185 protein-coding genes, 3 tRNA genes, 1 other RNA gene, 1 pseudogene and 1 riboswitch (1 of these 191 only partly in view) are annotated in these 230,686 nt (G+C 72.7%); of the genes and pseudogenes, 88 read left to right on the top strand and 102 right to left on the bottom strand.

Annotation, left to right across the window (positions count from 1 at the left end; translation table 11 throughout):
* Window positions 1-449: 449 nt before the first annotated feature.
* Together D1648_RS14965 and D1648_RS14970 are read left to right on the top strand one after the other, a co-directional pair.
* Window positions 450-523 (top strand) — tRNA-Met (locus D1648_RS14965).
* A gap of 54 nt (window positions 524-577) precedes the next feature.
* Window positions 578-1,240 carry a pentapeptide repeat-containing protein gene (locus D1648_RS14970; RefSeq protein WP_122943393.1) on the top strand — a complete coding sequence of 221 codons (663 nt, stop codon included), beginning with the start codon at window positions 578-580 and terminating at the stop codon, window positions 1,238-1,240.
* A gap of 64 nt (window positions 1,241-1,304) precedes the next feature.
* Here D1648_RS14970 and D1648_RS14975 read toward each other — a convergent pair whose 3' ends face one another.
* From D1648_RS14975 to D1648_RS14990, 4 genes are read right to left on the bottom strand one after another with little or no spacing between them, the layout of a single operon-like run.
* The gene (locus D1648_RS14975) at window positions 1,305-2,282 is read right to left on the bottom strand and encodes a GNAT family N-acetyltransferase (protein WP_122943395.1); all 978 of its coding nucleotides are present in this window, start codon (window positions 2,280-2,282) and stop codon (window positions 1,305-1,307) included.
* Between the two features lie 51 nt (window positions 2,283-2,333).
* Window positions 2,334-2,996, bottom strand: a complete 663-nt coding sequence (locus tag D1648_RS14980; RefSeq protein ID WP_122943580.1) for a GNAT family N-acetyltransferase — start codon at window positions 2,994-2,996, stop codon at window positions 2,334-2,336.
* Window positions 2,989-4,119: a glycosyltransferase gene (locus D1648_RS14985; protein ID WP_122943397.1), complete on the bottom strand. Its 1,131-nt coding sequence runs from the start codon at window positions 4,117-4,119 to the stop codon at window positions 2,989-2,991. Before D1648_RS14985 ends, D1648_RS14980 begins: the two co-directional genes overlap by 8 nt.
* Window positions 4,120-4,129: 10 nt before the next feature.
* Entirely contained in the window at window positions 4,130-5,278 is a 1,149-nt protein-coding gene (locus D1648_RS14990; RefSeq protein WP_122943399.1) for an NAD-dependent epimerase/dehydratase family protein, read from the bottom strand.
* Window positions 5,279-5,423: 145 nt separating this feature from the next.
* Between D1648_RS14990 and folP the strand changes: the two genes are divergently transcribed.
* A complete protein-coding gene (folP, locus tag D1648_RS14995) occupies window positions 5,424-6,413 on the top strand; it encodes a dihydropteroate synthase (RefSeq protein WP_122943401.1) in 990 nt (329 codons plus the stop codon).
* A 55-nt stretch (window positions 6,414-6,468) separates the two neighbouring features.
* Here folP and D1648_RS15000 read toward each other — a convergent pair whose 3' ends face one another.
* From D1648_RS15000 to D1648_RS15015, 4 genes are all read right to left on the bottom strand, one after another.
* Window positions 6,469-6,870, bottom strand: coding sequence for a DUF3817 domain-containing protein (locus tag D1648_RS15000; RefSeq protein ID WP_122943403.1), 402 nt, complete (start codon window positions 6,868-6,870; stop codon window positions 6,469-6,471).
* A 104-nt stretch (window positions 6,871-6,974) separates the two neighbouring features.
* Window positions 6,975-10,151, bottom strand: a complete 3,177-nt coding sequence (locus D1648_RS15005) for an alpha-mannosidase (RefSeq protein ID WP_122943406.1) — start codon at window positions 10,149-10,151, stop codon at window positions 6,975-6,977.
* 55 nt (window positions 10,152-10,206) lie between these two features.
* Window positions 10,207-11,022, bottom strand: coding sequence for a serine hydrolase (locus D1648_RS15010; protein WP_122943408.1), 816 nt, complete (start codon window positions 11,020-11,022; stop codon window positions 10,207-10,209).
* The gene (locus tag D1648_RS15015) at window positions 11,022-11,852 is read right to left on the bottom strand and encodes a beta-lactamase family protein (RefSeq protein ID WP_241155529.1); all 831 of its coding nucleotides are present in this window, start codon (window positions 11,850-11,852) and stop codon (window positions 11,022-11,024) included. Before D1648_RS15015 ends, D1648_RS15010 begins: the two co-directional genes overlap by 1 nt.
* A 230-nt stretch (window positions 11,853-12,082) precedes the next feature.
* On the opposite strand from D1648_RS15015, the gene D1648_RS15020 reads away from it, so the two are divergent.
* From D1648_RS15020 to D1648_RS15060, 9 genes are all read left to right on the top strand, one after another.
* The gene (locus D1648_RS15020; RefSeq protein ID WP_122943414.1) at window positions 12,083-12,841 is read left to right on the top strand and encodes a L,D-transpeptidase family protein; all 759 of its coding nucleotides are present in this window, start codon (window positions 12,083-12,085) and stop codon (window positions 12,839-12,841) included.
* A 156-nt stretch (window positions 12,842-12,997) separates the two neighbouring features.
* The gene (locus tag D1648_RS15025; protein WP_122943416.1) at window positions 12,998-13,711 is read left to right on the top strand and encodes a DUF3662 and FHA domain-containing protein; all 714 of its coding nucleotides are present in this window, start codon (window positions 12,998-13,000) and stop codon (window positions 13,709-13,711) included.
* Between the two features lie 7 nt (window positions 13,712-13,718).
* Window positions 13,719-14,240, top strand: coding sequence for an FHA domain-containing protein (locus tag D1648_RS15030; protein WP_122943418.1), 522 nt, complete (start codon window positions 13,719-13,721; stop codon window positions 14,238-14,240).
* On the top strand, window positions 14,237-15,538 hold the full coding sequence (locus D1648_RS15035; RefSeq protein WP_122943420.1) for a PP2C family serine/threonine-protein phosphatase: 1,302 nt from the start codon (window positions 14,237-14,239) through the stop codon (window positions 15,536-15,538). The genes D1648_RS15030 and D1648_RS15035 overlap by 4 nt, the downstream gene beginning before the upstream one ends.
* Window positions 15,538-16,929, top strand: coding sequence for an FtsW/RodA/SpoVE family cell cycle protein (locus D1648_RS15040; protein ID WP_122943422.1), 1,392 nt, complete (start codon window positions 15,538-15,540; stop codon window positions 16,927-16,929). The genes D1648_RS15035 and D1648_RS15040 overlap by 1 nt, the downstream gene beginning before the upstream one ends.
* Entirely contained in the window at window positions 16,926-18,371 is a 1,446-nt protein-coding gene (locus D1648_RS15045; protein WP_122943425.1) for a penicillin-binding protein 2, read from the top strand. Before D1648_RS15040 ends, D1648_RS15045 begins: the two co-directional genes overlap by 4 nt.
* Window positions 18,368-19,849 (top strand): serine/threonine-protein kinase, encoded by a 1,482-nt coding sequence (locus D1648_RS15050; RefSeq protein WP_122943427.1) that lies wholly within the window; start codon window positions 18,368-18,370, stop codon window positions 19,847-19,849. Before D1648_RS15045 ends, D1648_RS15050 begins: the two co-directional genes overlap by 4 nt.
* Window positions 19,846-22,017, top strand: a complete 2,172-nt coding sequence (pknB, locus tag D1648_RS15055; protein WP_122943429.1) for a Stk1 family PASTA domain-containing Ser/Thr kinase — start codon at window positions 19,846-19,848, stop codon at window positions 22,015-22,017. Before D1648_RS15050 ends, pknB begins: the two co-directional genes overlap by 4 nt.
* Window positions 22,010-22,720 carry an aminodeoxychorismate/anthranilate synthase component II gene (locus D1648_RS15060; RefSeq protein ID WP_241155530.1) on the top strand — a complete coding sequence of 237 codons (711 nt, stop codon included), beginning with the start codon at window positions 22,010-22,012 and terminating at the stop codon, window positions 22,718-22,720. The genes pknB and D1648_RS15060 overlap by 8 nt, the downstream gene beginning before the upstream one ends.
* 9 nt (window positions 22,721-22,729) lie before the next feature.
* Here D1648_RS15060 and D1648_RS15065 read toward each other — a convergent pair whose 3' ends face one another.
* Genes D1648_RS15065 through D1648_RS15075 form a run of 3 tightly spaced genes read right to left on the bottom strand, consistent with a single transcriptional unit; the run spans window position 22,730 to window position 24,368 of the window.
* The gene (locus D1648_RS15065) at window positions 22,730-22,903 is read right to left on the bottom strand and encodes a hypothetical protein (protein ID WP_122943431.1); all 174 of its coding nucleotides are present in this window, start codon (window positions 22,901-22,903) and stop codon (window positions 22,730-22,732) included.
* On the bottom strand, window positions 22,903-23,634 hold the full coding sequence (locus D1648_RS15070) for a class E sortase (protein WP_241155531.1): 732 nt from the start codon (window positions 23,632-23,634) through the stop codon (window positions 22,903-22,905). The genes D1648_RS15065 and D1648_RS15070 overlap by 1 nt, the downstream gene beginning before the upstream one ends.
* Window positions 23,631-24,368 (bottom strand): DUF881 domain-containing protein, encoded by a 738-nt coding sequence (locus D1648_RS15075; RefSeq protein WP_122943433.1) that lies wholly within the window; start codon window positions 24,366-24,368, stop codon window positions 23,631-23,633. Before D1648_RS15075 ends, D1648_RS15070 begins: the two co-directional genes overlap by 4 nt.
* A 114-nt stretch (window positions 24,369-24,482) precedes the next feature.
* Here D1648_RS15075 and D1648_RS15080 point away from each other — a divergent pair, with 114 nt between their 5' ends.
* The 3 genes from D1648_RS15080 (at window position 24,483) to D1648_RS15090 (ending at window position 26,108) form a co-directional block, all read left to right on the top strand.
* Window positions 24,483-24,902, top strand: coding sequence for a cell division protein CrgA (locus D1648_RS15080; RefSeq protein ID WP_122943434.1), 420 nt, complete (start codon window positions 24,483-24,485; stop codon window positions 24,900-24,902).
* 128 nt (window positions 24,903-25,030) lie between these two features.
* On the top strand, window positions 25,031-25,918 hold the full coding sequence (locus tag D1648_RS15085; RefSeq protein ID WP_122943435.1) for a hypothetical protein: 888 nt from the start codon (window positions 25,031-25,033) through the stop codon (window positions 25,916-25,918).
* Window positions 25,919-26,035: 117 nt separating this feature from the next.
* Window positions 26,036-26,108, top strand: a tRNA-Arg gene (locus D1648_RS15090).
* Between the two features lie 453 nt (window positions 26,109-26,561).
* On the opposite strand, the gene D1648_RS15095 is transcribed toward D1648_RS15090, so the two are convergent.
* The 7 genes from D1648_RS15095 to D1648_RS15125 form a co-directional block, all read right to left on the bottom strand.
* Entirely contained in the window at window positions 26,562-27,767 is a 1,206-nt protein-coding gene (locus D1648_RS15095; protein ID WP_122943436.1) for a Gfo/Idh/MocA family protein, read from the bottom strand.
* Complete coding sequence (locus D1648_RS15100; protein WP_122943437.1) at window positions 27,757-28,530, bottom strand: ThuA domain-containing protein; 774 nt, start codon at window positions 28,528-28,530, stop codon at window positions 27,757-27,759. Before D1648_RS15100 ends, D1648_RS15095 begins: the two co-directional genes overlap by 11 nt.
* 192 nt (window positions 28,531-28,722) lie before the next feature.
* Window positions 28,723-29,118, bottom strand: coding sequence for a hypothetical protein (locus D1648_RS15105; protein ID WP_122943438.1), 396 nt, complete (start codon window positions 29,116-29,118; stop codon window positions 28,723-28,725).
* Window positions 29,112-29,717, bottom strand: a complete 606-nt coding sequence (locus tag D1648_RS15110; protein WP_241155532.1) for a histidine phosphatase family protein — start codon at window positions 29,715-29,717, stop codon at window positions 29,112-29,114. The genes D1648_RS15105 and D1648_RS15110 overlap by 7 nt, the downstream gene beginning before the upstream one ends.
* A gap of 3 nt (window positions 29,718-29,720) precedes the next feature.
* Window positions 29,721-31,427 (bottom strand): FAD-binding oxidoreductase, encoded by a 1,707-nt coding sequence (locus D1648_RS15115; protein WP_122943439.1) that lies wholly within the window; start codon window positions 31,425-31,427, stop codon window positions 29,721-29,723.
* Window positions 31,424-32,341: a lysophospholipid acyltransferase family protein gene (locus tag D1648_RS15120; RefSeq protein WP_122943440.1), complete on the bottom strand. Its 918-nt coding sequence runs from the start codon at window positions 32,339-32,341 to the stop codon at window positions 31,424-31,426. The genes D1648_RS15115 and D1648_RS15120 overlap by 4 nt, the downstream gene beginning before the upstream one ends.
* A gap of 4 nt (window positions 32,342-32,345) precedes the next feature.
* Complete coding sequence (locus D1648_RS15125; RefSeq protein WP_122943441.1) at window positions 32,346-33,122, bottom strand: SDR family oxidoreductase; 777 nt, start codon at window positions 33,120-33,122, stop codon at window positions 32,346-32,348.
* 151 nt (window positions 33,123-33,273) lie between these two features.
* Here D1648_RS15125 and D1648_RS15130 point away from each other — a divergent pair, with 151 nt between their 5' ends.
* Entirely contained in the window at window positions 33,274-35,571 is a 2,298-nt protein-coding gene (locus D1648_RS15130; RefSeq protein WP_122943442.1) for an HAD-IB family hydrolase, read from the top strand.
* Window positions 35,572-35,726: 155 nt separating this feature from the next.
* Window positions 35,727-36,971: a YibE/F family protein gene (locus D1648_RS15135; protein ID WP_241155533.1), complete on the top strand. Its 1,245-nt coding sequence runs from the start codon at window positions 35,727-35,729 to the stop codon at window positions 36,969-36,971.
* A 142-nt stretch (window positions 36,972-37,113) separates the two neighbouring features.
* Here D1648_RS15135 and D1648_RS15140 read toward each other — a convergent pair whose 3' ends face one another.
* The 6 genes from D1648_RS15140 to D1648_RS15165 form a co-directional block, all read right to left on the bottom strand.
* Window positions 37,114-37,929: an amino acid ABC transporter ATP-binding protein gene (locus D1648_RS15140; protein WP_122943443.1), complete on the bottom strand. Its 816-nt coding sequence runs from the start codon at window positions 37,927-37,929 to the stop codon at window positions 37,114-37,116.
* Window positions 37,929-38,900, bottom strand: coding sequence for an amino acid ABC transporter permease (locus D1648_RS15145; RefSeq protein WP_122943444.1), 972 nt, complete (start codon window positions 38,898-38,900; stop codon window positions 37,929-37,931). The genes D1648_RS15140 and D1648_RS15145 overlap by 1 nt, the downstream gene beginning before the upstream one ends.
* Complete coding sequence (locus D1648_RS15150) at window positions 38,897-39,829, bottom strand: ABC transporter substrate-binding protein (RefSeq protein ID WP_122943584.1); 933 nt, start codon at window positions 39,827-39,829, stop codon at window positions 38,897-38,899. Before D1648_RS15150 ends, D1648_RS15145 begins: the two co-directional genes overlap by 4 nt.
* Window positions 39,830-39,917: 88 nt before the next feature.
* The gene (locus D1648_RS15155; RefSeq protein WP_241155534.1) at window positions 39,918-41,975 is read right to left on the bottom strand and encodes an ABC transporter ATP-binding protein; all 2,058 of its coding nucleotides are present in this window, start codon (window positions 41,973-41,975) and stop codon (window positions 39,918-39,920) included.
* Window positions 41,975-43,711, bottom strand: coding sequence for an ABC transporter ATP-binding protein (locus D1648_RS15160; RefSeq protein WP_122943445.1), 1,737 nt, complete (start codon window positions 43,709-43,711; stop codon window positions 41,975-41,977). The genes D1648_RS15155 and D1648_RS15160 overlap by 1 nt, the downstream gene beginning before the upstream one ends.
* A gap of 381 nt (window positions 43,712-44,092) precedes the next feature.
* A complete protein-coding gene (locus D1648_RS15165; RefSeq protein WP_164518760.1) occupies window positions 44,093-44,797 on the bottom strand; it encodes a DUF6318 family protein in 705 nt (234 codons plus the stop codon).
* A gap of 139 nt (window positions 44,798-44,936) precedes the next feature.
* Between D1648_RS15165 and D1648_RS15170 the strand changes: the two genes are divergently transcribed.
* On the top strand, window positions 44,937-45,935 hold the full coding sequence (locus tag D1648_RS15170; protein WP_122943447.1) for a hypothetical protein: 999 nt from the start codon (window positions 44,937-44,939) through the stop codon (window positions 45,933-45,935).
* A gap of 169 nt (window positions 45,936-46,104) precedes the next feature.
* Here D1648_RS15170 and D1648_RS15175 read toward each other — a convergent pair whose 3' ends face one another.
* From D1648_RS15175 to D1648_RS15210, 8 genes are all read right to left on the bottom strand, one after another.
* Window positions 46,105-46,938: a class I SAM-dependent methyltransferase gene (locus D1648_RS15175; protein ID WP_122943448.1), complete on the bottom strand. Its 834-nt coding sequence runs from the start codon at window positions 46,936-46,938 to the stop codon at window positions 46,105-46,107.
* Between the two features lie 71 nt (window positions 46,939-47,009).
* Window positions 47,010-47,354 carry a hypothetical protein gene (locus D1648_RS15180; protein WP_122943449.1) on the bottom strand — a complete coding sequence of 115 codons (345 nt, stop codon included), beginning with the start codon at window positions 47,352-47,354 and terminating at the stop codon, window positions 47,010-47,012.
* Complete coding sequence (locus D1648_RS15185; protein WP_122943450.1) at window positions 47,351-49,234, bottom strand: ABC transporter ATP-binding protein; 1,884 nt, start codon at window positions 49,232-49,234, stop codon at window positions 47,351-47,353. Before D1648_RS15185 ends, D1648_RS15180 begins: the two co-directional genes overlap by 4 nt.
* Window positions 49,231-51,303, bottom strand: coding sequence for an ABC transporter ATP-binding protein (locus D1648_RS15190; RefSeq protein WP_241155535.1), 2,073 nt, complete (start codon window positions 51,301-51,303; stop codon window positions 49,231-49,233). The genes D1648_RS15185 and D1648_RS15190 overlap by 4 nt, the downstream gene beginning before the upstream one ends.
* Entirely contained in the window at window positions 51,300-51,812 is a 513-nt protein-coding gene (locus D1648_RS15195; RefSeq protein WP_122943451.1) for a DUF456 domain-containing protein, read from the bottom strand. The genes D1648_RS15190 and D1648_RS15195 overlap by 4 nt, the downstream gene beginning before the upstream one ends.
* Window positions 51,813-52,240: 428 nt before the next feature.
* Complete coding sequence (locus D1648_RS15200; protein ID WP_122943452.1) at window positions 52,241-53,233, bottom strand: beta-ketoacyl-ACP synthase III; 993 nt, start codon at window positions 53,231-53,233, stop codon at window positions 52,241-52,243.
* A 57-nt stretch (window positions 53,234-53,290) separates the two neighbouring features.
* A complete protein-coding gene (locus D1648_RS15205) occupies window positions 53,291-53,617 on the bottom strand; it encodes a branched-chain amino acid transporter permease (protein ID WP_122943453.1) in 327 nt (108 codons plus the stop codon).
* Entirely contained in the window at window positions 53,614-54,363 is a 750-nt protein-coding gene (locus D1648_RS15210; protein ID WP_122943454.1) for an AzlC family ABC transporter permease, read from the bottom strand. Before D1648_RS15210 ends, D1648_RS15205 begins: the two co-directional genes overlap by 4 nt.
* Window positions 54,364-54,437: 74 nt before the next feature.
* Between D1648_RS15210 and D1648_RS15215 the strand changes: the two genes are divergently transcribed.
* Window positions 54,438-54,908 (top strand): Lrp/AsnC family transcriptional regulator, encoded by a 471-nt coding sequence (locus tag D1648_RS15215; RefSeq protein ID WP_122943455.1) that lies wholly within the window; start codon window positions 54,438-54,440, stop codon window positions 54,906-54,908.
* Here D1648_RS15215 and D1648_RS15220 read toward each other — a convergent pair.
* The 3 genes from D1648_RS15220 to D1648_RS17970 are packed head-to-tail and all read right to left on the bottom strand — an operon-like array spanning window position 54,898 to window position 60,794.
* The gene (locus tag D1648_RS15220) at window positions 54,898-57,972 is read right to left on the bottom strand and encodes an AAA family ATPase (RefSeq protein ID WP_122943456.1); all 3,075 of its coding nucleotides are present in this window, start codon (window positions 57,970-57,972) and stop codon (window positions 54,898-54,900) included. The genes D1648_RS15215 and D1648_RS15220 overlap by 11 nt on opposite strands.
* Entirely contained in the window at window positions 57,969-59,132 is a 1,164-nt protein-coding gene (locus D1648_RS15225; protein ID WP_122943457.1) for an exonuclease SbcCD subunit D, read from the bottom strand. Before D1648_RS15225 ends, D1648_RS15220 begins: the two co-directional genes overlap by 4 nt.
* 57 nt (window positions 59,133-59,189) lie before the next feature.
* Window positions 59,190-60,794: an HNH endonuclease signature motif containing protein gene (locus tag D1648_RS17970; RefSeq protein WP_164518761.1), complete on the bottom strand. Its 1,605-nt coding sequence runs from the start codon at window positions 60,792-60,794 to the stop codon at window positions 59,190-59,192.
* A 376-nt stretch (window positions 60,795-61,170) separates the two neighbouring features.
* A riboswitch (TPP riboswitch) is annotated at window positions 61,171-61,263 on the top strand.
* On the opposite strand from D1648_RS17970, the gene thiD reads away from it, so the two are divergent.
* From thiD to D1648_RS15270, 7 genes are all read left to right on the top strand, one after another.
* Complete coding sequence (thiD, locus tag D1648_RS15240) at window positions 61,254-62,156, top strand: bifunctional hydroxymethylpyrimidine kinase/phosphomethylpyrimidine kinase (protein WP_122943459.1); 903 nt, start codon at window positions 61,254-61,256, stop codon at window positions 62,154-62,156. (Overlaps the previous riboswitch by 10 nt.)
* Window positions 62,153-63,559 (top strand): MFS transporter, encoded by a 1,407-nt coding sequence (locus D1648_RS15245; RefSeq protein WP_241155536.1) that lies wholly within the window; start codon window positions 62,153-62,155, stop codon window positions 63,557-63,559. The genes thiD and D1648_RS15245 overlap by 4 nt, the downstream gene beginning before the upstream one ends.
* Window positions 63,556-64,356, top strand: coding sequence for a hydroxyethylthiazole kinase (thiM, locus tag D1648_RS15250; RefSeq protein ID WP_122943460.1), 801 nt, complete (start codon window positions 63,556-63,558; stop codon window positions 64,354-64,356). Before D1648_RS15245 ends, thiM begins: the two co-directional genes overlap by 4 nt.
* A complete protein-coding gene (locus tag D1648_RS15255) occupies window positions 64,353-65,024 on the top strand; it encodes a thiamine phosphate synthase (protein WP_122943461.1) in 672 nt (223 codons plus the stop codon). Before thiM ends, D1648_RS15255 begins: the two co-directional genes overlap by 4 nt.
* A 42-nt stretch (window positions 65,025-65,066) precedes the next feature.
* Complete coding sequence (locus D1648_RS15260; protein ID WP_122943462.1) at window positions 65,067-66,548, top strand: NAD(P)/FAD-dependent oxidoreductase; 1,482 nt, start codon at window positions 65,067-65,069, stop codon at window positions 66,546-66,548.
* A gap of 131 nt (window positions 66,549-66,679) precedes the next feature.
* A complete protein-coding gene (locus D1648_RS15265; RefSeq protein ID WP_122943463.1) occupies window positions 66,680-67,375 on the top strand; it encodes a hypothetical protein in 696 nt (231 codons plus the stop codon).
* 63 nt (window positions 67,376-67,438) lie between these two features.
* Entirely contained in the window at window positions 67,439-68,191 is a 753-nt protein-coding gene (locus tag D1648_RS15270; RefSeq protein WP_122943464.1) for a bifunctional 2-polyprenyl-6-hydroxyphenol methylase/3-demethylubiquinol 3-O-methyltransferase UbiG, read from the top strand.
* 15 nt (window positions 68,192-68,206) lie between these two features.
* Here the strand turns inward: D1648_RS15270 and D1648_RS15275 are convergent, their stop codons facing one another.
* The 4 genes from D1648_RS15275 to D1648_RS15290 form a co-directional block, all read right to left on the bottom strand.
* Window positions 68,207-68,866: an SRPBCC domain-containing protein gene (locus D1648_RS15275; protein WP_122943465.1), complete on the bottom strand. Its 660-nt coding sequence runs from the start codon at window positions 68,864-68,866 to the stop codon at window positions 68,207-68,209.
* Between the two features lies 1 nt (window position 68,867).
* On the bottom strand, window positions 68,868-69,338 hold the full coding sequence (locus tag D1648_RS15280) for a helix-turn-helix transcriptional regulator (protein ID WP_122943466.1): 471 nt from the start codon (window positions 69,336-69,338) through the stop codon (window positions 68,868-68,870).
* Between the two features lie 139 nt (window positions 69,339-69,477).
* Window positions 69,478-70,845, bottom strand: coding sequence for an APC family permease (locus D1648_RS15285; RefSeq protein WP_122943467.1), 1,368 nt, complete (start codon window positions 70,843-70,845; stop codon window positions 69,478-69,480).
* A 159-nt stretch (window positions 70,846-71,004) separates the two neighbouring features.
* Window positions 71,005-75,432 (bottom strand): ExeM/NucH family extracellular endonuclease, encoded by a 4,428-nt coding sequence (locus tag D1648_RS15290; protein ID WP_122943468.1) that lies wholly within the window; start codon window positions 75,430-75,432, stop codon window positions 71,005-71,007.
* A gap of 467 nt (window positions 75,433-75,899) precedes the next feature.
* Between D1648_RS15290 and D1648_RS15295 the strand changes: the two genes are divergently transcribed.
* The gene (locus tag D1648_RS15295; protein ID WP_122943469.1) at window positions 75,900-77,339 is read left to right on the top strand and encodes an NAD(P)/FAD-dependent oxidoreductase; all 1,440 of its coding nucleotides are present in this window, start codon (window positions 75,900-75,902) and stop codon (window positions 77,337-77,339) included.
* Window positions 77,340-77,372: 33 nt separating this feature from the next.
* Here the strand turns inward: D1648_RS15295 and D1648_RS15300 are convergent, their stop codons facing one another.
* Genes D1648_RS15300 through D1648_RS15310 form a run of 3 tightly spaced genes read right to left on the bottom strand, consistent with a single transcriptional unit; the run spans window position 77,373 to window position 82,275 of the window.
* A complete protein-coding gene (locus D1648_RS15300) occupies window positions 77,373-79,889 on the bottom strand; it encodes a transglutaminase domain-containing protein (protein WP_122943470.1) in 2,517 nt (838 codons plus the stop codon).
* Window positions 79,886-81,247: a DUF58 domain-containing protein gene (locus tag D1648_RS15305; protein WP_122943471.1), complete on the bottom strand. Its 1,362-nt coding sequence runs from the start codon at window positions 81,245-81,247 to the stop codon at window positions 79,886-79,888. The genes D1648_RS15300 and D1648_RS15305 overlap by 4 nt, the downstream gene beginning before the upstream one ends.
* The gene (locus D1648_RS15310; RefSeq protein WP_122943472.1) at window positions 81,244-82,275 is read right to left on the bottom strand and encodes a MoxR family ATPase; all 1,032 of its coding nucleotides are present in this window, start codon (window positions 82,273-82,275) and stop codon (window positions 81,244-81,246) included. Before D1648_RS15310 ends, D1648_RS15305 begins: the two co-directional genes overlap by 4 nt.
* A gap of 133 nt (window positions 82,276-82,408) precedes the next feature.
* On the opposite strand from D1648_RS15310, the gene D1648_RS15315 reads away from it, so the two are divergent.
* Entirely contained in the window at window positions 82,409-83,803 is a 1,395-nt protein-coding gene (locus D1648_RS15315) for an LPXTG cell wall anchor domain-containing protein (RefSeq protein WP_122943473.1), read from the top strand.
* 15 nt (window positions 83,804-83,818) lie between these two features.
* Here the strand turns inward: D1648_RS15315 and D1648_RS15320 are convergent, their stop codons facing one another.
* The 8 genes from D1648_RS15320 to D1648_RS15355 all read right to left on the bottom strand — a co-directional run bounded on the left by D1648_RS15320 (window position 83,819) and on the right by D1648_RS15355 (window position 89,025).
* Window positions 83,819-85,132, bottom strand: a complete 1,314-nt coding sequence (locus D1648_RS15320) for an MFS transporter (protein WP_370239843.1) — start codon at window positions 85,130-85,132, stop codon at window positions 83,819-83,821.
* Window positions 85,133-85,354: 222 nt separating this feature from the next.
* The gene (locus D1648_RS15325) at window positions 85,355-85,717 is read right to left on the bottom strand and encodes a DUF202 domain-containing protein (protein WP_206424829.1); all 363 of its coding nucleotides are present in this window, start codon (window positions 85,715-85,717) and stop codon (window positions 85,355-85,357) included.
* Window positions 85,714-86,076 (bottom strand): YidH family protein, encoded by a 363-nt coding sequence (locus tag D1648_RS15330; RefSeq protein WP_122943476.1) that lies wholly within the window; start codon window positions 86,074-86,076, stop codon window positions 85,714-85,716. Before D1648_RS15330 ends, D1648_RS15325 begins: the two co-directional genes overlap by 4 nt.
* Complete coding sequence (locus D1648_RS15335; RefSeq protein WP_122943477.1) at window positions 86,073-87,086, bottom strand: formylglycine-generating enzyme family protein; 1,014 nt, start codon at window positions 87,084-87,086, stop codon at window positions 86,073-86,075. Before D1648_RS15335 ends, D1648_RS15330 begins: the two co-directional genes overlap by 4 nt.
* A gap of 192 nt (window positions 87,087-87,278) precedes the next feature.
* Entirely contained in the window at window positions 87,279-87,497 is a 219-nt protein-coding gene (locus tag D1648_RS15340; protein WP_122943478.1) for a hypothetical protein, read from the bottom strand.
* A 230-nt stretch (window positions 87,498-87,727) separates the two neighbouring features.
* Window positions 87,728-88,078: a type II toxin-antitoxin system PemK/MazF family toxin gene (locus D1648_RS15345; protein WP_241155538.1), complete on the bottom strand. Its 351-nt coding sequence runs from the start codon at window positions 88,076-88,078 to the stop codon at window positions 87,728-87,730.
* Window positions 88,060-88,296, bottom strand: coding sequence for a hypothetical protein (locus D1648_RS15350; RefSeq protein WP_122943480.1), 237 nt, complete (start codon window positions 88,294-88,296; stop codon window positions 88,060-88,062). Before D1648_RS15350 ends, D1648_RS15345 begins: the two co-directional genes overlap by 19 nt.
* A 54-nt stretch (window positions 88,297-88,350) precedes the next feature.
* Window positions 88,351-89,025 carry a TetR/AcrR family transcriptional regulator gene (locus D1648_RS15355; protein WP_122943481.1) on the bottom strand — a complete coding sequence of 225 codons (675 nt, stop codon included), beginning with the start codon at window positions 89,023-89,025 and terminating at the stop codon, window positions 88,351-88,353.
* Window positions 89,026-89,198: 173 nt separating this feature from the next.
* Between D1648_RS15355 and D1648_RS15360 the strand changes: the two genes are divergently transcribed.
* The 4 genes and pseudogenes from D1648_RS15360 to D1648_RS18460 all read left to right on the top strand — a co-directional run bounded on the left by D1648_RS15360 (window position 89,199) and on the right by D1648_RS18460 (window position 92,688).
* A complete protein-coding gene (locus tag D1648_RS15360; RefSeq protein WP_122943482.1) occupies window positions 89,199-90,023 on the top strand; it encodes a sugar phosphate isomerase/epimerase in 825 nt (274 codons plus the stop codon).
* Window positions 90,020-91,156 (top strand): Gfo/Idh/MocA family protein, encoded by a 1,137-nt coding sequence (locus tag D1648_RS15365; RefSeq protein ID WP_122943483.1) that lies wholly within the window; start codon window positions 90,020-90,022, stop codon window positions 91,154-91,156. Before D1648_RS15360 ends, D1648_RS15365 begins: the two co-directional genes overlap by 4 nt.
* Window positions 91,157-91,685: 529 nt before the next feature.
* Window positions 91,686-92,030: pseudogene (locus D1648_RS18300) on the top strand (patatin-like phospholipase family protein); the annotation flags it as partial.
* Window positions 92,031-92,187: 157 nt separating this feature from the next.
* The gene (locus D1648_RS18460; protein ID WP_305038063.1) at window positions 92,188-92,688 is read left to right on the top strand and encodes a patatin-like phospholipase family protein; all 501 of its coding nucleotides are present in this window, start codon (window positions 92,188-92,190) and stop codon (window positions 92,686-92,688) included.
* Window positions 92,689-92,735: 47 nt separating this feature from the next.
* On the opposite strand, the gene D1648_RS15375 is transcribed toward D1648_RS18460, so the two are convergent.
* Both D1648_RS15375 and D1648_RS15380 read right to left on the bottom strand, forming a co-directional pair.
* Window positions 92,736-93,764 (bottom strand): LLM class flavin-dependent oxidoreductase, encoded by a 1,029-nt coding sequence (locus D1648_RS15375; RefSeq protein WP_122943484.1) that lies wholly within the window; start codon window positions 93,762-93,764, stop codon window positions 92,736-92,738.
* A 115-nt stretch (window positions 93,765-93,879) separates the two neighbouring features.
* Window positions 93,880-95,307, bottom strand: a complete 1,428-nt coding sequence (locus tag D1648_RS15380; protein ID WP_122943485.1) for an O-acetylhomoserine aminocarboxypropyltransferase/cysteine synthase family protein — start codon at window positions 95,305-95,307, stop codon at window positions 93,880-93,882.
* A 270-nt stretch (window positions 95,308-95,577) separates the two neighbouring features.
* On the opposite strand from D1648_RS15380, the gene D1648_RS15385 reads away from it, so the two are divergent.
* Genes D1648_RS15385 through D1648_RS15405 form a run of 5 tightly spaced genes read left to right on the top strand, consistent with a single transcriptional unit; the run spans window position 95,578 to window position 102,006 of the window.
* On the top strand, window positions 95,578-97,173 hold the full coding sequence (locus D1648_RS15385; protein WP_122943486.1) for an ABC transporter substrate-binding protein: 1,596 nt from the start codon (window positions 95,578-95,580) through the stop codon (window positions 97,171-97,173).
* Window positions 97,170-98,138, top strand: coding sequence for an ABC transporter permease (locus D1648_RS15390; protein ID WP_122943487.1), 969 nt, complete (start codon window positions 97,170-97,172; stop codon window positions 98,136-98,138). The genes D1648_RS15385 and D1648_RS15390 overlap by 4 nt, the downstream gene beginning before the upstream one ends.
* Entirely contained in the window at window positions 98,135-99,973 is a 1,839-nt protein-coding gene (locus tag D1648_RS15395; RefSeq protein WP_122943488.1) for a dipeptide/oligopeptide/nickel ABC transporter permease/ATP-binding protein, read from the top strand. The genes D1648_RS15390 and D1648_RS15395 overlap by 4 nt, the downstream gene beginning before the upstream one ends.
* Window positions 99,970-100,857, top strand: a complete 888-nt coding sequence (locus D1648_RS15400; RefSeq protein ID WP_122943489.1) for an ABC transporter ATP-binding protein — start codon at window positions 99,970-99,972, stop codon at window positions 100,855-100,857. Before D1648_RS15395 ends, D1648_RS15400 begins: the two co-directional genes overlap by 4 nt.
* Before the next feature lie 24 nt (window positions 100,858-100,881).
* A complete protein-coding gene (locus tag D1648_RS15405; protein WP_122943490.1) occupies window positions 100,882-102,006 on the top strand; it encodes an LLM class flavin-dependent oxidoreductase in 1,125 nt (374 codons plus the stop codon).
* Between the two features lie 20 nt (window positions 102,007-102,026).
* Here the strand turns inward: D1648_RS15405 and D1648_RS15410 are convergent, their stop codons facing one another.
* Entirely contained in the window at window positions 102,027-102,485 is a 459-nt protein-coding gene (locus D1648_RS15410) for a GNAT family N-acetyltransferase (RefSeq protein WP_122943491.1), read from the bottom strand.
* A 149-nt stretch (window positions 102,486-102,634) separates the two neighbouring features.
* Between D1648_RS15410 and D1648_RS15415 the strand changes: the two genes are divergently transcribed.
* Window positions 102,635-103,519: a M23 family metallopeptidase gene (locus D1648_RS15415; protein ID WP_122943492.1), complete on the top strand. Its 885-nt coding sequence runs from the start codon at window positions 102,635-102,637 to the stop codon at window positions 103,517-103,519.
* A 15-nt stretch (window positions 103,520-103,534) separates the two neighbouring features.
* Here the strand turns inward: D1648_RS15415 and rfbB are convergent, their stop codons facing one another.
* Window positions 103,535-104,548: a dTDP-glucose 4,6-dehydratase gene (gene rfbB, locus D1648_RS15420; RefSeq protein WP_164518763.1), complete on the bottom strand. Its 1,014-nt coding sequence runs from the start codon at window positions 104,546-104,548 to the stop codon at window positions 103,535-103,537.
* A gap of 234 nt (window positions 104,549-104,782) precedes the next feature.
* Here rfbB and D1648_RS15425 point away from each other — a divergent pair, with 234 nt between their 5' ends.
* On the top strand, window positions 104,783-105,502 hold the full coding sequence (locus D1648_RS15425) for a hypothetical protein (RefSeq protein ID WP_122943493.1): 720 nt from the start codon (window positions 104,783-104,785) through the stop codon (window positions 105,500-105,502).
* 61 nt (window positions 105,503-105,563) lie between these two features.
* Entirely contained in the window at window positions 105,564-105,797 is a 234-nt protein-coding gene (locus tag D1648_RS15430) for a nucleotidyltransferase family protein (RefSeq protein ID WP_255414300.1), read from the top strand.
* 422 nt (window positions 105,798-106,219) lie between these two features.
* Here D1648_RS15430 and D1648_RS15435 read toward each other — a convergent pair whose 3' ends face one another.
* The 4 genes from D1648_RS15435 to D1648_RS15450 form a co-directional block, all read right to left on the bottom strand.
* The gene (locus tag D1648_RS15435; RefSeq protein WP_122943495.1) at window positions 106,220-107,065 is read right to left on the bottom strand and encodes a polysaccharide lyase family protein; all 846 of its coding nucleotides are present in this window, start codon (window positions 107,063-107,065) and stop codon (window positions 106,220-106,222) included.
* A gap of 20 nt (window positions 107,066-107,085) precedes the next feature.
* On the bottom strand, window positions 107,086-108,654 hold the full coding sequence (locus D1648_RS15440; RefSeq protein ID WP_122943496.1) for an alkaline phosphatase: 1,569 nt from the start codon (window positions 108,652-108,654) through the stop codon (window positions 107,086-107,088).
* A 179-nt stretch (window positions 108,655-108,833) separates the two neighbouring features.
* Window positions 108,834-109,046, bottom strand: coding sequence for a hypothetical protein (locus D1648_RS15445; protein WP_122943497.1), 213 nt, complete (start codon window positions 109,044-109,046; stop codon window positions 108,834-108,836).
* A gap of 216 nt (window positions 109,047-109,262) precedes the next feature.
* Window positions 109,263-111,695 (bottom strand): helix-turn-helix transcriptional regulator, encoded by a 2,433-nt coding sequence (locus D1648_RS15450; RefSeq protein ID WP_122943498.1) that lies wholly within the window; start codon window positions 111,693-111,695, stop codon window positions 109,263-109,265.
* Between the two features lie 329 nt (window positions 111,696-112,024).
* Here D1648_RS15450 and D1648_RS15455 point away from each other — a divergent pair, with 329 nt between their 5' ends.
* Together D1648_RS15455 and D1648_RS15460 are read left to right on the top strand one after the other, a co-directional pair.
* Window positions 112,025-112,741 (top strand): CoA transferase subunit A, encoded by a 717-nt coding sequence (locus D1648_RS15455; protein WP_122943499.1) that lies wholly within the window; start codon window positions 112,025-112,027, stop codon window positions 112,739-112,741.
* Between the two features lies 1 nt (window position 112,742).
* Window positions 112,743-113,384: a CoA transferase subunit B gene (locus D1648_RS15460; protein ID WP_122943500.1), complete on the top strand. Its 642-nt coding sequence runs from the start codon at window positions 112,743-112,745 to the stop codon at window positions 113,382-113,384.
* A 29-nt stretch (window positions 113,385-113,413) separates the two neighbouring features.
* On the opposite strand, the gene D1648_RS15465 is transcribed toward D1648_RS15460, so the two are convergent.
* On the bottom strand, window positions 113,414-115,234 hold the full coding sequence (locus D1648_RS15465) for a sigma-70 family RNA polymerase sigma factor (RefSeq protein ID WP_122943501.1): 1,821 nt from the start codon (window positions 115,232-115,234) through the stop codon (window positions 113,414-113,416).
* 227 nt (window positions 115,235-115,461) lie between these two features.
* Here D1648_RS15465 and D1648_RS15470 point away from each other — a divergent pair, with 227 nt between their 5' ends.
* Both D1648_RS15470 and D1648_RS15475 read left to right on the top strand, forming a co-directional pair.
* Window positions 115,462-115,932 carry a hypothetical protein gene (locus tag D1648_RS15470; protein WP_122943502.1) on the top strand — a complete coding sequence of 157 codons (471 nt, stop codon included), beginning with the start codon at window positions 115,462-115,464 and terminating at the stop codon, window positions 115,930-115,932.
* A gap of 22 nt (window positions 115,933-115,954) precedes the next feature.
* Window positions 115,955-117,076, top strand: coding sequence for an adenosine deaminase (locus D1648_RS15475; RefSeq protein WP_122943503.1), 1,122 nt, complete (start codon window positions 115,955-115,957; stop codon window positions 117,074-117,076).
* A gap of 12 nt (window positions 117,077-117,088) precedes the next feature.
* Here D1648_RS15475 and D1648_RS18465 read toward each other — a convergent pair whose 3' ends face one another.
* On the bottom strand, window positions 117,089-119,401 hold the full coding sequence (locus tag D1648_RS18465; protein ID WP_164518765.1) for a sigma-70 family RNA polymerase sigma factor: 2,313 nt from the start codon (window positions 119,399-119,401) through the stop codon (window positions 117,089-117,091).
* Window positions 119,402-119,638: 237 nt separating this feature from the next.
* Window positions 119,639-120,634, bottom strand: coding sequence for a LacI family DNA-binding transcriptional regulator (locus D1648_RS15495; protein ID WP_241155539.1), 996 nt, complete (start codon window positions 120,632-120,634; stop codon window positions 119,639-119,641).
* 130 nt (window positions 120,635-120,764) lie between these two features.
* Here D1648_RS15495 and D1648_RS15500 point away from each other — a divergent pair, with 130 nt between their 5' ends.
* From D1648_RS15500 to D1648_RS15525, 6 genes are read left to right on the top strand one after another with little or no spacing between them, the layout of a single operon-like run.
* Entirely contained in the window at window positions 120,765-122,732 is a 1,968-nt protein-coding gene (locus tag D1648_RS15500) for a glycoside hydrolase family 127 protein (RefSeq protein WP_122943505.1), read from the top strand.
* The gene (locus D1648_RS15505; RefSeq protein ID WP_241155540.1) at window positions 122,729-124,051 is read left to right on the top strand and encodes an extracellular solute-binding protein; all 1,323 of its coding nucleotides are present in this window, start codon (window positions 122,729-122,731) and stop codon (window positions 124,049-124,051) included. Before D1648_RS15500 ends, D1648_RS15505 begins: the two co-directional genes overlap by 4 nt.
* A 9-nt stretch (window positions 124,052-124,060) precedes the next feature.
* Window positions 124,061-125,023, top strand: coding sequence for a carbohydrate ABC transporter permease (locus D1648_RS15510; protein ID WP_122943506.1), 963 nt, complete (start codon window positions 124,061-124,063; stop codon window positions 125,021-125,023).
* Window positions 125,023-125,871 (top strand): carbohydrate ABC transporter permease, encoded by an 849-nt coding sequence (locus D1648_RS15515; RefSeq protein WP_122943507.1) that lies wholly within the window; start codon window positions 125,023-125,025, stop codon window positions 125,869-125,871. Before D1648_RS15510 ends, D1648_RS15515 begins: the two co-directional genes overlap by 1 nt.
* A 47-nt stretch (window positions 125,872-125,918) precedes the next feature.
* Window positions 125,919-127,037: a helix-turn-helix domain-containing protein gene (locus D1648_RS15520; RefSeq protein ID WP_122943508.1), complete on the top strand. Its 1,119-nt coding sequence runs from the start codon at window positions 125,919-125,921 to the stop codon at window positions 127,035-127,037.
* A complete protein-coding gene (locus D1648_RS15525; RefSeq protein WP_241155541.1) occupies window positions 127,034-127,594 on the top strand; it encodes a nucleotide-binding protein in 561 nt (186 codons plus the stop codon). Before D1648_RS15520 ends, D1648_RS15525 begins: the two co-directional genes overlap by 4 nt.
* A gap of 94 nt (window positions 127,595-127,688) precedes the next feature.
* On the opposite strand, the gene D1648_RS15530 is transcribed toward D1648_RS15525, so the two are convergent.
* From D1648_RS15530 to D1648_RS15545, 4 genes are all read right to left on the bottom strand, one after another.
* Entirely contained in the window at window positions 127,689-128,942 is a 1,254-nt protein-coding gene (locus D1648_RS15530) for a galactokinase family protein (RefSeq protein WP_122943509.1), read from the bottom strand.
* Window positions 128,939-129,736 carry a sugar phosphate nucleotidyltransferase gene (locus D1648_RS15535; protein WP_164518766.1) on the bottom strand — a complete coding sequence of 266 codons (798 nt, stop codon included), beginning with the start codon at window positions 129,734-129,736 and terminating at the stop codon, window positions 128,939-128,941. The genes D1648_RS15530 and D1648_RS15535 overlap by 4 nt, the downstream gene beginning before the upstream one ends.
* A complete protein-coding gene (locus tag D1648_RS15540; RefSeq protein ID WP_122943510.1) occupies window positions 129,733-131,151 on the bottom strand; it encodes a phosphoglucomutase/phosphomannomutase family protein in 1,419 nt (472 codons plus the stop codon). The genes D1648_RS15535 and D1648_RS15540 overlap by 4 nt, the downstream gene beginning before the upstream one ends.
* A 169-nt stretch (window positions 131,152-131,320) precedes the next feature.
* The gene (locus D1648_RS15545) at window positions 131,321-132,589 is read right to left on the bottom strand and encodes an ROK family transcriptional regulator (protein ID WP_241155542.1); all 1,269 of its coding nucleotides are present in this window, start codon (window positions 132,587-132,589) and stop codon (window positions 131,321-131,323) included.
* A 347-nt stretch (window positions 132,590-132,936) separates the two neighbouring features.
* Here D1648_RS15545 and D1648_RS15550 point away from each other — a divergent pair, with 347 nt between their 5' ends.
* The gene (locus D1648_RS15550) at window positions 132,937-134,874 is read left to right on the top strand and encodes a potassium transporter Kup (protein ID WP_164518767.1); all 1,938 of its coding nucleotides are present in this window, start codon (window positions 132,937-132,939) and stop codon (window positions 134,872-134,874) included.
* Here D1648_RS15550 and D1648_RS15555 read toward each other — a convergent pair.
* The 4 genes from D1648_RS15555 to D1648_RS15570 all read right to left on the bottom strand — a co-directional run bounded on the left by D1648_RS15555 (window position 134,871) and on the right by D1648_RS15570 (window position 138,889).
* Window positions 134,871-135,473: a PRC-barrel domain-containing protein gene (locus D1648_RS15555; RefSeq protein WP_122943513.1), complete on the bottom strand. Its 603-nt coding sequence runs from the start codon at window positions 135,471-135,473 to the stop codon at window positions 134,871-134,873. The genes D1648_RS15550 and D1648_RS15555 overlap by 4 nt on opposite strands.
* A gap of 68 nt (window positions 135,474-135,541) precedes the next feature.
* The gene (locus D1648_RS15560) at window positions 135,542-136,366 is read right to left on the bottom strand and encodes a TetR/AcrR family transcriptional regulator (protein WP_122943514.1); all 825 of its coding nucleotides are present in this window, start codon (window positions 136,364-136,366) and stop codon (window positions 135,542-135,544) included.
* Window positions 136,367-136,385: 19 nt separating this feature from the next.
* Window positions 136,386-137,525: an aspartate-semialdehyde dehydrogenase gene (locus D1648_RS15565; RefSeq protein WP_206424824.1), complete on the bottom strand. Its 1,140-nt coding sequence runs from the start codon at window positions 137,523-137,525 to the stop codon at window positions 136,386-136,388.
* A complete protein-coding gene (locus D1648_RS15570) occupies window positions 137,522-138,889 on the bottom strand; it encodes an aspartate kinase (protein WP_122943515.1) in 1,368 nt (455 codons plus the stop codon). Before D1648_RS15570 ends, D1648_RS15565 begins: the two co-directional genes overlap by 4 nt.
* A gap of 645 nt (window positions 138,890-139,534) precedes the next feature.
* On the opposite strand from D1648_RS15570, the gene D1648_RS15575 reads away from it, so the two are divergent.
* The gene (locus D1648_RS15575; protein ID WP_122943516.1) at window positions 139,535-140,590 is read left to right on the top strand and encodes a hypothetical protein; all 1,056 of its coding nucleotides are present in this window, start codon (window positions 139,535-139,537) and stop codon (window positions 140,588-140,590) included.
* A gap of 495 nt (window positions 140,591-141,085) precedes the next feature.
* On the opposite strand, the gene D1648_RS15580 is transcribed toward D1648_RS15575, so the two are convergent.
* Window positions 141,086-143,239: an NAD(+) synthase gene (locus tag D1648_RS15580; RefSeq protein ID WP_122943517.1), complete on the bottom strand. Its 2,154-nt coding sequence runs from the start codon at window positions 143,237-143,239 to the stop codon at window positions 141,086-141,088.
* A gap of 93 nt (window positions 143,240-143,332) precedes the next feature.
* On the opposite strand from D1648_RS15580, the gene D1648_RS15585 reads away from it, so the two are divergent.
* From D1648_RS15585 to D1648_RS15605, 5 genes are all read left to right on the top strand, one after another.
* Window positions 143,333-144,196, top strand: a complete 864-nt coding sequence (locus D1648_RS15585) for a carbohydrate ABC transporter permease (RefSeq protein ID WP_122943518.1) — start codon at window positions 143,333-143,335, stop codon at window positions 144,194-144,196.
* A 13-nt stretch (window positions 144,197-144,209) separates the two neighbouring features.
* A complete protein-coding gene (locus tag D1648_RS15590; RefSeq protein WP_122943519.1) occupies window positions 144,210-145,082 on the top strand; it encodes a carbohydrate ABC transporter permease in 873 nt (290 codons plus the stop codon).
* Between the two features lie 195 nt (window positions 145,083-145,277).
* The gene (locus D1648_RS15595) at window positions 145,278-146,657 is read left to right on the top strand and encodes a sugar ABC transporter substrate-binding protein (protein ID WP_122943520.1); all 1,380 of its coding nucleotides are present in this window, start codon (window positions 145,278-145,280) and stop codon (window positions 146,655-146,657) included.
* A 163-nt stretch (window positions 146,658-146,820) separates the two neighbouring features.
* On the top strand, window positions 146,821-147,816 hold the full coding sequence (locus tag D1648_RS15600) for an ABC transporter ATP-binding protein (protein ID WP_122943521.1): 996 nt from the start codon (window positions 146,821-146,823) through the stop codon (window positions 147,814-147,816).
* Window positions 147,816-148,952 carry an ABC transporter permease gene (locus D1648_RS15605; protein WP_122943522.1) on the top strand — a complete coding sequence of 379 codons (1,137 nt, stop codon included), beginning with the start codon at window positions 147,816-147,818 and terminating at the stop codon, window positions 148,950-148,952. Before D1648_RS15600 ends, D1648_RS15605 begins: the two co-directional genes overlap by 1 nt.
* A 55-nt stretch (window positions 148,953-149,007) precedes the next feature.
* Here D1648_RS15605 and D1648_RS15610 read toward each other — a convergent pair whose 3' ends face one another.
* On the bottom strand, window positions 149,008-150,420 hold the full coding sequence (locus D1648_RS15610) for an alpha-L-fucosidase (RefSeq protein ID WP_122943523.1): 1,413 nt from the start codon (window positions 150,418-150,420) through the stop codon (window positions 149,008-149,010).
* A gap of 846 nt (window positions 150,421-151,266) precedes the next feature.
* On the opposite strand from D1648_RS15610, the gene D1648_RS15615 reads away from it, so the two are divergent.
* Window positions 151,267-154,257, top strand: a complete 2,991-nt coding sequence (locus D1648_RS15615; RefSeq protein WP_164518768.1) for a discoidin domain-containing protein — start codon at window positions 151,267-151,269, stop codon at window positions 154,255-154,257.
* An 89-nt stretch (window positions 154,258-154,346) separates the two neighbouring features.
* On the opposite strand, the gene D1648_RS15620 is transcribed toward D1648_RS15615, so the two are convergent.
* The gene (locus D1648_RS15620; RefSeq protein WP_122943525.1) at window positions 154,347-156,047 is read right to left on the bottom strand and encodes a hypothetical protein; all 1,701 of its coding nucleotides are present in this window, start codon (window positions 156,045-156,047) and stop codon (window positions 154,347-154,349) included.
* Window positions 156,048-156,066: 19 nt separating this feature from the next.
* Window positions 156,067-156,660, bottom strand: coding sequence for a recombination mediator RecR (recR, locus tag D1648_RS15625; protein WP_122943594.1), 594 nt, complete (start codon window positions 156,658-156,660; stop codon window positions 156,067-156,069).
* Window positions 156,661-156,810: 150 nt separating this feature from the next.
* On the opposite strand from recR, the gene D1648_RS15630 reads away from it, so the two are divergent.
* Together D1648_RS15630 and D1648_RS15635 are read left to right on the top strand one after the other, a co-directional pair.
* A complete protein-coding gene (locus tag D1648_RS15630; protein WP_122943526.1) occupies window positions 156,811-158,178 on the top strand; it encodes a glycoside hydrolase family 125 protein in 1,368 nt (455 codons plus the stop codon).
* 119 nt (window positions 158,179-158,297) lie between these two features.
* The gene (locus D1648_RS15635; RefSeq protein ID WP_122943527.1) at window positions 158,298-158,825 is read left to right on the top strand and encodes a transcriptional regulator; all 528 of its coding nucleotides are present in this window, start codon (window positions 158,298-158,300) and stop codon (window positions 158,823-158,825) included.
* A gap of 40 nt (window positions 158,826-158,865) precedes the next feature.
* On the opposite strand, the gene D1648_RS15640 is transcribed toward D1648_RS15635, so the two are convergent.
* Complete coding sequence (locus D1648_RS15640; RefSeq protein WP_122943528.1) at window positions 158,866-162,165, bottom strand: DNA polymerase III subunit gamma and tau; 3,300 nt, start codon at window positions 162,163-162,165, stop codon at window positions 158,866-158,868.
* Window positions 162,166-162,298: 133 nt separating this feature from the next.
* Here D1648_RS15640 and D1648_RS15645 point away from each other — a divergent pair, with 133 nt between their 5' ends.
* Window positions 162,299-163,684, top strand: coding sequence for a hypothetical protein (locus D1648_RS15645; RefSeq protein WP_122943529.1), 1,386 nt, complete (start codon window positions 162,299-162,301; stop codon window positions 163,682-163,684).
* A gap of 144 nt (window positions 163,685-163,828) precedes the next feature.
* Here the strand turns inward: D1648_RS15645 and D1648_RS15650 are convergent, their stop codons facing one another.
* Complete coding sequence (locus D1648_RS15650) at window positions 163,829-164,977, bottom strand: hypothetical protein (RefSeq protein ID WP_206424825.1); 1,149 nt, start codon at window positions 164,975-164,977, stop codon at window positions 163,829-163,831.
* A 193-nt stretch (window positions 164,978-165,170) separates the two neighbouring features.
* On the opposite strand from D1648_RS15650, the gene D1648_RS15655 reads away from it, so the two are divergent.
* Window positions 165,171-166,649: a dicarboxylate/amino acid:cation symporter gene (locus D1648_RS15655; RefSeq protein ID WP_122943530.1), complete on the top strand. Its 1,479-nt coding sequence runs from the start codon at window positions 165,171-165,173 to the stop codon at window positions 166,647-166,649.
* Window positions 166,650-166,723: 74 nt separating this feature from the next.
* Window positions 166,724-167,080, top strand: coding sequence for a MerR family transcriptional regulator (locus D1648_RS15660; RefSeq protein ID WP_122943531.1), 357 nt, complete (start codon window positions 166,724-166,726; stop codon window positions 167,078-167,080).
* A gap of 55 nt (window positions 167,081-167,135) precedes the next feature.
* Here the strand turns inward: D1648_RS15660 and D1648_RS15665 are convergent, their stop codons facing one another.
* Window positions 167,136-168,113, bottom strand: coding sequence for an aldo/keto reductase (locus tag D1648_RS15665; protein WP_122943532.1), 978 nt, complete (start codon window positions 168,111-168,113; stop codon window positions 167,136-167,138).
* Window positions 168,114-168,355: 242 nt separating this feature from the next.
* Between D1648_RS15665 and D1648_RS15670 the strand changes: the two genes are divergently transcribed.
* On the top strand, window positions 168,356-169,642 hold the full coding sequence (locus D1648_RS15670; protein WP_122943533.1) for an MFS transporter: 1,287 nt from the start codon (window positions 168,356-168,358) through the stop codon (window positions 169,640-169,642).
* Between the two features lie 6 nt (window positions 169,643-169,648).
* On the opposite strand, the gene D1648_RS15675 is transcribed toward D1648_RS15670, so the two are convergent.
* Window positions 169,649-170,458, bottom strand: a complete 810-nt coding sequence (locus D1648_RS15675) for a type II CAAX prenyl endopeptidase Rce1 family protein (protein WP_122943534.1) — start codon at window positions 170,456-170,458, stop codon at window positions 169,649-169,651.
* A gap of 144 nt (window positions 170,459-170,602) precedes the next feature.
* Window positions 170,603-170,699, bottom strand: an RNA gene (gene ffs / locus D1648_RS15680) — signal recognition particle sRNA small type.
* Between the two features lie 286 nt (window positions 170,700-170,985).
* Here ffs and D1648_RS15685 point away from each other — a divergent pair.
* On the top strand, window positions 170,986-172,557 hold the full coding sequence (locus tag D1648_RS15685; protein ID WP_122943535.1) for a sodium:alanine symporter family protein: 1,572 nt from the start codon (window positions 170,986-170,988) through the stop codon (window positions 172,555-172,557).
* Window positions 172,558-172,581: 24 nt separating this feature from the next.
* On the opposite strand, the gene D1648_RS15690 is transcribed toward D1648_RS15685, so the two are convergent.
* The 3 genes from D1648_RS15690 to D1648_RS15700 form a co-directional block, all read right to left on the bottom strand.
* Window positions 172,582-173,586: an aldo/keto reductase family protein gene (locus tag D1648_RS15690; RefSeq protein ID WP_122943536.1), complete on the bottom strand. Its 1,005-nt coding sequence runs from the start codon at window positions 173,584-173,586 to the stop codon at window positions 172,582-172,584.
* 229 nt (window positions 173,587-173,815) lie between these two features.
* Window positions 173,816-175,186, bottom strand: a complete 1,371-nt coding sequence (locus D1648_RS15695) for an MFS transporter (RefSeq protein WP_122943537.1) — start codon at window positions 175,184-175,186, stop codon at window positions 173,816-173,818.
* Entirely contained in the window at window positions 175,183-176,208 is a 1,026-nt protein-coding gene (locus D1648_RS15700) for a family 43 glycosylhydrolase (RefSeq protein ID WP_122943538.1), read from the bottom strand. The genes D1648_RS15695 and D1648_RS15700 overlap by 4 nt, the downstream gene beginning before the upstream one ends.
* Before the next feature lie 392 nt (window positions 176,209-176,600).
* Here D1648_RS15700 and D1648_RS15705 point away from each other — a divergent pair, with 392 nt between their 5' ends.
* From D1648_RS15705 to sigJ, 3 genes are all read left to right on the top strand, one after another.
* Window positions 176,601-177,107 (top strand): DUF779 domain-containing protein, encoded by a 507-nt coding sequence (locus tag D1648_RS15705; RefSeq protein WP_122943539.1) that lies wholly within the window; start codon window positions 176,601-176,603, stop codon window positions 177,105-177,107.
* A gap of 195 nt (window positions 177,108-177,302) precedes the next feature.
* A complete protein-coding gene (locus D1648_RS15710) occupies window positions 177,303-177,905 on the top strand; it encodes a carboxymuconolactone decarboxylase family protein (protein ID WP_122943540.1) in 603 nt (200 codons plus the stop codon).
* Window positions 177,906-177,934: 29 nt separating this feature from the next.
* Window positions 177,935-178,819, top strand: coding sequence for an RNA polymerase sigma factor SigJ (sigJ, locus tag D1648_RS15715; protein ID WP_122943541.1), 885 nt, complete (start codon window positions 177,935-177,937; stop codon window positions 178,817-178,819).
* A gap of 133 nt (window positions 178,820-178,952) precedes the next feature.
* Here the strand turns inward: sigJ and D1648_RS15720 are convergent, their stop codons facing one another.
* The 8 genes from D1648_RS15720 to D1648_RS15755 all read right to left on the bottom strand — a co-directional run bounded on the left by D1648_RS15720 (window position 178,953) and on the right by D1648_RS15755 (window position 189,204).
* Window positions 178,953-179,660 carry a response regulator transcription factor gene (locus tag D1648_RS15720; protein WP_122943542.1) on the bottom strand — a complete coding sequence of 236 codons (708 nt, stop codon included), beginning with the start codon at window positions 179,658-179,660 and terminating at the stop codon, window positions 178,953-178,955.
* On the bottom strand, window positions 179,660-180,961 hold the full coding sequence (locus D1648_RS15725; protein ID WP_122943543.1) for a sensor histidine kinase: 1,302 nt from the start codon (window positions 180,959-180,961) through the stop codon (window positions 179,660-179,662). Before D1648_RS15725 ends, D1648_RS15720 begins: the two co-directional genes overlap by 1 nt.
* 17 nt (window positions 180,962-180,978) lie before the next feature.
* Entirely contained in the window at window positions 180,979-182,109 is a 1,131-nt protein-coding gene (locus tag D1648_RS15730) for a hypothetical protein (protein WP_122943544.1), read from the bottom strand.
* A gap of 399 nt (window positions 182,110-182,508) precedes the next feature.
* Window positions 182,509-183,672, bottom strand: coding sequence for an FAD-dependent oxidoreductase (locus D1648_RS15735; RefSeq protein WP_122943545.1), 1,164 nt, complete (start codon window positions 183,670-183,672; stop codon window positions 182,509-182,511).
* A 150-nt stretch (window positions 183,673-183,822) separates the two neighbouring features.
* The gene (locus D1648_RS15740; RefSeq protein WP_122943546.1) at window positions 183,823-185,847 is read right to left on the bottom strand and encodes an ABC transporter ATP-binding protein; all 2,025 of its coding nucleotides are present in this window, start codon (window positions 185,845-185,847) and stop codon (window positions 183,823-183,825) included.
* The gene (locus D1648_RS15745) at window positions 185,844-187,607 is read right to left on the bottom strand and encodes an ABC transporter ATP-binding protein (protein ID WP_122943547.1); all 1,764 of its coding nucleotides are present in this window, start codon (window positions 187,605-187,607) and stop codon (window positions 185,844-185,846) included. The genes D1648_RS15740 and D1648_RS15745 overlap by 4 nt, the downstream gene beginning before the upstream one ends.
* 485 nt (window positions 187,608-188,092) lie before the next feature.
* Window positions 188,093-188,791, bottom strand: a complete 699-nt coding sequence (locus D1648_RS15750) for an LrgB family protein (RefSeq protein ID WP_122943548.1) — start codon at window positions 188,789-188,791, stop codon at window positions 188,093-188,095.
* On the bottom strand, window positions 188,788-189,204 hold the full coding sequence (locus D1648_RS15755; RefSeq protein ID WP_122943595.1) for a CidA/LrgA family protein: 417 nt from the start codon (window positions 189,202-189,204) through the stop codon (window positions 188,788-188,790). The genes D1648_RS15750 and D1648_RS15755 overlap by 4 nt, the downstream gene beginning before the upstream one ends.
* Before the next feature lie 69 nt (window positions 189,205-189,273).
* Here D1648_RS15755 and D1648_RS15760 point away from each other — a divergent pair, with 69 nt between their 5' ends.
* Entirely contained in the window at window positions 189,274-189,777 is a 504-nt protein-coding gene (locus D1648_RS15760) for a GNAT family N-acetyltransferase (protein WP_122943549.1), read from the top strand.
* A 63-nt stretch (window positions 189,778-189,840) separates the two neighbouring features.
* On the opposite strand, the gene D1648_RS15765 is transcribed toward D1648_RS15760, so the two are convergent.
* The 3 genes from D1648_RS15765 to D1648_RS15775 all read right to left on the bottom strand — a co-directional run bounded on the left by D1648_RS15765 (window position 189,841) and on the right by D1648_RS15775 (window position 193,814).
* Window positions 189,841-190,404 (bottom strand): pyridoxal 5'-phosphate synthase, encoded by a 564-nt coding sequence (locus tag D1648_RS15765; RefSeq protein ID WP_122943596.1) that lies wholly within the window; start codon window positions 190,402-190,404, stop codon window positions 189,841-189,843.
* Window positions 190,405-190,787: 383 nt separating this feature from the next.
* Window positions 190,788-192,371 carry an AbgT family transporter gene (locus D1648_RS15770; protein ID WP_122943550.1) on the bottom strand — a complete coding sequence of 528 codons (1,584 nt, stop codon included), beginning with the start codon at window positions 192,369-192,371 and terminating at the stop codon, window positions 190,788-190,790.
* 72 nt (window positions 192,372-192,443) lie between these two features.
* A complete protein-coding gene (locus tag D1648_RS15775) occupies window positions 192,444-193,814 on the bottom strand; it encodes a M20 family metallopeptidase (protein WP_122943551.1) in 1,371 nt (456 codons plus the stop codon).
* A gap of 168 nt (window positions 193,815-193,982) precedes the next feature.
* Between D1648_RS15775 and D1648_RS15780 the strand changes: the two genes are divergently transcribed.
* From D1648_RS15780 to D1648_RS15795, 4 genes are all read left to right on the top strand, one after another.
* A complete protein-coding gene (locus tag D1648_RS15780; protein ID WP_122943552.1) occupies window positions 193,983-194,882 on the top strand; it encodes a PTS sugar transporter subunit IIA in 900 nt (299 codons plus the stop codon).
* 46 nt (window positions 194,883-194,928) lie between these two features.
* Window positions 194,929-196,518: a PTS ascorbate transporter subunit IIC gene (locus D1648_RS15785; protein ID WP_122943553.1), complete on the top strand. Its 1,590-nt coding sequence runs from the start codon at window positions 194,929-194,931 to the stop codon at window positions 196,516-196,518.
* A 239-nt stretch (window positions 196,519-196,757) separates the two neighbouring features.
* Window positions 196,758-198,401 carry a sodium-dependent transporter gene (locus D1648_RS15790; protein ID WP_122943554.1) on the top strand — a complete coding sequence of 548 codons (1,644 nt, stop codon included), beginning with the start codon at window positions 196,758-196,760 and terminating at the stop codon, window positions 198,399-198,401.
* Between the two features lie 120 nt (window positions 198,402-198,521).
* Window positions 198,522-198,635 carry a methionine/alanine import family NSS transporter small subunit gene (locus tag D1648_RS15795; RefSeq protein ID WP_122943555.1) on the top strand — a complete coding sequence of 38 codons (114 nt, stop codon included), beginning with the start codon at window positions 198,522-198,524 and terminating at the stop codon, window positions 198,633-198,635.
* A 233-nt stretch (window positions 198,636-198,868) separates the two neighbouring features.
* On the opposite strand, the gene D1648_RS15800 is transcribed toward D1648_RS15795, so the two are convergent.
* The 4 genes from D1648_RS15800 to D1648_RS15815 form a co-directional block, all read right to left on the bottom strand.
* On the bottom strand, window positions 198,869-199,684 hold the full coding sequence (locus D1648_RS15800; RefSeq protein WP_122943556.1) for an energy-coupling factor transporter transmembrane protein EcfT: 816 nt from the start codon (window positions 199,682-199,684) through the stop codon (window positions 198,869-198,871).
* Window positions 199,684-201,543 carry an ABC transporter ATP-binding protein gene (locus tag D1648_RS15805; RefSeq protein ID WP_122943557.1) on the bottom strand — a complete coding sequence of 620 codons (1,860 nt, stop codon included), beginning with the start codon at window positions 201,541-201,543 and terminating at the stop codon, window positions 199,684-199,686. The genes D1648_RS15800 and D1648_RS15805 overlap by 1 nt, the downstream gene beginning before the upstream one ends.
* Window positions 201,544-201,575: 32 nt before the next feature.
* Entirely contained in the window at window positions 201,576-202,505 is a 930-nt protein-coding gene (locus tag D1648_RS15810; RefSeq protein WP_122943558.1) for a cell division protein FtsQ, read from the bottom strand.
* A 116-nt stretch (window positions 202,506-202,621) separates the two neighbouring features.
* Complete coding sequence (locus tag D1648_RS15815) at window positions 202,622-204,355, bottom strand: HAD-IA family hydrolase (protein ID WP_122943559.1); 1,734 nt, start codon at window positions 204,353-204,355, stop codon at window positions 202,622-202,624.
* Window positions 204,356-204,532: 177 nt separating this feature from the next.
* Here D1648_RS15815 and D1648_RS15820 point away from each other — a divergent pair, with 177 nt between their 5' ends.
* Both D1648_RS15820 and D1648_RS15825 read left to right on the top strand, forming a co-directional pair.
* Window positions 204,533-205,576 (top strand): LacI family DNA-binding transcriptional regulator, encoded by a 1,044-nt coding sequence (locus D1648_RS15820; RefSeq protein WP_122943560.1) that lies wholly within the window; start codon window positions 204,533-204,535, stop codon window positions 205,574-205,576.
* A 68-nt stretch (window positions 205,577-205,644) separates the two neighbouring features.
* A tRNA-Ser gene (locus D1648_RS15825) sits at window positions 205,645-205,729 on the top strand.
* Between the two features lie 85 nt (window positions 205,730-205,814).
* Here the strand turns inward: D1648_RS15825 and D1648_RS15830 are convergent.
* Complete coding sequence (locus tag D1648_RS15830; protein ID WP_122943561.1) at window positions 205,815-206,876, bottom strand: Rv2578c family radical SAM protein; 1,062 nt, start codon at window positions 206,874-206,876, stop codon at window positions 205,815-205,817.
* Between the two features lie 58 nt (window positions 206,877-206,934).
* Between D1648_RS15830 and D1648_RS15835 the strand changes: the two genes are divergently transcribed.
* From D1648_RS15835 to D1648_RS15850, 4 genes are all read left to right on the top strand, one after another.
* On the top strand, window positions 206,935-207,471 hold the full coding sequence (locus tag D1648_RS15835; RefSeq protein ID WP_122943562.1) for an OsmC family protein: 537 nt from the start codon (window positions 206,935-206,937) through the stop codon (window positions 207,469-207,471).
* A gap of 116 nt (window positions 207,472-207,587) precedes the next feature.
* Window positions 207,588-208,319 carry a methionine ABC transporter ATP-binding protein gene (locus D1648_RS15840; protein WP_122943563.1) on the top strand — a complete coding sequence of 244 codons (732 nt, stop codon included), beginning with the start codon at window positions 207,588-207,590 and terminating at the stop codon, window positions 208,317-208,319.
* Window positions 208,316-208,993: a methionine ABC transporter permease gene (locus D1648_RS15845; RefSeq protein ID WP_122943564.1), complete on the top strand. Its 678-nt coding sequence runs from the start codon at window positions 208,316-208,318 to the stop codon at window positions 208,991-208,993. Before D1648_RS15840 ends, D1648_RS15845 begins: the two co-directional genes overlap by 4 nt.
* Window positions 208,994-209,072: 79 nt before the next feature.
* Window positions 209,073-209,987, top strand: a complete 915-nt coding sequence (locus D1648_RS15850; protein ID WP_206424826.1) for a MetQ/NlpA family ABC transporter substrate-binding protein — start codon at window positions 209,073-209,075, stop codon at window positions 209,985-209,987.
* Window positions 209,988-210,087: 100 nt separating this feature from the next.
* Here the strand turns inward: D1648_RS15850 and D1648_RS18470 are convergent, their stop codons facing one another.
* The gene (locus tag D1648_RS18470; protein ID WP_122943565.1) at window positions 210,088-212,127 is read right to left on the bottom strand and encodes an alpha/beta fold hydrolase; all 2,040 of its coding nucleotides are present in this window, start codon (window positions 212,125-212,127) and stop codon (window positions 210,088-210,090) included.
* 105 nt (window positions 212,128-212,232) lie between these two features.
* On the opposite strand from D1648_RS18470, the gene D1648_RS15860 reads away from it, so the two are divergent.
* The 4 genes from D1648_RS15860 to D1648_RS15875 all read left to right on the top strand — a co-directional run bounded on the left by D1648_RS15860 (window position 212,233) and on the right by D1648_RS15875 (window position 218,327).
* Complete coding sequence (locus D1648_RS15860) at window positions 212,233-213,591, top strand: glycosyltransferase (protein WP_241155543.1); 1,359 nt, start codon at window positions 212,233-212,235, stop codon at window positions 213,589-213,591.
* Complete coding sequence (locus tag D1648_RS15865) at window positions 213,588-215,636, top strand: right-handed parallel beta-helix repeat-containing protein (protein ID WP_122943566.1); 2,049 nt, start codon at window positions 213,588-213,590, stop codon at window positions 215,634-215,636. The genes D1648_RS15860 and D1648_RS15865 overlap by 4 nt, the downstream gene beginning before the upstream one ends.
* Window positions 215,633-216,835, top strand: coding sequence for a nitrous oxide reductase family maturation protein NosD (locus tag D1648_RS15870; protein WP_122943567.1), 1,203 nt, complete (start codon window positions 215,633-215,635; stop codon window positions 216,833-216,835). The genes D1648_RS15865 and D1648_RS15870 overlap by 4 nt, the downstream gene beginning before the upstream one ends.
* A gap of 202 nt (window positions 216,836-217,037) precedes the next feature.
* On the top strand, window positions 217,038-218,327 hold the full coding sequence (locus D1648_RS15875; protein WP_370239837.1) for a UDP-glucose/GDP-mannose dehydrogenase family protein: 1,290 nt from the start codon (window positions 217,038-217,040) through the stop codon (window positions 218,325-218,327).
* On the opposite strand, the gene D1648_RS15880 is transcribed toward D1648_RS15875, so the two are convergent.
* A complete protein-coding gene (locus D1648_RS15880; protein ID WP_164518769.1) occupies window positions 218,328-220,115 on the bottom strand; it encodes a BTAD domain-containing putative transcriptional regulator in 1,788 nt (595 codons plus the stop codon).
* Window positions 220,116-220,356: 241 nt separating this feature from the next.
* On the opposite strand from D1648_RS15880, the gene D1648_RS15885 reads away from it, so the two are divergent.
* A complete protein-coding gene (locus D1648_RS15885; protein ID WP_122943569.1) occupies window positions 220,357-221,523 on the top strand; it encodes an LLM class flavin-dependent oxidoreductase in 1,167 nt (388 codons plus the stop codon).
* Window positions 221,524-221,597: 74 nt separating this feature from the next.
* On the top strand, window positions 221,598-222,290 hold the full coding sequence (locus D1648_RS15890; RefSeq protein WP_122943570.1) for a CE1759 family FMN reductase: 693 nt from the start codon (window positions 221,598-221,600) through the stop codon (window positions 222,288-222,290).
* A 105-nt stretch (window positions 222,291-222,395) separates the two neighbouring features.
* Here D1648_RS15890 and D1648_RS15895 read toward each other — a convergent pair whose 3' ends face one another.
* A complete protein-coding gene (locus D1648_RS15895; RefSeq protein ID WP_122943571.1) occupies window positions 222,396-223,838 on the bottom strand; it encodes a sulfatase in 1,443 nt (480 codons plus the stop codon).
* A complete protein-coding gene (locus tag D1648_RS15900; RefSeq protein WP_122943572.1) occupies window positions 223,819-225,324 on the bottom strand; it encodes a sulfatase-like hydrolase/transferase in 1,506 nt (501 codons plus the stop codon). The genes D1648_RS15895 and D1648_RS15900 overlap by 20 nt, the downstream gene beginning before the upstream one ends.
* Window positions 225,325-225,574: 250 nt before the next feature.
* On the opposite strand from D1648_RS15900, the gene D1648_RS15905 reads away from it, so the two are divergent.
* The 3 genes from D1648_RS15905 (at window position 225,575) to D1648_RS15915 (ending at window position 230,181) form a co-directional block, all read left to right on the top strand.
* Window positions 225,575-227,950: a polysaccharide lyase 8 family protein gene (locus D1648_RS15905; RefSeq protein WP_164518770.1), complete on the top strand. Its 2,376-nt coding sequence runs from the start codon at window positions 225,575-225,577 to the stop codon at window positions 227,948-227,950.
* A 161-nt stretch (window positions 227,951-228,111) separates the two neighbouring features.
* A complete protein-coding gene (locus D1648_RS15910) occupies window positions 228,112-228,894 on the top strand; it encodes a sugar phosphate isomerase/epimerase (protein WP_122943574.1) in 783 nt (260 codons plus the stop codon).
* Between the two features lie 165 nt (window positions 228,895-229,059).
* Window positions 229,060-230,181: a LacI family DNA-binding transcriptional regulator gene (locus D1648_RS15915; protein WP_122943575.1), complete on the top strand. Its 1,122-nt coding sequence runs from the start codon at window positions 229,060-229,062 to the stop codon at window positions 230,179-230,181.
* A gap of 47 nt (window positions 230,182-230,228) precedes the next feature.
* On the opposite strand, the gene D1648_RS15920 is transcribed toward D1648_RS15915, so the two are convergent.
* Window positions 230,229-230,686, bottom strand: partial view of an MFS transporter gene (locus tag D1648_RS15920; RefSeq protein ID WP_241155544.1) — the 3' end only. It continues 532 nt past the right edge of the window; 458 of the gene's 990 nt are visible here — the last part of the coding sequence; its start codon lies off the right edge, out of view — the gene reads right to left on this strand; it ends in the stop codon at window positions 230,229-230,231.

Below are 230,686 nucleotides of genomic sequence, written 5' to 3' on the forward strand. Positions count from 1 at the left end.
GCTGCCGGATCGAGGTCCTGCACCGCGAGAGACATACCCCGATTCTCCCGGCGAACACCCACTAAAGAAAGACTCGATGGCATTTTGTGGATAACTCCGAGCGGGGAGGAAACGTCACCGACGGCGCAGCGCACTCCCAGCACAGAACCTGCATCACCACAGGTCGCAACGCTTCACCGCACTACGACTCCCGGCGGATCGGAATCACCTCACCCCCCGCCGCAAGCACCCCCTCGAAAATGTGGAGAACCACCCCCTGTGGAGGAAAGAACACCCTCACCGCGCCCCGCGAATCCTCACCGCAGCGACCCGAATGCGACGGAAGATGACAGCTCGCTCGACACCACCCGCCATGTCCCGTCAGGCTGGTCCCGTCAGCATCCACCGGCCGCCCGGCCGACCGTCACGGAAGGCCCGCACCACTGCGCAAGGGCACCCACGGCCACCACCGCTTCGTAGCTCAGTCCGGAAGAGCAGCTCCCTCATGAGGAGTGGGTCGCAGGTTCGAATCCTGCCGGAGCGTCTCTCCCTCCTCGTACCCTCGAGGCGACCGCCCGCCGCCGACCCCGAGGACCCCATGCGCCGCCGCACCACCACCCGTCAGCCCGTCCTCGAGCGCCTCGTCCTGCCCGACCTCGAGGAGGTGGGCGCGGAGCGGCTGAACGCCCAGGACCGCCATGACGGACTGAGCCTGACCGGCGCGGACCTCACCGGCAGGGATCTCACCGGCGCGACCTTCACCGAGTGCGCGCTGAGCGACCTCACCGCGCACACCACAGTGCTCCAGCACACCCGCCTGCTCGAGACCCGGATCGAGCGGCTCCACGCCCCGGTGCTCGACGCGACCCGCTCCACCTGGCGGGACGTGGAGCTGATCGACTCCCGACTCGGTGCCCTGGACGTCTACGACGCCGAGATCCGCTCCACCCGCATCACCGGCAGCAAGTTCGACTGGATCAACCTGCGCTCCTCGACGCTCGAGGACGTGCTGTTCGAGGACTGCACGATCGACGAGCTGGACCTCGGCGGCGTCACCGCCTCCCGCGTCGCCTTCGTGAACTGCCGCGCGGGCTCCGTCGCCCTCCCCCACGCGAGGCTCGAGGACGTGGACCTGCGCGGGCTCGAGATCGGCGCGATCGGCAACCTCGAGGGCCTCTCGGGCGCCACGCTCGACACCCGGCAGGTCATCGACCTCGCCCCCGCCCTCGCCGGACACCTCGGGATCCGCGTGGAGGGGTGAGCCGGGCCTGGCCGTCGAGCGGACGGCGGTCCGGACGCGAGCCCGCCGCCCTCACCCGATGCGGTCAGGCGCCAGCCAGCTCCCCCTCGAGGATGCTCAGCACGTCCGTCTCGCGGAAGCCGAGCGAGCGGTTCAGGGCGAGCATCGGGGCGTTGCCCAGCGCCGTGTAGGTCTGGATCCAGCGCGCCTGCGCGGCCTCGGGCACGGCGCGGAGGTTCTCGAGGTTCGCGAGCTTGAGCGCCCGGCCGATGCCGCGGCCGCGATGGGCACGGTCCACGAGGGTGTCGTCCTGGGTGAGGATCTCAGGGTCGTGGCGGCTGACGAAGATCTCGGTGTAGCCCACCGCCGCCCCCTCGAGCAGGGCGAGTCCGCGCACGAGCGTCCAGCCCTGGTCGTCCATGCGCTGCTCATCGCGGCGCAGCTCCTCGACCTCGCCCCGGGAGGCGGGGCGGGTGAGATCGCCCATGGGCACGTCGGCGTCCATCTGCGTGGTCAGCCGCGCCCAGTCCTCCACGAGCTCCTCGGGACAGGCGCCGTGCCAGGTGCGGATCTCGACCCCGGGCACCGAGGAGGCGGCGCCCGCCATGGCCTCCCGGTCCAGGGGCATCTCGCGCAGCAGGCGGAGCTCCTGGTTCCCGAGCCGCATCCCCTGGGCGAGGGCGAAGCCGACCCCGGCCTCGGAGTAGGTCTCGGCCTGGACGATCTCGGCGTGCCCGGCGAGCGCCTCGCGCACGGCGGCGGCGAGCGCGCGGCCCACGCCGCGACGGCGATGCTCCGGCAGCACGGAGATCTCGACCTCGGCGGGATCGCCGGGGTCGGCCTCGGCCCCGGCCGCGCCGACAGGCGTGCCCTCGAGGTGCGCGACCAGCAGCACGCTGGTGCGTCCGGGCCTCGGGTCCCCGTACCGGGCGAGGACGGACTCCTCGCTCGCCCACCAGGCAGCCTCGCGACCGGCGTTGAAGCCGTCGCGCAGCAGGGCGTTCCATGCGAGCAGCGCCTCGCGGTCGGCAGGGTCGACGGGGGTGATCTGCACTGCGGCCATGCCCGTCATCCGATCACGTCCGACCGGCCCCTGGCGCGGGCTTTTCCCCGCTCAGCCGCGGCGGGGCCGCTCGAGCCGGGCGTCGAGCATCGCCCGGATCCCCGGCCATTCCGGGGCGAGGATCGAGTAGACCACCGTGTGGCGCACCGACCCGTCGGGCAGGATCCGGTGAGCGCGCAGGATCCCGTCCTGCTGCGCGCCGAGGGCCTCGACCGCGCGGCGCGAGGCGAGGTTCAGGTGGTGGACGCGGAACTCGACGCGCAGGAGCCCCAGCTCGTCGAAGGCGTGGCCGAGCAGCAGGCGCTTCATCGCGGTGTTCACGCCCGTGCGATGGGTGGAGGCGGCGAGATAGGTGTTGCCGATCTCGAGGCCCCGGTCGGCCAGCGCCAGGTTCATGAAGGTGGTCAGGCCCAGCACCGTCCCGTCGGTCTCGCGCACGACGGTCCAGGCGAGCCGGGTGCCGGCCTCGACCTCCGCGCACAGCCCGCGGACCGACGCCGCGACCTCCTCCGGGGTGGGCACGTGCGGGGCGAAGGGGAGGCGGTGGATCTCCCCGTCGGCCACGACCTCGCGCAGGCCCGGGACGTGCGCCGCGGAGAGCGGCTCGAGGCGGAGCCCGTGCCCGGCGAGGGTCACCGGCTCCAGGCGTGCGAGCGGTGCGGTGGGGACTGCGCGGGTGCTCGCCTCGCGCCCGAGCGGCCGCGGCTCAGCCATGGCGCGTCCCATGCTCCTCGATCGCCCTCTCGTAGTACCGCAGCAGGTCGTCGGAGGCGTTCTCCCAGGAGAACCTCTCCGCCTCGGCCCGGGCCACCTCGCGGATGCGTCCGCGCAGCCGGTCGTCCCCCAGCCGCGTCAGGGCCGCGTCCAGGCTCGCCTCGTCCCCGGAGTCGAACAGCAGCCCGTCCACCCCGTCGGTGACCTGCTCCATCGTCGGCCCCGAGCGGGCGGCGACGACCGGCAGCCCGGAGGCCATGCCCTCGAGGATCACCAGGCCCAGCGTCTCGGTGACCGAGGGGAACACGAAGGCGTCGGCGCTCGCGAAGGCGCTCGCGAGCTCCTCGCCCTCCATGAATCCGGGGAACAGGGTCGAGGTGCCGGCGAAGAGCTCCTCGAGCTCGCCCCGGTAGGGGCCGTCGCCCACGATCGCGAGGGCCACGTCGTCGCGGCGCTCCATCATCGGGCGGAGGGTGTGGATCTCCTTCTCCGCCGCGAGCCGGCCCACGAACACCAGCAGCTTCTTCTCGGGATGGCCCTGGGTGAGCCGCTCCCGCATCGCCTCGCTCGCGAAGCGGGGGTGGAAGGTGCGCGTGTCCACGCCGCGGCGCACCACGTGCAGGTTGTGCAGGCCCTGTGCGGCGAGCTCGGCCCGCATCGTCTCGGAGGTGGCGATGTTGACGTCGGCCAGGGCGTGGTTGCGCTTGATCTGCCACCACACCGCGGGCTTGCCCCACTTCCAGGCCCGGTACAGGTCCAGGTAGCGGGGGATGTGGGTGTGATAGCTCGCGACCAGCGGGATCCGCTGGCGGTGCGCGGCGAAGGCGCCCGAGGAGGCGAGCAGGATCGGCTGGGCCGCATGGACGACGTCCGGGTGGAAGCCGCGGATGATGCCGTCGACGTTCGGGCTGGGGAGGGTGAAGCGCCGGTGCTTGTAGAACGGCAGCGTCACCGGGCGGATGCCCACCACCCGTGCCCCGTGGTGCTCGGTGACCCCGAGGTCGGGGGCGATCACCATGACCTCGTGGCCGAGGTCCGTGAACCGTTCGACGGCGTGGCGCAGGCGGGTCACCACGCCGTCGACGGAGGGCAGGAAGGTCTCCGTGACGATCGCGATCTTCACGGACAGGGGCTCACTTCCAGGTGACGGTGGGCATGACCAGCTCGCGCTTGACCCGGTCGGTGTTGTTCATCGCGACCTTGAGGACCTCGGCGAGGTGCTCGTCGGTCAGCAGGTGCGGCTCGAGCCCGAGGTCCAGGAGGTTGGTGTTGACCGCGTTGTAGTAGTGGTCGTACTTCTCCACGCGCGGGTTCTCCGTCGGGGCGATCTTCACGTCCAGGCCCAGGTCCGTGCCGACCTTCTGCACCTTCTCGGCGAGCTCGTTGACGGAGAACTGCTCGGTGAACTGGTTGTAGACGCGGAACTCGCCGCGCTCGGCCGGGTTCTCGCAGGCGATCTCGATGCAGCGCACGGTGTCCTGGATGTCGAGATAGCCGCGGGTCTGCGAGCCGTTGCCGTAGACGGTGAGGTCGTGGCCGATCGCCGCCTGGATGATGAAGCGATTCATGGCCGTGCCGAAGACCGCGTCGTAGTCGAAGCGGTTGACCAGGCGCGGGTCCAGGCGGGTCTCGTCGGTCTCGAGCCCGTAGACGACGCCCTGGTTCAGGTCCGTGGCGCGGATGCCCCAGATGCGGCAGGCGAACATGATGTTGTCGCTGTCGTGCACCTTGGTGAGGTGGTAGAAGGAGCCGGGCGCCTTCGGGAACGGCAGACGGTCCTTGCGGCCCTTGTGCTCGATCTCGATCCAGCCCTCCTCGATGTCGATGTTGGGCTGGCCGTACTCGCCCATCGTGCCGAGCTTGACGAGGTGGCAGTCGGGGGCGAAATCCTTGATCGCCCACAGCACGTTCAGGGTGCCCTCGACGTTGTTGCGATGGTTCTCGATCGCGTGCTCGCGGTCGATCATCGAGTACGGGGCGGAGCGGTGCTCGGCGAAGTGCACGAACGCCTCGGGCTCGAGGTCCTGGAAGACGGCGGCCACCTCGTCGTAGTCGGTCAGGTCCGCGACGCGCACCGCGATGTCCCTGCCGGAGACCTCCTTCCACGCCGCGACCCGCTCCTCGAGCGGCAGGATCGGGGTGACGGAGTTCGAGCCGAGCTCCACGTCGATCTCCCGACGCACCAGGTTGTCCACGATCGTGACGTCGTGGCCCTTCTGCGAGAGATACAGGGCCGTGGGCCAGCCGCAGAACCCATCTCCACCGGCGACGACGATCTTCATGGGCAAGTCCTCCCGAGGGTCGAGGTCCGGCACCGCGCGGGGCACGGGGCCGGGATGTGCAATACCGTGTGCATATCTAACGTAATGCAGGTCAGGCGGTGCTCGTCGAGCAGTGGCACCTGGTCGAACAGCAGAGGAACGGACCATGAACAGCGCGCATGACGAGGCTCCCGCGGGCCGCCCTCCGAGCGATCCCGTCACTGTATCCCGCTCCTCCGAGCCCGGGCTGGACGGCCCGGCACCCGCGCCGGCGCCGGACCCGACGGCGCCGGGCCCGATCAGGCCCCGCCCCCTGCCGGACACGTCCCGTCGGGTGCTCGTGATGGGGATCGTCAACCGCACCCGGGACTCCTTCTTCGATGAGGGGCGCACCTGGGAGCTCGAGCAGGCCGTGGCCGCGGGGCTGCGCGCCGCCGAGGAGGGGGCGGACCTGATCGACGTGGGCGGGGTGAAGTTCGCCCCCGGCGACCCGCTGCCCGCGCAGGAGGAGGCCGAGCGGGTGGTCCCCGTGGTCGAGCGGCTGCGGCGCGAGCTGCCCGGGCACGTGCTGCTGTCGGTGGACACCTTCCACGCCAGCGTCGCCCGGGCCGTGATCGAGGTGGGCGCGGATCTCGTCAACGACACCACGGGCCTGTCCGATCCGGAGATGGCCGGGACCGTCGCCCGCGGCGGCGCCTCGCTCGTGCTGACCCACTCGGCCGCCGAGCCGCGCCGCCCCTTCCCCCACCCTCGCTACGACGACGTCGTGGAGGAGGTGCGGGACTTCCTCGCCGCACGGCTCGAGCGGGCGGTCGAGGCGGGCGTCCCCCGGGAGCGGATCGTGCTGGATCCGGGCCCCGATCTCAACAAGAACACCCGCCAGACCCTCGAGGTGCTGCGCGACTGGGGCGAGTACGCCTCCTTCGGGCTGCCGCTGCTCGCGGCGCTCTCGCGCAAGGACTTCGTGGGAGAGTCGCTGGGGCTGCCGAAGGAGGAGCGCCTCGAGGGCTCCCTCGCCGCGGCGGCGTGGTCGATGCGGCTCGGCGCACGGATCCTGCGCGTCCACGACGTGCGCGAGACGGTGCGCCTGGTGCGCATGCTCGAGGTGCTCGCCGGCTGGCGCGAGCCCGCGGGGCCGCTCGTCCACAACGCCTGACTGACGGCGGGCGGCGGTCCGCCCGGCAGACGACGGCGGCCCGGCGGCGGGGGTCTCAGCCGCGGGGCCGACGCACGAGCCGCCCGGTGCGGCGCAGCCAGATCTCGAGCGGCACCGTGACCAGCGGCGGGATCGAGGCGAGGAGGGCCAGCAGCGCCACCCACCACCGCCAGCGCAGCGCGACCGCGGCGACGATCGTCACGACGACGTAGAGCATGAAGACACCGCCGTGCAGGCGCCCGAACAGCCACACGCCCGCCTCGGTGGTGCCCGTGACGTGCTTCAGGAACATCCCCACCAGCAGCCCGGCCCAGGTGAAGGCCTCCAGCAGCGCGATCGCGGCGAAGACCCGGCCGACCGGCGAGACCCTGGCGGCGGGCGCCGCGCCCTCCGCCTCGGCGGCGGTCGCGACGTCGACGGAGGCAGAGGCGGGGGCAGGGGTGGGGGCGGGGTTCATCAGGGCTGCTCCTGGCACGGCGAGGTCGGTGAGGCGAGGCTCACCATAGCGACCCGCCCGGGCAGCGGCCGCCGCGCTGTGAGCAGGGCCTCGCCGCCCGCCGCTCACCGCCGCGCGATGCGCAGCGTCTTGATCTCGAAGGGCCGGAAGCAGAGCTCGACCTCGCCGTCCTGCCCGCGCCCGAGCGCGGAGCGGAAGGCCGGGGCGTCCTCGGCGAAGGGCCGCTCGAGCAGGTCCGTCGCCGTGACCTCGCCGGCCGCGAGCGCGGGGTCCAGGTCGAGTCTCGCCGCAGCGCGGGCGCCGGCGGACTCGTACAGGCGCAGCACGAGGTCCCCGCTGCGGTCCTCGGCGAGCTTCACCGTCTCCACCAGGACGCTCGAGGCGCCCTCCCCGTCGGCCCGCGAGACCGTGACCGGCGGAGCGGACAGCAGCGGCTCGGCCGCGGCGGGCGCACTGCGCTCGGGCAGGTTCAGGCGGTAGCCCTCCTCGATCGCCTCGGGGATCCCGGCTCCCGGTCGCACCGCGACCCGCACCGTGTACCGGCCGTGGTCCGCAGCGGGGTCGGGGTACTCGGGGGCCCGCACCACGGTGAGGCGAGTCGTGGTGGTGGTGCCGCCGTCGTCCTCGCGCACGGTGCGCAGCACGTCGTGTCCGTAGGTCGAGTCGTTCGCGATCGCGATCCCGTGCTCGCCCTCGGCCACGTGCACCCAGCGGTGCGCGCAGGTCTCGAAGCGGGCGAAGTCCCAGGAGGTGTTCACGGGGATCGGGCGGTCCACGTGCCCGAACTGGATCTCGCTGCTCATGTGGGAGGCGCGCACATCGAGGGGGAAGGCGAGCTTGAGCGCCTTCTTGCGCTCGCGCCAGTCGAGGTCGAGGTCGATGCCGAGGGAGGCATCCCCGGGGCGCAGCACGAAGGTCTTCACGATCGTGGAGCCCGCACCGGTGACGCCGTCGCCGGCCTCCCCCGCCGCGAGCGCGGTCGAGTAGGCGAAGGAGACGCGGACCCCGCCGTCCTCCTCCGCGACCTCGACCGCGGTGGGGCGCTCGAGGTCGCGGACCACGTGACGGTAGAACTCGTCGATGTCCCAGGCATCCCACGCGTTGGGGGTGTCGCGGTGCAGCTGCAGGAGCGCGCCGCGGGCTCCAGGGGCGATGGCCTCGCGCCCGTCGGCCCGGGCGATCAGGGAGACGAGCGCGCCGGTCTCGTCCAGCTCGGCACGCAGCATCTCGTTCTCCAGGGTCACGGCGCCGCCCGCACGGGTGACGACCACCGCCTCCTGGACGGGGGCGGGCCGCCCGACGCCGTAGGCGGCCACGCCGCGGCGCGGGACGGGGGCGGTGTTCAGCAGCAGCGGCTCCCGCTCCTCGGCGGGTCCGCCGGCGGCACCCGCCGCGGGCCCGCCGGCGCCGCCCGCTGCGGGACCGCCGGCGCCGGCCTCGGCGAGCGCGGCGAGGGACTCGGCGATGATCCGCTCGGCCCGCTCGGCGAGCGCCGCGTGCTGGGCCTCCGCCTCGCGGTGCACCCAGGCGATCGAGGAGCCGGGGAGGATGTCGTGGAACTGGTTCAGCAGCGTGTCCTCCCACAGCGCCGCGAGCTCCTCGTGCGGGTAGGGGCGCTCGGCGCGGAGCGCGGCGAGGGTCGCGAGCAGCTCGGCCTCGTGCAGCAGGTGCTCGCTGCGCCGGTTGCCCTGCTTGGTGCCCAGCTGCGCGGAATAGGTGCCGCGGTGCAGCTCGAGGTACAGCTCCCCGTTCCACACCGGCGCGTCGGGGTACTCCGCGCGCGCCCGCTCGAAGAAGTCCTGGGCGGTGCCGAACTCGACCTTCGGAGAGCCCTCGAGGTCCGCGGCGCGGCGCCCGGCGGCCATCATCTCGCGAGTGGGCCCGCCGCCGCCGTCGCCCCAGCCGAACAGGTCGATGCCGATGCTGGAGCGGCCCTTCTCCTTGAAGTTCCGCTCGAAGTACGCCAGCTCGGCGCCGGAGAGCATGCCGTTGTAGGTGTCCGCGGGCGGGAAGTGGGTGAACACGCTCGTGCCGTCCAGGCCCTCCCAGCGGAAGGTGTGGTGGGGGAAGGTGTTGACCTGGTTCCAGGAGACCTTCTGGGTCAGGAAGAACTCCTGGCCGGCGAGCGCGGCGATCTGCGGCAGCGCGGCGGAGTACCCGAAGGAGTCCGGCAGCCAGGTCTCCCTCGTCTCCACCCCGAGCTCCTCGAGGAAGAACCGCTTGCCGGCGACGAACTGGCGGGCCATCGCCTCGGAGCCGGGCAGGTTGGTGTCGGACTCGACCCACATCCCGCCCACCGGCACGAAGCGGCCCTCGGCGACCCGCGCCCGGATCCGCTCGAACAGCTCCGGGTAGCGGTCCTTCATCCAGCGGTACTGCTGCGCGGAGGAGGCGGAGAAGGTGATGTCGGGGTCGTCCTCGATGAGGGTGCAGGCGTTGGAGAAGGTGCGGGCCACCTTCCGCACCGTCTCGCGCACGGGCCACAGCCAGGCCGAGTCGATGTGGGCGTGCCCGGTGGCGAGGACCGTCAGCGCGGAGGCGCCGGCTCTCGCCGCGAGCGCGGGGGCGAGCGCATCCCGGGCGGCCTGGGCGGTGCCGGGCATGTCGTCGGGGTCGGCGAGGTCGCATGCGGTCTCGAGCGCACGGAGGATCTCGTGACGGCGCTGGGAGCTCTCCGGCAGCTGCTCCATGAGTCCCACCAGCGCGCGGACGTCCTCGTGCAGCTCCCAGATCCGCACGTCGCGGCGGGCGAGGTGGAGCTCCCTGATCGAGTAGAGCTCCTCCTCGGGCACGGTCGCGAGGTCGCCGAGCGGGGTCGGGGCGAAGGTCCAGCCGCCGGCGACCATCGGGTTCGCGGCGCACTCGAGGTAGTAGTCCAGCTCCTCGCCGGGCCGGACGGACAGATGGCGGTTGAAGGGGTTGATCGCCTTGACGGGCACGCCGTCGGGGGTGAGCACGAGCGCCTCGGCCTGGAAGCCGGGCTGGCCGGTGAAGGCGAGGTCGACCAGGAGCTCCGGGGCGGAGGTCTCGTCGGCGGCCCAGTCGGCGGGGACGGTGCCGGTCACGTGCAGCCAGGTCGTGGACCAGGCGCGGCCGAGCGGCGCCCCGATCTCCAGCGGCGTGTACTCGCGGGCGATCGCCTCGCGCGGCGGGATCGGCTCGCCGTCCAGGCGGTGCGCGGCGATCGTGACCTCGGCCCGCTCCTGGTGGATCTGCGGCACCAGATGGTCCTGCGTGAACCGGCGGATGCGGGACTCGGTGAGCTCCCGGTCGTCGAACATGTGGCGGCTCCTTCGGCGCGGGCATGACGGGGCGGACGCCGACGACGCTATCGCGTCAGCTGCGGCGGGAGTGCGCGGCGAGCACCGCGTCGGCCAGGCGCGGCATGACCTCGCGGTGGGCGTCGCAGAAGTCGTGCGAGGTGCCGACGACGAGCGCGAGCTCCGCGTCCGGGTCGACCCAGAAGGCGGTGCCCCGCATGCCGAAGTGCCCGAAGGTCGCCTCGCTGCAGCCGCGGCCGGTCCAGTGCGGGGACTTGGTGCCGCGCACCTCGATGCCGAGCCCGAAGGGGTTGGGATCCTGCGTGCCGAAGCCCGGCATGATCCCGGCGAGCTCGGGGAACTGCACGCCGACGAGCTGGGCGTGGACCTCCTGGTCCAGCAGCGTGGGCCGCTGCAGCTCGGCGGCCAGCAGCGCGAGGTCCACGAGCGCCCCGGAGGCGCCGACGGAGGCGGAGCCCTCCCAGAGAAAGCCCGTCATCCCCAGCGGGTCCGCGATCCGCTCCTGGACCCAGTCGCCGAAGTCCCGCCCGATGGCCCGCTCGACGTGCCGCGCGGCCTCGTCGATGCCGTAGTTGGAGTAGTGGCGGCGCAGCCCCGGCGCCTGCAGCGTCGACGCGGACTCGTAGAAGTACCCCGAGGCGTGGGAGAGGAGGTGGCGCAGCGTGGCCCCGGGCGGCCCGGCCTCGTCCTCGAGCGCCACGCGTCCTTCCTGGAGCGCGATCGCGGCGCCGAGACCGGTGAGGGTCTTGGTGACGGAGCGCCAGGGGCGGATCCGCTCCACGTCCCCGCGCCGCTCCCGCTCCCCCTCGGGGCCGAGCACGATCGCGGCGGCCTCGAAGCCGAACTCGTCCAGCAGGCCCAGCGCGCTCATCAGCCGCGGGAGCGCCCGGCGAAGCGGGCGAGGACCTCGTCGGTGATGCCGGGCCAGATCCGCACGTGCTCGGGGCCGAAGCGCTCCTCGCCGAGGAAGGCGCAGGCGAGGCCCGCCTCCGGGTCGACCCAGAGGAAGGAGCCGGCCTGGCCGAAGTGCCCGAAGGTGCGCGGGGAGGAGTGCGCGCCGGTCCAGTGCGGGTCCTTCCCGTCCCGGATCTCGACGCCGAGGCCCCAGTCGTTGGGCTTCTGCCGTCCGTAGCCGGGGAGGAGCCCGGACAGGCCCGGGTACTGCACCGCGGTCATCTCCGCGTGGAGCTCGGCGGAGAGCAGGGTGGGGGTGAGCAGCTCGCGCCCGATCACGAGCAGGTCGTCGACGGTGCTGCGGTAGCCCGCGGCCGGGGAGCCGTCCACCTCGAGGTCCACGAGGTCCAGGCCCTGGACCACGGTCTGCTCCATCCAGTCCGGGAAGTCGTGGCCGGTGGCCTCCTCGACATGGGCGGCGAGCACCTCGAAGCCGGTGTTGGAGTAGATGCGGCGGGCGCCGACGGCGCCGACCGTCTCCTCGCCCTCGAAGGGATAGCCGGCGGTGTGGGCCAGCAGGTGGCGCACGGTCGCCCCCTCGGGGCCGGCGGGCTCGTCGAGATCGACGAGACCGCGCTCGACGGCGACGAGGACGCCGAGGGCAGCGAGGGGCTTGGAGACGCTCGCGAGGTCGAAGATCCGCCTCGGCTCGCCCTGGGTGTGGAGCGTGCCGCTCGCATCGGTGACGCCGAGCGCATGGGCGGCGTCGAGATCGACGGGGATCGGGGGCTCGGTCGTGGGCTGCACGCGCTCCACTATGGCACGCCGGACACGGTCGTGACAGAATCGTGACATGTCCGAATTGTCCGTCTGCCTGCAGTATTGCAGAACCTTCACGCGAACATCGGCGACCTGCTCTTTTTTCCTCTTGTTGACCTCCCATTGACCTGCACAAGATGTGTGCGACGGGCCCGATCCCGGGTGCCGCACCGCCGCCCGCTCCACGAGCACGGGCACCACGTCGAAGGGGACGACCGATGGACCTCACGATCACACCGAGACCGCATCGCACGAGAGCGCCGGAGGACGCGGCGGAGGGACTCCTGCCCCTCGCCCCGAGCCGGCGCACCCTGCTGCTGGGGGTCGGGACGCTCGGCGCCGGGCTCACGCTCGGCACCGGCGCCGCCGACGCCGCCCGGCCGAAGCTCCGCAAGGGCAGCCGTGGCAGCTCGGTGACCACGCTGCAGAAGCGGCTGAACTCGCTGAAGTACTGGTGCGGCTCGGCCGACGGCAGCTTCGGCCATCTCACCCAGCAGGCCGTGTTCGCGCTGCAGAAGGCGGCCGGGCTCGGGCGGGACGGGGTCGTCGGCCCGAAGACCTACGCCGCGCTGGACGCGGGGAAGATCCCGTCCCGCAGGATCACCAGCGGGCGGGGCTTCGAGGTGGACCTGAGCCGTCAGCTCCTCATCGCGACCGCCGACGGCAGGCTCCACTACATCCTGAACACCTCCACCGGCTCCGGGAAGCGCTACTACTCCGGCGGTCGCTGGAAGACGGCCACCACCCCGAAGGGCGACTTCCGGATGTACAGCCTGCACAGCAGCGGCTGGCAGAACGGACCGCTGGGGAATCTGTACCGCCCCGGCTACTACGACCGCGGCTGGGCGATCCACGGCTCGACCTCGATCCCCTCCTATCCGGCCTCGCACGGCTGCAGCCGCATCTCCGTGGCCGCGGCGGACATGCTGTGGAGCCGCAACTGGTTCCGGAAGGGACGACGGGTGCTCATCCGCTGACCCTCCGCCTTCACCTCTCCTGCACGAATCCCTCGCCGCCTCCGCGCTCAGCACGACGGGTCGGAGCCGGGCCACGCGCTACGATCGGGGGGCGAGCAGCCCCGCCGAGGGGACGACCGCCCGCACCTGGCAATCCAGCGAGAGCGAAGGACCACCGTGGGGATCTTGGATCGGATCGAGCGCAGCCTCGACCGCGGCGTGACGAGCGTGTTCTCGCCCGGTCGCGGGCAGCTGAAGCCCCTCGACCTGGCGCAGGGCCTCAAGCGCGAGTGCGATGACCAGATCCAGGTGCTCGACCGCGCCCGGACGCTGGCCCCGAACGTCTACACCGTCTATCTGCACTCCCAGGACTTCGAGCGCTTCTCCTCCTGGCAGGACACCCTGCTCGACGAGCTCCAGCGCGTGCTCATGGAGCACGCCGACAAGCAGCGCTACATGTTCGTCGGCGCCGTCTCCGTCGCCCTCGAGCAGGACGACGAGGTGCGCCAGGGCCGCTTCGAGACCGAGTCGCGCACCGAACGCGGCAGCGTCGCCCCCGCCACCGGCGCCGCGCAGGACTCCCCCGGCGGCAGCCCGATCGTCGAGATCGACGGACAGCAGTACCTGCTCACCGGCCCGGTCACGGTGATCGGCCGCGGCGGCGACGCGGACATCATCCTCGAGGACACCGGCGTCTCCCGCCACCACCTCGAGCTGCGCGCCGAGCCGGACGCCTCCCTGCTCGCCACCGACCTCGGCTCGACCAACGGCACCTATGTCGACGGCGAGCGCATCCGCACCCCCGTCCCGCTGCGCGACCGCTCCCTGATCAAGATCGGGCGGACGCGCCTGACCGTGCTGCTGCCGGGCGCGGGCCCGGCGGCGTGGTGAGCGCCCGATGAGCGAGCTGACCCTCGTCGCCCTGCGCCTGGGCCTGGTGCTCGCGCTGTGGATCTTCGTGGTGGTCGTGGTGCTGGTGCTGCGCAACGACCTCTTCGGCACCACCGTCGTGACCCGCTCCAGCCGTGATCCGCGGCGGGAGCAGCGCCCCGCCTCCGGCCCTCCCGGCGCCTCCCCCGCGGCCGTGGATCCCGCCTCTCTGCGCACCGACCCCGAGGTCACGCAGGCCGCGATGGTCGTCACGGCCGGTCCGCTGCGCGGCACCTCGCTGACCCTCGGCTCGACCCCGATCCTCATCGGCCGCGCCCCCGAGTGCACTCTCGTGCTCGACGACGACTACGCCTCCAACCGGCACGCCCGCGTCTTCCAGCGCGAGGACGAGTGGATGGTGGAGGACCTCGGCTCGACCAACGGCACGCTCGTCTCCGGGCGCCGGATCGAGGGAGCGGTGCCCTTCCGTCCCGGGGCGCAGGTGCGGATCGGGCGCACCGAGATCGAGCTGAGACGAGGTCCGCGATGAGCACCGCCCTGCGCTACGCCGCACGCTCCGACGTGGGCCTGGTCCGCTCGAACAACCAGGACTCCGGCTACGCCGGCAGCCATCTGCTGGTGGTCGCCGACGGGATGGGCGGCCACGCCGGCGGGGACGTCGCCTCCTCCGTCGCGATCGGCCGCCTGGCCCGCCTGGACTCCGAGACGCCCGCCTCCGACATCGTCGCGACCCTCGAGGAGAGCGTGCTCGAGGCGAACCAGGAGATCCTGCGCCGGGCGCGGGACGAGCCGCAGCTGCGGGGGCTCGGCACCACGATCACCGCGCTGCTGCGCGCCGAGGGCAAGTTCGCCCTCGCCCACATCGGCGACTCGCGCGCCTATCTGCTGCGCGAGGAGGAGACCGTCCAGGTCACCAAGGACCACACCTTCGTCCAGCGGCTGCTGGACGAGGGACGGCTCACCGAGGAGGAGGCGGAGCGGCACCCTCAGCGCTCGGTGCTGATGCGCGTGCTCGGCGACGTCGACGCGGACCCCGAGCTCGACCTCTCCCTGCGCCCCGCCCATCCGGGCGACCGCTGGATGCTCTGCTCCGACGGGCTCTCCGGCCTCGTCTCCCTCGACACGATCGACGCGACCCTGAAGGACGTCGCCGATCCCGGCGAGTGCGCCGACGCGCTGGTCCAGCTCGCCCTCAAGGGCGGCGGGCCCGACAACATCACCTGCATCGTCGCCGACGTCGTCGACCTCGAGGACCTGCCCCGCGGTGACGAGGCCCCCTCCACGACCCCGCAGATCGTGGGCTCCGCGGCGCGCAACCGGCACCAGCCCACCGCCGCCTCCGGCCCCGCCGCGAAGGCCGCCGCGCTCACCCGCGAGGAGCCCGAGGTCCCCTACGAGGACGAGGACTTCTCCGAGGAGGAGCCGCCGCGGCGCAGCCCCTGGCCCGCGTTCGTGGTGCTCGTGCTGCTGATCGCCCTGCTCGGCGGGCTGGCCTGGGGCGGCTACACCTGGTCCCAGCGGCAGTTCTACGTGGGCACCGACGGCACGCGGGTGGTGCTCTACCAGGGCCTCGCCCAGGACCTCGGGCCGATCTCCCTGTCCCAGGAGCTCGAGGTCACCGACATCGAGCTCGAGGACCTCCCCGAGATCACCCGCCAGCAGGTCGAGAGCACGATCAGCGCCGCGGACCGCGAGAGCGCCGACCAGATCATCGACCGGCTCGAGCAGGCCGCGGACGCGAACCGGCCGCCGGCGGTCACCCCCGACCCCTCCGACGGGGGCGGTGCCTCCGACGCGGGCGGGGCCGACGACGGCGAGGCGACGTAGTGGCCACCATCGTCTCCTACACCGCGCGGCCGCGCCGTCTGCTCCAGGCCCTGCTGCTGCTGTTCGCGGTGGCGGTGGGCGTGGGCGCCTACGCCCTGGTGGGGCTCGGCCGCTTCGAGGAGCTGCCCGCGAACCTGCTGGAGCTGGGCGTCGGCGCGCTCGTGCTGGTGCTCGTGCTGCAGATCGCCGTGATGTGGCGCGCCCCCTACGCCGACCCGGTGATCCTGCCCGTCGTGGTGCTGCTGAACCTGCTGGGCGTGGCGATGATCGAGTCCGTCCACGCCGCGAACTCGATCTTCGGCCTGCGCGGCTCCGCGAGCGCGGACCGTCAGATGCTGTGGTCGGTGGTCGGGGTGGCGCTGTGCGTCGCGCTCGTGGTGCTGCTGCGCGACCACCGCCGGCTGCGCCGCTACACCTGGATCAGCGCCGTCGTCGGCGGCGTCCTGCTGCTGATGCCGCTGCTGCCCGTGATCGGCGACTCCCGCAACGGCTCGAAGATCTGGATCAACATCGCGGGCTTCAGCTTCCAGCCCGCGGAGCTCGCGAAGATCGCCTTCGCGGTCTTCTTCGCCGGCTATCTCGTCTCCCGCCGGGACACCCTCGCGCTCGCGGGCCCGAAGGTGCTCGGGATCCACCTGCCGCGCTGGTCCGACTTCGGCCCGATCCTCGTGGCGTGGGGCTTCGCGATGGCGGTGCTCGTCTTCCAGACGGACCTCGGGACCTCGCTGATGTTCTTCGGCCTGTTCGTGGTGATGCTCTACGTCGCCACCGACCGGCTGAGCTGGCTGGTGATCGGGGCGGTGATGTTCCTGCCGCCGGCGATCTTCGCCGCGACGCAGATGAGCCATGTGCGCACCCGCATCACCTGCTGGCTGGACCCGCTCTCGAGCGCGAACTACGGCAGCTGCGAGCAGATCAGCCAGGGCCTGTTCGGGCTCGCCAGCGGCGGGCTGATCGGCACCGGCCTCGGAGAGGGGCGGCCGGACATGGTCCCCCACGCCGAATCCGACTTCATCTTCTCCTCCTTCGCGGAGGAGATGGGCATGGTCGGCGCGTTCGCGCTGCTGCTGCTGTACCTGGTGCTGGTCCAGCGCGCGATCCGGGCCGCGGTCGGCATCTCCGACGGCTTCGGCACCCTGCTCGCGGGCGGCCTCGGCTTCGTGATGGCGCTGCAGGTCTTCGTCGTCGTCGGCGGCGTGACCCGGGTGATCCCGCTGACGGGACTGACCCTCCCCTTCCTCGCCGCGGGCGGCAGCTCGCTGGTGTGCAACTGGATCATCGCCGGGATCCTGGTGCGGCTGTCCGACGCCGCCCGTCGGCCCGCCGCCCGGCAGGTCGACGGCGCGGGCCCCGCCCCCGCCCCGCGCCCCGCGCAGGAGGTGCGCTCATGAACAAGCCCCTGCGTCACGTGTGGCTGGTGGTCGGCGTGCTCTTCGTGCTGCTGTTCACCTCCACGACCTACTTCCAGGTGGTCGCCCAGAGCCGTCTGAGCGCGCACGGCCAGAACCAGCGCACCCTGTACAACGAGTACGGCCGCCATCGCGGCCCGATCGTGGTGGACGGGCACCCGATCGCGAGCTCGCAGGAGTCCGACGACACCTACGGCTACCTGCGCAGCTACGATCCGGGCGCGATGTACGCGCCGATCACCGGCTACTACTCCGTGGTCTACGGCTTCACCGGCATCGAGCGCTCGCTGAACGACACCCTCTCCGGCGAGGCGGACTCGCTGTTCTACCACCGCCTGGCCGATGTGCTCTCGGGACGCGAGAACCAGGGCGCGAGCGTCGAGCTCACCCTCGACGCCGACGCCCAGCAGGCCGCCTGGGACGCGCTGGACGGCAAGCGCGGCGCCGCCGTGGCGCTGGACCCGGAGACCGGTGCGATCCTCGCGATGGTCTCCGCCCCGAGCTACGACCCCAACGAGCTCGCCTCCCACGACACCGGCGCGGTCTCGCGCGCCTGGTCGGAGCTGAACGACGATCCGGAGCGGCCGCTGACCAACCGGGCTATCGGCGGGGACCTCTACCCGCCCGGCTCGGCGTTCAAGCTGATCACCGCCTCCGCGGCGCTCGAGACCGGCGACTACACGGCCGACTCGGTGATCCCGGGGCCCGGCACCTACGAGCTGCCGAACTCCTCCTCGGTGATGAACAACTTCTCCGGCGGGCGCCAGGAGCCGTGCGGGCCGGACGACGAGTCCACCCTCGCCGACGCGCTGCGCCAGTCCTGCAACACCTCCTTCGGCATGCTCGGCGTCGCGGTGGGCGAGGACCAGCTGCGCAGCACCGCCGAGGAGTTCGGCTTCGGGCAGGACCTCTCGATCCCGATGGGCGTGACCCCCTCGCGGATCGGGGAGGACCTCGACGACGCGCAGCTGGCGACCACCTCGATCGGGCAGTACGAGACGCGCGTGACCCCGCTGCAGATGGCGATGGTCGCCGGCGCCTTCGCGAACGACGGCGTGGTGATGCAGCCGCAGCTCGTCGGCGCGGTGCGCACCTCGGACCTCTCCACGGTCTCGGAGCTCAGCCCGAAGGAGCTGGGCCAGCCGCTGACCGCCGCGAACGCCGCGCAGATGCGCCAGATGATGGTGGGCGTGGTCGAGGACGGGACCGGCACGGCCGCCGCGATCGACGGCGTCGAGGTGGGCGGCAAGACGGGCACCGCCGAATGGGGCGAGGACCGTGCGCCCCACTCGTGGTTCGTCGGCTACGGGCAGACGGACGAGCAGAAGATCGCGGTCGCGGTCGTGGTCGAGGAGGGCGGATACGGCTCGCGCACGGCGGCGCCGATCGCCCGGGACGTGATGGAGGCGGTGATCCACTCATGAGGACCGAACCGGGGCTCGTGCTCGAAGGACGGTACGAGCTGACCTCGCTCATCGCCACCGGCGGCATGGGGCAGGTCTGGAAGGGACGCGACCAGGAGCTCGAGCGCGACGTCGCCGTGAAGGTGCTGCGCGAGGAGTACGCCGGGGACGAGGGCTTCCTCAAGCGCTTCCGCGCCGAGGCCCGTCACACCGCCGCGCTCTCCCACGAGGGCATCGCGGCGCTGTACGACTACGGCGAGCTCGACGGCCGCGCCTACATCGTGATGGAGCTGTGCCCCGGCCGGCCCCTCTCGGACATCATCGAGGAGAACCCCGGCGGGCTGCCCGAGAAGCGGGTGATCACGCTGCTCGTCGAGCTGGCCCGCGCGCTGGACGCCGCCCACTCCAAGGGCGTCGTCCACCGTGACGTGAAGCCCGAGAACGTGCTGGTCGACGAGAAGCACGGCTGGTCCATGAAGATCACCGACTTCGGGATCGCGCGCAGCAAGGACCAGGCACGGCTGACGAAGACGGGCCTGGTCATGGGCACCGCCCAGTACCTCTCCCCCGAGCAGGCGATGGGCAAGCAGGCGACCTCGCTCTCGGACATCTACGCCCTCGGCATCGTCGCCTACGAGATGCTCGTGGGCAGCCGCCCCTTCACCGGCTCGAGCCAGGTGGAGATCGCGATGGCCCAGGTCAAGCAGCAGCCGCCGGAGCTGCCGGAGGCGATCACCGCGGATCTGCGCCGCCTGGTGATGATGATGCTGGCCAAGGCGCCGGCGAACCGTCCCCGCTCGGCCTCCGCCGTCGCACGGATCCTCGAGGCGATCCAGCGCGGCGTCGAACCGCGCTTCTCGACCGGCGCGATCCCGGTCACGCGGGTCGAGGACCACGACTGGACCGGCGAGAACCGGGTCCGCCCCGGCGGCGGCCCCGATGACACCGGCTCCGCCTCCCCCGCCGACGGGGCGCCCCGTCGGCCCGGCGCCTCCCCGACGGGCACGCGCACCGCGGCGATGCCGCTGCCGCTGTCCGGACGGGGCCGCGGCATCCGCCACCGCTCGGGGGCCTCGGGCCCCTCTGCGCTCTCGGCCGCCTCGGCGGGCTCGGCCCCGCGGCGGTCCTCGTCCCGCTCCGCGGCCTCCCCCGGCCCCGCGCCGCAGGAGGACTCCTCCCCGCTGCACGCCGCCTCGGCCGCGGGCACGGCCGACGGCGCGGACCGCGCCTTCACCGGCGGCGCCTACGACGACGTGGACACCGCCGCGTCCTCCCGCACGGTGCGCGGGACGAGCACGACGGGGCGGAGGATCGGCGGCATGTCGCTGCCCGGCCTGGTGCTGCTGATCCTGGTGGTCGTCGCGATCGCGGTGGCCGTCGCGGGCGGGCTCGGGGTGCTGCCCCTGGGGGCGGACGGCGCGTCGGACCAGGGCTTCCCAGCAACTACGATGGTCGGATCGATGGGTGTCGACCACGGCACGAGGACGGGTGTGGAGTGAGCGAAGAGACGGTGGTCCTCGGTGGGCGCTACCACCTGGGCAGGATCCTCGGGACCGGGGGCATGGCGGAGGTGTTCCTCGCGGAGGACGCCCGTCTGCACCGCACGGTCGCGGTCAAGGTGCTGCGCTCGGACCTCGCCCGGGACGCGAACTTCCAGGAGCGCTTCCGCCGCGAGGCGCACAGCGCCGCGTCCCTGAACCATCCCTCGATCGTCGCCGTGTACGACACCGGCGAGGAGCAGCAGACCACGATCACGGGCGCAGAGGTGACGATCCCGTACATCGTGATGGAGTACGTCGAGGGGCGCACCCTGCGCGAGCTCATCGCCCCCGAGCACCCGATGGACGTGGTCCAGGCCGGGGAGATCATGGCGGCGCTGCTGAGCGCGCTGGAGTACTCCCACCGCGCCGGGATCGTCCACCGCGACATCAAGCCCGGCAACATCATGCTCAACGACGCCGGCGCCGTGAAGGTCATGGACTTCGGGATCGCGCGCGCGATCGCGGACGCGACCAGCGCGATGACCGCGACGCAGGCCGTGATGGGCACCGCCCAGTACCTCTCCCCCGAGCAGGCGCGCGGCCAGCTGGTCGACGCCCGCTCCGACATCTACTCCGCCGCGTGCGTGATGTTCGAGATGCTCACGGGACGGCCCCCGTTCACCGGGGACACCCCGGTCTCGATCGCGTACCAGCACGTGCGCGAGGAACCGACGCCCCCGTCGGCCTTCAACCCGGCCGTGACCCCCGCGATGGACGCGGTGATCCTCACGGGCCTCGCGAAGGATCGCGAGCAGCGCTACCCGAGCGCGGTCGCCTTCTCGCGCGACATCGCCGCGGTGGTCGCCGGGCGGGCTCCGGCGCTCGTCGCCGGTGCGCTGCCCGGTGCGGACGATCCCGAGGCCACGACCGTGCTCAGCCCCGTCGACGACGCGACAGAGGCGCTGCCGGCGATGGCCGGCGCTGCGGGCATGGGCGCTGCCGGTGCTGCCGCGATGCGTCCCCAGGACTGGAGCGCGGGCTCCGCCCCCTCCCCCGCGACCGGGCCGCTCGCCCTGCGCTCCGGGGACGAGGCGCCGCCGGAGGAGAAGCGCAAGCGGCCCTGGTGGCTGATCGTCCTCGTGATCGTCGTCGCGCTCGGGCTGATCGCCGCGGCGCTGGCCGTGCTCCAGCCGTGGAAGGACCGCGGGCCCGAGATGGTCGTCGTCCCGGACGTGGTGGGGCAGACGGAGCAGGACGCGCGCTCCGCCCTCGACGAGGTCGGGCTCACGGCGTCCTTCGAGCAGGAGGAGTCCGCCGAGATCGAGGAGGGCGTCGTCATCGAGACCGACCCGCCCGCACAGGACGAGGTCGCCGAGGGGTCGACCGTGACCGTGACCGTCTCGGCCGGGCCCGAGGCGGTCGAGGTCCCCGACATCGTCGGCACATCCCGCGAGGAGGCCGAGGAGATGCTCACCGACGCTGGTCTGACACCGGTGCATGTCGAGAGCGAGGACCGCAAGCAGACCGAGCGCGGCATCGTCACCCGCTCCTCCCCGTCGGCCGGCAGCACCGCCCAGGCCGGCGACGAGGTGCAGATCTGGGACGCGACCGGCACCTACAAGGTCCCCAACGTCGTCGGCACCCAGCTCGAGAGCGCCACCTCCACCCTGGAGGACATCGGCTTCGAGGTCGAGAGCACCACCCGCGAGGACGCCGAGCAGGATCCCGGCACGGTGCTCGAGCAGACCCCGCCGGAGGGCGGCGACGAGGAGATCGGCTCCACGATCCGCCTGGTCGTCGCGGCCGCGCCGGGCCCGGTCACGGTCCCGAACGTCACCGGGCAGACCCAGGCCGATGCGCAGCAGGCGCTCGAGGAGGCCGGCTTCGGCCACACGGTCGAGCGGGAGTACTCCGAGGACGTCGAGGAGGGGCGCGTGATCCGCACCGATCCCGAGGCGCAGGAGCAGGTCGACCGCGGCACGACGGTGACGATCTTCGTCTCGCGCGGCCCCGAGCCGACGCCGTCCCCCACCGAGACGCCGACCGAGTCCCCGACCGAGTCCCCGACGGAGACGCCGACCGAGACGCCGACGGACAGCGAGTCGCCGACGGACACGCCGACGGAGTCCCCGAGCGAGACCCCGACCGAGGACGACGACCAGGGCGACGGGAACGGCGATGAGTGAGACGGCGGCGAGCGGGACGGCGGCGACGACCGCGAGGGCCGGGACCGAGGCCGAGCAGCGCGCCGCCCGGATCCTCGTGATCGACAACTACGACAGCTTCGTCTTCACGATCGTCGGCTACCTCCAGCAGATGGGGGCCGCCACGACGGTGGTGCGCAACGACGAGGTGCCCGAGGACGCCGCGGGAGCGGTCGACCTCGCCGGGTTCGACGGGGTGCTCGTCTCCCCCGGCCCGGGCAGTCCGAGCACCGCCGGGCGATCCCTCGACGTGATCGGCCGCTGCGCCGCGCAGCGCCTGCCGATGCTCGGGGTGTGCCTCGGCCACCAGGCGCTCGGGCAGTTCTTCGGCGCGCGGGTCGACCACGCCCCGCAGCTGATGCACGGCCGCACCAGCGAGGTCACCCACGAGGGGCGCAGCGTGTTCGCCGGCGCGCCCTCGCCGATGACCGCGACCCGCTACCACTCCCTGACCGTCGTCCCGGAGACCATCCCGGAGGAGCTCGAGGTCACGGCCCGCACGGCCGACGGGATGGTGATGGGCCTCGCGCATCGCGAGCTGCCCCTGCACGGGGTGCAGTTCCATCCCGAGTCGGTGCTCACCGAGAACGGGCACCTGATGCTCGCGCGCTTCCTCGAGCTGTGCGACGGCCGGGACGCGCTCGAGCGCGCCGAGGGGCTGAAGCCCCTGATGACCGCCGGCTGAGCGCGGCGCTCAGCGGGGCGGGGGCGCGGCGCCGACGGTGCCGTCGTCCAGCGGCAGGTGCGGGGCGAGCGCGGGGAAGACCCACCCGAACAGCGCCACGACCACCGCGGCGAGCAGCAGCACGCTCAGCAGGATCCGCACCCAGCGCGGGCCGGGCAGGTGCCGGAACAGCCAGGCATACATCAGCTCTCCCCTCCCCGGGCAGCAGCGGTGCCCGTCGCGAGCGCCTCGGGGATCCCGTCGGCCCGCTCGGTCCAGTACGCGAACTCGGCGTGGACGATGTAGCGCTCCCGCGCGGAGTACATCGGATGGCAGGCGGTCAGGGTGAGCATCGCCTGGCTCGGCTCGGCCTCGCTGTCACCGGGGACGGGGGCGATCACCTCGACCGCGCCGGGGTCCACCACGTGCGACTCGGTCGTCTCGTACACGTAGAACGCCTCGTCGGTCTCCACCACGATCGCGTCGCCCGCCTCGAGATCGGCGATGTCCTCGAGCACGCGCCCGTAGGTGTTGCGGTGCCCGGCGACCGAGAAGTTCCCGACCTGGCCGGGCAGCGCGGTCTCGGGGTAGTGGCCGGCGCCCTTGACGTTCAGGACCCTCTCGAGGCTCACCCCCTCGGCCAGCGGGAAGCGCTCGCGGTCGAAGACGGGCACGTGCATCGTCCCCCACACCATCGACTCCCCGGGGATCTCGGGCACGAGCGGCGGCCCCTCCTGGCGCGGGGCGATCCGCTGCTCGTCCGCCGCGCCCCAGTCCTGCTCGAGGCCGTCGAGGATGCCGGCCTGCTCGCGGCCGGCCATCACGTCGGTCCACCACAGCTGCCAGACGAGGAACAGCCCCAGCAGCACCCCGGCGGTCAGCAGCAGCTCGCCGAGCACCCCGAGCACGCCCGGGCCGCGCCGCGCGGCCCTCACCGCTGGACCGCGGCGTCGACGGCGAGCGGGCCGTTGTACGCCGGCAGGGTCGTGCTCTCGAGCGTCTCGATCTTCTCGCCGAGTCCGACATGGTCCACCCATTCGCGATAGACCTGCACGTTCGGGGACGCGTCAAGGGCCTCCGTCATCCCCTCGACCGGGCCGATCACCGTGATCACGAAGGGCGGGGAGTAGACGCGGCCCTCGAGCAGCAGCGTGTTGCCCGCGCACCGGAAGGCGCTGCCGTTGATGACGCGCTGGTCCTGCAGCATCATCGCCTCCGCCCCGCCGGCCCACAGGGCGTTGATGAAGGACTCGAGATCCTGCTGGTGGACGACGAGGTCGTCGGGCTCGGTGCCGGGGATCGCGCCGAGCGCGCTCGAGGGCGCATCGGTCAGGGTGATCCGCAGCGCGGGCCCGGAGACCTCGCTGAGGCCGACGGCGTCCTCGACCTGCTCGGTGCGCGCGGCGGTCCCGACCCCCGCGCCGTGGCCGCGCAGCTCCTCGATCTCGGCGCGCTTGGCCGCGTTGTCCTCGGTGAGCTCCTCGATGGTGCGGCCGCGCTCGGCGAGCACGCCGGCGACGTCGCCGCTCTCGTCGCGGATGGAGCCGCCGGTGGCGAGGCGGGCGGTGGTCGCGAACAGCACACCGCACAGCACCATCACCGCGGCCACGCCGGCCCGCCCGCGAGCGCCGCCGCGGCGACCTCGCGACGGGGGCTGCTGTGCATCCATCCTGGCTCCTCGCTTCGCGCCCGTCAGCGTCGAGCATTACCCTAGGCCACGGTCCGCGCCCGCGGATCCGCGCGGCGCGGCCGCGCGTCGGCCGCGTCGAGGGAGCATCTTTCCATGGCCAGGAGCAGGAAGAAGTCGTCCGGCCGGACGACGCCGGATGCGAAGGACGTCGTCGGCGAGGACGGTTCCGCGGCCTCCTCCGGGAAGGACCCGGTGCGCTCGAAGCGCTCCGCCGGCAAGGAGCCCGGCGGCGAGGTCCCCGAGAAGGCCAAGGACTCCACCCGCGCCACCTCGGTGCGGCGCACCGCGGCGGCCGAGAGCTCACGCAGCACCCGGCGCCGCGTGGCCGCGGCCGGCCAGAACCCGCCGTGGCTCGCCCCCACCGCCGTCGTCCTGCTCATCGTGGGCCTGGCCTACCTGGTCACGTACTACATCTCGGCCGGTCAGCTGCCCCTGCCGATCCAGGACTGGAACCTCGCCGTCGGCTTCGGAGTGCTCATGGTGGGCGGCGGCATGCTCATGTTCTGGAAGTAGTCCGCCGGGCTGGGCCGGATGGGGAGTTCTCCCCACCGCACCGCACTGCCCCGCCACGTACCCTGGAGTCGACGCGCGTCGCGCACGGCGACGCTCCGCACCACGGTGCACGACTCGACGGGGGCTTCATGACCAGCATCTCCAGGCGACGCAGATTCGTCGCCCTCCTTCTCCTGCCCTTCATGATGGTCCTGGCGGGCTGCGGGAAGTTCCACGCGGACTTCGACATCCAGGACGCCGACACCATCAACGTCTCGATGGATCTCGGCATCGACTCCTCCCTGATGGTGGGGTCCTTCTCCTCCGCCGAGGAGATGTGCGCGGACCTGGAGAGCGACTCGGCGACCGACGAGCTGGTCCCGACGGTCGAGCCCTACGAGTCCGACGGCATGTACGGCTGCAACATCACCGGCGTGATCACGAGCGACCGGTTCGGCAGCGGCCTGGACCTCGTCGAGGAGGGCGGGGAGTACCACTTCACGCTGGACACCGCCGAGGCCGGGATGGGCGACCTCGCCGATCCGTCCCTGCAGGACTACGGCTTCGAGTTCAGCATGGCCTTCACCTTCCCCGGGAAGATCATCGAGTCCTCGGGCGGGCAGATCGACGGCAGCACCGTCACCTTCACCGACGTCACCGAGATCAGCAACGGCGTCGACATCCGCGCCGAGGCGAACAGCTTCCCCTGGGTCATCGTGATCATCGCGGTGCTCGTGGTCGGCTTCCTGCTGCTGCTCGCCCTGGCGGCGGCCATCTTCTTCGTGGTCCGCTCGCGCCGCAGCAAGGCGGCCGCCCCGGCGGGGATGCCCGGCGGCTACGGCGCGGCCGCGTCCCAGGCTCCGCAGGCTCCCCAGCAGGGCGGTCAGCAGTGGGACGGCCAGGGCCAGCAGCAGCCGCCGTGGGCGCACCCCGACAGCCCGCAGCAGCCGGGCGGCCAGCAGCCGGGTGGTCCGCAGCAGCCTGGTGGTCAGCAGGGCCCCGGCTCGCCGCAGCCCCCGCAGCAGCCCGGCTGGTGACTTCCCGCTGAGCACCCGCGGCCATGGCCCTGCGCCTCTGTGAGCAGGGTCATGGCCCGCGGATTGGCGCCGGTCGGGAGCGGCCGCTAAAGTAGTGCAGGTCGGCGAGACCGGCAAGCGCCCGTAGCTTAACGGATAGAGCATCTGACTACGGATCAGAAGGTTGGGGGTTCGAATCCCTCCGGGCGCGCCCAGGAAAAGGCCCCTCACCAGCGAGAACATCGCGGTGAGGGGCTTTTCGCATCCGCCGCGGGCCTCAGGGCCGTGGCAGGCAGGTGCTGGGGGTTGTCGGGGGTGTCGGCCGCAACGTGTGCATGGCCGGGGCGTGTGGTGCCGGCTCAGGGGCGGTGCCGTCCTCGGTCCGGTCACCTGACGACATCGGCCGTCGTCCACGGGCCTATGGCGACACGAGCTGGCTATATGACCACCTCGTGCCACCATCGGCCCGACGGCGACACGGAGGCAGGGGCGACGAGTCCCCGAGGTGCCGACAGCACTCCGTACGGCGCCGACGCACGTGGTCACAGCCGCTCCATGTCATAGCGCTCATGATCAGCGGAGTCCTGCACACGAGCCGGCCTCCACCCCGCAGATGCGGACCGCCGGGGCGGGGCGGACCTCGGTCCGGGCCCCGCCCCCACGCTCAGGCCCCGGTCGCGAGCGCCTCGCGCACGGAGCTCCACGAGCGCATGATCTCGCGGGCGTCCTCATCAGCCTCCGCGGTGATCGCCTCGAGACGCGCCTGCTCGAGCAGCTCGTCGATCTCGACGCGCCCGCCGCCGTCCACGGCCGCGACGGCCGCCTCGACCATCGCGAAGCTGAGCAGGTTCTCGTGGATCTCGCACATGGGGGTGCGGCCCTCGCGCAGCGCGCTCACGCACTCCACGAGCGAGGCCGCGATCTGGTCGGGCTCGGGGGCGGTCTCCGCCTCGACCGCGGCCTGCAGGCGGGCGGTCTCCTCCTCGTCCGCGGTGCCGAGCACAGGCACGCCCGTGCCGTCCCAGGTGGCCGAGCCGTGCTGGGCACCGATCCGCCATTCGCTGTTCCACCAGGTCGGCAGGCCGCGGGCATTCCACGTGCCGTGATAGGCGAACAGGGAGCCGTCGGACATCTCGAAGGTCGCCGAGACCGTCGCGTCGTGGTGGTAGACGCTCCACTCGGGACGGGCGCCGACGGCGGTGACCGCGACCGGGTCCGCATCCAGGATGTAGCGGGCGGTGTCGAAGGCGTGGATGCCCATGTCGCGCAGCAGCGGGTGGCGCTGGGTGCGGCGGTAGCCCTCCATCTCCGTGAACAGGGAGAAGAAGGCGCTGGTCATCACCGTCGGCCCGTGTGCGGCGACGAAGCTGCGCAGCTGGCGCACCTGGCGGAAGAACCGCCGCGACTGGGAGACCATGAACGGCACCCCGGTCAGCTCGGCGTGCGCGAGCAGGCTGATCGCCTCGGGCAGCGTCTCGGTGACCGGCTTCTCGCCGAGCACCGGGATCCCGGCGTGCAGCGCCTTGACGGTCACCGGGTGGTGGGCGACGGGGACGGTGGGGTCGACGAGCAGGTCCGCCTCGACGGCGAGCGCCAGGTCGACCCCGTCGGTCCCGACGGCGACCGCCCCGGGATCGGCGGCCCCGGACTGGGCGATCACGCGCTCGGGCGCGCCCTCGACGAGATCGGCGACGCCGACGAGCTCGGCGACCTCGCTCTCCACGATCTCCCGGGCCCACCAGCTGCCCATGCCGCCCGCGCCGACGACGACCACGCGCGCGGGCCGGTCCCCGTCCAGTCGCGGGAAGCCGGTGAGCTCGGCGGCGGGCACGGGGGCGGCGGAGGTGTCGGTGAGCGTCTCAGATGACACGGGCGGCTCCCTCCGGGTCCTCGCCGCGGAACCAGTCGCGCGGGGCGTTCGCGATCTTCACCGGGGTGGCCTCGCGCTCCTCCGGCCGCGCCCAGACCACGGCGTTGGCGAGCACGCGCTGGATCTCGGCCTGGCGGTAGACGGGGTACTCCTGGTCCCCGGGGCTGAAGTAGAAGACCTTGCCCTTGCCGCGGCGGAAGGCGGCGCCGGAGCGGAACACCTCGCCGCCGGCGAAGGAGGAGACGAACACGAGCTCGTCGGGGGCGGGGATGTCGAACATCTCCCCGTACATCTCCTGCTCGGGGACGATGATCGGGTGCGGGACGCCGCGCGCGATCGGGTGGGAGCCGTTGACGGTCCAGACCCGCTCCTCCTCGCCCTCGTTGCGCCACAGCAGGTTGCAGGTGGTGCCCATGAGCTTCGTGAAGGGCTTGGAGTAGTGGGCGGAGTGCAGGGGGATCAGCCCCATGCCCTCGTGGACGCGGCGCACCACGCGCTCGGCGACCTCGTCGGGGACGTCCGCGTGGGCCATGTGCCCCCACCAGGTGAGCACGTCGGTCTCGGCGAGCGCCTCCTCGCTGAGCGTCTCCTCGATGTCGTCGAGCAGGGCGATCCGCACCTCGGCGTCGATGCCGTCGGCCGCGAGGAGGGAGCGCAGGCCCTCCGCGATCACCGTGTGCATCCCCTCGGGATAGATCTCCTGGACCTTCGGGTCGACCTTCTCGTGCCGGTTCTCGCCGAAGACGGCGATGCGCAATGTCATGACTTCCCTCGTCCTGTCGCTGGTCGTTCACGGGGCCGCCCGCCCTCGGGCGACCCGGTCCATCGTAGGGGCGCAGGGACCGGCCGCTGCGCCGGACCCGCCAGGAGAGAACCGTGACCGGCCTGTGACCCACTTCTCACCGCGGACTGGCTATGGTCGTCATCAGGCTCCCTCAACGGCGAGGGGGCCTCTTCACCGCTCGGGCGCGACCTCGCCCAGGATCCCCTCGGCCCGCAGCCGCTCGATGAGCGCATCGGCGGTCTCCGCGTGCAGCCTCGCGGCACGCGACCAGCCGACGGCGCCGCCGAGGGCCCGGCCGACGGTCGCGCCCCAGCGGTAGCGGATCCGGGTCCCGCCGGGGATCTCGTCGAGCTCGAGCCGGGCCCGGACGTGGAAGCGCCGCCCCGCGAGGGCGCCGAGCAGGATCGTGCGGGCGAGGCTGCCGCGCTCCACGTCGAGACGCTCCGCCCCCTGCGCGTGCACGCGCCAGCCCCGGCCGGCGAAGAACTCCTCGAGCAGGGGGCGCAGCGCGCCCGCGTCCGCGCGGACGCTCAGGCGCACGCCGCCGCCCCGGTCCGCGCTCAGCACGTCGTCCCCGGGGCGAGGGCCCTGCCCGGCCCCAGCTCGCGCAGCTCGGCGTTGCCCAGGTGCGGCACCTCGCGGTGGTCGTGCGGGTCGCGGCCCGCGCCGAGCGCGAGCGCGATCTGGAGCACGTCCCCGTGGGCGACGAGCACGACGTCGGCGCCGCGGGCGACCTCCTCGTCGGCCGCGGCGAGCGCCGCGAGCACCCGGGAGGCGACCTCGGCGACCGGTTCGACCCCGTCGGGATGGGCCGCGCGGGCGCGGTCGCGCCCCCACACCTCGTCGTAGGCGGTCGTGGGGCCCTCCTCGTGCGCGCCGAAGCCGCGCTCGCGCAGGCGCTCGTCCACGCGCGGAGCGGCCGCGCCGAGCCCGGCGGCGAACTCCTCCGCGGTCTGCCGCGCACGGGCGAAGTCGCTGGTGATCACCAGGGTGTGCGCGCCGAGGCCCTGTGCCCGGGCGGCCGCCGCGGCCTCGCGCGCCTGCTCGCGGCCGCACGCGGTGAGCCCCACCTCCTCCAGCGCCCGCCGGCCGGGGGCGGAGACGATCACGCCCTCGACGTTCGCGGTGGACTCGCCGTGGCGGAGCACGTGCAGCTGCGGCGCCACGGCTCAGGGGGCGATGATCTTGCCCGGGTTGAGGTTCCGCCCCGGGTCGTTGTCCGCGAAGAGGCCCGTCACCATGCGCGCCCCGACCTCGCCGATGTCCTCGGTGATCCAGGGCTGGTGCTCGGTGCCCACCGCGTGGTGGTGGGAGACGGTCGAGCCGAGGTCCACGAAGGTCTGCTGCACCGCGTTCTTCGCCCGGTAGTACTGCTCGAGCGCCTGCTCGTCGGAGGAGTAGGGGAAGGCGAAGGTGAAGTAGAGGCACGCGCCGGCGTGGTAGCTGTGCGACATGTGGCAGAACATGAAGCCGGGCAGGTCCTGCTCGCGCTGGGCGGCGTAGAAGGCGTCGTACACCTTCGAGTGGACCTCGTTGATGTTCGACCAGGTCGCGCCCGTGTCGCACACGTCGCCGAAGACCTGGTAGTTCATCAGGAAGTCGCGCAGGTACGGGGTGTCGAACTTCTTCTGGTCGTAGATCGCGCCGGGCCCCGCGCCCAGCGTGATGCCGCCGGCCCGCTTCACGATCTTCTTCACGATCGCCTTCTGGTGCTCGACGGCCTCCTTCGTGCCCTCGAAGCAGACGTAGGAGATCGACATCTCGTTCGTGGTGTCCCAGCCCTTGGAGCGCAGGTAGGCGAACAGGCCGTCCTGCACCTTCGCGGCGACCTTCCCCTTGGTCGAGCTGGGCTCCTTGACCATGGCGAGGCTGAACTCGGTCTCCGGCCCGTCGGAGAGGCGGGTGAAGGTGGGGGTGACGTCGGTGGAGCGGGCGATCGCGTGCATGCCGCGGATGCCGTGCTCCCAGTCGGGGTACATGTAGGCGATGACCTGGCGGACCGGGGCTATGCGATGCACCTGCACGGTCACCTCGGTGATCACGCCGAGGCGGCCCTCGCTGCCCAGGATCATCTCGTGCACGCTGGGCCCGGAGTCCCGGCCCGGGATCGGCTTGGTCACCGCGACGCCGTCGGGGTGGACCAGCCGCAGCCCGCGCACGATGTCCTCGATGTCGCCGTACTTGTCCGACTGCATGCCGGAGGAGCGGGTCGCCGCCCAGCCGCCGAGGGTCGAGTAGGTGAAGGAGTCGGGGAAGTGGCCGACGGTCCAGCCCAGCGCGTTCAGCTGCTCCTCGAGGTCGGGGCCGTACACGCCGGCCTCGACGCGGGCCAGGCCCGCAGTGTCGTCGATCTCGATCACCTCGCGCATGCGGCCGAGATTCATGGTGAGGATCGGGCGCTGCTCGTCGACGTCCGGGGTGACGGAGCCGGAGATGCAGGAGCCGCCGCCGTAGGGGATCAGCACGAGGTCCTCGTCCAGGACGAGGCGGAGGATCCGGGCGACCTCGTCCTCGCTCGCGGGATAGACGACCGCGTCGACGAGCCGCTCGAAGAGGCCGTTGCGGACGCGGAAGAGGTCCGGCAGGGAGCGGCCGAAGGAGTGCACGACGCGGTACTCGTCGTCGTCGAGCAGGTTCTCCTCGCCGACGACGTCCACCAGCGCGGCGCGGGTCGCCTCGGGCAGGCGGCTCGCGGGCACCTCGTGGTCCGACAGCTCGGGCTCGACCGGCTGCTTCGCATCGAGGTCCACGCCCACCTTGTTCCTCGCCAGCGGGGCGAAGGCGGGCTTGTTGTCGTAGCGGAAGGTGACGTCGTCCAGGCCCCATCCCCACCACTTGTGCCGCTTGACCTCCCGTGCGCTCAGCCGATCGCTCATGCGTCTCCCTCCTCGTCCCGGGCGGCGCCGCCCAGGACCTCGTCGTGGTGCTCGTCGTACAGATCCTTCACTCGCTCGCGGATGCGGGTCGAGAACTCGGTCGCGGGTTCGCCCTGAAGCGCGACCATGGGGTCGCCGAAGACCACGCGCACCGTCGGGCGCCCCGGCACCGGCCAGGAGCGCCCCTTGGGCATCGCCTCGTAGCCCCCGATGATCGCGGCGGGGACCACGGGCACGCCGACCCCGATCGCGAGCGCGGCGCCACCGGGCTTGAACTCGGCCATCGTGCCGGTCTGCTGCCGGCCGCCCTCGGGGAACACGAGGATCGGGACGCCCGAGCGCAGGAGCTTCCGGGACGTGCCGGAGTGCTTGCGTGACCCGCCCCTGTCGATCGGGAAGGCGTTCATCATCAGGCGCACGAAGATGCGGCGGTGCCAGTGGTCGAACCAGTAGTCCGTGGCCACCCCGGTGCTGAGGAAACGTGCCTGCGTCCACGGCAGGCTCATCGCCAGCAGCGGTCCGTCGACATGGCTGGTGTGGTTGGCGACCAGCACGAATGGCCCGCGGATGCTCTTCACGCGACGGTGGACCTGCACCTGGGGGGTCACGGCGGAGTTCACCACGACCCGGAACAGGACGCGCTGCAGCACGAAGCGCAGTCCGGCCCGCCAGCGGGAGCGGTACTTCGCCAGCTCCCCCGTCGGCTTCTCCCAGCCCTCGCCGCGGGAGCGGGCCGAGAGCGAGTCGAACAGGCGCCGGGAGCGGTCCTTGAGGTCGTCGGCGGCCTTCGCGGTCGCATCCGCGGCGCGGCTCGAGGCCTCGGTGAAGCGGGCCGCGGCCTCGGCCCGGCGCGTGGGCTCCTGCTCCTCGGGCCGCGTCTCCTCGGGCTCCTTCTCGCTGTCCTCGGTGCTCACGCGATCACTTCTCCCGGTTGCGGCGGTGGCTGAGCAGCGCGCTCAGCCGTGCGACGAGACCGCGGGGCGTGCCGCGCAGCACGGCCGCGATCAGCTTCCAGCGCTTCGACGGGATCGAGACGGGCTTCCCGCGGGCCACGTCCCGCAGGCAGTCCTCGACCAGCCGGTCCGCGTCCAGCCACAGCACGCCGGGGATCGACGAGCCCTTGATCCCGGCGCGGGTGTGGAACTCGGTGCGGACCCAGCCCGGCATCAGCGCGGTGACCTGCACGCCGGTGCCGGCCAGCTGCACGCCGAGGGACTCGGAGTAGTTGCCCACCCAGGCCTTGATGGCGGAGTAGTTGTTCTGGGTCACCAGCGCCGAGACGGAGCCGACGTTGATGATCCAGCCGCGGCCGCGACGGCGCATCCCGCGCCCCGCCGCTCCGCCGAGCTTCAGCACGGCGCGGATCATCACCTCGAAGCCGAGGTCGTGGGGGGTGAGGTCCTCGTCCAGCAGGCCGGCGCGCACGGAGAATCCGGCGTTGTTCACGAGCACGTCGACGGGGTCGACGTCGGACTCGAGGCGGTCGGCGACCCGCTGCTGGGCCTCGCGGTCGGCGAGGTCCGCGGTGATCGTCTCGACCTCCACGCCGTGCTCGCGGCGGAGCTGTGCGGCGGTCTCCTCGAGGCGATCGGGGTCCCGCGCGACCAGCACGAGGGCGCTCCCCCGTCCGGCGAACGCTCTGGCGAACGCCGCCCCGATGCCTGCGGTGCCGCCGGTGATCAGGGCCCTATGCATGGCGGCTACGATACACTAGCGCCGCCCTGACCAGCGCGGAGAAGCTCCCAGGTGGGAGGCCCGCAGGGCACCCGCGCGTGTCCCGCGCCCCGTGCACGGACCGCGCCGATCGCCGGTCCCGCGCCCGCCGCACTCGTCCACAGAGGATCCCATGACGCACACCACCTCCCCCGCCGATCAGCCCGCCGCCGGCGGCACACCCCGCGGGGGTCGTCGGATCCTGCTCACCGGCGTGACCGGCTTCCTCGGCCAGGCCGTGCTGCGCTCCCTGCTGGAGACCACCGAGGACGTCCACGTCACCGCCGTCGTGCGCCCGAAGGGCTCGGTCACCGGCCGCCGCCGCCTCGAGCAGCTGCTGCGCAAGCCCGTCTTCGCCTCCTGGGCGGAGCAGCTGGAGAAGGACGGCGCGCTCGAGGGCGCCGCCGACGGGAAGGCGCGCCTGAAGGACATCCTCGATGCGCGCGTGGGCGTGCTCGAGGGCGACCTCACCGACATGCCCGCGATCACCGACCCCGTCGACACGGTGATCCACTCGGCCTCCTCCGTCTCCTTCGACCCGCCGATCGACGACGCCTTCCGCACCAACGTCGGCGGCGCGCGGAACCTCTACGAGGCCCTCCTCGCCTCCGGGCAGGACCCGCACGTCATCCACGTCTCCACCGCCTACGTCGGCGGCATCTCCAAGGGGCTGCGCCAGGAGGGCTCCCTGCGGGCCGACGTCGACTGGCGCGCCGAGTACGACGCCGCGCTCGCCGCCCGCGAGCGGGTCGAGGCGGAGTCGCGCCGGCCCGAGACGCTGCGCTCCCAGATCCGCTCGGCGAAGCTGCAGGTGGGCCGCATGGGCCCGAAGTCCGTCGCGAGCGTCTCCGAGGACGCGCGCCGCGACTGGGTCGAGCAGCGCCTGGTCGACTTCGGCCGCACCCGCGCCCAGTCCGTCGGCTGGACCGACATCTACACCTTCACCAAGGCGATGGCGGAGCAGGTCGCCGAGGAGCTGTGGGCCGGCAGCGGCCACCGCGTCTCCTTCGTGCGCCCCTCCATCATCGAGTCCGCGATGACCAAGCCCTACCCGGGCTGGATCGACGGCTACAAGGTCGCCGATCCCCTGATCATGGCCTACGGCCGCGGCATGCTGCCGGAGTTCCCGGGCCTGGCCGACTCGATCCTCGACGTGATCCCCGTCGACCACGTCGTCAACGTGATCGTGGCGCTGGCCACGCAGGACGTCTCCCGCCGCGGCGACGAGGCCTACTACCAGGTCGTCTCCGGCGCCTCGAACCCGCTGCCCTTCCACGAGATGGTCACCGCGGTGCGCGAGTACTTCACCGAGTTCCCGCTCGAGGACGACAAGGGCCGCCCGATCGCGGTGCCCGAGTGGTCCTTCCCCGCGGTGGAGATGGTCGAGCAGCGCTTCCGCGCCAAGGAGCTCTCCGCGAAGATCGGCTCGGCCGCCGTCGCCTACCTGCCCGCCACGCGGCGCACCCGCGAGTGGACCTCCGGCCTGCACAAGGCCACCTCGGGGCTGACGATGCTGCGCAAGTACATCGAGCTGTACCGCCACTACACGAAGACCGAGATGGTCTTCGACGATGCGAACACGCGCGCGCTGCGGGAGGAGCTCCCCGAGGAGTTCCTGGCCACCCACGACTTCGACGTCACCGGGATCGTGTGGAAGGACTACTTCCAGAAGCAGCACCTGCCGGCGGTCACGGAGCTGACCAAGGCGTACTCCCGTGCGAAGTCCGCGCAGAGGCGCCGCGCCTCGCGCCCCGTCCCCGAGCTCAAGCAGTCCACCGACTCGCTCGCGGTCTTCGACCTCGACGGCACCGTGCTCGCCACGAACATCGTCCAGCAGTACTTCGCCGTGGTCCGCGCGACCCGCCCCCGCCGCACCTGGCCGGCCGAGATCGGCGGCCTGCTCGCCGCGGTGCCCGGCTACCTGCGCGCCGACCAGCGGGACCGCTCGGAGCTGATCCGTCTGGTCAACCGCCGCTACAAGGGCTACCGCAGCGAGGAGCTGCGTGCTCTCATGCAGGGCGAGGCGGGGCGTCGCATCCGCTCCTCGATCCGTCCGGAGGCGCTGGAGACCATCGAGCGCCATCGCGCGGCCGGGCATCGCACCGTGCTGGTCTCCGGTGCGCTGGACGTGCTGGTCGAGCCGCTCGCGGACCTCTTCGACGAGGTCGTCGCGACCCACATGGACGAGGACAGCAGCGGCGTGATGACCGGCTATCTCGCCACGCCCCCGCTGGTGGACGAGGCGCGCGCGAACTGGCTGCGCAAGTACGCGGACCTGCACGGCGCGGACCTGTCGACCTCCTACGGCTACGGCGACTCGCACGCCGACGCGGCCTGGCTCGAGCTGGTGGGCACGCCCGCCGCCGTCGCCCCGGACCTCGGGCTGTACGCCGTGGCGAAGAAGAAGCGCTGGCAGATCCTGGAGTGGTGAGCCGCGGCAGGCGCGCTCGACGCGCCGGCGACCCTCCCGCGCCCCGCGCGACGCCCGGCGGGCACTCGCACGGCCACGCGCACAGCCAAGCGCACGGCCATGGGCATGCGCATGGGGCCGCGCCGCCCGCCCCGGTCGGGCGGCGCCCCCGGACCGTGCTCACGGCGCTCGTGCTCGCGCTGCTCGCCGCGACCCTGACCGGGCTGCTGGTGCTGTGGCCGGGCGCGTCCACCCCCGCCGCCGAGAGCGAGTTCCTCGCCCCGGGGGTCGAGATCGTGCCGGTCACCGTCACCGAGGTCCCCGAGGTCGGCGACGCGGAGGAGACGGTCCTGGTCGAGGCCGTCGGCCGGGCGGATCCCCTGGACGGGCAGAGGGTCCAGGTCGAGGTGCCGCCGCAGATCGCGGCAGACGGAGTCCGTCCGGGCGACCGCCTGCGCGTGCTGGACCTCGGCGCCCAGGGCACGACCGGCGCGGGCGCCGCGGGCGAACCGCTCGACGGCGAGGCAGTCGACGGCGAAATCGTCGAGGGCGAGGCGCTCGCGGGTGCCGAGGACGCGTCGGCCCCGGTGCTGTACTACTTCGATCATGAGCGGGCGATGCCGCTGGGCCTGCTGCTGCTCGCCTACCTGCTGCTGGTCGCGCTCGTGGCCCGCGGCAGCGGCCTGCGCGCGATGGCAGGCCTCGCCGCCGGCGTCGCCGTCGTGCTGTGGTTCATGCTCCCGGCGATCTTCGCCGGCCAGGACCCGGTGCTGGTGGCGCTCGTGGCGGCCTCGGCGATGATCTTCCCCTGCGTCTACTTCGCCCACGGGATCTCGGTGCGCACCACCACCGCGGTGCTGGGCACCTTCGGGGGCATCGCGGTCACGGTGCTGATCGCCCTGCTCGCCGGGCGCGCCACGGGCATGACCGGGGCCGACGGGGACGCCGCCCAGATCCTCCACTCCTCCTTCCCCGAGCTGTCGCTGTCGGCGGTGTTCCTGGCCGGGGTGATCATCTCGGGGCTCGGCGCGCTGAACGACGTCACCATCACCCAGCCCTCCTCCGCCTGGGAGCTGCGGGCGGCCATGCCCTCGGCGTCGAGGCTCGAGGTGTTCACCGCGACCATGCGGATCGGCCGGGACCACATCGCCTCGACCGTCTACACGCTGGCCTACGCCTACATCGGCTCCGCCCTGCCGCTGCTGATGTACGCCAGCACCATCAACCGCTCGCTGCTGGACACCCTCGCCTCCGGGGAGATCGCCGCGGAGATCTTCCGCACCCTCGTCGCCTCGATCGGTCTGGTGCTCGCGATCCCGCTGACCACCGCGATCGCCGCCGCGCTCGCGGCCCCGCCGGTCAGCGCCGACGGGCGCCGCTCGCGACGACGTCAGCTCCAGGAGCGCCTGGCGCGGTTCTGAGGGGCTGTCCCACCCCGGGGCTGTCCCACCCCGGTGACCGGCCGGTATCCAGTGTGGGGTGTCGGAATGGAGCGCTGTTCCGACACCCCACACTGGATACCCCTCAGTAACGCATGGGTAGTGGCGCGGCACGCGCGACGACTCAGAGCACCGAGGCGAGGAAGCCCTTCAGGCGCTCGGAGCGGGGATGGTCGATGACCTGCTCGGCGGTGCCGCTCTCGAGGATGCGGCCCTCGTCCATGAACACGACCCGGTCGGCGACCTCGCGGGCGAAGCCCATCTCATGGGTCACCACGACCATGGTCATCCCGTCGGCCGCGAGGTCCTTGAGCACCCCGAGCACCTCGGAGACCAGCTCGGGGTCCAGGGCGCTGGTGGGCTCGTCGAAGAGCATCAGCTCGGGGTCCATCGCGAGCGCGCGGGCGATCGCGACGCGCTGCTGCTGGCCGCCGGAGAGCTCGGAGGGGTAGTGGTCGGCGCGGTCGCCGAGGCCCACCCGCTCCAGCAGCTCGCGGGCCTTCGCCTCCGCGGCGGCCCTCGGCAGGCCGCGCACCTGCACCGGCGCCTCCATCACATTGGCCAGCGCCGTCAGGTGCGGGAAGAGGTGGAAGCGCTGGAAGACCATCCCGATGCGGGAGCGCTGCGCGGCGATCTCGACGGGGCGGAGCTTCTGCCAGCGGCCGTCGGGCAGCGGCTCGGCGCGATAGCCCTGCACCACGCCGTCGACGAGGACGCGCCCCGCCGTCGGCTCCTCGAGCTGGTTGATGCAGCGCAGCAGCGTGGACTTGCCGGAGCCGGAGGGGCCCACCAGCACGGCCACCTCGCCGGAGCGGACCGTGAGGTCGCAGCCCTTCAGCACATGGAGGTCGCCGAAGGTCTTGTGCACGCCCTCGACCTGGATCACGACGGGGCTCGCGGCGCCGACGGGGTTCTCGGGCGTCTCAGGGTTCTGGCTCATCACAGCTCCACCTCCGGGAGCGGGTCCTGCGGGGTGGTGCCGGCGCTGTTCACGGCGGCCTGGCGGGAGCGACCGCCGCGGCCGCCCCCACCGCCGGCGCGGGCCGGGGTGCGGGCGTCGAAGCCGCGGCCGAAGTACCGCTCGAGGTAGTGCTGGCCCACCATCAGCACGCTGGTGATCGCGAGGTACCACAGCGCCGCGACGATCAGCAGCGGGATCGGGGTGAACAGCTTGTTGGCGATGCCGTTGGTGGCGAAGGTGAGGTCGAGGGTGAAGGGCACCGCGAGCACCAGCGAGGTGGTCTTCAGCATCCCGATGGTCTCGTTCCCCAGCGGCGGCACGATCACGCGCATGGCCTGCGGCACGATGATGCGGCGCAGGATCGTCCCGTTGCTCATGCCGAGCGCCTTGGACGCCTCGGTCTGGCCCCGGTCCACCGAGTTCAGGCCCGAGCGGATGATCTCGGCGAGATAGGCGCCCTCGTTCAGGCCCAGGCCGATCACGGCGGCCCAGAAGGCGGTGAGCAGGTCACGGGTGGAGAAGCTCAGCAGCTCCGGCCCGAAGGGCACGCCGATCACGATCTTGGGGACGATCACGGTGAACAGGCCCCAGAACACCAGCTGCGTGTACACCGGGATGCCGCGGAAGACGAAGATGTACGCCCAGCTCACGCCCCGCAGCACGGGGTTCTCGCTGCGGCGCATGATCGCGGCGGTCAGCGCCACGACGGTGCCGAGGATCATCGACAGCACGGTCAGCAGCAGCGTCCAGCCGACGCCCTGGACCACCTTGACGTCCAGGAGGTAGGTGGTGACGGTGCCCCATTCGAGCACCGGGTTGGTCACGAGGAACCAGATCAGGCCGAGGGCCAGGGCGGCCACGATCACGGCGGAGATCCAGGTGCCGGGCCGCGGCGCGGCCTTCGCACGGATCGGGGTGAAGCCCTCGTCGGGGGCATGGGTGGTGGTCACGGCTGGGGGTTCACTTCCGCGGTCGGGATCATTCCTGCCTCGTTGCCCCATGCGGCGAGGATCCGCTCCATGTGGCCCGAGTCGATGAGGTGCTGGAGGGCGGCTCGGATCGCCTCGGCCAGCTCGGGCTGGTCCTTGGCGACGACGATGCCGTTCAGCGCGGACTCCTCGATCTCGCCGATCTCCTCGAGGGTGCCGCGCGAGCGGGCGATGGCGTAGGCGGTGACCGGGGAGTCGGCCATGAGGATGTCGCCCTTGCCGCCGGCGACGTTGGTCGCGGCGTCGGAGTTCGAGGCGTAGGCGAGCATGTCGTAGCCGCGAAGTCCCTCGTCGCGGCACTGCTGGGAGCGCTCGATCGAGAGCTCCTCCTGGTAGGTGCCCACCTGGAGGGCGACGCGCTTGCCGCACAGGTCGTCGGGGTGGATGTCGTAGGGGTTCCCGGCCTTCACGGCGTAGGAGATCCCGGCCTGGAAGTAGGACACCATCGTCACGGCGGCGAGGCGCTCCTCGTTCACGGTGAAGCTCGAGATGCCGACGTCGTAGGTGGAGCCGACGGCGGGGATGATCTGCGCGAACACCGCCGCCTCGGTGCGGGTGGCGAGGCCGAGCACCGCGCCGATCGCGGCGAGCACGTCGATGTCGTAGCCGATCGCCTCGCCGTTGCTGCCGACGAACTCGCCGGGGGCGTAGTTCAGGGCCGCGCCGTTGACGAGCTCGCCGCGCTCTCGGATCTCCTCGGGAACGAGCGCAGAGATCTCGGGGACCTCCTCGATGCCGGAGAGATCGACCTCCGGCACGGCGTTCGACTCGGCGTCCAGCCGCTCGGAGGCGCGGGTGCAGGAGGCGAGCACCGGGGTGAGCGCGCCCGTGGCCAGGGCCAGGGGCGCGGCGCGCAGCAGGGTGCGGCGACGGGGTCGGAAACTGGTCACGGATGAATAGTATTCATAGCTCTGCATGACAACAAATCATTGTCGGGTCTCTCACCGGGCGCGCCTGCGGCCGCCCCTCCCCGGGCGCTCAGCCCGTCGCGATCGGCCCGGTCGTCGTCGGCGCCTCCTCGACGTCGCCCTGCGCGGCGAGCTCCTCCTCCGCGTCGATGTCCACCGCGGCGCCCTCGAACTGGGAGCGGTACAGCCGCGCATAGGCGCCGTCCGCGACGAGGAGCTGCTCGTGATCGCCCTGTTCGACGATGTCCCCGGCCTCCATCACCAGGATCAGGTCCGCATCGCGGATGGTGGAGAGGCGGTGGGCGATCACGAAGCTCGTGCGCCCCTCCCGCAGGCGGTTCATGGCCTGCTGGACGAGCACCTCGGTGCGGGTGTCCACGCTCGAGGTCGCCTCGTCCAGGATCAGCAGGCTCGGCCGGGCGAGGAAGGCGCGGGCGATCGTGACCAGCTGCTTCTCTCCGGCCGACAGGGTCGACTCGTCGTCGTCCACGATCGTGTCGTAGCCGTCGGGCAGCTGGCGGGCGAAGTCGTCGACATGGGTGGCGATCGCGGCGGCCTCGACCTCCTCGTCGCTCGCGTCCAGGCGCCCGTAGCGGATGTTCTCCCGCAGCGTGCCCTTGAACAGCCAGGTGTCCTGCAGGACCATGCCGGTGCGCTCGCGCAGCTGGGCGCGGGTGAGGTCGCGGATGTCGATCCCGTCGATCGTGATCCGGCCGCCGTCCACCTCGTAGAACCGCATCACGAGGTTCACCAGGGTGGTCTTCCCGGCCCCCGTCGGCCCGACGATCGCGACCGTGTGGCCGGGGTCCGCGACCAGGGACAGGTCCCGGATCAGCTCGCGGTCGGGGCTGTAGGAGAAGCGGACGTGCTCGAACTCGACCCGGCCCTCGCCGATGCCGGCCGCGGCGGTGGTCACCGTGGTCTCGGGCTCCTGCTCCTCGGCGTCCAGCAGCTCGAAGACCCGCTCGGCGCTGGCCACGCCGGACTGCAGCATCGTCGCCATCGAGGCGACCTGGGACAGCGGCTGGGTGAACTGGCGGGAGTACTGGATGAAGGCCTGCACATCGCCGAGGGTCAGCTGGCCGGAGACGATCCGCAGCCCGCCCACGATCGCGATGACGACGTAGCTGAGGTTCCCCACGAACATCATCAGCGGCATGATCAGCGAGGAGACGAACTGGGCGCCGAAGGTGGCGCGGAACAGGGTCGCGTTGCGCTCCTCGAAGCGGGCGGCGACCTCGTCGCGCCGGCCGAAGACGGTCACCAGCGAGTGCCCGGTGTAGGCCTCCTCGACCTCGGAGTTCACCACGCCGGTGGCGTCCCACTGCTGGGCGAAGAGCTTCTGCGCCCGCGCGCCGACCACGCCCGTGACCACGAGCGCCACGGGGATCACCGCGAGCGCGATGAGCGAGAGCTGCCAGGAGATCATCAGCATCATCACCAGCACGCCGAGCACCGTGAGGATCGAGTTGACCAGGCCCGTGACGGTGTTCATCAGGGTGTTCTGGATGTTGTCGATGTCGTTGGTGACCCGCGAGAGGATCTCGCCGCGCTTCATGCGGTCGAAGTACCTCAGCGGCAGCCGGTGCAGCTTCTCCTCGACGTCGCGGCGCAGGCGGGAGACCATCCGCACCAGGATCCGGTTCAGGGCCAGGCCCTGCAGCCACATCAGCAGCGCGGAGAGGGCGAAGAGGCCGACGGCCAGCCCCAGGGTCTGGTAGAGCGCCGTGAAGTCGATGCCCTCGCCGGGGGTGAGGGTCATGCCCGAGAGCATGTCCGCGAACTGCTCCTGCCCCTCGGCGCGCAGGCCGTCGATCACCTCGGCGGGATCGGCGCCCGCGGGGAGGTTCTTCGAGATCAGGCCGGTGAAGAGGATGTCGGTGGCGCGGCCGAGGATCTTCGGGCCCACGACGGAGAAGGCCACGGAGACCACGCCGACGAGGATCGCGGCGAGCAGATACGGCCGCTCGGGCCCCATCTCGCGCACCAGGCGCTTGGTGGAGGGCCAGAAGTTCTTCGCGCTCTGCCCGGGGCGGAGCCCGCGCGCGGCGTCCTTCTCGGAGGCGATCTCGTCGGCGGCGCCGGCCTCGTCGCCCGCGGGCTGCTGCGTGCTCTCATCGGCCATCATCACGCCACCTCCTCCTCGACGCCCTGGCTGCGGACGATCTCCTGGTAGGTCTCCGAGCCCTCGAGCAGCTCGGCGTGGGTGCCCTGGTCGACGATCCGGCCGTTGTCCAGCACGAGGATCAGGTCCGCGCCGGTGATGGTGGAGACGCGCTGGGCGACGACGAGCTGGAGCGCCTCGCGGGTCTCGGGCACGAGCGCCGCGCGCAGCTTCGCGTCGGTGGTGAGGTCGAGCGCGCTGAAGGAGTCGTCGAAGAGGTACAGCTTCGGTCTCGCTGCGAGCGCGCGGGCGATGCACAGCCGCTGCCGCTGCCCGCCGGAGACGTTCGTGCCGCCCTGCGCGATCGGGGAGGCGAGCTGCTCGGGCATCGCGGCGACGAAGTCGCGGCCCTGCGCGACGGTCAGTGCGTGCCAGAGCTGCTGCTCGTCGGCCTCGGGGCTGCCGAAGCGGAGGTTCGAGGCGACGGTGCCGGAGAAGAGATAGGGCCGCTGCGGGACCAGCCCGACGGTGTCCCACAGGACGCGGGCGTCGAGGTCGCGCACGTCATGCCCGTTCAGCAGCACCCTTCCCTCGCTCGCGTCCATGAGGCGCGGGACGAGGTTGATCAGGGTGGTCTTGCCGGCGCCGGTGCCGCCGATGATCGCGACGGTCTGCCCGGCGCGGGCGGTGAAGGAGATGTGCTCGAGCACGGGGCGCTCGGCGCCGGGATAGGTGAAGGAGACGTCCTCGAAGGTCAGCTCGAGCGGGCCCTCGAGGCTGCGGATCCCGTCGGTGCGCTGGTGGACGCTGGTCTCGGTCTCGAGCACGGCGGTGATGCGCTCGGCGGAGACCATGGCGCGCGGGATCATCATCGTCATGAAGGTCGCCATCATCACCGCGATGAGGATCTGCATGAGATAGGCGATGAAGGCGGTGATCGAGCCGATCTCCATCTGCCCCGAATCGATGCGGGGCGCCGCGACGAGGAGCACCAGCACGCTGGAGATGTTCAGGATGAACATGATGATCGGGTTGATGAGGATCATCAGGCGTCCGATGCGCCAGTTCAGGTCGGTGAGCTGGCCGTTGACGACGGCGTAGCGCTCCCGCTCGCGGTCCTCGCGCACGAAGGCGCGCAGCACGCGGATGCCGGTGATCTGCTCGCGCAGCACCCCGTTGATGTCGTCGATCCTGCCCTGCATCTGCTTGAACAGCGGCGCGGCCCGGACGATCAGCATCCCGACGGCGAGGAGCATGACCGGCACCATCACGGCGATCAGCCAGGCCATCCCGGGCTCGACCCGCAGCGCGAGCACCACCCCGCCGATGCCGGTGACGGGCGCCTGCACCAGCATGTTCAGGGAGAAGAAGATGAGCATCTGCACCTGCTGCACGTCGTTCGTGGAGCGGGTGATGAGCGAAGGGGTGCCGAACTCGGCGAGCTCGCGCGGGGAGAAGGAGTTCACGCGGCCGAAGACCGTCGATCGCAGGTCCTTGCCGACCCGCATCGCGGAGCGCGCGGCGAAGAAGTTCGCGCCGACGAGGGCGATGATGTTGCCCAGCGAGATCAGCAGCATGAGCGTGCCGAGGTCCCAGATCACGTCGACGTCGGCCTTCGCGACGCCGTCGTCGATGATGTCGGCGTTGAGGGTGGGGAGGTAGAGGGCGGCCAGCACGCCGACGATCTGGAAGAGCACCACCAGGGCCACCCAGATCCAGTACGGCTTCAGGCCCCCGAGGACGAGGCGCAGCAGGGTCACGAGAATCCTTCCGAAGGGCCGACCGGACCGAGTCAGGACCGGGCGGGTCCGGAGGGGTCACGGCGGCCTGGGAAGCATAGGACTTCCTGACGCCCTGACGCATCCGACCGAAGGAGGATCCGCGCAGGGCGGAACCCTGCGGGCGCCGCCGCGGCGCACGGTGACCCATGGGTATCCAGTGTCAGGTGTCGGAATAGCGAGCCTTTCCGACAGCTGACACTGGATACCCACCGGTCACCGCAGTTCGCGGCCCTATGGAGGCAGCCGACCGTGCGCCGGCCGGGCGCCGGCCAGGCGCTGGGCCGGCGATGGGCGGGCGGTGGATGGGCGCCGGGCGGGCGACCGCCGGGCCGGCGACGAGCAATGAGCGACGGGCGCGGATCAGCCGCCGGTGGTGTCCCCGTCGGCCGCGCCGCCGGTGGTGTCCCCGTCGGCCGCGCCGCCTGCGTCGGAGACCGCATCCTCGGGCGGGGCGATGGACATGTCCGTCACGCGCCATCGCTCCCCGTCCCACGCGACCATGGCGATGAGCTGCCCGCCGACTGCCTCGAGGGCGTTCGACTGCAGCGTCGGGTCGTCGACGAGCACGGACTCCGCCTGCGTGAAGTCGGCCGTGACCGTGCCGGTCGCGGGCGGCTCGCCGGTGCCCTCGAAGCTCGTCGAGTGCACGTCGAAGGCGCCGCCGACGAGATAGCCGTCCTGGGCGGCGAGCTGCTCGGCGTTCTGCAGGAAGGTCACGCACACCTGGCAGTTCGGGTCGACCTTGTCCTCCCACACGGAGATGTCGCCGCTGCTCATCATGTAGTCGTAGGAGCCGAGCAGGTACGTCACGGTCGCCTCGGCGCCTGCCTCGCTCCGCTCGGTCAGCTCCGCGGGCTCCTCGGGTCGGGGAAGGTCCGGGCGGGTCGGCTGCTCGGCGGGGTCGGCCGTCGGCCGGTTCTCGGGGTTGCCGGGATCGGTCTGGCTCTCGCTCGCCTGCTCGCCCCCGCCGGGGTTCAGCAGCTGCGAGATGCCGATCGCGCCCACGGGCACCAGCAGCACGAGGGCGAGGGCGACGACGACGAGGCGTTGGACAGGGCGGTTCACCCGCACCACGGTAGAGGACGCACCCGGATGGCGCCGGGGAGCCCTCGCCCGCGGTCCGTCGTCCTCCGGTCCTCTCCTCCCCACCGCCCGGCTGTGGATGACGCCGGCCGACCACCGCGCGGTCCGGCACGCTGAGGCGATGGCGCGTCGTCCGAGCCCCTTCCCGGTCTCTCTGCCCTGGCCGGTCCTCACCCGTGCGGAGGCTCTGCGCGCCGGGGTGACGCCGGGCCGTCTCCGCGCCGGCGACATCACCCGGCTCCGGCCCGGCCTCCTGACCAGGGACGGCCGGACGGGCACCGAGTCGGAGATCGCCTCGGCGTACTGCCGCACCGATCCGGGCGCGGTCGCCGTCGGGCTCACGGCCGCCCGGCTGCAGGGGATGCCGCTGCCCGATCACCTGGGGTCACGGTCCACGTCGCGACGGCCCCGGGTGCATCTGTCGCTCCCCCATGGCCGCGTCGGCTCCGATGCGGTGGTCCGATGGCATCAGTTCGTGCTCGCGCCGTCGGACGTGCGGCGGGCGCTGTACGCGGTGGAACCCCTCGAGACCGACGCGGCCCTGCTCGCCGCGCCGGTCCGGCTGACCACCCGGGCCCGGACCTGGCGGGATCTCGCTGCGCATCTCTCCTCCTTCTGGCTCATCGCCATCGGCGACCACCTCGTGCGGCGACCGCGCCCCGACCTCGAGAACGGACGCACCGAGCCGTGGTGCACGATCGCGGAGCTGCGGGAGCAGTGCACCGGCCGTCACGCGGCGGCGCTGTCCTCGGCGCTGGACGCGGTGCGCGTGGGCGCCGACTCGCCGCGGGAGACGCTGCTCCGACTCGCCTTCGCGCGTGCCGGGCTCCCCGAGCCGTTCCTGAACGTCCCGCTGATCGCACCGGACGGCACGGAGCTGCACGAGCCGGACTTCCAATGGCCCGCGCACCGTGTGTGCGCCGAGTACGACGGGCGGACCCACAGCACGCCCGACCAGGTCAGCAAGGACATCCGGCGAGCGCGGCGCGCCGCGGCGGCGGGCTGGGTCGAGGTGCGCCTGCACACGGGGGACGTCGAGCGGCGCTGCGCGCCCGCGATCGAGCAGGTCCGCGCGGCGCTCGCGGCGCGGGAGCAAGAGGGCGGGCAGGGCGGCCGATGAGCGGCACGGCGGCATCTCCACCCCATCCACCCCATGAGAACTGCTGGAATCCAGCGCGATAACGACAGCTCACACTGGATACCGCCCGGTCACCGACGGAAGGCCGGGGTCAGGGGCGGGGCAGGCCCACAGACGGGCGGCGGGGCGGCGCAGCGGGCGGTGGGGCGGTTCAGCGGGCGGCGACCCGGTACAGGAACAGGTCGGTGCGATAGGGCACGCCGACTCTCGCCCCGCGCGCGTGGCCGAGGTGGTCGTGGAGGTACCAGTCGAGGTTCGCGAGAACCTTCTGCCGGCGCTCCTCGGGGGCGGTGATCACGTAGCTGCGGGTGCGGGCGAGGTCGATGACGTCCTGGGTGGGCATCGGGTCCTCCCAGGTGATCGCGCGGCGGTCGGTGAGCTCGAGCTCGGGGCCGACGGTGGGGGCGAAGTCCTCGCGGTGGATGTCGCCGGCGTGCATGATCCGGGAGAGGCGGTGCACCCACGGGATCGTCACGTCCAGCATGTTCCACACCAGGGCGAGCACTCCCTCGGACGCGAGCAGCCGTGCGACCTCGGCCGACGCCTCCTCGGCGTCGAACCAGTGCCAGGCCTGCGCCACCGTGACCAGCTCGGCGGAGGAACCGGGCAGCCCGGTCTCCTCGGCGCGGGCGAGGTGGGTGGAGAGCGAGCCGGCAGCGATCGTGCGGCCGCGAGCCCGGGCGACCTCGAGCATCGCCGCGCTCGTGTCCACGGCGGTGACCTCGAGACCCCGCTCCGCGAGCGCCGAGGAGAGCTTCCCCGTGCCGGCGCCGAGGTCGATCGCGCGCAGCGTCGGGGCGGAGCCGGCGAGCGGTGCGAGCATCGCGTCGAGCACGGCGTCCGGATAGCCGGGCCGGAGCCGGTCGTAGTCCGCGCCCTGCCCTGCGAAGGCGCCCGCGAGGGTGCGCTTCCGCTCCGCGCTGCCGAAGCGGGGCTCGTCGCGGGCGGAGATCGGCGGGATCGGCGGGTGCAGGGGGTCGTCCACGGCGACGAGCCTAGGGGAATCCTGCCCCGCGACCGGTGGCCCCGCGACCGGCGCCGCCCCGCGCCCTCCCCTCAGTACGTGCCGGCCTGCGACCGCAGCCACGTGGCGAGCACCAGGCCCGCGAGGGCGAGCAGGATCGCGGTGACCGGGAGCGCCCGCGCCGGAGCGGGAGCACGTCGGCCGCGGCGCAGTGCGCGCAGCCCGAGCACGAGCCCGACGACCGCGAGCACCGCACCGAGCGCCGGCACGCCCATGAGCGCGAGGATGCCCGCGTGCCGCTCGTGGTGCTGCGCCGTGCCCAGAGCGTGCACCGCGACGAGCGCCGCGAACCCCACGGCGACGAGCCCCAGCACCACGTCGAGGGCGGAGCGGCCGACGGCCCGGTGTCTCTCGCGCGTCGGCTCCGGGGTGCTCATCGCTCCGCCCGGTGCGCGACCCAGGAGCGGTGCAGTCCGGCGTAGATCCCGCCCTCGAGGTCGACGAGCTCGGCGTGGGTGCCGTGCTCGACGAGGTCGCCGTGGTCGAGGACCATGATCCGGTCGGCGCGCTCGGCGGTGGAGAGCCGGTGGGCGATGGTGATGGTGGTGCGTCCGCGGGCGAGGCCGTCGATCGCCTGCTGCAGACGCACGTCGGCGGCGGGGTCGACGGCGCTGGTCGCCTCGTCGAGCACGATCACGTCGGGGTCGGCGAGATAGGCGCGGGCGAGCGCGACGAGCTGCCGCTCCCCGGCGCTGAGGGACTCGCCGCGCTGGCCGACGGGGGTGTCCAGCCCCTCGGGCAGCTCCGCGGCCCAGGTGCCGAGCCCCAGCTCGTCCAGCGCCCGGCGCATGTCCTCCTCGGTCGCGTCGGGGCGGCCGTAGCGCAGGTTCCCGGCGACGGTGGTGTCGAAGAGGAAGCCCTCCTGCGGCACCATGATCACGCGCGAGCGCAGCGAGTCGTAGGGCACCAGCGGCAGGGGCACCCCGCCGATGAGGATCTGCCCGGAGGCGGGGTCCATCATGCGGGTCAGCAGCTTCGCGAAGGTGGTCTTGCCGCTGCCGGTCTCCCCCACGATCGCGATGCGGGAGCGGGCCGGGATCGTCACGTCCAGGCCGTGCAGCACCTCGGGACCGGTCGGGTAGCGGTAGCGCAGCTGACGGATCTCGATGTCGAGCAGACCCTCCGGCAGCGCCCGCGCCCCGGGCACGGGCTCGCCACGGCGCCCGGTGCGCGGGTCCATGGCGCCGCCGGGGTCGGCGACGTCGGCCGGGGTGTCGAGCACGCCGAGCACGCGCCGCCAGCCCGCCACGGCGTTCTGCGCCTCCGAGAGCATCTCGATGCCCATGCGGACGGGCTGGCTGAACAGGGAGACGAGGAAGACGAAGGCGACGACGCCGCCGGCGGTGAGGTCCCCGCCGGGCAGGTCCGCGCCGAGCGCGCCGGTGCCGAGCACCACCCCGACCACCACCACGATCGCGGTGGCGAGCCCGTCCCCGGTCTCGGAGAGGAAGAAGGAGGCGGACTGCGGACGCAGCACCGCGAACTGCGCATCGCGCACCTCGCGGATGCGGGCGTCCTGGGCGCGCCGGGTGCGCTGCTCGATGCCGTAGGCGCGCACGGTCGCGGCACCGACGAGCGACTCGGAGACGGCGCCGAGCATGGTGCCGACCCTGGTGCGCACCACCTGGTAGCGGGCGCGGATCCGCCTCTGCAGCGTCCCCATGATCAGCAGGATCGGGATGTAGCACAGCCACACCACGAGCGCGAGCGGCCAGGAGTAGAAGACCATCACGGCAGTGGCGAGCACGAGCTGGAAGCTCATCACCACCAGCATGATCCCGCCGAAGCTCATGAACTGGCTGACGGTGTCGACGTCGCTGGTCACGCGCGAGACGAGGGCGCCGCGCTGCTCGGTGCCCTGGGTGAGCAGGGACAGGTCGTGGATGTGGCGGAAGGCGCGCTTGCGCAGGGTCGCCAGCGACGTCTCGGCCAGGCGGAACAGGCGCCGGTTCATCAGCACGTTGCAGGCCGCGGTCGCCAGCAGCACGAGCGCGGCGAGAGCGGCGGCACCGGCGACGAAGGCGACGTCGGGGACCTCCGGCTCGATGATGCCGCGATCGAGGATGGCCTGCACGGCGATCGGCACGACGACCTTGCCGCCGGTCGCGACCACGGCCAGCAGCAGCGTGATCCACAGCCCGCGCAGCAGCTCGGGGGTGAGCGCGAGGCCGCGGCGGATGGTCGAGAGCGCGCTCTCGTCGGTCGTCGCCTCCCCGCCGAGGGCGGAGGAGGTGCGGTCGGCGGGCGCGGCGGTCATCGGTCGGCCTCCTGCTCAGGCGCGTCGGCGGAGCCGCACTCGTCGGCGTCCACCTCCTCGCGGCGGTAGCGGCCCGCGCCGTGGATCTCGATCGCGCCGGTCACGGGGTCGGGCTCCGGGGCGGGCTCGTCGCTCGGCGGCGGCTTCGTCGCCTCGAGCAGGCTGTGGGAGATCGCGGCCTCGTCGTAGGCGTCCACCAGCGCGCGATAGCCCTCGCAGCGCGCGCGCAGCTCCTCGTGCCCGCCGACGTCGGCGACGCGGCCGTGGTCGAGGTGGACGACCTGGTCGGCCAGCGCGATCGTGGACTTGCGGTAGGCGATCAGCAGCAGGGTCGAGGAGGTCATCTCGCGGCGGATCCCGTCGAGGATCGCGAGCTCGACGCTCGGGTCGCAGGCGCTGGTCGCATCGTCCAGGATCAGCAGCCGCGGCCGACGGACGAGCGCGCGGGCCAGCGCGATGCGCTGGCGCTGTCCGCCGGAGAGGGAGCCGCCGCGCTCGCCGAGCTGGGTGTCCAGCCCGTCCGGCAGCGCGTCGACGAAGGCCTCGGCCTGGGCGACGCGCAGCGCCCAGCGCACGGTCACCTCGTCGATGTCCTCGCCGAGGGTGACGTTCTGGCGCACCGTGTCGTCGAAGACGAAGGCCTGCTGGAGGACGAGGCACACGTCGGCGGTGAGCGCCTCGGCGGTGAGGTCGCGCAGCTCGGCCCCGTCGAGCCGGACGCTCCCGGCCGTCGGCGGGACGAGTCCCGCGGCGAGCAGGGCGAGGCTGGACTTGCCCGAGCCGGTCGCGCCGACGACGGCGAGCACCCGGGTGCCGGCGCGCGGGTCGGCGCGCAGGGACACGTCGGTCAGCGCATGCCCCTCCCGCACGGCGAGCTGCTCCTCACGCACCCCGCGGCCGAGGATCACGGCGGCGGGGTCGTCGCGGTACACGAACGAGGCATGGTCGATCTCGAGCACGCCGGACCCGCCCGGCAGCGGGTCGGGGCCGTAGGTGCGCTCCTCGTCGACGTCGAGGATCTGCTGGACGCGGCCGCCGCCGACGACGGTGCGCGAGAGGTCCCCGAGCACCCAGCCGAAGGAGCGGATCGGCAGGGACATGAGCGTGAACAGGTAGGCGACCTCGACGAGCTGCCCGGTGGTGAGGTGCCCCTCCCCGATCCGCCAGGCCCCGAGCACCGCGACGGCGAGGATGCCGAGGTTGGGCAGGGCGTCGATCGCCGGGTCGAACCAGCCGCGGATGTAGCCGAAGCGGATCCCGGCGGTGCGCAGGTCGTCGGCGGCGCGGGTGAAGCGCCGCTCCTCGACGTCCTCGCGGCCCAGGGACTTCACCACGTTCGCGCCGTCGAAGGACTCGTGGGCGATCTCGGCGACCTCGGCGCGCAGCTGCTGGGAACGCATCGCGATCGGGGTCGCGAAGCGCTGCAGGAGCACGTTGAGCATGATCAGCAGCACGATCAGCGCGAGCATGACCAGCAGGATCACCGGGTCGATGCGGGCGACGACCACGGTCGCGTAGACCAGCATGACCAGGGTCGACAGCGCGAACGGGAAGGGCGCCATCGCGAAGAAGGTCGCCTCGACGTCGGAGTAGACGGAGCTGAGCAGGGTGCCGGTGGCCTGGCGGCGGTGCCACAGCAGCGGCACCTTCGCGTACACCTCGACGATCCGCTCGCGGTAGAGGCGGAACAGGTCGAACTGGGCGGCGGCGGCGAAGACGCGCCGCGCCATGACGGTCACCGCGCGCACGACGGCGATCCCGAGGATCGCGGCGCCGCCGCCGAGCACGAGGGCGGGCGCCGCCTCGCCGGCGGCGAAGGAGGGGACGACGACGTCCTCGGTGACGCGGCCGATGATCGAGGAGGTCGCGATCTGCAGCAGCGCGAAGGCGGTCGCGCCGAGCACGGCGAGGGCGAACCAGCGCTTCTGCTCCCACGAGCCCTTCAGCAGGCGCTTCAGGCCCGGGACGAGCACGGCGGGGTGCTGGTTGCCCGGCAGCTCGAGGCGGAGGTCCTCGCCACGGGGCGCGGCGGTGCGGGGACGGGTGTCGGTGCGGGCGGTGCTGGTCATGCGGTCACGAAATGCACGATGACCGCGATCGCGAAGGTGAAGGTGGACAGGATCGCGAGGGAGAACTCGATGAGGATCCCGGTGCCGAGCGCCTTCAGGGCGACCAGGGTGCTGTCCAGGCCCTTCTTCGCGTCCTTCTGCCGCAGCGACTCCGCGACGTAGAGCCCGAGCAGGAACCCGATCGGCAGGCCGAGGAGGGGGATGACGAAGAAGCCGACGATCGCCGCGGCGATCGCGACGTAGATCGGCCACATCGGCACCTCGGCGGCGTGGAGCCGGCGCCCGGTGAGGACGTAGCTGGTGGTCATCCCGGCCGCTCCGAGCACGAGCACGATGCCGAAGGCGATCCAGGCCGGCCAGCCGCCGACCACGATCGCCCACACGAGGGTCGCGATGACGATCGTGATGGTGCCGGGCAGGATCGGCACGATGATGCCGGTCAGCCCGATGGCGTAGGCGAGGCCGGCGAGGACCGTCACGATGATCTGGACGGTCAGGCTGTCGACCATGGGTGGCTCCTCCAGGGGCGGGGCGAGGGGTCTGGACGGCGATGCTGGACGGCGATGCTGGACGGCGGTCGCATGCGGCCCGGCCCGCGCGCGTGATCGTTCACGGGGAGGGCGCGGGAGCGGCGGCGTCGGCAGCGGTGCGGCGGGGCGACGGCCCCGCTCCGGGGCCCTGGCCATCCTACCTATCGGGCGCGCCCTGCGCGCGGGCTGCGGGTGGGCTTCACGATGGCCGCCCATCCCATGAGAAGTGTCGGAATCCGCCGCGATGACGACACCCCACACTGGATACCGAGCGGTCACCGCCCGGAGCGCACGGCGAGGCGGAGCGGAGCGACGAGGCGGGGCGGAGCGGCGAGGCGGGGCGGAGCGGCGATGCGGTGCGCACGGCGCGAGCGGGGCGGGCCCCGCGGCGGGGCCCGCCGCCGCGCTCAGGGCAGGCGCACCACCTGGCCGGCCCAGGAGAAGCCGCCGCCGAAGCCGACCAGCAGCGCGGTCGCGCCGGCGGGGATCCGCCCGGCCTCGCGCATCCGGGAGATCGCCAGCGGGATCGTCGCGGCGGAGGTGTTGCCGGAGGTGATGATGTCGTCGGCGACGATCGCGTCCTCGCGCAGGTCGAGCGCGGCGGCGAGCGGCTCGATCATGCGCAGGTTGGCCTGGTGGGGCACGAACACGTCGATGTCCGCCATGGTCAGACCCGCCGCCTCGACGATGCGCCGCGAGATCTTCGGTGCCTCGCGCAGCGCCCAGCCAAGCACCTGCCGTCCCTGCTGGGAGAAGGCGGGGCCCTCGCCGTTGATGGTGACGGCGTCGGCGAGCTCGGTGACGGTGCCCCACACGACCGGCGCGATGCCCGGCTCCTCGCTCGCGCGCAGCACCATGGCGCCCGCTCCGTCGGCCGTGAGGATGCAGGTGGTGCGGTCGGTGTAGTCGGTGACGGCGGAGAGCTTCTCCGCCCCGATCACGAGGGTGGTGGTGGAGGCGCCGGTGCGGATCGACATGTCGGCGACGGCCAGGGCGTGCTCGAAGCCGGAGCAGGCCGCGCCCACGTCGAAGGCGGCGGGCGCCGGGATCCCGAGCTGCTGGGCGACCCGCCCGGCGGCGCTCGGGGACCGCTCGTGGTTCGAGCAGGTCGCGACGATCACCTGCGTGACCTCGGAGGCATCCACGCCCGCGTCCGCGAGTGCGTTGCGGCCCGCGATCGCGGCGAGGTCGCCGACGTCGACCCCGTCGGCGGCGATGCGCCGCTCCTCGATGCCGGTGCGCTGGCGGATCCATTCGTCGCTGGTCTCGACGAGCTGCTCGAGGTCATGGTTGGTCATGATCCGCTCGGGCCGGTGGTGGCCGGTGCCGATGATCCTCGATCCGCCCGCGGGGGTCGGGGCGGCGAAGGGGCGCGCGGCGGCGTCTGGGGTCGTGGTCATGATGCTCTCCTGGTCCGGCGGATGCCCCGATGGTAGGGCCTCCGCCGGGGCGGAGCCTCAGAGCAGGTTCACCAGCAGCACGAAGGTGACGGTGCCCGCACCGACGCTGAGCAGGGTGCGCCGCCCGCCCACGAGGTGGACGGCGACGGTGACGGCCGTGGCGAGCGCGGCGGGCAGGAGCCGGGAGGCGTCGGCCTCGAGGGAGGAGCGCAGGGTGGTGACGGTGAGGATCGCGAGGATCCCGACCGGCATCCACAGGGCGAGGTCCGCCACCAGGCGGGACTCCCGCAGCGGGCGCAGGGCCGCGAAGGGCACGGCGCGCAGCGCGAAGGTGATCGCGAAGCCGATCGCCATGACGGCGAGGATGTAGGCGGTCTGGGTCATCGCTGCGCTCCCGCCCGACGACGAGCGCCCAGCAGATGACGCGCGATCAGCAGGGCGACGAAGCCGAGCATCGCCGCGAACAGGGCGTCGTCGGGGACCATCACGAGGGAGACCCCGAGCGACAGACCGGCCAGGACCAGGGAGGGCACCTGCTTCCGGGAGCGGCAGGCATCGAGGGTGAGGGTGATGAACAGGGCGCACAGCGCGAACTCGAGACCCTCGATCGTGCCGGGGATGAAGGACGCGAGCGCGACGCCGACGAGCCCGCCGCCCACCCAGTAGCTGTGGAACGCGGCCTGCATCGCGATCAGGCGGTACCGGTTCCAGGTGCCGGGGCTCGCGGCGGTGACGGCGTAGGCCTCGTCGATCAGGGCGTAGACCGAGTAGAAGCGCGCCAGCGGATGCCGCACCACGCGCAGGGGGAAGGAGAAGGCGTAGAAGACGTGGCGGAAGTTCACCAGCAGGATCGTCAGCGCGATGGTCGCCAGCGGGGTCGCCGCCGCCATGAGCCCCACCAGGAGCAGCTCGACGGAGCCGCCGAAGATGGCGATGGACAGACCCGGGGCGGTCCACCAGGGCAGACCGGTCTGCATCACGAGCACACCGAAGGCGATACCGATGGGGAACATGCCCAGTCCCGCCGCGAAGGAGAGCCGGATGCCGGTCGCGATCTCGCTGCGCGGCGTCGCCCCCTCCGGCAGCTCGCCCTCGCTGCGGCGCACCGCCTCGATGCTCACGTTCGTCATGTCAGCAATCATCGCAGTTCAGGTGTGGCATGTGATTGCGTCCTCTCGCGCTCGAGGGAGGTAGCGTGCAACACATGCACCTGGATGAGACCGATCGCGCAATCATCGACCACCTGCGCCGGGACGGGCGCGCCTCGAACGTGTCGCTCGCGGAGGCAGTGCACCTCACGCCGGGCCCGTGCCTGCGCCGTGTGCAGCGGCTGGAGGCGGAGGGCGTGATCCAGGGCTATGCCGCACAGATCGACCCCGCCGCGCTCGGCCAGGGCTTCGAGGTGATCCTCGACGTGGAGCTCGCCGCCTACGACCGCGCCACCGTCGACGGCTTCGAGACGCGGATGGCGGGCTTCGACGAGGTGGTCGAGCTGTACCGGCTGTTCGGCTCCCCGGACTACTACGTGCGGGTGGCGGTCGCGGACCTCGAGACCTACGAGCGCTTCCTCACCGAGCAGGTGATGACGAACCCGGGGATCTCGAAGGTCTCCTCCCGCTTCGCGATGAAGGTGCTCAAGAGCCCCCGGCCGCCGCGCCGCCCGCTCAGGCGGTGACGGTCAGGGTCGAGCGGGAGTCCGCGCCGCGGCGCACGTGGATCTGCTCGGCGATCTGCGCCTTCATGTCGCCGACGTGGCTGACGATCCCGATGGTGCGGCCCGCCTCGGCGAGCCGGCCGATCTCGCGGACCACGGTCTCGAGCGTCTCGGGGTCCAGGGAGCCGAAGCCCTCGTCGATGAAGAGGGTCTCCATCCGCACTCCCCCGGCCTCGCCGGTGACGATGTCGGCGAGGCCCAGCGCGAGCGCGAGGGAGACGAAGAAGGTCTCCCCGCCGGAGAGCGTCTCGGGCACGCGCACCTGGTCGGTGCGGCGGTCCAGGACCAGCAGATCCAGTCCCGTCTTGCGGGCGCCGCGGGCGCCGGTGTCGCGCTGCAGCTCGAGGTCGGAGCCGGAGAACAGGGCGAGACGGGTGTTGGCCGCCTCGATCACGGCGTCCAGGCGCCACATGAGCACGTAGGTGGACAGCTGCACGCGGTCCCCGTCGGCCGAGCGGCCGGTGGCGAGGTCCGCGACGCGCACGACGACACCGGCGTCCTCGCTGACGGTGCGCACCTCCGCGGAGGCGGCGGCGAGGGCGGTGCGCGCGGCGCCGGCCCGCTCGGCGATCCCCCGGCGCTGCGCGGCGATCCCGGCGGCCTCCCGGGCACCGGCCTGGGCGGCGGTGAGACGCTCCTCCGCGGCGGCGAGAGCGGATGCTGCCCGGTCACGGGCCTCGTCGCTCGCGTCGGTGCCGGCGATGCCGTCCTCGGCGAGGCCGTCGGCGAGGCGGGTCTCGTCCACCGCCCGCTGCTGCACGGCGGCGAGGAGTCTGCGGCGCTCCTCGGCGGGCAGCACCGCGGCGCGGGCCGCCTCGTCGGTCGCGAGGCCGCTGGAGGCGAGGGCCCGGTCGGCCTCGGCGGTGAGCTCGGCGGCGCGCTGCTCGGCGTCGGCGCGGGTGCGCAGCGCCTCCCGCAGCGCGGTCGCGGCGCGGGCCCGGGCGGTGTGGGCGCGGCGGCGGGCCGCGATCGAGTCGTCCTCGCCACGGGCCTCGTCCAGCCTGGTGCGGTCCGCGGCGAGGGAGCGGTCGGTCTCGTCGATGCCGGTGCGTTCGCGGGCGAGCGCGAGGGCGAGCTCCTCCTTCGCGCGGGTGGCCTTCTCCGTCGCGGCGTCGAAGGTGCTCAGCTGCGTCTCGCGATCCTCGGCGCGGGCCGCGGCGTCGGTCGCGGCGGTGACGGCGGCGGTCGCGGACTCGACCTCGGCGCGGGCGGTCTCGGGCGTGTGCTCCCCAGCCTGCTCGCGCAGGCGCTCGAGCTTCTCGCGGGCGACGGCGAGCTCGCTCTCGGTGCGGGACTGCTGCTGCTCGGCGGTGCGGCGGGCGGTCTCGGCGGCCTCGACCTGCTCGGGGCCGACGGCGTCCTCGGAGGGGCCGGCCGGGTCGGGGTGCTCGAGGGAGCCGCAGACGGGGCAGGCCGCCTGCTCCTCGAGGTCGGCGGCGAGCTCGGCGGCGATCCCGGCGAAGCGACGGCGGCGCAGTGTGGCCTCCTGCTCGGCGAGCTCGCGGGCCCGGCGCAGGGCCTCCTCGGCGGCGGTGCGGGCCTGGGCGACGGCGCGCTCCTGGGCGGCCGCGGCGGTCGCGGCGCGGTGCGCGTCCTCGGCGGCGGCGAGGGCGAGCTTCGCCTCGGCGAGACCTGAGGCGGCGGTGCGGGCCTCGTCGCGTTCGGCGAGCAGGGCGGTGCGCTGTCCGGGGCGCTCGGCGAGCGCCGTGGTCGCGGACTCGAGCTCCCGTTCCCGGGCGGCGAGCGCCTCGCGACGGCCGACGAGGGCGCGCTCCCGTGAGGGCAGCGCGGCCTCGAGGTCGACGAGGTCCTCGAGCGCTCCGGCGGCACCGGTCGCCTCCTCGGCCGCGGCGGCGAGTGCCGTGGCGGGCTCCTCCTCGGTCCGGGTGAGGAGGTCGACGAGATCGGGATGGGCGGGCCGGGTCTCCTCGGCGCGGGCGGTGAGCTGCTCGACCGCGCGGGCGGCCGCCTCGGAGGCGGTGTCCCGTCGGCGCAGCAGCTCGACGACGGGGCGTGCGGTCTCGTCCCGCTCGAGGGCGGTGCGGGCCCGGTCGACCTGGGGCTTCTCGGCCTCGAGCCGGGTGGCGAGCTGGTCGAGGGCGCGGCGGCGGTCGATGCGGGTGAGCGCGGTGCGGGCGGTCTCGGCGGCGGTGCGGGCGGTCTGCTCGGCTTCCTGCGCGGCGGTGGAGGCGGCGGCGGCCTCGGCGGCGCGGTCGGTGACGGCGGCGAGCTGCGCGTCGGCCGCGGCGGCGAGCGGCTCGAGGCGCAGGGCGGCGGCGTGCTCGATGAGCGCGGCGGAGTCCTCGTCCTCGAGGGCGACGGCCTCGGTGAAGCGGGCCAGCGCCGCGGCGAGGGTCTGCTGGGCGGCGTCGACCTGGCGCCTCGCCTGCCTGCGCATCTCCTCGAGCTGCTTCTCGACGGCGGCGTAGGTCTCGGTGCCGAAGACGCGCTGGAGGACCTGCTGGCGCTCCCCGGTGCCGGCGCGGAGGAAGCGGGCGAACTCGTTCTGGGGCAGCAGGACGGTCTGGGTGAACTGCTCCCGGGTGAGGCCGACGGCGCGCCGCACCTCGCGTCCCACCTCGTCGATGCGGCTGGCGATCACCTCGCTGCCGTCACCGGACCCGGCCGCGTCCGCGATCGCCGCGGACAGCGCCTGCGGGGAGCCGATCCGCCACATGAGCGCCTTGGCCTGCTCCTTCGTGGTGCCGGTGCCGCGCAGCTTCGGGCGCTGGAACTCCGGGGAGCGGCGCACGCGGTGCAGACCGGAGGAGGTCTCGAAGACGAGGTCGACGACGCTCGGCTCGGCGGGGGCCGCGAACTGGGAGCGGATGCGGTCGGCGCTGGTGGCGCTGCCGGCGACGTGGCCGTACAGGGCGTAGACGATCGCGTCGAGGATCGTGGACTTGCCGGAGCCCGTCGGCCCCTCGAGCAGGAAGGTGCCCGAGGCGCCGAGGGCGGCGAAGTCGATCTCGACGGTGCCGGCGAAGGGACCGATCCCGGTCATGCGCAGGTGGTGGAGCTTCACGAGGCCTCCTGCTGACGGCGCACGGCGGAGTAGGCGCGCTCGAGGACGTCGTGCTCGGCCTCGGTGGGGGCGCCGCCGGTAACGTGGGCGAGGAACTCGTCCATCACCTCGAGGGGATTCTGCTCGCGCCGCACGACGGGGGTGCCCTCCCGGGCCTCGCGGCCCTCGGGCGCGTACTCGGTCAGGAGCAGGTGGGGGTAGGCCTCGCGGAGCTGCTCCTGGAGGTGGGCAGGTCGGGCGGGGTCGGTGACGACGGCCTTCAGCCAGTCCCCGGCGTGCTCGTCGCGGCGGGCGAGGATCTCCTCGAGGGTGCCGCGCAGCTCGGTGAGGCGGCGCGGGACGGGGGTGTCGATGCGGCGCACCTGCGCGGCGGTGCCGGGCGCGCCGAGCTCGACGAGGAGGACGGACTTGCGGTGGTGCCGCTCGGAGAAGGAGAACGCGAGCGGGGAGCCGGAGTACCAGGCGGGCGCACCGACGCTGCGAGTGAGGTCCTGGCAGCCGTGGAGGTGGCCGAGGGCGAGGTAGTCGATGCCGCCGAGCACGCCGGCGGGGACGGAGTCGACGCCGCCGACGGTGAGGTCGCGCTCGGAGTCGCTGGCCTCGCCGCCGCTGACGAAGGTGTGGGCGAGCACGACGGTGCGGGCACCGGGATGGTCCGCGGCCCGTTCCCGCACCCGGTCCAGGGCGGCGCGGGTGACGGCCTCGTGGCTGCGGGCGAGGGGCTCCTCCCCCGCTGCGACGAGCTCGGTGCGCGCGCGGTCGGGTTCGAGATAGGGCAGTCCGAAGAACAGCACCTCGCCGTGCTCGTCCTCGACGGTGACGGGGTGCTCGATGCCGGGCACGTCGGTGAGGAGGTGGATGCCGCCGCGCATGAGGGAGCGACCGAAGCCGAGGCGCTCCGGGGAGTCATGGTTCCCGCTGGTCAGCACCACGGTGGCGCCGGTGTCGGCGAGGCGCGCGAGGGCACGGTCCAGGAGGGTCACGCTGCTCACCGCGGGCACGGCCCGGTCGTACACGTCCCCGGGGATCACGACGACGTCGACCTGCTCGGCCTCGACGAGGTCGACGAGCCAGTCGAGGAAGACGGCCTGATGCTCGTGCAGGTCCACCTTGTGCAGGGTGCGGCCCAGGTGCCAGTCCGAGGTGTGCAGGATCTTCATGCCCCCGAGCCTACGAGCGGGGTGCGACGGTCGAGTCACGGCGCAGTGCTCCTGAAGTCAGAAGGGCGGGGGTCCCCACTCGTCCCAGCCGCCGGGCGGCGGTTCCGGGGCATCGGGCGGCGGTTCGGAGCCGTCGGCCCGAGAAGGTTCAGGCGGCGGATCGAGGCGGGGCGGTGCGGGTTCCCCTGGAGGCGCGGGCGACCCGGCAGGTCGGCCTCGGAGGAAGGAGGTCCAGGCCGCGGTGAGCACGTCGACCATGTGGAGGCTGGCGGTGTCGATGTCGTCGATGACGGTGACGGCGTCTCCGTGGGGGCCGATCATCCAGCGGGTGCGTCCCGGCTCCGTCGGCGAGGTGCGGAGGCGGACGGGGTCCAGCAGGCCGTTGGTCTTGTCGAGGTGGTGCTGCCAGCACAGCAGGTGGAGGTTCTCGATGCGGGTGGGGCCTCCGGCGTCGGGCGTGCCGCGCAGGCATTCCTCGATGTGGTCGCACTCGGAGGCCCACGAGACGGGCCGGGTGCAGCCGGGCACGGCGCACTGGCCGTTGCGCAGACGCAGGTGCTCGAGCATCGCAGGGGTGGGCCTGACGCGCTCGGCGGGCAGCGGGAGGAATGCCCCGCAGCTCGCGTCGGTGAGGATCCGGTGCCACACGGTCGAGCTGCCGGCGAGGGAGCGGGCCATGGTCGGGGGCAGCGGGGTGACGCCGTCGAGAGTGCCCGGCTCGTCCGAGGCGCCGAGCAGGGTGAGGACGGGGACGGTGACGTTGAGACGGAATCGCTCGGCGGGCACCTCGACGCCGTCCACGTCCAGCTCGGCGCCCGTGAGGAGCATGAAGCGCAGGCGGGAGAGCGGGAGCGCCCGGCCCGTCTCCTGGACCGTGCCGTCGGGGTCGTGCGGGATCGGGGTGCCGTCGCGGAGCGCGCCGCGCTGCGCCGCCTGCACGGCGCGCGCTGATTCGTCCAGCGACTTCCAGCGGTGGATGATCTCGGGAATGGGGCCGACGATCTGCAGCATCCCCATTCCCGGCCGCGTGGCGGGAACGAGCTCCACACTTCGCTCGAGCTCTGCGGGCTCATCAGGAGCGGATTCACGCTCCCGGAGATGCTCGACGAGCGCCCGGAGAAGGGTGAAGAATCGTTCCGGACTGATATCCGGGGACCACGTCGAGAGCACGAGGTCGAGCTCACGGCGGGACTCGTCCGTCAGCGGCCGCGCCGACCTCAGCATCCGCTGGAACCAGGCCGAGGGCATGGCGCCGGACTCGAGGCGCGCGAGCGCCCGAGGGAACAGGTGCACGGCCTGATAGGCGTCGCGGAGCTGCCACCCGGCGGAGCTGCGGGTGACGCGCAGCCCGAGACCGGCGCGGAGCGTGTCGACCTCGTCCATCTCGCAGGTCTCCTCGTACTCACCCTCGTGCTCGTGGAGCTCGGCCAGGGCCCTGTACTGGGCGGCGAGGCTCAGCGCCACGTTCCGCTCGGCATCCCAGACGCGCTGCGTCGCGGCGCTGAGCTCGGGATCATCCGCGCATCCGCCGCGCTCCGGCAGGGCTTCACGAGTGCGCGCCCCGCGTGAGCCGACGTTCCGGAAGCGGCGCGGCAGGGAGTCGAGGAAGGCACCACCCTCGGGCGCATCGCTCGGTGGCAGGCCGGACTGGATGGTGCTCATCGATCCTCACCCCTCCCCGTCAGCACCGGCAGCGCACGGATCATGAAGTCCGTGCTTTCCAATGCCTCCACAGTAGACATCGGAGAGATCGAAGAGAAGGGCTCGGGGGAATATGTGGACAACTTTCTCGCCGAGTGCTGCATCTGGAACGCTATGGCCGTGCGGGCGCCTTCCTCTCCTCCACATACCCCGTTTATCCACAGGAATATCCACAGCATTTCCGGGGGTGTCGTTCCTCTGTCACACCCGCGTGCGAGGGCGGTGGGCCCGCGGGGCGGCGGGTCCGCAAGGTGGCGGCCGGCCCGGGGCGGCCGCGCCGCCGGACGCCGGACGCCGGACGCCGGCCGACCCCGCCCGAGGCCTGCCCTACACTCGGCCACTGGACACGGGGTGCGCCCGAGGCGCTGAGATCACACCCGTGGAACCTGATCTAGTTCGTACTAGCGAAGGGATGTCCGCATGAGCTCGGATCCTTGCACCCCGCACACCCCGCGCACCCCGCAGACCCCTGCCCCGTCGACCCCGCGCGTCCTCTCGATCGCGGGCACCGACCCGACCGGCGGCGCCGGCACCGCCGCGGATCTCAAGTCGATCACCGCCGCCGGCGGCTACGGCATGGCGGCGGTGACCGCGGTCGTCGCCCAGAACACGCACGGCGTGCGCGACATCCACGTCCCGCCGGCCGCATTCCTCACCGCGCAGCTCGAGGCGGTCTCCGACGACGTCGTGCTCGAGGCGGTCAAGACCGGCATGCTCGCCACCGCCGAGATCATCCAGGCCGTCGAGGCGTGGGTGCGCGCGCAGCGCCCGAGGATCCTCGTCGTGGACCCGGTGATGGTCGCGACCAGCGGGGACAGGCTCCTGGAGCCGGAGGCCGAGGAGGCGATGCTCCGCTTCTGCCGGCTCGCGACCGTGGTCACCCCGAACATCGACGAGCTCGCCGTGCTCACCGGCGAGCCCCGCGCCGCCGGGGAGGCCGGCGCCCTCGCGCAGGCCTCCCGGTGGTCCGCCGCGACCGGTGTCGCCGTCGTCGTCAAGACCGGGCACCTCGAGGACCGCGAGGTCACCAACACCTGGATCTCGCCCGACGGGACCCTCCACCCGGTGCCCTCGACCCGCGTGGACACCACCAGCACCCACGGCACCGGCTGCTCCCTCGCCGCCGCGCTCGCGACCCGCCTCGGCGCCGGCGAGGACCCTGCGACGGCCCTCGCCTGGGTCACCGACTGGCTGCACGAGGCGATCACGCACGGGGCGGCGCTGCAGGTGGGCAGCGGACACGGGCCCGTCGACCACTCGCACCGGGCACGCCGCCTCGCAGCGGAGGCCGAGGCCGAGCAGCTCCCCCAGGCCGTCCGATGACCGCCCTCGACGGACTCGACCCCGGCTCCTCCGGACCCCGCGCCACCGGGCCTCGATCCACCGGGCCCCGCGCCGTCGGCACCCGCGCGCTGCCGCCTGCGGGCCGGGCAGCGCTGCGCGCCGGGGTGGTCGGCAACCTCATCGACAACATCCACGTGTTCCTGCCGGTCACGGCGCTGGCGCCGGCGATGCTGGTGATCGCGGGTCCGTCGGCGACTGCTTCGGCCGGGGCGCTGATCATCGTCGCGATGCTGCTGGGCCGGCCCGTCGGCGGCGTGGTGTTCGGGCGGATCGCGGACCGCATGGGCCGCACCCGCACCACGCGTCTCGCGATCGGCGGCACCGCGGTGTGCGCCCTCGCGATCGCGGTCGTCCCCACCCACGAGGTGCTCGGCGCCGGGACGGTCGCGCTGGTGCTCGTGCTGCGGTTCCTGGGCGGGATCTTCGTGGCCGGGGAGTACTCGGCCGCGATCCCGCTGGCGATGGAGTGGTCGACGCCGCGACGCCGCGGCCTGATGAGCGGGCTGATCCTCTCGATGGCGCCGTGGGCGCAGGCCTCGATCGCCTTCGCCGTCGTGATGCTGCTGGCCGCGCTCGGCCCCGAGCAGTACGCCGTCTGGGGGTGGCGGGCGCTCTTCGTGGCGGGCGCCGCGCTGTCGCTCGGGATGATGCTCTACTACCGCCGCCATGTGGTGGATGCGCCGTTGCACGAGAGCGGGGCGCGGGAGGCCGACAGCCCCGCCCCGTCGGCCCCGCGCCCCGGGCTGCGCAGCCTGCTGGGCGGTCGCTGGGCGTCGGCGTTCTGGACGGCGTTCGTGCTGATGACGGGACTGTGGCTGCTCACCGACTCGACCGTGCTGCTGCTGACGGCGCGGCTCGGCACCGACTCCCTCCTCTCCCCGGAGGCCGTCCCGCTGGTGATGGGTGCGGCGGCGATCGCGCAGGCTCTGGTGATGGCGCTCGCGGGGCACCTGTCCAGCCTCGTCGGCCGCCGGCGGCTGCTCGTCGTCTGGGGTGCGGTCGCCGGGCTGCTCGGTCCGGTGCTGTGGTGGGCGGCGGTGCACGCCCCGAGCCTCGCCGTCGCCGCGCTGCTCGCGGCACTGCTGCAGGTCGCGACGGTCTCGGCCTACGGTCCGATCGCGGCGTACCTCTCCGAGCGCTTCCCCGCGACGGTGCGCTCGACCGGCTACGGCTCCGCCTACAGCCTCTCCCTCGTGCTGCCGGCGCTGTACCCGTTCTACGTCCCGGCGCTCGAGCCGTGGCTCGGCCGGCACACCACGGTCATGGCGATGGTGGCGCTCGGCGGGCTGCTCGTGGTGGTCGGGGCGCTGCTCGGGCCACGGCTGTCCCCGCGGGATCTGGACGCCGAGCTCGACGAGGTCGCCGTGAGGAGCGCACGATGACCCCTCCTGCCGCCGACCCCGCACCGGATGCCGATCTCGCCCCGGTCCTGCCCGTCCTCGCGGCGGTGCGGGAGGCGGCGCCCCTGGTCCACTGCCTGACAGCGACCGTGTCGATGCAGCTCGTGGCCGACGGGCTGCTGGCCGCGGGAGCGCGCCCGATGATGACCGAGACCCTCGCCGAGGCACCCGTCGTCACGTCCCTCGCGGACGCTCTGCTGATCAACCTCGGCACGCTCAGCACCGACGCGATGGAGGGCATCCCCGCCACGGTCGAGGTCGCCCGAGCGGAGGGACGCCCGTGGGTGCTGGATCCGACGGCGATCGGGCTCGCGCCCGTGCGCACCCCGCTCGCGCGGCAGCTCCTGGAGCAGCGGCCGACGGTCGTGCGCGGCAACGCCTCCGAGGTGCTGGCACTGGTCGGCGCCGGAACAGGCGGTCGCGGCGCGGACTCGACCGCCTCCGCGGACTGTGCGGAGGAGGCCGCGGCCGAGATCGCCCGGCGCACCGACGGGGCCGTCGCCGTCTCCGGCGCGGTGGACCTGGTGCGGGATGCGCGACGCCGGGCCCGGCTCGCCCGAGGCTCCGTGCTGCTGCCGCGCGTGACCGGCACCGGCTGCCTGCTCGGGGCGCTCACCGCCGCCTGCACCGCCGCCTGGGAGGATCCCTTCGAGGCCGCGCTCGCGGCGAGCACCTGGCTCGCGCTGGCCGGGGAGCTCGCCGAGACGCGCGCGACAGGCCCCGGCAGCTTCCGCATGCACCTGCTCGACGCCCTCGACGAGATCGGACGACAGCCATGACCCACCCCGCCCTGCAGCCCGGCCACCGCGCCCTGGACCTGCGCTGCTATCTGGTCACCTCCGGCTCCGACCGGCGCACCGTCGAGGTCGCGGCGCAGGCCGCGGCCGCCGGGGCCGGCGTCGTGCAGGTGCGGGCCAAGGACGCCACGACCGCGGAGCTGCTCGAGCTGGTGCTGGCCGTCGCGAAGGCCGTGCACACGGCCCGTCCCGCCACGCGGGTGCTGGTCGACGACCGGGCCGATGTCGCCGCGGCGGCCCGTGCCCGCGGCGCGCACGTGCACGGCGTCCACCTGGGCCAGGACGACCTGCCCGTCGCCGACGCCCGCGCGCTGCTGGGCCACGACGCGGTCATCGGCCTCACCACGGGCACGCTCGACCTGGTCCGCGCCTCCGCCGAGGTCGCCTTCGACCTGGACTACCTCGGCGCCGGCCCCTTCCGCCGCACGCCCACGAAGGACTCTGGCCGCGAGCCGCTGGGCGTCGAGGGCTATCCGGCGCTGGTGCGCGCGACGATGCTGCCGATCGTCGCGATCGGTGACGTCACCCCGGCCGACGTCCCGGCGCTGTCCCGCACCGGGATCGCCGGGGTCGCGCTGGTGCGGTCGGTGATGGACGCCCCCGATCCGGCGGCCGTGGTGGGCGAGGTGCTGACAGGGATGGGCGCTTGAGCCGCTCGTGACACCGCCGCGGCTCCGGCGTAGCGTCGGGACATGAGCCCCGATACTCGGTCCTCCGATGCACCGACCTCCCTGAACGTGTTCGACGTGATCGTGCTCGGCGGCGGGCCCGTCGGCGAGAACGTCGCCCAGTACGCGACCGAGGGCACCGACCTCACCGCCGCGATCGTCGAGGGCGAGCTGCTGGGCGGCGAGTGCTCCTACTACGCATGCATGCCCTCGAAGGCGCTGCTGCGCCCCCTCGCCGTCGCGGATGCCGCCGCGCACCTGCCGGGGATCACCACGCCCGAGATCGACGCCACCGCCCTGCTCGCCCGGCGCGACGACTGGGTCTCCCACTACTCCGACACCGGCCAGGTCTCCTGGGCCGAGGGGGCGGGGCTGCACGTGGTGCGCGGGCACGGCCGGCTCGTCGGCGAGCGCGAGATCGAGGTCGCCGGGGCCGACGGGCGCGTCCCGCAGCGTCTGCGCGCCGAGCGCGCCGTCGTCCTCGCCACCGGCTCCGTGCCGGTGATCCCCGCATCGCTGCAGGACCTCGCGCCGTGGACCTCGCGCGATGCGACGGGCGTGGTGGAGGTGCCGGAGGAGCTGGTGATCATCGGCGGCGGCGTGGTCGCGGTCGAGGCGGCGACCTGGCTGGCCGCCCTCGGCTCCCGCGTCACGATGCTGGTGCGCGGGGACGCGCTGCTGCGCGGGCTCGAACCCTTCGCCGGACGCCATGTGCTCGAGTCGCTGCAGGCCCTCGGCGTCGACGTGCGTCTGGGGACCTCGGTGATCGCCGGTGCGCGCGAGGACGCCCGGGACACGGGGCTGGGCAGGATCCACGGCGGCCGGGTGCGGCTCGAGCTCGAGGCCGACAGCCGCCGCGGCGCGGCCGACGACGGGCGCAGCGCCCTCGAGGCCGACGAGGTCCTCGTCGCGACCGGGCGCCGACCCCGCCTGCACGACGTGGGCCTCGAGACCGTCGGCCTCTCCCCCGAGGACGTCACGGGCGGCGCCGCGCTGCCGCAGTGGCTGCACGCCGTCGGCGATGCGAGCGGGGAGGCGCCGCTGACGCACTGGGGCAAGTACCGCGCCCGCGTGATCGGGCAGCGGATCCTCGCCGCCGCGACCGGGGAGGCGGCGGAGCCGGTGCCCGACCAGGTGCCGGTGCCGCAGGTCGTGTTCACGGATCCGCAGGTCGCGGCCGTCGGCCTCACCGAGGCGGTCGCCCGCGAGGCCGGGCACCGGGTGGTGACCGCGCAGGTGCCCTTCGGCGGGGCGGCCGGCTCGGCGCTGCTGCGCGACGACGTCACCGGCACCGCGCAGATCGTCGTCGACCTGGAGACTCGCACCCTCGTGGGTGCGACGTTCGTCGGCCCCGAGGCCTCCGAGCTGCTGCACGCCGCGACGATCGCGATCGTCGGCGCGGTGCCGGTGCACGTGCTGCGCCATGCGGTGCCGAGCTACCCGACCGCCTCCGAGCTGTGGCTGCGGTTGCTGGAGAAGCTGCCGCGGGAGATGCGCGCCGGCTGATCCGGGCCCGGCGCCACGAGACTCCTCCCTTCGGAGGAGATGACAGATCGCACTGGCGCCCGGGAGGCCCGTCGGGTGGGATGGAGGGACTCGACCATCCGCGGCCCCGCGCCGCCTGCCCCGGGAGGACCATGTTCCAGCGACTGCGCCGACAGCGGCAGCTCGGCCGCGCGAAGCCCGGCGACGGCAGCGCGCTGAAGGACCTGCGCTGGTGGCAGACGCTCACCCGCACCCAGTTCGCCCTGGACCCCGAACCCGCCGCAGGTCGCGAGGCGTCGTACATCGTGGACGTGCGCTATCTGGCCACCGAGCTCGAGGGCGGGAAGATCGCCGAGGGCGCCCGGCACGCGCCGATCGCCTTCTACCGCGACGGCCGACAGCTCCACATCGCGAACTCGCCGGTCGCCTTCGAGGTGCCGGGAGGGACGGTCGAGGTCGCGATCGGCAGCTACGGCCTTTCCCGGATGCACCTCGTCCCCTCGGACGACGGCCCCGCGCGGACGCTGCGTCCGCACCCCCGCTCGGCCGAGGGCCTGCGCGCCCGTTTCGGCAGCCGTCACCCCGGGGCGAGCCGACTGCTCGGGGCGCTCGCGATCGTGGTGCTGCTGATCGGGGTGGTGCTGATGCTTCCACAGGCCGCGGAGCTGATCACGAGCATCCCGCCGGTCGCCGAGCGGGTCGGCACCTTCACCTCGCCGATCCAGCTGCCCGCCTGGCTGAACGTCGCGGTCACGGTCGCCGGTGTCCTGGCCGCGGTCGAGCGCGCGCTGACCCTGCGCAACCACTGGCTGATCGACGCCGAGACCACCTGGACCTCGTTCGTGTGACGGTCAGGGACGCCACCGGGTATTCGCTGGTCGGAGACCCCGCAGCGCCGTAGCGTCGGCGCCATGACAGAGAGCTCCCCCGGTTCCCGGCCCGGCCCCGATCCGCTCTTCGCCGAGCCGCGACTGGCCGCCTGCTACGACACCTTCGACGGCGAGCGCGACGACCTCACCAACTACCGGGCGATCCTCGCCGAGCACGGCGCGCGCACGGTGATCGACATCGGCTGCGGCACCGGGTCGCTCGCGCTGCTGCTCGCGGCCGACGGGATCCGCGTGACCGGGATCGATCCCGCGCTCGCCTCCCTCGAGGTGGCCCGCGCCAAGCCCCGTGCCGAGTCGGTGACCTGGCTGCACGGCACCGCCGAGGACCTCCCCGCCCTTGAGGCCGACGCGGCCGTGATGACCGGCAACGTCGCGCAGGTGTTCACGACCGACGAGGCCTGGACCGCGACGCTGCGCGGGATCCGCCGCGCGCTGCGGCGTGGCGGGGTGCTGGTGTTCGAGAGCCGTCGGCCGGAGCGACGGGCCTGGGAGGAGTGGCAGGCCGACACGGCCGAGACGGTCCACGAGGTGCCCGGGGTGGGCACGGTCCGGCAGCGTTCGACGGGGTTCGAGGTCGCTCTGCCGCTGGTGACCTTCTCCGACGAGTTCCGCTTCGAGGACGGGACCGTGCTGACGTCGACCTCGACACTGCGCTGGCGGGACGAGGCGGAGCTGCGCGCTTCGCTCGAGGCCGCCAGATTCGACGTCGAGGAGGTCCGTGACGCCCCGGACCGCCCGGGCAGGGAGTTCGTGGTGATCGCCCGGGCGGTCTGAGCAGGGCTCCGGGGATCAGGCCTCGGTGCCGGTGTAGAAGCCGTAGGTCGCGTCGGCCCGCTGCTGCGCGACGGCGGGGTCCTCGCCGGAGGCGGCGTGCGCGACGGCCCATCCGTCGGCCGCGCCGCGGTAGAAGGAGCGGCCCTCGTCGGTGCCGGCCCAGGCCTCGGCCTCGGCCGGGGAGAGGGAGCCCTCCACGCCGCCGAGGTGCAGGGACAGGCCCAGCAGGCCGCCGTCCCAGCCCACCCCGGTCGCGCCCGGGCCGAAGGTCTCCCACATCTCGGCGGGGACGTCGGCGACGCGACTGGTGTGCTCGAGCTCGAAGCTGGTGCGCTCGGCGTCGACCTCGGCCAGGCGCACGGTCAGCCACGACACGGAGCCCATGGCCTCCCAGGTCGCGGAGAACTCGGCGGCACCGGCCGACGGCGGCTCGCAGGCAGTGATCTCGCCGCCCGCATTGCCCTCGAACTGGTAGCGGCCGCCGAGGCGGAGGTCGCCGCTGACCGGCAGGAACCAGCGCGGGATGCGCTCGGCCGAGGTGACGGCCTCCCACACGTCGGCGAGGGCGGCGGGGTAGGTCTGCTCGAGGGACTGGACGTGCATCTGCTCGCCGTCGCGCTCCTCGGTGCGATAGGCGCGGGTGACGGACTGCAGCTGGGCGGGGACGTCGACCATGTCAGGTCTCCTTCTCGGTGGCGGGGGTCGTCGCGGCGGGCGGGGTGCCCGTCGCAGGGTCGGTGTGGGCGGGAGGGCTGCCCGTCGTCGCAGTGTCGGTGGGGTCGGTGGCGAGGCCGGAGCTCTCTGCCCGCTCGGCGGCGAGGCGACGCGCACGCTTGCCGCGGGCGAGCTCGGTGCCGAGAGCGTCGAGCTTCGGCAGCCAGAACCGCTCGAAGGGCGTCAGCCACTCCCTCGCCTCGCGCGGGCCACGGGGGTCGAGGGCGTAGAGGCGCCGACGGCCCTCCGGGCGGACGGTGGCGAATCCGTGCTCGCGCAGGACGCGCAGGTGCTGGGAGACGGCCGGCTGGCTGATCCCGAACTCCTGCTGCACGATCTCGCCGATCTCGCCCGCGCCGAGCTCCCCGTCGTCGGCGAGGAGCTCGAGGATCCGTCGCCGCACCGGGTCGCCGAGGACGTCGAGCGCGTGCATGGGCCCATGCTCCACCCGCCCAATCATATAAGTCAACCCTTATGCGACAAGGGGGTCGGCGGCGACCCGACCCGGCCAGTTGATCGACCTCCGGTACCAGGAAAGTGGTACGGGACGTCGATCGACTCGGCGGCGCCGGTCACCGTCGCGCCGCGAGCACGAGTCCGCGGTAGGCGAGGCCGACGGCGACGAGCACCAGGCCCGCCACGATCGTGCGACCGGGCAGTGCGGCGACGAGCAGCACGCAGCCGGCGAGGCCGATCCACTGCATCGCCTTCGGGAACAGCCGCCACTGCCCGGTCTGGGTGAGCGCGGCGAGGTTCGCGACCGCGTAGTACAGCAGCACGCCGAAGGACGAGGCGGCGATCGCGACCAGCACGTCGGAGGCGAGCAGCACGAGCAGCACCACCGCGACCCCGGCCGCGGTCTCCGCCCGCTGCGGGACCGAGAAGCGCGGGCTGACGTGCGCGAGCACGGGCGGCAGGTCCCGCTCCCGCGCCATGGCGAGCACGGTGCGGGAGATGCCCGCGACCAGGGCGAGCAGCGCACCGGAGGCCGCCGCGACCGCGCCGATGGTCACGACCACGGCCCAGACCCCGCCCGCGCCGACCGCGTCCAGCGCCGTGCGGAAGGGCGCCGGGCCCCAGCCCTGCTCGCCCGGTGCCGGGCCCACCAGCACGAGGATCACCGACAGCACCAGGTAGATCGCACCGACCGCGGCGAGCGCGAGCAGGATCGCGCGGGGGATGGTGCGTCGCGGCTCGACGACCTCCTCGCCGAGCGTCGCCACCCGGGCGTAGCCGGCGAAGGCGAAGAACATCAGCGCCGCGGCCTGCACGAGGGCGAGGACGATGCCGAGCGCGCCGCCCTCCCCCGCGCCGGCGACGGCCGCGAGCCCGCCGTCCCACAGCCCGGCGGCCTGCCCGGCGAGGGGGCCGGGCACCTCCCACGTCCCGGCGCCGGCCCCGTCGCCCGCGCCTCCCGCCGGCCCGCCCGCCACGACCCCGGCGAGCAGCCGCACCCCGGTCAGCACGAGCGCGGCGAGGGCGACCGCGACCAGCACCCGGGCGAGCGCCGCGGTACGGGTGATGCCGACCAGGTTCACAGCCGTCAGCGCCACCACCAGGAGCGCCGCGACGGGCCGCTGGAACGGCTCGGGCACGAGATACGCCGCGACGACCAGCGCCATCGCCGCGCAGGAGGCGATCTTCCCGATCACGAAGCACCAGCCGGCGAGGAACCCCCACCACGGCCCGAGCCGCTCCCGGCCGTAGTGGTAGGTGCCGCCCGCGGCGGGGTGCTGGGCGGCGAGCTGCGCGGTCGAGATCGCATTGCACAGCGCGACCACGGCGGCGACCAGCACCGCCGCCGGGGCGAGTGATCCGGCGAGGTCCTGGGCGGCGCCGAGGGAGACGAAGGCGCCGGCTCCGATCATCGAGGCGAGGCCGATCACCACCGCGTCGCGCAGTCCGAGGCGGCGGGAGAGGACGGCAGGTCCAGAGTTCATCGAGGTCCGTTCGGGTGCTGGGGCGACGTGTCCGCGGAAGGGACGTGAGGAGCGCCCGGCCTGTGATGTGGAGGCCTGGTGCCGCTCACGTCCCTTCAACGGTCAGCCGGTGGTGACGCCCGGGCCGGGGCCGGAGAGGACCGGCCCCGGCGGCCCGGGTCAGAGGCGGTCGAAACGGTACAGCCAGGCGGCGGTCTCGGCGCGGTCGACGCGGGCGTTCGGGCGGAGGTCGTCCCCGTCTACGATGCCCTCGTCGAGGCCCTCGGCCTGCAGCCACGCGATCGCGTCGGCCTGCGCGTCACCGCTGGGCGAGCCCACCTCGGGCGAGCCGGCCGCGGCGTACAGCGCCTCGGCGACCATCCCCCGGCTCAGCGCCGCGCTCGGGCGGAACGCGCCGCCCTTGTTCGCGGTGAGCACGCCCTCGGACTCGGCCCACAGCATCGCCTCGTAGTGCGGGTGATCGGCCTTCACGTCCTTGAACGGCGAGCTCGCGGGGACATCCACCTCGGGACGGCCCGCCATCTCGTACAGGCCCGCGGCGAGGGTGACGCGGTCCGCGGCGCGGGTGGGACGGAAGGTGCCGTCCTCCCCGCCGGGGACGATGCCGCTGCCGGCCGCCCACCTGATCTCGTCGTGGTACGGGTGGTCGGAGCGCACGTCGGTGAAGTCCGGGAGGGTCGGCGCCTCCTCGTACCCGGCGTCCAGTCCCACGATCATCGGGTCGTGGTCGGAGGAGGCGAAGGGGCCCTCCTCGTACAGATCCACCACGTTGTTGCGGTAGCGGCCGTACTGGGCCATCACCGACTCGGGGCCGTTGATCTGCCAGTCGGTCGCGCCGGTGACGCGCTCGGCGGCCGACGGGGAGGCGATCACGTGGTCGAGCGAGCCGACCATGCCGCCGAAGCTGTAGGACCAGCCCTCCGGGTCGTGGGTCTCGCCGAGGTTCACGAAGCCCTGCTCGTAGAACGTCTGCAGCGGCTCCTCCTGGGTGTAGGCGTTGAAGTCGCCGCCGTGCAGGACGTCCTCGACCCCGAGCTCGGATGCGGTCTGCTCGCCCCAGGTCAGCAGCGCCTCGGCCTGCTGGAGGCGGGAGGTGCGGGCGTTGCCCTGGACCGGGTCGGCCGGGAGGCCTGCGTCCTCGGCGTCGGCCGAGCCCTTGGACTTGAAGTGGTTGATGGTGAAGAAGAACGGCTCGCCCTCGACCTGCTGGGCACCGTCGCCGTCGATCGGCACGAACACCTGGCCGAGCGGCTCGCGGGCGTTGTCGAAGGCGGGGTCGTCGGCGAGGATCTGCATCTGCCCCTCGGGGCGCACCTCGGCGGGCTTGAAGATGATCGCGTTGGTGATCACGTCCTGGCCGCCGTCCAGACCCTGCGCGGCGTAGGCCTCACCGGTGGGGACGTAGGCCCAGGTGCCCTCGCCGTCCTTCTCGTTCAGTGCGGCGACGAGGGTGGCGGTGGCCTCGTCGGCCTCCTCCCCGAGGCGGGCCGAGTTCTCGATCTCGGTCAGGCCCACCACGTCGGCGCCGGTGCCGGAGATCGCGTCGACGATCTTGGACTGCTGGCGCTCGAGGTCGTCGGCGCCCCACGCGCCGCGCAGGTCGCAGCCTCCGCGCACGGTGGTGCCGTTCCCGTCGATGTCGGTGTAGGGCTCGCAGCCGGGGGTGTCCTCGCCGAGGGTGGTGAAGTAGTTCAGCACGTTGAAGGTGCTGACCTGCACATCGCCGCCCACCTCGTCGGGGGTGTCCTGGCGGGTGTTCTCGAAGTCGACGCCGTCGGTCTCCGCGGACTCCCACGGGGTGGTGGTGTTCAGGCGCCAGGCGTCGAAGGAGTAGGCGACCACGACGGGCTCGGTGAAGACGGGGGCGGCCCCGACCCGCACCGGCTCCTCGGTGGTCAGCCAGCTCATCGGCTCGGTGGGGGTGCTCTGGAAGTTCGTGGTGCGGCCGTCGTCCAGCAGCACCTTGAGCTCCTCGCGGCTCTCGTAGTAGGCGGTGGCCTCCTCGCCGGGGCGCATGATGTCCCCGGCCTGCTGGAGCGGCTCGTCGCCGATCGCGAGGGCCACCTCGCCGTACTGGTTCGTGGCGTACACGTCGGTGACGGTGAACTCCTCCTCGCCGGGCAGGTAGAGCATGTGCTCGATGCTCTCGCGCTGCTCCTCCTCGGTGGGGAAGCCGCCGTCGAGGGTCGCGGGCTCGACCGGCTCGAGCGCCTCGTCCAGCGGTTCGAGACCGTCGGCGCCGACGGTGATCTGGGTGGAGCCGTGGTACTCGGAGACCTCGCCGGTCACGCGCACGGAGTCGCCGATCTCGACCTGGGAAGCGGTCGACGGGGAATAGACGAACACGGCGGTGGAGCCGGTGTGGGTGTCGACGTCCAGCGCCCCGCCGGTGCCGCCGGTCTGGATGACGTAGCCGTTCAGGCCGCCGGTCGCGTAGACGGCGGTGACGACGCCCTCGGTGGTCACGGCCTCGCCGACGAGCGGGCTCTCGGCGCCGGTGCCCTGGATCTCGGCGATCGACACCTCCTGCGCCTCGCCGGGCTCGCCTCCCTCACCGCAGTCCTCGGTGACGGGCAGCTCGGCGGTGATCTCGGTCCCGGTGGCTGGGGCGGTGGTGATGGTCAGCGGGACGGGGGCGCCCTCGGAGGCGCACAGGCCCTCGGCGAGGGCGACCTCGGCGAGGGGCGCGCCGGTCTCCTCGTCCGGGCCGTAGGGCGCCTCGAAGGTGCCGTGCTCGCCCACGTCGACGGTGACGGAGGTGATCTCCGGTGCGCCGAGGCTCTGGGACTCCAGGCCCGCGAGGCGCAGCGTCGGCGCGTCCTCGTCGCCGGCGAGCTGCAGGTCCACCTGGCGCTGGGAGTAGTCCGGCGCGAGGTCCTCGTGCGCCTGCAGGTAGGCGATGAACGCATCGCGGTCCAGCACCCCGGAGTCGCGCACGTCCTGCGCCTCGGAGAGGGCCCACATGTTGTCGCCGCCCTCGAAGAGGAAGCTCGCGGTGACGATCGTGTACGTGCCCTCGGGATCGATCGGCTCGCCGTCCACGCGGATCTCGAGGACCCGGTCGTCGGTGCCGCGGCTGCTGTCGTAGACGTACTCGACGTTCTCGGAGACGCTGAAGGCGAGGAACGCCTCGTCGCCCTCGTCGACGTCGCCGCCGTCCTCGCCGCGCTGCCACTGCTCCTCGAGCATCTGGGTGAGCTGGGCGCCGGTGACCTCGCCGGAGTTCAAGGTGTTGCCGAAGGGGACCATGCTGTTCGCCTCGGCGTAGGTGACCACGCCGTCGCCCTCGCCCGCGGGGGACTCGGCGTCCCAGAGCTCGGCGCGGATGCCGCCGGGGTTCATGAACCCGATGACCTCGTGCTCGCCGGCCAGGCCCGCGTCCTCGAGGTACCACCGCATCGAGTCGGCGAGCATGTTCCCGGCCGCGGAGTGCCGGGCGCGGTTGTCGCCCTTGGTGGTCGCCTGCTCGGTGACCGGTGAGTCGGGGGTGCGCACGCCGTCGATGTACGAGGCCTTCGTGTCGTCCCACGAGGTGGTGATGTCCCCGTCGATCGAGCCGACGGGCTCCGCACCGACCACGGCGGCCTCGTCGATCGCGGACTGCGCGATCTCGGTGACCTCCTCGGTGACCTCGGTGGAGGTGGTGCAGTCCTCCCCGGTGGAGCGCAGGGCGGGATCCGCGGAGACGTCCCAGTCCCCGTCCTCGCCGCGCTGCAGGGTGACGGTGCCGAGGTTCGCGGCGCTCGAGCCGGTCTGGAGGATCGGGCGCTCCTCGCCGTCCTGCCCGGGCACGGGGGCGGTGAAGGCGTAGGTGCGGTGGGAGTCGCCGTTGAAGATCGCATCGACCTCGGCGTCGGTGCCGGAGACGATCTGGTCGAAGATCGGGTCGGAGTTCGTCGGCGCGGAGCCGACCTCGCCGCTGCCGCTGGCGCCCTCGTGGTAGAGCGCGACGGCGACGTCGTACTCGACCCCGTCGGCCTCGAGCTCGCCGATCACGTCGTTGACCGCCTCGACCGGGTTCCCGAAGGTGAGGCCATCGATCGCGGCGGGGCTGACCTTGCCGACCGTCTTCGTGGTGACCGCGCCGATCACGGCGACCTCCACCCCGTCGCGCTCGACGATCGTGTACGCGTCATGGACCCGCTCGCCGGTGGCCTCGTCGTACACGTTCGCGGCGAGGTCGGGGAACTCGGTGCGCGGCTCGATGCGCTCGAACAGGTCGGCCTTGCCCTGGTCGTACTCGTGGTTGCCGATCGCGGTCGCGTCGACGCCGAGGGCGTTCAGGACGTCGATCGTCGGCTCGTCGTCCTGCACCGCGGACTCGAAGGCGGAGCCGCCGACGTTGTCCCCGGCGGAGAACAGGAACGAGGTCTCGCTCTGCCCGCGCACGGTCTCGACCTGGCAGGCGAGGGCCGAGGCGCCGCCGAGCGCGCCGTGGAAGTCGTTGAAGCCCATCAGGGTGATCTCCTGGCCGGGCTCGGCCGCGAGCGCGTCCTGGGGGAGGAATGCTCCGGACAGCGCGAGCGCTGCGGCGCCGAGGCCGACGGCCGCGCCGCGCAGGGCGCCTGCGACAGGGTGGGCGTGCATGGGGAGTCTCCTGGGAGGTGCGGCCGCGAGACGGCCTGAGCGGGAGGGGAGGGACGGAGAGGGAGGGAGCCGCGCCGGGGTGCGCGCCATCACATCTCACCCCATCCGCGGCGATACCGCCACCGGTTCGGCGGACCGGGACGGAACCGTCATCCGCCGTTCACCCGCCCGGGCCGGCACGAGACGCCGCTCACCGTGCCCGCCCCGAGCGTGTGAGTCGTGACCGGATGGCCCGCTCGTGCTGGTGCCCCGCCGCGCAGAAGTGGGTAGCATCGGCGAGGACTCTGGACGGTCCGGGTCTCCCGCCCCGCGGCCCCGGCCCGACGATCTCGGATCGGATCGCGGACGGCCCTCACCGCCCGAAGCCCGCACACTCCGCCGCTCTCCCCTCGATCAGATGCGGTGCACGACCTGGCCGGCCACCGCCGCGCCCCGTCGGCCGACGCGCCGCCCAAGGAGTCCTCCCCATGATGCTGCCGTTCCTCAGCCGCCGTCCCACTGTCCCCGCGAAGGACGGCGCCAGCTGGCCGCACGTGGTGATCGTCGGCGGCGGGTTCGCCGGCGCCAACGCGGTGCTGGGCCTGCGCGACTCCCGGGTGCGCGTCACCCTCATCGACCGCAACGTCTACAAGACCTTCCAGCCGCTGCTGTACCAGGTCGCGACCGCGGGCCTGAACCCGGGCGACGTCACCATGTTCCTGCGCGGCCTCTCGCTGAAGGTGCCGAACATGCGCTACCGCCAGGGCGAGGTCGTGGGCGTGGACCCCGAGCGGAAGATCGTCACGCTCAACGAGGGCCAGCGCGGCGACCAGGAGCTCTCCTACGACTATCTCGTGCTCGCGGGCGGCGCGACCACCACCTACTTCGGCACGCCGGGCGCCGAGGAGCACGCGATGCCGATGTACACGCGCGCGCAGGCGCTCGCCATCCGCGACCGGGTCTTCTCGGAGCTCGAGCGCTCGAGCCGCGAGGCCTGGCGCACCCACGACAAGCTGCACGTGTGCATCGTCGGCGGCGGGCCGACGGGCGTGGAGATCGCCGGGGCGCTCGCGGACTTCCGCATGCAGGAGCTGGACATCCTCTATCCCGAGATGGACCCCGGCACCCTGCAGGTCACGGTGCTGCAGCGCGGGGACGAGCTGCTCAAGGAGTTCAGCGACAAGTACCGCCAGTACGCCGCGGACGAGCTGCGCGATCGCGGGGTCACGCTGCGCCTGGGCCACGGGGTCAAGGAGGTCGGCTACGACCACGTGGTCCTCGATGACGACTCGATCCTCGAATCGGACATCACCATCTGGGCCGCGGGCGTCGCGGTCCCCGACGCGGTCTCCGAGTGGGGTCTGCCGCAGGACAAGCGCGGCCGCCTTGCCGTCGACGACCACCTGCAGGTCAAGGACTTCCCCGGCGTGTACGCCGCAGGCGACATCGCCGCCCAGGACGAGCCACTCCCCCAGCTCGCGCAGCCCGCGATCCAGACCGGCGCGGCGGTGGCGCGGTCGATCGCCGCCGACGTGAAGGGCAAGGCCCGGCCCACCTTCTCCTACACGAACCTCGGCACCATGGCCACGATCGGTCGCCATGCCGCGATCGCGGAGATCCCCTTCCTGGGCGGCCTCTCCGGCTCGATGGGCTGGGCGGCCTGGCTCGGCGTGCACATCACCAAGATGCTCGGCCACCGCAACCAGCGCGCCGTCGCGATGAACCTCCTGTCCCTCTACGGCGGCTCGCGCGCCACGCACCAGCCGAACCCCGTGGTGGGCGAGGTCGACTCGCTGCGCGCGGCACGGATCTTCGAGGAGCAGGCACGCAACCGGCTCTTCGGCCTGAACGCCGGCGCCGCCTCCCCCGTCTCGCCGGTCTCCCCCGGCTCCGCCGACGAGGCCGACGAGGCCGCCGCCGTGCGCTGACCCCCGGGCGCGGCAGGGTGGGGCGGTGCGGGGTCAGCGGGCGGTGCGGATGAGCTCGACGATCCGGTCGGCGTCGGCGCGCAGAGGGTGCTGCGGCGGCGATGCGGCACCGGGGGCGGGAGCGCGAGCGGCGGCGTCGTCCGGCGTGGCGCGGGACGGGGCGGCGTCGGCGGCGGTGGGAGCGTCGGGGAGCGGGGCGGCGTAAGCGGCGGCGGTGCGGGCGTCGGCGAGGCGGGCGGCTGCGGCGCGGTCCTCGTCCGTGACCTCGCGCTGACCGTCCGCGACCTGGTCCAGCAGGTCCTGGACGGCGCGATGCGGCGGCAGGGCGGGGTTCATCGCCAGCTGCTTGGGCGGCCGGCCCCACGCCCCCGTCAGTCCCAGCCAGCGGATCGCCGTCTCCCGCACGCGCAGCTCGCGGGTCAGCTCTGACCAGGCGAGGTCCCCCGCGCGCCGGCGCAGGCGCTCGGACTCGAGCGCCCTGGCACCGGCCCCGGCACCGGCACCGGCATGCAGCGCCGCCCAGCGTTCCTCGCGGGCGCGGCGACGGTGCCGCCGGATCGCGAGGACGACCACGGCGGCGGCGGTGGCCAGCAGCGCGGCGAGGCCGAGCAGGCTCACGGTGCCCCACTCGATGCGCTGCACGGTCTCGGGCGAGGGGCCCTGCTCGGCGGACTGGTCCTCCTCGGTCGTCTCGGTGGTCTCGTCCTCGCTGGTGCCCTCCTCGCTGCTCTCGCCCTCCTCCTCGGAGGTCGGGGCCTCGGCGGTGTCCTCGGGCGTCTCGGGCTCCTCCGCGTCGGGAGCCTGCTGGGTGACCTCGGGGGCGCTCACGCCGTTCGCGGCCGCGGCGGGGGTGGGCTCGAACCGCACCCAGCCGTGCTCGGGGCCGAACCACACCTCGGGCCAGGCGTGGGCGTTGCGGGCGGTGACCACGTGCTCGTCCCCGTCGACGTCCCCCGCCGTGAACCCGATGACGACCCGGGAGGGATATCCCTGGGCGGTCATCATCAGGGCGAAGGTGGAGGCGAACTGCTCGCAGTAGCCGATCCGGTCCTCGAGGAAGGAATCCAGCGGGTCCTCGCCGGGCGGGGTGCTGACCGTGAGGGAGTACGCGAAGGAGGTGCTGAAGTACTCCTGGAAGGCGACCGCGGCGTCGAAGCCGTTCTCCGCCCCGGCGTCGTCCACGAGCTGCTGCGCGAGCTCGGCCGCGGCCTGCGGCACCTCGTCCTCCGAGGTGTAGCCGGTCGCGAAGGGGGCGCGGACCGCCTCGGGGGCGACGGCGCGCAGCTCCTCGGCGGAGGAGGTGCGCTGCTCGGTGAGCACGGTGTAGTGCTGGCCGGACAGGTCCGGGGGCACGAACTCGAGCCTCGCCTCGCCGTCGGTGGGCTGCAGCGTGATCGCGCGGCGCAGCGCGGTGCTGCCCGCGTCCACCTCCCGCACGTTCTCCGGCATCGGCAGCCGGTCACCGCCCAGGCTCTGCAGCTCCACGTCGGTCTCCTGGAGGTCGCCGCTGTCGGCGTCCACCGCGGTCCCGTCCTCGCGCGCGTCGGAGAAGGAGGTGACCCCGAGCACGGGCTCCTCCCCGCGCTCATCGGCCCGGTAGGTCTCCCCGTCGAAGCGGTTCAGGGTGCGCAGGCGCAGGTAGGAGGGGTCCTCGGAGGTGGTGGTGTAGCGCAGCACCTCGGTGTCGGACTGCTCGAGCAGGGAGCGGCGCACGGAGACCTCGTCGTCGATCATCACCGGGCCCAGCCGCGGCGTGTCGGGGTCCTGCCAGCGTTCCAGCACGTCCACGTTCAGCGCGATCCGGGGCGGGAGCAGCTGCGGCAGCGCCGGGCCGAGCAGCGGGGAGAGACCGGCGACGAGCACCACGCAAAGCACGGTCACGCCGGCGGTCCGGCCGGGGCGCGGCACGGGCCCCGCCTGGGGTCGGCGGTCACCCTCGAGATAGCGCGGATCGCCGTGGACGGTGCGGGTGGCGAGGATCGCGGCGGCCGCGGCGAGGGGGCCGACGACGTTCCACCACGGCCCGCCCGTGGGCTGCTGGAGGGCCGGCACGAGCAGCGCCCCGCCGAGCAGGAGCGCGGTCGGGGTGTGCCAGCCGAGGTCGAGGTACATCAGGTCCAGCAGCAGGGCGAGCAGCGCCGCCAGCGCCACGACGATCACGATCCCCGGCGCGCCGAGGGAGAGGGGCGGCAGGCCCGAAGCGAGCTCCTGCACGCCCTGTCGCAGCACCTCCGGCTGCGCCGCGGCGACGGCGAGCGGGCCCTGCGTCCAGGGCGCGAGGCCCTGTGCCGTCTCCACCGCGAGCAGCAGCACCGCCACCAGGCCCAGCTGCAGCACCGGCACCAGCATCGGGCGGGCCAGCAGGCGGCGCAGCACCACCCCGCCCAGCACGACGGGTGCCGCGCCGGTCAGGGTCAGCAGCAGCCAGGACGGTCCCTGCAGCAGCTGCGAGACGGGCGCCGCGGCGAGCAGCAGCGCGCCGAGGAGCAGCAGCGCCCGGCCCAGGAGATGCCCGCCCTCGAGGGAGGGACGGCCCATGAGCGGGCTCATCGCTCCTCCTCCAGGGCCTTGGTCAGCAGGTCGTCGAGGGTGTCGGCGGAGCTGCCGCTCACGAGCGTCCATGCGCCGAGGCGGGAGCGGCGCGGCGGACGCTCCGCCCGGACGGCGGCATGCTCCGCGGCGAGGCGGGCGGCGTGCTCCTCATGGGCGTGACCGAAGTCGTCGCCGTCGGCGGGGCCGATGCGGCGCGCACGCGGGGGCGTCTCGGGCTGCGCCTCGTCGAAGGCGGGGCCCAGCGCGATCGCGGTGCGGCGCGTGGCACGGCCCGCGAAGCGGTCCAGCTCGAGCCCGGCGAAGGGATCACCGAGGTCGGGGCCGAGCGCGATCGCGAGCTCGGCGTGACCGGCGGCGTGGTCGCGGCCGACGCCGTGCTGCTCGTCGTCGTCGAAGTCGACCTCCGCGAGGGCGAGGAGGGAGGCGCGGCGCTCGACGGCATCGGCCTCGCTGCCCAGCGGCGAGGGGCCGGGGATCCCCCGGCGGCGCTGGGTGCGGGCGATCTCGTCGCCCGAGGCGTCCACGATCCGCACCTCCCAGCCGTTCAGGCCCAGCGACTCCAGCACGGTCGCGGCATGGGAGACCAGGGCGTCCTCGACCTGGGGATCGAGGCCCTCGCGGCGCGTGGTGTCCAGGACGACGACCGCGCTGTGCCCCGCCGACGGCTCGTCCTCACGGGTCATGAGCTGGCCGGTGCGGGCGCTGGCACGCCAGTGGATGCGGCGGACGTCGTCGCCGGCGGCGTACGGGCGGGCGATCTGGCCGATCTCCCCCACCCCGGCGGCGGGCGCCGCGCCGAGGGGGCCGCTGTGCGCGATGCCGGTGAGGCGCTCGGCGGCGGGGGACATCGCGCCGATCACGGGCAGGCCCGTCACCCGCAGCTCGTCCTCGACGGTGCGGCGCAGGTGGAAGAGGCCGAACACGTCGCGGACCAGGACGGCGTACGGGCCGAGGCGGTGCGCGCCCCGTCGACCCACCCGCAGCACGTGCGGCATGCGCGCGGACAGCGGCAGGTCGCCCTGGCCGCCGAGCGGCGCCGGCAGGCGCTCGCGCACGATCGCGCGGCCCAGCGGCACCACGGTGATCCATGGGGTCGAGGTGGTCTCGAGCATCACGCGCGCGAGGCCGCCGACGGGCACCGCGTCGTCGACGACCCGGCGGCGGATGTCGAGCCCGCGGGAGCAGACGGCGATCCCGATCCCGCCGACGACCAGGAGCAGCAGCAGCCCGGCGGCGAGCTGCCGGGCGGGCTCGACACGCGTGAGGTCGCCGAGCAGCCACAGCGCGGCGCAGGCGAGGAGCACGACGATCCCCCGCCCGGTGGGGCGGAGGACCGTGCGTGCGCGCCGGGTCACGTCTGCGGGGTGCTGCGCAGGACCTGGTCCACCAGCTCCCCGGCGCTCGCGCCGCGGGAGAGAGCCTGCGGGGTCAGGTGGAGGCGGTGGCGCCAGACGGGGAAGATGACGTCGGCGATGTCCTGCGGGGTGACGAAGCTGCGCGCCGCGAGGGCCGCGTTCGCCTTCGCCGCGCGCACGAGGTGCACGGCGGCGCGGGGCGAGGCGCCGAGGGTGACCTGCGGGTGGGAGCGGGTCGCCTCGGCCAGGCGCACCACGTACTGGAGGATCACCGGGGAGGCGTAGACGCTGCGCACCGCCCGCACGTGGGCGGCGATCCGCTCGGGGCTGGTGCGCTGCCTGACCGCGTCGACGATCTCCCGGTCCCCGTCGGGCACGGGCCCGGCCTGCGCCTCGAGCATGCGCGCCTCGGCGGAGGCGACCGGGTAGCCCATCGAGGTCTGGGCGAGGAAGCGGTCGCGCTGCGCCTCGGGCAGACGGTACGTGCCCTCCATCTCGACGGGGTTCGCGGTCGCGACGACCATGAACGGCTCGGCCAGCGCATAGGTCGTGCCGTCGACGCTGACCTGGCGCTCCTCCATCGCCTCGAGCAGCGCCGACTGGGTCTTCGGGGAGGCGCGGTTGATCTCGTCGGCCAGCAGGATCTGGGTGAACACGGCCCCGGGCCGGAACTCGAACTGGCCGCTGGCCTGGTTGAACACGCTCGCGCCGGTGACATCGCCGGGCAGCAGGTCCGGGGTGAACTGGATGCGGTGGCGCTCGGCGCCGAGAGCGGCGGCGAGCGACTTGGCCAGCATCGTCTTGCCCACGCCGGGGATGTCCTCGATGAGGAGGTGCCCGCCGGTCAGCAGCACCAGCACTGCGATGCGGGCCACTTCCTCCTTGCCCTCGACGACGGTCGCGATCTCGCGCACCACCGCCTCGGCCTCGTCGGCGATCTCGCGGGCCTGCGCCTCCGACAGCGGAGCCGCGGGAGCGCTCGCCTCCTGGTCGGGCGCGGTTCCGGCGCCGAGTTCATCCAGGCTCATCTCGGGCTCCTCCGGTGCGCACCCCAGCGGGTGTTCATGAAAAGTTTGCCGGGGGATGAACTCCTCGGGGTCCCCCGCGGCGACGTCGCCTCCTACAGTATGGCGGGTCCGTGCACGCTTCCGAAGGTTCCAGATGTCTGTCCGCCGCAAGGCCTCCCGGCTCTCCGCCGGGCTGCTCCTCGTCGCCGCGTGCGCGATCGGGCCGACGGCGGCTTTCGCCGAGGAGTCGGGGGCGTCCGACGGCGGGGGCGAGGACCCGGCCGGGAGCGACGCCTCGACGGATTGCGCCCTCGATCCGGACGACCCGGAGAAGGTCGTCCCGGAGCTCGCGCTCTCGGCCGATTCCGTGGAGATCGCCGACGACGTCTCTCTGACCGTGCGCTGCTTCCCCGAGCGTGGAACCGCAGAGGTCTCGGTCGTCGAGCCGGACGGGCACGTCGACACCCTCGATGAGGACGGGGGGCGAAGCGTGACGTCGACCAGCGTCGAGGTCTGGGAGTACACCCCCTCGCAGAGCGGCACGCACTCCTTCCAGATCTCGGAAGGAGGCTGGTCGAACAACGTCCAGTTCACGGTCCCCGAATCCGCGGACGAGGACGACCCGCAAGAGGGTGGCTCCGACGACGAGGACTCGAAGGACGAGGGCTCGAAGGGCGGCGACCAGCAGGACGACGGAGAGAAGGGCGACGGGGCCGACGAGGACGCTGTCGGCGACGGCTCGGACGACGGCGCTGGTGATGATCAGGGCGATCCCGGTGCCGACGACAGCACGGGGGGCGACGACTCCTCCGGCGGTCAGGACAAGGGACCCGACGGTGACAGCACGTCCGGGGGTGCCGCCGGTTCCGGCTCGACCGATGGTTCCGGGAGCGCCAGCGGCTCCGACGGCGACGGGGCGGACGGCTCCGACGGAGATGGCAGCTCCGACAGCTCCGGGAGCTCCGACAGCTCCGGCAGCTCCGGCACGAAGGAGAAGGGCTCCTCCGGCTCGAAGGGTTCCTCGAACGGTGCCGCAGAGGACGACAGCGACAAGGAGCCTGCCCCGTCGACGGCCGGCGATCCCGCCCAGGGCTCGCGACCCGCTCTCCCGCAGCCGCCCGAGCAGCCCGGCTCGGCGACCGACGACTTCCCCTCCGCGTCCCCGGACCCGACCGCGGACCAGGAGCAGTCCGCCGCGCTCGCGGCCCTGATGACCTCGCTGTTCGCGAACGGCGTCTCCTCCGGACAGGTCGGCACCTCCCCCGAGGACGCCCGCACCGTCATCGACCCGTCGGCCGACGCCTCGCAGATCGAGGTGCCGGCGGGCGGCGGGGTCGGCGCGTCCGACGGCGGGGGCTCCGACGGGAGCAGCGCAGGGGGCAGTGAGCCTGGCGCTGGAGCCGACGAGCCCCGCGCGGGAGCCGACGACTCCGACGACGACGAGCTCGCCGCGACCGGGACGAACGCGCTCGTGACCGCCGCCCTCGCAGGCCTGGCGATCCTCGGCGGTGCCGGACTGCTGTGGTGGCAGCGCCGCAGCGACCGCTGACCTGCCGCACCGCAGTCAGGCGGCGGCGCCGTGGCCCCGACGGGTCTGCAGGGCGATGAGCACGCCGATCAGCAGCGCGCCGACCATGAGTCCGAGCCCGCCCACGGCCACCGCGCCGCTCACCCCGAGCAGCGCGCCGAGCCAGCCGATCGTGATGCCGTTTCCGGTGCGCATGCCGCTGCCGATCATCGAGTAGACGCCGACGACGCGCCCACGCTGGTCCTCCGGGGCGCGCAGCTGCACGAGCGCCTGCCCGATCGCGGTCGCGGCGAGGTTCGCGACGCCGCCGATCACGAGCGCGATCAGCGCGATGGGATAGCTCGTCGTCGTCGCGACGATCAGCGAGGTGAGTCCGAACAGCACCGCCGCGATGACCGCCCCGCGCACGTCGACCTTCAGGATCCCGGTGGCCTCGAGCAGGAAGCCGCCCACCACTCCCCCGACGCCGTTGGCGAACAGGAGCGCGCCGTAGCCGAGCCCGCCCTCGTCACCGGCGCCGAGCACCTGGGCGAAGTTCGGCATCGCGACCTGCAGCGACGCCCCGACGCACACCGCGATCAGGCCGGCGAGCGCGATCATGCCCACCAGCACCTTGTCGCTGCCGACCGTGCGCAGCACCCGCGGGGTGTCCAGGATCGAGATCCGTTCCCGGTGCACGTGGCCGCTTCGGGAGTGGCCCGTGAAAGGCGTGCGCAGCATCAGCAGCGTCATCGGCAGGTAGAAGACGATGTTCGCGAAGATCCCCCACGTCGGCCCCAGGAGCAGCAGCAGGAGCGAGCCGACGATCGGGCCCGCGAGCACGCCGAGGGACTTGAACGTCGCGTTCAGGCGCACGGCGCTGGGCAGCTCGACGGGCTCGGCGAAGTCGTGGAGCATCAGCTGCTCGGCCGGACCCCACAGCGCCCCGGCGCAGCCGTGCAGCACCAGCAGCACGCAGGCGCTCCACATCTCCAGCGTCCCGGTGAGGAACAGCAGACCCCAGCTCAGGGACACGAAGGCGAACAGGCCCTGGGCGATCTGGATGATGCGTCGGCAGTCGTACTTCTCCGCGAGGCCGCCGAACAGCACCGAGAACAGCAGGAACGGCAGCCAGTGGCTGATCACCTGGAAGCCCACCAGCCACGGGGACTCGAACACCTCCCACAGCACCCAGTAGGTGATGACGTGCTCGATGTTGTCACCCATCATCGACAGCCCGGCGGTGAGGAGGTAGGGGCGGGAGTGGCGGTCTCGGAGCGGACCGAAACGGCGCAGGGTCGGCGTGGTCGTGGGAATCGGCCTTCTTCGTGGACGGAGCGGGACGACCCGGGCTCGTAAGGCGCAGGTCAGAGGAGCGGCAGGGGTGCCAGCCTACGGTCGGCCCACGAGACCGGGACAGGGCGGCCCGGCAGGAGAGACCGGGCGGGCGACCCCGGTGTCGCCGACGGGCCTCAGGCGACATGAGCTGGCTATATGACCACCTCGTGCCGCTATAGGCCCGCCGGCGACACGACGCCCTCACCGCCGACGCCAGCCCGTTGCCACTGCGCCTGCGCGGCCAGCGGCCAGCGGTCAGCCGACGACGTCGGCGAGCAGCATGACGCCGCAGAGGATGCCCACCAGGAGCACCGCGACGGTGGCGAGCAGCAGCGGGATGCCGCTGCGGTCGAGCAGGCCGGTGCCGTGCAGCGAGGCGTGGGCGCGGCGGTATCCCGTGGCGGCGAGGGCGTAGGCGAGGACGGCGAGCCCCGCGCCGAGGATCCCGAGGAGCACGGCGACCAGACCGAGCTGCGGCATGGTGAACCGCATCCCCACCAGGCTCGCGACCCCGAAGGCGAGGCAGGTGCGGCGCCAGGCCAGCAGGGTCCGCTCCGGCTGGAGGCCGGGGTCGAAGAGCCGGTCCCGCTCCCCGCTCCCGTCGGCCGGGGCGCTCACGCGTACAGCCCGATGGTGACGAGCGCGGCGGCGATCACCACGCCGATGACCAGCAGCGCCCCGGAGGCGAGGCCCGGCAGCGGCTCGGCGCGGCGCAGGGAGCGCTCGGTGGCGCGCCATCCGATCCAGGCCTGCACCACGGACAGGGTGCCGAGCGCCAGGAACACCGCTGCGGCGGCGATCCGCCACCCGGTCGCCTCCGGCAGCGACAGCGCCTCGAGCGCGAAGGCCGCCGCGTACATCGCCAGCGCCGTACGCAGCCAGGCGAGGAAGGTGCGCTCGTTGGCGAGGCTGAAGCGGGGATCGGGTTCCTCGCCCTCGCCGTAGACGCTCCTGGGGAAGCGGCGGTCGACGCTCATGCACGCCCGTCCCGTCGGCCGACGGTGCGGAATCCGCCGTTGCCCATCGAGGAGTCGGGGGTGTTCTGCGAGCGGGCCGAGTTGCGGTAGCGGTTGCAGTAGGAGAGGTGGCAGAGGTAGCTGCCGCCGCGCATGACGCGGGTCTGACCGTCCTGGGGGCCGACGGGGTCCGTGACCGTGGTGCGCTTGTCGGCCGTGGCGCCGCGGCGGTAGGTGGCGGGGTGGAACCAGTCCTCGCACCACTCCCACACGTTGCCGACCATCTGCCACAGCCCGTAGCCGTTCGGCGTGAAGCTGCGCACGGGGGCGGTGGTGAGGTAGCCGTCCTCGCAGGTGTTCCGGCGGGGGAACTCGCCCTGGAAGATGTTGGCGCGCCAGCCGCCCTCGTCGACCTCCTGATCGCCCCAGGGATACTTCGCGCCGTCGATCCCGCCGCGGGCGGCGTACTCCCACTCGGCCTCGGTGGGCAGGCGCCGGCCGGCCCAGTCGCAGTAGGCGATCGCGTCGTTCCAGGAGATGTGGACGACGGGGCGGTCGCCGAGTCCGTCGAGATCGGAGAGCCGCCCGCCCGGGTGGCGCCAGTCGGCACCCTTGACGCCCGCCCACCACGGAGTGCCGTCGGCCGGGCCCATGATGTCCTCCTCCGGCGCGGCGAGCGCGAGGTGGAAGACGGCGGAGAATCCGAAGCTCTCCGCTTCGGTGACGTAGCCGGTCGCCTCGACGAAGCGGGCGAAGGCGTCGTTGGTGACGGTCGTGGCATCGATGTCGAAGGTGCTGATGGCGACCTCGTGCCGGGGCGTCTCCCCGTCGGCGCGGTTCTTGTCGCCGGAGGAGTCGCCCATGGTGAAGGTGCCGGCGGGAACCCGGATCTGCTCGATGGCGTGGCGGCCGGTGCCGGCCGACGCGGTCGCGCGCGCTCCCGGGACGGAGAGATCAGGGAGCAGCTGCTCCCGGCTCGGGGTGCCGCAGCCGCAGCCGCATCCGCTGGTCGCAGGTGTCTCGGTCGTCATCCTTCAGTCCCTTCATCATCAGAGCGGCGCCGCCGACGGGCCCGGTCCAGCATGTCACTGCGTCGACGGGCCGCGCGCCCCGCGCTCACACCCCAGCGAGCACCTCGCCCTGGACAGGCAGCCCGAGGCGTGCGAACTGGCTGGCCGGTGCGTCGTTCACTCGCATCGCCTCGGCGAGGAGCCGTGCCATCCTCAGCTCGGCCTCGTCGTCGACCAGCGGCGAGAGCTGCTGCGGGTCCTGCTCGAGGTCGAACAGGGGGTGCCGTGCCGCCAGGGGTTCATCCGCCCGCCCACGGCCTCGACCCGGATCGTGCGCAGACCCTTGGTGAAGGTGAACGGCCCGGCCGGGGTCCAGTCCGTGAGCTCGACGGGGCTGAAGAGCGAGCGCATGTGGGCGGGCATGCACGGCATGGACCCGGCGTAGAAGATGTCGAAGGTGACCGCCCCCTGGGCTAGCCGGGCGAAGCTCGGGGCCTCGACGATCGTCTCGCGGTACTGCTCGAGAGGGTCAGGCGCCGACTGTCGTCAGGCGTCGCCCGTCGGCTGTGCGAAGCCGACGGCGGGGCAACGACCGGGCGACCGAACAGCCATGACGAGGCGGCGGGGTCGCCTTCACAGCGCACCCGATATGCGGGCCGACTTCAGAGGTCGAGCACGAATCGCAGGGCGCGGTCGATCTCGCTCAGCTCAGCCGGACCGACCATTCCGCGGCGCGTGACGAGTCGTGTGGTCGAGATGGTGCGCAGCTGATCGCACCGGGCATGGGAGATGTGCCCGAGGCCTGTGGTGCCCGGCTCGATCTCGACGTGGCTGCGCAACCCATAGGCGGCGGAGGTGATCGGCACGACCGTGATCAAGCCGCCCGGACCGTTGTTGAGGATGTCGACGGAGACCACGACGGCCGGCCGACGGAACGCCGGTTCGTGACCGACCGGCTGCCCGAGATCGACATCATGGACGTCTCCCCGCCAGATCACGTCAGCGAATCCCATTCCTGCCGCTCGGCCACGTACTGCTCCCACAGTTCGGGATCCTCACGCAGCCGTGCATAATCGGCAGTCAGGCCCTGTAGGAACTCCTGCTTCTCCAGTGCGTCGATCGCGACATGCACGACATCGATGACGGATGTGCCCCGCGACTTGGCGAGGACCTGGAGACGTTCGGAATCGTGTCGTCGAACTCTGACCGTGGTGGTCTCGGAGGTAGCCATGAACCCACTGTAGACGAATCGTCTACATTCAGCGAGGGGTGAGCGCCGAGCGCCTCACGGCGCGAGCAGCACCGCGAACAGCTCGAGGGTCTGCTGCAGCTCGACCGAGGGCTCGAGCAGCCACTGGATCTGCAGGCCGTCGGAGGCGGCGACGATCAGCGCCGCGATCTGCTCGGGGTCGACGTCGCTGCGCACGTGGCCCGCGGCCTGGTCCTCCCGCAGGCGGCCCGCGAGCCTGTCCCGCACGCCTTCGAAGCGGGCGGTGAAGAACTCCTTGGCCGGTCCCTTCTCGTTCTCGAGAGAGGTCGCGACCAGGGTCGAGTAGAGCTGCACCAGGCCGGGCACCTCGAGGTTCGCCAGCGCCGCGTTCGCCATCACCTCGACGGCGAGCTCGTCGAAGGCCTCCGGCCCCTCCTTCTCGAGCCGGTCCAGATCGCGGCGGCGTTCGGCGTGCTCGTAGACGGCGACCAGGAGCTCCTCTCGGGAGGAGAAGTAGTGCAGCAGCGCGCCGTGGGACACGCCGATCGCCTCGGCGATCCGGCGCAGCGAGGTGCCGTCGGCCCCGCGGTCGCGGAACACCTCGATCGCGCGGTCGAGGATCTCCTGCCGCCGCGCGATGCCCTTGGAGTAGGAGCCGGCGCGGCCGATCCTCGCCGGCACCGGCACCGACGGGACGGCAGTGCCGGCGGGGTCGGCCGGGTCGCCGGCGGGCTCGTCGTCTGTGCTCATGGCGCCACAGTATCCGTCCCCGACAGCCCGTCGGAGGCAAAACCTCCAACTGGTGGGATCCGGTGCTACGCTGTCCCCCACGCACCGCGTCCTGCCCGGACGCCCCGTCCCGGAGCCGGCGAGCCCGCGGTGCGACCCGCCCACAGACGACGACGTACGAAAGCAGGTCACCCGTGGCATTGCCTCTCGCCTCCGTCCAGCTGTACACGCTGGCCGCGGAGTTCTCCGCCGACATGAACGGCTCCCTCGACAAGCTCGCGAAGATCGGCCTGAAGAACGTCGAGGCCTTCGACTTCGTGCGTCGACCGAAGGAGATCCGGGCGGCGCTGGACGCCTCCGGCCTCGCCTCCCCCACCGGTCACGCCCCGCTGCTCTCGGACGAGCTGTGGACGCCGGACGGCTCCATCCCCACCCCCTCCAACGAGGTCGTGTTCGAGGCCGCCGCCGAGATCGGGATGAAGACCGTGATCGACCCGATGGTCCCCACCGAGCGCTGGCTCACCGAGGACGGCGTGAAGGACATCGCCGAGCGCCTCAACGCCGCCTCCGAGAAGGCGAAGGAGTTCGGCCTCGCGGTCGGCTACCACAACCATGCCCAGGAGTTCCTCGCGGACTTCGACGGCCAGACCGCCTACCAGCGCTTCCTGTCGCTGGTCGACCCGTCGGTCGAGATCGAGCTGGACCTGTACTGGGCGCTCGTCGGCGGCCAGGACGTCGTCGCGCTGGTCCAGGAGCTCGGCGACCGCCTCGTCGCGATCCACGTCAAGGACGGCATCAAGCCCGAGTCCAACCCCTTCGCACCCGGCGCCCCCGAGTTCAGCTCCTCGAGCCTGGACCAGCGTCACGCCGGCCAGGGCGAGGTGCCCACCGTCGAGGCGATGAACGCCGCGACGAACGTCAAGTACGCCGTCATCGAGTACGACAACGCCCCCGGCGACGTGTTCGAGGACGTCGAGAACAGCTACCGCTTCCTGATCGACGGAGGACTCGCCGCATGACCACCCCCTTCAACGGCCCCGTGGGCGTCGGCTTCATCGGCGCCGGCGTCATCTCGGACCAGTACCTGACCAACCTCACCACCTTCCCGGACGTCGAGGTGCTGATCCTCGGCGACCTCGACACCGAGCGTGCCGCGGCCCAGGCGGAGAAGTACGGCGTCCCCGCCTCCGGCACCGCCCAGGACGTCCTGGACCACCCGGGCGTGCAGGTCGTCGTCAACCTGACGATCCCGGCCGTGCACACGGAGATCTCCTCGCAGGCGATCGCTGCGGGCAAGCACGTGTGGACCGAGAAGCCGCTGGGTCTGGACCGCGAGTCCACCGCCGCGCTGCTGAAGCAGGCCGACGAGGCCGGGCTGCGCGTCGGCTGCGCCCCCGACACCGTGCTCGGCGCCGGGGTCCAGACCGCGAAGCGCGCGATCCTCGACGGGCTCATCGGCCGCCCGCTGTTCGCGCAGACCTCCATGCAGTGGCAGGGCCCGGAGGTCTTCCACCCGAACCCCGCCTTCCTGTTCGCCAAGGGCGCGGGCCCGCTGCTGGACATCGGCCCGTACTACTTCACCACCCTGGTGAGCCTCTTCGGCACCGTCGAGAAGGTCGCCGCGATGGGCCTGAAGGCGCGCGAGGAGCGCGAGATCCTCGTCGGCCCGGACAAGGGGAAGACGTTCCCCGTCGAGCCGCCGTCGACCATCTCGGTGCTCACCCAGTTCGAGGGCGGCCAGACCGGCACCTCCCTGGTCAGCTTCGACTCGCCGCTGGCCCGTCAGGGCATCGTGGAGATCCACGGCACCGAGGGTTCGCTCTCGATCCCCGACCCGAACATGTTCGAGGGCCGCATCGCCTACGTGCGCCCCTTCGAGTCCTTCGGCGAGGCCCCGCCCGAGCAGGAGTGGATCGAGGTGCAGCAGGAGGGCCCGGTCACCGGCCGCGGCCTGGGCCTGCTGGACATGGTCCGCGCGATCCAGGACGGCCGCCCGCACGTGGCGAGCGGCGAGGTGGGCTATCACGTCCTGGACATCATGCTCTCCGCCGAGGAGTCGGCCGAGCGCGGCGAGTTCGTGCCCGTCGAGTCCTCCGTGGACACCGTGCCGGTCCTGCCCGAGGGCTTCGACCCGCTGGCGAAGACCCTCTGAGCAGGGCTTCCGCAGGATCCTGACCCGCCGGAGTCGGTGCGAGCGATCGCATCGGCCCCGGCGGGTCTCTGCGTGGGGAGGGCGGGGTCCGGGCGGGCCGGGGCCGGGCGGGTCCGGCCGCCACGGGGCCGGTGAGCTTCTGTGGCCGTGAGGACTCGTGTGCGGGCCGGCATGAGTCGCCCCGGGCACACATCCTTCCGGTCCGCCCGGGGTCCCGGCATGCCCGCCGTCGCGCCGCCGGCCGGTCAGCGAACAAGGGCTTTCGGACGCGCCATTCGCCCCTCTTCGCTGACCCGGCCTCGTGGACCTGTCCACGAGCGGCCCGCCCGTCGGCGCGACGGGCTCGGCGTCGCACCTCTCCCCTAGCCTGTGCGGCATGACGCCCTCGCAGCCCGCCGCCTCGCCGGACACCACGCCGAGCGCCGCCTCGCACGCTGGAGGTGGAGGTAGAGGTGGAGGTGGAGGTGGAGGCGAGAGCAGGTCTGCGCACGCCGGGGGCGAGGACCTCTCGCGTCGGGTCGACCTCGTGATGGAGGGCGGCGGCGTCAAGGGCATCGCCCTGGCCGGGGCGCTCGAGGTGCTCGAGGAGCGCGGCTACCGGGTGCACCGCGTCGCGGGCTCGTCGGCCGGGGCGATCGCGGGCGCGATGGCGGCCTCGGGGATCCCCGCCCGCACCATGGTCGAGATCCTCCGCTCCACCGACTACCGGCGCTTCGAGGACGGGCCGTGGTGGACGCGCACGCTGCCCGGCAAGGGCCTGGCGATCCTGCTGCACAACGGCGTCCATCGGGGCGACTTCCTCGCGCAGTGGCTCGAGGAGCAGCTCGCCGTGCATGCCGACCCCGGCGGCTCCGGCACCTTCGGGGACCTCGCGCTGGACGATCCCGAGGTGGACGTGGAGCAGACGGATCCGCGCCGATACCGCCTGGTGGTGACCGCCTCGGACCTCTCGGCAGGGAGGCTGCGCCTCCTGCCCCGGGATGCGGCCGAGTACGGCGTCGACCCCGCACGGCTGCGCATCGCCCGAGGCAGTGCGCATCTCCTCCTCGATCCCGCTGTTCTTCCGGCCCGTGCGCTGGAAGATCCCCGGCGGCGGCACAGCCGTGCTGGTGGACGGCGGGATGCTCTCGAACTTCCCCGTCTCGGTCTTCGACCGGCCGGGCGGCGAGGTGCCGCGCTGGCCCACCTTCGGCATCAAGCTCTCGGCCAAGCCCGAGGCGGACTTCGGCCAGCGCAACCGGATCCGCGGCCCGCTCTCCTTCGGCAGGGCGGTCGTGGACACCGTCACCGGGTTCTACGACCGGATGCACATCGACGCGCAGCACGCGGTGGAGCGGACGATCTTCATCGACACCGACTCGGTGCGCCCCACGCAGTTCGACCTCTCCGACGAGGACCGTGAGCTGCTGTACCGCGAGGGGCGCAGGGCCGCGACGGAGTTCCTCGACGGGGACGAGCGCGGGCAGGAGCCGTGGGACTTCGCGCGGTACGTGGAGCGGCACCGGAGCGGCGATCCGGGCTCCGCGGCGTAGCGCAGCTCGGCCGTCCAGACGACCCCGGGCGCCGCCACGGCACCCCGTCAGCGCTGTCTCACCAGTGGCATCAGGTCCTCGGCGATGCGTTCGAGCTCCTCGTGCAGCGGGGAGGCCTGGATGAGCAGCAGGTTCACGCCCGCGTCCCGGTAGGCGAGGATCTTCTCCGCGACCTGCTCGGCGGTGCCCACCAGCTCCGGGCGCAGCGCGCGGGTGCCGACGGAGTACTCGCGGGCGGACACCTCCACGTCGAGGTTCGAGTGCTTCGTGAACTCCTCGAAGGAGGCGTACCCGGGCGAGGTGGGGTCGATGGCGGTGATGCGCTCGAGCTCGGCACGGGCCTCGGCCTCGGTGTCCCGGACGATCACGTAGGCGCTCATGCCGATCGAGTCGAAGGGGGAGCCCTGGAGGCGCGCGCGGCGGGCGTTGACGTCCGCGACCTTCTCCCGCAGCTCCTCCACGGTCCCGCCGTGGGTGACGTAGGAGTCGGCGAAGACGGCGATCGCCTCGCGCCCGCCCTCGGACTCGCCGCCCGCGTAGATCGCCGGCACGCGGGCCGGCTTGGGCTCGACGACGGTGGACTCGATGTCGAAGTAGCGACCGTGCTGGCTGTACGGGGTCCGGCTGAGCAGGCCGCGCAGCGCGTCCACGAACTCGGTGCAGTGCACGTACCGGTCGTCATGGGAGGGGAACACCCCGCCGAACTGCCTCGCCTCCTCCTGCCACCAGGCGGCGACGACGTTCAGCGAGATGCGACCGCCGGAGATGTCCGCGAGGGTGGACAGCCGCTTGGCGGTGACCTGCGGGTTGTGATATCCGGGACGGATAGCGGTGAGGATCTCGAGTTCCTCTGTGACCGCGGCGATCGCTGTGGCCAGCGACCACGCCTCCAGGCTCGGGGCCTCGGGCCCCTTGCGGTCGTTGAGGTAGAGCTCGGGAACCAGTGTGAGCTCGAAGCCGAGCCGATCGGCGAGCGTGCTGATCCGTCGGATGTACTCCCAGGTGGGCGGCATCCCTTCGTCGCCGACGTTGCGCAGGAACCCGCCGTACACGGGGGTCCAGTAGTCGAATCTCATGTCTCTCCTGCAGGTGGTGCGGATGCCGGCGGCCGATGGGCCGGGCAGGGTGATGATGCGTGGGCTGCGGGCGGTTCTCGGGCGCGGTGTGCGCGAGGTGCGGAGGGCCGAGGGGTCAGTCCGCCACGATGTCGTGGTGGCGCGCGGTCACCGCCTGCAGTGCGCGGGCCAGATCTGCGCGCAGGTCGGCGGGGTCCTCGACGCCGATGGAGAGGCGGATGGTGGTGTGGTCGATCCCGGCCGCCGCCCGCCCCGCCGCATCGAGTCGGGAGTGCGTCATGGTGGCCGGGTGCACCACCAGTGAGCGCACGTCGCCGATGTTCGCGGCCAGGGCGAAGAGCTCCAGGGAGTCGATGAGGGTCTCGACCTCCTCGAGCCCTCCGGCCAGGTCGAAGGAGAACACGCTCCCTGTCCCGTCCGGGAGCAGGCGGCGGATGCGCTCGTGCTCGGGATGACCGGGCAGACCCGGATGATGGACGCGCGCCACCTGCGGCTGCTCGGCGAGGAACCGCGCCAGCTCGAGAGCGGTGCGCGTCTGTCGCCGCACGCGAAGCTCGAGGGTCTCGAGGCCCAGCAGTATCTGGGAGGCGCTTGTCGAGGACAGGGTGGGGCCGAGGTCGTGCACGCACTTGGCACGGGCGAGGACCAGATATGGCGTGCGGCCCTCCGCTCCGTCGAATGCCTCGGTGAAGACGAGACCGCCGAACCGCTCGTAGGACCGGGTCAGGCGCGGCCAACGCTCGGGGCGCGCATCGAACTCGAAGGTGCCGCCGTCCACGATCACGCCGGCGATCGCCGTGCCATGGCCGCCCAGATACTTGGTCGCCGAGTGCACGACGATGTCCGCCCCGTGCTCGAGGGGGCGCAGCAGCACCGGTGTGGCCATGGTGTTGTCCACGACGACGGGGATCTGCGCGGCATGGGCGACCTCCGCGATCGCACGCAGGTCCGGGACGGTCAGGACCGGGTTGCCGATGGACTCGAGGAAGACCGCACGGGTGTTCCCGCGCAGGGCCGAGGACCAGGCATCGACATCGAGGGGGTCCACGAAGGTGACGTCGATTCCGAGGTCCGCGAAGGTGTCGCCGAGCAGGTCGGAGGTGCCGCCGTAGAGCTTGTTCGAGGCCACGACGTGGTGGGGGCCGGGGCCGGCGGCGGCGACAAGGGTGAGGAGGGCGACGGCCACCGCCGCCTGCCCCGAGCCCAGCGCGAGCGCGCCGGCCCCGCCCTCGAGGTCGTTCACGCGGCGCTCGAGCACGGCGTTGGTCGGGTTGCCGTTGCGGCTGTAGATGTTGCCCGGGCGGGACAGGGCGAAGGTCTCGCGGGCGGCGGCGAAGCTGTCGAAGCGGTAGGCGACGGACTGGTACACGGGCACCGCGACGGTGTTCTGCGCGATGCCCGGGGTGTACCCCGCATGGACCTGGCGCGTGGCGAGGCCGGCGGGAGCCTCGCGCGACGCGGCCGACCCGTCACCGTCGCCGCCGTCGTCCGGGACGGGCTGAGCGGCGTCGTCGGGCCGCAGCGGTATCGGACGGGGTGTCATCGTGGCGGGTCCTCTCCATGTCGCTGTTCGTCGTCCTGGACCACGGTGCCCCCTCCACGACGCCGTGGCATAACTTATGCGCCCCATAAGTCGTTCTATGAACGGAGGGAGGCGCTCGCGCCTCTCGTCGTGCGACGGTGTGCCCCAGGCCGCCCCGGGACTCCCGGCACGGAGCGGTGCGGCTCGCGGCGGAACACCGCCGCGTCCCCGGGAGGGCGCCGACCATGCAGCCGAACCGGCGCCCCGACCATCGACCACGAAGAGGCACACATGGTGCACCCGCTCAGGACGACTCCAGACGACGCCGACCAGGCCGCCGCCCGCCCCCTTCCCCGACGCGCCCTGATGGCAGGGTCGCTGCTGGGCGGCGCCGGTCTCCTGGCCGGCTGCGGAGGCGACGCCGGGACGGGTGCGGCCCTCGCCGCCGCGGCCGATGCCCCGTCCCGCACCCTCACCTGGGGTTGGCGGCTGCCCACCACCTGGGACTCCGCTCGTGGGATCGGCTACGACGTGCACGTGCTCTCCCTGGTCTACTCAGGCCTGACCAGGCTGCGGCCCGACGGCGAGCTCGCGCCGGACCTCGCCCGCTCCTGGACCTACAACGAGGCCGGGGACGCGGTCACCTTCCACCTGCGGGAGGGGCTGACCTACAGCGACGGCACGGCGGTGGACGCCGCCGCGGTCAAGGCCGGCCTCGAGCGCAGCCGGGACCTGCCCGGCGCCACCAGCGCGCAGTCCCTCGCGGTCATCGAGGAGATCACCGCGGACTCGGAGACGGACGTGACGCTGCATCTCGCCGCGGTCGACCATCAGGTGCCGCTGCTGCTGGCCGGGCTGATCGGCCATCTGGTCTCCCCACGGGCGATCGCGGACGAGGTCGCGCTGAACACCACCCCTGTGGGGGCGGGGCCGTTCGTGCTGGAGGAGTACGTGCCCGGCTCGCACGTGCGCCTGGCCCGGAACCCGGAGCACTGGAATGCGCAGGAGATCCTGCTGGACGAGCTGCGGATCGTGCCCCGGCCGGCAGAGGCGGTGACCTACGCGGGGCTGTCCTCCGGCCAGTACGACATCGCCCACGTCGAGGACTCGCAGATCGCGCCGCTCGAGGAGGCCGGGTTCTCGGTGACCGGCGGGACCTGCTTCAACGTGCACACCATCGAGGTCAACAACCGTCATGCCCCGTTCGACGACCCGCGCGTGGTCGAGGCCTTCAACCGGGCGATCGACCGTGACGCGATCGTGGACGGCATCCTCTTCGGGCACGGCGAGCCGGACTGGCAGCCCTTCACCCGCGACCTGCAGGGCTACGACCCTGCGCTGGACAGGCACTGGGACCACGACCCGGAGCGGGCGCGCGCCCTGCTCGCCGAGGCGGGCCTGGACGGGCCCGTCCCTGTGAGCTTCCACGTCATCGGGGACGCCGGCGGCGACATCTCGGCGCGGATCGCGGAGGCGGTCCAGGCTCAGGTCGCCGAGGTCGGGTTCGAGCTCACCATCGAGATCGCGCCTCCGGGCGCCGGCCAGAAGGCCGCGCACTCCTACACATTGTTCATGTACTCCTTCTCCGGCCGGGAGTCACCCGTGCAGGCGCTCGAGGTCCTCTACGACCAGGACGGCTGGATGAACATCTCCCAGCGCCAGCCCGAGGGGTTCGACGAGGCGCTCGACCTGGTGCGGCGCACCCCGCTGGACGCCCCGGAGTACACGCCGCGCCTGCAGGCGGCGACCCGGCTCGCGGTCGTGGGCGCGTCCCCGCACGCCTGGATCGCGAACTGGAACCGGGCCCATGCGATGAACGAGCGCGTCACCGGCTTCACCCACTGCCGGCACACCCAGCGCTTCGAGGGCGTGGGGGTGCGGTCATGAGGGCCCTGCTGCTGCATGCCGCGGCGCGCGCCCTGCCGGTGCTGCTGGTCACCGCCGCCGTCACCTTCGGGCTCGGCGCCTTCGCCCAGCAGGAGCCGGCGGAGCTGCTGCTGGGCGAGGCCGCGACCGAGGAGGCGGTGGCGGCGCTGGATCACGAGCTGGGCCGGGACCGTCCGCTGCCGCTCCAGTTCGCCTCCTGGCTGGGCCATGCCGTGCAGGGCGATCTGGGCGAGAGCTGGTTCACCGGCATCGCGGTGACCTCGACCATCGCCGAGCGGCTGCCGGTGAGCATGTCGATCGCGGGGCTCGCCCTCCTGATCGCCGTGGTGCTGGGCGCCTCGGCCGGGATCCTCGCGGCGCTGCGCCGCGGCAGCTGGATCGACACGGCCGTCACCGTGACCGCGTCGACGCTCGCGACCCTGCCGCCGTTCGTGGTCTCGATCATGCTGATCCTGCTGTTCGGGGTGGCGGTGCCGATCCTGCCCACCGGGGGCTACGTCCCCCTCGCCCAGGACCCGTCGGGCTGGCTGGCCTGCATCATCCTGCCCGCGGTCGCGCTGTCCCTCGAGGCGGCCGCGGACATCGCCCGCCAGCTGCGCACCGCGCTGGTGTCCACACTGGAGCAGAACTTCGTGCTCGGCGCGCGGCTGCGCGGACATTCCGGGGCCCGGATCCTGCTGCGCCATGCGCTGCCGCACGCCGCCGGTCCGGCGCTGTCCGTCGTCGGGCTGCAGGTGCCGCGCCTGGTGGGCGGGGCGATCATCGCCGAGCAGATCTTCTCCCTGCCGGGTCTGGGACTGATGGCCTTCGAGGGGGCGACCACCGGGGACATGCCGGTGGTGCTGGGCGCCGTGATGGTGATCGTGCTCGCGGTGCTGCTGAGCACGTTCGTGATCGACCTGCTGCTGACCGCGCTGCACCCGCAGGAGCGGATCGCCGCTCGCACCGAGAGGGTCCCCGCATGAACACCGTCCGCACCCTGCTGCACCGGCCCTCGGCCGTGACCGCTCTGCTGCTCCTGGTGGTGGTCGCGGTGCTGACCGCTGTCGGCGACCTGATCGCCCCGCACGACCCGCTGGCCCCGCAGACCTCGCAGGTGCTCGAGGCGCCCTCGGCCGCGCACTGGCTGGGCACGGACTACCTGGGCCGCGACATCCTCTCGCGGCTGCTGGCCGGTACACGGCTGTCCGTGCTGGCCGCGCTCGAGGCGGTGCTGATCGCGCTGGTGCTGGGCACCGGGGCGGCGCTCGTGGCCGTGTTCTCGTCCCGGCCGGTGCGCTGGGTCATCGAGCGGATCTTCGACTCCTTCATGGCGCTGCCGTTCATCACCTTCGCGGTCGCGATCGGCGCCCTGCTGGGCAACAGCATCCACGCCGCGATGATCGCCGTGGGCATCCTGGCCGCGCCCACCTACTTCCGGGTGGTGCGGGCCTCGGTGCTAGAGACCGTCCATACCCAGTACGTCGAGGCGGCACGGCTGCTCGGGGTGCCGCTGCCCCGCGTCGTCCTCACCCATGTGCTGCCGAGGATCGTGCCGGTGCTGCTGGTCACCTCCGCGAGCACGCTCGCGGCGAGCCTGCTGGTGGTGGCCAGCCTGACGTTCCTGGGAGTGGGGGTGCAGCCGCCCACGCCGACCTGGGGCGGCATGCTCTCCGCGGACCTGTCCTACCTGGCGCTGCGTCCCTTCAACCCGGTCGCGCCGGCGGCCGCGATCATGCTGACGGTGGCGGCGCTCGGCGTGCTCGCCGATCGGCTGCGCGATGTGCGGGGAGACGCCGGAGCACAGGAGGCACGGGGGTCGAGCACCGAGGGGGCAGGCGAGGCCGCGGGCGGCGCGCCGTCCGCCACCTCGCACCGGGCGACCCTGGTGGCCGACGGCTCGCAGGACCCGGCGACGGGCACGGCCTCGGCGCCGGCTCCGGTGGTCGGGCGGCACCAGGCGCCGCACGCCGCCGAGACCGAGGCGCTGGTCGAGATCGACGACCTCCGGATCGAGGCCGACACCGGGGGGCAGCTGGTGCGCGGTGTGAGCCTGCGCGTCCCGCGCGGGGCGAGCGTGGGGATCCTCGGAGAATCCGGCTCCGGCAAGTCCATGACCGTCAAGGCCCTGCTGGGAGTGCTCCCGGAGGGCGTGCACATCACCGGCGGTCGCCTCCGCTTCGCCGGCGAGGACCTCACCGCCCCCGACGCGCCCTGGCAGGAGCTGCACGGCCACCGCATCGGCGCCGTGTTCCAGGACCCCGCGACCTGGTTCACCCCGCATCTCAGCGTCGGCGCGCAGATCGACGAGGTGCTGCGGCACACCCAGGGCCTCGGCCGGGCTCAGGCGGCCGCCGCCCGCGCCGAGCTCTTCGCCCAGGTGGGCCTGCGGGATGCGGAGCGCGTCGCACGCCAGTACCCGCACGAGCTCTCCGGCGGGATGCTGCAGCGCGTGCTGCTGGCGATCGCCGTCAGCGGAGAGCCGGACCTGCTGGTGGCCGACGAGGCGACCACGGCCCTGGACGTGACGGTGCAGGCGGAGGTGCTCACCCTGCTGCGCCGGCTGCGGCAGGAGCTCTCGCTGACGGTGCTGATGATCTCCCACGACCTCGCCGTCCTCGCCCACAGCTGCGACTACCTCTACGTGTTCCGCCGCGGCGAGGTGGTCGAGGAGGGCCCCACGGAGGCCGTTCTCCACATGCCGCAGCACCCCTACACCCGCACCCTCGTGGCAGACCACACCGTGTTCGGGATCGAGGCCGTCCGCGCCGCCGGCACGGCGGCGCAGGTCCACCCCGTGAGAGAGGCAGCATCCCGATGACCAGCACGCTCACCCCCACCCGTGACCGGGCCGTCCGCGTCGGCCCCGGACGGGCCGCGCAGCGCCCGGCCCTCACCGTCCGCGACCTCGCGGTCCGCTACGGGACGCGGGAGGTGCTGCACGGGATCGATCTGGACGTGGCGCCCGGCGAGGTGGTGGGCCTGATCGGCGAATCCGGCTCCGGGAAGACCTCGCTCGCCCGCACCGTGCTTGGCCTGGTCGCGGCCGCTGCGGGCACCATCGAGGTGGACGGCCACCTGGTCACCGGCTTCACCCGCGCCCAGTGGCGCGCCTTCCGCCGCGCAGGCCACGCCCAGTACGTGTTCCAGGACCCGCTGAGCAGCCTGGACGGACGCCTCACCGCTCGTGCCTCGGTGCTCGAGGGCGCACGCCAGACCTTCCCCGCCGCCGCAGTGCGCCACGCCGAGCAGGCGCTGGAGACCGTGGGGCTGGACCGTGCCCTGTGGGAGAGCCGTCCCGCCGAGCTCTCGGGCGGGCAGCGCCAGCGGGTGGCGATCGCACGGGCTCTGGCCGTGGACCCCGCGCTGCTGGTGTGCGACGAACCGGTCAGCGCCCTGGACGCCTCGAGTCGGATCGAGGTGGTGCGCACGCTCACGGCCGCGGCCCGTGCCGGCACCGGCATCCTCCTGATCTCCCACGACCTCTCCTCCCTCGGAGCGATCGCGGACAGGGTGCTGGTGCTGCACGGGGGTGCGATCGTCGAGTCCGGTCCCGCCGCCGAGGTGCTCGGCGCGCCCCGCCACCCCTACACGCGGCGGCTGATCGACGCGATCCCGACGCTCGACCGGCCTGCACCGGAATCACGCCATCGTGCACGCGAGAGCGGCCCTGCCCTCGCACCGACCCCGCTCCTCCACCCCTGATCCCTCATCACGAAGGAGACTGACATGGCAGAGATCCTCGGAATGCTCTCGTCCCAGCGCGGATCCGAGACCCACCCGGTCGACGGCCCGGCCGTCGATCCCGGATGGATCCGGGACTTCGGGCGCGCCCATGAGGAGGCCGGCTTCGACCGGGTGCTGATCGGCTACTCCTCGGCCTCGCCGGACGGCTTCGCCCTCGCCTCCGCCGTGCTGCAGGCGACCGAGCACCTGGGGGTGCTCATCGCCCATCGCCCGGGATTCGTCGCCCCGACGGTGGTGGCGCGAAAGCTCGCGACGCTCGACCAGCTCAGCGGTGGCGGGCGGGTGGCGATCCATCACATCTCCGGCGGTTCGGACTCGGATCAGGCTCGTGACGGCGACTTCTCGACCAAGCCCGAGCGCTACCGCCGCACCGCGGAGTTCATGGACCTGCTGCGCCGGGCACTGGACTCCCACGAGCCCCTGGACCACTCCGGGGAGCACTACCGGGTGCGAGGAGCACGCAGCGCCGTGCACCCGGTGCACCCCGGCGGGATCCCGCTGTGGTTCGGCGGACTGTCGGAGGAGGCGGTGCGCGTGGGCGGCGAGCACGCCGACGTGTACGCGCTGTTCGGAGAGACGAGGGCCGAGGTCGCGGACCGCACCGCGGCGATCCGCGAGGTCGCCGCGGCCGCCGGCAACGAGCGCCTGCGGTTCTCGCTGTCGACCAGGCCCGTGGTCGCCGAGACCGAGGACGCGGCGTGGGACAAGGCCGACCGGTACCTCGCGCAGGCACGGGCCCACCTGGAGGCCGGCGCCGCAGGCGATCCGCTGCGGATGCGCCGCTACGCGCCCGGCGAGCGCGCTTCCGTCTCCGCGGACCGGCTGCAGCGCCTGGCCCACCAGCACGACGTGCACGACGAGCGGCTCTGGTTCGGGATCACCAAGCTGATGGGGCCGCAGGGCAACTCCAGCGGCCATGTGGGCACCGGCCGGCAGGTCGCCGACGCGCTGCTGGAGTACTGGGAGCTGGGCGTGGAGAACTTCCTGATCCGCGGCTTCGATCAGCTCGGAGACGTCGAGGACTGGGGGAAGCTGCTGATCCCCGAGCTGCGCGCCGGCATCGCCGTCAAGCAGGAGAGCCCTCGGGGAGCGCTCTCGCGGGCGTGAGCGGGGACGGCGTACTCAGCTCACCGCCCGAGGCGGTCCACCCGCTCCCACGGCCAGTCCTCGGCGAGCCACTCGGCGAGCGCGTCCGCGAGCGGACCGTCGAGCTCGGCGCAGCTGGCCCGCACCCAGGACTGGATCTCCGCCTCGAAGGCGGGGGCCTGGGCCGGGTAGATGTACACGCAGCCGATCACGTCGCCGCCCGACGGCTCCAGGACGGTGAAGGTGAAGCCCTTCCGCGCGGCGAAGTCCGCGGCGTGCCGCTCGAGGTCCTGCAGGTTCCGCTCCGGGCTCATCCCCTCGGGCGGCGGCCAGGAGCCGTCCGGATAGCCGGGGGTCGCACGGATGTGGTCGACGCTGCTGGTCCAGGCGGCGAGGTCCGCCGTGTTGTGCTGCGGGCCGAGGGGCTCGAGGCGGAAGCGCTCACGCACCAGGGAGGTCGGAGGGACGAAATCGGCGGGGACGAAGACGTCGGTGTCCATGCACCGACGGTAGCGAACGATCCCTCCCGGCACCACGGAGCCCCCGGACCCACGTCGTGCCCCTGCCCGTCGTGGAGGGATGCCCTGGCGTGACCCCGGCTGGCCCCGTACGGTGGGCCGGGCCGCTCCCCCTCGTCGACAGGTCCTCCGTGCCCTCCCTTCTGCGACTGTCCGGACCCGCTCTCGGTCTCGGCGCCGTGCTGATCATCGTGACGGTCTCGCTGGGACGCGGGATCGACGTCCTCTACCTGCTGGGGGTGGCGCTGGCCGTGCTGGGGGTGTCGGGCCAGCTCCTCCAGAGCCGGCTCCAGCGCCCGACGGAGCAGCGGGATCCTCTCCCGGTCGCGGTGCCCGTGCGGGGGCGGTGGCGGGGCCTGAACTCCCCTGCCTCGAAGATCCCCTCGCACACCCATCGGCTCGCGCAGACCTACGCCATCGACATCACCCACGAGCCCGAGGGCGCCTCGCCCCGAGCTCTGGATCCGCTCCGCAGTCCGATGCGCCGCCCCGAGACCTTCCCGTCCTTCGGCCAGGAGGTCCTCGCCCCCTTCGACGGCGAGGTGATCGCGGTGCACGGCACGAGTCGGGACCATCTCAGCCGCCTCTCCCTGCCGGGCATCGCGTACCTGGTGCTCGAAGGTCTCGTGCGCAGCCTCGGCTCCCCACGGCACCTGCTGGGGAACCACGTCATGGTGCGTGCGGTCGGGAGCGGCGCGGCCGACGAGCCGGGCCGGGCGGCCGGGGCGGGCTCGGCCGACGGGCCGGTCGCGGTGCTCGCCCATCTCCGGCGCGGCTCCCCCGCAGTGCGGGTGGGCGAGCGGGTGCGGGCCGGTCAGGTGCTCGGGCAGTGCGGGAACTCGGGCAACTCCTCCGACCCTCACGTCCACTTCCAGCTGATGGACGGTCCCGACATCGGCACCGCGAGAGGCCTGCCCTTCACCTGGCACCATCTCGACGAGGACGGCGCCCCGCAGCACGGAGTGCCCGCGAACGAGGAGCTGTTCACCGCGGTCCCGGTGGACCCCACCCGCTGACCGCTCAGGGCACGCTCACCGGCCCCTTCGCGCGTACTTCGCCTCCGCTGCGGCCTTCTGCGGCCGCCACCACGCCTCGTGCCGGCGATACCAGTCGACGGTCGCGGCGAGGCCGGCGGCGAAGTCCGGGCAGGACGGGGACCAGCCGAGCTCCTCCCGCAGCTTCGTGGGATCGATCGCGTACCGCAGGTCGTGGCCTGGACGGTCGGGCACGTGGTCGAAGTCGTCGACCTCGCGGCCCATGAGCTGGAGCAGCAGCTGCACCACCTCGAGGTTGCTCCTCTCCCCGTCCGCGCCGATCAGATACGTCTGCCCGATCCGCCCCTTCTCCAGGATCGTGAGCACGGCCGAGGAGTGATCCTCGGCGTGGATCCAGTCGCGCACGTTCTCGCCCGTGCCGTACAGACGTGGCCGCACCCCGTCGATCAGGCTGGTGATCTGTCGCGGGATGAACTTCTCCACGTGCTGGCGCGGGCCGTAGTTGTTCGAGCAGTTCGACAGCGTGGCCCGCACGCCGAAGGACCGCACCCAGGCGCGGACCAGCAGATCGCTGCCCGCCTTCGTCGCCGAGTAGGGGCTCGAGGGGTTGTACGGCGTGGTCTCCGTGAACCGCTCCGGGGCGTCGAGGTCGAGTTCGCCGTAGACCTCGTCGGTCGAGATGTGGTGGAAGCGCGTGCCGTGACGACGCGCCGCCTCCAGCAGCGTGAACGTGCCGACGAGGTTGGTGTGCAGGAACGGGCTCGGGTCGTGGAGCGAGTTGTCGTTGTGGGACTCCGCCGCGCAGTGCACGATCGCATCGCCCTCCCCCGTCAGCGGCGCGACGAGCTCCTCGACGAGCGCCGCATCGGCGATGTCTCCCACGACCAGACGCACGCGGTCCGTCGGCAGGCCGTGGAGATTGGCGGTCGAACCCGCATAGGTGAGCTTGTCCAGCACGGTCACGCGCGCATCGGTGTGCGCGAGGACGTGGCGGACGAAGCTGCTGCCGATGAAGCCGGCACCGCCGGTGACGAGCAGGTGACGGGACATCAGCGGGAACCTCCAGGGGCATCTCACGAGCGAGGACGTCGAGCAGGTACCGACCGTAGCCGGAGCCGACCCGCGGCAGCACATGTTCACGCAGCTCCTCATCGCTGAGACGGCCTCTGCGCGGGGCGCCCCCCCGACACCCCTCGGCGTCCGCAGCGTCCGGGGGCTTCCCCCACCTCATCCCTGCAGGTCGCCCGATCGTTCCGGGCCGCGCGACGCCATACCCTGATCCTCATGACGTTCGCCGGCCTCCTCGCCTTCCTCGGTCTCGCCGTGGTGACGATGGACGTGCTGGGCGGGGTGATCGCCACCTCTGTGCTGCTGAGCGGCGGGAGGCTCCGCCACCTGCTGGCCTTCTTCGGCGGGTATGCCGCGGTGATCATCGTGGCGACGATCGTGCTGCATCCGCTGCTGGCCCTGCTCGGCGCGTGGCTGCGCCCGGTGCTCGCCTCGAACGGCGCGATCGGCAGCGTCGAGGTGGTGGTGGGAGCGGTGCTGGGCGGTGTCGCGCTCCATCAGTTCCGCGCCTCCCGCCGCCCGCCGGGCCCGCCCGGACGGCTCCAGCGCCGCAGCGCCCCGCGCCGTCTGGCGCTCTGGCCGATGCTGCTGGCCGGGGTGGCGTTCTCGGGCACGGCGCTGGCCGATCCGGCGTTCCCGATCGCGGTGGGCATGGCATCCCAGGTGGAGCATCTGCCGTGGCGAATCTGCCTGCTGGTGCTGTGGCATCTTCTCTACCAGGCGCCGCTCGTGACGATGATGGTCATCGCCGCCACCGGCAGGCACGACCGGCTGGTGCACCGCTTGGCCGACTGGACCGCCGAGCGCCGCCGCGTTCTGCAGGGGGCGCTGGCCGTGGTGCTGGTGCTGCTGGCGGCGGTGGTGCTGACGGACGGGATCTGGTCGCTCGTGGGCGGTCACGAGCCGTGGCTGCGCCAGCTGCTCGCGCTGCGCTGACAGGCACGTCGGCGATCGACGCTCCCTCTCCCTCGCCGCCCATCGCGACGAGCTGCTCTCCCTGGGCGCACGGCACGGCATCGAGGACATCCGCGCGTTCGGCTCCGTCGCGCGAGGCTCCGATCACCACCATTCCGACGTCGACCTCCTCGTGCGGCTCCGTCCCGATGCAGACCCCTTGGGCTATGCACTCTTCGTCGAGGACTCGGTGCGCCTGCTCGGCGTCCCCGTCGACGTGGTCGTCGAGGACGGGAACACCCCCGTGCACATCCGGCGGACGGCGGTGCCGCTGTGATCCGGTCCGATGACCGTCAGGAGCCGTCCCCGCGGTGGGACGTCTGACCACGCGGCGAGAGCACCCCCGATGGCGCACCCCCTGCCTCGCAGGTCCTGCGCACTGAGCTCGCACGCATCGAGCACCGTGTCGAGGACGTCATCGCGCAGGGGCGGGCCGCCTTCGTCGAGGGCTCCGAGAGCTACGACCGTGCCACCGTCGCAGTCCTCCGCCTCGCCGCGCTCTTCGAGGAGGAGAAGCGCTTCGGGACATCTCTGACCGTGGTGACCACGGACGAGCGCCGTGGCATCACGACCACGAGGGACATCGCGGCGCGCAGCGGGTGCGGAGCGATGAGCTCGGAGATCCTCTGGCGGACGGTGACCGAGCGCATCCCCGACGTCGTCGCGAGGATCCACGCTGCCCTCGACGCCTGAGAGGGCTCATCCCCGCGCGAACAGTCCCAGCGCGTCCCAGGCGACCCAGCCGCCCTCGGCCAGCTCGAGCTCGATCACGTTCTGCCCCGCCTGCAGCAGCGCGGCCGGGACCGGCAGCTCGAAGCGGGCCCGCTTCAGCGCCGTGCCGGGAACGGTCGCGTCCCCCTCGCGGGAGCCGCGGGTCGCGCCGACCGGCAGCTCGAGATCGGCGAGCTCATCGCCGTTCGCGCGGAGGCGGAGGACGCCGCCCAGGCGCGTGGTGTCCACGAGCCACAGCGCGAGGTCGAGATCCTCGCTCGGGGCCTGCTCGAGCGAGACGGTCCAGCGGGCGCTGTAGGGGATCCCGCCGGCCCAGGCATCTCCCGGACCGGGCAGCAGGTACGGCCACGACTCCCCCGGCTCGTCGACCCCGTCCTCGTACTCGATCAGCGCCTCCGGGTACCGCTCGGGGATCTGCGCGTAGGAGGCGGGGGCGAGGTGGTGCTCGAGGGTGCGGCCGTCGAACTCGCCGATCCGCGCCACCTCCGTCCCGGTCGCGGTGACCGAGGGGCGGGAGGTGGCGGTGACCGCTTCCGAGACCTCGCCGCGCTCCCCCGCGTCGGAGACGGCCTGGACCGTGTACGTCCAGGTCTCCCCTTCCGGGCCGAGGCCCGCGTGCGTGAAGCGCGGATAGACCGTCTTGCCCAGCAGGACGGAGTCCTCGGCCTCGGTGGGGGCGTCCTCGCCGGGCACGGCGTGGATGCGGTAGTGGTCGATGAGGGGGTCGAAGCCGAGGGAGTCCCAGGTCAGGGAGTTCTCTGCGAGGACGGGCTCGGCGGCGAGACCGGTGACGACGGCGGGGCGCGGGCTCATGCGGGGCTCCTTCGAGCGGCTCAGGCCGGGATGAGGCGGGGCTCGCCCGCGGGGGTCGTGAAGCGGGCGCGGAGCTGCTCGGGGGCGGTGTCGTCGGCCTCGATCCAGTCGACGACACGGAAGCTCGAGACCATCTCCTGCGGCGTGAGGCGCACGTGCACGTAGCCGCGTCGACCGTCGTAGAGCTTCACGTACTCGTGCCGGGTCCACGTCTCGGGGGTGCCGGCATCCGCAGCGCCGTCCCCGTCGGAGGCGATCGAGGTGCACACCAGCTCCACGCCGAGGGCCCCGGCGGCGGGATCGTCGGGGTCGGCGGGGATCTCGGCGGCGACGTGCTTGTGGATGTCGCCGGTGAGCATGACGGGGTTCGACGCCTCCGCCATCTGCGCGAGCAGACGCCGACGGGCGGCCGGGTAGCCGTCCCACATGTCGGTGCTGGCCTCGTCGATCGGCACCAGCACCACGCCGTTGGCCAGCAGGTTCCAGGTCGCCGTGGAGCTCGCGAGGCGCTCGCCCACCCATTCCTCCTGCTCGGTGCCGAGGATGGTGCGGTCCTCGCGATGCTGCTCGGCGGCGTCGGCCGGCTTCGCGTCGCGGAACTGGCGGGAGTCCAGCAGGGAGAAGCGGGCGAGAGAGCCGACGTCGAAGCCGTCGGTGATGTCGGTGTCCGTCCCGTCCGGCAGCGCGGCGACGTCCAGCGGCATGTTCTCGTAGAACGCGCGATAGGCCACGGCGATCCGGTGGGCGAAGTCGTCCTCGGGGATCCCGGTGTCGGAGAGGGCGCCGGTGTAGTTGTTCTGCACCTCGTGGTCGTCCCAGACGGCGACGGCGGCGGCGCGGGCGTGCACGGCCTGCAGGTGCGGGTCGGACTTGAACAGGGCGTAGCGCAGCCGGTACTGCTCGAGCGTCTCGATCTCCACCCGGTGCGCCTCGCCCACCTCGGCGCCCTGGCGCCACAGGTTCGTCTCGGTGATGCCGTACTCGTAGATGTAGTCGCCGACGAAGACGACGAGATCGAGGTCCTCCTCCGCGGCGAGATGACGGTGGGCGGTGAAGTGGCCGTGGTACCACGCCTGGCAGGAGACGAGCCCGAAGCTGAAGGATTCCGCTGGTTCCCCCTCCGCCGGCAGGGTGCGGAAGCGGCCGACGGGGCTGAGCTCCCGGCCCGCGCGGAAGCGGTAGAAGTGCTCGGTGCCGGGATCGAGGCCCTCCACCCGGGGGTGGACGGCGTGGGCGAGCGCGGGCTGGGCGAGGGCGCGGCCGTGGGCGACGATGCCGCGGAACTCCTCGTCGGTCGCGACCTCCCAGCGCACGGTCACCTCCTTCAGGGGCATCCCGCCGTGGCCGTCCTCGGCGAGGGGTTCGGGGGCCAGGCGCGTCCACAGCACGGCGCCGTCGGGGCGCGGGGCGCCGCTGGCGACGCCGAGGGAGAACATCCCCTCGGGCGCGGCGGCGCCCTCGAGCTCCGACGGCGGCTCCGAGCGGGCGGAGCGGGCGTCGATGCCGAGCGCGATCACGGCGGCGGAGGCGCCGCTGAGCTGGAGCAGCCGGCGGCGGCTGACGGGGGCACGGGTGGCCGTGGACGGCATGGGATCTCCCGGTCGGCGGTGGGGGTCCTCCCACCGTCTTCCGCCCGGATGGAGCCGGGATGAACGCTCGGCCACGCAGCCGCGAAGAGCTGCGGAAGAGAGCAGCGGGATCGCCCCCTCCGCCCGCGACCGGGCCGATCAGCCGCCGATCTCGCGCCCCCGCGCCGGTGCCGAGGCTCTCATGCCCCGCCGCACTGGCTCTTCATGAGCGATGCGACGGTGCCCCGCTCGATCGCGAACCCCTGGGTGAACACCTTCTGCACCAGATGCCGGGGGAACGGCCCGACGGTGACCTCCTCCGCACCGCTGGTGCAGGTGATCCAGGTCGAGTTGTCCTGGCTGATGATCGTCAGCGCATCACCGTCGACGTCGGACAGCTCGAAGGTGTTCATTCTTCTCCTGAGGGACGGGGCCGGGCACGGCGGTCCGGGGCGGGATCGACACCCCTCATCCTGCGATGCAGGAGACTCTTGCTGACGGGTGTCGCGAAAGACTCTCCGCCTCCCCTACCCGCTCTCCTGCCCACCCCACCCGGAGGGGTAGCAATGCCGGTCACATCGCGGTTCGGCCCGCCGAGCGCACAGGTGGGCTCCACCTCGAGGAGATTGTCAGAGCCCGCGGACCGAGGCCTCGTGGAGCAGCTCGTCGCGGTTGCTCGCCCCGAGCTTGCGCATCAGGTTCGCGCGGTGGAACTTCACGGTGTTGACCGAGACGAACATGGCCTTCGCCATCTGGGGATTGGTCGCTCCACGACGCAGATGGTCGAGCACCTCGCGCTCCCGCCCCGAGATCTCGAGGGTGGGGCGGTTCAGCGCCCCGGCGATGGCGTGCGCCTGATCGAGGCGGAGCCGCTCGCCGCCGGGCACGTCCTCGGCGATCTCCCGCAGGGCTCGCAGCTCCTCGGAAGTGGCGTGCGCGAGAGGGTACAGACCGAGCCGTCGCCGCGCGGTCAGCGCGGCCGCGTCGGCCAGGGCGGTGCGCGCCGCGGGCACCCGGTCCTCGCGCACCGCGTACAGCGCCTCCATGAGGTGCACCGTGAACTCGGTGCGCGGGTAGAACGGCTGGCCCGGCATCGGCGTCACGGGCAGGTATCCGGGACTGGGGACGGGCCTGCCCGCGTGCCTGCTGAGGAAGTCCGCGACCCGCTGGATCTGGCTGTGGGCGCCTTGGGCGAACGGCCCGGGCACCGCGAGGGTGGAGAGTTCGTACGCGCGGACGTAACCCTCGAACTCCTCCATCGCTCGGCGAAGGATGGCCAGGTGGGCACGCATGTGCTGCAGGATCGGCCAGAGCTCGGGCACCGCGAGGCGGTCCGACGCGGCGCGCAGATGAGCATCGGCGTCTTCGAACCTGCCCTCGTCCAGCGCCTCCCACATCAGGGCCATCCCGGCCACGACGATGTCGCAGTCGTGCCGTAGGAACTGGGTCCCCGCCAGCAGCACGGAGGCATCGAAGACGTCCTCGAGCCCGCGGGCCCGATGATCGTGGAGGATCAGGCGGCGCGCGAAGTCCAGCCTCTCCCCGAGCGGATCGAGGCGCTGCGGGTCCACCTCCATCACCTGCACGGCGAACCGGGCGATCTCTGCAGCCGGGATCGTGTTCCCGCTGCGGAAGGCGGTGTCGGCGAGGAAGAGCAGCTCGGAGACCTCGCGCCCGCCGATCGCCTCGACCGCCTCCGAGGCCACGAGATCGGCGACCAGCGCACGGGCCCGGGTGAAGATCTCGATCATCTGCTCGCGGTCGCCGATGTGGAGAGCGAGCGCCAGCGCGTAGGCGAGCGCGCCGCTCCGCGCCCACGGCGTGCCCGCCCCGGGCGCGCTGAGCCGCAGCACCAGCGCCTGCTGCGCCGCGCGGACCGAGACCGGGGAGCGGCGGCGGTCCGCGCCCAGCCGCAGCCGTGCGGCGAGCAGCGCGGGCCGCTCGACCAGAGCGAGCGGGCTGATCCGTATCAGCGGCGTCCACAGCGGGGTCATCGCGTTGGGCAGCAGGTCCCAGATCCATTCGCTCAGCAGCTCCTCGGCCTCGTCGATCTCCCCCGCGGCCAGGTGCATCGACATCAGGAGCTCGCGGTCGCCCGTGGCGCGCGCGATGTCGACCACGCGATCGGCGGCGTCGTCCTTCTCGCCCGGGCTCGCGGAGATCGCGCGGAGCACCACCTGACGGATGCTCTCGGTCCAGCGGAACACCCGTCGGCGCATCCCGGGATGCCAGACCATCGAGCCCATGCCGAGGTCGTGGAGACGGCGGAGGTCGGCGAGCGCATCACCCCCGTCGCTCAGCGCCTCCGCATCCTCGACGGTGAAGCGCGGCAGGTGGGCCGCTCGGCGGAAGAAGCGGGCGAAGCGGCCGGTCCTGCCCAGCAGCGGCTGGTCGACGAGGAACGCCGCGAGCGCGCGATCCCGGGTGACCAGGCCCGCCTCCACCTCCACCGGCATGCTCGCCAGCGATGCCAGGACCGCCCCGGGATGACCCAGCGTCGCGCGGTGCAGGGACGTCAGCGCCTCCGCGGAGAGCTCGACGCCGCGCTCGGCGAGCAGCCGGTGCATCTCGGTCCGGTCGAGCCACACGTCCCGATCGTCGAGGGTCGAGTAGTAGATGCCTCTGGCCTGCACCTCGGCGCGCAGATGACCGAGGTCGTAGCCCGCGACGACCAGGCGGACGCCGCCGTCGAGGAGGGGCAGCAGGACGGCGAGGCCCCGTGCGCTGAGCTGCTCCGCCTCGTGGATCGCGAGGGTCATGGGGCGGCGGACGTCCTGGAGAGCTCGCACGACGGCGCCCCGCAGCTGCGCATCGTCCTGCGGAAGATCGGGGAGGTCGTAGGAGATCCGATGGCGCAGCGCGCTCCACAGCAGCTGGACGATCGCGCGGGGCTCGACGGGCAGGCGCCGCGCGTCGAAGAGCATCCGCAGCTCGCCGTCGCGGTGACCGCCGCGCTCCTCCCACTGGCGCAGCGCCGAGCGCGTGCCGCTGCCGTAGACCGCCTCGACCAGCATCAGCGGCGAGGCGCTGTCCAGCGAGGTGAGCAGTCGCCGATGCAGCATCCGACCCTTCCGGCCCCCTGGTATCCCTAGCGACCTCAGGGGCCGCAGCCATCGCCTGCAGGGGCGGGGCAGGCATGAGCACTGCCTCGCCGTCCAGGCCAGGATAGCCATCAGGTGAGGACGCGAGCGCACTTCCCTCCCTGACGGATCGGTCGGATCGCTGGCCCCTCGGAACCTCCGGCGGCGACCTCGCCGGCACCGGTCCTGACCTGGACGGCCACCATGCGGTGGCGCGGTTCACGGCGCGCACCTAGGCTCGGGAGCGAACCGCGCCCCGTCGGCACCGGCACCGACGGCGAGGGGCGAGCGGTGGGACAGGAAGGACAGCGATGTCCAAGGTCTCGGACGACATCGCCGCGGAGCTCGCCGCCGTGCTGCGCGACGGGATGACGATCGCGGTGGGCGGCTTCGGGCTGTGCGGGATCCCCACGGACCTGATCGCGCTCGTGCGCGACAGCGGGGTCCGCGGCCTGACCGTCGCCTCGAACAACCTCGGCGTGGACGGGAAGGGCCTCGGGATCCTGCTCGAGAACGGCCAGATCGACAAGGTGCTCTCGAGCTACGTCGGCGAGAACAGGTTCTTCATGCAGCAGTACATCGACGGGAAGCTCGACGTGGAGTTCGTGCCGCAGGGAACCCTCGCCGAACGGATGCGCGCCGGCGGCTCCGGCATCCCTGCCTTCTACACCCCCACCGGGTACGGCACCCCGGTCGCCGAGGGCAAGCCCGTCGCCGAGTTCAACGGCCGACGCTGCGTGCTCGAGCGCGCCATCCATGCCGACGTCGCCCTCGTCCACGCCCGCACCGCCGACACCTTCGGCAACCTCCGGTACCGCCTCACCGCACGGAACTTCAACCCGCTCGCGGCGATGTGCGGGCGCACCACCTTCGCGGAGGCCGAGCAGATCGTCGAGCCGGGCGAGCTGGCCCCGGACGACATCCACACCCCCGGCGTGTTCGTCCACCACCTGATGCGGGCCACCGCCGCGAAGGACATCGAGCAGCGCACCACGCACCCCCGCCCCGGCCCGAAGGAGGTGGCCTGAGATGGCCTGGACCCGTGACGAGATGGCCGCGATCGCCGCCGCGGAGCTGCGCGACGGCGACTACGTGAACCTCGGCATCGGCATGCCCACCCTGGTCGCGAACCACCTCCCGGACGGCGTGGACATCACCCTGCAGTCCGAGAACGGCGTGATGGGCATGGGCCCCTTCCCCTACGAGGGCGAGGAGGACCCGGACCTCATCAACGCCGGCAAGCAGACCATCACCCTGCGCCCGGGCGCGGCGATCTTCGACTCCGCCACCAGCTTCGGGATGATCCGCGGCGGCAAGATGGCCACCGCGATCCTCGGCGCCATGCAGGTCACCGCCGCCGGCGACATCGCGAACTGGCAGATCCCCGGCAAGCTCGTCAAGGGCATGGGCGGGGCGATGGACCTCGTCGCCGGGGCGCGGCGCGTGGTGGTGATGATGCAGCACGCCGCGAAGGACGGCACCGCGAAGATCGTCCACGAGTGCTCGCTGCCGCTGACCGGGGTGGGCGTCGTGAACCGGATCATCACCGATCTCGCCGTCCTGGACGTCGCCGAGGACGGTCTCGTGCTCACGCGCCTCGCCCCCGGCGTCACCGAGGACGAGGTCCGCGCGCTCACCGAGCCCGAGCTCACCGTCCGCCCGGCGGGCTGAACGCGGCGCGCGCAGCGAGCTCGGACGGCTCAGAGCTCGGCGGATTCGGTCGGTGCCTCGGCGGCCGGCGGGAGCTGCGGGCCGCTCGGATCGGCCCCGGGCCTCGGCAGCGACGGAACGATGACCGCACCGGCGTCGCCGCCGGGTCCGTCGCCGGTTCCGCCGCTGTCGCCGTCCGACTCCCCCGCAGTCCCGTCCTCCGTCGCGCCGTCACCCGTGTTCGGATCCGCGCTGGGTCCGGTCGGCGAGGCAGGATCCGTCGACGGGTCCTGCGATGGGGGCGGCGACGGCTGGCCGGGGCTCGGCGGGGACATGGGCTGGCCCGGCCAGGTCGGTCGCGGCGGATCCTGCTTGTCCTTCCCCGTGTCCGTCGCGGGATCGCTCGGGGAGGTGGGCGGCTGCGGTGTCGGCTCCTCCGTTGCGTCCGGCGAGCTCCCCTGCCGGGGCGGGGCCGTGACCGTCGCACCCTCGTCGGCGGGGACCGGCGTCGACCCGGAGGCGGGCGGCGCGGCGGAGTCGGACTCGTCCGACGTGCTCGCCGAGGGCGACTGCGCGGCGGGATCGGCGTCGTCCGAGGTGCTCGTCGAGGGCGACGTCGAGGAGGCCTCGTCGGGCCCGCCCGGAGCGGCGACGGGGATCGGCACGGGCGAGGCGGCACCGGTCGCGGCGGCGCCGGTGGCGGTGGACGTCGAGGACGATGCCGCGGCCGCCTCTTCCGGACCGTCGCCGCCCGTGGCTGCGCCGTCTCCTCCCTGCACCCCGCCGTCACCGCCGGCGGCACCGGTGCCGTCGGCGGCATCGGCACTCCCCTCCTGCTGCGGCGCCGACCACGTGGCGACGCCGAAGACGGAGGGAGCATCCTGCACCGAGCCGAGCAGGAGCCCGCTCCCGACGGCGAGCACGACGATCGCCCCGAGAGTCACGAACGCCCCGGCATGGGATGCGAGCGCACCCCGGAGGGCACCGGAGCCTCCGCCCGCGTCGAGGGACGCCAGCGGGCTCCGCGGCGCGAGGGTGCCGTCGGCGGAGGGGCCGACGGCGGCGACATCGGCCGAGAGCCGCTCCAGCAGCAGGGGCGATCCCAGGACCAGCGGCAGCAGGACGGAGCGGAGCTGCACGGCGAGCCCGCGCAGCTCATCGCGCGCAGCAGCGCATCGCGCGCAGATCTCGAGATGGCTCGCGACGGCGGCGGACCGGGCGGGCGCGAGCCGCCCGTGCTCATGGGCATCGAGGTCCTGCGCGACGCTGCGGCACGCCGGCGCGGCGTCGGAGGTGTCCAGGTGCGCCTGGAGCCAGGCGGCCCGCAGACCCTCCCGCGCCCGACGGGAGAGCTGCGCGATCGCGTTCGGGCTGCGTCCCAGCTGCGGCGCCAGGGCCCGGGGCGTCTCGCCCTCGACCTCGGTGAGCCACAGGATCCGCTGCCACGCCTCGGGCAGTTTCTCGAAGGCGGTCCTGACCAGCTGCCGGTCGAAGAGCTCGTCGACGCCGTCGGGCGCCGTGAACCGGTCGGGCACGACGCGTTCGAGATCGTCCACGGCGTCCTCGTGCGTGCGGCGGGCCCGGTCGATGGCCTCGTTGCGCACCACGCGCATGAGATAGGGCGCGAATCCGCGGCGCGGCCCGCCGCCGCGCAGGATCGACTTGAGGATCTTCAAGAACGCCTCCTGCGCGACGTCGTCGGGATCGTGGGAGCCGCCGAGGCTCCGCGCCAGGCGCAGCGCCTCGTGGCGATGACGGCGGTACAGCACCGCATAGGCGCCGGTGTCCCCGGCACGCACGGCGGCCAGCAGCTCGTCCTCCGTGAGCGTCTCGAGGGCACGGATGCGGCCGTCGGGGGCGGGCTCCGTCATGGTCCTTCTCAGTCCCTTCGCCGAGGCCGCCCGGTGCGGCTCCTCCGGTGACGTCGCCGGGGCCCTTCACCGGGGACCACGGGCGACTTGTCCGAGTATGTCGTCTTTGTGCAGTATGTCACCACCCCGTGTGGATATCGATCGCGCGCGTCACGAAACCGCGGCTCGTGCGTGGAAGAGGGTGACGGCCTGTCGGGGCCGCCCGACCTGACCTTCCGGAGAACCACATGAGCAACATCGAGCTGACCGATGTCGACGGCGACGCGCTGACCATCTACATCCGCGACGAATCGACCTGGATCACGTGCACCAGCGGCACCGAGGAGGTGACCGTCGGCCCCTTCCCCACGCAGGTGGTGCGGTCCGTCGTGGACCGCGGCTTCGAGGTCGAGGGCGGCACGCTCTCAGCGCTCGTCCGGCGCACGCCCGGGGGGACGGTGCGGCTCACCGAGGAGATGCGCGAGCGCGCCTGGGAGGCCTTCGCCCTCGAGAGCGGAGTGCAGGGCGGCGAGGAGGAGGCTGCGGCCCGGGAGGCGCTCGACCGAGCGCTCGAGGCCGCGCTCGCCTCTCCCGCCCGTCCGCCCGCGGCGGAGGCTCTCGCGGACGAGCTGCGCCGCGCCGCGATCACGATCGCGGACGTCGACCGCCTCGCCGACCACCTGGTCGCACACGGCTACCGGAAGGGGACGTCCCTCTGACCGAGGCGCGTATCCTGCCGGGATGCCGCTGCCCCGTGACCTCGTCCGCTCTCTGCCGAAGGTGGTCCTGCACGACCACCTCGACGGCGGGCTGCGCCCCGAGACCGTGATCGACCTGTGCCGTGAGCTGGGGATCGAGCCGCCCGGCGCCGATGGGCAGCAGGTCGCGGACTGGTTCCACGACGCTGCGGACTCCGGCTCGCTGCCCGCCTATCTCTCGACCTTCGAGCGCACCGTCTCGCTCATGCAGTCCGCCGCCCACCTGCGGCGGATCGCGCGCGAGTTCGTCGAGGACATGGCGGCCGACGGGGTCGTGTACGCGGAGACCCGCTGGGCACCGCATCAGCACACGGGAGCCGGGCTGAGCCTGGACCAGGCGGTGCAGGCGGTGCAGGACGGGCTCGACGAGGGCGTCGCCGCGGTCGAGGCCGGCGGCGGGCGGATCGTGGTGGGGCAGCTGCTGTGCTATCTGCGCCACCTCGAGCCGAGCGACGACCTGGTCGAGATCGCGCTCGCGCGCCGGGGCCGCGCTCCGGCGCACGCGGACGCCTCGACGGGCGCCGGGCCGGCGCGCCCGGCCGCCTCCGCAGGAGTGGTGGGACTGGATCTCGCCGGGCCCGAGGTGGGGTTCCCGGCCTCCCGCTTCGCCGCGCAGTTCTCTCGCGCACGTGCGGAGGGGCTGCGCGTCACGCTCCATGCCGGAGAGGCCGACGGACCCGCCTCGATCGCCGATGCGCTGGACACGGGCGCCGAGCGGCTCGGCCACGGGGTGCGCCTGGTCGAGGACCTCGACGGGGACGTGCTCGGCCCCGTCGCCGCGCGTGTGCTCCGCGAACGGATCTGCCTCGAGGTGTGCCCGAGCTCGAACCTCCAGACCGGCGTCGCCACGACGATCGCCGAGCATCCCGTCGGCCGGCTCCACGACTCCGGCTTCGCCCTCGCGCTCAGCAGCGACAACCGCCTCATGAGCCGCACCTGCACCAGCCGGGAGACCTCTCTCGTCGCCGAGACGCTGGGCTGGGGCGTCGAGGAGCTCGAGCAGATCGCGCTCTTCGCGCTCAGCAGCGGCTTCGCGCCCGCGCCGCTGCGGGACGCGCTCGCCGAGGAGGTCGTGCGTCCGGCCCATGCCGAGGCGCGCCGCTGATGGGCGCCGCGCTCAGCGGACGGTGAGCGTCGCCGAGCGCACCGCTCCGAGCTGTCCCGTGCCCGGGTCGCGATAGGCGAGCTCGATCGTGTGCGTGCCGCGGCTCAGCCACGCAACGTGGAACGCCGTGGTCCCCTCATCCGGAGCGTCCACGTCCCTGGTCCGACCGTCGTAGGACACCGACAGTTCGTGCCGTTCCGGGACGTCGATCCTCAGGACGATCCACGCCCCGACCCGTCCGCCGCGGATGGAGTTCGCCCGGACCGTCGCGCCTGGGGAGGGGCTGCGCAGCGTGGGCGCGAGGAAGACGTACTCGTCGGTCGGCTCCGCCGCCGCGGACGTCACGCCGTCCATCTCCTGCACGGCGCGATACCGGGTCGCGACGTCGGGCTCGCCGGGTGTCGGGGTGAGGTTCCAGCGCCCGTCGTCCCCGACCGTGGTCGTCCCCCTCTCCACGCCGTCGGCGTCGAGGACGCGCAGGAGCGCCCCAGGGGTGCCCTCCCCGGTCAGGGTGACAGGGAACAGGCGATCGCCGCCGGCGGGAGCCTCGACGGTCGGCTGCTCGAGCGACGGCTCCTCAGGGTCCACCGGAGGTTCCGTCGGCTCGGGCTCGGGTTCCGGCTCGGGCTCGGGATCCGTCGGCTCGGGCTCTGGTTCGGGCTCGGGCTCGGGCTCGGGCTCGGGCTCGGGCAGAGGCTCCGGCTCGAGCTCGGGCTCCGTCGGCTCTGCGGAGTGCACCGGAGGTTCCGTCGGCTGCGGTGCCACCGGTTCCGACTCCACAGGATCCGCCGACGGCTCCGCCGGTTCCGGGCCCGCGGGCGCGGACGGAACGACCGAAGGCTCCGTCGGCTCCGCGGCCGTCTCGACCGGCGCGGCCTCGCCCGGGGCGGTCTCCGGCACCGGGGTCTCCAGCGTCCGGTCCGGCTGCGGCCGCTGGATCTCGACCTCGATCCCCTGCGGGTCCGCCGGCGCGGAGAGCTCTGTCGCCGAGCCGACCTCCGTCGCGGCGCCCGGCTGCGACTCCAGGAGCGAGCCCGGTGACGCGACCCCGCCCTGCCCCGGTGCGGGGATGTGGACGGGCGCCGTCGCGTCCGCAGGGTCGACGGCCTCGGGCAGCCGGGTCGGGGAGGCCGACGGAGCGGGCGCGGCGAGGTTCCCGCCGGCGCCCGACCCCCCGCCCGGGGCCGATGCACTGGTCCGCGCGGAGCGGTCGGGCTCGGCCTCGCGCGGCAGCTGCCCGACGAGCACGCCGCCGACGACGGCAACGGCCGTGGCGCCCGCGATCGCCATCGTCCACCCCTGCAGCGCCAGCGGGAGCTTCAGCCAGGAGAGTCCCTTGGCGGCGCCGGCCGCGCCGCCCCCGATCGGCGAGGCCGAGCCGGCACCTCCGGACAGGAACGCCCCCGCGGAGGGGTCCGCCGCAGGCGCAGCGCCCGTCGGTCCGCCCGTGGCGGCGCCGATCCCGTCGCCCCCGGCACCGCCCTCACCCGCTCCGCCGCCGGCGGCATGATCGAGGGCCGCGGTGAGAGCCTCTCCCGTTCCGGCCAGCGCGATGACCTCGGAGAGCGATCCCAGCAGGATCGGCGAGCCCAGCACCACCGGAAGGAGCAGACCGCGCAGACGGGTCGAGACCCCCCGGAGCTCGGACAACGCGAGGGAGCAGCGCACGCACCCTTCCAGGTGCGCCGTCACTCGGGACGCCCGCGCGGCAGTCAGCTGCCCGCGCTCGTACGCCCCGAGCGATCCGGCCACCTGCCGACATGGCTCCGGCACGGAGGTGGCATCGACGTGCGCCTGCAGCCACGCCGTGCGCAGCCCCTCCCTCGCCCGCCGGGAGAGCTGCGAGACGGCGTTCGGGCTCTGCTGCAGCTGGGGCGCCACGGCACGCGGGGGCAGCCCCTCCACCTCGGTCAGCCACAGCACCTGCTGCCACGACTGCGGCAGCGTGGTGAACGCGCGCTGCACCAGATCCTGCTCGATCCGATCGTCCACGCCGTCGGGGATGCTCGAGCTCTCCGCGTCAACCGTCTCGACATCCTCGACGGCGACCTCTCGCGCACGTCGCTGGCGGTCGATGACCTCGTCGCGCACCGCCCGCATCAGGTACGCGACGAAACCGCGCTGCGGCCCTCCCCCGCGCATGATGGTCTTGAGCACTTTCAAGAACGCCTCCTGCGCGATGTCGTCGCACTCGTGCGGGCCGCCGAGGCGACGCGCGAGACGGAGCGCTTCGGCGTGGTGACGGCGGTACAGCTCGGCATACGCGCCCGTGTCCCCCGATCGCACCGCGGCGAGCAGCTCGTCCTCGTCGACGGGTCCTCGCACGCGTTCTGGGGCACGAGGGCTCAGATCCGTCATCCGACCGTCCACTCCCTTCCCTGGCCACGCCTCGCACGGCGAGTCCGCCGTGGTGCTCCTGCCCCGTTCCACGGTGGATCCGCCTCGCTATGCCGCCATTGTGAGATGCCTCGCGATCCGTCGACCAGCGAATCGGACATACGTCACCAAACGGCAGGTGCTCGAGGTGCTGCGCGGCCTGCGGCTCCGGCGCCGCGACGGCGCTCAGAGGCTCGAGCCGCGCACCTCGAGGCGCGGGGCGAGCACCTGGCGCCGCGGCGGCTCCCCCTCCCCCTCGACGAGGTCCAGGAGCGTGCGGCCGGCGAGCCGGCCGAGGGTCTTCAGCCCCATGTCAACGGTGGTCAGCGGGGGGCGTGACGCGAGCGCCATGACGTCCCAGTTGTCGAATCCGGTGACCCGGACCTGGCCGGGCACGTCGACGCCGCGCTCGCGCAGCCGGTCGGTGACGCCGCGGGCGATCTGATCGGAGCCGCAGCAGAAGCCGTCGACATCCGGATGCGCGGCGAGCGTCATGTCCACCGCATGGCGGCCCCACTCCTCGGACCAGTGCCCGTACTGGGGCGGGGCGATCAGCGCCTCGCCGAGGGCATCCGCGGTCGCCTCGGCGCGGATCGCCGCCGAGTGGTGGCGCTGCGGCCCGGTGACGTGCACGATCCGTCGGGAGCCCATCGCTGCCAGGTGCTCGGCGGCGGCCCGGGCACCGGCCGCCTCGTCGGCGACGACGGCGAAGTCCTCAGGGTCGTCCGAGGGCGAGAAGGCGTAGACGGTCGGGATCGGCAGCCCCACCGAGGGGCGCGGATCCGTGGTGCGCCCGGTGATGATCAGCCCGTCCACGCGCCGCTCCTGGAGCGAGGCCAGGTAGTGGCGCTCGCGCAGCACGTCGTCACGGGTGTCGCACAGGATGATCGCCATCCTCCCGGCGGCGAGCGCATCCTCGACCCCCATGAGCAGCGGGATCGTGAAGCGGCCGAAGCTGTCGGTGGTCAGCAGGCCGACGGTGTACGTGCGGGTGTCCGCCGGGCCGCGCCCCGAGGCGCCGGCGACGAAGCCGAGCTCCGCCGCGGCCTCCTTGACCCGCGCCCGGGTGTCCTCGCGCAGCTGGCCGGTGTCGTTCAGGGCCTTGGACGCGGTGCTCACCGAGACCCCGGCACGTTCGGCGACGTCGGCGATGCGGGGGGCGGTCCGGCGGATGCTCTTCACGTGACCTCCTGGGGCTCCCCGTCCCGTCGGCGGGGCAGGGGTTGTCGGGGCGCTGCGCCCATGCCATTATCGACACAGAAACTCGTTTTCCGCACTTTCCGCAACGAAGCTCACAGTGAGGACCTGCTCCATGGTCGCCGCCCGCACCGCCCTGTCCGCCCCCGCCCTGTGCGCACCGGCCCTGCCCACCCCGGGTGCCGCCGCCGCGCTGCACCCCCTCGACGCGGGCCGTGCCCGGATCACCGGCGGGTTCTGGCACACCCGCCAGCAGCGCAACCGCGTCGCCGGCCTCCGCTCGGGCCACGCGCAGCTCGAGGCCTCCGGCACGCTGGAGAACTTCCGCCGCGTCGCCAGGGCCGAGCAGGGCGAGGCGAGCGGGATGATCTTCCAGGACTCCGACGTCTACAAATGGCTCGAGGCCGTGGCCTTCGAGCTGGGGCGAGAGGACGACGCCGAGCTGCGCACCTTGGCCCGCGAGGTCACGGAGCTCGTCGCCTCCGCCCAGCTGGAGGACGGCTATCTCAACAGCGTCCACACGCTCCGCCACAGCGCCGAGGAGAGGTACACGAACCTCGCCTGGAACCACGAGCTGTACTGCTACGGACATCTCATCCAGGCCGCTGTCGCCCTCGCCCGCAATGCCGGGGAGGAGAAGCTGCTCGACGTCGCGCTGCGGATCGTCGCGCACCTGCGCACAGTCTTCGGGCCCGACCTGCGCCAGGCCACGGGCGGCCATCCCGTGGTCGAGATGGCGCTCGTCGAGCTGCACCGGCTGACCGGTCGCGAGGAGATCCTCGACCTCGCCCGTTTCTTCCTCGACGTGCGCGGGAAGGGCGAGCGCTTCGACGACGTGAGCCCCGGACCCGGTTACTTCTCCGCCGACGCGCCCGTGCGCGAGACCGTCTCCGTCGAGGGCCACGCGGTGCGCGCCCTGTACCTCTTCGCCGGCGCGACCGATCAGGCGATCGAGGACGACGATGCGGAGCTGCTCGCCCGCTGCGAGTCCGTGTTCGCCGATCTCCTGGCCACGAAGACCTACGTCACCGGCGGCATGGGCGCGCGCTGGGACTGGGAGGCCTTCGGCGACCCCTACGAGATGACCACCGATCGCGGCTACGCCGAGACCTGCGCGGCGATCGGCGCGATCCAGTGGGCGTGGCGGCTGCTGCTGGCGACGGGGAAACCGCACTACGCCGACGCGATCGAGCGCCTTCTGCTGAACGCCTTCCTGGCCGGGGTGTCGCTCGCCGGGACCGAGTACTTCTACGTCAACTCCCTCCAGCTGCGCGACGGCGCGAAGGCCGACGAGGGCCGCTCGATCGCCCACGGCCGCCGCGGCTGGTTCGACTGCGCCTGCTGCCCGCCCAACATCATGCGCACCCTGGCGAGCCTGGACCACCTGGTCGCGACGCAGGACGCTCACGGCCTGCAGATCCACCAGTACGCGAGCGGCACCTGGTCGGCCGGCGAGGGCGAGGAGACCCTCACGGTCACCACCGCGACCGACTACCCGCACGACGGCCGCATCACGGTGCGCGTCGACGCCGCGCCGTCGGCCCCGCGCCGGCTCTCGCTGCGGATCCCCGACTGGTCTCGCGGACGCGCCCGGCTCACGGTCGACGGGGACACGGCGACCGTGCCCTCGGGCGAGGCCGTCGCCGTCGTGGAGAAGGTGTTCGCCCCGGGCGAGGAGATCGCGCTCGAGCTGGACCTGACCCCGCGCTTCATCGGCACCCACCACCGCCTGGACGCCTCCCGCGGCGCCGTCGCCCTCGAGCGCGGGCCGCTCGTCTACGCGATCGAGAACGAGGACCAGGTCGACGACGTCACCGTCGACGACGCGCAGATCGACCCCGACGTCATGCCCGAGGCCGGAGCGCCGATCGACGCCCTCGACGGCGCGGTGCCGCTGCGCCTCGCCGGCAGCGTGGTGCGCTCCTCCCCCGCCGCGGACGCCTGGCCCTATCCCGTCCACGGCAGCGACGACGCGGTCCAGGAGCGCACCGCGCACACCTGGACCGCGATCCCCTACTTCGCCTGGGGCAACCGCTCCGTCGCCGCGATGCGCGTGTGGCTCCCGCTGCAGGAGCGATCGTGATCGGCCGGCGCTCACTGCTCCGCGCCGGGCTCGCGCTCGGCGCGTCCGGCACGGGCGCCGCAGCCCTCGCCGCCTGCGCCGGGACCCTCCCACCTGTCGACACGACCGCGAACGGATTCGGCGAGGACGCCACCGGGAGCGTCACCGTGTGGTGCCGCGCCGCGACGCAGACTGCGATCCAGGCCGCGGCCGAGAGCTTCAACGCCGTGCACGATGAGCTCGAGGTGAGGGTGCTGCCGATCCCGGACGCCCAGTACGTCACCAAGCTCGCCACCTCGATCCGCGGCGCCTCCGTCCCCGACATCGTCGACTTCGATCTCATCAACTGTCCGCTGTTCTCCGTGCGCGAGGCTTTCGCGGACATCACCGAGCTGGTCGAAGCGCTCCCCTTCCGTGACGCGCTCTCCGTCGGCCACATGGGGCTCGCCGAATACGAGGACCGCATCTACGGCATCCCGTTCATCGGCGACTACTCCACGCTCTTCGCCAACACCGACCTGCTCGCTCGGGCCGAATTGGACCTCGAAGAGGTCTCGAGCAGCCTCGAGTCCCTGATGGAGGCGTGCCAAGCCCTGAAGCGGGATCTCCCGGAGACGGCGCCGTGGACGTTCCCCGGCAACGCCTCGGGCGCGATGGGATTCACCATCCAGCCGATGATCTGGGCGGCGGACACGGACCTGATCGCGGGCGAGCTCGGCGACCAGTCCGGGAACGTCGCCGGCAACGACGTCGTCGAGGCGGTCCTCGAGTTCCACCGGCAGCTGTGGGTCGACGATCTCGTTCCGCAGCGGGCCTTCGTGGAGGACGGCTCCCAGTGGGGGCACGACTACCGCTCAGGCGAGGTGGTGTTCTTCCCCGGCGCCTACGGCTCGGCGGTCGCCGAGGCCGACGAGGAATTCCGTCCATCCTCGCAGAACGTGCTCCTGCCTGGGCCGACCGGCGGGCGGGCGACCTTCTCCGGCGGGGACAACATGTGCCTGCTCAACGGTGCCCGCAACCCGTCAGGCGCATGGATGTTCATGCGGCACACCCTCGAGCTCGACGTGCAGCGCGCTCTCCCTGACAGCGGCTACATGCCGATCCGTTCCGACAGCGCCGACGCCGCCTTCGCGGAGTCCTACGAGCAGGCCGTCCTGCCCGTCACGCACCTCGACGAGGGGTACGTGCCCTCGACCCTCGCGTACAACCTGCTCTACAACCAGTCGACCAGCCCGTGGTTGGCGATGATCCGTCGCGCGGTGTTCGACGGCGACGTGCCGGGCGCCATGGCGGAGGCCCAGTCCGAGTACGACCGCATCCTCACGCAGACCCAGCTCTAGGAGCACGTCATGACCGCACTCGACGCGACGACGCGTCCCGGCCCCCTGGGGAGCCGTCACGAGGCGGGCGTCTCCTCGCCCGCACCGCGACGCCGCTCCCGCTCGCTCACCCACCGCCCCGCCACCGGGGTGCTGCTGATCGCCCCTGCCCTCTTGCTCGTCGCCTTCTTCGCGCTGGTCCCGTTGCTTCTCGCGGTGTACATCTCCTTCACGAACTGGCCGCTGATCGGCGACTACCGCTTCGTGGGGCTGGACAACTACATCCAGGCCGTGCAGGACCCGGGCATGTGGAAAGCGCTGCGGTACACCCTGCTCTACACAGGCATCGTCACCGGTCCGATCCTGCTGCTCGGCTACGGGCTGGCGGTCCTGGTGCGCTCCAACCGTCGCGGCGCGACCGTGCTGCGCACCATCTTCTTCCTCCCCTACGTCATCGGTCTCACGACGCTGAGCTACATGCTCGTCCTCGAGGCGCAGCCTGACTCCGGGGCGCTGAACCGTATCCTCGCGGGCCTCGGCCTGACCGACGGCAGCACGGCGTGGCTGCTCGACGGCGTGCTCGGGACGATCGTGCTCTCGGCGCTCGTGATCTGGGCGGTGCCGGGGCTGACCATGATCCTGCTGCTCTCCGCGATGCAGGGCGTGCCCACCGAGGTCTACGAGGCGGCGGACATCGACGGCGCGAGCTGGCGGCGTCGCGAGTGGTCGATCACGGTGCCGATCATCCGCCCGGCGATCGGGATGTCGCTGATCATCTCCGTGATCGGCTCGTTCCTGGCGTTCAACCAGTTCTTCATCCTCACCAAGGGCGGGCCCGGCACCGACACCACCACGATCGTCGGCTTCGTCTACAACCGCGCCTTCGTCGAGCTGCAGCTCGGCTCGGCCACCGCGATCTCGCTGATCCTCGTCGTGTTCACGGCGCTGGTCACGATCGCCCAGTTCGTCCTGCTCCGAGGAAGTGATGAGTGATGAGCCGTCCCGTCGTCAAGGACCGTCGTGCCGTGCCATATGCCGTGCTCGGCGTCTTGTTCGCACTGATCTTCAGTCTGCCGCTGCTGTGGTCGATCCTCCGCGCCTTCCAGCCCAACGAGACGATCCTGGGGACCCCGGCGCTCCCGGAGCTGTTCGACCTCACCGGGCAGAACTTCTCCGTCTTCCTCTCCTCCGACGCGGTCATGCTCCGCCCGGTGCTCAACAGCATCGTGGTGTCGCTGTCGACCGCAGCTCTCACCGCCCTCGTCGCGACCCTGGCCGGCTACGGCTTCTCGAAGTTCAGCTTCGGCGGCTCGCGCCTCGCCTTCGGCCTCATCCTGCTGTCGATGATGGTGCCCTTCCAGGCGATCCTCACCCCGCTGTACCTGCTGATGAACTCGGTGGGGCTCACCGACTCGCTGCTGGGGCTGGTGCTCTTCTCCGCCAACTTCGCGCTCCCCTTCGGGATCTTCCTCATGAAGAACACCTTCGATACCGTGCCGCAGGCCCTCGAGGACTCCGCCATCATCGACGGCGCGGGCACTCTGCGAATGCTGGCGGAGGTGCTGCGGCCGATGATCATCCCGGGGATCGCGAGCTCCGCCCTCTATGCCTTCCTCACCTCGTGGACAGAGTTCCTGGGCGCTCTGACCTTCCTGACCACGGAGAAGTACTTCACCCTCCCGATCGCCCTGCTGAACATCCAGGTGGGCACGTACGGCGAGGTCGACTTCGGCCAGCTCGTCGCCGGCTCCGTGATCGCGATGATCCCCTGCGTGATCCTGTACGTCTCGCTGCAGCGGTTCTACGTGCAGGGCCTGGCCGCCGGGGCTGTGAAGGGCTGAGCCGCCCGCCCTGTCTCCGTCCGCACCGTTGTGCCACAATCGCACACATGGCCGCCATCGATTCCCGAGAGCTCGGGCACCGCATCCAGGAGTCACGCACCCGTCGAGGAATGTCCCAGGACGGACTCGCCTCCCAGGTAGGGATCGAGCGCTCAGCTGTGAGCAAGATCGAGAGCGGCGCCCGCAAGGTCTCCGCTCTCGAGCTCGCTCACATCGCCGAAGCCCTCGGGGTGAGGATGGCGCACTTCTTCAAGGAACCTACTCCGGCGCTCGTCTCCCACCGCTCCTCGCAGGGCCTCGACACGGTCGACTCCCGGATCGACGAGCACCTCGCCGAGATCGCCGAGGACGTCGAGCTCACACAACGGCTCGGCGCCCTGTCCCTGGCTTCGCCCGGTGATCCGTGGGCTCACCCGCACAGCCGTGCCGACGCCGAGGCCATGGCTCGGCGCGCGCGAGAGGGGTTGGGGGTCGGCCAGAGCGAGCCGCTGGTCGGCCTCGCCCGCCGCTTCGCCCACCTGGGACTTCTCGTCTTCAGCCGCGACATGGGGAATGACGTCGCAGACGCAGGCACTCTGCTCCTGCGCCGAGGCGGAGTCACCCTCGTCAACAGCGCGAACAAGATCGGGCGCCGTCGACTTGCTGCCGCCCACGAGCTTGGCCACTATCTCGTGGGCGACCAGTACACCGTGGACTACCGCGTCTCGCTTGCGTCGGAGTCCTCGATCGAATCCCGTCTTGATGACTTCGCCCGTGCGCTGCTCCTCCCAGGACCTGCTGTCGAGGTGCAGTGGAAGCACGTCGACGGCAACGAGGGGCATCGTGCGGCAGCGGTCATCCTGGCAAGCACCTTCCGCGTCGACATGTCGACACTCGCCCGGCGCCTCCTCGATCTCGATCTCATCGACTCCTCGACGGCGGGCCTGATCCGGAACACCGTCACCACTGCCGCAGACATGATCGAGTTCGACCTCCACGTCGCCGCCGACGAGCTCGCGGGGACCACACAGGCAGGTCCCTATCAGAAGGCTGTCATCCAGCTGGTCCGGGAGTCGCAGATCAGCACCGCGCGCGCCTACGATCTGCTCTGGGGAACGGTGGAGGAGGAGGAACTGCCAGCACCGCGGCAGCGCGATGCCCACGAGATCTGGTCCTTCACCTCATGACCGACACGACATCTTCCTGGGCATTCGACACCGGCCCGCTTCGGCACTTCGCGGTCAACGGATGGCTCGGAGTCCTCAAGCTCATCGCCGAGAAGAACGCGGCGCGCGTCGTCATCCCGGAGTCCGTCGAAGAGGAGCTGCTGGACCAACGACACTCGATCCCGGCCCTCTCGCAGATCTTCGATGCCGAGTGGATCTCCGTCGACCGCTCGACGGACCTCGATGTCCTCGCCGCGTTCGCCCAGTACGAGGAAGCCTTCGTCAGCGGAAGGAAGAACCTCGGCGAGTGCGGGGTCCTTGCCTTGGGCCGGGGGCTGGGGCATACCGTGATCATCGATGATGAGACGCCGCGACGGCGGGGCATCGCGGATGGCATCGAAGTTCGCGTATCCCTCCAGCTCCTCTGCGAGGGCATCCGCGAGAAGCTGCTCACCGTCGCCCTCGTCGAGTCCCTGGCCGATGACCTCCTGTCGGGCGACTACTACCTGCCGTTCACGCGCGGAGGTTTCCGCCAGTGGGCGCTTGAAGAAGGTGCGTTGGAGTGGGACGAGCTGTAGGGCGCTCTGCTCCGCTCACGAACAGCCTTGTCAGAGACGAGCAGCACCCCCGCGAACACTCCAGCACCCTGACGGCTCACCTCGACGGTTCCGGCTACCCGGCAATCGACCCGACCCGCCTGCCCGGCGCGCCGGGCCGCGTGACCAGCGCGATCGCCGTCTCCGGAGCAGCGCCCGAGGCGCGGTAGCGGTCCATCCACTCCGCGGCGAAGCCGTCGGCGTCGGCCGTGGGGACCAGCGCCCAGACGCTGCCGCCGAAGCCCGCGCCGAAGGCGGAGGCGGCACGGGCGCCGAGGTCGATCGCGTGGCGGACCAGGGCGACCGTCTCGGGGACCTGGTTGCGCAGATGCGTCTCGGCGAGGCTCTGGGAGGCGGCGACCGTCGCCGCGAAGGCGTCGAGATCCCCGCCCCGCAGGGCGCGATGCGCACGGGGCACGAGCACGGCGGACTCGACCAGGAACTGGTCCAGCCGGTCCCGTTCGGCGCCCTCGTCGGCCAGGCGCCGCAGCGGTTCCCAGCGCTCCTCGTCCTCGGCGAGCCCGGCCGCGAGGTCCTCCCCCACCAGGGAGCGCAGCGCACCCTGCAGCGAGGCGTCGGCCCGGCCGGTGGCCCGGTTCCAGCGCTCGAGGATCTGCCCGAGCAGGGCGGGGCCGCGGTTGTAGGAGGCCTGGGCGGCGCCGGTCTTCTCGGCGAGCACGCCGGAGACGGCGACGACGAAGGACCAGCCCTCCGGCAGTGCGACCTGGTCGAGGATCTGCATCGGGTCGAACTCGGCGTAGGAGATCATGCCGTCGTGGCCTGCGAGCATGCCGGTGTGGTCCAGCGAGCCGCCGCTGGTGCCGACCCCGGGCCGGCCGGCGAGGGCCCCGAAGGTCTTCCCGTTCTCGATCGAGGCGGCGTAGCCGGCCAGGGCCGCGCGATCGGGGATCTGGGAGGTCCAGGCCTCGGTGGCAGGAAGGCCCGCGAGGTCGGCGAGCGCGAGCGCGCTGGCGGTGAGCAGCGCGGAGGAGCTGGACATGCCGGAGGCGGGCGGGAGGTCCGAGGTGATCGTGAGCCGCGCGGCGGGCAGCGGGCCGAAGTTCGCCCCCAGCCGCTCGATGACGGTGTGGACGTAGCGGCCCCAGTGCCCGGCGGGAAGGTCCGGGGCGGTGCCCGCGGCGAGACGGAGCGTGCCCGGGTAGGCGTCTGTGCTCGCCTGAAGGGTTCCCGTCGGCCCGTCGATTCGCTCGGCGCGCACGGTGACGCCGCGGTCCACGGCGCACACCAGCACGCGTCCGCCCCCGTAGTCGGTGTGCTTGCCGAGCACCTCGATGCGGCCCGGCATGGTCCAGGCGGCGCTCCGGGTCACAGGACGACCTCGACGCCGGCCAGGCGGCGCTCGACCCCGTCGACGTCGTCGCGGCGCGAGAGGTCCAGGACCCCGCCCGCGAAAGGCAGCACGCGCACGTCCGGCAGGGCGCGGACGGCGTCGACGATCTCGAGCTCCCCGCGCTCGGACGGCTCGATCCGGTCGCAGGCCTCGAAGATCTCCGTCTGGAAGGCGAAGGCGTTCATGCTGACCAGGGCGTCGGGCCCGGCCTCCTCGAGCTGCTCCGCGGAGGGCTTCTCGATGATCCGCTCGAGCCGGCCGTCACGGTGCTCGACGATCGCGAACGCCGCGACCCGCTCGGCGGCGATGTTGGAGTGCTCCACGAGCGCGGTCCGCTCGAAGCCGAGCAGGGTGGTGCACTCCTGCTCGAGCAGGGCCGCGATCCCCTCACGGGGGTAGAGGTTGTCGCCGTTGACCATCACGAAGGGACGCTCGCCCACGGCCTCGCGGGCCGAGGCGACGGCGTCGGCCGTGCCCTTCGGCTCGGCCTGGACGGCGAGGTCGATCGTGAGCCGGCGCGGCGCGAGCTGCTCGATGTGCCGGGCGAACTCCTCGTGCTCGGGGGCGACGACGAGCACGGCGCGACGGACGCCCGTGTCGGCCAGGGCCGAGAGGGAGTAGTCGATCAGGCGGTGCTCGCCGATGGGCATGAGGGCCTTGTGGCCGGAGGCGGCGGCCTCGGCCTGCTCCGGGGTGAGGTCGCCGGTGCCCTCCTTGCGCATGCGGGAGCCGAGTCCTCGAGCCAGGACCACTGCGGTGTCGATCACGCTCATGCCTCCAGACCGTAGTGCTCGGCGACGGTGCGGGAGAGCCGCTGGGCCTCCTCGGCGGTCTCCGCCTCGGAGAACACGCGGATCACCGGCTCCGTGCCGGAGAAGCGGATGGTGAGCCAGGAGCCGTCGGCGAAGTAGACCTTGCCGCCGTCGGTCCAGGAGATCCGCTCGACCTCCCGGTCGAAGGCGGGCAGCTCGTGCTCCTCGAAGATCCTCCGCTGCAGCTCCTCGCGCCGCTCGGGGGTGTACTCGTAGGCGGCCTCCTCCATCACCAGGGAGCCGTAGCGCTCGACGATCTCCGCGTAGATCTCCGAGAGCGGCTTGCCGGCGCGGGCGACCATCTCCACCAGCAGCCCGGCGGCCTGGATGCCGTCCTTGCCGGGGATGTGGCCGCGCACGGTGAGCCCGCCGGAGGACTCCCCGCCGATCACGGCGTCTGTCTCGGCCATCTTCGCGCTGATCCACTTGAAGCCGACGGGCACCTCATGGCACTGCTGGCCGTGCGCCTCGGCGACCCGGTCCAGCAGGTGGGTGGTGGACATGTTCCGCACGACGGGGCCGGTCCAGCCCTTGCCGGTCAGCAGGTACTCGTACAGCAGCACGAGCACCTGGTTGGGGCTGATGTAGGCGCCGGTGTCGTCGATGATGCCGAGCCGGTCCGCGTCGCCGTCGGTGGCGATGCCGAGGTCGGCGCCGCGCTCGAGCACGGCCTGGCGCAGCGGGGACATCGACCCCTCGGCCGGGGAGGGCATGCGCCCGCCGAACAGCGGATCGTGACGGGCGTTGATCACCTCGACCTCGCAGCGGGCGCTGACCAGCACCGTCTGCAGAGAGGTCTGGGAGACGCCGAACATCGGATCGAGCACGATCTTCAGGTGCGCATGGCGGATCACGTCGAGGTCGAGCTGCTCGATGATCGAGTCGAGATACCAGTTGATCGAGGACTGCTCGGTGACCAGCTCGCTGCCGCGCACCTCGTGCCGCGGCAGGGAGCGGACGTCGTCGGCGGTGAGGGTCTCGGTGTGTGCGGCGAGCTCGTCGGTCACCTCGAGCTCGGCGTCCCGCCCGCCCTCGGTGAAGATCTTCAGCCCGTTGTACAGGGCCGGGTTGTGCGAGGCGGTGACCGCGATGCCGTACGCGGCACCGGTCTGCCGAACCGTCCACATGCACATCGGCGTGGGCACGGGGCGGGTGATCACCCGGACCGGGATGCCGTTGCCGGCGAGCACCTCGATCGCCCACCACGCGGCGACGTCCGAGAGGAAACGGCGGTCATAGCTGATCACGAGACCGCGGTCGACGACGCCCTCGTCGTGCATGCGGTCGGCGAGGCCCTGCGCGAGCAGGCGCACGTTCTCGCGGGTGAACTCGTCGCCGATGATGGCCCTCCAGCCACCGGTGCCGAACCTGATCATTCTCGCTCCTCCTTGCGCGGGCGGGGCGCAGTCGGCCGAGGTCGGCCGCGACACCCAAACGTTCACATCGCGAACAAACTAGGGGCGTGATGGCCGACATGTCAACCGTCGGGCCGGTCCAGCTCGGGCCGGGCGGGGCGGGACCGCAGCACCCCGCCAGGACTGCAGGTCAGGCGCGGGCCGCGCCGGCCGGAAGGGGCGGGGCGAGCAGCGGGTCCGCGAGCACGCGCTCGAGGGCGACGGCCGCACCGCCGGCGGCCGCGGCGTCGAGGCCGAGCACGGAGGCGCTCACCTCGACCCGGCCGTCCTGCGCGAGCAGGCGCAGGTCCAGCGCCTCCTGCACCGGCCGCACGAGCCGATCGGCGAAGGCGCCGAAGTATCCGCCCAGCACGATGGCCTGCGGGTTCAGCACATCGACGAGCACCCCGGCCCCGCGCACGAGGTCTTCCGGCAGACGGGCGAAGCGGTCCTCGAGCCGCGCATCCCCGGCGTCGAGCAGGGTGCGGATACGTCGCAGCCGCTCCTGCATCGGGAGCCGGCCCGAGCGGGCGGGGTCCTCGGCATCGAGCACGGCGAGGACGGTGTCGAAGCCGACGAGGGTCTCCCAGCAGCCGCGCCTGCCGCAGCGGCAGCGGGGCCCGGCAGGGTCCAGGCCGATGTGCCCCACCTCGCCGGAGAATCCGGACCAGCCGCGGATCAGGTTCCCGTCCGCGATGATGCCGGCCCCCACGCCGATGTCGCCGGTGAGATAGACGAGGTCCGTGATGCCCTGCCGCGCCAGCCGGGGCGCCTCGGCGAGCGCGGAGAGCTTCGCGTCGTTCTCGAGGGAGAGCGGGGGCAGGTCGGTGCCGAGCCGCTGCTCGAGCGCGCGGCCCAGCGGGACGTCGGACCAGCCGAGGTTCGAGGCGAAGCGGACGCTCGCCCCCTCGTAGTCCACGGGGCCGGGCGGGGCGATCGTGGCGCCGGCGACCCAGAGACCCTCGGCCCCGGCGGCCGCGAGCGCCTCGCGCAGCTGCTGGGCGGCGAGGTCGAGGACGGGCCCGGGCGGGTAGCTGCGGCCGTCCGGCCCGTCGACCAGCGGCATCGGGACCGAGGAGCGGAAGCGCACCTGCCCGCCGAGGTCCCGCAGGCTCACGGCCAGATAGTCGACGTTGAGCTCGAGGCCGATGCCGGCCGCGTGCCCGGGGTCGATGCGCACCTCCGTCCCGGGCCGGCCGACGGTGCCGCGTCGGTCGATCTTCCCCTCCTGCACCAGGCCGCGCTCGGCGAGGTCCGCGATCAGCGAGGTCACCGCCGCCTTCGACAGGCCCGTCTCCTGGGAGAGCGCGGCACGGGTGCGCCCGCCATGGTCGTGCAGGTGGCGCAGCAGCAGGCTCAGGTTCGCCGAGCGCATCGCGCTGTGGCCGACGGGAGCGGCCCCGTGGCGGGGTGAGGTCATGCAGGTCATGGTAGACGGGCGCCGACAGGGCGCCGCCATCGGCCGTTCCGTCGGCGTCGTGGCGCACGGAGCGGAACCCGCCCGGTCACCGCGGTTGCATCGCCGCCGAGCGGTGGCATGATCCTCTCGTGCACGAGGACACCTCGAGCTCGCCCAGCTCCGACGAGCCCACGACCCCACACTCCGAGCAGACCCCGCAGGCCGACGAGACCACCTCGCAGGCCGCTCCCCCGCCGGACGGGGCGACGCCCACGGCAGCCAGGGCGACATCCCCACGGGCAGCGCCCCCGGCCGCGTCGTCGGCGTCGCCCCGTCACCACGGCCACCAGCACCTCGACCACCGCGGGATGCCCCGGGCCCGCACCCCGCTCGCCGCGGCCTCCCTCGGCGCGCTCGGCGTGGTCTTCGGCGACATCGGCACGAGCCCCCTGTACGCGCTGCAGACCGTCTTCAGCCTCCGCCACAACGCCGTCGCCCCCACCGAGGCCGACGTGCTCGGGGTGACCTCCATGGTGGTGTGGTGCCTGCTGATCATCGTCTCCGTCACCTACATCGGCCTGATCATGCGGGCAGACAACCAGGGCGAGGGCGGCATCCTCGCGCTCACCGCGCTCGTGCTGCGCAAGCTGCGCAGCCCCGGCGGGGTCGGGCCGCGCGAGGCGTCCGTCGCGCTCGTGCTCGGCGTGATCGGGGCGGCACTCTTCTTCGGCGACTCCGTCATCACCCCGGCGATCTCCGTGCTCTCCGCCTTCGAGGGCATCGAGGTCGCGGCCGCCGTGCCCAACGCCGTGATCGTGCCCGGTGCGCTGATCGTGCTCACCGCGCTGTTCGCCGTGCAGCACCGCGGCACCGGCGGCATCGGCCGGCTCTTCGGCCCGGTGATGGCGCTGTGGTTCCTGACCCTCGCCGCGATCGGACTGCCGCACCTGCTCGCCGGCCCCTCGATCCTGCGCGCCCTGTCCCCGCACCACGCGATCGCCTTCATGGTGGAGCGACCGGTGGTCGCGTTCATCGCGCTCGGCGCCGTGGTCCTCGCGATCACCGGCGCGGAGGCGCTGTACGCCGACATGGGCCACTTCGGGCACCGACCGATCGCGGTCGCCTGGCTCGCGCTGGTGCTCCCGTCGCTGCTGATCAACTACCTCGGCCAGGGCGCGCTGATCCTCGCCGACCCCTCCACCATCGTGAACCCCTTCTTCACCCTGGTGCCCGAGGTGCTGAGGGTCCCGCTGGTCGCGCTGGCCGCGGTCGCGACGGTCATCGCCTCCCAGGCGGTGATCTCGGGGGCGTTCTCCGTGGCACGGCAGGCGACGCGGCTCTCGCTGCTGCCGCGGCTGAAGGTCACCCAGACGTCCCTCGAGCACGGCGGCCAGGTCTACCTCCCCGCCATCAACCTGCTGCTGTTCGCGAGCGTGGTCACGCTGGTGCTCGTCTTCCGCCGCTCCGAGGCGCTCGCGGCGGCCTACGGCCTGGCCGTCACCGCGACGATCCTGCTGGTGCTCGCGCTGTACCTGCTCTACGCGCGGCGGATCCTGCGCCGGCCCCTGTGGCAGGTGGTCCCGCTCGCGGCAGTCGTCGGCGGGCTCGAGCTGCTGCTCCTGGCCGCGAACATCGTCAAGGTCCCGGCGGGCGGCTGGATCTCGCTGGTCATCGCCGCCGTGCTCTCCACGATCATGCTGGTGTGGCATCGCGGGGCGCGGATCCTCTTCGGCCGCAGACGGGAGCTCGAGGGGTCGCTGACGGACTTCGTCGCCGGACCCGAGTGCGCGGTGCGGCGGGTGCCGGGACTGGTCGTCTACCCGCACGGCGACCCGACCACCGTGCCGCTCGCGCTGCGCACCGGGGTGGAGATGAACCAGGTGCTCCACGAGCACGTCGTCATCATCACGATGAAGCACATCGGAGTGCCCCACGCGCACCGGGACGACCGGGTCCATGCCCGCGAGATCGGGCCGGGGGTCGTGCAGCTGACGTACCTGGTCGGTTTCCACGACTCGCAGGACGTGCCCGCCGCGCTGCGCACCGCGGTGGAGCTGCTCGGCCACGAGCACGCGGCGGACTGCCCGGCCGGCTGCGCACGGCACCTGCCCGCGCTCGCAGTCGACCCCGAGGAGGCGATGTACGTGCTCTCGGTCTTCCGCATCGAGGCCGGGCAGGAGGCCGTGATGCCGCGCTGGCAGAAGGTGCTCGTGCGCGCCCTCGAGCGCGGCTCCGCGAACCGCACCCAGGTGCTGCACCTGCCGCCGACGCGCACCGTGGTGATGGGCGCCGAGACGGTGCTCTAGCGGGACCCGCCGTCGGGGTCGTCCAGCCCCAGGGCCTCGGCGGCCTCGCGCAGATCCTGCGGGGCGACGTGGGCGATCGCCGGTGGGCGCCTCCCGGCCCGGGCCGTCGCGGCGTCGACGCGGAGCCGGATCACGTCGTCCTTCCCGGTGGCGTCCTCCGCACGGGCGTCCTCGGAGGGGACGTCCATCGCGGGGGCGCGTCGGCCCGGCGCCTGCCGCGCGGTTGCATGCGGCGCCGTCGTCTCCCGCCCGGGCGCCTCCGGCGCAGGGGCGCACTTGTCGGACCGCGGGCCCGCGCGATCCTCGTCGAGCGGCGGCAGGGCCTCGATCGCGACCGCCGGGATCAGCACGGTGCGGGCGCTCAACTGACGCGGCATCACGGTGATCGCGGCGAGCGCGCCGCTCGCATCCTGCTGGTAGATGTCGCGCACTCGGCCGACGGTCTTGCCGTCGCTGCCGCGCACGGTCAGGCCGGCGAGGGCCTGCAGACGCGGGAGACGTCGGCCCGAGCCGAGGTCGGTCCCGGGCCCGGCTTCACGGGGCTGCGGGCCGCCGGTGAGACCGGAGGTGCGGTCCTCCGGGACACGCTCGGCGCTCATCGGGAATCTCCGCGAGGGGTCACGGCCGCGAGTCTATCGAGGACGGGCGGCGCTCAGGCAGGCGGCGCTCATTCTCCTGCGCAGCAGAGCTGCACGAACTCCTGCACGTCGTCGATCGGGTCGGCGTCGGACGTGTTCTGCAGCTCCCGGACCGTGTGCTCCCGCACGGTCAGGCTCAGCAGCAGGGAGAACAGCGAGCGCGCGAGGAACCTCGGCGATGCGCCCTCGACGAGGTGCCCGCCGTCGCCGAGGCCGCTGAACACCTTCTCGAGCACGTGCTCGTGGACCAGCCGCAGGCGGGCGATCCGATAGCGTCCCGGATGCTCCGGGTTCACGACCTCCGCCGAGAGCGTGGCCAGCAGGGCCATGGAGTGCTTCCGCGGATCCCAGGGCCCGCCGAGCGCCGCGATCAGCATCGTCGGGGAAGAGGAGAGCGACTCGATGGAGTCCAGGAGCCCCTGCGCATGCGCCTCGAGCCGGTCGATCACCGCGCCGAGCAGCACGTCCTTGGAGGCGAAGTGGTGCAGCATGCCCGGATGCGAGATCCCCACCCGGCGCGAGATGTCGCGCAGGCTCGCCCCGTGGTAGCCGCGTTCGGCGAACAGGGCGGAGGCCGCATCGAGGATCGCCTCGCGCCGGGTGGGCTCGGCCGCTGCAGCTGCCTGCGCTCCGTCGGCCGAGGAGCCGCGGGCACCGTGCACGTCCGGGGCGAGGCCCTCCTGGGACTCGGTGAGCGAGTCCAGGTTGCGCAGGGCCCGACCGAGCGTGCCCTCGACACCCCCGCCGCCGGCGAGCTCCGGGGACTCCTCCCCGGCGCGATCGGAGAATGCCGTCGACATCGGGACCGGTCCCGTCCCGGCCCCCGGGGACCCGTTGGTCACCGCACTCGTCATCGGCACTCCTCCTCCATCGTCAGCGGGAGACGATCAGCTCCGCGATCTGGATCGCGTTCAGCGCTGCTCCCTTGCGGAGATTATCGGCCACCGCGAAGAGGATCAGCCCCTTGCCGTCGGGCACCGACGCGTCCTGTCGGATGCGGCCGACGAATGTGCCATCCTGGCCCGCTGCCATCAGCGGCGTGGGCAGGTCCACGACCGTCACACCCGGTGCGGCCTCGAGCAGCTCGCGGGCGCGCTCCGCAGTGATCGGCTCGTCGAACTCGGCGTGGATCGCGAGCGCGTGGCCGCTCATCACGGGCACGCGCACGCAGGTCCCCGCGACGGGGAGGTACGGCAGGCCGAGGATGCGGCGGGACTCGTTGCGGAGCTTCTGCTCCTCGTCGGTCTCCCCCGTGCCGTCGTCCACGAGGTTCCCGGCGAGCGCGACCACGTTGTACGCGATCGGCGCCTGGTACACCTCGGGCCGGCCCAGATCGACCGCGGAGCCGTCCAGAGCGAGCTCCTCGACGTGGTCGACACCATTCCTGACCTGGGAGGCGAGCTCGGCGACGCCGGCCACGCCGGAGCCGGAGACGGCCTGGTAGGTGGCGACCTTGAGCCGGGCAAGGCCCGCCTCGTCGTGCAGCGCCTTCAGGCTCGGCATCGCGGCCATCGTCGTGCAGTTGGGGTTCGCGATGATGCCGCGCTTCGGGGCGGTGACCTGCTCGGGGTTCACCTCGGAGACCACCAGCGGCACCTCCTCGTCGCGGCGCCAGGCCGAGGAGTTGTCCACGACCACGGCGCCGGCCTCCGCGAAGCGGGGCGCGAGCGCCTTCGACGTCGAGCCGCCCGCGGAGAAGATCGCCACGTCCAGGCGCTTCCCCTCGGAGGTGATGTCGGCCGTCTCCGAGTCCTCGACGACCAGGTCCAGGCCCGCGTACTGCACCGTCTTCCCGGCGCTGCGGGAGGAGGCGAAGACGCGGATCGCCGAATGTGCGACCGAGCGGTCGGCGAGCAGGGCGAGCATCACACGCCCCACCTGGCCGGTCGCCCCGACGACGCCGATCACGGGCCCGTCGGCCGCGAAGCCGGGGGTGCCGCTGAAGTCGGGCGCGGGTGCGGCGCCGTCGGCCACCGTGCTGGTGCTGGTGCTGGTGCTGGTGCTGGTGCTCATCGTCCGGTCCCTCCGTAGACCACGGCCTCGGTCTGCTCGGCGTCGAGGCCGAACGCCGTGTGGATCACGCGCACCGCGTCGTCGAGCCGGGACTGCTCGGTGACGACGGAGATGCGGATCTCCGAGGTGGAGATCATGTCGATGTTGATGCCCGCCTCGCCGAGCGAGCGGAACAGGGTCGCCGAGACGCCCGGGTGCGAGCGCATCCCGGCGCCGACGATGCTGACCTTCCCGATCAGGTCGTTGTAGCGCACCTCGGTGAAGCCGATCGCCTCGCGCGCCGACTCGATCGCCTCGAGCGCGGCCGGCGCGTCGGACTCCGGGAGCGTCAGGGAGATCGCGACGGTGTCGTCGACCGTCGAGGAGTTCTGCACGATCATGTCGATGTTCGCGCCGGTGCCGGCGACGACGTCGAACAGCAGCGCCGCCTTGCCCGGGGCGTCCGGGACCTCGACGACGGTGATCTTGCCTTCGCTGCGGTCGTGGGCGACGCCCGAGATGATCGGCGCCTCGAGGCCCGGTGCTGCGATGTCGTCCATGGGGAGCTCCTTGGTCGGGTCGGCGGCGTCGCGACGAGCGGCGTCCGCGGGGCGGAGGGTGACGTCGGGGTCGATCGGGATCTCGCGCTCGGGATCGTCGGCGACGATCGTGCCGAGCCGGCCCGAGTAGGAGGAGCGCACGTGCAGCGGCACCCCGTAGCGGCGCGCGTACTCGACGCTGCGCGCCATCAGGATCTTCGAGCCGTTCGCGGCCATCTCCAGCATCTCCTCGCTGGAGATCACGGGGACCCGACGGGCGGCGGGCACGATCCGCGGATCGGCGGTGAACACCCCGTCGACGTCGGAGTAGATCTCGCAGACGTCCGCCTCGAGCGCCGCGGCCAGGGCGACGGCCGTCGTGTCCGAGCCGCCGCGGCCCAGGGTGGTGATGTCCTTCGTGGTCTGCGAGACGCCCTGGAAGCCGGCGACGATCGCGACCGCGCCGCCCTCGAGCGCCTCCTCGATCCGGCCTGGCGTGACGCGCAGGATGTGGGCCTTGCCGTGCACCTCGTCGGTGATCAGCCCGGCCTGCGAGCCGGTGTAGGCGCGGGCCTGGACGCCCGCGTCGTTCAGCGCCATCGACAGCACCGCCATCGAGATCCGCTCGCCGGCCGTGACCAGCATGTCCATCTCGCGCGGGGGCGGGTTGGGGCTGACCTGCTCGGCGAGATCGATCAGATCGTCGGTGGTGTCCCCCATCGCGGAGACGACCACGACCACCTTGTGGCCGGCCTTCGCGTACAGGGAGATGCGGCGCGCGACGCGCTTGATCGAGTCGGCGTCAGCGACGGAGGATCCTCCGAATTTCTGGACGACCAGGCTCATGGGCAGGTTCCTTCGCGGTTGAGAGCAGGCGGGCACTACGGGAGGGCCGGCGGGCGGCAGGCCCTCGGTGGGCGCGACGGGAGACGGGCCCGGCGGCCGGCGACGCCGACGGGTCCCCGTCGGCCGCTGCGCACGCTGTGGGTGCTCCCGCCCGCGCGGCACCGGATCGGCTCCGGTCGCCCTGCGCACGGGGCACCCTGCGAACGGGCGCCGGCCGCGGCCAGTCTACGAAGAGGCCTGGTCCTGGCCCCAGCGCCCTCGGCATGCGAGACGGCTCCGCAGGTCAGCGCGGTCCCGTGGAGTGACCGGGGCAACATCGGCCCGGGCGCGGCGGGCGGCTGGGCGTGGTGGGGCGGGGACGCTCGACTCCGGCCCCAGGGCGGCGCATCTGGTCTCCAGCGCAGCAAAGTTGGGCCTCTGACGGGGCGAATCGACCAACTTTGCTGACCCGCTCGCCGGTGAGGGCCTGCCCGCCTGCTCCGTCCGCACAGACGGCAGGGATCCCGGCAGAGGCCGCCCGTGTCGGCGGACGGTGCGGGGGCGTGCGAGACGCCGCACTGAGGAGGAGACGTCCTGACCGAGCCATGACCTCGGCGATGTGGATGGACAGGACCGGGGTTCCCCCTCATCCCGAAGCATGCCTCCATGGCCCGCAGACCGGCTCCGCTCCCCTCCTCGCTGCCGCACCATGCCTTCACGTCCTCCGAGGCGCGGAGGCACGGCATCACCATCGATCGGCTGCGCGCAAGCGATCTGGTCCGTCTCGGATACGGGCTGTACGCCCGGAAGGACGTCGAGCTCACCGAACAGGCAGTCCTCGGCGCCCTGCTGCGCGAGGACCACCAGATCGTGGTGAGCGGGCGGAGTGCCGCCCGGACCTGGCAGTTCCCCCTTCCGTTCGAGATGCAGCACTGGTCGGCCACGCCGCAGATGACCGTGATGGACATGGCGCTGCAGGGCAGGGTGCGCAGGAATCGCCCGTACCTCCGCTGGACCCGGAGGTCCGTGAGTCCGTCAGAGATCGTGGAGATGGACGGGCTGCGTGTCACCGACCGGGTCCGGACATGGACGGATCTCGCGCTCGAGCTCGGAAAGGATGAGCTGGTCTTCATCGCCGACCATCTCGTGCGTCACCCCCGGCCGTGGGCGGAGGACAGGCATTCGCCGTACGCCACTCCCGAGGAGCTGGCCGACGCGATCGAGGCCCGCACCGGACGCGCACGGACCCTGCTCAGCGAGGCCCTGCAGCTCGCGCGCATCGGCAGCGACTCCCCGGCGGAGACCCAGCTGCGGCTCGCCGCGGGACGTGCCGGCCTCCCCGAACCCGTCCTCAATCGGCGCCTGCTCGAGGGGCGGGTCGACCTCGGCGAACCGGACCTCGCCTGGACCGACTGGAAGGTGTGCCTCGAGCACGACGGAAGAGATCACCGCTCGAAGGCCCAGCAGGAGAAGGACATCGGCCGACGGGAGAGGCGCGAGCAGCACGGGTGGGTCGAGGTGCAGACCGTCGCCAACGACCTCACCGACGGATGCCGGCGCGGAATCGCACGCCTCACCGATGCTCTCCGTCGACGCGGCTGGGAGCCCGGGCGTCCTGCACCGGCACCCGAGCTCCGCCCTCTCTCGCACCCTGCAGGGCTCCCGATACTCGGCGGCCGCACGACGCATACGCCCCAGGCCTCGGCGCATCCGGATGGCTGAGATCCCTGAGCCGGCTCACCTCCGGACGCGATCTCTCCGGACGCGATCTCTCCGGACATGGTCTCTGCGCAGCAGATCCCTCCGCCCCACCCCGCCCGGTACCGCCCCGCCCAGCCCCGCTCACCCGGCCCCACCTCGCCCGGCCCCGCCGCTTCCGTAGCAAACATGGTGGATAGAGCGGGTCAGAGCCCCAAGTTCGCTACGCGGGGAGGTGCCCGAACGGGTAGGTCGTGGAGGCCCGAGCGACGTGTGGCAGAGCAGAGCCCGGGCGACACGTGGCAGATGAGGTGCTGAGCAGCATCGAGGCCCGGGCCCGGAAGGGGCGCCGGAGAGCGGGCCGGGCCCGGGAGGGGCGCCGGAGAGCGGGCCGGGGCCGGGAGGGGCGCCGGGGAGGGCCGGGGCCGGGAGGGGCGCCGGGGAGGGCCGCGCCCGGGTCAGGAGCGGGCCGAGCCCGGGTCAGAGCACCCCCGGCGCATCACCTCGTCGGCTGATCCTTCACTCCCCCGGCACGTCCCGCTCGATCTCGGCGAGCCAGGCGGCCGACACGGCGTCCGAGGGCATCCGCCAGTCCCCGCGCGGGGACAGCGAGCCGCCGGCCAGCACCTTCGGGGCGTTCGGCAGGGCGGAGCGCTTGAACTGGTTGGAGAAGAAGCGTCTGGTGAACACGGTCAGCCAGTGCTTGATCTCGGGGCGGTCGTAGGCGCGCTCGTCCTCCGCGACGTACCCGGCCGGCCACCGCCCCGCCCCCGCATCGCCCCAGGCCTGATGGGCCAGATAGGCGATCTTCGCAGGCCCGTAGCCGCGTCGCAGCACGTGGTAGAGCGTGAAGTCGTGCAGGGCGTAGGGGCCGATGGAGTCCTCGGTGGACTGCGCCTTCTCGCCGGGCTTGGTGGGGATCAGCTCCGGGGAGATCTCGGTGTCGAGCACGGCGCGCAGGATCTCCGCGGTCGCCGCGTCGAAGATCCCCTCGGAGATGACCCAGCGGATGAGGTGCTGGATGAGGGTCTTCGGCACGCCCGCGTTCACGCCGTAGTGCGACATCTGGTCGCCCACCCCGTAGGTGCACCAGCCCAGCGCCAGCTCGGAGAGGTCGCCGGTGCCCACCACGATCCCGCCGTGGTGGTTCGCGAGGCGGAAGAGGTAGTCGTAGCGCAGTCCCGCCTGCACGTTCTCGAAGGTCACGTCGTACACCTCCTCGCCGCTGCCGGCGGGGTGTCCCATGTCCTTCAGCATCTGCGTGGAGGCGGGGCGGATGTCGATCGTCTCGAAGCTCGCGCCGATCGCGCGGGAGAGCAGCTCGGCGTTGGAGCGGGTGTGCTCGGTCGTGGCGAAGCCCGGCATCGTGTAGGCGAGGATCTCGGAGCGGTCGCGGCCCAGACGGTCCATCGCCTGTGCGCAGACGATCAGCGCGTGGGTGGAGTCCAGCCCGCCGGAGACGCCGATGACGGGGCGTGCCCCTCCCTTCTCTCCGCCGCCGATCTGCCTCAGGCGCCGCACCAGGCCCGCGACCTGGATGTTGTACGCCTCGTAGCAGTCCTGGGCGAGGCGCGCCGGGTCGTCGGGCACGAAGGGGAAGCGGTGCAGCGGCCGCCGCAGCGGGCCGGTGGCGGGGCGCGTCCGCTCCGCCTCGCCGCCCTCGAGCTCGCCCTCCGGAGAGTCCTGCCCGCTGCCGAGCAGCTCCGTCGTGCTCCAGGTGCGGAACTTCTCGAGCGAGGCGGCGTGGGTGCGGCGGTTGTCGTCGAAGGTGTTCTGGCGGCGCCGCTCGGAGACGAGCCGGTCGAGGTCGACGTCGACGATCGTGGAGCGCACCCCCGCCGGGAACCGCTCGGACTCCCCCAGCAGGTCCCCGCACTCGTACACGAAGGTCTGCCCGTCCCAGGCGAGGTCGGTCGTGGATTCGCCCTCGCCTGCGGCGGCATAGACGTAGGCGGCCTGCGTGCGGGCGGAGGCGGAGCGGGCCATGAGCTTGCGGTCCTCGGCGCGGCCGACGGTGATCGGCGAGCCCGACAGGTTCGCGATCACGGTCGCGCCGGCGAGCGCGGCCTCGGCGGACGGCGGGACCGGCACCCACATGTCCTCGCAGATCTCGACGGACAGGCGCAGGCCCGGCACGTCCTCGACCGTGATGATGCCGTGCGGGGTCAGCGCCTCCTGCAGGTCGCCGAGGATCACGAGCTCGTCGCCGGCGTCGTCGCCGGGGGCGAACCAGCGACGCTCGTAGAACTCCCGGTAGGTGGGCAGGTTCTGCTTCGGGGTGATGCCCAGGACGCGGCCGCGATGGATCACGACGGCGCAGTTGAAGATCCGCGAGCGGTCCTGTGCGCGCAGCGGGGCGCCGACGACGATGATCGGCATCAGGTCCTCGCTCGCCTCGAGCACGGTGAGCACGGCCTGCTCGGCGGCGTCCAGCAGCGGCTCCTGGAGGACCAGGTCGTCCAGCGAGTACCCGGTCAGGGACAGCTCCGGGAAGACCGCGAGCCCGACCTGCTGCTCGTGCAGCTCGCGCAGCACCTCGAGGTGGCGCTCGGCGTTCGTGGTCGCATCGGCGAGCGCGACCGGCAGCGTCACCGCGGCGACGCGCACGAATCCGTGGTCGTAGATGCTGGCGTGGGGGTCCGTGGCCGCGGGGGCGTCCGTCGCAGAGCTCATGGCCAGAGCGTAGTGGAGCACCCCGGCGCCCGCCCCGCTGCGATAGTTTGAGCCGGTGGATCATCGGGACGACGCAGGCGGGAGGACGCAGCGATGAACTCCCGCAGACCTCTGGTCGGCTGGCTGCTGATCGCCCCCAGCCTGATCGGCGTCACCTGCTTCCTGATCCTGCCCGTCGTGCTCGCGTTCGTGGTCTCGCTGTTCCGCTGGGACCTGTACGGCTCGCGCCGCTTCCTGGGCCTGGACAACTACGTCTCGCTGCTCAGCGACGGCGCGCTCGTCAACTCCCTGCTGGTCACGGCGATCTTCACGCTGATCTCGGTGCCCGTCTCCCTCGCGATCGGACTGGTGCTGGCCACGCAGCTGGTGCGGGCGCTGCCGGGCTCGGCGATCGTGCGGGTGATCGTGGTGATCCCGTGGGTGTGCGCGCCGCTGGCGCTGGGCGTGGTGTGGAAGTGGATCTTCCAGCCGTCGGTCGGCGCGCTGAACCAGATCCTCGGGGTGCGGATCGAGTGGCTCACCGACCCGTCGCTGGCCCTGCCCGCGGTCGCCTTCGTCGCGATCTGGCAGAACGTCGGCTACATCTCGCTGTTCTTCCAGGCCGGGCTCACCCGCATCCCCGGCTCGATCTACGAGGCCGCCCGGATCGACGGCGCCGGCCCCGCCCAGCAGCTCTGGCACATGACGATCCCGCTGCTGCGGCCGACGACCTTCTTCCTCGCCGTCACGCAGGTGGTCGCGTCCTTCCAGGTGTTCGACATGGTCTACGCGCTCACCGGCGGCGGGCCGCAGCATCGCACCGAGGTCATCGCCTCCCTCATCTACAACGAGGCGTTCGGCGCGAGCCGCCTGGGCCGGGCCAGCGCCGTCGCCGTCATCCTGTTCCTCCTGCTGGTGGTGATCACGGTGATCCAGCAGCGCTGGTTCTCCAAGCGCATCACCTACGACATGAGCTGAGAGGAGGGACGAGATGACTGCCCACACCGCTCGCCGCAGGCCGCTGACGGGCTCGCTGCCGGCGCGCCGCGTGCTCGGCCACGGCGCGACCTATCTCGTGCTGCTCGCCGCGGCCGTGCTGACGCTCGGCCCGTTCCTGTTCTCGGTGATGACCGCCTTCACCTCCACCACGCAGTTCGCGCAGCAGGGGCCGCTGTCGATCCCCTCCCCGCCGGTGCTGGACAGCTTCGTCGGCCTGCTGACCTCCGCGGACGGCTTCGTCACCCCCGTCGCGGTCACCGTGCAGATGGTCGCCGTGATCCTCGTGGGGCAGATGGTGTTCTCGGTGCTGGCCGCCTACGCCTTCGCCCAGCTCCGCTTCCCTGGGCGTGACCTGCTGTTCTGGGTGTACATCGCGACGCTCATGGTGCCGCAGGTGGTGGTCGTGGTGCCGCTGTACCTGATGCTCTCGGAGATGGGGCTGCGCAACACCTTCTGGGCGCTGGTGCTCCCCTTCGTGCTCGGCTCCCCGTATGCGATCTTCCTGCTGCGGGAGAACTTCCGCGGCATCCCCTCCGAGCTCATGGACGCGATGCGGATCGACGGCGCGGGCACCCTGCGCCTGCTGCGGCACCTGGTGGTGCCGCTGAACCGGCCAATCATCGTCACCCTCGTGCTGATCACGGTGGTCACGCACTGGAACAGCTTCATGTGGCCGATGGTGATCACCTCCGGTCCCGAATGGCGGGTGATCACCGTGGCGACCTCGGCGCTGCAATCGCAGTACAACAACAACTGGACCCTGGTCATGGCCGGGACCACGCTCGCGATGCTGCCGCTGGTGATCCTCATGGTCATCTTCCAGAAGCAGATCACCCGCTCCGTGGGGGAGGCGACGCTGCGCTGAGGCTCGCGGCGATGCTGTGTCAGCGAACCGGGGCTTCTGGGGCGGCCTTGAGCCCCACTTCGCTGCCGGGCACCGACAGGAACGAGCCGCCCCCGGTCGCTCGCGTCCGCCCCGGACACAGACGGACATACCACGCCCCGATCCGGCACCGTCGGACGATAATGGACAGAACGCCACTGCTCGGAAGGACCTCCCATGCGCTCCCTGACCTCGCCGCTGAAGCGTCGCACCCTCCTGTCCTCCTTCGCCGCCGCCGGCCTGCTCGGCGCGGCGGCCGCCTGCTCCCCCTCGGGCGGCGGTGACGGCGGCTCCGGCGACGGCGGCAGCGATGCCGGCGGCAGCAGCGGCGGGGACAAGGGCACGTTGACCTTCCGCCTGTGGGACGAGAACGCCGTGGCCGCCTACGAGGAGTCCTTCACCGCGTTCACCGAGTCCAGCGGCTGGAACGTGTCGATCGACGTGGTGCCGTGGGACGACTACTGGACCCGTCTGCCCCTGGACATCGCCAGCGGCGACGCGGCGGACGTGTACTGGGTGAACTCCGCGAACTACATCCAGCTCAAGGGCTCCGAGGCGCTGCTGGACATCAACGAGATCATCCCCGACGGCGCCTCCCAGTGGGAGCAGGCCGTCGTGGACCTGTACACACGCGACGGCGGGCTCTGGGGCGTGCCGCAGATCTGGGACTCGATCGCGCTGTTCTACAACAAGGACCTGGTCGAGGAGGCGGGCGTGGACCCGTCGGACCTCGCCTTCGACCCCGCCGCGGAGACCGACACGCTGCGCGAGGCGGGCTCGAAGCTGACAGTGGACGGCGAAGGCCGTCACCCCGGCGAGGACGGCTTCGACCCCGACTCCCGCGCCCGGTTCGGCTTCAACTCGCAGGCCGACCGGCAGGCGATCATCGGCCCGATGCTCGCCTCGAACGGCGCGCAGTGGCAGGACGAGGACGTGTACACCTTCGCCTCCCCCGAGGGCATCGAGGCGTTCCAGTACATGGCCGACCTCATCAACGTCGAGAACATCGCCCCCAGCGCCGCGGACACCAACGAGAACGGCGACTTCACCCGCGACCTGTTCACCCAGGGCAAGCTCGGCCTGTTCCAGTCCGGCCCCTACAGCCTGCCCGCGATCTCCGAGGGCGTCGCCGACTCCTTCGAATGGGCGCTCGCCGCACCGGTGGCCGGCCCCGACGGGGCGAAGTCCCTGGTGCACGGCGTGGTCGCGGTCGGCAACGCGAACGCCGACGACGACCAGCAGGAGGGCATCGCCGAGCTGCTGACCTGGCTCGGCACGAAGGAGGGACAGCTGCCGCTGGCCGAGCAGGGCGTCTCCTTCCCCGGCCATGTCGACGCGCAGGACGCGTACATCGACTTCTGGCAGGAGAAGGGCGTCGACGTCAGCGTGTTCGTCGAGGCCGCGAAGAACCCCGCCGAGGCCGACACCGGTGCGCGCGCGAACGCCGGGCTCACCGCCGCGATGCCGATCTTCCAGGAGGTCTTCATCGGCCGCCTCACCGCCGAGGAGGGCATCCCGCAGGCGCAGGAGGAGGGCAACGCCGCGATGGAGGAGTGAGCCGGCGAGCCGGCCGCGGCGCGTCCCGACCGCGTCGGGCCGGTCGGTCGGCCGAACCCGCTGCCCCGTCTTCCCTCCTCTCCACCGCTTCTCCTCTGTTCGTGCCCAGAACGTGCCCAGCTGACTGCTGTCCTCGCTGGTCATGGCGTGGGAGCCTAGCGCCATGACGCAGAGCGCACCCCCGGGCCGTCCACCCCACCCCGCACCGCAGGCCCCAGGGATCCTCGCCGAGCACGTCAGCCGCGCCTTCGGCAGCGTGCAGGCGGTGTCGGATCTGAGCTTCGCCGCGCCGCGCGGGGCGGTCACGGCGCTCGTCGGCCCGAACGGGAGCGGGAAGTCGACCCTCATGCTCATGCTGTCCTCGCTGCTCGCCCCCGACGCGGGACGCGTGCTCATCGACGGCGTCGACCCCGCGCAGGACTCCGCCGCGGTGCGCGCGAGCGTCGGCTGGATGCCGGACCAGTTCGGGGCATGGGACTCGCTGCGGGTCACCGAGGTGCTCGAGGTGATGGGACGGGCGTACTACCTTCCCGCCCCGCTGGTGCGCCGGCGGACGGACGAGCTGCTGGACCTGCTGGATCTCGTGCCGCTGGCGCACCAGCGGGCGCACGTGCTCTCCCGCGGCCAGAAGCAGCGTCTGGGCCTGGCCCGGGCCCTGATCCACGCGCCGAGCGTGCTGATCCTGGACGAGCCGGCCTCCGGGCTGGATCCCGCCTCCCGGCGCCGGCTGCTGCACGTCATCCGCTCACGCGCGGCCGACGGGGCGACCGTGCTGGTCTCGAGCCACATCCTCGGCGAGCTCGAGGAGATGGCCGATCACGTGGTGCTCATGGACGGCGGGCGCGTCGTGGACTCCTCGAGCATCCGCGATCTCGCCTCCCGGCCCAGGCCGTGGCGGATCACCTCCCTGCACCATCAGGCGCTCGCCGAGGCTCTCGGGCAGCTGGGAGTGCGCCATGAGGAGGTGCTCCCCGGGGACCGCACCGCCTCCGGTCATGCCGAGGTGCTCGTCCCGCTGCCCGACGAGGCGACCGCCGCCCGCTTGCTCGCAGACCTCACCGCCGCAGGTGCCCAGGTGATCGGGTTCGGACCGGCGACGGGCCGGCTCGAGGCCGCCTATCTCGCCTCGGACGCCGCCCACCGCGAAGGAGCCCTGTGATGAGCTCGTCCCCGATCCCCGCCGCTGTCGCGGACGATCAGCCGACCGGGCCGCACCCGCGCGGACGGGGCACCCGCGCCCTCCGCCCGCGCGGGCTGTGGCTGGTCACCTCGCTCGAGCTGCGCCAGCGCCTGCGCTCGAAGCGCTGGTACGCGGCGCTGGCGGTGTGGACGCTGGCGATGCTGAGCATCGGCGGACTCGGGCTCGCGCCGACGCTCTCCTCGGCGCAGTGGAGCGACATCCGCCCGGTGGCGGCGATGGTGTTCAGCCTGCAGATGATCCTCGTGCTGTTCGCGATGCTGCTGGTGGTGCCGGCGCTCTCGGCCGGATCGATCAACGGCGACCGCACCGCCGGGACCCTCGCCACCCTGCAGGTGAGCCTCCTCAGCCCTTCCGAGATCGTGCTCGGCAAGCTGCTGGCGGGGTTCCTCACCGGGCTCGGCTTCCTCGTCCTCGCCCTGCCCTCGCTCGTGCCGATCGCGCTGCTGGGCGAGGTGGGGATCCTGTACATGCTGCGGCTGCTGCTGGTGATCGTGCTGCTGACGCTGTGCGTGACCGCCGTGGGGCTGGGGCTCTCGGCGCTGACCACCCGTCAGCTCGGCTCGGTGGTGCTCGCCTACGTGATCGTGTTCGGGGTGACGGTGGTGCTGCCGATCGCCTGGGGCTCCAGCGCGGTGGTCCTGAACGAGGAGCGCGAGGTCACGCGTTACTACACCGTCTGGGACGACGAGTTCTCGATGGAGAGGAGCAGATGCGCGGAGGAGACCGTGGAGGAGACCGTCCCGCGGCTGGATCTGTCCCTGCCGCTGCTGTGGGGCAATCCCGTGGTGCTCCTGGCCGAGGCCGCGCCACCCCTTCCCCAGGACCACTGGGCCACCGGCGACGACAGCGACCTGCTGTCGCTGCTGAAGTCCGGGATGCGCACCGCCGCGACCTCCACCCACCCCTCGCACGAGGTCCACTGCGACCCTGCGGATCCCGGCTACCCGGCGGACCTCGGCGCCCCGCCGAACCGTCCCGTCTGGCCGATGGGGCTGGCTCTGTGGGTGCTGGCCGGGGCGCTCTCGCTCGTCGTCGCGGTGCGACGCCTCGCGGTGCCGATCCGGCGGCTCGGAGCGGGCACCCGGATCGCCTGACCGGGCCGGGCTCGCCCGGGCGCCGGCGCCCGGCAGGGAGGCGGCGGGGCGACGCCTACATCTCCACGGCGAGGCCGACGGCGTGGGCGGTCGGGGACGAGGTCAGGGCCACGGTGACGGCCCCGTCGGCCGCGGTGCGCAGCGGCAGCCCCTCCCCGCCGAGGAGCCGTGCCGCCCGTGCACCGGCGGGCAGCCTCACCTCGACCGGCCCGCCGCCCGGGGCGTCGGCGGCGCGGTCCCGCTCGGCCTGCGCCGCGTGCTGCGGCGGGCCGTCCTGGAGGAGAGCGAAGGCGTACAGCGTCTGCCCCTTGCGGGTGTGATGCCACTCGAGTCCGCCGCCGGAGACCTCGCCCGCATCGGCGCTGCCGCCCCGGGTGCCGTAGATGCCCTCGCCGCAGGCGTGCAGCCAGGTCCCGAGCTCGGACAGTCGCTCCCGCACGGAGGCGGAGAGCCGACCCTCAGCGTCCGGTCCGATCCCGATGAGGTAGTTGCCGCCCCGGGAGACGATCTGCAGCAGGTTGCCCAGGATCTCCTCGATGGGCTTGGCGGGATCGTCCCGGCGCAGCGAGCACCAGGACCGGGTCATCGTGATGCACGACTCCCACGGATGCCCCGGATCCTCCGCCGGCAGGGTCTGCTCCGGCGTGCGGTAGTTCTCGTGCGGGCCGTGGACCTCTCGGTCCACGACGAGGATGTCCGGCTGCAGCTCGCGGGCCCGCTCGGCGATGCGATCGATGCCGATCGGCTCGTTCGGCTCCCGCACCCATCCTGCATCCAGCCACAGCACGTTCATGGTGCCGTAGCGGGTCAGGAGCTCCTCGATCTGGGCCTGCGTGAAGTCCACGAACTGCTGCCAGGCCTGCGGGCGCTCGGCGATGTCGTAGTTGTGGAAGCGGTCCTTCACCGGCAGCGCCCGGTCCCAGTAGCCCGGATGGGCCCAGTCCGCCTTGGAGAAGTACACCCCGGTCTCCAGGCCCTCGGCTCGGAACGCCTCGACCGTCGCGCCGAAGACGTCGCGGCCCAGCGCGGCGTCCTCGGCCGTGGACTTCAGGTTCGAGTACGCGGTGTCGTACATCGCGAATCCGTCATGGTGCTTGGCGGTGAACACCAGGTAGCGCATCCCCGCGTCGGCGCAGGCGCGCGCCCATTCGACCGGGTCGTACTCGGCGCCGTGGAAGGTGCGCCGCTGGTCGTAGTACCAGTCGTGATACTCGGCGTCCGTGCCCGTGAAATGCTCGGGCGGGTCGGTGAACTCCCCCAGACGCTCCCGATGCAGGGACCACGACCCACCCTGCCCGATCGAGGAGTACAGGCCCCAGTGGATGATCACCCCCACCTTCAGATCCTGCCAATGCTCGAGCGCGGCCTGCGTGCGCGGATCCTCAGGACGGATGTACCCGGGATCCGCGGAACCGCCCAGAGCCCCGGCCGCCTCGAGATCGTCTGCGGTGAAATCATGTGCTGCCATCAGTACTCCTGTCCTTCCCCGCCGATGCCGGGGGAGAGAGCGCGTCGGGGGATGGTCGGTCCCTGAGCCACGGGCGACCTCCATGGGTCGGATGTATCAGTGCGGTTCGATGCGCGCCGCACGGCGCAGGCGGCGCTGTGCGACTGCGGCTTGATCACGGGAAAGCGTTCAGAAGACCCCTGAATGCCGAGCGCATGGGCGCTTCGGTAGGCAAGCTACCTCCTGTCGAGTCCCTCCACAAGCCGATGCCCTCCACGTGGTCAGGAGGTCCAGCCCGACCACACCTCCGATCTCTGCAGGTCGACGTCGCACCCGAGCGGGCACCGCCGAGGCTGCACCGGAGCGGTCCGCACTCCTCGCGGCCGGGCGAGGAGCGCGGGCCGCCGGGGCCCCGACGCCCCTCCGTGCGGCATCACCTCCGAGCGCAGCGCCGACACGCACACCACCCACGAGACATCCCATGTATTGGCCGCAGTTCATTGCCCGCAGCACGCCATGCCGCTACCATCGGCGCAGTGGACGAGCAGCGGACCCACCGGTTCCGTCGCCTCGCGCCTCTGCCCGATGACGACGGTCGCCCGGGCGAGAGGAACTGCACGCCGGAAGTATCGACGATGCCCCCGACGGGGTCGCGACCACAGCCGCTTCAAGCCCTCACCTGCGAAGGAGCACGAGATGGGACACTGCATGCCACGCATCGCCGACGGCCCCGCACCCCGCCGCCGCACGGTCGTCGCGGGAGCCGCACTCGCCGGCGGTCTCGCTCTGACGACCCCTCCCTCGGCCGCCGCGCCGCACCGCCGAACCGCCCCTCCGCAGCCGCGCGCTGCGAGCGGCCTGGCGGACTTGATCCTCGATCAGATCGGACGTCTCGATCCCGCCTTCGACCCCGACATCACGGAGTACACCGCTACGGCGTATCGCAGCCTGGAGACCGTCACCGTGCGACCGATCACCACGGGGGACGGCGTGACGGTCACTGTCGACGGAAGCGCACCGGATCCTGAGGCGCACGACCGCGTCGCCGTGGACCTGGAGCTCGGCGAGAACATCCTCGACATCACCGTCGAGAACGGCGATCGCACCTCCGTGTACACCGTGACCATCACGAAGGTGGACACCGACTTCCGCGGCCGCGAGCTGGTCACCGGACTGACCGCCACCTCGCCCGTCGGCGAGGCGGAGGGCCGCCCGCTCACCGCCATGTTCGACGGGGACGAGAAGACCTCATGGCATCCGGCCGAGCCGCTGACCGCGGGCGAGCCGGACGAGGACGGCGTCACCACCTTCACCGTCCACCTGCCCGAGGTGCGCACCGTGGGCCGGGTCGCGGGCCACGTCCTCACGCCCGAGGGGCAGTGGTATCCCTCGGAGTGGGAGAGCTACCTGTCCATCGACGTGTCCGAGGACGGCGACACCTGGGAGCGCGCCGCGCACCACGCCACGCTGCGCCAGGACCAGGACATCCTCTACTGGGAGCTCGGCGACTACTACGCAGCTCGCCACGTGAGGATCACGCTGGCGGGGAAGGACGATCGACTCCACGAGGAGTTCGGGGTCCAGGAGATCCAGGTGTTCGCGCTCCCCGTGGGGGCCGAGCCGCCACCACGTCATGAGCCGCCCGCCGATGGAGGACAGGAGTTCGCCTACGTGCCGACCGAGGAATCGGTCAACCGTGCGCAGGAGCTCGTGCTCGCCCACGGCCTCGTGATCGCGCAGTGGGCCACCTCGGACGGCTACGCCGCCGGATCGCTCGATGCGCGCGAGTTCGAGGACTTCGCCGAGCCCACCGCGCAGTTCTACGATCCCGACTTCGGCAACCGCGACTTCATGGCCTGCAGCCCGACGGCGACGTGGGGCATCGCGAAAGCCCCCGCCGGCGGCAACGGGATCCAGGACGCCGGTGAGCCGCACGAGTACATCCCCGAGGCGATGGAGGCATATCGGTCGAGGTTCATCGACGCGCAGTACGGCGACGAGGGGCCGTATTCGAGCGAGGAGGTCGAGGCGTTCGCGCGGTGGTTCGAGTTCTCGAGGGAGACGTATCCGCAGGCGATCACGCATTCCAACCAGAACAACGATCCGACCTGGGCCGAGCTGGAGAACTTCCGCCACTACGTCCGCACGGCGAGACCGGATCTGGTGAGCTTCGACCACTACTACTGGGGAGGTGGGGATGTCTTCGGCTCCCACGGCCCGGCCGCCTGGGACGCCACGAACCATCTTCTGGGGCTGGCGGCGTGGCGCACGCAGCGCCAGGTCGCCCTGGAGGGACTGACAGGGGACGGCAGCGAGCCGATCCTGTTCGGCCAGTACCTCGACGCCTTCGACCACAACGGGTCGCAATCCCAGAAGGCCCTGGTCACAAGCCTGTCGCTCGCGAGCGGGATGAAGTGGCTCTCGCTGTTCCGGATGGAGATCAACCGGTACGACGGCAACAGCTACTTCGACCTCGACGGCGCCCCCACGCGGGCCTACTGGGAGACCTGCGACATCCTCCATCGCGCAAGGAAGCTGGGAACCTATCTCGCACCGCTGACCAACGACTGGGTCGCCGTCCAGCCGGGCTCCCATCTCGAGGACGGGAAGACGATCACGAACACGGTGCCGCGCGGGTATCGCACCGACAGCATCGAGGAGAGCCTGCCGACGCTGTCGGAGTACGGGATCTCACGGATCGAGGTCACGAACACCGGAACCGTCAACGACGGCCTGCCCGGCGACGTGGCGATCGGCTTCTTCACGCCGCTGCCCGGTCTGACGGGAGCGCAGGCCGAGGAGGTCTTCGGCGCGGAGGACCCCCGCGCGTTCATGGTCGTCAACGGACTGATCGGCACTGCGGAGCTGCCCTCGACGAAGAAGCTGGTGCGCTACGACGAGGGGCAGTACTGGCAGACCGAGCAGCAGGTCAGACTCGTGCTGGCGCCGCCGCAAGGGGCGGAGCTGATGCGGGTGGACCAGACGACAGGCGAGGCGGAGGCGGTGGAGATCACCCGCACCCCGGTGGGCGAGAACGGCACGGACCACGAGCTGGAGCACTCGATCACCGCACGTATCGGCGGCGGTCGGAGCGAGCTCTACTACTGGACCGCTCCCGCGCTCACGGTGCAGGCCGCCGAGGATCCCACGGTGATCGAGGTGGGCAGTCGCGGCACTGCCGCGGTGACGCTCACCAACACCAGCGGCAGTCGCACGAAGCCGATCACCATCGACCCGACCGTCCCCGAGGGGTGGGCCCTCCACGGGAGCTGGCCGCAGAGGATCGGGGCGCTCACCCCCGGCGAGAGCGTCACCGTCGACCTGGAGCTGCAGAACCAGGGCCTGTCCGGCGACGCCGTCATCGATCTGGGTCTGCGGTTCCACAACGTCAGGTCCTCGGCCGCGATCCGGGTCCGGGGGGAGTGCGCGGGGACACGGATCGTTCCCACCCCGATCGCCGCAGACTCCGAGGAGACCGTCGCCGAGGACGGCGCGATGGGCAATGTGGCCGACGAGGACCCGAGCACGTTCTGGCACACGCAGTGGCACTCCTCCTCTCCCGGCTACCCGCACTGGATCGTCCTGGACCTGGGGAGCGAGCAGGACATCTGCTCACTGGTCTGCCTCCCGCGCCAGGACGCAGCGGTCGGGCAGGTCAAGGACTATGCCGTGTACGTCTCCGACGATCCCGAGTCGTTCCCCCAGGAGCCTGCGGCCGCCGGCACCCTGGCCTCCGGGCAGGAGGAGAAGGCGATCGGCGTGCAGGTCCGGGGCCGATACCTGAGGTTCGAGGGTTCCAGCGCCTGGGACGGCAAGCCCTTCATGGTGGTCGCCTCCCTCACCGTCCACGTGAGCTGACGCCGCATCTCCGTCGTCGAGGAGACCGCCGCCTGGTGGCCTCTGCGAGCACGACGCCACTCCCGCCCACCGCCCGCGACCCGCGACGGTCAGCGCTCGCGCAGACCGGTGACGGAGTCGGGGATGTCGTGCAGGGAGGCCGCCTGCTCGGACCCGTCGGTCCCGCCGCCGGTGAAGGCGGAGCCCTCCCCGCCGAAGTCCGGCAGCACGCCGCGGGCGAGATCGGCCCGGCGCACGGCGGTGTCGCTCGCGCCGGGGGCGTTCTCGTCCACCCACAGCCGTTCCCCGGAGGCGTCGAGGTCGAAGATCTCCAGCGCGTGGGCGCCGCCCTCGGCCTGGAGCCGCTTGCGCAGCGCGGCCCGCACCGCGGGGTCCCTCCCCCGGTCGGCGCGGGTCCCGAACTCGGGGGCGACCAGCGCGTACGGGGTCTCGCGGCGCATGAAGTCCCCGGCCGGTCCGTAGAGCACGTCCCGCAGCCCGTCACGCATCGCCCGGGACGCGCCCACGCCCAGCAGCGGCGCCGCCACGAGCGCGGTGATCACGAGGAAGGTCCAGGTCACAGCCGTTCCGGCGGAGAGCAGCGGGAGCGCCACGGCCGCGATCACGGTCCCGGCGAGAGCCCATGCCGCGCAGAGCCAGCCGGTCAGCGCGCACACCCGCGCCTCCCACGGGTTCACCCGGGCGCGGTGGGCCCACTCCGGATAGGTGCGCTGGTCGCGCACCTCGGCGCGCTGCCCGGCCGCGAGGGCGGTCGCGGCCGCCGGGGCGAGCGCGCAGCCCAGGGCGACGAGCGCGAGCAGCGGGACTCCGACGACCAGGTGCTGCCAGGACAGCGGCGTCGAGAGCTGCGCGAGGTCCATGGCTGCGATGCCGGTCAGCACGGTGACGAGGTCGGTGATGCCGAAGACGAGCCAGCCGAGACCCGCGAGCGCAGGCAGCACCCAGGTCAGGGCCGCGCGGGCGATCAGGGCGAGGGCGAGGAGGGCGCCGCGGGGGCTGAGCGCGCCGTCGGCCTCGGGCGTCCCAGGGTTCGGGGGCAGGTGGCGCCGGTCCTGGGCGAGGTGCTGCCGGGCGGCGGCGCGCCGCTCGTCGGGATCGGCGCCGAGGCGGGCCTCCGTGTGGACGACCTCGTGGCTCGGGATCCGGAGCAGCCGCGCGGCGGGAACGCTGCGCCGCACGAGCACCCAGGCGAGCTCGAGGGCGAGCAGCGCCGCGCACCACACGGACAGCGGCCCTGCCCCGAGCCCCGACCAGGGCTGCGGCATCCCGAGCGCCACCGTCAGCGGCAGCGCGAGGACCACCAGCATGGGCAGAGCCATCAGCGCCGCCGCGGTGCGGTCCTCGACCGCGCGCTGGAACCGGCCCTCGCCGAGGAAGCGGCGCGGCTGCAGCGGTGCGAGCAGGCGCGGCACGAGCAGGGCCCCGAGCAGGCTCAGCACGGTCGCCGCGGCCGGCAGCAGCAGGTACGCGGTCCACAGCCCTTCGGAGGTGAAGCCCAGCACGCTCATCGCCTGGCGCCAGTAGGCGCCGTCGCCGAGCGCGGCGAGGAGGGAGAAGAACCAGAAGGTCGGCGAGGCGCCGACGACGTACAGGGTCAGCAGCGCATACCAGAGGCCCAGCAGCACGAGCGCCGGCGCCCAGAGCCGCCGCAGCAGGCGGCGGAGGATCTCGCGCCGGGAGTCGACCATGATCTCCGCCGGGGCGACCAGGTGCGTCTCCTCCGGCGGGAGCCGGGGAGGGGACGGCAGTCCCGTCAGCGGGGGCAGGGTCCTGGCGTGAGGGGAGGTCATGGCGGGGTCCGGCAGGCTCTCAGACGGTGCGTCGGCCCAGGAAGGCGCGGCCCAGGGTCATCTCGTCGGCGTAGTCGAGGTCGCCGCCGACGGGGAGCCCCGAGGCCAGGCGGGTGACGGTCAGCTCGAGCGGGCCGAGCAGGCGGGAGAGATACGCGGCGGTGGCCTCCCCCTCGATGTTCGGGTCCAGCGCGAGGATGACCTCCTGGGTCTCGCCGGAGCCGAGGCGGGTCATCAGCTGGGTGATGCGCAGGTCGTTCGGACCGACGCCCCCGATGGGGTCGATCGCCCCGCCGAGCACGTGATAGCGGCCCTTGAACTCGCGGATCTTCTCGATCGCGACGATGTCCTTGGACTCCTCGACCACGCAGATCACCTCGTCGCTGCGGCGCGGATCGGTGCAGATGCGGCACGTCTCCTCCGCGGAGACGTTCCCGCAGATCTCGCAGAAGCGCACGGTGTCCTTGACCTGGACGAGCACCTCGGCGAGCCGGCGCACAGCGGCGTCGTCGGCGTCCAGCAGATGGAATGCGATCCGCTGCGCCGACTTGGGGCCGATGCCCGGCAGCCTGCCGAGCTCGTCGATGAGGTCCTGGACGATGCCTTCGTACACGACCCTCACTCTAGTTCCCGGGGCCGACGTGCGGCGACGGCTCCGGGGTGGTGCGGATCGCGCGGCCCTGCACACCTGGCGGACCGCGCTCCGGGCCGCGCCGCGCCTCGATACCCTGGCGTTCCTGACCGACCCCCGATGCGGAGGACCATGGCCCGGCTTCCCGACACCCTTATCGACGCCGTGCACGCGCGCGTGCTCGACGGCCTCGCCGATATCACCGGTGAGGGCCCCCTCGCCCAAGAGATCGCACGACGCGTGATCGCGTACCTGCGCAACACGTCCGAGACCACGGTGGACGTCGAGGAGGACGGCACCACCTTCGTGATCACCGGGGACATCCCCGCGATGTGGCTGCGGGACTCGGCCGCGCAGCTGACGCCGCTGCTGCGCCTTGTGGTCGCCGGGATCGGGGCCGACGAGGACCGGGCCGAGCTGGTCTCCCTGCTCTCCGGACTGCTGCGCCGCCACTGGCAGCATCTCGCCGACGACCCCTACGCCAATGCGTTCAACCGCACCGCGGACTCCTCCCGCTGGGACGATGACGAGACCGAGTTCGACAACCCGTGGGCGTGGGAGCGCAAGTTCGAGCTCGACTCCCTCTCCTACGGGCCGGACCTGGCCTGGCGGCTGTGGACCGCGACCGGGGATGTCTCCTGGGCCGATGAACGCTTCCTGCCCGCGGCCCGCGCGGTCCTCGCCACCGTCGCGACCGAGCAGGATCACGAGCAGCGCTCGTCGTATTTCTTCCGCCGCGCGGGCGTGCCGACGCAGGACACCCTCGCCCGTGACGGCCGCGGCTCGCTGACCGCACCGAACGGCCTGGTGTGGGCGGGATTCCGCCCGTCGGACGATGCCTGCGAGCTCGGCTACAACATCCCGGGCAACCACTTCCTCGCCCTCGCCCTGGACCGCCTCGCGGTGCTGCTCGAGCAGGTCGCGGAGGCCCCCGAGGAAGCGGCCGAGGCACGGGAGCGCGCGGGCGAGATCCGCGCGGCGCTGCGCGAGCACGGCACGATCGAGGGGCCGACGGGCGAGCGCATCTGGGCGTACGAGATCGACGGGCGCGGGGAGCATCGCTTCCTCGACGACGCGAACGTGCCGAGCCTGCTCGCCCTGCCCTACCTCGGCTGCGTGGCCGCAGAGGACCCGCTGTACCTCGCCACGCGCGCCGCGGTCCTCTCGCGCAGCAACCCGTACTACTACGCAGGGCTGTACCTCGAGGGCGTCGGCTCCCCGCACACCCCGAAGGATCACGTGTGGCCGATCGCGAAGGCGGTCGAGGGCCTGACCAGCCCCGACCGTGAGGACAAGCTGCGTCTGCTCGAGCAGCTGATCCGCACCGACGGCGGGACGGGGATGATGCACGAGGGCGTGCACGTGGACGAGCCCACCGTGTTCACGAGGGAGTGGTTCTCCTGGTCGAACTCGATGTTCTGCGAACTGGCGCTGGATCTGGCGGGCGTCTCCCGGGATCTGACAGAGCCGGGCGACGGGCAGGACACGGCGCCGGTCTGAGCTCGGGGCCGGCCGTGTCCGCGCTGATGGTGGCGGCATCCGGGCTGCCGCGATAGCGTCGTGCCGGGCCGCCGCGCCGTGTCCGGCCCGCCCTCGAGAACGAACAGGACGGACCCCCGATGTCGCCGATGCCGTATCCCTACGACGCCGTCGAGCCCGCACGCACCTGCCAGGTCGCCGAGGCGCCGGAGGTCCCGACGGCCGTCGTGATCCAGCAGGACTTCCCGATGTACGACATGCCCAGCCTGATGGACGGCACCTTCGCGCATCTCGCGGAGGCGCTCGCCGCGCGGGGCATCCGCCCGATCGGTCCTGCGTTCTCGCTGCATCACCGCGCACCGGTGGCGACGGCGGACCTCGAGGTCGGCTTCCCCGTGGACACGCCGCTGACCGTTGATCTCGAGCTGCCCAGCGGCTACGAGGTGACCGGCTCGGTGATCCCCGGCGGCCGCGTGGGCTGGATCTCGCACATCGGCGGCTACGGCGGTCTCGCGGAGAAGTGGGGCGCGTTCACCGAGGATCTCGGGGAGCGGAAGGAGCAGATGACCTACCCGTTCTGGGAGCTGTACGTCACCGAGCCCCACCCGGACATGAACCCGGCGACGCTGCGCACGGACCTGTTCTCGCTGCTCGAGCCGCGGAGCTGATCCCGCGCCGAGGACCGGCCCCGGCCGGGAACGCGCATGCTCAGCGCGGACCGGTCTCGTCGATGACCTCGAGCACCTTGCCGCCGAGCATCTTCTCGATCACCTCGCGGCCGTTGCGGGTCGCGACGACGGCGTCCTCGTCGTCGCGGGTCGCGCCGCCGGTGGGGTCGATGTCCGCCTCGGGAGCCGCATCGGGCTCCGGGCGGCTGCCGCGCAGACGCTGGCCCGCGTTGCGGGAGGCCATCGCGGCCTCGCGCACGAGCGCTGCACCGCTGCGGGGCGCCTGTGCCGACGGGCCCGCGGGCGCAGCGGGCGCCGACGGAGCGCTCGAGGCGGACGGCGCGGGAGCCTGCTGCCCCGGCCCCGGGACGGTCCCGGTGACGGCGGCCGCCGCGCCCCAGGAGGCCGCCGCCCGTGCGGTGGCCGATCCGTGCGGGCCTGAGGGGTGCGGGTCGTGCGGAGCAGAAGCGGCTGCGCCGTCCGGAGCGACGGCGGACGAGCTGATCGGTCCGGCGGCTGCCGAGCCGTCCGCCTCGGACGCAGCCGAGCCGTCCGCGCCCGGGGCTCCCGGGCCGGGGGCGGGCTCTGCGGTGCTCCCTCCGGGGGCGGCGCCCTGCTGCTGGCGGTGCGCGGCGGGCAGCGAGCGGACGACGCGGCCTTCGGCCAGTGCACGTTTGAGCGCGTTCTGTCCGAAGGTCCGCGGCTCCTCCGCCGGCAGGGCGTCACGGCCCTCGTCCTCGACCTCGAGCGGTGCGGCATCGGGCGCGGGGATCGCCGTCGGAGCGGTCGCGCCGCGCTCCGGCGCAGGGCTGCCATCGTCGTGCGGCACGGGCCGGCCGTGGTCATGGGGCGCGGGCGGCTCGTCCCGGGGGTCCGGCGGGAAGGGATCGTCCGGCTCGGGCGGGAAGTCGTCGGCAGGCGCATGGGGCGGGGCCGCCGGAGCGTCGCGGGCGGCGCGTGCCGCGGCGGCCATCGCCCGCTCGGAGGCGCGCTGGCCGACGGAGGGGGCCTGCTCCTCGGAGTCCGCGCGCGAGCGTGCACCGGCGGCGGGTTCACCGGCCGCTGCGTCGCCCCAGGCCGGGGCCGCAGCGGATGCCGAATCAGCAGAGGGCGCCGGGGGCACGGCGGACGCCTCGGCGGCGGCAGGCGAGCTGGCGGACGGTGCCATCGCTGAGGCGGCATCGCCCCAGGGCGCGCTGCCGCCCCGCGGCGCCTGACGTCCAGCGGGAGCACCGCCGGGGCCCGCGCTCCCCGGAGCCGCACCGCTGGGGCCTGCACCACCGGGAGCCGCGCCACCAGGGCCCGCACTCCCAGGAGCCGCACCGCCGGGTCCTCTGCCGCCGGGACCGCCGCTGTTCGGTGCTCCGCCCCCGGGGCCTGCGCCGGGCCCCGGGCCCTCCCCCACGACGGCCTCGACCGTGATGTCCGTGTGCATGATCCGGCGCACGGCGTCGGCGAGGTTCTCCGCCGCGGTGCCTCGATGGAAGGCGTTGACGAGGCCGTCCGTGCGGAAGCCCAGCACGAGCGTGGTGCCGTGCATGGCGTTGACGACGGCGTTCTGGGAGATCAGCGCCCAGCTCGGACGACGGATCTGCTGCAGCTCGTCGAGGATCGCGGACCAGTGTCCGCGCACCGCCTCGGCGTCGAGTCCGCTGCCCGCAGCCGCCCCGGCGCCCTGGTCCTGCGGAGCGCTGCCCTGGGGCTGCGGCGCACCGCCCTGACCGGTGCCGGCGGTCGCGACGGCGCCCCACGAGGCCGCGGCCTCGTCACGGCGTGACGACGGCTCCTGCGCGGGGGCGCTGCGCCCGTCGCGCTCCTGCGCGTCCCGCGCGCGCTCCTGCGCGTCCCGCGCGCGCTCCTGTGCGTCCTGCGCGCGCCCCTGCGGCTCGCCGCCCCTCGTGCCGACGGGCCCTGCCGCTGCGGCTGGGGGCTCCGCAGCGGGGCCGACGGGAGCCGAGGGCTCGGCCGCCGGCGTCGGCACTGCCTGGCCCGACTGGCCTGCCGGCCCTGACTGCCCGGCCGCCGTGGCCTGACCGGCCGGGGCGGGCGCCTGTCGGCCTCCGCCTCGGGCCTGGCGGGCCGCCTCGGCGCGCTCCTGGGCGATGCGTCGAGCCTCCTCGCGACCGCCGCCTGCCGGGGCCGCTCCGCCGGGGCGCGCCTGTCCGCCGCCCGTCGGGGCACCGCCGGCGGACGTCGCACCCGGCGATCCCGCACCGTCGGCCGCGGAGAGCGAGGCGCGCTCGTCTCGCAGCACGAGCCGGGCGGCGAGCAGCTCGAGGTGGAGGCGGGGCGAGGTCGCCCCGCTCATCGTCGAGAGGGTCTCGTGGGTCAGGTCGCCGCAGAGGGAGAGATCGGCGGGAGCGAACTGGGAGGCCTGGCTCCGCATGCGCTCGAGCTCGTCGGCCGGGACCTGCGGGAGCAGATCGGCGCCCTTGTCCGGCACGGCGGCGAGCACGATCAGGTCGCGCATCCGCTCCAGCAGGTCCTCGACGAAGCGGCGCGGCTCGTGCCCGGTGGCCAGCACGTGCTCGACCGCGGCGTAGAGCGCGGCCGCATCCCGCTCGGCGATCGCCGTGACCGCCTGGTCCAGCAGCGCCGTGTCGGTGAAGCCGAGCAGCGCGATCGCCGTCGGGAAGTCGAGGCCGTCCTCGCCGGCCCCGGCCATCAGCTGGTCCAGCACCGACATGGAGTCACGGGCGGAGCCGCCGCCGGCACGCACCACCAGCGGCATCACGCCGTCGCCGACCTGCACCCCCTCCGCGGCGCAGACCTCGTCGAGATACGGGCCGAGCACCTGCGGCGGGATGAGCCGGAAGGGGTAGTGGTGGGTGCGCGAGCGGATGGTGCCGATGACCTTGTCCGGCTCGGTGGTCGCGAAGACGAACTTCACGTGGTCCGGCGGCTCCTCCACGAGCTTCAGCAGCGCGTTGAAGCCGGCCGAGGTGACCATGTGGGCCTCGTCGATGATGAACACCTTGTAGCGGTCGCGCACCGGCGCGAAGGAGGCCCGCTCGCGCAGCTCGCGGGCGTCGTCCACACCGCCGTGGCTGGCCGCGTCGATCTCGACCACGTCGAGCGATCCGGCACCGCCGCGGGCGAGGTCGCGGCAGGAGTCGCAGGTCCCGCAGGGGGTGTCCGTCGGCCCCTGCTCGCAGTTCAGGCAGCGCGCGAGGATGCGGGCGGAGGTCGTCTTGCCGCAGCCGCGGGGGCCCGAGAACAGGTAGGCATGGCCGACGCGGCCCGCGCGCAGCGCACGCCGCAGGGGCGTGGTGACGTGGTCCTGGCCGATCACCTCGGCGAAGGACTCCGGGCGGTAACGACGGTACAGAGCGGTGGCCACCCCGACAGGCTAGTCGAGGGCGCCCACACGCGCCGCCCCGCTGGGGACGGCGGCCCGATGGGGAGGAACCGTGCCGCCCATGCGGTCCCCCGCACTCCCCGTCCATCGGTGTCGGCCGTGGCATGCTCATGGCATGTCGGCGCCCGCGCACCACGCCCCCCGACCGCTCGGCGTCGTGCTGATCGGTCCGGTGCTGATGATCCTCGTGCCGGTGGGCACCTTCGTGGTGGGCGTCTCCACCTCCTCCCGGGTCGCCGCCCCCTTCGCGGCGGTCGCGCTGCTCCATCTGCTGGTGCTCGCGGCCGCGGCCTGGCTCGCGGTGCGCGCACTGCGCGGTCGGGAGGCGTGGCGACCCGGCGACCTGGCCGGTCCGGTGACCCTCGCGATCGGTGCCGGGCTCTCCCTGTTCCTGACCCTCGCCCTCGCCCATGCGGTCGGCATCCGGGGCAGCGCGATCCCGCGCCTGCGACAGGGCATACCGCTGCCGCCGGACCTGCCCTACGTGATCGCCGTCGGCCTCGCGGTCGCGGCACTGCTGACCGCCGCCCTCGCCGCCCTCGCACCGCCGGCGCGCGGCATCATCGGGCGCCTCCGGGAGCGCGCCGCGCGCAGGGCCGACGCGGGCGCGGGGTCGCCGCGCCCCGCCCGCGATCCCGCGCCCGCCCCGGTGCACCATGCGACCTCCGAGGCCGACGGGCTCCTCGCCCGGCTCCTCTCCCCGATCACCCGGGTGCTGATGGTGCTGGGAGGGCTCGGATCCCTGGTCTGCCTGCTGATGTTCTCGCTGACCGCGCAGGACCCGGACACCGCCGAACTGCTGACGATCGGCGTCGTGCTCCTGCCGGCCCTGCCGATGGTGTGGGCGGTGCTGGAGTCGCTGTGGCGCCTGGATGCGGACCTGGGCCCGGTGATGGGGGCGCTGTGGCGCACGTTGGTCGGCCCGTTCGTGATCACGATCGTCCTGGTCATCCCGCTGCTGCTGGTGAGCGTGCTGCCTCCGGTGCGGCGCGGGTTCCACGCCCGGCACATGGCCTCGATCGGCGATGGCGGCCTGGTCGCCGCCGACGCCTCTGTCTTCGCCTTCCTGGGCCTCGGCGCCCTGGTCGCCCTCGGCACGGGGATGGCCGGCGGCCTGGCGGTGAGCGTCGCCGTGGTGATCCCCGCGGTCGCCCTGCTGCGTCCCCAGCAGATGGTCGCCGAGAACGAGATGAGCACCGACCCCGCCCATCGCCGACGCAATGTCGCCGCGGTGCGCGCGATGGCCGCGATGATCGTGATGATCTTCGTGTTCTCGATCCTCATGGTGCGGTACCAGCACGGCGCCGTCCCCGGCTGGGCGGTCCTGCTCTCGCTGCTCGTGCTGGTGGGGCTGGCCGTCGCCGTGGTCCTGCTGCAGCGAGTGGATCATGAGGCGCGGGCGCGCTCCGGGACCTCGGCACGGGTGGAGAATCCCGCCGACCCCCGGCCCCGGCGCCTCCGCCCGGCACGGGACGAGGACGGGCCGGGCGGGGACCGCTGAGCGCCGTCCACGCCCCGAGACCGGCCATACCCTGCTCTTCCTCGAGGTCCCCGACGATGACCTGCCGGCCGAGCGGATCCACGTCGATCTGCGCCCGCGCGGCCCGGGCAACGGCCAGGTCAGCCTCACCGAACCGGAGGGGGATCAGTTCTGCGCGCTGCTCTCACCGGCCGAGCGCGCCTCTTCCCCGGCGGCGCTCGTGTCGCTCGCGGTCGCGGCCCTCGCGCCGCTCGCGGTCTCCGCCAGCTTCTCCCGCCGGTGCCGCAGCCTGGAGAAGGTCGCCACGAACACGGCGACCACCACGACCACGGGCACCAGGACGTCCACGAGCCAGTCCGGCACGGAGAAGGGCAGGCCGATGTCCGGCAGCAGGCCCAGCAGCCAGCGCAGCGCCTCGCCGATCGGGCGGAGGATCGCGGCGATCAGCTCGCGGACCGGGGCCAGCAGCGTGTCGAGGAAGTCCCGCACCGGAGCGGTGACCTCGTCGAGCCAGTCCCGGATCGGCCGGACCACCTGCCCGATCGCCTCGATCACGGGGCGGATGCGCTCGCCGATCCACTCCTTGACCGGGTCGAGCAGCCCGCTGAACAGGGCACCGAGGCCGAGCAGCGGGATCAGGAACGTCGCGGCCTTCGTCAGCGCCGCGACCAGGGCGTAGCGGGTGGGATGCGCGGTGCGCTTCTCGTCGCGCGCGGCCGACGGGGATCCCTCCGCGGGGACGAGCGGGGTGGTCTGCAGCCCGTGGCGGACGTCGACCTCCCCGGCGCCGCCGAGCCCGGCGGTGCGGATCGTGATCACCTCGGCGTCCTCGACCTCGCCGCCCTCGCCCTCGCGGCCCGAGCCCTCGCCGTCCGCGCGGCGACGCACGGTGCAGCGCAGCGTCGAGAACCCCTCGTCGAGGCCGAACTGCAGGCCGTCATCGGGGGCGGCGTCGTCCGACGGCTCGGCATCGTCCGACGGGCCCGCCTCGTCGTGCACCACATCGCCCGACGGGCCCGCGCCCTCCCCGGACTTCTTCCGCGCCTTCTCCTCGGCCTTGGGATCGTGCTCGATCCCGTCGACGGCCACGGTGAAGGTGGTGTCCAGCAGGCGATGGCGCACGCGGACGACGTAGTCGTGCTCGCCGGCGCGGCCGCGGTACTCGACGTCGGCGGCGAAGCGGGTGGCGGGCTGCTCGCCGAAGGGGCGGGCCGCATCGGACTCCCCCGCGTCGCGGTCGGGCGTCTGTGCAGGCCCGCTTCCCTCCTCGGCCGAGGAGGGCGGATCGGCGTCATCCACAGGGCTGCGGGTCATGACTCCACCGTGCCAGGCCGCGCCGCCCTTGCCATCCTCCGGTCGTCGGCTCCCGGATCCCCCGGGTCCGCCGATCGGCCGAGGGCCGCCGGGACCCACACCTGGCGATATCCCTCAACTCCATAGCTGCACTAATGTGACCGCATAGCACTATTGTTGAACCTGGGAGGACGAGCGCGTAGCGTCGCCTCCCGTGAGCACAACCACCACCCCCTCCTCGGCATCGACGCGGTCGCGCAACCCGCTGGCCGCGATCACCCGCATCCCCTTCGGCTGGCAGGTCCTGATAGGCCTCGTCCTCGGCGTGGTCCTCGGCCTCGTCGCCGCCCAGATGGGTCCGGTCGCCGAGACCGAGGCGAACCCCGACGGCGCGAACTGGCTGACCACGACGCTGGACACCATCGGCACGATCTTCGTGACGCTGCTGAAGGCGCTGGTCCCGCCGCTGATCTTCCTCGCGATCGTCACCTCGATCGCGAACCTCCGCGGCGTCACGAACGCCGCCCGCCTGGCCGGCAAGACCCTGCTGTGGTTCGCGATCACCTCCCTCATCGCCGTGTCGATCGGCATCGCGCTCGGTGCCGTCACCAGCCCCGGAGCGAACTCCGGGGTCAGCGCGGATGACGCCGAGGCCTCCTCCACCCAGGGCGGCTGGCTCGACTTCCTCACGGGGCTGGTCCCGTCGAACTTCCTGGGTCTCGAGGGCAGCGCCGGTGACGACGGCACGCTCTCGCTCGGCTTCAACGCCCTGCAGATCCTCGTCATCTCCATCGCGGTCGGCATCGCCGTGCTCTCCGTCGGCGAGAAGGCCGAGCCGTTCCTCAAGGTCACCGGCTCCGCGCTGGAGATCGTCCAGAAGCTGCTGTGGTGGGTCATCCGCCTGGCCCCGATCGGCACCATCGGCCTGCTCGGCAACGCCGTGGCCAGCTACGGCTGGGAGGCCATCGGCCAGCTCGGCGTCTTCACCCTCGACGTCTACGTGGGCATGCTGATCGTGCTGCTGATCGTCTACCCGATCCTGCTGAAGACCAACGGCCTGTCCATCGGCTCCTTCTTCCGCGGCGTGTGGCCGGCGACCTCGCTCGGCTTCGTCTCCCGCTCCTCGCTGGGCACCATGCCGATGACCCAGACCGTCACCGAGCGCATGGGCGTGCCCCGCCACTACGCCTCCTTCGCGATCCCCCTGGGCGCGACCACGAAGATGGACGGCTGCGCCGCGATCTACCCCTCGCTGGCTGCGATCTTCGTCGCCAACTTCTACGGCGTGCCGCTGGGCGTGACCGACTACCTGCTGATCGTGCTGGTCTCCGTGCTCGGCTCCGCCGCGACCGCCGGCATGACCGGCGCGACGGTGATGCTCACCCTGACCCTGTCCACCCTGGGCCTGCCGCTCGAGGGCGTGGGCCTGCTGCTCGCGATCGACCCGATCCTGGACATGGGCCGCACCGCCCTGAACGTCACCGGCCAGTCGCTGGTGGGCGTGATCGTCGCCAAGCGCGAGAAGATCCTGGACCAGGACACCTACGACGCCGCGGCACGGACCTCGTTCTCCGCGATCCAGGCCGAGCAGGCGGCGGAGTCCGATGCGGCCGACGACGCCGAGACGCAGGTGGCCGACGACGCCGACGAGACCTCGGAGGCCGGGCGCGAGAAGGCCCCCGCCACGGCCTGACCCCCGCCCCGGCAGTCCCGGTCCCGCACCCCGGTCCGTCCCGTCCGGCCTGCGTCGCATGGCACACTTCACCCATGACCGCCCTCGCCCCCACCGAGGCCGCCGAGCGCACGGGCCTGACCCTCGACACCCTCCGCTACTACGAGCGCGAGGGGCTGATCGGGCCGATCGATCGCGCCGCGGGCGGCCGACGTCTCTACTCCGAGGACGACGTGGCCTGGATCGGCATCGTCACCTGCCTGCGCGAGGCAGGACTGGGGATCGAGGATCTGCGTCGCTTCACGACCCTCCTGCGCGGCGGTGCCGAGGCACCGGACCGGGTCACCTTCCTGCGCGAACGCCGCGCCGAGCTCGAGGAGCGTCGACGCGCGACCGAACGGGCCCTCGCGGTGCTGGACGACAAGATCGCGTACTACGGCGCGTCCCGATGAGCGCTCGGCCGGGTTCCGCGGCCGTGATCGTGGCGGCACCGGGCGGCGGGCCGCTCTACGCCGCGGTGTCCAGTCGCTCCCGCTCCTCGGTCGTGAGCACGGTGGTCGCCCCGACCCAGGCCTGCTCGAGCTGGTCGACCCGACTGCCGCCGATGATCGGCACCAGGGAGGGCGCTCCCCCGGTCAGCCATGCGAGCACGACCTGGCCACGGCTCAGCCCGCGCGAGTCCGCCACCTCACCGAGCGCCTCGAGCCGTCGCTCGGTGCCGGGATGGTGGTATTCGGGTGCCAGGGGACGGTCGGCGCGGTCGTAGGCGCCGCGCAGCAGCGGCGTGTACACCCAGCCGCTGAGCTCGGGGGTGCGGCGCAGCAGGTCCACCCCGTCGGCCGAGAGCGTGCCCGGCGCGTCCCGCTGTCCCTCGAGCTCCGCACCCGGCACGGGCTGCAGATAGGTGTGGCGCTGCTGGTAGGCGCTCGGTGCAGGGAGGCCTGCGTGCGCGGCGAGCAGACGCGCCTCCGCCATGCGCCAGGACGGATGGTTCGACAGGCCCCAGGCACCGATCCGCCCGTCGGCGACCAGCGAGCCGAAGGTGCCGACCACCTGTGCGAAGGGCTCGTCGTGGTCCTCGATATGGGCCCAGTACAGGTCGACGCGCTCGACGCCGAGGCGCTCGAGACTGCGCTCGAGCGCGACGCGCACGACGTCCGGCGCGAGCCCCTCGAGGTCGTCGGGGAAGCCCCCGGGTCGGTTCGGCTCGGCGCCGACCTTGGTGCTGAGCGCGACCGGAGCTCCGGGATTGGCGCGCAGCCAGCGGCCGATCAGCGCCTCGCTCTGGCCGCCGAGTCCGGAGGGGTCCTGGGCGAAGTAGTAGTTGTCGGACGTGTCCAGCCAGCGCCCGCCGAGCTCGACGAAGCGGTCCAGCAGAGCGAAGCTGTCGCGCTCGCCGATGCGGGTGCCCAGGTGCATGGCGCCGAGCGCCGGGAGCGCAGGAGTGGTCGGAAGGGTAGGTGCGGGGGCGTCGATGCGTGCCATGACCGGCATCCTGGGTGCTGGAGCGCGCTCCAGGTCAAGGCCGAGGCGCGGAGCACCCGGCGGACCCGCCGTCCCGGCGTCTGTGACCTCGCTTCCCTCCCCGGCAGCGGCCCCTTGGCGGTGCGCGGCGCGGCCGCTACCGTGGAGGCGTCCCTCGGCCCGTCCCGGGCCATCCCTGCAGTGCATCTACCTCGGGTCCCGCGCGGGCCGTCCAAGGCGGCACGCCCCGTCCCGGAGGAACGATGAGCACGACCAGGACCGACACCCCGCGGCAGAGCACCGAGCAGACCACCACGCTGCGCGCCGCCGCCGGGGCCGCCTACTTCCCCATCGCCTTCATCGCGCGCTTCCCCTTCGCGATGATGGTGGTGGGCACCCTGACCCTGGTCGTCGCGGCCCGCGACTCGATCGCGCTGGGCGGGATGAACTCCGCCGTGCTCGGCCTCGGCTCCGCGCTCGTCGGCCCGCTGCTGGGCGCCGCCGCGGACCGGATCGGCCAGCGCCGCGTGATCCTGCTGGCCGGGATCCTGAACTCGCTCGCGCTGATGGCCCTGGCCTGGGTGGCCTTCAGCCCCCTTCCCGATGTCGCGGTGCTGGTGGTCGGCTTCGTGATCGGCGCGACCTCCCCGCAGATCGGCCCGTTCTCCCGCACCCGCCTGGTGCACCTGATCCGCACCCGGCTCCCCGTCGAGCGGCGGGCGAAGAGCCTGAACGCCACGATGGGCTACGAGTCCGCGGCCGACGAGACCGCCTTCGTGTTCGGCCCGGTCGTCGTGGGGCTGCTCGCCACGACCATGACCGCGGCCGCCCCGATGATCGGGGCGGCGCTGCTGACCCTCGTGTTCGTCACCGCCTTCGCGCTGCACCCCACCGCCTCCCTCGACGTCCCCACGCCCGAGGCGCCCGCGGTCCAGGCCCCGCCCGCGGAGCTGCGCAGGCCGAGGATCCTCGTGATCGTCGCGGGCGCGCTCGGCGTCGGCCTCTTCTTCGGCACGGTGCTGACCTCGCTGACCGCCTTCCTCGCCACGACCGGCGAGGCGGATTCCGCGGGCCTGGTCTACGGGGTGATGGGAGTGGGATCCACGATCCTGGCGCTGTCGATCTCGCTGTTCCCCGAGCGGTTCCGCCTGACCCATCGCTGGCTGGTGTTCTCCGCGCTGATGCTCGCCTCGATGCTCGGCTTCGGGCTCGCGGGCGGGCTCGGCGGCCTGGTCGGCGCGATGGCCGTGGCGGGGATCGGGATCGGGCCGACGGTCGTGACCCTCTACAGCCTCGCCGCGGAGCGCGCCCCGCTGGGACGCTCGGCGACCGTGATGTCGATGCTCGGCTCGGCCACGATCGTCGGCCAGTCCGCGGCCTCGGCGCTGACGGGTGCGGTCGCCGACGGTGCCGGGGTGCAGGTCGCGATGTGGCTGCCGGCGGGCGCCGCGACCGTGGTCGTGCTCGCAGCGCTGGTCAATGCCGCGCTCGGGGACGCCGAGGCGGTCAGCGCACGCGCGGCGCGGTCCCGCCGGCGCGTGGGCGCCTGAGAGCGTTCAGCGCACGCGCGGTGAGCAAAGCGGGCCGACCAGCCGCAGCACCGCCCACGCCGCCGCGATCCACAGCGCCCAGGAGGCGATCTCCAGGATCCAGGCGGTGGCGGGGTCGAGGGCACCGAGCACGTTCTGGTCGATCGCGACGCGCAGGCTGCTGAACAGCCCATGACCGATCACCGCGGCCCAGGCGGTGCCGGAGAGCTCGCGGGCGGCGGCCAGCAGCGGGGCGACCGCGAGGATGGTCGCGAGATAGCCGACCGCCTCCCGCCCCTGGAGTCCGAGGGCCAGCACGATCGGCAGGTGCCACAGCGCCCACATCAGCCCGGTCAGCAGCGCGGCGGGCCAGAAGCCCACCGGTGCGAGCTCGCGATGAAGCCAGCCGCGCCAGCCGGCCTCCTCCCCGATCGCGAAGAGGCTCTGCACGAGCCACACCAGCGGCACCGCGAGCGCGAGGGAGAGCAGGGGGACCTCTGCCGCGAGCGGCGCGCCGAGAGCGAGTCCGAGCAGCACCCGCAGCACCGGGACCAGCGCGAAGGCCGCGACCATCACCGCCACGGTGAGGGCGAGCGCACGCCAGGAGGGGATGGTCAGGGCGAGGTCGCGGTACCAGCGCCCCGCACGTCGGCGCACCACGAGCGCGGCCGCGAGCGGGGCGAGCTGCGCGAGCGGCACGACGAGGCCGACGGCGTCGGCCGGCAGCCAGGAGGCCGCGAAGGGCAGCGCGAGCGCCGTGGAGACGGCGACGGCCAGCAGCAGGAAGAGCCCGACGCGCAGGGCATCGGGACGGGGCGGGGGCTGGTGCGAGGACATCGTGTGCTCCTGGGCCGGGCGCGTCGCATCCGGGGGCGTCGCGTCGGTCCCATCCTCGGCCGGGACGCCGGGGCGTCGGCACCCGGATTCCCCTCGCGTTCCCGGGGGCGATCCCCCGCTCGGGACCGCGGCGGCGTCCGGGCATGAAGCGACCCCTCGCGCACCTGTCAGAGCTCACCTGCCCTTGCTGCCGTCAAGCCCTGGGGGAGTTCAGCAAGATGACACCGCACGAGGGGTCACGCACAAGTGTAGCGGCTCCGCAGGGCCCGTCTCGACCCGCTGTGCGCGACTCTGCTCACGACACGCCGTGGCTCGTCGGCCGTCGGCATCCCGCCCGACGAGGTCGCGGATCCGCTGGCCGGACGCCCTTCTCGACGGCGCGCACCGGGTCACAACCCGGCAACGGGACGCGAAGCGCCTGCGCCGGGCACGCCATGTCCGCTATGTTCCCTCCCACCAATGGTGACTGCGGTCACCCCTGTCGCGGTGCCAACGGTGTCACCGCCTCCCTATCCCCAGGAGCACTCATGTTCGCCGACCTCATCAGCAGTGCGAATGACTACATCTGGTCGATCCCGCTGATCGTCCTCTGCCTCCTCGCCGGCGTGTACTTCACCATCCGCACCGGCCTCCTCCAGGTGCGCAACATCCCCGACATGCTGGCCCAGCTGAAGAAGGGCGAGACCTCCCCCGACGGCACCTCCTCCTTCCAGTCGCTGATGATGTCGCTGGCGGGCCGCGTCGGCATGGGCAACATCGGCGGCGTGGCCACCGCGATCGCCTTCGGCGGCCCGGGCGCGGTGTTCTGGATGTGGGCCTCGGCCTTCCTCGGCGCCTCGACCTCGTTCATCGAGTGCACCCTCGGCCAGATCTACAAGGAGAAGGACCCGGACACCGGCGAGTACCGCGGCGGCCCGGCGTACTACTTCGAGAAGGCGTACAAGCACAGGTTCCGCGGCCTGTCCGTCTTCTACGGCATCCTCTTCGCCGCGGTGACCATCGTCGCGATGAGCTACTTCCTCCCCGGCGTGCAGGCCAACGGCATGGCCTCCGCGATCGACAACGCCTGGGGCATCCCCACCTGGGTCACCGCGATCGGCCTGGTCATCCTGTTGGGCTTCATCGTGCTCGGCGGCGTCAAGCGCATCGCCCACTTCGCCGTGATCGTGGTGCCCGTGATGGCGATCCTGTACGTCCTCATCGCGATCGTCGTGTTCTTCATGAACTTCACCGAGATCCCCCGCGTGTTCGGCCTGATCTTCGGCAGCGCCTTCGGCGTCCAGCCGGTCTTCGGCGCGATCCTCGGCCTGGCGATCAAGTGGGGCGTCCAGCGCGGCATCTACTCCAACGAGGCAGGCCAGGGCACCGGACCTCATGCGGCCGCCGCCGCCGAGGTCTCCCACCCCGCCAAGCAGGGCTTCGCCCAGTCGTTCTCGGTCTACATCGACACCCTGTTCGTCTGCTCGGCGACCGCGTTCATCATCATCTCCACCGGCATGTTCAACTCGTTCCAGAACGAGGAGTGGCTGGACGGCGCCTCGCCCGTGATCGACTCCGGCATCGGCGGGCTCCCCGTCGACGTCGAGCCCGGCCCCGGCTACGTCCAGGCCGGCCTGGACTCGGTGTTCCCGGGCGCGGGCCCGAGCTTCATCGCCATCGCCCTGTCGTTCTTCGTGTTCACCACGATCGTCGCCTACTACTACATGGCCGAGGTGAACCTGAACTACCTCACCCGCAAGATGAAGAACCGCACCGCGGCCCGCGTCATGCAGCGTCTGCTGCAGGCTCTGGTGCTGGTCTCCGTCGCCTACGGCGCGGTCACCACCGCCGGCGCCGCCTGGGGCCTCGGCGACATCGGAGTGGGCTCCATGGCGTGGCTGAACATCATCGGGATCCTCTTCCTGCAGGTCCCCGCGCTGAAGGCGCTCAAGGACTACCGCGAGCAGAAGAAGCGCGGCCTGGATCCGCAGTTCGATCCGCGCAAGCTCGGCATCGAGGGGGCGACCTTCTGGGAGCTGCGGGCCGACGGGCACGAGCTCCAGGGCCGCTCCGGCGAGGACCTCCCGCCCGAGCATCTGGGCATCGACTCCAAGCGCTGAACCCCGGCGGCGGGGCCGGCGGTGTCAGGACAGGCGCTGCGCCGGGGACCGGGTGAGGTTCGGGTCGGTCTCGGGGATCTCGCCGAGCACCTCGTCGATCCGGGCCTTCACGTCGGCGTCGAGGGTGACGCCCGCGGCCTTGACGTTCTCGGTGACCTGCTCGGGACGGGAGGCGCCGATGATGGCGCCGGCGACGTCGTCGTTGCTGAGCACCCAGGCGACGGCGAGCTGCGCCGGGGTCAGCCCCAGCTCCTCGGCGATCGGCAGCAGGCCCTGCACGGCGGTGAGCACCTCGTCGTCCAGGAAGCGCTTGATCATGTCCGCGCCGCCCTTCTCGTCGCGGGCGCGGGAGCCCTCGGGTGCTTCGGCGCCGGGCTTGTACTTGCCGGTGAGGATGCCCTGCGCGATGGGGGACCACACGATCTGGGAGATGCCCAGCTCGCGGGAGGTCGGCACGACGCGCTCCTCGATCACCCGCCACAGCATCGAGTACTGGGGCTGGTTGGAGACCAGCTGGATGCCGAGCTCGCGGGCGAGCTGGTGACCGGCGCGCAGCTGGTCCGCGTTCCACTCGGAGACGCCGATGTACAGCGCCTTGCCTGAGCGGACGACGTCGGCGAACGCCTGCATCGTCTCCTCGAGCGGGGTCGCGTCGTCGTAGCGGTGCGCCTGATAGAGATCGACGTAGTCCGTGCCCAGGCGGCGCAGCGAGGCGTCGATCGACTCGCGGATGTGCTTGCGGGACAGGCCGGTGTCGTTGTGCCCCTTCGGGCCGGTGGGGAAGTACACCTTGGTGAGGATCTCGAGCGACTCGCGCCGCTCGCCCTTCAGCGCCTCGCCGAGGACGACCTCGGCGGCGGTGTTCGCGTAGGTGTCGGCGGTGTCGAAGGTGGAGATGCCGGAGTCGAGCGCGGCGCGCACGCAGGCGCGCGCCCGCTCGTCCTCGACCTGGGAGGCATGGGTGAGCCAGTTGCCGTAGATGATCTCGCTGATCTTGAGGCCGGAGCGGCCGAGGTGGCGATGTTCCATCAGGACACCCTATGACCATCCCGGCACCTCTCATGGTGAACCACGACACGACGTCGGTCTCGCCGCGGGAAGCCTCGCCATGGCCGACCCAGCCCGCGCCGCCTCTCCGCCCGAGGGGCCGCCGCCACCGCCGGAGCCACCTCCCGGCGTCCGGCCCGGCCACCTCCCGGGCGCGACGAGGGGCGGGCCCGTCCCCGGTCCCGCCCCTCGCGGTGCGAAGCCTCTGCCGTCAGGTGCGCGCGGAATGCTCCCGTGCGCCCTGAGCGGACTCCACGGCGCCGTCGGCGTCCGCGCGGCTGCGGTCATCGACCATCAGCACCCCGGCCAGCAGCGTGACCACCAGCACCACCCCGCCCATGATCACGTAGGACGAGCTGAAGCCGATCACGTCGTAGGCCGTGCCGAAGACCCACGAGAACACGACGATGCCCACCTGCTTGGCCATGTTGAAGCCGATCATGTAGGCGGTCGCGGAGATCCGCACGTCGAACATGCGGGTGATGTACTTCATCACCGAGACCAGCATCAGCGGCATCTCCACGGCGGCCAGCAGGCGCCAGAAGATCAGCAGAGAGGTGTGGGTGAAGAAGGCCGAGCCGACCACCCGCACCACCAGGACGAGCGCGAACAGCTGCAGACCCCGCTTGGCGCCGATCCGGTTGATCACGAACGGCATCGCGACCATCACCAGCGCCTCGACGAGGATCTGGGCGAACACCACCCGGGAGAACAGCACCTGCGGGTCGACCCCGCCGGTGACGAAGCGTGCGAAGTAGTTCGGGAACTGCTGGTCGAACACGTCGTACAGGGCGGCGGCACCGAACATCAGCACCATGAAGCCGAGGAACGAACGGTCGCGCAGCAGGGCCAGCACCGTCTCCCGCGAGACCTTGGCCTTGCCGCCGGCACCCTGCGCACCGCCCTCGGCGGCGTCCGCCGCGACGGCGGCGTACCCGGGATCCCCCGGCTTCGGGGTCCGCGCGACCAGCAGCAGCGTGCCCAGCACGATCGCGGAGACTGTCGCGGCCCACCAGATGTTGTTCGGGTTCGAGGCCCAGATGAACCCGCCGACCAGCGAGGACAGAGCGCCGGCGATGGAGCCGAACAGACGCACGTGGCCGTACTCGAAGCCGTTGGCGCGCGAGCTGCGCTCGTTGAACGCCTCGACGATGCCCACACCGGCGTTCAGGGTGAGCGAGAGGAACACGCCGCCCACGATCGCGCCCAGCACCTGGTTCAGCTCGACCAGCGGTGTGAACACGAATGCGAAGAACGGACCCATCAGCGCGCCGACGAGCACCACGAAGGCGAACAGGTGCTTGCGGAAGCCGAGCTTGTCCTGCAGGAACCCGTACAGCGGCTGCAGGCAGAACGCGGTCAGCGCCATCACGGAGTTCAGCAGTCCGATGTTGCCATGCGACATCCCCGCCTCGACCTCGAGCCAGCGGCTGAGGAAGGTGAAGGCGAGCTGCCAGATCGCGAAGTAGAAGAAGAACAGCCCGCCGAAGTTCCAGAAGGCGGGGTTCCTCAGGCTGGCGCGTACGCTCCCGGCCGACGGAGCGGTCCCGGAGTCCGTGTCGGAGGAGGTGGGGGTGCTCATGACAGCTCTCCCGAGGGGGCGAGGATCTCGGTGGACGTGGGTGCGGGCCGGGTGCCCGGTGCCGGGGTGCCCCAGAGCGGCCGGCCGGCCTCGTCGAACCGCAGCACCTGCGCGCACGCATGCCGGTTCGGGTCGCGCAGCGGGTCACCCTCGATGTGCGTGTAGGTGCGGGCGTGGTACACGAGCACCGGCTCCCCGTCGGGCGTGGTGGTGAACGAGTTGTGGCCGGGCCCGTACCGCTGCACGCTCGGATCGGAGACGAACACGGGGGTGGGGCTCTTGGTCCAGGACGCGGGGTCGAGCAGATCGGCATCGGCCGACGCGGTGAGCACCCCCATCGCGTAGTCGATCCCGGTGGCGGCACCCGAGTAGGTGAGGTAGAGGGTGCCCTCGTGCTCGAGGACCGCCGGGCCCTCGTTGACCCAGAACCCCTTGGTCTCCCAGTCGTGCTCGGGCCGGGTGAGCTCGACGGCGGGACCGGCGAGGGTCCAGGGGTTCTCCATCGGGGCGATGTAGAGGTTCGAGTGGCCCTTGACCGCGAGGTCCTCCTGCGCCCACACCAGGTACTGCCGCTCACCGTGCACGAAGCTGGTCGCGTCCAGGGCGAACGACTCCCAGCCGGTGTCGACCTGGCCGCGCTCGACCCACTCGCCCGCGAAGGGGTCCTCCGCGGTGTTCTCGAGGACGAACACCCGATGGTTGAAGGTCTCGTCGGTGCTGGGGGCGTCCGCGGTGCCGTGCGCGTCCGGCGCGGCCGCGTAGTAGATGTACCAGGCGCCGTGCACGCGATGGATCTCCGGGGCCCAGATCAGCTCGGACTGCGGGCCCTGGTCATGCTTGCGCCAGATGGTCGCCTCGTCGGCCGCCTGGAGGCCGTCGAGCGTCTCGGCGCGGCGCAGGATGATGCGGTCGTACAGCGGGTGGGATGCCGTGAAGTAGTACTGCCCCTCGTGCCGCAGCACGCAGGGATCTGCGCGCTGCAGCACCAGCGGGTTCATGGTCGGTGCGTCACTGCGGGTCATGCCGTTCCTTCGTCGGAGGGGGCGGGCGACCGGCCTCCCGGTGCTCGGCGGCAGGGCGTCCGAGCCCTCCGCGACCCGGCCCTCCGGTCGCCCGCGGCTCGTCTCTCGAGCTGCGATGCACCAGTGACGGTAAACGATGTAAATTACGGACGGCATCGACGCCGCCCTCACCTCCCCCAGGAACGGCAGGAATCCGCTCCTGCTCTTTCGGCCTGCCCGAAATCACCCCTGACCTGCGCCCTTCGGTGAGCAACCTCACCGGCTGCCGCCGGTCCGGGGCGGTGCCGTCGGCGGCCTCCCCCGCCCCTGTCCGCCCCTGCCCGGCGGGCGTAGTCTGGAGGCGAGCGACTCACCGTGCCGTCACCGCCGACGGCTCTTCGGAAGGAACGACGATGACCGACCTCTCGAACGCCGCCGCTGCTCCCGGCGCACCGAATTCGACCCCCGGCCCGCAGCCCGGACAGCCGCCCGCCCCGCCGCTTCCCGAGCCGACCGATACCGACGACGTGCTGGAGATGGAGCCGACGGTCGAGGGCGAGGACTTCTCCCGCGTCGCGTTCACCGCCGCGGCGGTCGCGCAGATCCAGCGGCTCATCGACCGCAACGGGCCGCTCATGTTCCACCAGTCCGGCGGCTGCTGCGACGGCTCCTCCCCCATGTGCTACCCCGAGGGCGACTTCATCACCGGCGATGCGGACGTGCGCATGGGCCACGTCGAGGTGCCGCTGCCGGACGGCGGGACCTCGCCGCTGGACTTCTGGATGAGCCGGGAGCAGTTCGCCTACTGGCGCCACACGCACCTGACCATCGACCTGGTCGACGGGCGCGGCGGCGGGTTCAGCCTCGAGACGCCCGACGGGAAGCGGTTCCTGACCAGGTCGCGGATGCTCGAGAGCTGATCGCCCCGCCGGAGCCCGGGAAGGGACCCGACATGACCCGACACCCGCCCGACGCCCCCGGACCCGGTCGCGGTGGCGCGGGGGCTGACACAGCGCGGCGGCGCTGAGGGCCGGTCTCCCGCGCGATGTCACAGATGCTCGCCGACCGGTGTCTCCACTGCGACGAGCCATACCGGACCGAGGAGAGGAACCGACATGTCCGCGATCACGCCCCTGCACACCGCACCCCCGCACCGCCCCGCCGCACGGGTGCCGATGGATCTGGACGGACCCGTCGAACGCGCCGCGAGCTGGGCGGCCCGTCGCCTGTACGGGAAGGTGCTGGATCCTCTGCGAGCCTCCTTCCATCATCGCGGCGTGCTGCTCGCCTCGCTCGCGCTCGAGGCCGTCGCCGGCCGCTGGAGGAAGCTCCCCCGGACGCTGAACGCGCTGGCCGTGATGGCGGTGGCCCGCGAGATCGGCTGCTCCTGGTGCATGGACTTCGGGTACTGGGAGAACCACCACCGAGGGGTGGAGCCGCGCAAGCTGCACGCGATCGGACAGTGGCGCACCAGCGAGGTCTATACCCCGCTCGAGCGCGCGGTGCTCGAGTACGCGGTGGCCGCGACGCAGACCCCGTCGGCCGTCACCGACGAGATGGTGGAGCGCCTTCGGGAGGATCTCAGCGACGCGCAGGTGGTCGAGCTCGCCGCCCTGGTCTCGCTCGAGAACTACCGCTCGCGCACCAACGCCGGCCTGGGTCTGAGCAGCCAGGGGTTCGCCGACGACTGCGACGTGCCCTGGGCCGTGGACGGCTGAGACCCGCCGCCGACGATCGCGGGGAGCCCATGGACAGCACGCGCACCGAGCACCAGGACGCCTTCGAGGACCACCGCCGCGCCCTGCTCGGCGCCGCGTACAGGGTGCTCGGGACCGTGGCCGACAGCGAGGACGCGGTGCAGGAGACCTGGCTGCGCTGGCAGAAGGTCGACCTCGCGGCCGTGCGGGACCCCCGCGCGTACCTGCTCGCCGCGGTCACGCGCACGGCGCTGAACATCGTGCGCTCCCGCGATCGCCGGCGCGAGGAGTACATCGGCCCGTGGCTGCCCGAACCGGTCTCCACCGATGTCGCCGCGGACCCGGGCCGCGCGGCGGAGGTCGCCGACGAGATCTCGCTCGCGCTGCTGGTGGTGCTCGAGTCGCTCTCCCCGCTCGAACGCGCCGCCTTCGTGCTGCGCGAGGTGTTCGCCCTCCCCTACCCGGAGGTGGCGGACACCCTCGAGCGCTCGGAGGTCTCCGTGCGACAGCTGGTCAGCCGCGCCCGGGCCCACGTCCGCGAGCGCACTCCCCGCCATCCCGCCGACGCGTCGACTCATCGCGCGCTGACCACCGCGTTCCTCGAGGCCGCCGAGGGCAGGACGCCGCTGGCGGAACTGGTCGAGGTGCTCTCCCCCGAGGTGGTGCTGACCACCGATGCGGGCGGGCGGGCGAAGGCTGCGCTGCGGCCCATCCGAGGGATCGGGAAGGTGCTGCCCTTCATCGCCGGCGTGCTGGCCAAACCCGAGGTGGAGGCGCTGTCGTGGGCGATCCACGAGGTCAACGGGCGGCCCGCACTGGTGGGGCACGAGGGGACGCGGGTCGACTGCGTGGTCTGGATCGAGGCCGACGGCGCCGTTACGACCCGCATCGACATGGTCCGCAATCCCGAGAAGCTGGGGGCCGTCCGCCTCTGATCAGGGTCGCGCCGGTGCAGCGCAAGGCGCGGCCTGGTCCTCCTGGACGGCGATCGCATGCCCATCCGCAGGAAGCGCTCGGTGACGTCGCTGCAGCGCCGCACCACGGGCCGCACGTCCCGGCGAGGCCCGATCATCCGGTCGATCCCCCGTCCGCAGGATCCACCAGGCCGGTGCGGTAGGCGATCACCACCGCCTGGGTGCGGTCGCGGGCACCGAGCTTGCCCAGCAGGTTCGCGACGTGGGTGCGCACGGTCTCGACACCGAGGAACAGGGCGCCGGCGATCTCCGCGTTGGTCATGCCCCGGGCGATGCGTGCCAGCACCTCCCTCTCGCGCTCGGTCAGCGGCGGGCCCGGATACGGCTCGGTGCGGGCTCGGGGTCGCAGCATGTCCCGCACCGAGTCCGGGAACAGCAGGCTGGTCCCGCGGCCGACAGTGCGCACCGCCTGCACCATCTCAGCGGCGGACGCCCGCTTGAGCAGGAATCCGGATGCTCCGACCAGCAGGGCGTCGGTGACATGCTCGTCGTGCTCGAAGGTCGTCACCACCAGCACCTTCGGCGGATCGGGTAGGCGCAGCACCAGCTCGGTGGCGCGCAATCCGTCGATCCCGGGCATCCGCACGTCCATGCACACGAGATCCGGACAGGCGGTGCGGACGACGTCCACGGCGCGGGAGCCGTCCCCGGCTTCACCGACGACCTCGATGTCCGGCTCCGCGCCGAGGATCATCGCGAGCCCTCGGCGGACCAGCGGCTCGTCGTCGACGATCACCACGCGCAGCGGGTTCTCGACGGGCGGGGTCCCGAGGGGCGTGGGCTCCGCGGGCGAGGTGGTCATCATGGGGGTCCTTCTCTCAGCAGGGGCAGATCGAGATGCGCGCTCCAGTGCCTGCCGTCGGGTCCCGCACGCAGGGTGCCGCCGAGCAGTTCGGCGCGTTCGCGCAGACCGGCGAGTCCGCGGCCGCCCGTGGTCAGCGGCGCCCCGGCGTCACCGGGATCGGCGGCATCGGGGCGGAGCGCGTTCCTGACGCGCAGACGCAGCCAGCCGTCCTCGCTCGTCAGGGTGAGGTCCACGGGTCCCGACGCCCCGTGCCGGTGCGCATTGCTGAGCAGCTCGGAGACGCAGCGCAGCAGCTGGGAGCGCTGGAGCTCCGCGAGACCCTCCGGCAGGACGACCCGGGCGCGCAGGTCCATGCCCGAGGCGCGGTGCGCAGCCAGCAGCTGCTCGAGAGCGGCGGGCGGAGCCGTTCCCCCGTCGGCGAGCGGTGCCGGGCTCCCTCCTGCGGCACGGTCCCGGCGGCGCGAGCGTCCGTCGGCCACGGCGGCGGTCCGCTCCTCCTCGCGCAGCAGGGCGAGCACGTCGTCGAGCTCGCCGGTCGCGTCCCGTGCCGTGATCTCGATCGCCTCGAGCGCCTGGGCGACGGCGTGCGGATCCCGATGCCGCAGTCGCCGGGCCGCCGCGGCCTGCACGCTGACGATCGTCAGCGCGTGCCCGATGCCGTCGTGCAGCTCGCGGGCGATGCGCGTGCGCTCCGCCTCCCGGGCGACGCGCTGCTGCGCGAGCTCGAGCCGGTCATGCGTCGTCGGCCCCAGCATGCGCGGCGCGAGCCGTGCGAGCAGCACCCCCGTCGGCCACCACAGCAGGGCGGAGACGGCCCCGACCAGCACAGCGAGAACGACGGCGGCCGCGCGGCCGGCGGCGCCGGCGGGCACCGGCACCCCCGAGCCCAGGGAACGGCCCGCCAGGTTCTCGACGATCACGAGCACCGCGGAGGGCAGGAAGGTCAGCAGCAGCACCGCGACCAGCAGCCCGGCCGTCAGGTGCAGGACCACCCAGGCGCAGCTCGCCAGGTGGTGCGCGAGACGAGGGCGTCGGGGGACGAGCAGGTCCCCGTCGGCCCCGAGCATGGAGCGGGCTCCGGTCACCTCGAGCTCGCGCACCCCGGGGACGAGGCCGAGCGCCGCACCGAGGAGCAGGCAGACCGGCACCAGGAGCACGGCGCCGGCCGCCCGGCCGTCCGTCCCGTCCCCCGCCAGCAGCACGGCGCACACCACCACCAGCAGGACCACCGCGAGGCCGATGGCGGCACCCGCCATCAGCCACGCGAAGCGGCGGCCCTGCCGTCGAACGCTCTCCATCGCTCCATCCTTCTCGATCATGCCCCTACCGCGCCAGCGACATCGGAGGCAGCGCCATCGGAGGAAGCATCGTCGGTGCGGGAGCCGTCCTCGCTCAGGGAACGTCGATGCCCGACGTAGCCCCACACCGCCAGCCCCAGGGCCGGCCCCCAGAACCAGCAGGGGAACACCAGGGCGAGGACGAGCACGGTGGCCGGGCCCTGCGGGGCGGCTCCGATCAGCAGCGGCACGGCTGCGAAGGTGAGCAGGGCGGCGACCGCTCCCCCGGGCACGGCGGCCGCGGCGACCGGCACGGGCCGTCCCGCGAGCACCGGCATCCAGCGCGGGAACAGCTCGCCCCACGGGAGGACCAGCCCGAGGGTCAGGACGATCCCGAGCCAGCCGCCCGAGGAGAGCAGCAGCCCCTGCAGCCGCACGGAGAGGTCCGTGGCGTGCTCACCGCCGAGCAGCGGCCACGGGGTGAGCCAGGTCAGGCGCAGCAGCGCGTAGGGAGCCGGCCCGCACGCGGCGAGCACGGTGAGCGGTATCCGGTGGCGGGTGGCCCAGGCGGTCCCGCGCGCTGCCGCGACCGAGCCGCGCAGGGCGACGGCGGCGATGCCGAGCCACGTCGCGCCCAGCCCCACCAGCAGCAGGCTCAGGCCGATGGGAGCGAGGTCCGCGATCAGCGCCGGCGCGAGGCGGCCGACGAGCTCACGGGTCGCCGGTCCCAGCAGGACGGCTCCTGCCCCCAGGGCGAGCACCGTCACGGCCGAGACCGCGAGACGCGCCCGGGGATAGCGGCGGATGACCTGCACCACCAGCAGCGCCACGATCAGGGGCATGGCGAGGGCGAGCAGGTAGCCGGCGGTGGCGAGGGTGGACATGCCGCCCATCGCCATCCCGCCCAGGACGCCGAGGACGATCCCGATCCAGGCCAGCGTCGCAGGAGGCAGGACCGCGGCGTGGGCGGTGAGCGAGGTCGCGACGCCGAGGAGCGCGGCGAGGGTCAGCACGAAGGCGGTCGGGACGGGGCCGACGATGCTCCCCAGCAGGGTCTCGGCGAGCACCTCGCCGATCGGCCCGCGGCCGGGGAGGAGAAGCTCGAGAAGACCCACAGCAGCAGCGATCACGCTGGTCAGGAGGGCGCTGTGCAGCAGAGGGCGTGGCACGGGCGGCCGGTCGCGAGCCCCGGGCCGGACGGGGTCGTCGCGCTGGGAGAAGGCAGGGAGCCGGGCGGGACCAGCAGAGCGGGCGAGGCCGGCGGAGCGGGCGGAGCGATGGGATCGCACGGAGCTCTCAGCGGGTGGAGGGTTCACGGGGTGTTCCATGGCTCGAGCCTCGCCGAGCCGCGGTCGCGTGCCCTCCCCCGTGCGGGGGAACCCGCTCCCCCGGTCGTGGTGATCGCGTCCCGTCCCCGGGGCAGGGGCCGGGGACGGCCGGAGCCAGGGCCAGGGCCAGGGCCAGGGCCAGGGCCAGGGCTGAAGGATCGAGCGCACGGGGGTCGCGGACGGAGGGACCGCCGTGACCCGGCAGGCGATGCGTGCGGGCCCCGTCAGCGGTGCCGGGGCTCAGCGCGCGAGGAAGCTCCGGGCGGCGAACAGGCTCGCGCCGGGCAGCGTCACCGCACGGCGGGCGATCTGCTGGAACCGCAGCTGGGCCCGGTTCGCGGGAGCGAAGAAGGAGGCGCTGCGTCGGCCCGCACGTTGCGCGGCGTGGGCCGTCGGCCGCCAGCGGCGCTCGTACTCGACCAGTCCGGTCTCCACGTGCGGCCCGGCGGCGCGGAGGCTGCGGGCCAGCGCCTCGGCGCCCGCGATGGCCAGGGAGGTGCCCTGTCCGGCCAGCAGCGAGGGGGCATGGGCGGCGTCCCCGGCGAGCACGACCCGTCCCCGGCTCCAGCGGGGCGCGACGGCCTGCGCGACGAGGTCGTCGTAGAAGCTCTCCGGGGCGTGGGCGAGGGCTCGGTCGACCTGCGGGTGCAGTCCCGCGAACTCGCGCTGGAGCCGCGCGCGGTCCGGGACCGGTCGCTCGGTGCTCGCGGCATCGGTGCGCTTGGCGAACATCGCGCCGACGCGGCCGTCCCCCGCCGCGTACACCCAGCCCACGCGGCCGACGGTGTCGGTCATGAGCATCCGCTCCCCCAGCTCGCCTGCGAGCTGCGGATCCGGGTAGAGGTAGCTCGCCACCCGGTATCCCATCGGCACGATCCGGCCGTGTCCCGGCGCGACCCGCTCCCGCACGGCCGAGCGCACGCCGTCGCAGGCCACGACCAGGTCGGACTCGATGCTCGTCCCGTCGGCGAGCTCGACGAGGGCGCCGCGCGGGGAGCCCCCGCCCTGCAGCCCGATGTCGCGCACCCCGACGGCACGGGTGCCGTAACGCAGGTCGACGGAGCCCGGCAGCACCGCGAGGAGCCCGAGCTCGACCTCGGGGCGCAGGATGGAGAAGTAGCGCCCGCCCGCGGCCGCGACGAGGGGGCCGACGTCGATCCGGCCGGACTCCGCCCCGTCGGGGGTCCCGTAGCGCACTCCCTCGTAGGCGTGCCCGCGGGAGCGGAGCTCGTCGATGACCCCCATCCGCTCGGCGGCGAGGAAGCCGGGACCGAAGAAGTCGATCATGTACCCGCCGCCGCGCGGGCCCGGGGAGGCCTCGAGCACCGTGACGTCGTGATCGGGGGCGAGCTGGTGGGCGAGGGCGAGGCCGGCGATGCCGCCTCCGATGACGGTGACGTCCATGCCCTCGACGCTACCCGCGCGACGCCGGCCTGCCCAGGGGGATCTCCCCCGGGCTGGACGACGCCGCGCCAGGGCCGGCGGCCGGCGGCCCGGCGACGGGGCGGGGCCCGGCGGGGGCGATCTCGCGGGCGGCTCCTCTGCCGCCGCCTGCTACTCGAGCTCCGGCTCGGTCGCGGCGACGGCCGGGACCGGGCCGGTCGTGGTGCCCTCCAGCACGGCCTCGTCCTCGTCGGGATCGACCCCGTCGGCGAACTGCGACCAGTACAGCCGGTGGTAGGCGCCCTCCGCGGCCAGCAGCGCCTCGTGCGAGCCCTGCTCGACGATGTCGCCGTGCTCCATCACGAGGATCACGTCGGCGTCGCGGATCGTGGAGAGCCGGTGCGCGATCACGAAGGAGGTCCGGTCGGTGCGCAGCGCCGCCATCGCCTCCTGCACGAGCACCTCGGTGCGGGTGTCCACGGAGCTGGTCGCCTCGTCGAGGATCAGCAGCGCCGGGTCGGCGAGGAAGGCGCGGGCGATCGTGATCAGCTGCCGCTCGCCGGCGGAGACGTTCGCGCCCTCGTCCTCGATGACGGTGTCGTAGCCGTCGGGGAGGGTGTGCACGAAGCGGTCCACGAAGGTGGCGGTCGCGGCGGCGACCACCTCCTCGTCGGTCGCGTCCAGCCGGCCGTAGCGGATGTTCTCGCGGATCGTGCCGCCGAAGAGCACCGCGTCCTGGAGCACCATGCCCACGCGGGAGCGCACCGCGCCGCGGTCCAGGGCGCGGATGTCCACGCCGTCCAGCCGGATCTGCCCGGCGTCGATCTCGTAGAACCGCATGATGAGGTTCACCAGCGTGGTCTTCCCGGCGCCGGTGGGGCCGACGATCGCGATCGTCTGCCCGGGCTCCGCGGTCAGGGACAGGTCCGTGATCAGCGGCTTCTCCGGGGTGTAGGAGAAGGCGACGTGGTCGAACTCGATCCGGCCGCGGGTGGGTCCGGTGAGCTCGGCGCGCTCGATGCGCTCGCCGACGGCGGTGATCTGCCCGTCGGCCTCCTGCTCCTCGGCGTCCAGCAGCTCGAAGATCCGCTCGGCGGAGGCGACGCCGGAGATGAGCATGTTCGCCATGCCCGCCACCTCGCCCAGCGGCGCGTTGAACTCGCGGGAGTACTGGATGAACGCGGTGACCTGGCCGAGGCTCATCTGCCCGGCCGCGATCCGCAGACCGCCGACCACGGCGATGCCGACGTAGCCGAGGTAGGTCACCCACTGCATGATCGGCATGATCATGCCGGAGTAGAACTGGGCCTTGAAGGAGGCCTCCCACAGCTCCTCGTTGCGCGCATCGAACTGCTCGCGCATCGCGTCCTGGCGGTCGAAGACGGTGACCAGGTCGTGGCCGGTGAAGGACTCCTCGACATGGCCGTTCAGGCGGCCCGTGCCCCGCCACTGGGCGGTGAAGAGCTTCTGCGACTTGGAGCCGATGATGCCGATGACCACGCCGGAGATCGGCAGGGCGATCAGGGCGATGAGCGCGAGCTGCCAGGACAGCCAGAACATCATCACGGTGATGCCGACGATGGTGAGGACCGCATAGACGAGGGAGGCGAAGGCCTGCTGCAGCGCGGTCTGCACGTTGTCGACGTCGTTGGTGGTGCGCGAGAGCAGGTCGCCGCGCTGGCGGATGTCGAAGTAGCTCAGCGGCAGTCGGTTCACCTTCGCCTCGATCCGTTCGCGCAGGTCGTAGACGATGTCCATCACCACGTCGTTCAGCAGCCGGCCCTGGAGCCAGTCGAACAGCGCCGCGATGACGTACATCCCCAGCACGATCAGCAGCAGGCGTCCGAGCGCGGGGAAGTCCACGCCGTCGCCGAGGAAGCCGTCGAAGATGACGTCCATCGCATCGCCGAGGATCGAGGGCGCCCACACGGTCAGCACGGTCGAGACGATGCCGAAGGCGAGCACGACGGACAGCCCCAGCTCGTGGGTGCGGAAGGTGCCGGCGAGTCGCAGCGCGGAGGGCCAGAAGGCCTTGGCCTTGCGCGGCGCGCCCTCGCCCCACTCGCTGCTGATCGAGTCCTGCATCTCGAGGATCTCGGACTCGGTGAGCTCGGTGGTCTCGGTGGTGGAGGACGCCCGGCCGGTCGTCCGCGCCTCGCGCTTCGTGCGCCGGGAGTTCTTCTGCGCCGCGCTCATGCCATCTCCTCCGCGGTGATCTGGGAGTCGACGATCTCCCGGTAGGTCTCGGAGCTCGAAAGGAGCTCCTCGTGGGTGCCGCGGCCGACGATCCGGCCCTCCTCGAGCACGAGGATCTGATCCGCGGAAGTGATGGTGGAGATGCGCTGGGCGACGATGATCGTGGTCGCCCCGCGGGTGCGGCGGGCGAGGCCCTCGCGCACCTTCGCATCGGTGGTGACGTCGAGCGCCGAGAACGAGTCGTCGAAGACGTACACGCGCGGCGCGGCGACGAGGGTGCGGGCGATGCACAGCCGCTGGCGCTGGCCGCCGGAGACGTTCGTGCCGCCCTGCGAGACGGTGGACTCGAGGCCCCTGGCGACGTCCTCGCCCTCGCCGGTGGTCCGCTCGCGCACGAAGCCGTCGCCCTGGGCGACCTCGAGCGCCTCCCACAGCTGCGCCTCGTCGGCCGAGGGGTCGCCGAAGCGGAGGTTGTGGGCGATGGTGCCGGAGAACAGGTACGGCTTCTGCGGCACCAGGCCGACGGTCCGGGAGATGTCCGCACGGGCGAGGTCGGTGACGGGCACCCCGTCGAGCAGGACCTGGCCGTGCGTCGCGTCGTGCAGGCGCGGGATGAGGCTGACCAGGGTGGTCTTCCCGGATCCGGTCGAGCCGATGATCGCGGTGGTGCGTCCGGCCTCGGCGGTGAAGGAGATGCCGTCCAGCACCGGCGACTCGGCGCCGGGGTAGGCGAAGGTGACGTCGCGGAACTCGACTGTCGCGCCGCCGTCGGCCGCCGGCAGCGGGACGGGGGCGGCGGGCTCGTGGAGGGTGGGGGCGGTCTCGAGCACCTCGCCGATGCGCCGGCCGGAGATGATTGCGCGCGGGAACATCATGAACATGAAGGTGCCCATCATGACCGCCATGAGGATCTGCAGCAGGTACTGCATGAAGGCGGTCAGCGCACCGACCTCGACCAGGCCCGCGTCCACGCGGTGACCGCCGAACCAGAGCACTGCGGCGGTGGCGAGGTGGAGCACGATCGTGATCGCCGGGCCCATGAGCACGAACAGGCGGCCGATCCGCACGGAGGTGTCGGTCAGGGTCGCGTTCGCGTCGCGGAAGCGGCGCGTCTCGTGCTCCTCGCGCACGAAGGCGCGCACCACGCGGATGCCCATGATCTGCTCGCGCATGACGCCGTTGATCGCGTCGATGTTGTCCTGCATGCGCTGGAACAGCGGCATCAGGCGGGTGACGAGGAAGCCGACGATCACCATCAGCACCGGCACGGAGACCCACACCAGCCAGGACAGACCGGGGTCCTCCTGGATCGCCATGACGATCCCGCCGATGGACATGATCGGCACCATGACCATGAAGTTCAGGGTCATCAGCACCAGCATCTGGACCTGCTGGACGTCGTTGGTGGCGCGGGTGATGAGGGTCGGGGCGCCGTAGCGGCCCAGCTCCTCGGTGGAGAAGCGGTCCACACGGGTGTAGACGGAGCGTCGGATGTCGCGGCCCAGACCCATCGCGGCGCGCGCCCCGAACCAGACCGAGGTGATCGCGGTGATGACCTGCACGATGGCGACCAGCAGCATGAGGCCGCCGACGCGCCAGATGTAGTCGGTGTCGCCGGTGGCGACGCCGTTGTCGATGATGTCGGCGTTGAGGCTGGGCAGGTATAGGGTCGCGAGCACGGTCGCGAGCTGGAGGACGGCGACGGCGGCCACGTGCGGCAGGTAGGGCCGCAGATGTCGCCGGATCAGGGTCCAGAGCATGGGGGTCTCCCGGAGCAGGGGTGGTGCGGCCCGGCCGACGGGGTGAGCGGCCGGGGTCTCGTCGGAGCGTAGGAACAAGCGCGGACAGATCCTGTCCGCGAGGGGCCCGGTCGGTGCGATGCGGGGCGGGCGCACGCGAGGGCTGACGGTCCATCCTGCCCCGGCAGCCCTCCTCGACGCACCCGACTTTCGGCCAGGGCGATGCGATACGCGGCACCGCGCGCCGGCACGGCCGGGCACCGGGCGGCACGGACGGGCACCGGGCGGCACGGACGGGCACCGGGCGGCACCCCGGTCAGCGCCCCTCCAGCCCTCCAGCCCTCCGGCCCTCCAGCCCTCCAGCGCAGCAAAGTTGGGGGTATGCGCCGTTCATAAGCCCCACTTTGCTGCGCTGGCCTCGGCGATGCCGCGGAGGAGAGGAAGGCGAGAACGCCTCAGCGAGGGGGCAGGGGGAGAGAATGCCTCGGCGGAACGGCCATCAACGATCAGCCGGTGACGAGGTGCGCGACCACGGGCAGGGTCACCGTCATCGCCAGGGCGTTCAGCACCATCGCGGCGCTCGACCAGCCGCCGGAGACCGCGGACTCCCCCAGCACGCGGGACGTGCCGATGCCGTGCGAGGTCAGGCCGATCGCGAAGCCCCGGGCCCGCTCGTCCCGCACCCGCACCAGGCTCAGCAGCGCCGGTCCGACCACGGCGCCGAGCACCCCGGAGATCAGGGTGAGCACCACCGCCATCGGCACCGAGGCCTGCAGGATCTCGGCGATCGTGAGGCCGACGGGGGAGGTCACCGAGCGCGGCAGCGCGGCACGCAGCAGGGCGTCGTCGGCCCCGAAGGCGACCATCGCGCCGACGGTCGCGCCGATGCTCACCACCCCGCCCGCCACGAGCGCGGCGATCACCGCGGGCGCCGAGGAGAGCAGCGCCTTCCCGTGGCGCAGCAGCGGCAGGGCGAGGGCGACGGTCGCGGGGCCGAGCAGGAGCGTGAGCAGAGCGACCTGCTCGAGATAGAGGGAGTACGGCATCCCGGTCAGCTGCAGGACGCTCGCGATCACGACCACGCACACCAGCACCGGGGAGAGCAGGCCGGGCCGGCCGAGCCGGTGGTACATGCCGTGGGAGGCGAGGTACACGCCGAGGGTCAGGGCGAGGCCGAAGACGGGCAGCTCGTACAGCGCGCTCATGCCGTGGCCCTCTCCTGGTCGTCGGCCCCGCCGCGTCGTCGGTCCTGGCGGCGCAGCAGGGTCTGCAGCAGCAGCCCCGAGATCAGCAGGGCGAGCACGAAGGAGCCGCCGACGGCGAGCGCGAGCGGCAGCGCGTTCTCGGCGAGGGTGCGCAGCTCGAGCAGGATCCCCACGCCCGGCGGGACGAACAGCAGCTGCAGGTGCTGGAGGAGGGGCGTGGCCGCGGGCTCGGCCGCGCGGACGACGGCGCGCGTGGGGCGCAGCACCCCGAGCAGCACGATCAGCAGCAGCCCGAGCACGACCCCCGGGATCGGCAGGCCGAGCAGCGCCGAGACGGCGAGACCCGCCATCTGGGCCAGCAGGAGGATCACGAGCCCGAGCAGCACCGGGGGCAGGAGAGCGGCGCGGGACATGGGCTCCATGGTGCCACCGGCGAGCACCGGGAGCAGGCCCATCTCCGGGTCGCCGCCCATACTGGCCGCATGCCTCTCGAGTTCCCGCTGCGCGGCGCGCGCCTGGACCTGCGTCCCTTCACGTCCTCGGATGCCGCGGCCGCGCACCGGATCTACGGGGACGCCGGGGTGATGCGGCACGTCGGCGAGGGCGAGCCGTCGAGCCCGGAGCAGACCGCGCGGATGCTCGTCGAGTACGCGGCCCATCAGGGGAGGCACGGCTTCGCCTTCTGGGCCGTGATCGAGCGCGAGACGGGTGCGCTGATCGGCGACGCGGGGCTCGAGGTCACCGCGCAGGGCGTCGAGCTCGGGTACACGCTGGCCCGCAACCGGTGGGGCCACGGGTTCGCGACCGAGGCCGGGCGGCTGTGCGTCGCGGCGGCCGACGGGCCGCTCGGGCTGCGGCGCCTCGTCGCGCTGGCCGACGTCGAGAATCCGGCGTCGGCCGCGGTGCTCGGTCGGCTCGGCTTCGTCGAGGACCGGGTGGTCCGAGCCTACGGTCGCCCGCACCGGCGCTTCGTGCGCGAGCGCTGAGCGCCGTCGTCGAGGAGACGCGCTGCCGAGCGCAGCCTCCGGAGCTGCGGGCCCGTCGGCAGGTCAGCCGGCCGGGGTCGTGACGCGGTCGTGGCTCCAGCGGCCGTCCGCGCCGCGCCGGTAGCCGATGCGCACGTGCTTGCGGTCGAGCCGGGACTGGGTGAACTCGTACCAGGCAGGCCGCAGCGCGTAGACCTGCCAGTCGGGGTTCGGGGACCCTTCGTAGCTGGGGCGGGCGGACCAGTCGGCCTGGGAGGTCTCCTCGTCCAACGCCGCGACCGTGCCACCCACCTGCACCTGCCTGCCGCTCTCGCGCCAGAAGAAGGTCATCGCGGCGCGCGGATCGGCGGCGAGCTGCTCGCCCTTGCGGGAGGTGCGGTGGGTGGAGACGTGCAGCCCGCGCTCGTCGAGGTCCTTGAGGATCAGGGTGCGGCCGACGGGGCTGCCGTCCTCGGCGAGGGTCTGGAAGGTCATGGCGTGGGGCTGGCGCACGCCGGCCGCGATCGCATCCTCGAGCCAGGCCAGGAACAGCTCCGCCGGGTCCTCGGGGACGGCGTCCGGGGCGAGGCCGGGCATGTCCTCGGGGAAGGAGGGCAGGGCGCGGAGTCGGGCGGCGAGATCGTTCATGCCGGCCATCCTCGCTCCCCCGGCTCGGCCCTTCAAGCCGCGTCCGACCGCTCGTCGAGCCGCGTCCGACCGCTCGCCCGGAGACCCCGCGGCCCGACGGGGCAGCTGCCCGGAGGCCCAGCCGAGTTCGAGCCCCTCCGGCCCGCGTCAGAACCGGCCGAGCCCGAGCCCCTCCGGCCCGTGTCAGAATCGGCCGAGCTCGAGCCCCTCCAGCCCGTGTCAGAACCAGCCGAGCCCGAGCCCCTCCAGCCCGTGTCAGGTTCTCAGCCACTTCCGGCCCGCGAACGGCTGAGAACGGAGCATTCGCGGGAGCCCGCCGTCGCATGCGCCCGCCGCCCAGCCCATGGACGGGCCCGTGCCCCGCCCCTGGACGCGCCCGCGGGTCAGCCCATGAAGATGCCGTTGCCGGGCCCGATCGGGAGGTCGAGGAAGAAGAAGAGCGACAGGATCAGCGTCCACACGATCCAGAACGGGATCACGAAGGGCAGCATCCGTGCCATGAGCGTGCCGAGCCCGGCGCCGGGCTCGTACTTCCGCAGCATGCCCAGCAGCACGATCATGTACGGGTTCATCGGGGTGATCACCTGGGTGGCGGAGTCGCCCACGCGGAAGGCGGCCTGGGTGAAAGCGGGCTCGTAGCCGATCAGCGCGAACATCGGCACGAACACGGCGCCCATGATCGCCCACATGCCGGAGCCGGAGATGATGAACAGGTTCAGCACGCTCGCCAGCAGGATGAACCCGATGATCGCGGCGAAGCCGGTCAGCCCCGCGCCCTCGAGCGCGGCGGCGCCGGTCACGGCGATCCAGGTGCCGATCCCGGACCAGTTGAACAGCGAGATGAAGTTGCCCAGGATGAAGGCCAGCACGATGAACGGCAGCATCTCCTTGAGCGCGTCGGACATCATCCCCACCGCGTCGCGGGTGCTGCGCAGGGTGCCGACGATCGCGCCGTAGACCGTGCCGACCACCATGAAGTACGCGACCACGATGAACACGATCGAGTCCAGCAGCGGCGACTCAGGTAGGAAGCCGCCCTCCTCATTGCGCCAGGGCGAGCTGGGTACGAGCACCGCCACCAGCAGCAGCGCCGTGAGCAGCACTCCCGCGAGGACCGCGAACAGCAGTCCCCGGTTCTCCTTCGGGGTGAGCGCGGCGCGCATGTGCTCGGCGCTCTCGGCGGAGTCCTCCGAGCCCTCGACGGCGACCTCGTCCACCGGCACGTCCTGACGGCGCAGCCGCGGCTCGATCAGACGGTCGATGATGAAACCGGCGACGAAGCCCAGCACGAGCGAGGAGGCGATGTTGAACCACCAGTTCGACACCGGGTTCACGGCGGTGAAGTCGTAGCCCGGCAGCGCATCCATCACGGAGGTGGTGATGCCGGCGAACAGGGCGTCGAGCGAGGTGGGGAAGATGTTCGTGGAGTAGCCGGCGCCCGCCGCGGCGAAGCCGCCCAGCAGACCGGCGACGGGGTGGCGGCCGGCGGCCTTGAACACGAGAGCAGCCAGCGGCGGGACCACCACGAAGGCGGAGTCGGCCATGATCGAGGAGATCACGCCCACGAAGCCCACCACGTACGGCAGCATCCACGCCGGCGAGGAGCCGAAGAGCTTCCGGATCCCGGCGGCGAGCAGCCCCGAGTGCTGGGCGATGCCGATCGCGAGCAGGATCGGCATCACGGTCACCAGCGGCGGGAAGCCGATGTAGTTCACGCCCAGGTTCGTGGTCAGCCAGGCGAGGCCCTCACCGGTGAACAGGCCCTTGATCGCGGTGGGCTCCTCGGAGCCGGGCACCGAGACGACCACGTCGGCCATCTCCATGCCGGTGGAGACCACGCCGGTGATCAGGAACAGGACGATGAACAGCATGAACGGTTCGGGCAGCTTGTTGCCCGCCCATTCCACCCAGTTCAGGGCCCGGTCGGTGAGGCCTGTCCTGGTGGGTTCGGTGTGCGCTGTGCTCATGGGTTCTCCAGGGAGGGGACGGCGGCGTTGCCGAGGGAGCTGGCAGGTCGGGGAGAGGAGAGCGTGGGGTGGTCAGTCGAAGTAGGCGGGGACGTCGATCGCGCCGCCGGCGGCCTCGAACCCGTCCCGGACCGCGGCGGCGAGCGCCCGGTCGTGCAGCACGTCCAGCACGGTCGCCGCGAGGCCGTAGGCCCCGTCGGCCGCGGCGGCGCGGGCCTGCTCGGAGACCGCCGCCTGCGCGAACTCGCGGGTGTGGAGCGCGACCTCGGGGGGCGCGATCCGGATCACCGGGTGGATGCCGGGCAGGCGGTAGCTGACGTTGCCGAAGTCGGTGGAGGCGGCGAGGGAGGGCGAGACCACGCCGTGGGGCAGCGGGTCCCGGCCGCGGCGACGCTGCGCCTCGACCCAGCGCCCGGTGAGCGCCTCGTTGGTGCGCACCGGCAGGGACGGCGGGTGCTGGTCCCAGCTGATCGTGACCCCGACCCCGGCCATCAGGGCGGCGCCGCGGGCGACGTCCTCGACGCGGCGGGAGAGGTCCTTGAGGGTCTCGGGGCGCTGGGAGCGGACGTAGAGGTCGAGCTTCGCGTGATCGGGGATCACGCTCGCCCGCTCGCCGCCCTCGCGGATCACGGCGTGGATGCGGTCGGTGGGCGGGGTCTGCTGCCGCATGAGCCCGATGCCCTGGTACATGAGGCTCGCCGCGTCCAGGGCGTTGCGCCCCATGTACGGCTGGGCGGAGGCGTGGGCGGTGTGGCCGTGGAACTCGACGGTCAGGGTGCGGCGGCCCAGCCAGGTCTGATCGGCGAGGTCGTAGCCGTAGGGGTGGGCCATCACCGCGGCGTCCAGACCCTCGAAGGCGCCCTCGCGGGCCAGGTGCTCCTTGCCGGTGTGCCCCTCCTCGGCGGGGGTGCCGAGGAGCACGACACGCCCCGGCACGGCCGACGGGTCCTCCTTCGCGAGGGCGGCCAGGGCCAGGAAGGCGCCCAGGCCCATCACCGCGATGACGTTGTGGCCGCAGCCGTGGCCGATGCCCGGCAGCGCGTCGTACTCGGCGAGGATCGCGAAGGTCGGCGCGTCCGGGACGTCCCCGCCCTCGCCGACGATCTCGGCGCGCAGCGCGGTGTCCAGCCCGTGCACGCCGAGCTGCGCCTCGACGCCGTGGCCGGCGAGGACAGCCGCGATCGCGGCGACGGAGCGGTGCTCCTCGAAGGCGACCTCGGGGTGCTCGGCGAGATCGATCATCACCTCGACCAGCTCCGGGCCGAGCTCGTCGACCTGCTCCTCGAGCCGGGTGCGCAGCGCGGCGGGCGCGCCGACGTGGTCGGAGCCGGGGTGGGACTGCGTGCGCAGCGCCGCCTCCCGCTCCTCGTCGAGCTGGTGAAGGTATGCGGTGGACGGCTCGGTCGGGGTGGCCCCGAGCGGCACGCGGGACGGTTCTGACATGAGCCTGAGCGTAGCCGTCGGCCCGGGTGTGCCGCCTCGCGCCTGCTGCCCGTTGCGATGTCGTGACATGCGCGGTGACGGGAAGGGACTCCCGCTCCTCCGCCGCCGTCGGCACCGGCGTAGCGTGCAGACAGCGCCCCTCGTCCCCTCGTGAGAAGAGGCCACTCCATGTCACAGCTCAGCGAACTGATCTCCCCGTCCACGATCCTCCTCGACGCCGACGCCGCCGACTGGCGCGAGGCGATCCGCGTCTCCGGCGATCTGCTCGTCTCCGTCGACGCCACCGACCCCGCCTACACCGAGGCGATGGTCCGCACCGTCGAGGAGCACGGCCCATATATCGTCATCGCCCCCGGCTTCGCGCTCGCGCACTCCCGGCCCGATGCCTCGGTGCAGCGCACGGCGATGTCCTTCGTGCGGCTGACCTCACCGGTCGCCTTCGGCAATGCGGCGAACGACCCTGTCACCCTGGTCATGGCGCTCGCCGCGGCCGACAGCTCGGCGCATCGGGCGGCGCTCGCGGCCCTGGCCGGGGTGCTCGCCGATCCGGAGGGCCGACGCGCGCTCGACGAGGCGCGGACGCCGCAGGAGGTGCTCGCCGCGCTCGGCGCCGACGAGGGGTCGGAGGGCGGGACTGCGCCGTCCCAGGCGCCCTCGAGCTCCGGCTCCGCGCCATCGCCCTCGAACACCGACTCCTCGGCCGACGGGGCGGGCGCTGCCTCGTCGGCCGGGCCCTCCGCCGCGAGCACTGCCTCGCCCGTCGGCCCCGACGTCGTCCCGTCGAAGAAGCTCCTGCTCACGGTGTGCGGGAACGGGCTCGGCACCAGCCTGTTCCTGAAGAACACGGCCGAGCAGGTCCTGGATCGCTGGGGCTGGTCCTCGCACCTGGACGTGCAGGCCACCGACACGATCTCCGCCAAGGGCCGGGCGAAGGACTCCGATGCGATCCTCACCTCCGGCGCGATCGCGGACACGCTCGGCGAGGTGGGGGTGCGCGTCGAGGTGATCGAGAACTTCACCTCCCAGGCGGAGGTCGACGCGGCCCTGCGCCGCATCTACGCCCTCTGACCTGCGCTGTCCCTGATCCCACGCCCCCACTCCCCGGAGAAACATCATGAACGTGCTCGTCACGATCGCCGAGTTCCTCGTCAACGAGGTGCTCTCCGTCCCCGCCTATCTCATCGGCATCATCACCGCGATCGGTCTGATCGCGCTGCGCAAGTCCGTCGGCCAGGTGGCCGGCGGCGCGCTGAAGGCCGTGCTCGGCTTCCTGCTCATCGGAGCCGGCGCCACGCTCGTCACCGCCTCCCTCACGCCGCTGGGGGTGATGATCCAGGGCGCGCTCGGCGCGCAGGGCGTCGTCCCCACGAACGAGGCGATCGCCGGCATCGCGCAGGAGGAGTTCGGCGCGCAGGTGGCGTGGCTGATGATCCTCGGCTTCGTGGTCGCGATCCTGCTCGCGCGCTTCACGCCGCTGCGCTACGTCTTCCTCACCGGCCACCACCTGCTGTTCATGGCCACCCTGATCACGATCGTCATGGCCTCGGCGGGGATGCCCACCGTGGTCGTGGTGGTGCTCGGCGCGGCGCTGCTGGGCATCCTCATGGTGTCCCTGCCGGCCCTCGCCCAGCCCTGGACCCGCCGCATCTCCGGCGACGACTCGATCGCGATCGGCCACTTCGGCACCGCCGGGTACATCGCCGCCGGCGCCGTCGGCCGCCTGGTGGACCCGAAGGGCCGCAGCCGCTCCACCGAGGACCTCAAGGTCCCCGAGTCGCTGCGCTTCCTGCGCGACTCCATGGTCGCCACCGCCCTGTCGATGGTGCTGATGTACCTCGTGGTCGCGGTGGTGTTCCTGGCGCGCGCCGGGCGGGGGACCGCCTTCGAGGCCTTCGACGGCGGGGCCACCGGGGTGGGCAACTACCTCATGCAGTCGGTGACCCAGGGTCTGCAGTTCGGCATCGCGGTCGCGGTGATCCTGTTCGGCGTGCGCACGATCCTCGGCGAGCTGGTCCCCGCCTTCCAGGGCATCGCCGCGAAGGTCGTGCCCGGCGCTATCCCGGCGCTGGACGCCCCGATCGTGTTCCCCTACGCCCAGAACGCGGTGCTGATCGGGTTCCTCTCCAGCTTCGCCGGCGGACTCGTGGGGCTTCTGGTCCTCGGCACCTGGCTGGGCCCGACGCTCGGGCTCGCGCTCATCCTGCCGGGGCTGGTGCCGCACTTCTTCACCGGCGGCGCTGCGGGCGTGTACGGCAATGCGACCGGTGGCAGGCGCGGCGCGGTCGCGGGCGGGTTCGTCAACGGCCTGCTGGTCACCTTCCTGCCCGCCCTGCTGCTGAAGGTGCTGGGCACCTTCGGCTCGGCGAACACCACCTTCGGCGACACCGATTTCGGCTGGTTCGGCATCCTGATCGGGTACTCGGCCCGCGCCGGGGTGCTGCCGGGGATCGTGCTGCTGGTCGTCGTCGGCGCCGTGCTCCTCGGCGGCGCGATCCTCATGCAGCGCCGGGCGGTGGACGCCGGCTGGGACCCCTCGCCCTTCCGCGCCCCCGTCGGCGCCGCCGCCGGGGCGGAGGGAGGCGGCGGTGCCGACGAGCGGTCGGACGCCGCAGCCGGAGGCCCCACCGCACCACGCTCCGGGAGCACCCACCCGAGGGTCGCCCCGCCCGTCGGCGCACCGACTCCCCCACCGCCGCCGGAGTGACCGCGGGCCGACCCGCCCCGCACGCGTCCACCCCTCGGGACGGTACGATCCCCCCACGGCGCCTCCCGCGGCGATCCCGCTCGGCGCCGCCCGTCGGTCCGCTCACCCCTGCGGTCCGGGCCGCCTCCCAGCGGCCGTCGTGCCGTCGTCCCTCCGTCGGCGCATCTTCCCCGGGTCGCCGACGTCGTCGACCCCTCTCCCCCGCGCCCTGACCGGCGCAGCTCACCCGGAGGCTCATCGTGAGTGCACCAACCTCATCCGCCGGCGCCGCCACACAGAGCGCCGATCGCGGTGCGTTCCGCGGCCGCACCGCCTTCATCTTCGCGGCGATCGGCTCCGCCGTCGGACTCGGCAACATCTGGCGCTTCCCCGCGGTCGCCTACGACAACGGCGGCGGCGCGTTCATCCTGCCGTATCTGGTCGCGCTGCTGACCGCCGGCATCCCGCTGCTGTTCCTCGACTACGCGATCGGCCACCGCTGGCGCGGCTCGGCTCCCGCTGCCTGGCGCCGCTTCCGCCGCTGGACCGAGTTCATCGGCTGGTGGCAGGTGCTGATCGCCCTGATCATCGCGCTGTACTACGCGCTGATCCTGGCGTGGGCGACGAACTACACGGTCTTCTCCCTGGACCAGCGCTGGGGCGATGACGCGGGCGGTTTTTTCGACGAGTACACCCAGGCGCTCGGCGGCGCCGATGTGCACGTCTCGTTCGACTATGTGCCCGCCGTGCTGATCTCCATGCTCGTGGTATGGCTCGCGGTGATCATCGTGATGGCCCTCGGCGTGCAGAAGGGCATCGCGGCGAGCTCGATCATCTTCATCCCGCTGCTCGTGGTGATGTTCGTGATCCTGGTGGTGCGCTCCCTGTTCCTTCCCGGCGCGCTCGACGGCCTGGACGCCTTCTTCCGACCCCACTGGGGCGCCTTGCTGGACCCCGCCGTGTGGATCGCCGCCTACGGGCAGATCTTCTTCTCCCTCTCGGTGGCCTTCGGCATCATGCTCACCTACGCCTCCTACTTGAAGAAGAAGACGGACCTGACCGGTTCCGGCCTCGTGGTCGGCTTCGCGAACTCCGGCTTCGAGATCCTGTGCGGGATCGGCGTGTTCTCCGCGCTGGGCTTCATGGCCCAGGCGCAGGGCGTCGCGATCGACGAGGTCGTCGCCGACGGCGTGGGCCTCGCCTTCATCGCCTTCCCGACGATCATCTCCGAGGCCCCGGCCGGTGCGCTGATCGGCGTGCTGTTCTTCGGCTCGCTGGTGCTGGCCGGCTTCACCTCGCTGATCTCGATCGTCGAGGTGGTGATCGCCGCGGTCCAGGACAAGTTCGGCCTCGCCCGCATCCCCTCCACCCTGCTGGTGTGCGTGCCGATCGCGGTGGTCTCCACCGTGCTGTTCTCCACCACGATGGGACTGCCGCTGCTGGACGTGATGGACAAGTGGGCCAACGAGTACGGCATCGTCGCGGCGGCGCTGGTCTCCTCGCTGACCGTCGCCTACGTGCTGCGCGGCCTGCCCACCCTGCGCGACCACCTGAACTACCGCGGCAGCTTCCACATCGGGCGCTGGTGGTACGCGTGCGTCGCGGTCATCGCCCCGCTCGTGCTCGGCGTCTCCCTGGTGGGCGGCACCCTCGACCTCGTCACCAGCGGCACAACCCATTCCGGGTACCCAGGCTGGTTCAACTTCGTGTTCGGCTGGATGATGGCGATCGGGCTGGTGGTCATCGCGATCGCGCTCTCGCTGATCCCGTGGCCGGCCGGCTCGAACCTGCACAAGGCCGACTCCGACGGCGATCCGATCGCCCCCGAGGTGGTCGCCGGTCAGGGCCTGGTCGCCCGTCCCGAGGCGACCACGCCGCACGAGCTCCGCTCCGCCGGGCGCTGAGCGGTCGGGACGGGCGGGACCTCCGCCCGCCCCGGCTCCTCCGCTTCCCGTCCTGATCGCCCGCTCCCACCCCTGTCTCACGTCCGGCCGTGCGTCGGGCCCGTCCCCTCAGGAGGGATCATGTCCATCCCCGCCATCCTCATGATGATCGTCGCGATCGTCACCGTCTGGGGCGGCCTCGTCGCCGCCGTCATCAACCTCCGCAGCCACCCCGAGGCGCCCGAGGACGAGTGAGCCCGGGCTGCGGCGCCCTCCCCACCACGCCCCCGGGTCGGCCCCTGCGACGTCCGGCGGGCATCCCGTCAGAAGTGTCGGAATCGGACCTCCATGACGACACTTCTGACGGGATACTCAGGGGTAACAGGGGGCGGGGCCCTGGCACGTGCAGTGCGGCGCTCCCCGACCGCGCCCGCTGAGCGCAGGGCGGACAGTCCCGCCCGACGGGGTCGGCCCGCCCGGGCGTGGGATCAGCCCAGCAGCCCGCCGAGCGGGAACGCGGCGACGACGAGCACGACCGTCGCCGCCAGCACGGCCAGATCGGTCGCCGAGACCCGCAGGTAGGCCAGCCGCAGCGAGCGCCCGGCCGGGTTCGAGGCGCCGTAGGTGAAGCCGCGCGTCTCGAGCGCCTCGACCGTCGTGCGCACGTTCTTCGCGGTGTTGAGCATGATCGGGTAGAACGCGGTGACCGCGAGGACGCACCACTGCCGCACCACCCGCCACCCCAGCAGGCCCGGCCGCTCCACGGGCGCGTGCCGCAGGCGCTGCCCCTCGAAGACGGTCACGTACTCGTCGACCAGGATCGGCAGCATGCGGTAGCCGTAGCTGACCCCGAAGGCGAGCAGCTCGGGGGCGCGGAACCACAGCAGCGCGTCGGAGAGCTTCTCCGGGTCCAGGGACACGAACGCGGCCATCGAGGCCATGGAGACCGCGCCGAGCTTGAGGTTGAGCTCGGCGAGGGCGACGAGGGTGTCGAGGTTCCCGCCGAACAGGAACGAGGCCGCGAACAGGCCGATCACGTTGCCCAGCAGGCCGATGAGGAACAGCCCCAGCACGAGCGGCCCCACGCGGGCGAGGACCACGGAGACGACGCCCAGCGCGAAGAGCACCAGCAGCACGCCCGTGTCGTGGGTGAGCCAGGGCGCGATCGCCATGACGAGATACCAGGCGAGCACGATCCGGGGATCCAACCGGGAGAAGAGCCCGCCGCGGGTCGAGTACGCGGTGCGCAGCAGCTCGAGCCGGATCCAGTCGACGCTGAGCACATCATGGGTCTTGCGCGCCATCAGCGCACCTCCTTCACGGTGGGGCCGACGGGCGCGGCCGACAGGGCGGGACCGTCGGGCAGCCGCTGGCGCAGCTCCGCCGCGGTCAGCGGCAGCGGGTCCAGACCCAGCTCGAGCGCGATGCGGGCCGCCTGCGGCGGGACGAGCCGGGTGCGGGAGGTGATCTCGGGGCGGGAGAACAGCTCGCGCGGGGTGACGTCGGCGAGCACCTGCCCCTGGTCCAGCACGAGCACGCGGCTGGCCCAGGTGGCGACCAGCTCCATGTCGTGGGTGGCGACGACCGCGCAGCGCACCGTCTCGGAGAGCGCGGCGAGCATGGCGGTGACGTCGTCGCGCGCGCGGATGTCCAGGCTCGAGGTCGGCTCGTCCAGCAGCAGGAGGCTCGGCCGCATGGCGAGGCCTATGCCGAGGGTCGCGCGGCGCTGCTGACCGCCGGAGAGGGAGCGTCCGTCGCGGTCCGCGAGCGCCGTGAGGCCCACGTCCCGCACGATCCGGTCGACGATCGCCTCCGCGTCGGGCACCTTCCGGCCGCGGGGGAACAGGGCGATGTCCTCGCGCACGGTGTCCTTGAGGAACATCTGCTGAGGGTGCTGGTAGAGATAGGAGACGTGGTCGGCCATCCTCGCCGCCGAACGGGTGCGGGTGTCGATCCCGTCGACGGTCACGGTGCCGGCACGGGGCACGATCAGACCGGTCAGCAGCTTCATCAGGGTCGTCTTGCCGGCACCGTTGGTGCCGACCAGCGCCACCCGCTCCCCCGCCCGCAGGTCGAGGTCGAGGTCGTCCAGGACCGTGGAGAGCTCCCCCGTGACGGAGCGGTAGCCGTGACGGACGCCCCGCAGCGAGGCGACGACCTCGCCGGCCGCTTCCGGCGCTCCTGCCATGGCCGATGCGGCCGCCGCCGTCGGCACGGGCCCGGCCTCGACCGCCCGGGTCGATGTCGCGGAGGCGCCCGTGGGCTCCGGGGCCCCCGCCGTCGGCCGCTCCCGCAGGAGCGGCCGCAGCGCCGCAGCGGCGGAGGGGACGTCCAGGGCGACCGGCCGGGCCCCGACCGCTGCGCTCAGCGCGACCGCGTCGGGGGCGGGCACGCCGTGGGCGGCGAGTTCCGCATGGCGGTCCATCGCCTCCTGCACGGGCAGGTGCCAGACGGGCGCGCCGTCGGCCATGAGAACCACCGAGCGGGCGAACTCGGCGATGAACTCGGCATGGTGCTCGATCGTGATCACGGTGATGCCCTCGCGCTGGTTGAGCTCGCGCAGGCGCAGGTAGATCTCCCGGGCGCGGGCGGGGTCGAGCTCGGCCACGGGCTCGTCGACCACGATCACCTCGGGGCGCAGGGCGAGCACGGCGGCGAGGGCGACGAGGTGGGCCTGACCGCCGGAGAGCTGCCACACGAAGCGATCGCGCAGGTGGGAGATGCCCAGCTGGGCGAGGGCCTCCTCGGTGCGCTCGCGGTGGTCGGCGCGACCGAAGTTCAGCGGGCCGAAGGCCACCTCGTCGCGGACCGTCGGCCGCACCAGCTGGTTCTGGAAGTCCTGGTAGACGTAGCCGACGCGGCGGGACAGCTCCGCGACCGTGGAGTCCCAGGTGTCGACACCGCCCACGTGCACACCGCCGGCGAAGTCGCCGTTCCAGTAGTGCGGGACCAGGCCGTTGAAGGTCTTGCACAGGGTGGTCTTGGCGGAGCCGTTGCCCCCGACCACCGCCACGAAGTCGCCGCGCTCGATCGTGAGATCGACATTGCGCAGGGTGTCGCGGTCGGTGCCCGGATAGCGGAAGGACAGGTCCTTCACCCGGATCACGGGCGGGGCGCCGGTCCGCTCGGGTATCGGGGCAGTGGTCGGGGCGGCGGTATGCACAGAAGGCTCCTGGGAGAGGGCGTGGGCTGAGGTCAGGAACGGTCCGCGGTCTCCCGCGAGCGCTGCGCGGCGCGGAACAGCAGGATCGCGACGCCCAGCACCACCGCGATCGCGATGATCGCGACGACGATGAACCAGTCGCCGAAGCGGTCGATGAAGTCGGGCTCGAACGAGCCGGCGGAGATGTCGAACGCCTCGAGGAACGCGAAGCCGAAGCTCGCCACCGCCAGCAGCAGCGCGAAGCCGACGAACACGCCGGAGGCCGGGGCCTGGCCCGGGATCGGCTCGCCCGGGGTGCGCGGGCGCATGCCCATCAGCGGCTCGATCTTCCCGTGCAGGGCGGGGATCAGCCACAGCGCCGGGATCGCACCGAGCAGGATCCCGGACATGACCACGTCCACGCCCAGACCCAGGACCTCCAGCGCCAGCATCGACTCGGGCAGGCCCTCGACGAACTCGGCGTCCTCCACGCCGATCCACACCTTGGCGAGATCCACGATCGCGGAGAGCACCTTGTCGACCAGCACCAGGATGATCGCGCCGAGCACGATCTGCGGGCGGGAGCGGGGATTGCGGATCAGGGAGCCGGCGATGAACACGGCGAGGAACATCTGCAGGTACCCCTCGACCTCGGCGAGACCGGAGAAGTCCCCCATCAGCAGGTCGGTGAAGACGATCTCGCCGAGCGGCGCGCCGAGCGCCGCCCAGAACGGCGAGAACAGCGCCGCGATGGTCAGCGGGACGAACACCATGTAGGAGACGGAGACGTCGACCGGGCCGATCGAGGGGTCGGGGATGATCTCGAGGATGATGTTCGACAGCCCGAACAGGGACATCGACAGCACGAAGATCATCAGCTTCTGCGAGGTGGACAGCTGGACGCTGCGCACCCCGTCGACGGCGCCGCGGAGGGCGCCGCGACGCTCGTCCTCGGCAGGGCGGGGAGGGTTCTGGGTGGTCACCGGGGGCTCCTTCGGGGGCGGGGCGGGGCGATGCGGGACGGGTCTGCGACCGGGAGGTCCGGCCGGTGGGGGACGGTCGATGGGGGCGGGGGCGACGGCGCCGCGGGGGGCCGGGGTCAGGGGGTCCGGGCGCGCGTCCCGGGCGCGGCGGCCGGGTGCGACGCCTCACGCAGATGCTCGACGAGCAGGTCGATGAGATCGGCCGGGGAGTCGAGGAGGTGATCGGCGTGCCCCTCGGCGAGCGCCGCGGAGAGCTCCTCGTCCGAGTCCTTGCCGCCGCGCAGCAGGCACACTGCGCCGATGCCGGCGTCCTTCCCGCCGCGGCCGTCGTTGACGGTCTTGTCGCCGACGTACCAGACGTCCTCAGGGGCAGTCCCGAGCCCGGCGAGCGCGGCCTCGAAGATCTCCCGGCCCGGCTTGCGCACCCCGACCTCGTCGGAGTACGCGGAGGGGCCGAGATCGGCGAGCACGCCGTAGCGGGCGAGGATCTCCCGCACCCCGCGGCCCGAGATCGTGTTCGAGACGATGCCGACCACGATCCCCTGCGCGCGGCACCAGCGGATCAGCTCGAGCGCGCCGGGCCGGGGCGCAGGCACGGACTTCGCCCGGTGCAGTGCGAGGGAGAGCTGCGGGGCCTCGAGGCGCAGCGCGGCCCGCAGCGGCTCGGGCAGCCCCTCCCCCACCAGGTCGCCCCAGAGCACGGCCGGGTCGATCTCCTCGTGGCGGTGGGCAGGGTCATCGGCGCTGTCGCGGGCGCGCTTGCGGGCGCGGTGGCGCTCCCAGCCGGCGGCGATCGCGTCGCCGGCGGTCACGAGGTCGATCGGGTGACCGATGCGCTCGGAGATCCCGACGATCAGCGCTCCGACCTCCTCGTCCCGGGCCGGGTTCGGGGTGGACAGCGTGATCACGCCGCCGTGGTCCAGGAGCACGGCGGGCCGGCCGCGGCGCGCAGCGGGGCGGCGTGCGTCGGCCGCGGCGAGATCGTGCTCCGAGCGCTCCGCCGCGGCGCCGTCGAGCGCGGCGCGCAGCGGGGCGATGAGCCCTTCGGGGGTCTCGAGCACGAGGTCGGGGGTCTCGGCGACGGGGAAGGGCGGGGCGTCGGTGCGGCGATCGCGGGTGATCACCACGGCGCCGGCTCCGGCCCGCCGGCCGGCCACGACGTCGCGGTCGAGGGTGTCGCCGACGTACCAGGTCTCGTGCGGGGCGACGCCGAGACCTTCGGCGGCCAGGCGGATCATGCCCGGGTGCGGCTTGCGGATCCCGACCTCGTCGGAGTACACCTGCACGCCGAAGAAGCGGTCGAGCCCCAGGTCGGCGAGGATCGCACGGTGCGCCCGGCCCGAATGGGCGTTGGAGACGATCCCGAGCGGGATGCGACGGGTCGCGCACTCGGCGAGGAGCTCGTCGACGCCGGGGCGCGGGTGGTGCTCGGAGACCGTCGTCGCCATCGTGGCGAGCAGCTCTCCGGCGTCGAGGGCGAGGCCTCGACGCACCGGGTCCGGCAGGTCGGCGAGCAGGAAGTCGTCGACGATCTCGGTCGGCGAGAGCTCGCGCGGGGCGAGGCGGCGGGAGGCGGCGTTCTTCCACATCGACAGGGCGGTGCGCCCGGCGCGCAGCGAGACCGCGACGGACTCGAGGTCGAGGCGGGCGCCGAGCGGCTCGGCCCGCGCGACGACGACCTCGGCGAGCTCCTGCGCCCACGCCCTGCGCGAGGCGGTCGAGACGACCACCCCGCCGAAGTCCAGCAGGAGCGCCGCGGGGGCGGGCAGCGGGGCCGCGACGGCCGAGGCGGCGCCGAGGCGGGGCGCGGCCGGTGCGGCGGTCTCGAGGTGGTGGTGCACAGTGGTCACAGCGGTCCGTTCGACGAGGAGGGGCGGGCGGCCCGGGGGTCATGTCCTCGACGCTAGGCCGCTCCGGGAGGCGCCTCGTGAACGGGGCGTGAACCCGTCGGCACGCGCGGGGGTCGACCGCTGAAATCCTTCAGATCCGCCGGTCACAGGCGCGTCTGCCGCTGATAGACCGGTCCTGTGGCCTCTCCTGCGTCCCGTCCCTCCCTCGCCGATGTGGCGCGCGCGGCCGGGGTCTCCCCCGCCGCGGCGTCGATGGCGCTGAACGACCGCGCGGGCATCTCGCCGGGCACCCGGGAGCGGGTGCGGGAGGCGGCGCGGCGCCTCGGCTACGGGCGGCGTCGACGCGCCACGACGCTCTTCGGCGTGCTGCCCACGGACCTGGGGAATCCGTACCACACCGACGTCATCGCGGGCATCGAGGAGACGGCGGAGTCCCTCGGCGCCGGGGTGGTGATCGCCCACGGCCGACGGGACGGCGCGCACATGGGACGACAGCTGCAGCGACTGCTGGATCTCGAGGTGGACGGGATCATCGCGGTGACCACGTGGCTGCCGCCCTCGGCGCTCGAACGGACCGCGCGCTCGGTGCCGGTGGTCGTGATCGGCAGGATGCAGGACCCGGTGCCGGGCACCGACGTCGTGATCACCGACGACACCGAAGGGGCGGCGCTCGCGGTGCGCCATCTGGTCGAGGCCGGGCACCGGCGCCTCGCGCACGTGACCCTGTCGAGCAGGCCCGGACCCGCGGCCCGCCGCACCGGCTTCCTCGCCGAGACGGCCCGGCTCGGGCTCGCGGACGCCGTCTCGGTGATCGGCCCGGACTCGGCGGCGGAGGGCATCGACCTGCTGCTGCGCGATCTTCGCCGCGGCGGCGTCGACGCCCCCACCGCGGTGTTCGCCGCGAACGACATCGCCGCGGTGCAGGTGCTGCACCGCGCCGCGGATCTCGGGGTCGAGGTGCCGGGTCGGCTCAGCGTGGTCGGCTACGACTCCTCGGCGGTCGCGCTCACCGTGCGGCCGCACCTGACCAGCGTGAACCAGCCGCGGCAGGAGATGGGGCGGATCGCGGCGCGCATGCTGCAGGAGCGCCGGGTGGGCCGGCGCACCGATTCGCGCAGCGTCGCCGAGCCCGTGCTGCGGGTGCGCGGCTCGACCGGCCCGGGACCCGCCGCGGCCTCGCGGCTCGTCCCCACCACGCCCGTCCGCGGGCGCGAAGTGTGACCTGTAACCGGTCGGTTCGCGCCGGCCTGCGCTCTCGGGTATTCTGATCACCGCTCTTCACGAGCGCTGGAGGATTCGCCTAGCGGCCTATGGCGCACGCCTGGAACGCGTGTTGGGTTAACGCCCTCGGGGGTTCAAATCCCCCATCCTCCGCCGCAGGAGAAGGCCCCTGACCAGCGAGTTCACTCGCCGGGCAGGGGCCTTTCGCCGCGCCTGGGCGGCCGTCGCCCGAGCCCGCTCAGAACAGCGCCGGCTGCGGCATCGGATCGAGAGCCGGAGGGGCGGACGGCCGACGGGAGGACCTGCCGGCGAGTCGGCGCTGCTCGGGCTGGTCCTCGTCCTCGCGGGCGTCCAGACCGTGCTTGCGCAGCAGGGGCCGCAGACGCCGGACGAGCTGGGCGCGGTAGCTCGCAGGGGCGTAGGAGGAGCTTCCGTAGAAGCGGCGGTACCCGGTCGCCAGGTGCGGGTGCTCGCGCTGGATCCACTCGAGGAACCACTCCTTCGCCCCGGGCCGCAGGTGCAGCGCGCCGAAGACGACGCGCGACGCACCCGCCTCCGCGATCCGGGCGAGCGCATCGTCGAGCTGCGCGTCCCCGTCGGTCAGCCAGGGCATGATCGGCATCAGGAAGACGGTGACGACGAAGCCGGCGTCGGCCGCGGCGCGCACGGTCGCGAGCCGGGCCTCAGTGGTGGGGGTGCCGGGCTCGACGGCCTTCTGGAGCGCGTCGTCGAACACGGCGATCGACATCGAGAGGTCCACGGGCACGCGCCGGGCGGCCTGCTCGAGCTGGGGCAGGTCGCGGCGCAGGAGGGTGCCCTTGGTGAGGATCGACAGCGGCGTGCCGGACTCGGCGAGCGCGTCGATGATCCCGGGCATGAGCCGGTACCGACCCTCCGCCCGCTGGTAGGGGTCGGTGTTCGTGCCCAGCGCGACGAGATCATGGTTCCAGGAGCGGCGCGAGAGCTCGGCGCGCAGCACCTCGGCGACGTTGACCTTGACGATCACCTGCTGGTCGAAGTCCGCCCCGGCGTCGAGGTCGAGATAGCGGTGCGTGCTGCGCGCGAAGCAGTACACGCAGGCGTGCGAGCAGCCGCGATACGGGTTCACGGTCCATTCGAAGGGCATCGAGCTCGCCGCGGGGACGCGGTTCAGCGCGGACTTCGCGGTGACCTCGTGGAAGGTGACGCCCTGGAACTCCGGCGTGGTCACGCTGCGCACCAGGCCCGACAGGCCGAGCAGCGCCGGCGTCCCGGACTGCTGCCCGCCCTTCGGGCCGATCTCCTGTCCGCTCCACCGCATGCCAGGTAGTCGAACACATGTTCGAGTCGTGGTCAACCAGGCGGGCTAGCCTGGAGAGATGGCGACCGACCCCCTCCCCACGACAGGCGCGATCCCCCAGAGCAGCCCGCCCGACGGCACAGCACCCGCGCCCACCTCGGGCGACCGAGCCCTCTACACCGCACGCGTCGACAACCTCGGCGGCACCTCCGGGCAGGTGCGGATCCGCGACGCGGCGGGCGTCCGCCTCGGTGCGACGTCGCCTGATCCGGACGGTGTGCTCTCCCTGCCGACGGGCGGGCCGTCGGCCGCGGCGAGCGGGTTCAACCCCGAGCAGCTGCTCGCGACGGCCTGGTCCACCTGCCTCGGCGAGACGCTGACGGTGGTGCTCGCGGAACAGGGGCATCGGGTCGAGAGCCGGGTGGGCGTCGAGGTGGAGCTGCGCCGCGACCCCGCCGGCGGCTATCGCTTCATCCCCCGCGCGCAGGTCGAGATCGACGAGCTGCCCGCCGAGGAGGCGTCCCGCCTGATCGCCGCCGCGCACGCCCGCTGCCCAGTCTCGAAACTGCTCACGAGCGGAGGCGAGGCCCCCGTGACGCACCGCATAACGCACTGACCCGCCCGCTGGATAGGCTTGCCTCACCTGCTCCGCAGTCCTTCCCTCCGCACCCGCCCCGTCGGCCGCATGCTCCACCGCGAGCGCCCGCGGGCCCCTCCCTCCCCCGAGAGCCGATGATCGAGTTCCGACAGGTCAGCAAGACGTTCATGCAGGGCCGTGCCACCGTGACCGCCCTGGACCGCATCGACCTGACCATCGCGGAGAACGAGATGGTGGGGATCGTGGGCGAGTCCGGCTCCGGCAAGTCGACCCTGCTGCGCCTGATCAACCACCTCGAGGCGCCCACCTCCGGCACCGTGCTCGTCGCCGGCGAGGACCTCGACGCCCTCCCCGCCCGCACCCAGCGCGCCCGTCGGCGCGACATCGGCATGGTGTTCCAGCAGTTCAACCTGCTCGCGAACTCGCCCGTGCTCGAGAACGTCGCCCTGCCGCTGCGGCTCCAGGGCCGACGCGGCCGCGACCGGGCGCTGCAGATGCTCGAGTTCGTGCGGATGGCCGACCATCGCGACAAGCACCCCGCCCGGCTCTCCGGCGGCGAGAAGCAGCGCGTCGCGATTGCGCGGGCCCTGGTGACCCGGCCGCGGATCCTGCTGTGCGACGAGCCCACCTCGGCCCTGGACTCCGGCCACACGGAGGAGGTCATGGACGTGCTGCGCAAGGTGCGGCGCGAGTTCTCCACCACGATCGTGCTGGTCAGCCACGAGCTGGAGACCGTGAAGAGCTCCTGCGACCGAGCCGTCGTGCTCGAGGAGGGCCGGATCGCCGCGCACACCGACGTCACGCCCCCGCCGCCGCGCGAGCGCAGCGGCAGCTATGCGCAGCGCGCCGCGGAGTTCCTGGCATGAGCGAGCTGCTCGCGCGTCTGACCGAGTACCGCGGCGAGATCATCACCTCGATCGTCGAGACCGGCTACATGCTCGGCAACTCCCTGCTCGCCGCGGTCCTCGTGGGCCTGCCGGTGGGGACGCTGCTGTACCTGGCCCGGCCCGGCGGCCCCTATGAGCGGCGCTGGCTGCACAGCGCCCTGAACGTCTACGTCAACGTGGTGCGCTCGGTGCCCTTCCTGCTGTTCGTCGTCGCGCTGATCCCCTTCACGCGCTGGCTGGTGGGGACCTCCTTCGGCACCACCGCCGCCTCTGTGCCACTCGCCTTCGTCGCCGCCGCGCTGTATGCGCGCTTCTCGGAGCAAACGCTGCTGGACGTGCCCGAGCAGACCGTCGAGCTCGCCCGCTCCCTCGGCGCGAGCCCCCTGCAGCTGGTGACCCGCTTCCTGTACTCCGAGGCCCGCTCCGGGCTGGTGCTCAGCCTGACCACGGTGACGATCTCGATGGTCAGCTACTCCACGATCATGGGCGTCGTGGGCGGCGGCGGGGTGGGCGACTTCGCGATCCGCTACGGCTACCAGACCTACGAGTACGACCTCATGTACGCCACGATCGTGCTGATGATCGTGGCGGTCATGCTCATCCAGGGGGCGGGGACGCTGCTCTCGCGCTCCCTGGACCGACGGGGGCGCTGACCTCGCCGGTCCTCTGCCCGCACCTTTCCTCTGCCCCCGCCGGCTCCCTCATCCGCCCCGATCAGGAACGAGACATCCCGTGACTCCCTCCCTCCGCCGTTCCCCCGCCTCCCGCACCGCCGCGCCCCGTCCCGCCGCCCGCACCGTCGCAGCCCTCCCCAGCCGACGCGCCGTCGGCCTGACCGCCCTCGCCGGGAGCGCGGCGCTGGGCCTCGCGGCCTGCGGCGTCGGTGGCTCCGCCTCGGGCGAAGCGTCCGAAGGCGGCGACGACACCCTCATCAAGGTCGCCTCGCACCTGCCGCCGATGACCGACGTGGTCACCACCGCCGCCGAGGTCGCCGCCGAGGAGGGGTACACGGTCGAGCTCGTGCAGGTCAGCGACAACGTGCAGTACAACCGCCTGCTCGCCGACGGCGAGGTCGACACGAACTTCGCCCAGCACGAGCCGTACATGACCACCTTCAACGAGGAGAACGGCACAGAGCTCGTGAAGCTCGCCGCGATCTACGACGCGAAGGTCGGCTACTACTCCAAGGCGTACTCCGACGTCGAGGAGATCCCCGAGGGCGCGAAGGTCGCGATCCCGAACGACGTCTCCAACGAGGGCCGGGCGCTCGCGATCCTGCACGAGCACGAGCTGCTGTCCCTCCCCGAGGACGCCGGCTTCGAGGGGCGGATCGCCGACATCGTCGACAACCCCCTCGATCTCGAGTTCGTGCAGGTGGACCTGCTGAACCTCGCCTCCGCCTATGACGAGGACGGCATCGCGCTTGTCTACAACTACCCCACCTACATCTCGAAGGTGGGGCTCACCCCGGCCGATGCGCTGCTGCTCGAGGAGACCGTGGACCAGCGCTTCGCGATCTCGCTCGTCGCCCGCGAGGACAACAAGGACTCCGCGAAGATCCAGGCGCTGCAGCGGGCGATGACCAGCGACACGGTGCGCGCCTTCCTCGAGGACGAGCACAGCGAGACGCTGCTCTCCTCGTTCTGAGGCGGGGCAGGCCCTCATGGCTCACGGATGCTTCGTTCTCCGCCGCATCCCGCCCCGAGACGGCTGAGAACGAAGCATTCGCGAGCGGGCAGGCGGCATCTCACCCGAGCGTCGCGGGACGCTCCCAGGTCTCGCCGCGCACGTGCTCGTCGAGGAAGCCGAGGAAGGTCTCGTACCAGACCTGCGCGTTGCCGCGGCCGGTGATCCAGTGCCCCTCGTCGGGGAAGTACAGGTAGCGGTGGCGGGTGCGGCCGTGCTCGTCGCGCGGGGTGGCCGAGTACTCGTTCAGGTCGTGCCAGAGGGCGTGGCCCTGCGCGATCGGGACGCGGTAGTCCTTGTCGCCGTGGATGACGAGCATCGGCGCCACGATCTCGCGCACGGAGTCCTTCGGGTTGTAGCGCGCGTTCTGCTCGATCATGGGGCGGTGCCAGCCGGCGTTGTCGGTGGTGGAGCCCATCGTCTCGGTGTCCCACAGCGAGGCGTGGGTGACGATGCAGCGGAAGCGGTCGCCGGTGTGTCCGGCGACCCAGTTGGCCATGTACCCGCCGTAGGAGCCGCCGGCGAAGGCGGTCGCGGACTCGTCGATGTCCTCGCGGGCGATCGTGACGTCGACGAGCGCCATGATGTCGGTGTACGGCGCGCCGCCGAGCTCGTGCTGACCGCGGTCGATCATCGACTGGCCGTAGCCGGTGGAGATCGCGGGGTCGGGCAGCAGCACGGCGTAGCCGGCGGCGACGAAGGGGCCGGGGTTCCAGCGGTAGGTCCAGGCGTTCCAGGAGCCCCAGGGGCCGCCATGGGCGAAGACGACCAGCGGGTGCGGCCCCTCCCCCGCGGGCAGGCGCAGCCAGGCGCGCAGCGCGGTGCCGTCCTCGGCGGTGGCGGTGACCTCGGTGAGCGTGCCCTCCTGGGCGAGGGCGTCGGCCGGGTTCGGCAGCGCCTCGACGGCGCCGCTGCTGCGGTCGATCCGCACGGGATGCGGGGCCACGGCGATGCCGGAGGCGGAGGCGATGATCGCGCCGCCGGCGATCGAGAGGTCCGAGAAGGCGAGGTCCTGCTGGGGTCCGCCGGCGAGGCGACGCGGAGCCGCATCGCTCACGCCCCCGATCCAGACGGCGCCGCGCCCGGTGTCGTCGCTGGTGGCGACCAGCGTGTTCTCGTCCAGCCAGACGGGCTCGACCCAGTGGTCCAGCTCCGGCCAGACGGCGGCGGACTCGCCGGTGGCGAGGTCGAGCAGCTCGATGCCGACGGACATGGTCTGCGTCTGCGTCCAGACGCGGTGGCGGCCGATCAGGGCGCGGTCGCCCGAGGGGCTGAACTCGCCCGGTCCGTGCTCGAGCTGGTTCGTGCCCTCGCGCAGCAGGCGCGGCGGCTGCGCGCCGACGAGGTCGAGGAGGTAGAGGTCGGTGACGGCGAGGCGGTCGTCGCGGGTGTCGGCCATGGCGACCAGCGCCTGCTCGCCCGTGCGGTCGACGGTCCAGTCCACCAGGCGTCCGGGCGGCATGGTCACGTGGCGGAGATGGAGGACCTGGGTGGGGGCGTCCTCGTCGCCGCCCGCCTCCTCGGCCGTCGGGGCGGGGGTGCGTTCGGCGGTGGCGAGGTCCTCGGGCAGGGCGGCGATCGCGAGGACGGTGCGGGAGGGGCCGAGGTCGTGGTCCCAGTAGCGGGTAGGGAAGCCGCTGTGGAGGGCGGCGGTCACCTTGGCCTTCGTGCGCGTCGCGGAGAGCTCGGCGTGGGTGGTCTCGTCGGTGGCCTGGGAGTGGATCTCGAGCTCGGTGAGCAGGTAGCGGCCGGCGACGGCGAGGCCGCCGAACCCGCCGGGGCGGGAGGCGAGCTCGCGGGCCTCGCCGCGCGGGGGCAGCGCCCACAGCTGGGCGTCCTCCGTCTCCTCGCCGTCCTCGCCGACGCGCTTGGCGGTGAAGAAGGTGGTGCCGTCCTCGGCCAGGGCGACGGCGCCGATGGAGGCGCTGCCGCGGGTCAGGGGCACGAGCCTCTCCCCGTCGATCTCGACGAGGGCGCCGCGGTAGGAGGTGCCCTTGGCGTCGAGCGCCGACACCCGCGCCACGATCCGGCCTCCCTCGGTGGTCTCCAGCCCGGTCAGTCGGGTCGCGTCCAGCAGGGTCTCGATGCTCGTGGAGGTCATGGCTCGCCATCCTCGCATCCCGGGCAGGTCAGGCATACCTGAAAGTCCGGGGAAAGCCGGGCTCTCCACCATCTCCGGGTCGTGAACAGAACCGGAGGAGACCACGTGCTGCACCGCATGACCGCACCACCGCTCGAGGCCTCGCCCGCAGGCGACACGGTGGACACCCTCGCCCAGGGGCTGGGACGGATCGGCTCCGTCGTGCTCGACCTGGCCGGGCACATGGGCCCGTACGCCCCGATCGCCGTCGCCGGGACGGTGGTCTGGCTGATCTGGCTGATCCGAGCGGTGCTGTCCTGGACCACGCCGCCGATCGAGAGCGACTTCCGCACCAGCACCTCGGTGATCGTGCCGTCGTACCACGAGGACGTCGACATCCTGATGGACTGCCTCGACACCTGGCGGGAGCAGAACCCGGACGAGATCATCATCGTCCTGGACGTCGCGGACACGGAGGCGCATGCGCGCATCACCGCGCTCGGGGACCCTCGCATCCATCCGGTGCTCTTCGACCACGTCGGCAAACGCAGCGCGCTGGGCGTCGGCATCCGCGCCGCGCAGGGCGAGGTGCTGGTGCTCGTGGACTCGGACACGCGATGGACGCCGGGGCTGCTGGAGAACGTCCAGAAGCCGTTCGCGGACCCCGATGTGGGCGGCGTGAGCACGCAGCAGAACGTGTACCAGCGCACCACGAGCCTGTGGCGTCGGATCGCGGACTGGCTGGTCGACCTGCGCTATCACGACTACGTGCCCGCGCAGGGCAGGTTCGGCGCCGTCGCCTGCCTCTCGGGCCGCACCGCCGCCTACCGGGCCGCCGCGGTGAAGCCGGTGGTCACCGACATGGAGGACGAGTTCTTCCTGGGGCGCCGCTGCATCGCCGGCGACGACGGCCGCCTCACCTGGCTCGTGCTGGCCTCCGGCTATCGCACCGTGCACCAGCGCTCCGCCAAGGCGCTGTCGATGTTCCCCGCCACGTTCACGGCCTTCGTCAAGCAGCGCGTGCGCTGGAGCAGGAACTCCTACCGCTGCTATCTGACCGCGGCGTTCAAGGGGTGGCTGTGGCGGGTCCCCGTGATCACGAAGATCACCGTGCTGCAGATCCTGCTCACCCCGGTCACGATGGGCATGACCATCGCCTATCTGCTGTTCAGCCGCGTGGAGCTGACGCAGATCGGCATCATCGCCCCGCTGCTGTGGCTGATCCTGACCCGCGGCATCCGCGGCATCTCGCATCTTCGCCGGCACCCGCAGGAGATCGTGATCCTCCCGGTGGTCGTGCTCGTGGTCATCTTCATCGCGCTGCCCATCAAGGTCTTCGCCCTGGTGACGATGAACAAGCAGGGCTGGCTGACCCGGAGCGCGAACGCGCTCGGCGGCGACGGCCAGACCTCCGGCACGCTCACGGCGGCCGCCGCTCCGGCCGCCTCCGCAGCGCTCGCGGAGCCTGTCGAGGTGGCGTCATGAACCCCGCGCGCCCTCTCTTCCGTCGTCTCGCCGGGGCATCCCGCCCGGTCACGGACTGCCCGCTGAGCGCCGCCGGGCTGCGGGCCGCAGCGGTGCTGGTCGCCGCAGCCGTCCTGCTGGCCGCGGCCGCCCTGCCGCTCGGCGCGGCTCCGGCCCTCGCCGAGGGGCAGGGCGGGCGGTCCCACACGGCCGAGGTCGAGCCCGACTATCCCGGGGACCCGTCCCGCGAGTCGGCGGAGGCGCGCGCCGAGGGGCGCCGGCTCACGGACGTCGCCGCGATGGTGGACTCCACGCGGTGGGCGTTCGCCGAGGGCGCCGCGCCGCTGTCGCTGCCCTCGGGGGATGCCGAGAGCGTCGTCCTGCTCGCCCGCGAGACGCCCTACACGCTGGCGGAGCTCGCCGAGATCGTGCCCGACGCCGTCGAGCGCGAGGACGACGGCTCGTACCTGATCTCCTCGCACCTGGTCGTCGACCGCGGCGCGACCCTGCGCATCCATGACGACGACGGGCTGGTCGTGCACCTGCGGAGCACCCCCGAGGGCTTCGCCTCGATCGTCTCCCTCGGCGGCGACCTGGAGATCGCCGGCGGGGAGGAGGACCCCGTGGAGATCTCGGGCTGGGACAGCTCCCGCGACGCGGCGGACGAGGACACCTCCGACGGCCGCGCCTACGTCCGCGCGCTGGCGGGGTCGGTCACCGCCCGGGACGTCGACCTCAGGCATCTCGGCTTCTGGTCCGGGCCGACCGGCGGCCTCGCGCTGACCGGCTCCGACGCGCCCGCCATCCGGACCGCGGACGGGGACGTGGTCGCGGACCCCGAGGAGCCCAGCGCCGTCGAGCCCGATCCGAGCTCACCGGTCCTGCTCCCGGACCCCGATGAGGAGGACCGCGACCGCACGGTCTCCGCGACGCTCGAGCGCGTCTCCGCACGCGGCACGGCGATCGGCCTGTTCGCCGCGAACACGGCGCAGCTGACGGTCAGAGACAGCGACTTCACCGGCAACCTGCTGGACGGGGTGGTGCTGCATCGCTTCGTCACCGCGGCGCGGCTGAGCGGGGTCCGGGCGCACTCCAACGGCGGGGACGGGATCCGTGCGGGGCGCGGGACCACCGACGTGTCGATCGACGAGGCCGAGGTCTCCCGCAACCGCGGCAACGGCATCACCCTCGAAGGTTCGGCCCTCGCCGACGGCCCGGGCGCCACCGGCCTCGCCACCGGGGTCTTCGGCGGGCATGCCGTCTCCGGCAGCACCGTCACGGGCAACGGCCGCTACGGGATCCAGGTGATCGGCGGCGCGGGGACGACCCTGCGCGACAACGCGGTCTCCCGGCACACCAGCGGCATCGTCGTGGTCGGCGCCGCCTCGCAGCCCGAGATCTCCGGCAACCGCGTGCGCTTCAGCGACGAGCACGGCATCAGCCTCCGCGACGACGTCGCCGACGCACTGATCAGCGAGAACACGATCAGCGGGGCGGATACGGCGATCTATGCGCGCGGCGCGTCGGGGGAGGTCGCGGGGAACGTGATCCGCCGCGCGACGAACCACGGCATCACCGTCATCGACCAGTCGGGCACGACCACGGTGTCCCGGAACTCGATCGCGGGGAAGGGCCCCGCCGCGATCGACACCTCCCGCTCCGGGACCAGCGCGGTGCTGATCGCGAACTCCGCCGCGCAGTGGGAGGTCACCAAGCCGCTGCCGGTGATCCTCCAGCGGATCTTCCAGCCCCTGACGGTGCTCTGGCTGACCATCGCCCTGCTCCTGCTGGTCACGGCCGGTGCGACCGTGCGGCGCGGCCCGGGCCGCGGGCGACGGACCCACCCGTATGCGGACCGCACCCCGCTCATGCAGCTCAGCGCCGGGGTGGTGCCCGCCCCGGCGCAGGCCGCACCGGTCGAGGCGCAGCAGCGCGGGCGGGCCCCGTCCCCCGCCGCGCGCGGCAGGCGCCGCCGCTCCCTGTCGGTCGTCGGGGACGGACCCGGCACCCCGGGGCGCCCCCACGACCGACCCCGCACCGCGACCCGAGGAGGGACGCACGCATGACCACGCAGAGAAGACACGGACCACGCCGCGCCGCCGCCCTGACCGCGGCCCTCAGCACCCTGATCCTCGCCGCGGCGGTCGGGATCGTGCTGCTCGGCGGCCCGTCGCAGGAGCCCGCGCCCACCGGCGGCGGACCGTCGGACGGCGGAACCGCAGGCGTCGGCTCCGACGACGGGGGCTCGGACGACGGCGGCTCGGCGCCCGGCGCGACCGACCCCGACGCTCCCGACGGGCCCGCCCCTGGCGGCGGCCCGGTCCCGGGCAGCGTCGAGCGGACCACGCAGTGCCCCGAGGCGACGACCGACGTCGAGGACTCCGGGACGCTGCGCACCGCGCTCGAGAGCGCGCGCCCGGGGGACGTCATCCGACTCGCGCCGGGCGTCTACGAGGGCGAGTTCACCGCCCGCGCGGCCGGCACGCAGGACGCCCCGATCACGCTGTGCGGCGATCGGGACGCCGTCCTGGACGGCGGGGAGCCCGACGGCGGCTACACCCTCCACCTCGACGGCGCCTCGCACTGGCATCTGCTCGGCTTCTCCGTCACCGGCGGGCAGAAGGGCGTGATGCTCGACGGCACCGAGCACTCGGTGATCGAGGGGCTCGCCGTCTCCGACGTCGGCGACGAGGCGATCCATCTGCGCACCCACAGCTCGCACAACGTCGTCGTGGGCAACCACGTCTCCGGCACCGGCCTGCGGAAGCCGAAGTTCGGCGAGGGCATCTACGTCGGCTCGGCCGAGAGCAACTGGGAGGACCTCACCGACGGTGCGCCCGACACCTCCGACGAGAACCTCATCGAGGACAACCGCATCGAGGGTGTCACGGCCGAGGCCGTCGACATCAAGGAGGGCACCACCGGCGGGATCCTCCGGAACAACACCTTCGACGGCTCGGCGATCGACGGGGACGACCACGCCGACTCCTGGGTCGACGTGAAGGGGAACGACTGGGTCATCGAGGGGAACACCGGCACGGGGTCCCCGGCCGACGGGTTCCAGACCCACGAGATCCTCGACGGCTGGGGAACCGGCAACGTCTTCCGCCACAACACGGCCGACATGACCGGCACGGCCGACGACGGCCGCGGCTTCGCCCTCACCCCGGAGCTCGAGAACGTCGTCGAGTGCAGCAACGAGGTCTCCGGCACCGACCAGGAGCTCGCCACCACCGACTGCGTCCAGGACGCGGACGCCCCATGACCACCCCGGAGGACATCGTCATGACCACCGACATCCTCAGAACGACCGACACCTGCACCGCACCGACGAAGGAGAACCCTGTGCACTCAGCAGAGACCCCCACCGACCTCCCGCCCCGGATCACCGTGATCGGCACCGGATATCTCGGCGCGACCCATGCGGTCTGCATGGCACAGCTGGGATTCGAGGTCTCGGCGTCGACGTGGACGCCGCGAAGATCGAGGCGCTCACCGGCGGCCGTCTGCCCTTCCACGAGCCGGGACTGCCCGAGGCGCTCGAGGCGGCGACGGCCTCCGGACGGCTCCGCTTCACCACCGACTTCGCCGAGGCGGCGGAGTTCGGCGACGTCCACTTCCTCTGCGTCGGCACCCCGCAGCAGTCCGGCTCCGAGGCGGCGGACCTGCGGTATCTCGAGGACGCCGCGAGCGCGCTCGCGGCCCGGATCACCCGCCCGGCCCTCATCGTCGGCAAGTCCACCGTCCCGGTGGGCACCGCCGCGAGGCTGCGCGGACTCGTGCGCGGACTCTCGCCGGCCGGCGAGGAGCTCGACCTCGCCTGGAACCCGGAGTTCCTGCGGGAGGGCTTCGCCGTCCAGGACACCCTGCACCCGGACCGGCTCGTGCTCGGCGTCGCCTCGACACGGGCCGAGCGGATCCTCCGCCGCGTCTACCGGCCCCTCCTCGAGCAGGACGTCCCGCTGATCGTCGCCGACCTGCCCACCTCCGAGCTGGTGAAGGTGGCGGCCAACTCGTTCCTGGCCACCAAGATCTCCTACATCAACGCGATGGCCGAGGTGTGCGAGAGCGTCGACGCCGACGTCGGCGTCCTCGCCCGCGCCCTCGCGCTCGACGAGCGGATCGGCGGGAAGTTCCTCCGCCCGGGGCTCGGCTTCGGGGGCGGCTGCCTGCCCAAGGACATCCGCGCCTTCCGGCATCGCGCCCGCGAGATCGGCGCGGGAGCGGCCGTGCGCTTCCTGGAGGACGTGGACGAGATCAACGCCCGTCGTCGCACGCGCACCGTCGAGATGGTCAGGGAGCTGGCCGGCGGCTCCCTCCTCGGGGTGCGGGTCGCGGCGCTCGGCGCCGCCTTCAAGCCGGACTCCGACGACGTGCGGGACTCCCCCGCTCTCGACGTCGCCCGCCGGATGCAGCTCGAGGGCGCCGACGTGCGCGTCTACGACCCGGAGGCGGCGCAGAACGCCCGGCGCGCACATCCGGAGCTGTGCCTCGTGCCCACCCTCGGCGACGCGGTGCTGGGAGCCGAGGTCACGGTGCTGCTCACCGAATGGGACGAGTTCCTCGCCGCGCCTGCCGCGGAGATCGGCGCACTGGTCCGCGAGCGTCGGATCCTCGACGCGCGGCAGGCCCTGGACGAGCGGCGCTACGCCGAGGCCGGGTGGGAGTACCGCACGCTCGGCCGCCCTGCACGAGCGCCGAGCCTCGACGTCGAGGGGCGGGGCGCGGGGCGGAAGGCGGCCCCGATCGAGCTGTGATCAGGCACCGCGGCCGACCTTCTGAACCAGCTCGGCACGGACCTGCGGCAGCAGCGGGTATCCCACTCGGCGGTAGAAGGAGAGCGCCTCGGAGTAGTACCAGGCGGCGCGGATCGGCTCCGACAGCGCCATCGCGGCGTCGCCGGCCCGCGTCGCCGCGCGGGCGGCGAAGCCCCAGCACCCGCAGCGGCGGGCGATGCTGAGCGCTTCCCGGGCGTGCAGCCGTGCCGCCTCCGGGCCTCCCCACATCAGCTGGGCCTTGGCCATCGCGGCGTGGGCGAAGGCGGCCATCGGCAGGCGCCCGTCCTCATGGGCGGCGTTGATGGCGCGGTGGAACCACTCGAAGCACTCGTCGTGGCCGCCGTCGCGCAGGGAGCTGGCGAGCTCGACGAGGATCGGTCCCCGATCCGCGCGCACGCCCGGCCGGGAGGCGAGGTGCAGGGAGCGGCGGGCCGCCGCCGCGGCCGCCTCGGGGTCGCCGCGGCGCCGATCCACCTGGCTGCGCACCCGCCACCACATCGCGGCGGCCCCCAGCGCCGGGATCGACGTCGTCGAGTCGGGCGGGCAGGGGACCTCGCGCAGGATCCGGGCGGCCTGCTCGATCCGTCCGGAGTGGGCGAGCAGCAGGGCGCGCACCAGGCGGAGCCTCAGGTCGGTCCCCGTCGTGCGCTCCTCCAGCTCGAGCGCCTCGTCGAGATAGTGCTCGGCGCGGGAGAGGTCCCCGGTGATGCCGATGACCGCCGCGAGGTCGCCGAGCGTGGTGGCGACCTCGTCCTCCCGTGCGGCGGCCCGGTGCACGGCCTCGATCTGGCCGAGCAGCTCGAGGGCCTCGTCGAGCTTCCCCTTCATCGCGAGCGACCGGGCGAGCCGCCTCCTCGCCCGGAGGGCCTGCTCCCGGGTGCTGGTCCTGGCCAGCTCCCGTCGCAGCACCCCTTCGTCCATGTCGTCGGAGGCGACGGTCCCCGCCCGGTCGCGCGCGTCCCGGTCGGCGGGCTGCTCGAGCACCATCGCCCGTGCGGCGAGGAGCTCGCGGCCCGGGGCGAGGGCGAGGACTTCGAGCGCCTCGCGGGTCGCCTCGAAGACGGCGATGGCCTCGGAACGTCGACCGACCCGGTTCAGCGCGGTCATCCACAGCACCTGGAGGCTCTCCCTGCTCCGGTGCTCGGCGGCGACCGGCGCCAGCACGTCCAGCGCGGCGTCGTGCTCCCCGCGGTCCAGGAGGTGCGCGAACCGCGTCTCCTGCGCCAGCAGGTACATGTCCTCGAGCCGATACCGCTCGGCCACGACGTCGGGGTGCTCGACATCGGGGAAGGGCGCTCCCGCCCAGAGCTCGGCGACGTGCTCGAGGCGCTCGAGCAGCTCGGGCTCGGCCCTGCCGCGGACGTGATCGGCGAGGACGCCGCTGACGGCGCTCTCGAAGCGCCACACGTCGACGGCCTCCGGCGGCACGTCGAGGCGGTAGCCGTCGGGGCCGCTCTCGATGGCGCCGGTCGCGAGCCGGCCGCGCAGTCGGTGGATGTGCAGATGCAGCCGGGAGTCGGCTGCGGAGGAGGGCTCGTCCGGCCACAGCGCCTCGGTCAGCGTGTCCGGCGACGTCCACTGCGGGGCGCGGAGCGTCAGCAGCGCGAGCAGGAGGCGCTGCAGGGTGCCGACGACCTGGCGGGCCCCGTGATCGTCGGTGATCTCGAACCTTCCGATGACGTTGATCGTCATTGGCGGGACTATATCGACGCCGGTGGGTGCGAGGAAGGCCTCGTCCCGGCGGGCGTGCGTGAGCGGGACTGTCATGCGGCGGGCTCCGATCCTCTCTGGCTGCAGGCGTCGCCGACGACGTCGGCTCCGACCGCGCGGCAGACTCCCGGCACCGCCTTTCATGTCGCTTTCGTCCCGTATGACCGACGACGCCACCCCGCCCCCACCAGGCGCTCGCCGGCCCCTCGGCGACCCCTTGCCAGTCTCGACGAGGATAGTTTAGAATTGAACCATCTAGACGTCGCGCCCATCGCGCCCCATCACCGGAGGACATCCCATGCAGTTCGGAATCTTCACCATCGCCGACATCACGCCCGATCCGACGACTGGGAAGGTGCCCACCGAGAACGAGCGCCTGAAGAACATGGTCGAGCAGGGCAGGCTCGCCGAGCAGGTGGGTCTGGACGTCTTCGCGATCGGCGAGCACCACAACCCGCCCTTCGTCACCTCCTCCCCCACCACGACCCTCGCCTACGTCGGTGCGCAGACCGAGCAGATCATCCTCTCCACCGCGACCACGCTGATCACCACCAACGACCCGGTGAAGATCGCCGAGGACTACGCGATGCTGCAGCACCTCACCGACGGTCGCGTGGACCTCGTGATGGGCCGCGGCAACACCGGCCCGGTCTACCCCTGGTTCGGGCAGGACATCCGCAAGGGCATCGAGATCGCGATCGAGAACTACGACCTGGTGCGGCGGCTGTGGACCGAGGACGTCGTGGACTGGGAGGGCCGGTTCCGCACCCCGCTGCAGCAGTTCACCTCCACCCCGCGTCCGCTCGACGGGGTCGCCCCGTTCGTGTGGCACGGCTCGATCCGCTCCCCGCAGATCGCCGAGCAGGCCGCCTACTACGGCGACGGGTTCCTGCACAACAACATCTTCTGGCCCCTGAGCCACACCGCACAGATGGTGCAGCTGTACCGCGAGCGCTACGAGCACTACGGCCACGGCAAGGCCCACCAGGCCTACGTGGGCCTGGGCGGCCAGGCGTTCATGCGGAAGAGCTCCCAGGACGCATGGAACGAGTTCCGCCCCTACTTCGACCACGCCCCGGTCTACGGCGGCGGCCCCTCGATGGAGGACTTCACCGCGCAGACCCCGCTGACCGTCGGCTCCCCCGAGCAGGTGATCGAGCGCTACCTGACCATGGCCGACCACGTGGGCGACTACCAGCGCCAGATGTTCCTCATGGACCATGCCGGTCTGCCGCAGAAGACCGTCCTGGAGCAGATCGAGCTGCTGGGCACCGAGGTGGTCCCCGTGCTGCGCCGCGAGCTCGAGACGCGCAAGCCCGCCGACGTCCCCGAGGCGCCCACCCACGCGGCCCGGGTCGCCGCCGCCGAGGCGGAGCACGGCGCCTTCGACGACGCCTACCGCTTCGAGACCGGCGACAACTGGACCGGCCTGCGCGCCGAGGACGCCGAGAGCACCACCCGCTGACCGCGCCGCCCGGCCCGGCTCGGCCCGGCCACCGCCGGGACACACCCTCGCCCCGCTCCCTGGAAGGCTCCCCCATGACCGACACCGTTCGCCTCGTCGCCCTGTCCGCCGGGCTGTCCACCCCCAGCTCGACGCGCATGCTCGCCGACCAGCTCTCCCGCGCCGCCGCCGCCGCGCTCGGCCGTGACGGCGCCGAGGTCGAGGTCACCACGGTGGAGCTGCGCGAGCATGCCCACGACATCACCGACGCCCTGCTCACCCGCTTCCCCGGCGAGCGGCTGTCCATGGTGATCGAGTCCGTGCGCGCGGCCGACGCGGTCATCGCCGTGACGCCGGTGTTCAATCTCGGCCCCTCCGGCCTGTTCAAGACCTTCTTCGACGCGATCGACATCGAGGTCTGGAACGACAAGCCGGTGCTGCTGGGCGCGACCGCGGGCACCGCGCGACACTCCCTCGCGATCGACTACGCGATCCGCCCGCTGTTCGGATACCTGAAGGCGCAGGTCGTGCCGACCGCCGTCTTCGCGGCGTCGGCCGATCTCGGTGCCGACACCGAGGGCCAGGCCGATGAGCAGCCGCTCGCGGTGCGCGTGCGCCGGGCCGCCTCGGAGCTCGCCACGATGCTGCGGGCCGGGATCGGCACGACGGCAGCCCCGTCGGAGACCTCCGAGGGGCCGGCCGACGGAGCTCCTGCAGGGGCGACCTCGACCGTGGACGCGGAGTTCTCCGACTTCGTCCCGATGGGCAAGCTGCTCGGCCGCGGTTGAGCGCACGTCCTCGGCGGCGTCGGTCCGCGCGAGGGATCGGAGCCCGAGCGGATCAGTGCCCGAAGCGATCAGGTCGGTCCCGGTTCCGGACGATCGGGCCTCTCCTCACGCCGGCGCCATCTGCTCCGCCCACTGCTCGTGCAGGGCGGTGAGCTCGGCGACCACCTCGGGGTGCTGCGCGGAGACGTCGGCCGCGACGGATTCGTCATGCTCCCCGGGGCCGAGGGGCACCAGGCTGAGCCCGCCGCCGATGTCGGTGTGCTCCACGGCGAGCAGGTGCTCACGGTGGCCGGTGCTCGCGTCGACCCAGCGCAGCTTCCACCGGGGCGTGCGCACCGCCCACTGGAAGCCGGTGTCGAAGTGCAGCGCCTCGTGACCGCCGCCGTCGGCCGCGCCGGACGCCCCTGCCGGGGTCGATGCCGCGGCCTCCCACGCCGTGCGCAGATCGCGCCCGTCCAGCACAGCGGCCGGCGAGAGGTCCGCGCCGGCCGCCGCCGCGAAGGTGGGCAGCAGGTCCAGCGAGGAGACCAGGGCCTGCGAGCGTGCGCCCGCCGGGACGGTGCCGGGCCAGGAGACGAGGAACGGCACCCTCACCCCGCCCTCGAAGAGGCTGTACTTGGTGCCCGCGAGCGGTGCATTGTCCCCGTAGTTGCAGGTGGAGCCGCCGTTGTCGGTGAGATAGACGACCAGGGTGCTCTCGCGTCGGCCCGTCGCCTCGAGGTGGTCGAGCAGCCGCCCGATCTCGCGGTCCATGATCTCGAGCTGCGCGAGGTAGTACTCGCGCCCGTGCTCGAGACGGGGCGAGATCGCTCCGTCGTACCAGTCGAGATAGTCGGTGCTCGCAGGATCGAAGTCGTCGTGACGGGGCAGCGCGCGGGCGTCGAGCTCGTCCTGCGGCAGCTGCCAGGCGAAGTTGTGCACCGCGTTGTAGGCGACCATGCAGAAGTACGGGTCCTGCTCCTCGCCGCCCTCCCCCATGAACTCCAGCGCGCGGTCGGTGAACTCGACGGTCAGGTGCTGCTCGCACTCGACCTCGCGCCCGTTCTCGCGCAGCGGGTCGACGCCGTGCGCGGGCGCCGCCTCCCCGTACTCCTCGGCGGCCGCGCGGGAGTGGTGCAGGTAGTGCAGACGGCCCATGCTCAACCCGGCCAGGCCGTAGAGGCTCTCGTCGAAGCCGTGGTTCTCGGGGCAGGCGCGGTCCCCCGGCCGCTCGGGCCCGTAGTGGACCTTGCCGAAGTACCCGGTGCGGTATCCGGCCTGCTGCAGCACCTCGGGGATCACGGGCTGATGCGGGGGCGGGAATGCGGAGGTGTCGAACCATCGGGCGCCCCATCGCTGCTGGTGGGCGCCCGCGATGAGGCCGGCGCGGGAGGGTGAGCAGATCGGTGCGGTGACGTAGCCCTGGTCGAAGACCGTGCCCTCGCGTGCCAGGCGGTCCAGGTGCGGTGTGCGCGCATCCGTGCTGCCTCGCGCCGAACGGTCGGCATATCCGTGATCGTCCGAGACGATCAGCAGGATGTCGGGTCTGTCAGGCGCGTCGCTGCGCATCGTGGTCTCCTCCTGGGGGTGTCGTCCGGTCAGCGGGCGCCACCTGGCCGGTGCCGTCGATGGTGGAGTGCCAGCCGTCCAGCGACTCCGTGCTGTGCTTCGCGAACCAGTCCTCCAGCGCCCCGCTGAGCTCCCGGAGCCTGCTGCCGTACGCAGGATCCGTCGAGAGGTCGTGGACCTCGTCGGGGTCCTCCAGCAGGTCGTAGAGCTCCGTGGGGCCCTCGCGGCGCAGGACCAGCTTCCAGCGCTCGGTGCGCAGCATGCGGTTCGCCCCGTACTCGTCATGGATCACGACCGCCGCCTCTTCGCCCTCGACGGTGCCCGGTGCCCCTGCTGCGTCGTGGAGCAGGCGCGGGGCCAGCGAACGCCCTGCGCGCAGCGGATCCTCGTGCGGGACGGCGCCGGTGAGCTCCGCGAGGGTGTCGAGGAGGTCCACCGCCGAGGCCGGGCGTGAGTCCACGGCACCGGCCGGGATCCGTCCCGGCCAGCGCACGATGAACGGAACCGTGATCGACGGCTCCCAGAAGTTCAGCGGGAAGGTCCCGTTCCCCTTCCCCCAGATCCCGTGATGCCCGCAGGAGAATCCGTTGTCCGAGGTGAAGACGACGATCGTGTTCTCGAGCAGACCACGCTGCTCGAGATCGTCCAGGAGCGCGCTGATGCTGCGATCCACACCGCTGACCGCTGCGCAGTAGCCGGCGAGCGCGCTGTGCCGGTCCGCCACGGCGCGCCGGAAGTTCTCCTCGCGGAACCACGGATGCAGCGGAGGTGCGGGCACGGAGGGGAAGTCGGTGTCCGCGTAGAGGTCGAGCAGCTCCTGGGGATGGTTGCCGTCGAACCAGGGGTCGTGGGGCGCGGTCCAGTTCACCTGGAGGAAGAACGGGGCGGTGTCGTCCCCTTCGTCGATGCGGCGCAGGAAGTCCAGGCCCTGCCGGGTGATCGCGTCGGTGAGATGGGCGGGCTCCTCGGCCGGCTCCGCGGGGCGCACCGGGGTCCCGGTCTCCTCGTCGAACCGCCAGATCGGGGCGCCGTGATAGGGGCCGCCGCCGAGCTGGTGCGCCCACCAGTAGTCGAAGCCGGGCGCGGGGCGGTCGGAGGAGCCCATGTGCCACTTGCCCACCATCCCGCAGCGGTATCCCCCGCGCGAGAGCATCGCGGCGATCGAATCGGCTCCCGCGGCGCGCTCGAGGAAGTCCGGGTCGAACGGCGGCGTCGGTGAGGCGGTGCGGGCGAGGGCCTCGGGTCGGATCCAGTCGTGGACGCCGTGGGCGGAGGGCATCCGTCCGGTGGCGAGGCTCGCGCGGGCCGGCGAGCAGACCGGTGAGGCGCAGAAGAACCGGTCGAAGGTCATGCCCTCCCGCTGGAGGCGGTCGAGCGTCGGGGTGTGCAGCTCGGGCATCCTCGAGCCCAGCGCCCAGGCCCCCTGGTCGTCGGTGACCAGGAGCAGCACATTGGGGGGCGTGTCGCCCGGGGACCTGCCAGACATCGTCACCGTGACCTCTCGGAGTCGGAGCAGAGCAGTCGCCACGCTATCGGCAGACGCTTGCCCGGGGAAGCTGCCGCGGCCGTGCAGGGCAGCAATAGGTGAGTTCTGCGGGCAGGCGAGGCCCGCAGCGGCCGTGTCGTCCGACTTGTCCGTTGACAGAGAACCCGGACGCACTAACGTCGAGAGCGGAATGCGATTTCCCCCACCGATCGCCTGTCCGGCGCACCGCGGCACCGCCGCCCCGGGAGCCGTGCAGCAGACCCCGGAGGTCCTCATGCAGCCCACTCGTCGTCATCTCCTGCACACAGCCGGCGCGGGCGGCCTCGTCGGCGCCCTCGCCCTGCTCGCCCCGGATCTCGCCGCCGCGGCACCGGAGCTCGAGGACGACGGGTTCGAGGAGCTCGCCTCGCGCTGGGTCGACCAGCTCACCGGCCGGCACCTGCTCGTCCCCGGCCAGGCCCGCTTCGACGATCTGATCGAGGACATCGACAGCGACGCCGACGAGTTCCTGGACCAGCTGAACCCCGCCGGCTCCGCCACCGTCTTCGCCGATCTCGACTACGACGCGGACCCGAACCTCACCACGACCGTCCAGCGGCTCGCCCACCTCGCGACGGCATGGGCGACGCCCGGCTCACGGCACCACGACGACGCGACGCTCCGCGATCTCGTCATCGTCGGCCTGCGTGACTTCCGGTCCCGGATCTACAACCCGTCCCAGCCCGAGTACGGCAACTGGTGGACCTGGGAGATCGGGGTGACGCGCGCCCTCGCGGACGCCATGGCGATCCTTCGCGAGCACCTCGCCGACGAGGACGTCGCCGCCTTCGGCGACTCGATCGACTTCTACGTCCCCGACCCCTGGGAGCAGTTCCCCGAGGAGCGCGGCCGGATCACCTCCGAAGGAGCGAACCGTGTCGATCTGTGCCAGGCGGTGATCATCCGCTCCATCGTCGGGCGCGACCGGGAGAGGCTGGCGCACGCCATCGCCGGGCTCTCGGCCGTCTGGCAGATCGTCGACGAGGGCAACGGCTTCTACGAGGACGGTTCGTTCATCCAGCATTCGACGATCGGCTACACCGGAACCTACGGCCTCGTGCTGCTCTCCGGGCTGTCGAGGCTGTTCGCCCTGCTCGCCGGCACGGCGCACGACATCGACGACCCCTCCCGCGCGAACCTCACCGATGCGATCGAGCGCTCCTTCGCCCCGCTGATCCACGAGGGCCGGATGATGGACGCCGTGCGGGGCCGGGCGATCTCCCGGGAGGCCGAGCGCTCCCTCGACAACGGCAACGATGCGATCGAGGCGGTCCTGCGGCTGTCCGAAGCGGTCGACGAGGAGACCGCGCAGAGGTGGCGGGGCCTGTGCCGGGGCTGGATCGAGGACAACTCCGCAGCGACCATCCTCCACGAGGGCCCGATCACCCGCCTCGCCCTCGTGAGCGCGCTGATGGACTCCGACGTGGGCGCGCACCGCCTGCCGCCGGGACCCACCGTGTTCCCACAGATGGACCGGGTGGTCCATCGCGGGAGCAGCGGCTGGAGCGCCTGTGTGGCCATGTGCAGCGACCGCATCGCCTGGTACGAGTGCGGCAACGGGGAGAACGAGCACGGGAGCCTGACCTCGCAGGGGATGGTCTACCTCTATCTGCCCCAGACCGACAACCACTTCGACGACGAGTTCTGGGCGACCTGCGACCTGCAAGGGCTGCCCGGCACCACCGTCGACACGACGCCGCTGCCGCCCCGGGTCGAAGGACAGTGGGGCGAGTCCGTCCCCGAGGACGCCGAATGGGCCGGCGCCACCACCCTCGGGACGATGACGCTGGCCGGCCAGCACCTGATCGCCCCGGGCGGCACCGGCCTCACCGCACGCAAGACGTGGCTGCTGCTCGAGGACCGGATCGTCGCCCTGGGCAGCGACATCCGCACAGGCACCCGCGCCGAGACGAAGACGGTCCTCGAGCACCGCAACCTCGGCGCGCGGCCGGGCCGGCTGCTGGTGGACGGGGAGGCGATCGGCGCGGACCCCGTCGAGGTCGACGGCGCGACCTGGGCCCATCTGGAGGGGACCGGCGGGTACGTGCTGCTCGAGGACACCCGCCTGCGGGCCGTGCAGGATGAGCGCGCAGGCAGCTGGAGCCGCAACCACGCATCGGGGAGCGAGGAGACCCTCCGCCGCCACTACGCGACGCTCGAGGCGGTGCACCCCGGGGAGGGTTCCTCGTACGCCTACGTGCTGCTGCCAGGGGCCGGGGAGGAGGAGACCCGCCGCGCCGCCTCGGACCCCGGCGCGGAGATCGTCCGCAACGACGACGTCGCACAGGCGGTCCGTGCGGGTCGGGTGCTCGCAGTGAACTTCTGGGCCGAGGGACGGGTGCGGGACGTCGCGGCGCGGGGACCCGCCTGCGTGATGATGCAGGACGTCGGGCGCGCGCGTGAGCTCAGCATCTCGGATCCGACCCACCGTCAGGACACCGTCCGTCTCGAGCTCGAGGGCGCCCCGCGCCTGCAGGCGACGGACACGGACCGGGTGAGCGTCAGGCAGGTGCGGGGGCGCCTCGACCTCACCGTGGACACCTCCGGGCTGGGCGGGCGCTCGGTCCTCGTCACGCTCGCCCCGTAGACCATGAGGCCTCGTACGCTGAGCTCACCGTGGCCGATGCGCTCGCTCACCGCCCGCCGTCGTGGGCCCCGAGGGCCTGCAGCGCCTCGAGGAAGCACCGTCGGCCTGCGATACGGTGGCCACAATCGCTTTCCTGCCTCGTCGCGATCGGAGGGATCCGCATGATCCGCCCGGGCCTGTGCTCCGTCACCTTCCGCGAGCTGCCGGCCGAGGACGTGGTGCGCCACGCCGCGGCCGCTGGACTCGAGGGCATCGAATGGGCCGGCGACGCGCACGTCCCGCCGGGCGATCTCGACGCGGCCACGCACGCCCGCACCCTCACCGAGGACGCCGGCCTCGTCGTCACCTCCTACGGCTCCTACCTGTCCTTCGTCGGCACCGACTCGGCGGTGCACGCCGAGGGCGGGGCGGTGATCGCCGCGGCCCGCGCCCTCGGCGTCCCGCGGGTCCGGGTGTGGGCGACCCGCACCGGCTCGGAGGAGACCTCCGCCGAGGATCGTGCCCGCGCCGTCGGCCGGATCCAGGACTTCGCCGACCGTGCCGCCGAGCACGGCCTGGAGATCGGCCTCGAGTTCCACGGCCGCACCCTCACCGACGAGATCGGCTCCACCCTGCGCCTGCTCGACGAGGTGGGGCGCGCGAACGTGACCACCTACTGGCAGCCCCACCAGGACATGCCCACCCGGGAGGCTCTGGACACGCTGCGCGCGGCGCTGCCCCGCACCTCCACGATCCACGTGTTCTCCTGGTGGCCGCGCAGCGAGCGGCTGCCGCTCGCCGAGCGCTCCGACCTGTGGGAGGCGGCCTTCGCGATCCTCGCCGCCACCGGCAAGGACCGCGACGCGCTGCTCGAGTTCGTCCCGGGCGACGACCCGGCGCTGCTGCAGCGCGAGGCCGATGCGCTGCGCACCCTGATCACCGCCGGCGAGGAGATCGCGCGCTGAGAGCGCTGCGCGTGCCGCGCGCGACCGGGGCGAGATCACAGCCCCGAACCTCCCGTGACGCCCTCGCGGCCATGGCCGGATCGTTATGCTGGCCCTCCCGGGACAGCGTTTCCCGGCCGTCCGTCGGACCACCCCGGTGCGCCCACCCTGGAAGAAGGAGCCCCGATGCCCGCCGTGCGCCTCAGCGACGTCGCCAAAGATGCGGGCGTCTCGCTCGCCACCGCCTCCCGGGTCCTCAACGGCTCGGCCCGCGTGCCCGGCAAGGAGGTCGCCGAGCGGGTGCGCGCCGCCGCGGACCGTCTGGGCTACGTCCCCAACGCGCAGGCGCAGGCCCTGGCCCGCTCGCGCTCCGGCCTGATCGGTCTGGTCGTGCACGACATCGCCGACCCCTACTTCGCGACGATCGCGCGCGAGGTCCAGCAGCAGGTCTTCGCCTCGCAGTCCCAGGTGCTGCTCACCCAGACCGATCGACGGATCGACACCGAGGTGCGGGCGCTGCGCTCCCTGATCGCCCAGCAGGTCGACGCGCTCGTGCTGGTCGGCTCCCACCGCTACGGCACCGAGGACGACACCGCGATCAGCACCCTGCTGGAGGGCTTCGAGCGCAACGGCGGGAAGGTCGTCGGCCTCGGACAGTCCCTCGGCGTGGGACGCACGATCGTGGCTGACGACGCCGGAGCCGCCCACGAGCTCGCCACCGCCCTGGTCGTCGAGGGGCACCGGCGCTTCGCGGTCGTCGAGGGCATCGCCGGTATCCCCTCGGCCGGCTCCCGCACCGGCGGGTTCATCGCCGCGCTCACCGAGGCGGGGATCGAGCCCGAGCTGAGCATCGCCGCGGATCTCACCCGCGACGGCGGCCTCGAGGCCGCCGCCCGGGTCGCCGAGCACCTCGAGGGCTCCGCCGGCGCCGGCTCCGAGCCGCTGTGCCTGTTCGCCCCGGCCGACGTGATGGCCCTCGGCGCGCTCGGCGAGCTGCGCCGTCGCGGCCTGGACGTGCCGGGCCGGGTCGCGGTCGCGGGTTTCGGCGGGGTCGTCGCCGCGGCCGACGCGAACCCGACCCTGACCACGATCGAGCTGCCGCTGGCCCAGATGGCGGGGCGCGCGGTGGAGTGGGTGCTCGAGGGCGCATCGGCGGCGCCCCCGGCGGCCGACGGCCAGTCCGGGAGCGGGCTCGCGGCCGGCGCAGACGCAGCCGGCGTAGACGTCGCGGACGCCGCGGCGCGCGAGGTGCACGTGCGCGGCGACGTGCAGCTGCGGGAGTCGACGGCGCTCGCGGCCGGGGACTGAAACCCTCCCCCGCCCCGCCAGGGGCCGGGCGCTCCCCTGCCCCGACGTCAGGCCGCCGCAGGAGCGTCCTCGAGCGGCTCCGCTCCGCGTCGCAGCGTCAGCAGCGCGGCCCCGGCGGCGAGGAGCGCGGCGCCGGTGGTGGTCACGCCCAGCGGCAGGATGCTCAGCGAGCCCGCGATCCCGACGAACGGCGCGGCCAGGCCCCCGAAGCCGTAGCGCACGGTGCCCAGGATCGAGCCCGCGGTGCCGGCCATCTGCGGGTATTCGGCCAGGGCGAGCGTCGTCGCGGCCGGGGAGCAGAACTGCGCTCCGGAGGCCAGCAGGAACAGCGAGGCGATCACCTCTGCCAGCGGCATCGGCATGAGGCCGGCCAGGAGTAGCCCGAGGCAGCCCGCCGCCGTCAGCGCGATGCCGAGGAACAGCGCGCCGTGCACGCTCCACCGCTCGGCGGTGCGCCCGCCCAGCCAGCCGAACAGCACGCCGCCTGCGGAGTTCAGCGCGAAGG

This window comes from Brachybacterium sp. EE-P12 (assembly GCF_003711805.1).
GTDB lineage: Bacteria > Actinomycetota > Actinomycetes > Actinomycetales > Dermabacteraceae > Brachybacterium.

Coding starts and splice junctions, on each gene's coding strand:
- D1648_RS14970 (WP_122943393.1), top strand. CDS start 578: ATGCGCCGCCGCACCACCACCCGTCAGCCCGTCCTCGAGCGCCTCGTC.
- D1648_RS14975 (WP_122943395.1), bottom strand. CDS start 2,282: ATGGCCGCAGTGCAGATCACCCCCGTCGACCCTGCCGACCGCGAGGCG.
- D1648_RS14980 (WP_122943580.1), bottom strand. CDS start 2,996: ATGGCTGAGCCGCGGCCGCTCGGGCGCGAGGCGAGCACCCGCGCAGTC.
- D1648_RS14990 (WP_122943399.1), bottom strand. CDS start 5,278: ATGAAGATCGTCGTCGCCGGTGGAGATGGGTTCTGCGGCTGGCCCACG.
- folP (WP_122943401.1), top strand. CDS start 5,424: ATGAACAGCGCGCATGACGAGGCTCCCGCGGGCCGCCCTCCGAGCGAT.
- D1648_RS15000 (WP_122943403.1), bottom strand. CDS start 6,870: ATGAACCCCGCCCCCACCCCTGCCCCCGCCTCTGCCTCCGTCGACGTC.
- D1648_RS15005 (WP_122943406.1), bottom strand. CDS start 10,151: ATGTTCGACGACCGGGAGCTCACCGAGTCCCGCATCCGCCGGTTCACG.
- D1648_RS15010 (WP_122943408.1), bottom strand. CDS start 11,022: ATGAGCGCGCTGGGCCTGCTGGACGAGTTCGGCTTCGAGGCCGCCGCG.
- D1648_RS15020 (WP_122943414.1), top strand. CDS start 12,083: ATGGACCTCACGATCACACCGAGACCGCATCGCACGAGAGCGCCGGAG.
- D1648_RS15030 (WP_122943418.1), top strand. CDS start 13,719: ATGAGCGAGCTGACCCTCGTCGCCCTGCGCCTGGGCCTGGTGCTCGCG.
- D1648_RS15035 (WP_122943420.1), top strand. CDS start 14,237: ATGAGCACCGCCCTGCGCTACGCCGCACGCTCCGACGTGGGCCTGGTC.
- D1648_RS15045 (WP_122943425.1), top strand. CDS start 16,926: ATGAACAAGCCCCTGCGTCACGTGTGGCTGGTGGTCGGCGTGCTCTTC.
- D1648_RS15050 (WP_122943427.1), top strand. CDS start 18,368: ATGAGGACCGAACCGGGGCTCGTGCTCGAAGGACGGTACGAGCTGACC.
- D1648_RS15060 (WP_241155530.1), top strand. CDS start 22,010: ATGAGTGAGACGGCGGCGAGCGGGACGGCGGCGACGACCGCGAGGGCC.
- D1648_RS15065 (WP_122943431.1), bottom strand. CDS start 22,903: ATGTATGCCTGGCTGTTCCGGCACCTGCCCGGCCCGCGCTGGGTGCGG.
- D1648_RS15075 (WP_122943433.1), bottom strand. CDS start 24,368: ATGGATGCACAGCAGCCCCCGTCGCGAGGTCGCCGCGGCGGCGCTCGC.
- D1648_RS15080 (WP_122943434.1), top strand. CDS start 24,483: ATGGCCAGGAGCAGGAAGAAGTCGTCCGGCCGGACGACGCCGGATGCG.
- D1648_RS15085 (WP_122943435.1), top strand. CDS start 25,031: ATGACCAGCATCTCCAGGCGACGCAGATTCGTCGCCCTCCTTCTCCTG.
- D1648_RS15100 (WP_122943437.1), bottom strand. CDS start 28,530: ATGACATTGCGCATCGCCGTCTTCGGCGAGAACCGGCACGAGAAGGTC.
- D1648_RS15115 (WP_122943439.1), bottom strand. CDS start 31,427: ATGAGCGATCGGCTGAGCGCACGGGAGGTCAAGCGGCACAAGTGGTGG.
- D1648_RS15125 (WP_122943441.1), bottom strand. CDS start 33,122: ATGCATAGGGCCCTGATCACCGGCGGCACCGCAGGCATCGGGGCGGCG.
- D1648_RS15130 (WP_122943442.1), top strand. CDS start 33,274: ATGACGCACACCACCTCCCCCGCCGATCAGCCCGCCGCCGGCGGCACA.
- D1648_RS15140 (WP_122943443.1), bottom strand. CDS start 37,929: ATGAGCCAGAACCCTGAGACGCCCGAGAACCCCGTCGGCGCCGCGAGC.
- D1648_RS15155 (WP_241155534.1), bottom strand. CDS start 41,975: ATGATGGCCGATGAGAGCACGCAGCAGCCCGCGGGCGACGAGGCCGGC.
- D1648_RS15170 (WP_122943447.1), top strand. CDS start 44,937: ATGGCGCGTCGTCCGAGCCCCTTCCCGGTCTCTCTGCCCTGGCCGGTC.
- D1648_RS15180 (WP_122943449.1), bottom strand. CDS start 47,354: ATGAGCACCCCGGAGCCGACGCGCGAGAGACACCGGGCCGTCGGCCGC.
- D1648_RS15185 (WP_122943450.1), bottom strand. CDS start 49,234: ATGACCGCCGCGCCCGCCGACCGCACCTCCTCCGCCCTCGGCGGGGAG.
- D1648_RS15190 (WP_241155535.1), bottom strand. CDS start 51,303: ATGACCAGCACCGCCCGCACCGACACCCGTCCCCGCACCGCCGCGCCC.
- D1648_RS15195 (WP_122943451.1), bottom strand. CDS start 51,812: ATGGTCGACAGCCTGACCGTCCAGATCATCGTGACGGTCCTCGCCGGC.
- D1648_RS15200 (WP_122943452.1), bottom strand. CDS start 53,233: ATGACCACGACCCCAGACGCCGCCGCGCGCCCCTTCGCCGCCCCGACC.
- D1648_RS15205 (WP_122943453.1), bottom strand. CDS start 53,617: ATGACCCAGACCGCCTACATCCTCGCCGTCATGGCGATCGGCTTCGCG.
- D1648_RS15210 (WP_122943454.1), bottom strand. CDS start 54,363: ATGACGAACGTGAGCATCGAGGCGGTGCGCCGCAGCGAGGGCGAGCTG.
- D1648_RS15215 (WP_122943455.1), top strand. CDS start 54,438: ATGCACCTGGATGAGACCGATCGCGCAATCATCGACCACCTGCGCCGG.
- D1648_RS15225 (WP_122943457.1), bottom strand. CDS start 59,132: ATGAAGATCCTGCACACCTCGGACTGGCACCTGGGCCGCACCCTGCAC.
- D1648_RS17970 (WP_164518761.1), bottom strand. CDS start 60,794: ATGAGCACCATCCAGTCCGGCCTGCCACCGAGCGATGCGCCCGAGGGT.
- thiD (WP_122943459.1), top strand. CDS start 61,254: ATGAGCTCGGATCCTTGCACCCCGCACACCCCGCGCACCCCGCAGACC.
- D1648_RS15245 (WP_241155536.1), top strand. CDS start 62,153: ATGACCGCCCTCGACGGACTCGACCCCGGCTCCTCCGGACCCCGCGCC.
- thiM (WP_122943460.1), top strand. CDS start 63,556: ATGACCCCTCCTGCCGCCGACCCCGCACCGGATGCCGATCTCGCCCCG.
- D1648_RS15255 (WP_122943461.1), top strand. CDS start 64,353: ATGACCCACCCCGCCCTGCAGCCCGGCCACCGCGCCCTGGACCTGCGC.
- D1648_RS15260 (WP_122943462.1), top strand. CDS start 65,067: ATGAGCCCCGATACTCGGTCCTCCGATGCACCGACCTCCCTGAACGTG.
- D1648_RS15265 (WP_122943463.1), top strand. CDS start 66,680: ATGTTCCAGCGACTGCGCCGACAGCGGCAGCTCGGCCGCGCGAAGCCC.
- D1648_RS15270 (WP_122943464.1), top strand. CDS start 67,439: ATGACAGAGAGCTCCCCCGGTTCCCGGCCCGGCCCCGATCCGCTCTTC.
- D1648_RS15275 (WP_122943465.1), bottom strand. CDS start 68,866: ATGGTCGACGTCCCCGCCCAGCTGCAGTCCGTCACCCGCGCCTATCGC.
- D1648_RS15280 (WP_122943466.1), bottom strand. CDS start 69,338: ATGCACGCGCTCGACGTCCTCGGCGACCCGGTGCGGCGACGGATCCTC.
- D1648_RS15285 (WP_122943467.1), bottom strand. CDS start 70,845: ATGAACTCTGGACCTGCCGTCCTCTCCCGCCGCCTCGGACTGCGCGAC.
- D1648_RS15290 (WP_122943468.1), bottom strand. CDS start 75,432: ATGCACGCCCACCCTGTCGCAGGCGCCCTGCGCGGCGCGGCCGTCGGC.
- D1648_RS15295 (WP_122943469.1), top strand. CDS start 75,900: ATGATGCTGCCGTTCCTCAGCCGCCGTCCCACTGTCCCCGCGAAGGAC.
- D1648_RS15300 (WP_122943470.1), bottom strand. CDS start 79,889: ATGAGCCCGCTCATGGGCCGTCCCTCCCTCGAGGGCGGGCATCTCCTG.
- D1648_RS15310 (WP_122943472.1), bottom strand. CDS start 82,275: ATGAGCCTGGATGAACTCGGCGCCGGAACCGCGCCCGACCAGGAGGCG.
- D1648_RS15315 (WP_122943473.1), top strand. CDS start 82,409: ATGTCTGTCCGCCGCAAGGCCTCCCGGCTCTCCGCCGGGCTGCTCCTC.
- D1648_RS15330 (WP_122943476.1), bottom strand. CDS start 86,076: ATGAGCGTCGACCGCCGCTTCCCCAGGAGCGTCTACGGCGAGGGCGAG.
- D1648_RS15335 (WP_122943477.1), bottom strand. CDS start 87,086: ATGACGACCGAGACACCTGCGACCAGCGGATGCGGCTGCGGCTGCGGC.
- D1648_RS15340 (WP_122943478.1), bottom strand. CDS start 87,497: ATGCCGTGCATGCCCGCCCACATGCGCTCGCTCTTCAGCCCCGTCGAG.
- D1648_RS15345 (WP_241155538.1), bottom strand. CDS start 88,078: ATGGGATTCGCTGACGTGATCTGGCGGGGAGACGTCCATGATGTCGAT.
- D1648_RS15350 (WP_122943480.1), bottom strand. CDS start 88,296: ATGGCTACCTCCGAGACCACCACGGTCAGAGTTCGACGACACGATTCC.
- D1648_RS15355 (WP_122943481.1), bottom strand. CDS start 89,025: ATGAGCACAGACGACGAGCCCGCCGGCGACCCGGCCGACCCCGCCGGC.
- D1648_RS15365 (WP_122943483.1), top strand. CDS start 90,020: ATGACCACCCCCTTCAACGGCCCCGTGGGCGTCGGCTTCATCGGCGCC.
- D1648_RS15375 (WP_122943484.1), bottom strand. CDS start 93,764: ATGAGATTCGACTACTGGACCCCCGTGTACGGCGGGTTCCTGCGCAAC.
- D1648_RS15380 (WP_122943485.1), bottom strand. CDS start 95,307: ATGACACCCCGTCCGATACCGCTGCGGCCCGACGACGCCGCTCAGCCC.
- D1648_RS15385 (WP_122943486.1), top strand. CDS start 95,578: ATGGTGCACCCGCTCAGGACGACTCCAGACGACGCCGACCAGGCCGCC.
- D1648_RS15390 (WP_122943487.1), top strand. CDS start 97,170: ATGAGGGCCCTGCTGCTGCATGCCGCGGCGCGCGCCCTGCCGGTGCTG.
- D1648_RS15395 (WP_122943488.1), top strand. CDS start 98,135: ATGAACACCGTCCGCACCCTGCTGCACCGGCCCTCGGCCGTGACCGCT.
- D1648_RS15400 (WP_122943489.1), top strand. CDS start 99,970: ATGACCAGCACGCTCACCCCCACCCGTGACCGGGCCGTCCGCGTCGGC.
- D1648_RS15405 (WP_122943490.1), top strand. CDS start 100,882: ATGGCAGAGATCCTCGGAATGCTCTCGTCCCAGCGCGGATCCGAGACC.
- D1648_RS15410 (WP_122943491.1), bottom strand. CDS start 102,485: ATGGACACCGACGTCTTCGTCCCCGCCGATTTCGTCCCTCCGACCTCC.
- rfbB (WP_164518763.1), bottom strand. CDS start 104,548: ATGTCCCGTCACCTGCTCGTCACCGGCGGTGCCGGCTTCATCGGCAGC.
- D1648_RS15425 (WP_122943493.1), top strand. CDS start 104,783: ATGACGTTCGCCGGCCTCCTCGCCTTCCTCGGTCTCGCCGTGGTGACG.
- D1648_RS15435 (WP_122943495.1), bottom strand. CDS start 107,065: ATGAGCCCGCGCCCCGCCGTCGTCACCGGTCTCGCCGCCGAGCCCGTC.
- D1648_RS15440 (WP_122943496.1), bottom strand. CDS start 108,654: ATGCCGTCCACGGCCACCCGTGCCCCCGTCAGCCGCCGCCGGCTGCTC.
- D1648_RS15445 (WP_122943497.1), bottom strand. CDS start 109,046: ATGAACACCTTCGAGCTGTCCGACGTCGACGGTGATGCGCTGACGATC.
- D1648_RS15450 (WP_122943498.1), bottom strand. CDS start 111,695: ATGCTGCATCGGCGACTGCTCACCTCGCTGGACAGCGCCTCGCCGCTG.
- D1648_RS15455 (WP_122943499.1), top strand. CDS start 112,025: ATGTCCAAGGTCTCGGACGACATCGCCGCGGAGCTCGCCGCCGTGCTG.
- D1648_RS15460 (WP_122943500.1), top strand. CDS start 112,743: ATGGCCTGGACCCGTGACGAGATGGCCGCGATCGCCGCCGCGGAGCTG.
- D1648_RS15465 (WP_122943501.1), bottom strand. CDS start 115,234: ATGACGGAGCCCGCCCCCGACGGCCGCATCCGTGCCCTCGAGACGCTC.
- D1648_RS15470 (WP_122943502.1), top strand. CDS start 115,462: ATGAGCAACATCGAGCTGACCGATGTCGACGGCGACGCGCTGACCATC.
- D1648_RS15475 (WP_122943503.1), top strand. CDS start 115,955: ATGCCGCTGCCCCGTGACCTCGTCCGCTCTCTGCCGAAGGTGGTCCTG.
- D1648_RS15500 (WP_122943505.1), top strand. CDS start 120,765: ATGGTCGCCGCCCGCACCGCCCTGTCCGCCCCCGCCCTGTGCGCACCG.
- D1648_RS15510 (WP_122943506.1), top strand. CDS start 124,061: ATGACCGCACTCGACGCGACGACGCGTCCCGGCCCCCTGGGGAGCCGT.
- D1648_RS15515 (WP_122943507.1), top strand. CDS start 125,023: ATGAGCCGTCCCGTCGTCAAGGACCGTCGTGCCGTGCCATATGCCGTG.
- D1648_RS15520 (WP_122943508.1), top strand. CDS start 125,919: ATGGCCGCCATCGATTCCCGAGAGCTCGGGCACCGCATCCAGGAGTCA.
- D1648_RS15525 (WP_241155541.1), top strand. CDS start 127,034: ATGACCGACACGACATCTTCCTGGGCATTCGACACCGGCCCGCTTCGG.
- D1648_RS15535 (WP_164518766.1), bottom strand. CDS start 129,736: ATGAGCGTGATCGACACCGCAGTGGTCCTGGCTCGAGGACTCGGCTCC.
- D1648_RS15540 (WP_122943510.1), bottom strand. CDS start 131,151: ATGATCAGGTTCGGCACCGGTGGCTGGAGGGCCATCATCGGCGACGAG.
- D1648_RS15545 (WP_241155542.1), bottom strand. CDS start 132,589: ATGACCTCACCCCGCCACGGGGCCGCTCCCGTCGGCCACAGCGCGATG.
- D1648_RS15550 (WP_164518767.1), top strand. CDS start 132,937: ATGCCCCGGGCCCGCACCCCGCTCGCCGCGGCCTCCCTCGGCGCGCTC.
- D1648_RS15555 (WP_122943513.1), bottom strand. CDS start 135,473: ATGAGCGCCGAGCGTGTCCCGGAGGACCGCACCTCCGGTCTCACCGGC.
- D1648_RS15560 (WP_122943514.1), bottom strand. CDS start 136,366: ATGACGAGTGCGGTGACCAACGGGTCCCCGGGGGCCGGGACGGGACCG.
- D1648_RS15565 (WP_206424824.1), bottom strand. CDS start 137,525: ATGAGCACCAGCACCAGCACCAGCACCAGCACCAGCACGGTGGCCGAC.
- D1648_RS15570 (WP_122943515.1), bottom strand. CDS start 138,889: ATGAGCCTGGTCGTCCAGAAATTCGGAGGATCCTCCGTCGCTGACGCC.
- D1648_RS15575 (WP_122943516.1), top strand. CDS start 139,535: ATGGCCCGCAGACCGGCTCCGCTCCCCTCCTCGCTGCCGCACCATGCC.
- D1648_RS15580 (WP_122943517.1), bottom strand. CDS start 143,239: ATGAGCTCTGCGACGGACGCCCCCGCGGCCACGGACCCCCACGCCAGC.
- D1648_RS15585 (WP_122943518.1), top strand. CDS start 143,333: ATGAACTCCCGCAGACCTCTGGTCGGCTGGCTGCTGATCGCCCCCAGC.
- D1648_RS15590 (WP_122943519.1), top strand. CDS start 144,210: ATGACTGCCCACACCGCTCGCCGCAGGCCGCTGACGGGCTCGCTGCCG.
- D1648_RS15595 (WP_122943520.1), top strand. CDS start 145,278: ATGCGCTCCCTGACCTCGCCGCTGAAGCGTCGCACCCTCCTGTCCTCC.
- D1648_RS15600 (WP_122943521.1), top strand. CDS start 146,821: ATGACGCAGAGCGCACCCCCGGGCCGTCCACCCCACCCCGCACCGCAG.
- D1648_RS15605 (WP_122943522.1), top strand. CDS start 147,816: ATGAGCTCGTCCCCGATCCCCGCCGCTGTCGCGGACGATCAGCCGACC.
- D1648_RS15610 (WP_122943523.1), bottom strand. CDS start 150,420: ATGGCAGCACATGATTTCACCGCAGACGATCTCGAGGCGGCCGGGGCT.
- D1648_RS15620 (WP_122943525.1), bottom strand. CDS start 156,047: ATGACCTCCCCTCACGCCAGGACCCTGCCCCCGCTGACGGGACTGCCG.
- D1648_RS15630 (WP_122943526.1), top strand. CDS start 156,811: ATGGCCCGGCTTCCCGACACCCTTATCGACGCCGTGCACGCGCGCGTG.
- D1648_RS15635 (WP_122943527.1), top strand. CDS start 158,298: ATGTCGCCGATGCCGTATCCCTACGACGCCGTCGAGCCCGCACGCACC.
- D1648_RS15645 (WP_122943529.1), top strand. CDS start 162,299: ATGTCGGCGCCCGCGCACCACGCCCCCCGACCGCTCGGCGTCGTGCTG.
- D1648_RS15650 (WP_206424825.1), bottom strand. CDS start 164,977: ATGACCCGCAGCCCTGTGGATGACGCCGATCCGCCCTCCTCGGCCGAG.
- D1648_RS15660 (WP_122943531.1), top strand. CDS start 166,724: ATGACCGCCCTCGCCCCCACCGAGGCCGCCGAGCGCACGGGCCTGACC.
- D1648_RS15665 (WP_122943532.1), bottom strand. CDS start 168,113: ATGGCACGCATCGACGCCCCCGCACCTACCCTTCCGACCACTCCTGCG.
- D1648_RS15670 (WP_122943533.1), top strand. CDS start 168,356: ATGAGCACGACCAGGACCGACACCCCGCGGCAGAGCACCGAGCAGACC.
- D1648_RS15675 (WP_122943534.1), bottom strand. CDS start 170,458: ATGTCCTCGCACCAGCCCCCGCCCCGTCCCGATGCCCTGCGCGTCGGG.
- D1648_RS15685 (WP_122943535.1), top strand. CDS start 170,986: ATGTTCGCCGACCTCATCAGCAGTGCGAATGACTACATCTGGTCGATC.
- D1648_RS15690 (WP_122943536.1), bottom strand. CDS start 173,586: ATGGAACATCGCCACCTCGGCCGCTCCGGCCTCAAGATCAGCGAGATC.
- D1648_RS15695 (WP_122943537.1), bottom strand. CDS start 175,186: ATGAGCACCCCCACCTCCTCCGACACGGACTCCGGGACCGCTCCGTCG.
- D1648_RS15700 (WP_122943538.1), bottom strand. CDS start 176,208: ATGACCCGCAGTGACGCACCGACCATGAACCCGCTGGTGCTGCAGCGC.
- D1648_RS15705 (WP_122943539.1), top strand. CDS start 176,601: ATGACCGACCTCTCGAACGCCGCCGCTGCTCCCGGCGCACCGAATTCG.
- D1648_RS15710 (WP_122943540.1), top strand. CDS start 177,303: ATGTCCGCGATCACGCCCCTGCACACCGCACCCCCGCACCGCCCCGCC.
- sigJ (WP_122943541.1), top strand. CDS start 177,935: ATGGACAGCACGCGCACCGAGCACCAGGACGCCTTCGAGGACCACCGC.
- D1648_RS15720 (WP_122943542.1), bottom strand. CDS start 179,660: ATGACCACCTCGCCCGCGGAGCCCACGCCCCTCGGGACCCCGCCCGTC.
- D1648_RS15725 (WP_122943543.1), bottom strand. CDS start 180,961: ATGGAGAGCGTTCGACGGCAGGGCCGCCGCTTCGCGTGGCTGATGGCG.
- D1648_RS15735 (WP_122943545.1), bottom strand. CDS start 183,672: ATGGACGTCACCGTCATCGGAGGCGGCATCGCCGGCCTCGCCCTCGCC.
- D1648_RS15740 (WP_122943546.1), bottom strand. CDS start 185,847: ATGAGCGCGGCGCAGAAGAACTCCCGGCGCACGAAGCGCGAGGCGCGG.
- D1648_RS15745 (WP_122943547.1), bottom strand. CDS start 187,607: ATGCTCTGGACCCTGATCCGGCGACATCTGCGGCCCTACCTGCCGCAC.
- D1648_RS15750 (WP_122943548.1), bottom strand. CDS start 188,791: ATGAGCGCGCTGTACGAGCTGCCCGTCTTCGGCCTCGCCCTGACCCTC.
- D1648_RS15755 (WP_122943595.1), bottom strand. CDS start 189,204: ATGTCCCGCGCCGCTCTCCTGCCCCCGGTGCTGCTCGGGCTCGTGATC.
- D1648_RS15760 (WP_122943549.1), top strand. CDS start 189,274: ATGCCTCTCGAGTTCCCGCTGCGCGGCGCGCGCCTGGACCTGCGTCCC.
- D1648_RS15765 (WP_122943596.1), bottom strand. CDS start 190,404: ATGAACGATCTCGCCGCCCGACTCCGCGCCCTGCCCTCCTTCCCCGAG.
- D1648_RS15770 (WP_122943550.1), bottom strand. CDS start 192,371: ATGAGCACAGCGCACACCGAACCCACCAGGACAGGCCTCACCGACCGG.
- D1648_RS15775 (WP_122943551.1), bottom strand. CDS start 193,814: ATGTCAGAACCGTCCCGCGTGCCGCTCGGGGCCACCCCGACCGAGCCG.
- D1648_RS15780 (WP_122943552.1), top strand. CDS start 193,983: ATGTCACAGCTCAGCGAACTGATCTCCCCGTCCACGATCCTCCTCGAC.
- D1648_RS15785 (WP_122943553.1), top strand. CDS start 194,929: ATGAACGTGCTCGTCACGATCGCCGAGTTCCTCGTCAACGAGGTGCTC.
- D1648_RS15795 (WP_122943555.1), top strand. CDS start 198,522: ATGTCCATCCCCGCCATCCTCATGATGATCGTCGCGATCGTCACCGTC.
- D1648_RS15800 (WP_122943556.1), bottom strand. CDS start 199,684: ATGGCGCGCAAGACCCATGATGTGCTCAGCGTCGACTGGATCCGGCTC.
- D1648_RS15830 (WP_122943561.1), bottom strand. CDS start 206,876: ATGCGGTGGAGCGGACAGGAGATCGGCCCGAAGGGCGGGCAGCAGTCC.
- D1648_RS15835 (WP_122943562.1), top strand. CDS start 206,935: ATGGCGACCGACCCCCTCCCCACGACAGGCGCGATCCCCCAGAGCAGC.
- D1648_RS15840 (WP_122943563.1), top strand. CDS start 207,588: ATGATCGAGTTCCGACAGGTCAGCAAGACGTTCATGCAGGGCCGTGCC.
- D1648_RS15845 (WP_122943564.1), top strand. CDS start 208,316: ATGAGCGAGCTGCTCGCGCGTCTGACCGAGTACCGCGGCGAGATCATC.
- D1648_RS18470 (WP_122943565.1), bottom strand. CDS start 212,127: ATGACCTCCACGAGCATCGAGACCCTGCTGGACGCGACCCGACTGACC.
- D1648_RS15865 (WP_122943566.1), top strand. CDS start 213,588: ATGAACCCCGCGCGCCCTCTCTTCCGTCGTCTCGCCGGGGCATCCCGC.
- D1648_RS15870 (WP_122943567.1), top strand. CDS start 215,633: ATGACCACGCAGAGAAGACACGGACCACGCCGCGCCGCCGCCCTGACC.
- D1648_RS15880 (WP_164518769.1), bottom strand. CDS start 220,115: ATGACAGTCCCGCTCACGCACGCCCGCCGGGACGAGGCCTTCCTCGCA.
- D1648_RS15885 (WP_122943569.1), top strand. CDS start 220,357: ATGCAGTTCGGAATCTTCACCATCGCCGACATCACGCCCGATCCGACG.
- D1648_RS15890 (WP_122943570.1), top strand. CDS start 221,598: ATGACCGACACCGTTCGCCTCGTCGCCCTGTCCGCCGGGCTGTCCACC.
- D1648_RS15895 (WP_122943571.1), bottom strand. CDS start 223,838: ATGCGCAGCGACGCGCCTGACAGACCCGACATCCTGCTGATCGTCTCG.
- D1648_RS15900 (WP_122943572.1), bottom strand. CDS start 225,324: ATGTCTGGCAGGTCCCCGGGCGACACGCCCCCCAATGTGCTGCTCCTG.
- D1648_RS15910 (WP_122943574.1), top strand. CDS start 228,112: ATGATCCGCCCGGGCCTGTGCTCCGTCACCTTCCGCGAGCTGCCGGCC.
- D1648_RS15915 (WP_122943575.1), top strand. CDS start 229,060: ATGCCCGCCGTGCGCCTCAGCGACGTCGCCAAAGATGCGGGCGTCTCG.